Genomic DNA, 230,686 nt, shown 5'->3' on the forward strand with positions numbered 1-230,686 from the left:
GAACTGATCCTGATGGAATCGCAGCAGTATTGGCTAAAATTGATTCGATCATTTTCAAACCAGAAGTGGGAGAAGCTTACGAAGTGAAAGTAATTAAAATGTTGGATTTTGGTGCTGTAGTAGAATACACAGCGGCTCCAGGAAACGAAGTTTTATTACACGTATCTGAATTGGCTTGGGAACGTACTGAAAATGTTTCTGATGTAGTCAATATGGGTGATGTATTTGAAGTGAAATACCTTGGTCTTGACCCTAAAACTAGAAAAGAAAAAGTGTCAAGAAAAGCACTTTTACCTAGACCTCCACGTGAGGAGAAAAAAGAGTAATCCAATCTTAGTTTACTAAAGGTTTATTGATAGAAAAAACCCGTTTCAAAATTTTGGAACGGGTTTTTTCGTTTCTATCAAAATTAATTCATTGTTTTTGTAACTTTTATACAATAGCTCACGTATAAGCTTTGTACACTTAAAAAATTGAGGAGACAAAAACATGAGACAACTTAAAATTACCAAGCAGGTTACCAATCGTGAAACCGCTTCATTAGACAAATATTTACAAGAAATTGGAAAAGTTGACCTTATTACTGCTGACGAAGAAGTAGAATTAGCTCAGAAGATCAAAGCCGGAGACCAACGTGCTTTAGAGAAATTGACCAAAGCCAATTTACGTTTCGTTGTTTCGGTGGCTAAACAATACCAAAATCAAGGATTAACACTTCCCGATTTGATTAATGAAGGAAATTTAGGTTTGATCAAAGCAGCACAACGTTTTGATGAAACGCGTGGTTTCAAATTCATCTCGTATGCTGTTTGGTGGATTCGTCAGTCAATCCTTCAAGCTTTGGCTGAACAATCTCGTATCGTTCGTTTGCCTTTGAACAAAATTGGTTCTATCAATAAAATTAATAAAATGTACGCCTTATTAGAGCAATCTAACGAGCGTCCGCCATCTGCAGAGGAAATTGCTAAAGAATTAGACATGACCGTTAATGACGTAAAAGAGTCGATGAAAAATTCGGGTCGTCACTTATCTATGGATGCGCCTTTAGTAGAAGGAGAAGATTCTAACTTGTACGATGTATTGCGTTCAGGAGAGTCTCCGAATCCAGACCGCGAATTGATTCACGAATCATTGCGTACAGAAATCGAGCGTTCTTTAGAAACCCTAACTCCAAGAGAAGCAGACGTTGTGCGTTTGTACTTTGGATTAGGCGATCAACACCCAATGACTTTGGAAGAAATTGGAGAAACTTTCGACTTAACTCGTGAGCGCGTTCGTCAAATTAAAGAAAAAGCGATTCGCCGATTGAAACATACTTCAAGAAGTAAAATTTTAAAAACATATTTAGGGTAAACCTACCAAAACTCCGGCTTCATTCCGGAGTTTTTTAATTACAATTACAAATGAAAAATACACTTATCGCCCCATCCGTTTTAGCCGCTGATTTTGCCAACTTACAACGTGACATCGAAATGATTAATGCTAGTGAAGCCGACTGGTTTCATATTGATATCATGGACGGTGTTTTTGTTCCCAATATTTCGTTTGGAATGCCTGTTTTAGAAGCCATTTCAAAACATGCTAAGAAAACAATAGACGTTCATTTAATGATCGTAGATCCGGATCGCTATATTACCACCTTCGCTGATTTAGGTGCCAATGTATTAACCGTGCACTACGAAGCGTGTACACATGTACACAGAACACTACAAGCCATTAAAGCAGCCGGAATGAAAGCCGGTGTGGCTTTGAATCCGCATACCAATGTGGCTTTGTTAGAAGATGTAATTAATGACATTGATTTGGTTTGTATCATGAGTGTGAATCCAGGTTTTGGTGGACAATCGTTCATTGAAAATACCTATGAAAAAGTACGCCAACTAAAAGCCTTAATTACCAAAAAAGGAGCTGCTACTCAAATTGAAATTGATGGTGGTGTAACCAATAAAAACGCCAAACAATTAGCCGAAGCAGGTGCTGATGTTTTAGTTGCAGGAAGTTTTGTTTTTAAAGCAGCAGATCCTATTGCAACTGTAGCCGATTTGAAAAAAATAACTACTTTTTAAGTTCAATAAACCATAAATCAAGAAGGGCTTAATACTCTTTTAAGTCCTTTTTTTATAAGAATTACTATTTTTGTTTCAAACGAAAAGACATGAGAGATTTACTTACTGCCAGTTACGGTTTTGTTTTTGAAGACCTGCTTATCGATGAAATAATATCGGTGGCCCACCTAGTAGAATTTAAAGAAGGGGATATTTTAATTGACTTTGGCGATTATATTAAAAAAATGCCTTTGTTAATTGAAGGCGCCATTAAAATTCTACGAGAAGACTTTGACGAAGGCGAAATGTTACTTTATTTTATTGAAAAAGGAGATACTTGCGCCATGACCATGGCCTGTTGTATTGGCGAAGCCAAAAGTGAAATCAGAGCAGTAGCCGAAACTGACGGTAAAATTATCATGATCCCAGTTACTAAAATGGAAGAATGGTTAGGCAAATACAAAAGCTGGAGAAACTATGTTTTCAATAACTACAACAACCGTTTAAAAGAAATGCTAAATGCGATTGACTCTTTGGCTTTCATGAATATGGAAGAACGATTGTTGAATTACCTATTCGAAAAATGTAAAATCAATCATTCTCGTGAAATATTTAGTACGCATAAAGAAATTGCGTACGACCTGCATTCGTCAAGAGAAGTTATCTCAAGACTGTTGAAAGCTTTAGAAATCAAAGGCCGAATCAAATTGAATCGGGCTTCTGTAGAAGTTTTAGTGTAGTGTAACAAATATCACTCATTAGATTGCGTTTATAAACGAAATTTGGATTCCAAACAAATACATACTCATATGAACAATTTTTGGAATGAACGCTATGCCGAAAAGGTATTTGCATACGGAATTGAACCCAATCAATTTTATAAAGAACAATTAGCTAATCTCCCAAAAGGCAAAATTCTTTTTGCCGCTGAAGGCGAAGGTAGAAATGCCGTTTATGCTGCACAGCAGGGATTTGAAGTTTCAGCATTTGACAGTAGCATAGAAGGAAAAAATAAGGCTGAGGCTTTAGCGGAAGAAAAAAATGTTGCGATTAGTTATACAGTTTCAGGATTAGAAGATGTTGATTTTCCAGAAAATTATTTTGATGTAATTGTTTTGGTGTATGCTCATTTTCCCTACGAAATCAGAAAAAAATACCATCAAAAACTAGTTTCCTTTTTAAAACCAAATGGTAATATTATTTTTGAAGCTTTTGGTAAAGAACAACTCAATTATACCTCAGGTGGTCCAAAACAATTGGAAATGTTATTCTCTGAAGACGAAATAAAATCAGAATTCCAGAACATTGATTTTTCGTATTTGAAAACCGAAGAAACTATTTTAGACGAAGGACCTTATCACCAAGGCAAAGCTAATGTAGTACGTTTTATTGGTCAAAAAAAATAAACCTATATTTCAATTTACTTATGGACAAAATTATTTTTGGCGTAATTCTACTTCATTTAGTAGTTGGATTTGGGTGGTTATTCTATAAATTAGAAATTCAAAAAAAGAAGAAAAAATAATCTATCTTCCCCTATCTAATTACAATTTAATTTACTGTTGCTTTGTGACTTATGTTACGCTTTGTTTTGTATTATAACCCTAGCTTTGGTTAAATACTAAATAACATGGCAAAAATAGTAATACTTGGAGCCGGAATTGCTGGACATACAGCTGCCACTCACTTAAGACGAAAATTATCCGGAGAACATGAAGTTATCGTCATATCTCCCAACAGAAACTACCAATGGGTTCCCTCCAATATTTGGGTAGGTATTGGCAGAATGAAATCGAAAGAAGTTCATTTTCCTTTAATCCCATTATACAAAAAACACAATATTGGTTACATACAGGCCAAAGCTGTTAGTTTTCATCCTGAAGGAAATGCGGTTGAAAAAAAGCCGTATGTGAAAATTGAATTTCTTTATGGCGAAAAAGCGGGAACCGTTGAAAATGTATCTTATGATTATTTAATCAATGCAACAGGTCCAAAACTAGCATTCGATTTAACACCTGGACTCAATCCAGGAACCAACAAAGCTTTTTCTGTTTGCACTTATGATCATGCCGATCATGCTTGGCAGGGATTACATGATTTAATTCAGAAATTAAAAAAAACAAACCCGTCTGAAAAAGCCAAAATTCTAATTGGAACAGGACATCCAAAAGCTACTTGTCAAGGTGCTGCTTTTGAATACATTTTGAATGTTGAACAAGAACTTCACCGACATAAAGTAAGAGATAAAGTGGATATTACCTGGATCTCTAACGAATACAAATTGGGTGATTTTGGAATGGACGGTATGCTAATGAGTGTTGGTGGAAAACCAATGCCTTCAGACGAATTAGTGGAAATGGTTTTTGAAGACCGTGGCATCCAATGGATATTAGGTGCAGGAGTCAATAAAGTGGAAGATGGTATTGCACATTACGAAAATTTAGAGGGCGAATACAAATCTGAAAACTTTGATTTCGCAATGCTTATCCCAGCTTTTTCTGGGCATGGTTTCAATGCTTTTGACAAAAATGATGCCGACATAACCGATAAACTTTTCAAAGGCTTTATGCTTGTTGATGCAGATTACACCCCAAAACCTTACGAAGAATGGACCGTTCAAGATTGGCCTGAAACCTATCAAAATCCAAGTTTTCGCAACATATTTGCACCTGGAATCGCTTTTGCTCCGCCCCATACCATTTCTAAACCTAGAAAAAGTAAAAACGGAACAGAGATATTTCCGGCGCCACCTAGAACAGGTATGCCATCGGGTATAACAGCTAAATTAGTAGCCGATAATATTATTGACAGTATCAAATCTGGAAAAGAAAGCTTACATCATAAAGGCTCTATGGGAAATATGGGTGCCGCTTGTATCGCCTCCTCAGGTTATGGAATCTTGAAAGGAAAAGGCATTAGTATTACCACTTACCCTATTGTACCTGATTATATCAAATATCCAAATTCTGGTGGTCGTGATTTAAACAAAACTTTTGGAGCGTTAGGATTAGCTGGACATTGGGTAAAACTTAGTTTGCATTATGCTTTTATTTACAAAGCTAAAATGAAACCCTTTTGGTGGTTAATCCCAGAATAAAAAAAACAATTCTATCATTAACAATAACAATAGCCATGGCAAAAAAAATAACCCGCTTTCAGAAATTTGTAATGCACAATCCTTTTCTACAGTTTTTTATGTTTCTGTTTTTAAATGTAAAAATATTATATGTGGTCGCCCTTGGTCACGGGGGAACAAGAGAAAAATAATTTCATTTTAGAGAATAAAAAACCAGAACAGATGTTCTGGTTTTTTTGTCTTTACAAAGTTTAAAATAAATTAGTCTTTTACCCCTAATTTGGATAAAATATCTTCCATCAAACACCATTTGGTAATGGAAGATTGCAATAAGTTCGCTCCCACAAAGGCTGTAAACCACAACCAGTTTTGATCTACATAAATAGATAACACCACACTCAATAACACAAAACTTCCTGCGATTGCTCTAATAATTGTATTTTTCATTTTTATATATTTTAAATTAATTTGATTGTTCAATGTTCATAACTGCAACATGTATTGTAGAATGAGATTCCTGTATTTTATTAAATTCAGCAACCAAATCGAATAGAACAGCTACTATATCTTTCTTTACAAAAGCATAAAACAATAATGAATCTGTTTCACTGATTTCGCTTCCAAACCAATTGGATGCAACACCTTCCTCCGTATTATCTTTGAACCCTTTTACATCTCGATACGAAAAGGATTTTACCTCTGCTTGTTGTAACATTTTTTTAATGTCTTTTTCAAAAGCAGCTATTGCAGTAATAATTAATAATTTCATGTTTTATTTTTTTAAAGATTTAATTCTCCCAATTTTTTCTTTCCGTGATATAGTAAATCAAAGGCACAACAATTAATGTTAAAATGGTCGAAACAATCGCTCCTGCTACTAACGAAATCGCTAATCCTTGGAAGATGGGGTCGAATAAAATAATTGAGGCTCCAATAACTACGGCACCTGTTGTCAATAAAATAGGTGTCGTTCTAACAGCTCCTGCTTCTATAATGGCTTGTTTCAATGCAACACCATCGTTCAGACGAATTTCGATAAAGTCAATTAATAAAACCGAATTTCGCACCATAACTCCCGCTAAAGCAATCATTCCAATGAAAGAGGTCGCTGTAAAATAAGCGTTTAACAACCAGTGACCTAATACAATTCCGATTAATGAAAGTGGAATTGCCAACATCATTACTATTGGGGTTTTAAAATTCTGAAACCAACCCACAATCAGCATATAGATAATTACAATTACTACCAAAAACGCCACTCCTAAATCACGGAAAACCTCTAAAGTAATTTGCCACTCTCCATCCCATTTAACAGTAAAATCACTTTCATCTGTAGGTTGTTCCATGTACAATTCGTTTACTTTATAACCCGCTGGTACTTTGATTTTGGCTAACTTTTCATTCATTCCCAAAATAGCATATACCGGACTTTCAAGTGTTCCTGCCATATCAGCCGTTACATACACTACTCGTTTTTGATCTTTTCTATAAATGGTTTTTTGTAAAGTATCTTTCACCACTTTTACCAAATCACTAACGGCAACCATATTGCCTTGACTTCCTTTGATTTTTAAATTTTGAATATCTTTCAAGCTGGTTTTATCTTTGTCGTCAAGCGCAAGTACAATTCCTACATTGTCATTTGAATTTTCGTCATACAAATTAGATACCGGATATTCTTTTAACAAATAGGTTAAATTTCCAACCACTTGCTGTGGAGCAATTCCGTTCAACATAGCTTTTTCTTTATCCACTTCCAAACGGTATTCGGTTTGATTATCCTCTACCATCCAATCGGTATCCACTACATCTGAATTGCTTTCTAAAATCGTTTTAACTTGATTGGCCACTTTGATTTGCTCTTGGTAATTAGGTCCATAAATTTCAGCAACCAAAGTAGATAATACCGGAGGTCCAGGCGGTACTTCTATTAATTTTACATTGGCACCATATTTCTTAGCAATTTTCTGAATTTCAGGACGCATTGCTTTCGCAATTTCGTGACTTTGTAAATCACGTTCTTCTTTGTGCAATAAGTTTACCTGAATATCAGCCATATTACTTCCTCCACGCAAATCATAATGTCGTACAAGTCCATTGAAGGTAATTGGAGCAGAAGTCCCAATATAGTTTTGATAATTTACCACTTCTGGTTTAGTTGCTAAATACTGAGCAATCTCTCTTGTTACTGCCGAAGTACGTTCTAAAGTAGTTCCTTCTGGCATATCAATTACCACTTGGAATTCGTTTTTATTATCAAATGGCAGCATTTTTACAATTACCGATTTGGTAAAAAACATCAACACCGATCCAAATAACAACACCACTGTTACTGCTAAAAGCAATCTTCTTTTTGGGCTGCTGTCCAATAAAGGACGCTCGATTTTGTTGTACATTTTATAAATCCAGCTCGTATCCATTCCTTCGGCTTCCTTATGCTCCTGCTCTTCTTTTTCTTGCAATAAATGATACCCCAAATATGGCGTAACAGTCAAAGCAACAAATAATGATAAAATCATAGCAATCGAAGCTCCAATAGGCATCGGACTCATATAAGGCCCCATCATACCCGACACAAAAGCCATTGGTAAAATCGCAGCAATTACCGTGAAAGTCGCTAGAATAGTTGGATTTCCTACTTCGTTAATTGCATAAATAGCCGCTTGTTTGAATGGCAAACGTTTCATTTTGAAATGGCGGTGCATATTTTCAGCAATAATAATACTATCATCTACTACAATTCCTACCACGAAAACCAAGGCAAAAAGAGTAATCCTATTTAAGGTATAACCCAATAAATAATAAGCAAATAAAGTCAATGCAAACGTTAAGGGTACAGAGAAAAACACGACCAATCCACCGCGCCATCCCATGGCTAACATTACTAAAACAGTTACAGCAATAATTGCTATACCAAGGTGCATCAATAACTCTCCTACTTTATCCGAAGCTGTTTCTCCATAATTACGTGTTACTTCTACGTGAACATCATCAGAGATAATGGTCTTCTTTAAGTGCTCAATTTTTTCAATAATCTTTTCAGAAATTTTCATCGCATCAGCCCCTTTCACTTTTCCAACTGCTATAGTTACCGCAGGATATTCAGAGGGTGCTGATTTGAATTTTTCGTTGGCTTTACCAAAACCAAGCGATACATAGCTTCGTGCTGTAGCAGCGCCGTCTTGTACTTTGGCTACCTGTTTTAAGTAAACCGGCATGTTGCGATTAACACCAACTACTAAATTTTCAACATCGTCAGCGTTTTCTAAAAATTGACCTGTTTTCAATAAATATTCTTGGTCATTTTCAACAAAAGCACCCGATTGTGAACTGCCATTATTGGCTTGAATCATTTGCATAATTCCCAAAGCATCCACACCGTTTTCGGCCATTTTATCTTTGTCTAAAATCACTTTCAATTCGCGATTGCTTCCTCCAATTTCTTTGGTGATAGCTACATCTTTAACTTTTTCAATTTCTGTCGTTACTTCCTCAGCAATTTGACGCAATTGAAAATCGTCTTGTTTCTCGCTCCAAAGTGTGATGCCTAACATCGGGACATCGTCAATCGAACGGGTTTTTACCATCGGTTTGTATACGCCTTGTGGAAACATATTTTCGTGTTTCGCTAATTCGTCATACAATTTTACATACGAACGCTCTACATCTTGACCCACATAAAACTGTACAATCAACATGGCTTGACCATTCATAGCCATCGTATGAACATGCTCCACTCCTTTTATATTGGAAATAATTTTTTCCAATGGTTTAGCAACACGACTTTCTACTTCTGCTGGAGTAGCTCCTGGATAACCCACCATAATGTCTGCCATTGGCACATTAATTTGTGGTTCTTCTTCCCTTGGGATTAAAAACGAACTGTACACACCAATGATCATCAACGCCACCATCAATAAAATGGTTAGTTTCGAATTGATGAAAAAATTGGCTATTTTTCCTGATATACCTTCTTGCATTTTTTTTAGATTAAATGTTTATGAGTTTAAAAGTTTAAAAGACTATGCTTAAAACTGAACACTAACTACTATTTACTGAGCACTAACTTTAGCGCCATTAAATAATTTTCCTTCTGCTGAAACAATGTATTGTTCGTTAGCCGAAAGTCCTGATAAAACTTCTACTTGATCTCCTGTATTTTTACCAGTACGCAACCATCTTAAAATAGCAACATTACCTGTTCCAATAGTATAAATTCCGGTTAGCTGTCCTTGGTGTACCAATGCCGATTGTGGCACAAGAACTCTAGTTGTTGTAGCAGGGGTTTGATTTTTATTCTCAATTGGGAATTGTACATTCACAAACATGCCAGAAAGAATTTTATTAGATGTTTTTGCCAAATTGATTTTTACCAAATATTGACCTCCCGTATTTTTTGCCGAAACACTCACTTCAGCTACTTTTCCGCTAATGGTTGTATTATTTGATTTTACCAAAACCGTAACTGGCATTCCTTTAGAAATACTATTAATATCACTCTCAGCTACCATAGCTGTAACTTGCAAACGAGAAGCACCTTCAATACTTACTAAAGGCATTCCTGGATTGGCCATATCACCTTCTTTAACGAATGTGTTAGTCACTTCACCTGAAAATGGAGCGGTAATATTTGAATATGAAAATTGTGCCTGCACTTCGTTTCGCATCTGTTTAGCACCTTCTAAACCCGCTTTTGCCATTTCGTAGCGAGCGGTCATATCGTCTAATTCTTTTTGAGAAGCACTTTGTTGTTTGAACAAATTTGTAAAACGATCGTAATCTTTTTTGGCATTGTTATATCCCGCAGTAGCTTGCAAAATTGCAGACTCTACTTGGGCTTTTTTAGCTTGTAAGTCCGAGTTATTGATACTAACCAATAATTGTCCCGCACTGACTCTCTGACCCACTTGAACGTGAATTTTAGTCACATAACCCATCATTCGGGTACTTAAATTAGCGCTGTTCTCTGCTTCTATTTTTCCACTAGCTGTTACAAATTGTCCGTTGCTAGTAGATCCAACACCACTTAATTGAACTGCAATTGCGGGTTCATTTGTTGTTACTTCTTGTTTCTCTTTTCCACACGATAAAAATGCGAATGTAGAAAGGGTAAGGATGGCTATTGTCTTTTTCATGTCTTGTATATATTGAAATTTATTTTTTTGTATTGCTATTTACTTTGTTAAAAACTGAACATATTCTTTGGTGAAGTTGTACTCAAAAACAGATTGTAAAAACTCTAATTCTTTTTGAGCCATTTGTGTTTCAGACTGCAATAAATCGGTTGTTTTTTCCAATCCTTGGGTGAATCTATTTGAGCGGATACGATACGCTTCTTGCGATTGTTCTAAAGCCAATTTGGATAAATTTACTTTGTTTTCAGCATCACGTAATTGGCGATTGGTCTTATTCAATTCCAGCTGACTTTGTGCTTTGTATTGTTGACTTTCTAAACTTGATTTTTGGTAATCTGCTTTGGCTTTTTCTAATTTACCAATACTTTTAAATCCGTCAAAAACAGACCAAGATAATTGTGCTCCAACTACATACCCTTTGGCATTTGTACCTAAAAAGCTTGTATCGTATATTTCATAACTTCCAAAAGCATTCAATCTTGGTAAGAAACTCATTTTGTTTGACAACACCATTTTATCATACGCTTGAGACGCTTTATCCATGGCTTGAATGTCTTTTCTATTACCAGAAAGAATAGTGTTCATGACATCAATAGCAATGGTATTATCCAATGATTCTAATGGCTTGTAGATTTTATTTGTATTGTCTTCGTTCAACAAAAAAGCTAAGTAATCCGATGCGTTTTGCACATTACTTGTAGCGTATTGTAATTGATTTTTTATTTCGTTCACACGTACTTGTACCGATAACAAATCTGTTTTTTGTAAAATACCTTGATTAAAATAATTGGTAATCAATTTCAAATTGGCATCCGCAGTTTGATTAGCTTTTGTTAATACGGCAACTGCCTTATAAGCCAATTGCAACTGCATAAACGCTTTATTCACTTCCAATTCTAAATATTCTTGGGTTCTTTCGGTTTGCAATTGAAAAGCATCCATTTTTGATTTGGCTGCTTGTCTGCCATACATACCATCAACATTAATCAAAGGTTGTAACACCTCAATTTTGGTTGCAAAGTTTTTCGTTTTAGTAGGATCATTTAATAATGCAGGATTAAAATCAGAAGCGCTTAGAATTTCCTGATTCAATTTTGAACCAAAAGCCATTAATGGATTGGTAGTAGAAATTGCGGTATGCGAAGCTGTAATACTTGGTAAATACAACGCATTCGATTGTCTATAATCTGCTTGAGCCGATTTGAAATTTTCGTTCGCAATTTTTATTTGCAAGTTTTTGGCTAATGCTTTTTGACCAATTTCTTTTTTGGAAATGCATAACGTATCCTGACTAAATCCAAAAGTGGAAAAAGCCAAACATCCCATAAGTGTTACTACATGTAGTGTCTTCATAATTTATTTCTAATTAATGAAGCAAAAGTAGAAGGGATATACTAGCGGGTCAGTAACAAATGTTACATTGCATGAAATAGAGTATAGAAAACAAAAAACCTACTGCATAACAGTAGGTTTTGTGAGCGCTATAGATTTAAAATCGAATCAACTCATTGATTTTCTGAAGGTTATCGGTTCGATATAAAACAACAAATGACCTTAAAAATGAATTTAAGGTCATTGGTTCAACTTGTGAGCGCTATAGATTTAAAATCGAACCAACTAATTGATTTTCTGAAGGTTATCGGTTCGATATAAAACAACAAATGACCTTAAAAATGAATTTAAGGTCATTGGTTCAACTTGTGAGCGCTATAGATTTAAAATCGAACCAAATCATTGATTTTCTGAAGGTTATCGGTTCGATATAAAATAACAAATGACCTTAAAAATAAATTTAAGGTCATTGGTACAAGTTTTTACATAATATACAGTATTTCAATTTTTTAGCTAAAATTAGTCAAATGTTTCACGACTTACTTTTTGGAATATTTCATCTTCTTTTTCGATAAAAGGGTCATACCATGCTACTTTATTATTTGCCCATTCTAACCATTGGGTAACTTCTTCGGTTAAGGAATTGTTTTCTTTTGATTTTTTTCTACCTCAACTATGTATTTTCTCAAAATTTCAGCTTGATGCCATCTGTTGGCTTTTTGGGATAAACTTTTAAACTCTTTTATCTCAGAGTTTTTTATAGCCTCAAAATCTGCTTCAATCTTTTTTTTGCGTTCATATTCTATTCGCCAAATCTCTCTATCTATAGCTTTTTGTTTTTCTTCAATGGCTTGTAATTCTAATTTTGCGATTATATTAGGAATTTTATCTTCTAATTGAGTAGTATTGGTGTCTGTCCATTCTTTTACTGGGTAAATATCTAACCGTAATGATAGAACATTTGAAGGTTCTAATACTGTTGAATCCCAAAAGGTTCCTTTAACTATATTTCTTTTTAATCGTTCTCTAAGATCGATTTTTAATTCAATGTTGTTGATTATTATTTTAGTCCCATTATCAACAATTATTTTATGCCCCCTACTTTGTATGGCTTTTATGAGAACATCCATAAACAGCAATGCCCGTGTTACATTTTGAGGAGAAACAGCAATATTAATTATATTTTGAGAAGTGATTAATAATCCATTTCTATCGTGAAATGAAGAAGGCTTTTTCTCTTTTAAATCATTTTTAGCAGCAACAATCAATTCATTTGGTTTGGCTCTTTTTTCGGGAAATACGGCAATGTCTTTTAATTGGGCTTTCAATTCATTGGTGAGTTGGTTTAATTGATTTTCTTCACCATTTATGAGAGTTTCAGAATTATCTCTAAATTTCAAAGTTATTGAAGATGCTACAGTATTGTTTAAGGGTAATTTTTCTTTAATTACTTTTTTATTATATTGAATCTTTTGCCAATACCCATTTTTAGGCAATGGAATTTCTAGTTTCTTACAAACTTTTCTTAAACCATTGTCTGAAAGGTTATATTGTTTGGCTAATTTAGAAAGAGGATTATCCCATACTAAATTATAAAGTTCTTCTCTTGTTACTACTTGAGTTCTTTCCATAATTTATTTAAAAAAGGTTTATACATATAGACAGTTTATTAAAATAGTTTCATAAATCTGTGATGGTAATTTAGAATTATAATTCGGTTTACACTTTTTATTATATCTTGAAAAAGAAAAAATCAGATTGTCAATTTTCTGTTTAATAAAAAAATGACCCTAGATTAATTTGGATGTATTTTAATTTCAAATCCTACAACCTATCTAATGGGCTTTTAATCTTGTTTTTTGCCACATCAGTTAACTGGATATAGATTTTAGTGGTATTTAGGTAACTGTGTCCTAATAGTTCCTGAATGGAACGAATATCAGTACCCATATCCAATAAATGAGTTGCAAAGCTATGCCTAAGAATATGGGGAGAAACCTTTTTATTTATACCTGATTTTAAAGCACTCTGTTTAACTATTTGTTGAATACTTCTACCTGAGTATTGCAGATTATTTTGTCCTTCAAATACATAACAGCTAGGTTGGTATTTTAAGTAATACTGCCTAAAAATTAGTAAGAAACTTTCAGACAGCATCACTTGACGCTTTTTCTTGCCTTTAGCTTGTCGAATAGTGATGGTCATGGAGTTGGAATCTATATCAGTTATTTTTAAATTAACAACTTCGCTAAGACGCAAGCCTCCTGAGTACAATAGCATTATGATACTTTTGTGTTTTAAGTTAGTAGTTATATCAATGAGTTTAGTTACTTCGTTAAAGGTTAAATAGTTGGGTAGTTTGTACTCTTTCCTTTGAGGGTATAGATGTTTTAGATTGATTCTCTTTTCTAAAACCAGCTCATAAAATTTAGCAATGCTAGCCAAAATGATGCGTTGATGGGAGGCGCTTATGTTATCTTTTTTAATTTTCCAAAAGATGTATTTCTCTATTGCTGCTATTTCAATTTCTTCAGCAGGAGTATACTTGTGAGAAGCAATCGTTAAAAACAGGGACACATTACTTTGATAGTTCTTAATAGAAGACGGGCTGTATCGTTGAATTTGTAAACGCTCAGTGAAGCGTTGCAGGTAATCTGGAATATCCATAATAATCGATTTGGGTTGGGATGTTAAATTTAAGAAACTTGCGTCAATTAAATTAATTTACTTACAATTTTTTTGTTTTTGTATTGAAACAGGGTATTTTTAACAATAAATTACTTAATTATAAAGGATGTACGCATGTTTGTAAATTCGAATGTACGCAATGCGTATATTTGGGTGTTATGCCCCATGCTAAAACAACCGACTAACAAACATAAAAGTAATTGAATGACACATTTTGAACCGACAAAAAATAAAGTGCTTTTTGGCAGCTCTGACAAGTTAGCCGACTGGATAACAGAAGGGATTGACCAAGGAAAAATCATTGACAAAATACGGCTTATGTTGAAAAACTATTTAGAGCTGGACAATGTCAGTTTCCTGTTTGGTTCTGGGACATCAGTTCATTTAGGTGCTGTTGCTATTAGAAATTTCCCAAAAGAGGTAGAAGAATTTATTTTGGACCAAGGACTAAAAGGAGAATTTTATTCAACAATTGAAGAATTACAAGCTGAAGTCATTAAAGGCAAATTGGATAAAGAAGTTTTCACAGATGTTCGAGGATGGGAATTTGTTGTAGATGAAACCATTTATAGGGATAATGAATCAAAAGAAATTGCAATAGAGTACGAAAAGGTTCTAAATTATTTAATTGCCAAGGACTTTGTATTAAAAGAAGACAAGAGCAAGGAAAGAACAGATAAGATTAACGAACTAATAATTTCAATTAAGGAAGGACTTTTTAAGGTATGTGATTTAGAAAACAGACCAGTATCTCAAACTATTATTGACAGGAAAAAAGCAAGCCAGTTCGAAAAAGATAAAGAGCAAGGCACACTTTTAGAAACTAGAAGTAAATATATATTTCACGAAAAATTTGTCAAAGCCTTACTCCAAAGACCGCTAAACTTACGAAGAGCAAATATCTTTACTGCTAATTATGACTTAGCTTTTGAATATGCTTTTGATAAATTGGGTGTTCATTATATTGATGGATTCGCTGGGTTTCACAAGAGGTTCTTTAAACCTGAAACATTTGAATACGATATTTTTTATCCTGGTTCAACAACTTCTGGAAAAGTTCAAAGAATTGAAAAGGTTGTTAGATACTTTAAACTTCACGGTTCTTTGTCGTGGGTCAATTCCGAATCTAGGGATTCTAATAACTTATATGGAATCGAAGAAAAACCTTTAGAATTAATAGAAACACTAAATAATAAAGGAGAAATAATAATCTATCCGTCCGCAGTTAAGAAATCATATACACTTGACTTGCCATATTCGGAGTTGTTTCGTCAATTTGCATCAACGATTACTCAATCCCAATCTGTTCTTATCACTATTGGCTATTCATTCGGTGATGACCATTTTAATGATATAATATATCAGGCTTTGTCCAATCCTACATTTACACTAATTATTGTTGATTTTGCAGGAACGAAAAACGATTATATTAAAAGCATGAAGGAATTAAATGACCCAAGAATTATTATTCTTGAAGGTGTGTTCTTTGGTGACTTTTTGACTTTCTCAGATACACTTATGCCTAACTTTAATAATGTTGACAATAATGAGAAAGTTGCTAATACGTTAAATGAATTATTCAGCTCAAAAGCGACTCAACAAGAACCAACTAAAGAACCTGAAAAATGAGTGAAAGAAACATTGGTAAAGTAATTTCAGTTGACAGTTTCAGGGTATACATCCGATTAGATGATGACTTGAAGAGTTTGTACAAAAGTGGTTATGAAGATATATATGAAGTTGCTAGAATTAATTCATACGTGATTATTCCAATTGGTGCAGACAGAATTGTGGCAATAGTAACAAGTGTAAGAGCCATAGATGAAACAGAATTAGGGAAAAATAAAGAAGCAATATTTCTAACAAAATCTGCAAGATATTTAGTCGCTACCATGATAGGTACAATTGAAAACATTGGAAAGTACGTTCAAGGTGTTTATAATTATCCAATTCTCGACAATCCAGTTTGGTATGTAACACGGCAAGACTTGGATAATATTTTTGACCAAAAACAGAAAACAGAAATAGATTTTGAAGAAGATTATTATTTACCAATAGGCACTTCCCCATCGTTTTCAGACTATAAGATTAAAATTAACCCAGACAAATTTTTCGGAAAACATGCTGCAATTCTAGGCAACACTGGTTCTGGAAAGTCTTGCACGTTCGCTTCTATAATACAAAGCATGTTTGATTTTGAATATAACGGCAAGAAATTACAAAATGCTCACATAATAATTTTTGATACGAATGGTGAGTATAAAAAAGCTTTTCAAGGCACTAAGGAAACACCCTATAAAAAACTGAATGAAGTAAACGCTTTTCAAATTGACAAAAACGGAATGAAAGTTCCATTTTGGTTCATGAATTTTGCTGATTTTGATTTCTTGTTTGAACCAACTTCTGGAACACAAGCACCCGTCTTCAAAAGAGCATTAGGATTAGCAAAAAATCAAAAAGTAGTTGGTGCAAAACCAATCCTTGATAAATTTTCTGAAAGAGGTATTTTAAGTTTATTTGATGGGTCGCCAGACGACATTAAAAAAAAGAAAAAATATAATGACTTTGGTACATGGAAATACAAAGCTGATAATGAAATTCTTGGACTGGCAAATACTATCACTCCAAATGGAAACCAACTTCTGGTTGAAATTCAAAATGCTTTATTAGTATTGGGGGCAAATAACACCTTGAGCGATGAGAATAAAGCACTACAAGAATTAGAAAGTAAATATTTAGAGTATTCAAGTTTACAAAATGTTGAGCAAATTGCAATCGAGAAAAATATTGACTTGCCTATTTGGTTTAATTTTCAAGACCTTATAACTAGATTTTTTGACGAAGCTATTAATGAACAAGAAAACTCGGGTAATAGATTAAGGGAATTTGTTTCAACATTGCGTCTAAGACTCCAATCTTATCTGGGCGATGAGAGGATTTCTCAACCCCTACTCCTTAATCAAACTGAAGAAATTAAAAATGCTTTGGCTAAATTCATTTCCTTTATTTTAGGTGACTTTTGTAAAGTTTATAAAACGGAGGAAACAGATTTATTCACCGAATTCTATAAAGAACAATTGTCAAAAGAGGGAATTGAAAAATTAGTTGCTAATAAACCAAGCCAAGTAACAATTATTGACATGTCACTACTACCTTATGAAGTATTAGAGACCGTTACTGGTTTAATTGGTAGACTAATTTTGGAATTTGTTTCACGTTTTCCCGAAAGTGACAGAGGTAAATTACCAATGGTTATTGCTCTTGAAGAAGCACAAAATTATATTCCAGAAAAAAATCGTGGCGATAGAGAATCCATTGCAAAGAAAGTCTTTGAACGAATTGCCAGAGAAGGACGTAAATATGGAATTTCATTACTTGTTTCAAGTCAACGACCTTCAGAATTATCAAAAACAGTGCTTTCACAATGTAATTCATTCATTATTCACAGACTTCAAAACCCAGAAGACCAAAAATATGTTCGACAATTGGTTTCAGCGGCAAATGAGGACATACTGCAACAATTACCTATTTTACCACAGCAACATGTAGTTATTATGGGTGACGCTGTTAGAACACCAGTACAAGCAAAAATGAATACGGCTAATCCAAGACCGAATAGCAATAATCCAAAATTCATTGAGAACTGGACAATGGACTTACCAAAAGACTTTCCGAACTACGAAAAAATAGCAGAGGCATGGGAGAAAGGTGAGAAATACAATCCGACAATTAATGATCCAGAAGCCTGACATGAGAAAAGCACGAGGGCATAACAGGGGTTTTGCAAAAGCTGGGCTTCAGTGCTAATTTGAACATTTGGAATTCTAATGAACATTGTGCTAAATTTGAACATTCGTACTTCTAATCCCAGCCTTCGCAAAGCCCCAAAACGTTACCTACTATTATGAGAGAGCATTACAAATACGACATAGGAATTGTTCATTTGAAGGACAACATAACGACAACTATCTCTCGAAAGGATTTAGAAGATGAGGGCATTAGGACAAAGTATAAAGGGGAAAAGATCACTGACAAAACGGGTGAACTTTTGCTTTTTATTAGAAATAGAGGAAAAAGTTCACATTTTTTTTCTAGAGGAATTTCACGTAAAAACATTAGAAGTCGTAAAAATTTCACAGAAGACCATAAAAATAAAATTCAGATTCTTTTAAACTTTCTAAACGCTAGAGACCGAGTAATAATTTGCTGTTATTATTTTGAAAATAAGAAACCAGTTTTAGACACCATTTTTTCGTTTAAAGAATATTTATTTGCAAAAGAAGTCAAGCAATCTATGAACAAACTAAACTACTTTATTTCAGACATTTATGGAATTAGTAAAAATTTGAATAACACTAACAGAGAACCAAATATTGCGATTGAAGTAATTGACACACATTTTCCAGACCAAAAAACATTTGATTACTTTCGAAAAGCAACAAGCGAAACTCCGTTAATTATTTTATTTTATTATTTAGAACATGAGCCAAAAATTAACTGCATGTACAATAATAATGGAGAGAATAATAATGGAAAACTTAGAGTTAGTCATTATATGCAAGACGGCTCGTTTTGGATAGGAGATGAAAGAATAGAAGAAAAGGATTATTCTTATATAAAAACATACAAAACCGCTATTGATTTTACAAACAATAATGAATATTATAAGGCAATAAATGAACTTGAACTTGTGAAATTAAAAAATAACAGCAGGTAACAGCAGTTTTGCAAAAGCTGGGCTGAAGTGCTAAATTGAGCATTTGGAATTCTATTAAACTTTGTGCTAATTTGAAACTAAGTGTCTTTAACGCCCAGTAGTCTTCGCAAAGCCGCAAAACGTTAGCCGTAATTATAAAACACGAACCTACAATAAAAGACGATGGAAATTGATATTGAAAAAAAATCACAAGAATTAAAAGAATATGTAGGTCAATATGAATCAACCAAATTTTTAGGAGATATAACATTTCTAATACAACATATTCGTTTTGACAAACCAATAAAAAATTTACAAGGCCTTTCATCTCCACAAAGACAGTTATTCTATTTAGCGGCTTTGAATATAACTTCAGAACCAAAACAAAAAAGTAAATTAAAATTTCAATATAGTGATGAAGAATTTGAACATATAAAAAGCCTTTTAAATGAAATTGAATTAGGATATAATAACTTTTTCTATCCTAAAAATGAAAGTGAATTGAATGATGAATGGACAATGAAAAGAATGGTAGCGATGCCAACGTTTTTAAGTTATTTTAATCAAGGACAATTAAATTATGAAGAACAAGTCATCGAACGAGTAATAGATTACTTTCTACCTTTCGATAATGAAATATCAAAACACTTTGGAATAGGAGTTCAGGAATTTGTAGACATTTATAATTTTATAGACACATTTCCGAACGAGTATCTTAACGAGAAAATTAATCCAAAGGAAGGTCAACAAACATGGGAAGAGTTTTGTGATGAAATGAAAAACAAAAATCTGATGCCTTGGGAATGGAACGAACACTTGCCAGAACATTACAAAAATTTGTTTAGTTTCATTTCTGACAATGGTCAAACGCATAGATACTCAAAGCAAAAGTTAGTTGATAAGTTTGGTGAAATTAAAACTTCTGCATTTTTAAATACACTCACCTGTAAAAGAGAAAAAACAAATTTTTTATATTATACAGAAACAAATATTTTGCATTACAAACCTATATTCGATATTGGTAACGAAGAATTTCAAGCAATTGAAATGAAGCAAATTATTCATGCTATTTTTAACAATTTGTTTCAATTTTGCGATACTCCAATCCTTAGAGAAAAATTCTATAAAAACAGAGGAAATAAATTAGAAGATAAAATTGAACAAGTTTTTCAGGATTTTTTTAATAATAAGGCTTCAATTTTTAAAGGTTATTATACACAAGATGGAAATGAGCAAGATCTATTATTTTTAATTGATGGATTAGCTTTAATTATAGAAGCCAAGGCTTCAAAAAGAGATGAACCAAGAAGAAATCCAGAAATGGCTTATCCTTTAATACTTTCCAATTTTGAAGAAACTATTCAAAAAGGTTACGATCAAGCCTACAGAGTAAAAGGCAAATTTTTAGATAGAGAAATTTTGAAAATCTATAATGATCAAAAACTTCAAAAACATTTATTAGATGTTAAAACAAAAAATTATCATAGTTCATTTTCTATAATAGTTACACTTGAAAGATTTGGACAAATACAAACTGATTTAAATGAATTATTGGAAATTTGGGATGATGATGAATTTCCGTGGAGTGTTTGCATAGATGATTTAGAAGTTTTCCTTTTACAACTAAAAAAATTAGGAAAAAGTAAATCAGATTTAACAAAGTTTTTGAAATTTAGAGAAAACTTACATGGGAGAATTATTACAGCCGACGAGCTGGAAATATGCGGAGTTTTTCTAAACAAAAGCATTGATAGTAAAACCTTAAATGGAAATAAAACTATTGCATTAACACCAGACCATTCTGATATATTTGACGAAACTTATCAAAGAAAAGGTCTGGGATTGAAGAATGAAAAAAATTTAGAAATAAAGACAAGTAATAAATATTTACCTTTTGGTGGTTACTAATAAGTACTACCGCCAACAGCCGTTTCATGAAATTGCGGGGCTTGGGATTTATCAGAATTGGTAATTTTTGAAACTAAATTTTGTCAATAATTTTAATTTAAAGTATTGAAAATCGGCAACTTCGTGAAGCATCGACACGTTATGCACCATTATAAAACACACCATCAAAAATATGAGAATAGGAATACTTATAGGAATTAGCGAATATGAAAATTATAACAACTTACCTGGTTGCGAAAATGACATTAATGCTTTATCAGAAGTTTTAAACACTTCAAAAGAATTTGACGAAATAAAAGTATTCAGTAAAAATGTTAAAAGTAATATAGTTAAGTCCGAATTATCAAAATTATTTGAAGATTGGAAGAACCAAAGTATTGAAGAATTGTTTTTCTACTTTTCAGGACACGGAAGTTTTTTAAGTAACGAATTTTATTACATCCTTTCAGATTTTGATGAAAGTCAGAAAAGACAAACATCACTTCAGAATTCCGAGATAGACAATATGATAAAGAGCATTAAACCAAAAATGGTTACTAAAGTTATTGATGCTTGTCAATCTGGAGTTTCATACATTAAAGGGAATAGCAATATTGTTGAAAAGTATTATTCAAAAACAGCTGACAGTTTTGATAAATGCTATTTTCTTCATTCAAGTATGACTTCTCAATATTCGTATCAAAATGACAAATTAAGTGATTTTACGAAAAGTTTTTTAAAGGCGATTAATAGAAGTGACAAACCTTCCATTCGGTATAAAGACATTATTGATTTCATATCGGATGAATTTGAAAAAAGCACTGACCAAACACCTTTTTTTATAACTCAAGCTGACCACACAGAACGCTTTTTAGATACTTCTCCAGAATTACAAAATGTTCTTGCTAAATACATTATTGAATCAGTAAAAGAGATTGAAAAAATAAATGAAGAAGATCCTGTAAAGTATAATTCATATATAGATAAAATTAAAAAAGAGGCGGAAGTTTATTCAACTCAAGAAGATGTTTCAATTCTTCTTGAACAAGTCAAAGAACTTATTGAAGAATCGGAACTGAAAACTGAAATCAATGAATTGTATGAGTTCAAGTTTACATTCGAACATAATTTAAGATATCTACCAAAAGGATTCTTAATTGCTAGATGGTTAGAGGATAATCCTAATGATTTTTTTGCAAAACCTGATTACGAACAAACATCCTATCAAGAGGAAGAAACAAGAGCTAATCCTTTTGGGAGTATTGCCAGTATGATGAGAGGGAATAAAATTGTTACAAAATATAGAAATGACTTAAAAGGTTTTGAACAACCGATTGATATTCCTTATAAATATGTAACTATAGATTTTAAACCGTTGTTTCCGAATTTGAAACAACACGCTTTGTTATTAACTTTTTTAATATCGAAAAAGGATATTAAATTTTTCTACGCATTCACAGGTTATAGTGAAACTGATTGGAGTCGTAAAGAGATTATTACAAATTTTAAATGGAGTTCTTCTGATTTCCAAATAAAACAGACGGAAAAAATATTGGAATTTATTAAAAACAAAATATCGGAAACAGAAAATAAATTGGTTGAAATAATTAAGGAAAAATTTGAACACGAAAAATAACGGTGTATAACAAGGATTTTGCGTCTGGCGGGCTGAAGTACAAAATTCAACAGTAGTTTTTGAAATTAAATTTAGTAATAATGTCAACTTTGTGCTTTAAATTTTCCGCCTGAACACAAAGCCCTGAAACGTTACCTGCAAGTTTCGAGAACACTCGATAAAAATGGAAAGACTTCAAGAAATATTTTCTAATCGTGAAATTGCACTTATTTTTTGGTATGTGCTATTAATACTTTTTTTTCTTTTAAAAGGTGTTGGAAATTCAGTATTGGGGTTACTCAGGTCATTTTTTGCTTCACAGCTTGCAATAATTTATCTCTTAATGACTTTATACACAATCGGTTTAATTTACATTTTATATCAAGTAAATCTTTGGGACAAAAATTTAATTAAAGATTCTTTAATTTGGTTTGTCACTTTTACCTTTGCTAATCTTTTCAAATCAATTAAAAAGAGAAATATGTTTGAATTTCTTGAAACAATTAATGAAATTTTCAAGCTTACTATTTTTATAGAATTTATTGTAAATTTTAAAAGTTTTGGGTTAGGTATTGAATTAGTTATGCTACCGCTAATCACATTTATAGGCATTGCACAATTTTTATCTGAAAAAGAAGATAAAATAATAGCTAAAAATTTCTTCTCAAAAACTCTTTCTCATGTTGGTATTATTTACTTAATCACCTCGCTATATAATTCAATCAAAGAATATGAAATTTTCTTTTCAAATACAAACTTAAACTCGCTTGTTTTACCAGTATTACTAAGCTTTTTCAGTTTACCTTTCTTTTATTTATTACCTGTTTATTCAGAATATGAGCAATTATACATGAGAGTAAATTTTAAATCACGGGACAAGAAAATTCAGCGTAAAATAAAATGGGAAATATTTAAATGTGCTGGACTAAATTTGGATATGATTTCAAAGCTAAGAGATAAGCTAATATCATTTGAACTATATGAAACAAAGGATATAAAAGTGCATCTCAATAAAATAAAAAAAAACTGCAGGTAACTACGGTTTGCAATAATTGCTTAGTTACCTTGATGTTTTTTCTTCACAGAAATATTTATCTTTAACAGAAAACAATCCGTTTAATAGCGTCAGAACCATCACGAAAGCTCGGGACGTTAAAGTTACTCATTAACAATACACATCCAATAAACCTGAAAGAAATATCATCGTAAAATGGCACTCAAAAGAAAACTAATATACATTGACGAAAAAGACGTAACCGATAAAATTGAAAAATATTCGTATAAAGGTGACAGATGCGTTATTGTTTTCAAAAACAACAGCCAAGAATTTTCTTATGGCAAAAACAAAGTAAAAATTGTAAAGACAGCATTAAGTGGAGATAAAGCTTTTGTCCTTTTTAAATACTTAAAGGAAATTGCTGGCGCAATTAGACTAACAAAAGAAGAAAGCGAGAGTATATTATCAAAAAATTATGATAGCATTTCTGAAATTCCCGAAGACTGTATTCTTTCAAGTTTTTTAAATGGTACTTTACCTCCAAGTAATAACAATTCTGTTAATCCTGATTTTTTTCCATTCGGCTTTAATTTAAGTCAGCGAAATGCTGTGAATACAGCATTTTCTAATAATTTAAGTGTAATTGAAGGTCCCCCTGGCACAGGAAAAACACAAACCATTTTGAATATTATAGCTAACGCCGTTTTAAATGGACAAAGTGTTGCTGTTGTGTCAAGTAATAACTCTGCAACAAAAAATGTTTATGAAAAGCTCGAAAAGAATGGTATTGAATTTATAGCTGCACTTCTTGGGAATTCCCAAAATAAGCAAGAGTTTATCGCCACACAAAAGGAAATACCCGATTTATCGAAATTCAACTTAACCAATATACAAAAGACCGAAATAAAAGAAAAAGCCTCAACGCTTGTTACTCAACTTTCTGAAAATCTTGATAAGAAAAACGAATTGGCAACTTTAAAATTACAAATTGACAACTTCAAAACAGAATACGCACACTTCAAAGAAACTCATAAAGCCAAAACAAAAAAAAATGTAGAATTCAAAAAGAATATCACATCTGAAAAAATACTGGAATTATGGGTTTCTTTAGAAATAGTTGGAAAAAATCAAAAAAAAATAAACTTTATCAAAAGGTTTATTTATCGGCTAAAATACGGAATTAGGGATAAAGCTTTCTACACAAATACACTTGATAAGATGATTTTCATTTGTCAGTCTAAATATTATCCAACCAAAATTCGTGAACTCTCAAATAGGATAGAATTTTTGGAACATTCTCTGAAAAATTTTGCATTTGACAGCAAAATGAAAGAATACACAGAAATATCAATGCAACTTCTCAAAGCAGAATTAAGCAAACGATACAATCAGCAAAAGCGGGAACCATATACCATTTCAGAGCTTCGTAGTAAATCAAGCGAGTTTATCAAAGATTATCCTGTTATTATGAGCACAACTTTCTCAATAAGGCAGAGTTTATCAGATAAATTTTTATATGACTATGTAATTATTGACGAAGCTTCGCAAGTTGATTTAGCAACGGGAGCTCTTGCTTTGTCCTGTGCCAAGCGAGCAGTGATTGTTGGAGATACTAAGCAATTACCAAATGTAGTGACAAAAGAAATTAAAATAGAAACAGATACTATTTTTAATTCTTACAAATTGAAAAAACAATATTGTTATTCAAATTACAGCTTGCTATCTTCTATTCTTGAATTACTCCCAACTGTCCCAAAGACACTTTTGAAGGAACACTATCGTTGCCACCCAAAAATCATAGAATTTTGTAACAAAAAATTTTATGATAACCAACTTATTGTCCATACAGAATATACAACCAAACGTCAACCACTTATCGTTTACAAAACACCACAAGGAAATCACGCGAGAGAACTGATGAACCAAAGGCAAATAGATATCATAAAGGAGGAAATTATGCCCAATGAAAAACTTGAAAATGTAGATTTAGGTATAGTTACACCTTATCGTAATCAGACAAACGCATTACAAACAACATTTCATGGAACTTCGATAAAAGCAGATACCGTTGATAAATTTCAAGGCAGAGAAAATGACGTTATCATACTTTCAACCGTTGATAATGTAATTTCAGATTTTACAGACAATCCTAATCGTTTAAATGTAGCTGTTTCCAGAGCTATTGAACAACTTATATTGGTTGTCAATGGAAATGAAAGTGAAAATGACAACAACATTTCTGATTTAATAAAGTTTATTGAATACAACAATTTCTCTATTGTTCAAAGCGAGTTAAACTCAATTTTTGATTTGTTATATAAAGGTTACGAAGAAGAGCGAGCAAAAATTATTCGCAAGACAGGCAAAGTTTCGGAGTTTGACAGCGAAAATTTAATGTTTGGTCTAATTAAAGAAGTTTTAGCAGATGAGAAGTTCTTGAAATATGACGTTATTCCACATTTCCCAATTAATCAGCTTATCAAAGATTTTTCTAAGTTAGACGAACAAGAAACTAAATTCGCATCAAACCCATTAACCCATTTAGACTTTTTGATATATAACAAACTTGGCAAAATACCTATACTTGGAATAGAAGTAGATGGATTTGAATTCCATAAACTAGGAACACAACAATCGAGGAGAGATAAAATGAAAGACGGAATTTTAGACAAATATAATTTCCCTATTTTGCGTTTTAATACAAATGAAAGCAACGAGAAAGAAAAATTAAAGAACAAGTTAAATGAATTAAAATCAGCAAAATGTATCTAGATGAAGTACTTTCAGCGGTTTTGAAAATGCAAATGAAATACTTCAATGAAAGTTTAATATAAGGCTGAATTTTAAAGTGCTAATATCGAAATTTCATTTAAATATCCGACATTTAATACGCAAAAGTGAGCGGTGATTTTACCAAACCATGAAGAAAAATGACAGATAAGAAGAATCAACATTACATTCCGAAATTCTATTTGAGGAAATTTTCAATTGAAAATAACGAAAGGCAAATCGGTGTATTTAATATAGATAATAAAATATTTATTCAAAAAGGCAAACTCAAAACCCAAGGTTCAAAAAATTTCTTTTATGGACAGGACGGTGTAATTGAAGACCATTTATCTGAAATAGAAGGGCATTTAGCTAAAACTTTAAAGAATTTAATTGCTGATAATAAGGTTCCAAAAAAACTTTCAAATGAACATATTAATCTTTTACTTTTTATTGTTCTAACCGATTTAAGAAATCCCGTTATGATAGGTTTAATGAGAGAATCATTACAACAAGTAAGAAACCATATCAATGAACTTGACCCAAATGCAAATCTCGATAAATTTGTTCCTAATCTGACTCATGAAGATGCAATTAAATTGTCACTCAGTAATATACCCGAAGTCTTGAATGAAATCACAGATTTAGAATTTAAAATCCTGACAAATACAACAAATAAACCATTCATAACATCAGATTTTCCAATAGTTAAATACAATCAGTATCTAGAATTAAAAAAATGGATCGGCTCTAAATCTGGATATAGTTTGGATGGACTTCAAATATTTATTCCAATAACATCTGAATTAATTTTGGTTTTTTATGATTCCTCAATATACAAAGCTGGTTTTAAAAAACAAAAAAACATTAACATCACTGAGGAGAGCGATGTAAACAGTCTAAATATTTTACAATTTGTAAACTGTTTAGGGACGATATACTTCAATGAGAGAGCTAATGAAAGCTATATTAGATATCTTGATTCAATAGCAAATAAATTTACTCGTGCTAATTCAGCAAAATCAAGTTTAAGCTTTCTATTTAAAGATGGGGTTGATACAAAATTACTAATTAAAGAAGGGAAGAATAATTTAATTGTAATGGGGTCAACTGATGTTGAAACTAAATTAAAGTTAACCTTTATGAAAATACATTCAAATGGGAAAGTAAAAAAATTAAATAATTCTATGGCACAACTTAGAAAACATTCACAAAAATTAAGTAAATTATAAAAACACTAATAATCTACGCAAAAGTCAATTTGGGCACTTGGCTTATTTTGTAATTGATTTTGTGTTTGAAGGGTTTGATAAACACCTAAAGTAAACTTTATTTTTTTTCCAATTAGTTCAAGCCTAAAAATTGTAGTAGCTATAATAAAAACACCAAATGAAAATAACCGAATTTAACGGCGAATTATTCAAAGATTTCATTGAAATTGTTCATCGAACAATGAAAGAAATACATAACCATCCCGAATATAACCTAAGCAAAAACAATTATAATTTACTAAGTCACGAAGGAAAATATGCTGATAAAGTCTTTAGCATTTATTCTAAAATAACAGAAGTTAAAGAAGATTTGAGAAAAATTGAAATTTTTCTTCGTCGTTTTCCATTAAAAAAATTTTATGAAGAAAACGAAATTTCTCATTTAGATTATATTAAATATCATACCGAAGTTTTCTATCACAAATCTAATACACTTTTAGATTTGTTTAAATTAATGGTAAATGAAGTTTATGAGCTTGGATATTCTGAAAAAAAATGTACTTGGGGAAACTTAATAAAATCCGAAATAGTTAAAGAAACATTGTCAATAAAAGTAATAGAATTTTATCATAAAAGTTTTAAGCATATTATTGAAGCTAGAAATTTTAATACCCATCGTGGAATATTTAAAGATTCCGAAAAAGACGATATTCAAAGTTCAATGATAATTTACAAAAATTCAGAAAAATTCAATATAGAAATAGGAGATGACTTCAGAAAAATGATGCCTAAATTTTATTTAGAATATAAACTTAAAAAATATAAAAATGACAAATTATTGTACATCAAAAGCGGTAATAATGTCGCAGAACAATACATTAATTTTTTTATGAATGTAACTATTCCTGAATTTTTAAAAAGAGCAAAAGAAAAACAATAACGGCTACTTAAAGCAATTTCAAGAAATGACGAGGCACACAAATTAAACTATAGGGATTGAAATATATAGAGACCCTATAACTGTCTCTATAAACAAAACTGAACTTTTGACTTTTGATATGTCCTTCAAAAAATTAATAATAGATTTAAGGTTAAATTTTTTAATAAATCTATACTTTATTTATTTAGATTTAAATAATAAAAACTACAACCAAAAATAAATCCTTAACACTGCATTGAGTACAAGCAAACTTTTGGAAAAACAAATTGACCTTCTATTGAGGCGTTTTAATTGAGTACGGAGGCTCAGGTTTTTTCTTTCAATTCTATTAGTTCCAAAGCGAGTGACTTTATGAATAGTGTTGTGAATTAAAAATTTGTAGTGAATCAACCCATCAGTATAAATCCTTTTGGGATTGGAAAGTATTACGGTTTTAATGACTTGATTGAGTGTTTTCTTTGTTCTTGAACCAACAGCAAAACTAATTACATTTTTGTTGATTCGATCTAAAGCATATACAATCCAAATTACTTTGCCTTTATGCCGTAAAAAAGTTCTCATCTCATCTACTTCATAGATTTGACCCGAACTAATGGGTGGCGATTGAACTCCTTTAGAGATAAATACTATCCTTTTTAGTAAAGTGGAGGTAGAGATACCTAAAACTCTAGCAATACTTCTAATTCCCATTCCTTCTTTAATTAGCGTTATGATATTGGCATTGATTTCTTTACGACAACCCTCACTTGTATAAAAATCGATACATCGTTTCGTGCACGTTTTACAATAAAATTGTTGTTTTTGGTTAGCAGTAAACCCATTTTTAATAAGTGTAGGAGCAGTACAATGAGGGCAAATTTTAGTATCACTAATTTTGATACACGAGGACTGATGAAAAGTCATTTTAGAAGATTTAAGAGAAACTAAATATACAAAAGGAGAGACATACAGCCTCTCCTTTTGTAAAATAAATTAACTTAAACATTGATTATCAATATAGTAACATATTGATTTGGAGTCATCACTAATTTTGATACATTACCGTGGTAAAGGGGCAATGCTTCATTAGAATAGGATAAGTTAGGTTAGTACGATTTGGAAACTATGGTGTAATGACTCAATAGCAGATAACAATAACAGAAATAAAAATGCCATCAAGAATACACATTTACAAATTTTGAAAACAATAAGGAGAATTCCAATTCGTATTAAAGCTAAATAATTCCATATAGGACTAAATGCTAGAAAGTTAGTTTTCAATCCCTTTTTTTTGTAAAATTGTATTCCCCTCAATGATACTAATGAATACTAATTTGTAATGAAATATGGTTCCAAACGTCTTAAAATCAATTCGATTAGCTAGAATTGAAAAAAACCACACCCAAGAATTTATTGCTACAAAACTAAGCTTAACCCAAAGTTATTATGCTAAAATTGAAAGAGGTAATGCTAAACTTACTTTAGTTATGTTTCTCCAACTCTTAGATATTTTAGAGCTTGATTGTGTCGATTTTTTTAAACAATTAAAAAAGAAAAATCACAAACGATGTAATTGTGGGTGCCAAAGAGAAAGGTTAAACCCTAAAAAAATAAGTGGAAATCACTATACATAATATTATAAAATTAATCTATAGAGGCTATCTAATGGTAAATTATTATTAAGTAATTTTAATTTTATGGCAATAATTAGATTGTATTAAATATTATTAATTGACTTACTTGATGTTTTTTTTCATATAAAAAATGCCATTAAAAAGAAATTCAATTGATAATTCTGGAACCACGCTTCTATTTTCCATTCCTTCTTTAATTAGCATTATGATATTGGTATTGATTTCTTTACGACAACCCTTACTTGTATAAAAATCAATACACCGTTTCGTTCACATTTTACAAAAAATTGTTGTTTTTGGTTAGCAGCAAACCCTTTATAAATAAGTGTAGGAACAGCACAATGAGGGCAAATTTTGGTATCACTAATTTTGACTCGAGCTTTTGCGAACTGAACGAAGTTATACACGATGACTGGTGAAAAGCCATTTTAGAAGATTTAAGAGAAACTAAATATACAAAAGGAGAGACATACAGCCTCTCCTTTTGTAAAATAATTTGACTTAAGTTTTGATTGTCAATATAATAGCTTGATCAATTTAATCTATCACTAATTTTGATACATTACCTTATTATTTGCCATTAGTTAAATTAATAGAAAAAATGACTTTAGTACCAGTTTTATTTTCATTGTTCAAATTAAACCACTCTATTTTATATTTATTTTTACTAAAATAATTTAAGACTTTGATCCTGTCTTTAATATTGTTACAAGCAAAAGAGTTATTTTTAATTAAATACTCTTTATTGTTGATTTTGTCTAAATCAACACCTATACCATCATCTTCAATTTCAATAATTAAGGTATTGATTATTTTCTTTACATTAATAATTAAATTACTTGTTTTATTTAAATTACTATAACCGTGCTCAATGGCATTTTCTAGCAAAGGTTGTAATAACATTACTGGTATTTCGATACCTTCTAAATCTAGATTATCATCAATATTTATTGTGCATACTAAATTATTTATTTTTCGAATTTGCTCTAGTTCTAAATATGATTGTAAATAATTAATTTCATCTTTAAGTGTAACTTTCTCTTTGTTTAATACTTCTAATGTTATACGAAGTAATCTGGAGAACTTAACAAAATAATTATTGATTTCTTTATCGTTTTTTGTAAAAATAACACTTTGCAACCCATTTAATGTGTTAAACATAAAATGAGGATTCATTTGAGACTTTAAAGCTTTAAGTTCTAAATAATTAATTTTGTTTTGTAAATAATATCTTTTATTTGCCTTGTTTTTAAAATATAAATAAAGTACAACAATAATTAAAATTATTAATGCTATTACAATAAATGAAAAAAGTGTAGTTTCCCAAAAATAAGGCTCTATGTAAAAGTTAATTTCTTTTATTTGATCTTTATATAAGTTTTCAGAAGTTAATTTTAGGGTTAATTTATAATGGCCGGGTTTAAGGTCTTTATAAGTAAAGCTTTTATTTGATAATTCTTCCCACTTATGTTTTATAAATGAATTGTCATTCTCTAAACGAATAAATTTTTTAAAATTTTTCTCGTTTTCAAATGTGTTAACATTAAATAAAAAATTTAGAGTATTTGTTTTTCTATTCAATTTAATTGTTTTATCAGTATATGTAGGAAATTCTAAACATTCAAAGTCTATCTCCGCTTTAGATTTAGTCTTTATATTTATCTTTTTTATTTTGGTAATTCCATATTGACTATAGATATAAATAAATTTACTATCAATATTTATATTTTTATTTCTTGAATCAAGGATGCCATCTTTACTTGATTTTACTTTTAATAAAGCAAGCTTATTTTTTACTATCTCATAAACATGTAAAGAGTTTGTAGTTAAAACATAGATAATATTTTTTTCAACTTTTATATCAATAATATTTTTATTATTATTAACTTTTTGGACTGTTTCTAATTTACTATTAAGAAGAAATAATCCATTAGAATTTGTACCAACTAAAAGTAAATCATTATATTTTTCAATTACATTGACATACTTTATCTCTCTTTTTGTGTGAAATTTATCATAAATTGATTTAGAAATTATAAAATCTTCATTTGAACAGTAAAATTTGTCATTAATTTTTACAAAATCTTTAAATCTAATACTATTCTTAATTGATAGTATAACACTATCATTTATATTTAAACTTGCCCCTTTCGAATAGATTAATTCATTATCAATAATTTTTGAATTTTTATTTGCAGGGGATTTAAATTTTTTAATTAATGAGTAACTATTAATATCGTAATAATAATGTGATTTATTTGTACACAAAATTAATTTTTCATTATTAACTATGATTTTGTATAATGCTTCATTTTTAAAAATATCTATGACAGAAAATTTATTATTAAGGTCAAAAAAACCAAACTCGTTATTATTTGTTATTAAGAAAAACTTATCCTTATATTTAATCCCATATTTTATGGATGAAAATTTGTTTTTGAAAATAAATTCGCTGTTATATGATGAGATTTGATCATAATTATTTGGCACAAAAATTAATTGATTATCATTGGTAATAACCCATATATTTTTTGATTTATCTATAAATGTGAAATATATTTTATCATTATCTATTGGTAAACTTGAATATAATTTTGTTAGTTTATAATTGTATACATTATCTTTTAAAACAATAATTTTATTTTTAGAATCATACATATATGTATAATTATTTTCAAAATCCCTACTCAGAATTTTAATTTTTTTAACTTCCTTTGTTTTAAGAAATTTATTCCATTTACCATCTTTTAAAAATATAATATCATTACTAATTATTCTGTTTAAAGAATGATATTTCATTAAACTGTAATCCTTAACAAAAGTAGGTACTGTTGAAGACAGATTGGGATAAAAAACGTAACCCTTAGGTACATTTATTCTCCTATTCTTATAAATTACAAAAAAATTCAATTTCTTTGCATACCTATATACTTCTAGACCATTATCATTATAGGTCATTATCCTTACTCTATTTAAATTGAGTGGTAAGCTTTCTAATTTATTATTTTTTGTTATGTATTTTATATTTACAAAATATGGATTTTTAAAAAAAATGGTGTCCTTGTTTTCATATAAGTACTCTAGAGTATTATACTTTTCGCTATTCTTTACCTTTACAACTTTATCTTTATAAATATAATATAAACCAAAATAGTATCCAGTTAACCAAATTCTGTTCCTTGAGTCAATTTTTATTTTAAAAATATCATTTGATGGTAATCCATTTTTAACGGTAAATTTTTTAAAACTATTTCCATTGTACTTAAAAATACCATTATCAGTAGACATCCAAAAATAATTATTTAAATCTTCTTCAATGTTGTAAATAATTTCAGAATTTAAATCTCCATTTTGATTAAAGTATCTTATTGTTTCATATTTTTGACCGTAAATCATAAAATTTAAACTAGCAAAAAAAACTAAAAAAAAATATTTCATAAATAAAATTTATAACATGGATAAATATAAGGCATATGTAGTAGATGATGAATTAGAAAATATAGAGCTATTAAAGTTTTTTTTAAATAAATATTGCCTAAATATAGAAATTATTGGTGAATCTGATACATTTGAAAGTTGTATCACCTTTTTAAATGATACAAAACCAGATATTATATTTTTAGACATTAAATTAAATGACAAAAATGCATTTGATATTTTAGATCTAATTGATGCCTCAGAATCTGAAATTATTTTTGTTACTGCCTATCAAGAATTTGCGCCGAAGGCTTTTAAATATAATGCAATTGAATATGTTTTAAAACCAATTGCAATTGAAGATTTAATTTTATCCGTTAACAAAGCAATTGTAAGAATAGAAGAAAAAAAATTATTTAAAAATCAAATTTTAAATAATCTTCATTCCTTAAAAGAAAGACCCTCTAGTATAATAACAATTTCTTCTCTTGATAAAATTGATATTATAAAAAAAACCGATATATTATATTGTAAATCTGACGGAAGATACACTACTTTTTATTTATTGAACAAAATAGAAATTTTAGCCTGTAAAAATTTAGGTGAATATGAAATAGTCCTAAGCGATGATATGTTTTTTAGAATTCATAATTCTTATATAATAAATGTTTCGCATATTAAAAACATAAATAAAAAAGCAGGATACTATTGCGAAATGATTAATGGGGATTTGTTGCCAATTGCAAAAAGAAGGTATCAATCCTTTATAAATTTTTTAAATATTTTAAAAATTAATTTAAATTAACGCTTTGATTACTTATTAAAAACGCCAATTCGCCTATTCTTAATAATATTTAACAAAAATTGTATTCAGATTCGTTTTTAATTAAATCTTACTTATTCTCTATACAATTTTCTTCCCTCCCCAGACGTATCGAGACTTGATAAAATTACTCAAACTACTTCGCCTATTCGCCTTCAGCTCGAGTGACGTAAAATTGTCATTAAAAACTAGTTAACCCAACGGGTTAAAATATTTATTTAAAGGTGTTTGAGTAAGGTTTAAAATTTGAAGTCGTGTTTTAAAACAATCAAATTCTTTGCCAAGTGGCAAACCTCTTTTAGTAACTATGGCAAGATAAATTTCTGGAAACTTAAGTACCGTTTATTACTTAATTGAACTCAATTATTACAAAACGCATTATTTTGAAATTAAATGTGTTTAATTTGCAAATTAAAATAAATTTGCCTTAATCCTACTATATATTTATGTTCATATCTCCTAATTATAAATTTAGAAAAATTAATTTTATATTACTTTTAACTTTTCTTTTTTATTCTCAACTGTCTATTGCACAATGTACTCTGTTAACTCCATTAGGAAGTTCTTTTAGACCAAATTGCTCAGGAGATAGTGATGGTATAATTAGAATAACTAATATTGGTAGTCTTCCTGCAGACAATACTACTCAATATTTTGTGAGGCGATTAACACTAGACGGTAGTGCTGTAGACCCTAGTAATCCTAACCCTATAGCAGTTCCTATAGGTCAAACTACTATTGACATTACAGGTTTTGCTGCTGGAAGTTATCGTTTTGATGTTATTAAAGAAGGATGTTTAAATTCATCTTCTAATGATGTCACTGTAACCGTTCAAAATCCTGCAACTGCTGGAGCAGGTTTTTCATCTGCTATTAATAATGTTTTATGTGATAATTCAATTAGTTATGTATTTTCAATTCAAGTACCAATTGTAACTACCACTTATACATGGACACTTAGAAATAGTGCTAATCAAATCCTGACGGCTACAACTCCGACTACACAAACATTAGGAGGGGGAGGTATAGCTTATATTGATTCCCCTATTATTAATATTCCTATTTCTTTCTTTAACAACACCTCCTCCGTTAATTTGATTCTTTCTGATCCTTGTAGGACATGGTTAAACATAAATATTGCAAATCCTACAACTACTGCTTTTAAAATGAATAAATCAACCAATGTTGCTAGTGGTATTGATGATTATAGGATTAATCGAATAACTTCAGGTTGTAATAGAGGGTATCAAATAAGAAGAGATAGATGGTTAATGACCAATCCTATTACAGTACAAGTTAGAGAGACTGGCAATCCAACGGCTATTCCTAATGATTTTCTTGGAAATCCAATAAACGATAGAACTTATAACGTTTTACTTAAAACTAATGCAGTTACAAATAGTGTAGATAGATTAGCTACTACTACTACTTTACTACCGGCTATTGATACTGGAATAACAGGTTTAAAATATGGTACAAGCTATACCATAACCTATACTGATGCTTGCAGCCCCAGCAGAGTATTTACTGAAACTGTAATAGAAAATGAAACTTCACGGGTATTAACTTTCAGTTGTGATGCACCAAATAATGGGGCTGATATCTTCATGGATGATCTTCTTGGTTTGACTATAACTGGAACAGGTAATGATTTAACTTTTTTGAACAATCCCAAGTTAACCATATTAAGTGGTCCAGCAACATTTACAACGCAATCGGGTAAACATCCTGCACAAACCTATGCTATTAGTTACCCTTACGAACCTTTTGTCTCTTGGCCAACAAGTCAGGGTATTGCTAGGATAACTCTCCCGCCAGGAGAATATAGAATACGTATTACAGACAATTGTGGTTTTACTCAAGAAAATACTATATCTATTCTACAAACTTGTCCTACTCTTAGTGTAGGTTTAAGTCATACCGTAAATTATTGCGCGGCCACTATACCTAATACTGCAAATGTTGTCGTTAATTTGACTGCAAATATGCTTAGTCGTATTAGATATAAGTTATATAACTCAGCTAATACGGTAGTGGCTGGAACTGGTTCTGATAGTGGTAATTTTTTATTAAATCAACCTCAACAGCTAACTTTTAACAATTTAGCACCTGGAACTTATACTTTTCGATATGGATTAGCAAATGGTTTTACTCTACCTTTTATTAGTAGCTCTGGTATTTCTTTAAATAGATATACTGATGGTTTTATTTATGAATATGATATTGTTGTAGCGCCCACTAATTTTTCAGTTAGCACAGTTGTAGCGTGTGCAAACTCTGCTGTTGTAAATGTAACTGGAGGTAGTACTCCCTATCAATATAGCTTATTAGACGCTAGTGGTACTACTATTGTGCAACCACAACAACCAGCCAATACTTTTACAGGTTTATTAGTCGGAACTACATATACAGCTAAAGTTAGAGATGGTTGTGGTTTAGAAGCTTCTAGAGTTTTCACTGTAACACAACCTGCAGCGCCAACAATTGGTACTGTAACACAGGTTGCATGTCCTACACCTGTAACTAGTTCCATTCAATTAACAGGCTTACCAGTAGATGTTACAGCACCAATTAATAACTATACAATAACTACCTCACCAGGTGGGGCAACTTTTTCGGCAAATACAGCAACTTATTCAGTAACAGGATTACCAGCAGGAAGCTACACATTTACAGCCACGGTAGATGGTTGTGCCTCAAATGCATCAAGTGCTGCAGTTATAAATGCATTACCAGTTTGCCCAACAGCAGTAAATGATGTGAGAGGTTATGTTGTGGGTTCACCAGCAACAGTAAGTGTTTTATCAAACGATACTAGTGATTCTGCATTAAATCCAGCTTCAGTAAGTATTGTAGGAGGTACAGATGCTAATTCAGATGGATTCAATGATACAATAGTGGTTTCAGGTCAAGGAACTTGGAATGTAAATACAGCAACAGGACAAATAACATTTACGCCATTAGTTAGTTTTACAGGTTCGCCAACATCAATTTCTTATACAGTCCGTGATGTAGATGGAGATTTATCAAATGTAGCTACAATATCCTTAACAACTATTGGCACTACTCATACTACTTTATGTAGTGTAGATGCTATAACATATACCGTTAAAGTGAGAGTAAATATTGGTATAGCACCATATACCGCCTCAGGTAGCGGAGCTCCTGGCACATGGATTGGTAATGAATGGACTTCAGGCCCTATCCAAAATGGCACACCTTATAGTGTTACAATAACAGATAGTAATTTACCCATTAATAACGTTGCCGTAATTTCAGATGTTTCACCATACTGTTGTGCTTTTGACATAGCTTGTCCTACATTTCCAGTTACTACTGTTCAGTGTTATGCAGATATCCCAACTGCTACTTCATTAACTGAAGCCGAATTTGAAGTGCTAGGAAATGGAAATGGTAGAATTGGTAATTTTCCATGTGGTGTAATTGAAATTTCTGCTTTCAATAGTGCTGATTCAGGTACATGTATTCAAACAGTAACCCGTACTTATAGAATTACTGAATATGACGATACAAATGATAATAACATTAGAGATATTGGAGAAAATACAGTTTTAAACACTATAGATTGTACACAAACTATATCTGTACAAGACACCACAGCTCCTGCTTTTGTAGAAGCTTTACCAGCTAATGTAACAGTAGAGTGTACTGCAATTCCAACAGCACCTGTGTTGACCGCTACAGATAATTGTGGAGCGGCTACTGTATCTTACAACCAAGTAAGAGCAAATGGTACCTGTCCAAACAGCTATACCTTAACCAGAACATGGACTGCCACCGATGATTGCGGGTTGACTACTGTACATACACAAACTATAACCGTACAAGACACCACAGCTCCAACTTTTGTACAAGCTTTACCGGCTAATGTAACAGTAGAGTGTAGTGCAATTCCAACGACACCTGTGTTGACCGCTACAGATAATTGTGGTACAGCTACTGTGTCTTACAATGAACTAAGAACAAATGGTTCCTGTTCAAACAGCTATACATTAACCAGAATATGGACTGCCACTGATGCTTGCGGGTTGACTACTGTACATACACAAACTATAACCGTACAAGACACCACAGCTCCAACTTTTGTTGAAGCTTTACCAGCCAATGTAACAGTAGAGTGTAGTGCAATTCCAACGGCACCAGTGTTGACGGCTACCGATAATTGTGGTACAGCTACTGTGTCTTTCAATGAAACAACAACTGCTTTACCAAGTACATGTTCAAATTATACTCTTACAAGAACTTGGGTAGCTACAGACTTATGTGGATTAACAACGACTCACGTACAAACTTTAATCGTACAAGACACCACAGCTCCTACTTTTGTAGAAGCTTTACCAGCCAATGTAACAGTAGAGTGTAGTGCAATTCCAACGGCACCTGTGTTGACGGCTACCGATAATTGTGGAACAGCTACTGTATCTTACAATGAAACAACAACTGCTTTACCAAGTACATGTTCAAATTATACTCTTACAAGAACTTGGGTAGCTACAGACTTATGTGGATTAACAACGACTCACGTACAAACTTTAATCGTACAAGACACCACACCTCCTAGTTTTGTTGAAACTTTACCGGCTAATGTAATAGTAGAGTGTAGTGCAATTCCAACGGCACCTGTGTTGACCGCTACAGATAATTGTGGAACAGCTACTGTGTCTTACAATGAACTAAGAACAAATGGTTCCTGTTCAAACAACTATACTTTAACCAGAACATGGACTGCCACTGATATTTGTGGGTTGACTACCGTACATACACAAACTATAACCGTACAAGACACCACAGCTCCTACTTTTGTTGAAGCTTTACCGGCTAATGTAACAGTAGAGTGTACTGCAATCCCAACGGCACCTGTGTTGACCGCTACAGATAATTGTGGAACAGCTACTGTATCTTTCAATGAACTAAGAACAAATGGTTCCTGTTCAAACAACTATACATTAACCAGAACATGGACTGCTACTGATATTTGTGGAGTAACTAATGTTCATATACAAACAATAACAGTACAAGACACCACACCTCCTACTTTTGTAGAAGCTTTACCAGCTAATGTAACAGTAGAGTGTAATGCAATTCCAACGGCAGCAGTTTTAACTGCTATTGACAATTGTGGAACAGCAACTGTAGCGTACAATGAAGTAAGAACGAATGGTACATGTATAAATAATTATATTCTAACAAGAACATGGACTGCTGTTGATATTTGTGGAGTAACTAATGTACATACACAAACCATTACAGTTCAAGATACTACTCCTCCAGTTTTTGTAGAAGCCTTGCCAGCTAATATAACTGTAGAGTGTAATGCAGTACCGACAGCAGTAGTATTAACTGCTACTGATAACTGTGGAGTTGCTAATGTAACATACAGTCAAGTTAGAACACGTGGAAGATGTCCAAACAGCTTTTCATTAGCAAGAACTTGGACTGCAACAGATTCTTGTGGCTTAACAACAGTACATATACAAACTATAACGGTTGAAGATTCAACAGCACCTACTTTTGTAGAAGCTTTGCCAACAAATGTAACTGTAGAGTGTAATGCAATTCCAACAGCAGCAGTATTAACTGCTACTGACAATTGTGGTACAGCTGTTGTAACTTTCAATCAAGTAAGAACTAACGGTTCATGTCCTAACAATTATATTTTAACAAGAACTTGGACCGCTGCTGATGCTTGTGGTTTAATTACAGTACATACACAAACCATTACAGTTCAGGACAACACACCTCCAGTATTTGTAGAATCCTTACCAGCTAGAATAACGATAGACTGTAATGAATTACTTGTAGGAGCAGCTGCATTACTAACTGCTACAGATAATTGTGGTTTGGCTGCTGTAGTCTATACCGATATTATAACTTCAGGAAATTGCGCTAATAACTACACATTATTAAGAACATGGACAGCTACAGATGCATGCGGTTTAACAGCAATACAAACGCAAACCATTACAGTTCAAGATAACACACCTCCTAACTTTGTAGAGCCTTTACCAACAAATGTAACGGTTGATTGTAATGCAGTACCTACAGCAGCAGTTTTAACTGCGAAAGACAATTGCGGTACAGCCACTGTAACTTATAACGAAATTAGAACCGATGGAACCTGCATAAACAGTTATATTTTAAATAGAACATGGACAGCTACAGATGCTTGTGGTTTAACAAGGGTACATACACAAACTATATCAGTTCAAGATACAATAGCTCCAATTTTTGTAGAAGCTTTACCTTCCGATATCACAATTGAGTGTAATTCAGTTCCCACCGCAGTTGTTTTAACCGCTACGGATAATTGCGGTACAGCAACAGTTACATATAATGAAGTAACAACTCCTGATAGCTGTTCAAATAATTATACATTAATTAGAACCTGGACTGCTACTGACCAATGCGGTAATTCAACGACACACTCACAACGTGTTAACTTTGCTTGTCATGTAAAGATTTGGAATGCAGTTTCACCTAATGGTGATGGTAAAAACGACATTTTTTTTCTAGAAGGAATTGATTGTTATCCAAATAATACAGTTGAAATTTTTAATAGATGGGGAGTAAGAGTTTTTGAAGCGACAGGTTATGATAATATTTCTAAAGTTTTCACTGGCTACTCTGATGGAAGAAGTACAGTTTCAAGAAATGAATTATTACCAACTGGTGTTTATTTCTATATATTAAAATATGAGTATAGTAATGATAAACAAACAGGAATTCAAAACATTGAAAAGTCTGGTAATTTATATATCCTTAACAAATAGGTTGAATAATGAATTTTAAAACAAATTATATTCTAATTTTAATTATTGCTGTGTTAGGATTTGCAAACGAAATTTTTGCTCAACAGGATGCACAATACACACAATATATGTATAATCCTATGAATGTAAATCCTGCATATGCTGGTACTAGAGATGTTTTGAGTATTTTTGGCATGCATAGAACACAATGGGTTGGTTTAGATGGCGCGCCGGTTACCAATACATTTTCATTACATTCGCCTATAAAAGAAGGTAAATACGGAATAGGTATCTCTGTAATGTCTGATAAAATCGGACCTATAGATGAGAGCTCTCTTTCAATAGATTACGCCTATAAATTAAATTTATCAAATTCAATTCTTTCGTTTGGTTTAAAAGGACATTTTAATCTGTTAAATATAGATTATTCAAAATTAGATATTTATGACACATCTGACAATCAGTTTATGAATGATGTAGAAAATAAATTTTCTCCAAATATAGGCGCCGGATTATACTGGTACTCTGATCAATATTATGTAGGATTATCTGTACCTCGTATTTTAGAGACTAAGTATTATAATAATACAAATTTTTCATCTACCGCCAGAGAAAGAATGCATTATTACATAATGGGAGGGTATGTTTTTGATTTAAACAATAACATTAAGTTTAAACCTGCAATCTTATCAAAAATTGTTTCAGGAGCACCAGTTCAACTAGATTTGACTGCAAATTTCATGTTTTATGATAAGTTTATTATTGGAGGTGCTTATAGATTAGATGCTGCTTACAGTTTAATGGCTGGTTTTCAGGTTTCCAATAAGATATTAATTGGTTATGCTTATGACAAAGAAATATCTAAACTTTCTAATTTCAATTCTGGTTCTCATGAAATTTTCTTGAGATTTGAATTATTCGAAAATTCTACAAATGTATTTAACCCAAGATTCTTTTAAAAAACAATTTAATGAAAAAATATTTTGCAATTATATTACTTTTTTTAAGTTTTTGTGCTTTTTCACAAAATAAGGCAAAAGGAAATTCTAAATATGATAAACTAGCCTATATAGATGCAATTGAAGTCTATGAGAATGTGGCAAAAAAAGGACTCAAATCAAAAGAATTATTTGAAAAACTTGGAAACGCATACTATTTTAATGGAATGTTAGACAAGTCTAAAATCTGGTATGATAAACTTTTTGAATTTACAAGTGATATAGATGCAGAATACTATTTTAGATATGCCCAATCATTAAAAGCTGTCAGAGATTATGATAAAGCAGACATAATGATGGAACAATTTTTTCAACTAACTAATGATTATAGAGGTGAGTTATACATCAAAAATAAGTTATATTTAAAAGAAATTAAAGGAAATCAAGAAAGATATAAAATTGAAAATGCAGGTATTAATTCTTCAGAGTCTGATTATGGTTCCTATTTTTTAGGTAATAAAATGTACTTTGTTTCTTCTAGAAAATTTGTAAAAAATACAAATAAACTAGATAGCTGGACAAATCAAAATTTTACTAATCTCATGTCTGCAGAATTTGATTCAATTGCTAATGTTGTTCATATTGATGAGTTAACAGATGAAATAAATACCAAATACCATGAGTCTTCTTTAATTTTTACGAAAGATGGGAAAACCATGTATTTTACAAGAAATAATTATTACAAAAAGAAAATCGGATATAATGAAAAAAAAATAGTCTTATTGAAACTTTATAAAGCTTCATTAATTAATAATAAATGGGATAAAATAATTGAACTTCCGTTCAATAGTGATGAATATAATATTGCTCATCCAGCACTTAGTAATGATGAAAAGACTATGTATTTTGCGTCAGATATGCCAGGTGGTTATGGAGAATCAGACTTGTACAAAATATCAATTAATGATGACGGAACTTTTGGCAAACCAATTAATTTAGGTCCAAAAATAAATACAAAATCAAGAGAAACATTTCCTTACATAAATAAGAGTGATGAACTATATTTTGCCTCCGATGGTCACGTTGGTTTGGGTGGATTAGATTTGTTTAAATCTATACCAGATAAGAACGGTGAGTTTACTCTGTTCGAAAATTTAGGTGAACCTGTAAATAGTGAGAAAGATGATTTTGGATTTTCCGAAAGCCCCTTTGAAAAGATTTTTTTTATTTCCTCTAACAGAAATGGTGGAAAAGGCTACGATGATATTTACAAGTTAATAGAACAAGATAAGCCAGAAGAAATTGTTCTTGAACAAATTGTAGTAGATGCCAATACAAGAAAACCTCTTGAAAATGTGAAAATTAGCATATATGATTCAAATTATAATTTGATTAATGAGACAGTAACTGATAACCTAGGGGGATTTAAAACAAGTAAAATTAGAAAAGACAGAGAATACATTATTAAAATAGAGTATCCAGATTATTTTACCTCAGAGAAAAGGTATAAAGGAAATGACTATGTGGTTAAAGGAGTTTTACCAATCAACCCTAAATTAATTGCAGTTGATTATGGCGATGATTTAATTAAATTGTTGAATCTTAGTATCTACTTTGATTTAGATAAATATTTTATTAGGCCTGACGCTGAAGTTGAACTAGCAATGCTAATTAAAGTAATGTTAAAATACCCACAGTTAAAAGTACATATTAAATCACATACTGACAGCAGACAAAGTGATTCTTATAATTTAAAATTATCTGATTTAAGAGCAAAAGCTACTAGAAATTATATGATTAAAAAGGGAGTTCCTAAAGATAGAATATCTGCTAAAGGATACGGTGAAACTGAGTTGTTAAACAAATGTTCGAATGGGGTTCCATGTTCAAAGGAAGAACACCAACTAAATAGAAGAAGTGAGTTTATTATTATTAAATAATGAATTGTTTTTTAAACTTATGTTTAAGTAATTCTAATAATTTAATAGCCAAATTAATAAGGATTTATTGCCCCCTCCTTTTTAATTTTGGCTTTTATTTTTTGTACATAATATTTAATTGAATTAAAAAATATTTTTTTGGTTTTATCCAATTGTCTATTTCAATTTATAAAAATCAATTATCATTTTATCTATATTAAATTTTATTTCAAAATAGTATTCAAATATAAATGTCCAATTAATTATTTTAATTTATTTAAAGGCGTTTGTATATATTATATATAGTAAAGGAGAGGCTATTAGCCTCTCCTTTAAATCAATAATTAATTAACCAACATTAGTATAAAAAAATTTAATTTATACTAATTTTTAAATCAAACAATTCATGATGACAAACAAAACTGTTTAATTCTACTTCCAAATATTTATTAAATAAATCCGTTTATTTTAGATATACTAATTTTAAGAATTCAAAAACAATTATGCTACGGAAATTTTATAAGAAAAAATTATGTTAATAATATAAGCTTATTTATAAATTAATTTCCAAAAAAACAGTATTAACAAAATTTAAATATTTCTTCTTATAAATTATAAACTAATGACTCTTCATTTATCAATTTAATTAAAATACTTGTGGCTACATTGCCAAAACCTCTATACTGTTTTATTTTTAAAACCTCTATTTTTTTTAAATCATCAATTGTAAATTCCGACTTATTTTCAGCATAAACGTCTTTAAAATAATATTTTATTGCTTTTATTGCATCAGATCGAAAAAATCTATCAAGAGGTATTGCTTTATTTTTTTGCATTCTGATATTGAATAAACAAAATATTTTTTCTTTAAAATATTGTTTGTTATATATAATTTTAAATAAAAATTGTTGGGTAAGGCTCATAAATAAGTTTGGGATAATTATAATATAATTCTTGAAATATAAAATTTTGGATTATAGACCTTCACCCCTTAAGTCCGGTCTGCAAGCCCCACACACGCTAATTTCAAAAAAAAGAAGAATTGAAATTAATAATCCAAAATTTATTTATGATATAAATTAAATTTAATTTAATAAGTATTATTAATACTAAAGAATTAAATTGGGGGCAATGATTAATTCTTTTGCATAATTTTATTATACAAATATCTCTATTTGATTCGTAAGCAGGTTGTGGTAATAAATAAATCTACTATCTTGTGTATTAAAGTTGCTATTGCGTGTAATAAATGGGATTTAAGTTACTTAATTATTTACTTCTATTACATTTACTTAACTTGCAATATTTGGAATAGTCTTTATGTTATTTTTTAAGCTACTTTAATGTCGTATTACAAGAATTTACAACCCTATTATTATATTTCAAGTATAAATTTTATGAAGTTCGACAATACCAGAACATACAGTCTCAATTAAGATATTTTAATACCTAATTGATAAATTTTGAAGATATCCCATCATTTAGAGAAGAATTATATTTGAACGTCTTGTAGATTTTTACCCAGCTATTTTTTTTATATTAAAAGGTAATTATTGTTTAATTTTGCTCCTATTTAAATTAATTTATATAAGCTGTCCGATATTATTTTTTTATAATTTTTTTTAACCACATTAATACAATGTGAAAATTTTACAAAACATAGTGTTTTTAAGTTGTATGGATATGTTTTTTTTAAACTAGAACCAAAAGAAATCTCTATAAAAACATAGTGCGATAAATCGTTGAAAAACGATTGTGATCTTAAAGGAATAATTATTTGTTTGTAATGACTTTAATTATTTCCATTTTAGAAATTAATTCTTTAGGTAATCTAAAGAAATAATTTTAGCCTTTCTTTTTATCACTTTACTAATTCTTTATATATTGAATTGCTTATTTAATATTTTAAGAAGTAGAAACAAACATAACTTAATCTAATCGTTCAAAGTATAGTTTTTGTGTATCTATTGAATATAATTTTTGTTCTCATTAAGGTTTGCTTTACAATTGTTAGTTTATAAAGCATTTTAATTAGTACAAACTTTATTTGTTTTCAATTTCAAATAATTAAATAGGATCAATTCTATTTATATAGAATAACAATAATCATTGTTTATTTTGAGATTTGGTATCTTGAAGAGGTTTGGAATAGAGTTTGGGAAAATAATTAGTATTATCTTTCACTAAGCAAAATTCTTTTTTTCTTTAATTGTTGTTTATTGTTTTAGGATAATGAATCTAATTTTTTTAATAGTCAGAACAAACAATAATTGAATTAAATATTTGTTTAGTTTTTTTCAACGTACTTATAAAATACAATTACATCTTCTTCAATATCATATCTATAGTAAATGTCTTTTATTCTTCGTAATGATCGATACAGTTTTTCATTCGGGAGGTATTGTTTTATATCCATGTAAATATTTCTATTAAAGCCAATTGCTTTTGCTACTTTGGCATCAACCTTGTATATTTTATGTAGGATGAAATTATCAGCGATTTCATAATTTATCTTTAGTTCTTTTTCCAATTCATAGATTTCTAGATTTTTTTCTCTATCCCACAAATAATGGCATCTGTTTTTGCAACTGGTAGTGCAAAATAGTTTCTTTGGATTTTCGAAGTATTGAATAATCGATTCACATTCTGGGTTCAAACAGTTTCTTTCTTTTCTAATCATTTTTATTTAATTTTGTATTTATTTGCAAATTTAATATTTTTTATATTACATTTGTGTAACAAAATAAAACAAAATGATATCTATTCTCGAATATTACCCATTACTAACAGAAAAGAAAATTCCTTTAAAACCATTAGACATAAATCCTAGGGTGTATTTCAATTGGAAACAAGAAGGTTTGTTAAACGAAAAAGCTCTTGATGCAAATGAGGAAAAAATAGATGTTCAAAGAAGAAAAGTATTTCTAAATGTATTTGATGCACTATGGGTACTTATCATTAAAGAACTAAGAAATTTAAACATTGATTTAAAAACAATTCTAGAGTTAAAAAAGTTTCTATTTTCAATTGTACAAATGGATTTTGAAAAAGTAGGATCGCCTTCATTTGATGAACTTATTGCTTCTTTTTTAGAAACGATTCCTTTGGAGTTTCATAATGATTTTAAAGCGCAATTTTCTAAAGAAAACATGCCTTTTCTATTAAATAAAGTTACTGATGAGGAATCAATTATTGCTTTTACATACATTGGCAGTTTACTGACCAATGTTTTGGCATTGAAAAAAGCGGTTTCGATTGTTATTATAAAAGAAACTAAAACATCTGAATTGGATTTCTTAATTGCTGAAAACAATAATAATGCATCAGTTGAAGAAAAAAATCAACTATATGAACAATATGCTACGCATTTTTCAAATCATACTCTAATTAACCTTCCGATTTTGCCACTGGTAAGTAGATTATTTGAAGAGGAAAATTTTGAAAAGTATTGTATTTCCTTTGGATTGTTTAACTCACATGAAAAAAAATTGTTAAAAGCATTACATGATGCAAGTTGTAAAAAAATTTCAATTATTAAATACGATTCTGACCGTATTACTTTTGACTTTACAAAAGAAATCGATATAAAAGGAGACCATGCAAAAGAAATAAGAAAGATACTTGGTTTAAAACAATATGAGAAAGTAGAACTAACCTACCGAAACGATAAACATTTAGTGATTAAAAATACGCAAAGAGAAAATAATTAAAATAAATACGTCCTAGGTATCCCCTAGCACATAATCGACTTATAACAAAAACAAGTATGTCCTACTTCTTTTTGCCTTAGAGTCAAATGGACATAGAAAAAGCCAAACAAATTGTAAATAAAAACAGAGACAAAAAATTAACAGAACAACAAATTAAAGAAGTACTTGCACTAGCAGAGATGCTAGCAAGTTGTAATATTAACAATTTTAAAACAGCCAACCAAAAATGAAAAATGTTATACTTTACGTGCGAGTGTCCACTGATGAGCAAGCAGGAAGAGGGTATTCGCTCAGAGACCAAGAGCAAAAGTTGCTTAATTATTGTCAAAACAATAATTTAAACGTGCTGCATATTTTCAGGGAAGACTACTCAGCCAAAACGTTCAAACGACCTGAGTTTAAGAAATTGTTAGAGTACTGCAAAAAAAACAAAAAGGACGTACATCAACTGATTTTCATCAAATGGGACAGATTCTCTAGAAACACAGCTGAATCCTATCAAATGATTGGTATATTCAATCAATTAGCCATTCAAGTAAATGCTATTGAACAACCTTTGGATTTAACCATTCCAGAGCAAGGATTGATGCTAGCGGTATATCTTTCGATGCCAGAGGTAGAAAATCAACGTCGCTCACTGAATGTTATATCAGGAATGCGAAGAGCTTTCAAAGAAGGACGATATGTTGGAAGTGCTCCCAAAGGGTATGATAACGGAAAAGATGCTGTTAAAAAGCCTCTTTTGATTCCCAATGATGATGCTAAATACATTCAGGAAGCCTTTGAGATGATGGCAACAGGAAATTATCAACGTAATGAGGTATTTTTCAAATTAAAATATAAAGGTTTTCAATCCAGTAAATCTGTCTTTGCAAACATTTTAAACAATCATTTGTACTATGGAGGAGTGTTTATAAAAGCCTATAAAGACGAAAAGGAAACCATTGTAGAAGGAATTCACGAACCTATTATCACCAAAGCATTATTTGATAAAGTACAGCAAGTGATGTACAAAAGAAAAAATGGAATTAAGAAAGTTCCTAAAGCACACAATGAGAATTTTCCTTTAAAAGGATTTTTGTTATGTCCTATTTGCAACAAACAAATGACTGCTAGTAAATCCAAGGGAAGAACACAGTACTACAACTATTATCATTGCATAAGCCCATGTAAGGGAAGATATACTTCAGAAGAAGTACATCAACAAGTAAATGACTTTTTAGGGGATTTGTCATTTGATAAGCAATTCCAAGAATTGTATTTTGAAATCATCAAAGAGAAATTAACAGAAGATACCAAGCAAAAAGCATTAGGAGCCAAGCACTATGAAAATCTAAACTCAATTGAGGATAAATTAATTAAGCTTCAAGATTTGTACATTGATGGTGATATGGATAAAGCAAGTTATGAATCCGCAAAACAACGTTACGAAAATATACGAGCAGAACTCAAATCCAAAGAAAGTACTTCGGAGGACAGTAAACAGCTAGTTGAATTGTACAATAGAGCCACTAAAAAATTCATAGGTATTGATATTCAATACAATAAATCTAATCTGGAGCAAAAAAGAAAGATAATTGGTTCGATATTTGAAAAAAATATTCAATTCGAAAATAAAAAAGTTCGAACCGCTAGTTTGAATCCAATCTTAAATGAAATAGCCAGTATTAACAAGGGATTAGAAGGGATAAAAAAAAAGGATTTAACTAAAAAATTAGTTAAATCCTCTATGGTGACCGCGGCAGGGTTCGAACCTGCAACCCTCAGAGCCGAAATCTGATATTCTATCCAGTTGAACTACGCAGTCAGGGTATTAACGATATTCGCTTCGTTCCGTTCGGATTCGCCTCGGATCGAATTACGAATTACGAAATTAAGATAATAATTTTTTGACAATAGTCGAGATGGTTTTACCATCAGCTTTTCCAGCTAATTCAGCAGAAGCTAAGCCCATCACTTTACCCATAGCTGCCATGCCTGAAGCACCATTATCTGCAATAATTTTAGCGACTACAGCTGCTACTTCCTCTTCTGATAATTGAGCAGGTAAGAATTTTTCAATTACAGCTGCTTGTAACAATTCCGGCTCGGCTAAATCAGGACGCCCTTGTTCGGTGTAGATATTGGCACTGTCTTTACGTTGTTTTACCAAACGTTGTAACAATTTAATTTCTTCGTCGGCACTGATTTCTTCTTTGGCACCAGTTTCAGTTTGTGCTAAAAGCAAAGCTGATTTCACGGCACGTAATGATTCTAAAGCAACAGTATCTTTGGCTCTCATGGCGTTTTTAATTTCGTCCATGATTTGTGTAGCTAAACTCATATTTTCTATTTTTTTGTGTTTGATTTTTGTATGCCAGATTGTAATAAAGCAAAAAAGCTATTGACTATTGCTGGACTAAGGTTCGCAAATTTAGAACAATTTACCCGAACTAACAAAAGATAGATTGCTGCGGAATTTGGGTAAAAAAATAACCCGAAAATCAATAAATTTCGGGTTAGTCTTGGTTTTGGTTAGTGGGTATGTTTTTAATCTACATTATCATGCAAATACGAGTTGTTTGAACGCAACTGCAAATCGTTGTTGCTGTCGGTTCCAACTGATATTCTCGAATTATTTGCAGCTGTTTGATTCGTAGAAAGTTCAACGCCTAATCTTTTGTAGGCTGGTTCTTTTTCATACTCATCAATTTTTGACACGTTATTGTGAAATTTATAATTGAATTCTTTCAACTTTCTTCTTCTCTCATCGGCACGTGCGCGCAACGTTTCTTCAATAGTCATTTCCATTGGAGAAATTGATTCAAACTCAGAAGCATTGATGGTTGATTCTTCGATCGCTTTCATCGTAATGTTCAACTCTTCAGGAACCACTTCGGTTACTTTTTGAATAGTTGCAGCGGCTGCAAAATCGTGTTCTGTTTCCATGTACTCTTCTAACGAATGACGGATAACTCCGTTTTCAGCCACTTCAGTAACCGGTACAAATTGAATCGGATCAACTACATTGATATCTTTGATTTCATTGTCAGTCAATTCAAAAATCACTTTGTTATCATTAACCGCTGGTTCTGATGTAAACAAAGGCAAATCGAAAGAGAAAGTAGCTTGTTCTTCGATTTGAACTGCTTTTGGCTGTGCTGTTTCGATAGCATGTGCCTCAGGCGTTGTAAACGTAAAATCGATGTCATTAATTGGCGAAACGATTTCAAAAGTCACATCTAAATTTTTGATGAATTCAGACATTACGATCAAATCATTTTCGTTGGTTATTGGTTCGTAAGCTGCAACTACCGGTTCAGCCACTTCGGCAACCACTGGCGCTTCTTCTTCCAATAATTCAAATACAATTCTTTCTTCTGTAGCTCCTGGAGTTTCAGCATTTAAATCGAATGCAGGAACGGTAGAATTAGATAAGTTATGGGTAATTTTTTGCTCATCTTCTAAAGCGTGGATGATTTTTTTAGGCTCCGAATTTACGATTTCATTTTGTTGCTCCAAGTCAAAACCCGTAGCAATAACAGTTACTGCGATAGCATCTCCAAGAGATTCATCTTCACCAACTCCCATGATAATATTCGCATTGAAACCTGCTTCCGATTGGATATGATCATTGATTTCACCAATTTCGTCCAAAGTGATTTCATTAGTTCCAGAAACGATAAGCAACAATACGTTTTTGGCACCTGTAATTTTGTTGTCATTCAATAAAGGAGAATCCAAAGCAGAAATAATAGCATCTTTCGCTCTAGTTGTCCCTTCAGCTATTGCAGAACCCATAATAGCTGTTCCACTATTAGATAATACCGTTTTAGCATCGCGTAAATCGATATTTTGAGTATAGTGGTGTGTAATTACTTCGGCAATACCTCTTGAGGCTGTTGCCAATACTTCGTCTGCTTTAGAAAAACCTGCTTTGAAACCTAAGTTTCCGTATACTTCTCTTAATTTGTTGTTATTAATAACAATAAGTGAATCTACTTGTTTGCGCAATTTTTCAATACCAATTAAGGCTTGTTCTTGACGTACTTTACCTTCAAAAACAAAAGGAAGCGTTACGATACCAACGGTAAGAATATCACGTTCTTTAGCCAATTGAGCAATTACAGGCGCGGCACCAGTTCCAGTACCACCTCCCATACCGGCAGTGATAAATACCATTTTTGTATTTTGATCCAACATTTTTTCAATATCAGAAATACTTTCAATAGCCGATTGTTGTCCTACATCTGGATTTGCTCCAGCACCCAATCCTTCGGTCAAGTGAACACCTAACTGAATTTTGTTAGGCACCGCACTATTTTGCAAGGCTTGTGAATCAGTATTACAAACAATAAAATCTACTCCTTTGATTCCTTGTTTAAACATGTGGTTGATGGCGTTGCTCCCGCCGCCTCCAACACCTATTACTTTGATAACATTTGATTGGTTCTTTGGTAAATCAAATGAAATACTTCCAAATTCTGAGTTGCTCATCATTTTATTTGGTTTTTGCTATTTGTTATTAATTTTATATTGTCTGAGGCTAAGCCTTTATTCTGCGTTATCTAAGAAATCTTTGATTTTATCTACATACTTGTCAAAAAATGATCTTCTAATTTGAGTTTCTGTCGACTTGTCTTTGGTTTCTGCTTTGGTAATTTCATCTGATTCTATTTCAGCTTGAACTACTTCATTGGTTTCCATTACTGGCGCTTTATAGACTGGCATTTCTGGGGCTTGAGCCTGGTCTATTCTAACCGCACTCTGTGTTTTATTTTCGATGCTATTCATCACTAAACCAACGGCAGTTGCATATAATGGACTTGATATTTCTTCGCTTGAATTGCCTGCTAAATGCTCGTTTGGATACCCAATTCTAGTATCCATTCCAGTAATGTATTCTACCAATTGCTTAATGTGTTGCAATTGAGATCCACCACCTGTTAAAACAATTCCTGCAATTAATTTTTTTCTTGGGTCCTCATGACCGTAAGCTTTAATTTCAACATAAACTTGTTCAATTATTTCCACAACACGAGCGTGAATAATTTTGGACAAATTCTTTAACGAAATTTCTTTTGGCTCTCTACCTCTTAAACCTGGAATAGAAACGATTTCATTTTCTTTATTTTCTCCAGGCCAAGCAGAACCAAATTTCACTTTCAATAATTCGGCTTGTTTTTCAATAATAGAACAACCCTCTTTAATGTCGTCAGTAATTACATTCCCTCCGAAAGGAATTACTGCAGTGTGACGAATAATACCATCTTTAAAAATGGCTAAATCTGTTGTTCCACCACCAATATCAATCAAGGCAACACCCGCTTCTTTTTCTTCTTGGCTCAAAACCGCATCCGATGAAGCTAATGGTTCCAATGTCAAACCGGATAGTTCAATTCCAGAATCGTGAATACAACGTCCTACGTTTCTAATTGACGAAGCCTGTCCTACCACAACGTGAAAACTAGACTCTAAACGCCCACCATACATCCCAATTGGTTCTTTTATTTCGGATTGTCCGTCAATTTTAAATTCTTGAGGCAATACGTGAATAATTTCTTCACCAGGAAGCATTGCTAATTTATTAACTTGATCAATCAACAATTGAATATCATTCCCTCCAATCACTTCTTCAGGATTACTTCTGCTGATGTAATCGGTATGTTGAATACTGCGAATATGTTGTCCAGCAATCCCTACAACACAATCTTTTATTTTATAACCCGAATTGTTTTCGGCTTCTTGAACAGCATGCTGAATGGATTGAATTGTTTGCGTAATGTTATTGACAACACCTCTCGCCACACCTAAACTTTTGGATTTTCCAACACCCAAAATTTCTAGTTTACCGTACTCATTTTTCTTGCCAATCATGGCAACAATTTTGGTAGTTCCAATATCTAAACCTACTGCAATATTCTCTTTTTCCATTACCTCTTATTTTGTGCAAATTACTTGTTGTGTGAAACGAAGGTCAATTTTTCTATATTTATACAAAGAACTGTCTACAACTGCTTTTTGAAAAAATGCTTTATAATTTTGAAATTTAGCATCTACATTTTTCGCTCCGCCGAAATCAATTTGATAATCAAAATTTCTGTTCAACATTTTTAAGCTACCATTAGGCATAATTTGAATGGCAATGATGTTTTTTTTCAAAAATTCATCGTCATAAATTTTTCGAAATAATTCAGCTAAAGCTTCGCTATTTTGTTTGCGTATTACTCCCAAAACGAGGGGGACTCTGGCAGTAAAATTTGCCGACAACGGCATTGTATTTCCCTTGTAATCAATATAAAAAGAACGCTTACCATCGAAAACCCTTACGATTGGGGTCTTCTGTTTCACCACTGCTTTCAACACCCCGTCGATAGTTACAAACACCTCTGATTTCTCTACCATTGGATCTGAACTAACGGCTTTTTCTAATTTATTCAAATCTAATTTATCTTTTCGGATAGCTGAAGCGTCTGCATTATTTTCTATTAACAATTTATTAACCGTTTCCTGTTTAAGAAAACTTGCATTTTCTCCAACAAAAACGACTTTCGTTTTGGTTAATTTTCGGTTTTCATTCCTATTTGACGTAAACGAAAACAAAACAATTACCAACCCAAACATGAGTACTAACCGAATAGTAATCCAATTAAATCGTTTCATACAATGCCTTTTTTATAGATGGTACCATTTCTCCTAAATCTCCTGCACCAATGGTTACAACAATTCGAGCATCACTCGCTAAAATTGTAGGAATTAAATCCTCTTTGGAGACTAATTTTTTATATTCATTGGTCATTTTATTCATTAACCATTGCGACGTAACTCCTTCCATTGGCAATTCGCGCGCCGGATAAATATCCAACAACACAACTTCATCAAATTGGGACAAACTTTTAGCAAAATCATCAGCAAAATCTTTCGTTCTACTAAACAAATGCGGTTGAAAAATAGCCAACACTTTTTGTCCTGGATATAATTCGCGAACCGCTTGGTGTACCGCGTTTATTTCGGTTGGATGATGAGCATAATCGTCGATATACACCATATTAGACGTTTTGATCTGATACGAAAAACGTCTTCTGATTCCTTTAAATGAAGCCAGTGCTTTTGCAATAGCATCTGAAGAAGTTCCAAAAGTTTTGGCCATAGCCAAAGCCATCAAGGCATTCATCAAATTGTGTCTTCCAGGCAAGCCAAAAGCGATGTCTTTAATAGTTTCGGTTGGCGTTTGTACGTCAAAAACATAACTGCCATTTCCCACTCTTACATTAAAGGCTTTGTACACCGCCTCTTCGTTTACTGCACAAGTCACGCCTTCAATTGGCAATTCATTGGTAATAAACAATTGGCTTTTATCTTCTACTTTATTAGCAAACTCTACAAACGAAGCTTCAATTTGTTCGCTAGTTCCATAAATATCTAAATGGTCGGCGTCCATGGAAGTAACACAAGCAATATTCGGATGCAAATGCAAGAAAGAACGATCAAATTCATCGGCCTCCACTACGGTAACCGTCTTTCCTGTTCCAATTAAATTAGAGTTATAATTTTCTACAATTCCACCCACAAAAGCAGTTACGTCGGCACCGCTTTCAAATAGGATATGTCCTAAAATACTAGATGTTGTTGTTTTACCATGCGTTCCCGCTACTGCAAAACAAAAGGTGTCTTTAGTAATTATTCCTAAAACTTCAGCACGTTTTTTTACTTGGTATTCTCGCTCTAAGAAAAAGTTCCATTGTGAGTGCGTTATTGGAACAGCTGGGGTAATAATTACCAACGTATTTTCAGTATAATAGTCTTTCGGAATTAAATCAATTCGGTCTTCAAAATGAATGTCGATACCGCTTGCGATTAATTCATCGGTTAACATCGAAGGTGTTTTATCGTAACCTGAAACATTTTTTCCGATGGTTTTGAAATAACGCGCCAAAGCACTCATCCCGATTCCTCCGATTCCTATAAAAAAGACGTTATGTATTTGATTTAAATTCATTTTGTTTTGGTAACCAAACGTTGAAACGTTCTGTTGGTATTATTTGATTAATTTGATGATCTCTTCTACAATAGCTTTAGTCGCATTGGGCAAAGCCAAGCTTTTAATATTTTGACTCAATTCGTGTTGTTTGTTTTCATTGCCAATCAAGTCGGAGAAAGTCGATTCAAAAGTGGAATCCAACTCGCTTTCGCGAATTAAAATGGCGCCGTTTTTATCGGCAATAGATTTCGCGTTTTTAGTTTGATGATCTTCGGCTACATTAGGCGAAGGAATAAAAACAACTGGTTTACCCACTATACACAATTCTGAAACCGAAGAAGCTCCGGCTCTCGAAATCACAATATCTGCAGCTGCATATACCAAATCCATTCGCTCAATAAACGCCATTACTTGAACGTCTTTTGATTGGTATTTTTGGTATTCTTCGAAATATAATTTACCACATTGCCAGAGCAATTGTACATTTTGCATTTCAAAAAACTCTAATTCTTTTTCTATCAATTGATTCACTCGACGTGCCCCTAAACTACCCCCTAAAACCAAAATGGTTTTTTTGTTTGGATCTAAATTAAAATGTGCAACTCCTTCGGCTCTTTTACCCTCAATAGTCATTAGGTCTTGGCGAACTGGATTACCTGTTAGCACCATTTTCTCTTTTGGAAAAAAACGTTCCAAATTTTCATAAGCCACACAAATGGCATTGGCTTTTTTGCTCAATAATTTATTGGTGATTCCAGGAAAAGAATTTTGTTCTTGAATTACCGTTGGAATTCCTGCACTATTTGCCATTTGCAATAAAGGGCCACTGGCAAAACCACCTGTACCGATAACTACATCAGGTTGGAATTGTTTTATAATTTGTCTGGATTTCAATAAACTACTCAATAGTTTTATTGGAAATAAAGCATTGTCAAAAGTCAATCTTCTTTGTAAACCCGCAATCCAAAGTCCTTTAATTGGATAACCAGCTTGAGGTACTTTTTGCATTTCCATTTTATCCTGTGCCCCAACGAAAAGAAATTTGGCATCCGGAAAACGAGACTTTAATTCATTAGCGATAGCAATTGCTGGATATATATGACCTCCTGTTCCTCCTCCGCTTAATATGAATTTATATGTTCTCATGGTAAATTTGCTATTTGTTTAATACGGCATCCATTGGATTTTTTGAACTGTCTTGAATGGAGTAATTGCCTTCTTCTATTTGCTTATCGTCTGCTTCTAATTCTTGGTCTATCAATCGTTGAAGTGCTTCTTCTCGTTTGGCTGCTTCTTTTTGTTCAAGTTCGATTTCTTCTTCTTTCTTGGTTACATTGATAATAATTCCAAGTGCAAAACAAGTCATCCAAATGGAACTTCCTCCACTACTAATCAAAGGCAAGGTTTGTCCCGTTACCGGTAATAATTCGACCGCCACCGCCATATTGATTAGCGCCTGAAATATTAAAGGAAAACCCAAACTAATGACGACTAATTTTCCAAAAAGCGTATTGGCTTTATGTGCAGCAATTACAAATCGGAAGAGCAGTAAAAGATACAATCCTAATACTCCTAATCCTCCCACTAATCCATATTCTTCTACAATAATGGCGTATATAAAATCAGAGGAAGATTGAGGTAAAAAATGTCTTTGCACACTTTTACCAGGACCAACTCCAGTAAAATTCCCAGAGGCAATTGCGGTTTTTGCTGCATTGATTTGATATTCGTCTTCGCCTTCCTTATCGGTTCCGTAATTTTCAATTCGACTAATCCAAGTATCTACCCTGCTAAAGAATTTGGAATCCGGAAATGCTTTGGATAATATCACAAAAATCAACAAGCCTGCAATGGCCATTCCCATAATGTATCCAATATATTTCAATTGGTACTTTCCAACAAAGGCAATCATTACCACCATCACAAACATTAAGGCTGTCGTAGAGAAATTGGCTGGCAAAATCAACATTAAAGTAATAAATACCGGAATCCATAACTCTACAAAAGAAGCTTTAAAAGTTACTGGGGTTTCTCTTGTCTTAGATAAATAACGCGCGACATAGATGTATAAAATAATCGCTGCAATGGAAGAGGTTTGAAATGAAATTCCGATGAATGGCAATTGCAACCATCGGCTGGCATTGGCACCGCCAATATTCGTCCCTTTAAATAATGTTAATGCTAAAAGCCCCCAAACAATGGGCAACCCAATTCTTGAGATTACTCTAAAATAATGGTAAGGCACTTTATGTACAAAATAAATAATCATGAAACCCATACCCAAATGAGCCAAATGTTTTACTAAATAGCCAAGGGTATTTCCGTCTCCATCTCGACCAAAAGCTAAATTGGTACTGGCGCTAAAAACTGGCATAAAAGAAAACAAAGCCAATAAAGCCAAGAATGACCAAATTACCTTATCCCCTTTTAAATTGCTTAGTAGCTGTTTGAGTTTCATATCGCCTAAAGTCTAATGAATAGTTCCCTATTATAAATTGTAAACTGCCTGTTTGAATTGTTTTCCTCTGTCTTCGTAGTTTTCGAACAAATCGAAACTCGCGCAAGCTGGTGACAATAAAACGGTATCTCCTTTTTCGGTCATGCGTTGTGCCATTCGCACAGCATCAGGCATATTATCCACCTCGATCATTACATCAACTACATTACCAAAAGCTTCAATGATTTTTTTATTATCTACTCCTAAACAAATGATACCTTTTACTTTTTCATGAACTAAAGACATCAATTCGTGATAATCGTTTCCTTTATCAACACCACCAACAATCCAAACCGTTGGCGTAGTCATACTATCCAAAGCAAAGAAAGAAGCATTCACATTGGTCGCTTTCGAATCGTTGATGTATTGAACGTTTTGGATTTTCAATACTTTTTCTAAACGGTGTTCAACACCTTGAAAATTCGATAAACTTTCTCTAATGGTTGCGTTACGAATTTGCATTAGTTTGGCCACAGAGGTCGCTGCCATAGCGTTCTTCATATTGTGTTTTCCTTCTAATGCAATTGATTCTGTTTCCATCAAAAATTCTTCGTGATTCATCATCTTTACTTCCATTTTATTATCTTTTATAAAGGCCCCTTCCGTGAAAACTTGGTTCAATGAAAAAGGAATTAATGTTGCTTTTGTTGTATTATTTTGTAACCAATTGGCTATCGCTTCGTCTTCGGCATCATAAATCAAATAATCGTCTTCGGTTTGATTCATTGTAATTCTAAACTTCGAATCGATGTAATTTTCATACTTGTAATCGTAACGGTCCAAATGATCCGGACTAATATTCGTTAGGATGGCAATGTGCGGCTTGTAATCTATTATACCGTCCAACTGAAAACTACTCAACTCTAAAACATAGGAGTCAAAATCATTCTCGGCTACTTGCCAGGCAAAACTTTTTCCGATGTTTCCTCCCAATCCTACATTCAGTCCTGCTGATTTTAGCAAGTGATAGGTCAACATCGTAGTGGTAGTTTTACCATTACTTCCCGTGATTCCTATCGTAATTGCATTGGTAAAAGGAGCGGTGAATTCAATTTCAGAAATGACCTTGATTCCTTTTGCTACTAACTTTTTTACAATGGGTGATTTATCAGGAATTCCGGGACTTTTCATGACCACATCCGCATTCAGAATCAAAGATTCGGTATGCGTTTCGTCTTCCCAAGCAATCGCATTATGATTAAGAACTTCTTTGTAATTATCTTTTATTTTTCCAAAATCAGATACAAAAACATCGTATCCTTTTTGTTTTCCCAGAATGGCTGTACCCACTCCACTTTCGCCTCCTCCTAAAACAACTAATCTCATCTATCGTAGTTTTAAAGTCACTATGGACAAAATGGATAACATGATGGCGACAATCCAAAATCGTGTCACAATCTTACTTTCGTGATATCCTTTTTTCTGATAGTGATGGTGCAAAGGCGACATTAAAAATATTCTGCGGCCTTCGCCAAAACGTTTCTTGGTATATTTAAAATAAGTAACCTGAATGACCACTGATAAATTCTCAACTAAGAAGATTCCACACAATAATGGAATCAACATTTCTTTACGAACAGCTATTGCTAATACCGCAATGATTCCTCCAATTGTTAAACTTCCGGTATCACCCATAAATACCGAAGCCGGATACGAATTGTACCAAAGAAATCCAATCAATGCCCCAACAAATGCCGCAATAAATACGGTCATTTCTCCTGAATTCGGGATATACATGATGTTCAAATAATTGGAGAAAATAATATTACCAGAAAGGAAAGTGAAAATTCCTAAAGCTAATACCGAAACCGCCGAGGTCCCCGCAGCTAAACCATCGATTCCGTCCGTCAAATTAGCTCCATTAGAAACAGCGGTGATAATAAAAATAACTACTGGTATGAAAATTAACCAAGCCCAATTTTGATAACCATCGCCAGTCCAAGCTAGTAATTCAGCATAATCAAACTCATTATTCTTGAAAAATGGAATTGTAGTAGCGGTCGATTTTACCTCAATAGGAGCTTGTGCAACGGAAGTTATATTAGATTGCTTGATCACTGGAGAATTTGAAGCGTTTTCTAAAACCGTAACTGCAGGACTAAAATACAATACCGATCCAACAATTATCCCTAATCCAACTTGACCAAATACTTTGAAAATTCCTTTTAAACCTTGTTTGTCTTTCTTGAAAATTTTGATGTAATCGTCAATGAAACCAATGGTTCCCATCCATAAAGTAGTCACAATTAACAACACGATATAGATGTTATGCAATTTGGCAAACAATAAAACAGGCAAAAGTGTAGCAAAAATGATAATCAAACCACCCATTGTAGGTGTTCCTGCTTTTTCATTTTGTCCGGCCAAACCTAATTCGCGAACCGTTTCTCCTACTTGTTGATTGCGTAAGAAAGTAATAATTCTCTTTCCATAAATAGTAGACAACAATAACGAAAGCAAAAAAGCCAAACCTGATCTAAAGGTGATATATTGGAAAACTCCCGCTCCTGAAACGTTTAATGTTTTGTCTAAATATTCAAATAAGTAGTATAGCATAATTCTCTATTTATGGAGTTGTTCTAATAGTTCTTTTACAATTTTCATGTCGTCAAAATCATGACGAACACCTTCTATTTCTTGGTAAGTTTCGTGGCCTTTACCAGCGATTAAAATGATATCATTGGGCTGAGCCAATTGGCAAGCCGTTTTAATAGCTTGTTTTCTATCGGTGATTGATAAAATTCTTTTGAAATTTTGTGGCGCCACACCTTGTTCCATTTCGCTAATGATTACAGTTGCATCCTCATTTCTTGGATTGTCCGAAGTCAAAATAGCTTTGTCACTCAAGTCAGAAGCAATTCCTCCCATAACAGGACGTTTTGCTTTATCACGATTTCCACCACAACCCACAACCGTTATCAATTGTTCGTTTTTAGTTCGGATATCATTAATCGTTTTCAATACATTTTCTAATGCATCTGGCGTATGTGCATAATCTACAATTGCAGTAATATTGGACTCTGAAACGATGTATTGAAAACGTCCTGAAACACTTTCTAACTCCGACAATAATCGCAATGCTTCCAAACTTTCCATGCCTAATTCAATTGCGGTTCCGTAGATCGCTAATAAATTATAGGCATTAAACGTTCCAATCAATTTTACCCAAACTTCATTGCCGTTGATTTTTAACAACAAACCAGACAATTGGCTTTCTAAAATTTGTGCTTTATAATCGGCATACGATTTTAAGGCGTAGGTACATTTTTTGGCAACGGTATTTTGTAATAAAACCGGTCCATTTTTATCGTCGATATTGGATAACGCAAAAGCTGTTTTTGGCAAATGATCAAAAAATGACTTTTTCACATCACGGTATTCAGCAAATGTGGCGTGGTAATCCAAATGATCGTGAGATAAATTGGTAAACACACCTCCCACAAAATGCAATGCCTCTGTGCGTTTCTGATGAATTCCATGCGAACTCACTTCCATAAAACAGTATTCTACTCCTTCGGCAATCATTGTTGCCAAATACTGATTAATCGTAATCGAATCGGGAGTGGTGTGTGTGGCTTTGTATTCCACTTCATCTACCATAATTTTTACAGTAGAAAGCAGGCCTACTTTATAACCCGCCTTTTTATACAATTGATACAATAAAGAGGCAATTGTTGTTTTTCCATTGGTCCCAGTAACGCCCACCAATTGCAATTTTTGCGAAGGATGATCAAAATAATTGGCGGCCATAACTGCCAATGCTGTATTGGTGTCTTTAACTTGAATATAGGTAATCCCTTCGGTAATTGTTTCAGGTAATGTGTCACAAACAATAGCTGTAGCACCTAGCTCAATTGCTTTTGCAATAAACTCATGCCCATCAGAAATCGTCCCTCTGATCGCTACAAAAAGATCATTTTGCGCAATTTTTCTAGAATCAAAATCGATTTTACCGATCGTAATTTCTGTCGAACCTTTAACCGCTTCGATCGCTACCTTATATAATATGTCTTTTAGTATGCTCACGATAATTCTAGTACTATAGTTGTGTTCTTTGCTATATTTTGTCCTGCTTGTAGTGATTGCTTTTTCACTTTTCCTAAGCCTTTGATTTTAACTCTAATTCCTAAATTTTCTAACAATGCTATCGCATCCATGCCAGACATCCCTTTAACATTAGGAATGGTGTTTTCTCTTTTGTGCGAATAGGTCGTATACGAAGCGTAGTCCGATTCTTGTTTAGGAATTTTTCTATCAATTTTTCTAATTGTATTGGTAGAAGGAGCATCAGTAAATATTTTTTGAGCAATACGCTTAAATACAGGTCCCGCCACATCGGCACCATAGTAATTATTATGAGCAGTGTTAGGTCTATGCACCATTACGATACAAGTGTACTGAGGTTTATTAGCAGGAAAATAGCCAACGAATGAAGACGCATAGTACATGCCTGAACCTGTTTTACTTCCATAACCCATTTGAGCCGTTCCAGTTTTTCCTGCCATTGGAAACTCTTTAGTATACAATGACTTAGCTGTTCCTCGTTTTACAACATTTTCTAATATTGCGCGAACTTTCTTTAAAGTTTCTGGAGAACAAACTCTTGGATTCATAACCTGAGTATCGAATTTTTTAATGGTCGTATTCCATTTTTTAATTTCAGAAACCAATTGTGGTTTAACCATTACACCATTGTTAGCTACCGAATTATAAAAGGTTAATGTTTGCATTGGCGTGATAGTAATACCATAACCAAAAGCCATCCATGGAAGTGAAATTTTAGACCATCTAGCTTGTCCTGGTTTTGGAATAATTGGAGTAGCTTCTCCTTTTAATTCTAAACCTATTTTTTTATCTAGCCCCCAATCTTCAATGTGTTTTATAAATTTTGACGGATTGTTTTTGTAATTGTTATACACTGATTGTACCATAACTGTATTGGAGGAAACTTCAAATCCATGTCCTAAAGAAACTCTTCCCATTCCTTTATGAGAATCCACTACATTTTTTCCAAAGTAAGTTATCACTCCACCTCTGGCATCAAAAACAGTACTTGTGTCAGCTACTTTATCTTCTAACACTGACATAAGATCTACTAATTTGAAAGTAGAACCTGGATCATGCGCTTCTGTAATAGCGTAATTTAGTGTTTCATTATAGGTTCCATCACTAAGTCTACCTAAGTTTGAAATCGCTTTAATATGACCTGTTTTGGTTTCCATCACCACAACACAACCATGTTCTGCTTCGTATTCTTCCAACTGTTTCAACAACGCATGATGAGCAATATCTTGAATGAATACATCGATTGTAGAAATAACATCATATCCATCAATGGGGTCGATCTCGTTAAAATCTCGAATAGGCTTCCATTGTCCTTTGGCAATTTTTTGTTTTAAAATTTTACCATCTTTACCGTTTAAGTATTTTCTGTAAGCCCATTCAATACCTTTCCCGTCAGGAGTACTATCTGGCTTCATTCTTTCGTAACCAATGGTTCGTTCAGCAATTCTTCCAATTGGATATTCTCTTACAGGTTCCGGTTTAACGATTATTCCACCTTTGTTAGCCCCCTCTTTAAACAATGGAAAACCTTTAATTTTAACATAATCCGTATAACTCAAACCACGAGCGATTAAGAAATACCTGTTGTTGGTAGCTCTAGCTTTGCGCAAAGCTCTTTCGTAATAATTAGAAGGTTTACCTAACAAATAAGCTAAGGAATCAGCTAATGAGTCAACGGTGCTTTGAAACAATTCTGATTTTGGCACAAAAGCATCAAATCGGATTTCGTAATTTGGAATTGAGGTCGCCAACAAACTACCATCTGAAGAGTAGATATTTCCTTTATTGGCTTTAATCTCAAATTCTTTAACTGTTTTTTCTTTGGCTTTATTTCGGTAAAAATCCCCTTGCACCCATTGAATATTAGTCAATTTGAAGACAATAGCAACCGCCATCAAAAACATAGCAAAAGCCACAAGATAGATACGATAAGAAATATGTTTATCTTCTACTGCCATAATTTTTCAAAAAAACCTTTTTCTACTTCTTTTACTACTTTAATTTTTACTGGAGGAACCGTTGAAGGCAGAATTAATCTTGCTTCCATTTGTTTAGCAACTGTCGATTCCATTTTTAATTTCATCAATTCCGAACGTCTGTCCACAAACTCTGAACGCAATTCTTTAACTTCATTATTTAGTTCAGCAATACGAAAAACTTTTTGCTCATAGCGTTGTGTATTTGCAATCATCACAATAGCCAAACCGATAATAAATACGATAAAACGCCAGTTTTTTATAGCATCCTCGTCTAGTAAAAATCGCGCTTTCAATATGCCGTACAATCCGTGTTTCATAACAAAAACTATATTTTTTCAGCTATACGTAGCTTAGCACTTCGTGCTCTATTGTTCTCTTTGATTTGCTCGTTATTTGGAACAATTAATTTTCCAACCGTTCTAAATGGTACCGAAAAATTGCCAAAAAAATCTCGTTCTGGCTCTCCTTCAAACAGGCCGTTTTTTACAAATCGCTTTACCAATCGATCCTCAAGAGAGTGATACGAAATAATGCTCAAACGTCCTTCTGGTTTTAAAATTTCTAATGATTGTTCTAAAAATTCTTTCAAAACATCCATTTCTTGATTCACTTCAATTCGGATAGCCTGGTACATTTGAGCCAAAATTTTATGACTCTTGTGAGCCGGTAAAAATCGACTCAACACTTGTTTTAATTGTTCGGTATTTCGGATTGGTGCTTTCTCTCTTGCTTCCAAAATTACTCTTGCAATAGCAGGTGCATTTTTCAACTCACCGTAATCCAAGAATACCCTGCGCAAATTATCTTCATCGTACTCATTTACCACTCGATAGGCGCTCAAATCATTTTTCTGACTCATTCTCATGTCCAATTCAGCATCAAAACGAGTAGAAAATCCTCTTTCGGCTACATCAAATTGATGAGATGAAACCCCTAAGTCTCCTAAAATCCCATCCACGGCTTTAACGTTATGAAATCGTAAAAAACGTTTGATAAATCTGAAATTTTCATTGATAAGAACAAAACGATCATCTTGTAACGCATTTGCTAAAGCATCTTCATCCTGATCGAAAGCATATAATTTTCCGTTTGGCCCTAATCGATTTAGAATCTCTCTAGAATGACCTCCACCACCAAAAGTAACATCAACATAAACACCCTCAGGATGAATATTCAACCCATCAACAGACTCGTGCAACAATACTGGATTATGATATTCCATTGTCGTCATCATTTACATTACCCATTACATCTTCTGCTAAATCTGCAAAATCAATATCTTCTCCGTTAATTGATTTTTCATACAACTCTTTATCCCAGATCTCTACAATATTGACTGCTGAAGAAAAAACCACCTCTTTTGAAATACTCGCAAAACCAACTAAATCTTTAGGAACTAATAGTCTTCCCAAAGCATCAATTTCAACCACTTTAACTCCAGCCGTAAAGCGACGGATAAAGTCATTGTTCTTTTTAACAAACCGATTTAATTTATTGATTTTTTGCATCATCAAATTCCACTCTTGCATAGGATATAATTCCAAACAAGGTTGAAAAACAGAGCGTTTCAATACAAAACCATCCTGTAATGAGGAAGCCAATTGCTTTTTCAAAGGCGAAGGCATTAACACCCTTCCTTTAGCATCTACTTTGCACTCATATGTCCCTACGATTGTATTCAAAAAATTGTATTTAAATGATTCTAAGCAAAAATATAAAATATTTTACCACATTTTACCACAATATACCACTTTGTTAATAAGTTTCCCCACATATTGCCAAAAACCCTTAATTTTTAAACAATCAACAGATTAAGCACTTTTTGAACTTGTTTATAAACTAGGTTCGTTTTTTTAAATAATAACATATGTGCACCTAGTATTTTAACAAGAAAAAGGATTCTCTTATTAAAAAACGACTTCAATAATTTATATTTTGGTATTAAATCCTATATTTGTCAAAATTGAAAAATAGGGATCCGAAAAAATGGAAGAACACTATAAAAAAGAAGGAAAATACAGTTATTTTGAAGCCGGAGAAGGAACACCAATCGTTATTCTACATGGACTAATGGGAGGCTTAAGCAATTTTAATGGAGTTGCCAATTACTTTTCTGACAAAGGATACAAAATAATCATTCCTGATTTACCTATTTATACCCAAAGTCTTTTGAGAACTAATGTTAAAGCTTTTGCTAAATATGTGAAAGACTTTATTACATTCAAAGGATTAGACAATGTCATTTTACTAGGAAATTCTCTTGGTGGTCACATCGCTTTGTACCATACTAAAATGTATCCCGAAAAAGTAGCTGGATTAGTAATTACTGGAAGTTCTGGTTTATACGAAAGCGCTATGGGAGATAGTTATCCAAAAAGAGGGGATTATGAATACATAAAGAAAAAAGCCCAAGATGTGTTTTACGATCCTAAAGTAGCTACACCAGAGCTAGTTGATGAAGTATACGCCTCTGTAAACGATCGAATAAAACTAATTAAAACCTTAACAATAGCTAAAAGTGCTATTCGTCATAATATGGCAAAAGATCTTCCTAAAATGAAGGTGCCAACTTGTATAATTTGGGGGAAAAATGATAAAGTTACACCGCCCGAAGTGGGAGATGAATTCAATCGACTTTTACCTAACTCTTCTTTGTACTGGATAGATAAATGTGGCCATGCCGCTATGATGGAACATCCAGATGAATTCAACAGCATTTTAGAAAATTGGTTAACCAATGTGTACCAACCACTTTCTTAAATCTGTATAAAACACAATTATGAAAATTACTACTGCTGAATTTATAATTAGCAACTCTGAAGTTGATAAATGCCCGAAGGACTTTTTGCCCGAATATGCCTTTATTGGACGTTCAAATGTAGGTAAGTCTTCGTTAATCAATATGCTAACGAATCATAAAAGTTTAGCTAAAACATCCGGAAGACCAGGAAAAACTCAGTTAATCAATCACTTTTTAATTAATAAAAATTGGTTTTTGGTTGATTTACCAGGATATGGTTATGCCAAAGTATCCAAGAAAACCAAATCCATTTTCCAACAATTCATTACGGATTATTTTGAAACTCGCGAGCAATTAGTATGTGCTTTTGTTTTAATTGACATCCGCCATGAAGCCCAGACCATTGATATTGAATTCATGTCCTATATGGGAGAAAGTGAAATACCCTTTTGTATTATCTTTACCAAAGCTGACAAAATCAGTAAGGTGAAAATTGACTCACATGTTGCCGCTTATAAAAAGAAAATGTTTGCTAATAATTGGGCCGAAATGCCCCACTACTTTGTAACCTCCGCTACAGAAGCAACTGGAAAAGAAGAACTATTGAGTTATATAGACGAAGTCAATCAGGAAGTATTTAAAAATCAAAATGAATTTTAGAGGAGTACATAAAAAACAACAAAGCCAAAACGTAATGTTTTGGCTTTGTTGTTATAAATAAAGTTAGTTATTTAACCAACTCCAATTTTTCGGCAAAATAGTCGCAAAAATCTTTCATTGTATTGGTCATTTTTTCATCATCTGTAGCTCGTTTAAAAGTATCAGACATGGCTACCAATGTTTGATGAAAGAAAATTTTCATTTCATCAACCGGCATGTCTTTGGTCCACAAATCTATACGCATCGTTTCTTTGGCTTTACTATCCCAAATAGACAACATAATAGCTTTTGCTTCCTCTTTTGCAATACCGCCATCTTCTGCAGTCCAAAATAGTTTTTCGGGTACTCGATTGGAATCTAATTCAATTTCGAATTTAATTTCTGAGGTGATCAAATCTGACATTATTTCTTAGGTTTATATTTTGATTTTTCAAATAGTTCTTTGGCATTCATATCTAACAATTTTGCTAACGGAACGTCATTATTTTCAGCAAAAGAACGAACAATTTGCCATCCTATCCAAGCGCCAACTTGACCTGGTGATTCATTGTCTATTTCTAAATAAAATTTTGAAAATGGTGCTGGTGCAATAAATCGAGAGGTTAATTTCGACTCATCACTATACAGCATTTCATTTTCCAAAAAGTAACGCCAAATATACGTTTCATTTTCTTCGCACCAACTAATTTCTTTTGGACTGTACCCCATTTTTTCGGCATCTGAATACGCTGGCAACAAAAGGTCTTTTAGGTAGAGTTGTTTTCCATAATACACCATTTGGCTTAATAAGGTTTTGTCTTTTCCAAAATTAATTTTAGTAGTGGCAAAACTCGAAACCAGATCAGGCATCATTTGCCTTGGTTCAAAATTTTGCTTGATGTATTTTGGAAATTCATAAAAACGATGGGCTTTACCTAAATACAATTCCAAAGATAAAATGACTAAACTATCTGCATAAATTGCTTTCGTATTGTAATCCATCTCCGCAATTACTGTAACTGCTTTTGGTGTTTTTGTTTTTGGAAAATAGTGTTTAATATGTTTGAAAAGTGTCACTAATTCGGAATGAACCGGCTCGATATCACGGTATTTTTTTTGCACTTCTCCATATAGTTCCCGCCAAAGTGGATTCTGTATTTTATTGGTCCAAACACTATCGGGTACGCCCACGGGAAAAAAAATAGGGTACCTTTTTTTTATGCTTTGTAATTCATTTGGTTTGGATTCAAAAAATGCTTGGTCAAATCGTTCCACTTTAATGTCTACAGGAATTTCTTCAACTGCTTTTTCAACCGCTGTCTTTTTATCACAAGACCAGAATAGGCAGCAAAATAATAATGAATATAAATAGACCTTCATATAGAATATAGAATATACAATGTTTATAAATGACTAACCGTTTCGATATTTTTTTGCAAAAAACAAATAGTTACTCGCGATTTCACATTAATTATTTAAATTTGTTTCCAAAGCATGAGGAAAACAGATGGATTTTGAATTGGTTCTGCAAATATACATTCCTGCTTTTTTAATACCTAAATTATTATGTCGAAAAAAAGTACTCTTCAAGTTGAAAAGGCAAATGAATTTATTGTTAATTGGTTAAAAACCTATGCTATAAACGCAAAAGTAAATGGTTTTGTTGTAGGTATATCTGGAGGCGTTGACTCGGCTGTAACTTCAACACTTTGCGCACAAACCGGACTTCAAGTAGTTTGTGTCGAAATGCCAATTCACCAAGCTGAAAGTCATGTTAGTAGAGCTAGAGAACATATTAGTCAATTAATGCAACGTTATCCTAATGTTTCTAGAGCCGAGACTAATTTAACTTCTATTTTTGAATCCTTCAAAGAAGTACTTCCAACAAATACCTCAGAATCTCAACTGAATTTAACTTTAGCTAATACACGCGCACGAATTCGAATGACTACTTTATACTATTATGGTGGCATTTATGGCTTATTAGTCGCAGGAACGGGCAATAAAGTAGAAGATTTTGGTGTAGGTTTTTATACAAAATACGGTGACGGAGGAGTGGATCTAAGTCCTATTGCTGATTTATTAAAATCGGATGTTTTTGCTTTGGGTGCTTATTTAAAAATTCCTGAATCCATACTCAATGCCGCTCCAACCGATGGTTTATTTGGTGATGATAGAACTGATGAGGAACAGCTTGGCGCTAGTTACGACGAACTAGAATGGGCTATGCAACAAGATGAAGAAGGCAAATCCAGTAATGATTTTTCAGGAAGAAAAAAAATAGCATTTGAAATCTACAAGCGATTAAACACTAGCAACCAACATAAAATGCAACCAATTCCAATCTGTTTAGTTCCAAAATCGTTGAAATAATACATTTTAACTGATTCGCAATTGTTTACGGTTTTTATTTATTAGTTTTACTGCTCCAAAAACAAATAATAATTCTTAAAAACCATTTTATGATCACAGTATGTGTCGCTGATAATTTCCCCGTGGTCCACTTTGGAGTAAAATCATACTTTAAAGATCACTCGGACATTTCTATAGTAGCCAATATTGGAAATTTTTCAATGTTGAACGAAATTCTCCAGACAAAAGAAGTTGATGTTTTACTGTTAGATCTTCAACTTGAAGGATTGACTAGTATCATTGAAGTAAAACGTCTGTTAAAAGAATTTCCTAAAACCAAAATAGTGATTTACTCTAATCTTACAGAACAAATTTATGCGCCCAATGCTATTAAAGCTGGAGCTTCTGGTTTTATTCATAAAACTGCAAAATTAGCCGATGTAGCCGATGCTATAATAAAAGTCCAAGAAGGTACAATAATAATGAACGAAACCATTAAGAAAAACCTGGCGTTGATTGCGAAACAAAACAAAACCGAACGATTGTATCGCAAATTGTCCAATCGAGAAGTGGAAGTATTACGTTATTTGAGTGATGGCAAAAAAAACCACGAGATTGCCGACATTCTTAAATTAAACGAAAAAACAATCAGTACCTACAAATTAAGATTACTGACTAAATTAAATGTAACTAATTTAGTTGACTTGGTAAATAAGGCTAAAACCTTAGAAATAGTGTAGTCAAGAATTGAATTATATAAAAAAAACGAAAGCCATTGCTTTCGTTTTTTTTATATATAAGTGGAACGAATTCTTCCTATAGTTCCCGTTAGATTGACTTTTAGTTTGTTGTAATCATTAATCAAGACCTTTAATTCTTCTTGATCAGAGTCGGGTTTTTCTACAAACTCACTCATTAAATCCAAAATCAATTTATTGATTAAATACTCGCGCATGGAAATAATAATTTCTGAAGTATGTTGACTCACCGTTTCTGATTTCTGTTTGACAAAAATATTTTGGTCATCCCATTTATGAAGCGTTAGTCGTTCATCTTCCATTAATATATCGGTGACTTCTTGAGCAAATTGATCGGGTAAATGTTTGAGGTAATTTTCGATCCCAAAATCTTCATTTTGCAAATAATAATTGATCAAATCATTGAAAATAGCCCTGAACAAAGGATTTGCTAATTCTACCTCGTCTTCTTGCAAACTCAAATAAATGCGTTGATATACTTTGTATTCTTTCTTTTCAACCACCTGTTCAATTTCTCCTTCAGCATTGGTTTTCAAAAGAACATCTTCAAACTCTTCCATTTTATTTCCATACAACAATAAAATCTCAATGATTTTGCGTTCCAAATGGTATAAAATATCAATTTTTTGAGCTTGAACTGGCGCTTCATTTTTAACAACCTCGAAGGCTTTTTGTTCTTGCTTTTGTTTTTTACCAACTTCTGCAATATCTTTTTGAACGAGTTGTGCCAATGTGCTGACCAAAACTTGCTCCGAAATATCCATAATCCGAGAACATTCCTGAATATATATTTCTCGTTGAATTCGATCTGGTATTTTAGAAATACTTTGCACCATTTCCCGAATCAAGTCGGCTTTTTTGATTGGATCGTTTTGCGCATCCTTCATCAAAAGCGAGGCTTTGAATTGGATAAAATCCTTAGCATTTGTCTCTAAATAAGCGACTAAATCATCATAAGAAGTTTTCTTGGCAAAACTATCTGGATCTTCCCCATCAGGAAAAGCACAAACTTTCACGTTCATACCTTCTTCTAGAATCAAATCGATTCCTCGAATAGAAGCGCGAAGTCCAGCAGCATCTCCATCAAAAAGCACTGTGATATTCTTGGTCAGCCGATTGATTAATCTAATTTGATCCGGTGTCAAAGCTGTTCCAGAAGAAGCTACAACATTTTCTATCCCAGCTTGATTGAACTGAATAACATCCGTATAACCTTCAACTAAATAACAATTATTTTGTTTGGCAATAGCTTGCTTCGCCTGAAAAATACCATAGAGTACTTTGCTTTTATGGTAGATTTCACTCTCTGGTGAATTAAGGTATTTGGCCGCTTTTTTATCATTGGTTAATATACGCCCACCAAAACCAAGGATTCTTCCCGACATACTTTGTATTGGGAACATCACACGGCCTTTAAAACGATCAAAAGGTCTATCTTCTTTGGGAATTGTTAATCCGGTGCTTTCTAAGAATTCTAATTTGTACCCTTTTCCCAGCGCTTCTTTGGTAAAGGCATCCCAAGTTTCCGGAGAATATCCTAAAGCAAACTTCGAAATAGTCTCATTTGTAAAACCTCTTTCTTTAAAATAGGAAAGCCCAATTGCTTTTCCTTCTTCAGAATGTAAAAGGGTGCTATGGAAATAGTTTTTGGCAAATTCCGAAACTAAATACATACTTTCTTTAATGTCGGTATTGGCTTTTTCTTCGTCTGTTTGCTCAGTTTCTTCTATTTCAATATTGTATTTTTTGGCTAAATAGCGAATGGCTTCAGGATAAGTAAAATGCTCGTGTTCCATTAAGAATGCCACCGAGTTTCCTCCTTTTCCAGAACTAAAATCTTTCCAGATTTGTTTCACCGGCGATACCATAAACGAAGGAGAACGCTCATCAGAGAAAGGACTAAGCCCTTTATAATTACTACCCGCTCTTTTTAATTGTACAAAATCACCAATAACCTCCTCTACTCGAGCAGTTTCGTAAACGGTATCTATGGTAGCTTTTGAAATCATAAAATGGGTAGCAAAGTGACAAATATACAAAGTTTCAGCTCGATTTATTCAGATTGTAAAATGAATTTTGGCTGTCTAAATAAAGAATATCAAAAAAGATGAGATAAATTTTTAGACTTAAAAAGAGTACTATTCCCAATAAAATTTTATTTTTATACCAACAATTGTTGTTTGCTTTGACGTCCCGAATCGAAATTGCAATCTACTACTGCAAATCAACCCAAATACTTCTGCCCTATGCCCTTAACAAACAAAACTATTGAGTCTGTAATTCGATCAGAAAAATTTCAAGAAGAATGTCTTTCAATTATTGTATTTGCAGCCGAAATCTGTAAAACAGCAGTGGTTGTTTTATCCTATTCGGAGAACAATAATGAAACCATAATTGCACATACAGAGAACAACTCTTATCTCTTTGCTGAAAATTATCAAGAATCAACAATACCAAATACACCTGAAAACAAAGTAGCAGAGAAGTCTCGTTCTGATTATCAAATTGACATCCCTATAGTTATTGGTCAAAAAAAGGCTGTCTTACTTCTTTGCTTTTGTGAAACTAATCCAAAAACATGGTCTGCCATTCAATTAAAAACGATTGACCATATAGTACATCAAATACAAAACACTTTTGAATTACATCTTCATCAATTAGAAACCATTCAAAAAGATTTTTTTAAAAAAGTTTTGGATCGCTTACCTACTGATGTAGCTGTTTTTGATAAAAATCACAAATACTTATATGTTAATCCAGCGGCCATACAAAATGACGAACTTCGTGAATTCATCATTGGCAAAGATGATTTTGAATATGCCAAACATACCCATAGAAAAGACCACTTTGCTCAAGAAAGAAGGAATCGGTTTATCGCTGCTGCAACAACAAAGTCAGTAATTGAATGGATTGATGAAATACCCAAAAACAACGGCACACCCACCTATCATACTCGTAAATTAGCCCCTGTTTTCAACGAATTGGGTGAATTAGAAATGATGGTTGGTTTTGGAGGAGATATAACAGCACTCAAAAAAGCAGAAGCCGATTTAAAAATTAGTAACGAACGCTTTAGTTATTCGAGCCAAGCTACCTCTGATGTACTTTGGAATTGGAATATGATGACCAATGAAATTTTTATTGGAGAATCTCACGCAACCCTATTTGGCCATCAATTTGAAAATAATACAATTACTGCTTTTGATTTTGAAAACCTCATTCACCCAGACGATAAAGAAAGGTATTCCAAACATTTTAAAGAGGTAATTGAAAGCAACTCTACTAAATGGACCGATGAATACCGCTACCTAAAAGCAGACGGCAGTTATTCCTTTGTTAGCGATAAAGCAATAATCATTAGAAATGAAGCTGGAAAAGCAATCCGAATGATTGGAGCTATGGAAGATATTACTGATAGAAGAAATGTAGAAGAACAAAATCGTTTGTTAATCGAGGAAAATAACCGCAACAAAAACCTTCAACTCAATGAGGCAAAAAACATGTACCGTCTTTTGGCAGACAATACGGTGGATTTAATTTGTTTGCATAACCTAGACACTACCTTTGAATACATTTCGCCTTCTATAAAAAAACTAACCGGTTATACCCCAGAAGAACTCATTGGAGAGTTCCCAATGAACTTTGTACATCCTAAAGATTTGGAAATAATTCAGAAAAGCTATGGCAGTTTCATTACTGAAAAAGAAGATGATAATGCACATGTTGAGGCACGATTTAAAAACAAAAAAGGAGACTATATCTGGTTCGAAATCAAAGCCAAAATTGTAAAAGAAGACGGAAAACCAATAAGTTTTCAGACTAGTGCGCGTGATATCACACAGAAAAAAGAGGTGCAATACGCAATGAAAAAAGCATTAGCACAGGAACGGGAATTAAACGAATTAAGAACCAATTTAGTATCCACTATTTCTCATGAATTCCGAACTCCCATGACAACCATTAGAACCAGTGCAGAATTGATTGAAATGTATATTGAAGGACATAATTTCGTCCACTCTGCTCAACTACAAAAAAGAATCAATACCATTACCGAAGAAATTGACCGCATTGTGGAATTAATGAACGCCGTTCTTACTATTTCGAAACATGATGCAGGCAAAACCAATTTCAAACCAATTGCTTTTGACTTAAAACAAATTTGTCTAGATGTTATAGAAACCAGTTATTCACGCCAAATGGATGGCAGAAAAGTGCAAACTAACTTTGAAGGTGATCATTTTACTGTTTTTGCAGATAAAAGTTTAATGGAATATTCACTATTCAATCTTTTAAACAATGCCTTTAAATATTCAGAAGGGTCTAGTGACATTCAATTGAATCTGAAAGCAATGGACAATACAATTGAAATTCAAATAATTGATTTTGGGATTGGAATCCCTGAAAAAGATATCCCTAAACTATTCAACACCTTTTTTAGAGCCAGCAATACCGAAGGAATTCAAGGAACTGGCTTAGGTCTTTACATTGTAAAAACATTTACTAATCGAAACTCTGGCACAATTCAGGTTGCCAGTAAACTCGGAAAAGGAACTCAAGTTACTCTTCAATTTCCAATACTAAAATCGTAATAGTATGAAAAAAATAGTAATCATTGATGACGAAATCAAATTAAGAGAAGCCATCGTAGAACTATTTTCTTTTATTGGTTACCAAATCATAGAAGCAAATGATGGTATAGATGGATTAGAAAAAGTGCAATTGCATCAACCCGATCTCATTATCTGTGATGTCATGATGCCAAAATTAGATGGCTACGGGTTTCTCAAAATTCATAGTTCCTCTTCAAACTCTGCTATCCCAGTTGTACTACTAACCGCTAAAACAGAAGAAGGCGACGAGTTAATTGGTAAGGAATTAGGCGCAAAAGAATACGTTAAAAAACCTTTTACTTTTCAGGAATTGAGAAAAATAGTAGAAAAATACATTTAATAATGCATTGGAAAATCTAAAAAAAGTTGCGGATTAGATTCAAAACAGAAGTAATAGAATCTTACCTGAAGCAGCCTGCTTTAACTTTAATGTAATCATAAATTCATTGCCCCCAATAAATTTTCTGAACAGACTGCCCGGTAAGAAAGATCCCAAATCTTAATTCAAATGTAAGTCAAGTATTTTTATTTCAATTTGTTTTAATAGATAAGTTAAAAAAAAATACTTATAATTTAATTTTTTTTAAAGCTTAAATTTCAAGCAAAAAAACAAAGATATTTTGCTTTATTTCTGAAGAAAAAAAATAAAATAAATGAATTTTTCCAAAGGTTTTGGAATAAGAAAAATGGTTTTAGACCGCTTGTACCGATTTAATATAATCGCGTGGACTCATTTGGCAATACGCCTTAAAACTGGTTGAAAAATAAGAAAAAGACCCAAACCCAGTTTCATCTACTAAAAACTGTATGTTTCGTTCTCCTAAATGAATCAATTTCATAGCATATTGAATTTTGAACTCTCTTATGTATTGGCTCACATTTTTATTGGTAAGTTTTCGAATTCTTTTATCTAAAGTCGATTTACTAATAAACAGACTTTTTGACAATTCATCTAAATCTGGCCTTGTTTTGATCGCCTTCAATAACAACTCGTTTAAAGAAGTCAGGAAATCTTTTTCAGATAACTTAATCGTTACTTTTGAAAAAGGATCAATCCCAAAGTTTTTTTCAATGTTTTTTCTTAATTCTAGTACATTATTTACTTTAAAAATCAACTCTTTAACTTTGAATGGTTTAATGATGTAATCATTTACTCCCAACTCTAACTGATTTAATTTTATTTCATCATCTACATTTGCCGTAATAATTATGTAAGGAACCGTTGAAAATTTCTTGTTTTTGCGAATGTTAAGAAATAGTTCTCCTCCATTGATTTTGGGCATCATTAAATCACTAATAATTAAATCGGGGGTGTTTTGTGAAAGATATGCCAAAGCTTGCGTACTTTCTTCAAACCATTTAGCCTCAAAATTATGCAATACCAATAACTCTAGGATGGAGTTTCCTAATGCTACATCATCTTCAATTAATACTATTTTTTGCTTTTGGATTTTCACAAGACGAAATTAGCATTTTAAAATTTAAATTATTCGTATTTTATTTAAAACAATGATACCAATTGCAATTAACCGTAACTAATTATAAATTATAACGCAATTGTAGTGCTTTTCAATATTTCAGATCATTTTGAAAAATTATATTTTTCTTTCAATCACATAATTAACCATCAAAACCAAGGCTTCTTTAAAGGTTGAATCCGGGTAATTTACTAATATCTCCAATGCTTCTTGTTGGAATTGAAGCATTTTTTGTTCGGCATAAGCCAAACCATTGTTGTTCTTTACAAATGAAATCACTTCTTTAACGCGTTTCTTGTCTTTGTTATGGTTTTTTATAGAATTGATTAACCAACTTTTTTCTCTTGCGGTACAAGTATTTAAAACATGAATCAATGGCAAAGTCATTTTTTGTTCTTTAATATCAATTCCTGTTGGTTTTCCAATGGCATCATCGGTATAATCAAACAAATCATCTTTGATTTGGAACGCCATTCCAATGAGTTCCCCAAAGCGATGCATATTGTTCACTTGTACCTCGTCCTCTATCACGGATTGGGCTCCTAATGCACAACAAGAAGCGATTAAAGTCGCTGTCTTTTTTCGAATAATTTCGTAGTATACCTCCTCAGTGATGTCTAATCTTCGGGCTTTTTCAATTTGAAGTAATTCTCCTTCACTCATTTCACGAACGGCAACCGAAATTATTTTAAGTAAATCAAAATCGCCATTATCAATGGAGAGCAATAATCCTTTAGAAAGTAGATAGTCTCCAACTAAAACGGCAATTTTATTTTTCCAAAGTGCATTTAAAGAGAAAAAACCACGTCGACGATTACTATCATCCACTACGTCATCATGAACTAATGTTGCGGTATGAATCAACTCAATCACACAAGCGCCGCGATACGTTCGCTCATTTACATTCCCTCCCGAAACCATTTTGGCAGTCAAGAAAACAAACATAGGTCGCATTTGTTTCCCTTTTCGATTGACAATATAATAGGTAATTCGGTTCAACAACGCTACTTTGGAAGACATCGACTCGTAGAACTTTTTTTCAAAAAGTTCCATTTCGGTCAAAATAGGTTGTTTTATTTGAGAGGTGATATTCATTGACTCCAAAGATACAAAATGATTAATTTTTTAAAGCCAATACAGTATTAAATTAATGGTGCCATTAGGATTTATTTGCCAATTGCCCACAAGCGGCATCAATATCTTTTCCACGGCTTCTTCGTACTTTCACTACAATTCCAATCGCTTCTAATCCTTTTATGTAAGCAGCAATGGCTTCTTCGGAGGCTTGTTGGAATTCGCCATCATCAATTGGATTGTATTCGATAAGATTTACTTTACAAGGAACGTATTTACAAAACTTCACTAAGGCATCTACCGAGGCTTTGTCATCGTTGATTCCTTTCCAAACTACATATTCGTAAGATATCTTACTTTTCGTTTTTCGGTACCAATATTCCAATGCTTCACGCAAATCAGCCAAAGGAAAATTTTCGCTAAAAGGCATAATACGAGAACGGATTTCATCAATTGCGGAGTGTAACGAAACGGCCAATTTAAATTTGACCCCATCATCTGCTAATTTTTTAATCATCTTGGGCACGCCCGAAGTAGAAACCATGATTCGTTTAGGAGACATGCCTAAACCTTCTGGCGAAGTAATCATATCAATCGCTTTGATGACATTATTGTAATTCATCAAAGGTTCTCCCATTCCCATAAAAACAATGTTGGATAAAGGATGGTTGTAATACAACCGACTTTCTCTATCTATAGCGACAACTTGGTCGTAAATTTCGCCGGGTTCTAAATTTCTCATTCGCTTCAAACGAGCCGTAGCACAAAAATTACAATCCAAGCTACATCCCACCTGACTCGATACACAGGCCGTGGTTCTAGTTTCTGTTGGAATTAAAACCGATTCTACAATCAATCCGTCGTGCAAACGAACGGCATTTTTAACCGTTCCATCTTCACTGCGTTGCATGGTGTCTACTTTGATATGATTGATCACAAAGTGTTCTTCTAGCATTTGACGGGTTGGCTTAGCCAAATTGGTCATATCGTCAAAAGAATGCGCTCCTTTACTCCACAACCATTCGTACACTTGGTTGCCTCGAAAAGCTTTGTCTCCATTGGAAACAAAAAAATCTCGCAATTGGTCTTTGGATAAGGCGCGTATGTCTTTTTTCTCGATTGGCATGGTGCAAATTTAAGGAGTATTTGTTGATATATTTCATCAATTCGAATAAATGCTCTTGTCGGATTTGATAATTTGATAACTTTGTGCCAATTGAAAAAACTATCCAATGCACTTCATTTCACAAGAACTCGAAGATTATATCGAAAAACATTCGGAACAAGAACCGCAACATTTAGCGGCTTTAAACAAAGAAACCTACCAAAAAATTTTGTTACCAAGAATGTTGAGCGGTCATTTTCAGGGCCGTGTTTTGAGTATGTTGTCTAAATTAATTCGCCCAGTAAATATTCTCGAAATTGGAACTTACACTGGCTATTCTGCTTTGTGTTTGTGTGAGGGAATGCAAGAAAACGGACAATTACACACCATTGACATTAAAGAAGAGTTAATTGATTTTCAGCGAAAACATTTTGACAAATCGCCTTGGGGCAACCAAATCGTGCAACATTTGGGAGAAGCCATAGATATTATTCCGGGTTTGGATTTGAAATTCGATTTGGTTTTTATCGATGCCGACAAAGAAAACTACATCAATTATTTTGAAATGATTGTTCCGAAAATAAACAAAGGCGGCATCATTTTATCGGATAATGTATTGTGGAGTGGCAAAGTTTTGGAACCGCTTCAAAAAAATGATTTGAGCACTAAAATACTTTTAGAGTACAATCAATTACTAAAGAATGATCCTAGAGTAGAAACGGTTTTATTACCTATCCGAGACGGATTAACGGTTTCAAGAGTTCTTTAAAACGTATTTTTGATACCATTTGTAGGCTATATATCCGAAGGTAGCTCCAAAAACATAACCCGTCAAAATATCCAATGGGTAATGCAAACCTAGGTAAATTCGGCTGTATGCAAATATCAACGGAAATAAGAAAACCAGAAAAGCATAACGATAATACTTTTTTAAAAGTAAATATAAAAACGTCATAGTTGCCATTGAGTTGGCGGCATGACCTGAAAAGAAACTAAATGAATTACTCGGTTTAACCAATCGAATAATTGAATTTATATCCGGATTATTGCACGGTCTTAAACGTTGAAAAGTAACTTTAAATAAATTAGTAGTCTGATCGGTTACAATCAATAAAAGCGTCACAAACAAGAGTAAATAAAGCGTGGATCTAATTCCTATTTTTTTATAGACCAAATATAAAAGCAATACAAAAAAGAGAGTCCAGTTGGATTGTTTGGTAATAAATAGCCAAAGTCCATCAAAAGTGGTGGAGCCTAAACCATTCAAAAAAACCAATAATTGAATATCTAACTGAAGTACTTTTTCAAGCATTACATTTGGCGTTTTATTGGTCCTTCAACCTCTTCTTCTATTGCTACAGCACTAACTTCGGTTTTATTTTCTTCAACAGAAAGCCCATTTTGTACTTGCGTTATTTCAGATGTTACTGTGGATGAGAAATCGGTTATAGCACTAGTATCTCCCAATAAATTTTCCTTCGCTTTATCAATTTCTGCACTGATATTTCCTGTCAAATCAGCTAATGATTGTTTATCAAATCCATTGGCCTCAGCCCCTTTTTGAATTTCAGATTTGATATCGTTTGTAGCGTTTTTAATTTGCGCCATTGTTTTACCAACAGTACGGGCTATTTCAGGAACTTTATCAGATCCAAACAACATAAGAACAATAAACATGATGAAAATTAATTCACCTCCACCTATTCCAAACATAATTAATTATTTTTTCTTGGACACAAATATACCAAATTTCAAGTCGGACTATTTTAAAATTATCATAAAAAAACAAAGGCTCCATTCGGAGCCTTTGTTTTAATTTAAATTATTCAAATTTTGATTTTACTTCTTGTTTTGGCCAAGTGTTATTGGTAACATCAATATCTGCTGTTTCTAATTTTGGATCTATTTGGATTTTCTTTACCGCTTTTTGAGTTGCAAATACTTTTCGAGCCGTATCGTTATTTTTTCTCCAAATTTGCGCTGGATATTTGAAGCTTTCAGTTGAATCGTCTTCATAAGTCAATTCGACTAAAATTGGCATTATCATTCCTCCCGGTTTGTTGAAAGTCACTTCGTAGAAATATTTAGGAGCGTTTAAATTTGTTTTTTCTTCAGCAGATAGATTTTGATCTACATAGTCAGAAAGCAATTTAACGTCTTCAATTTTTAGCGCTTTTTTATCTTTTGGATTCAACTCTGCATTTTGTCCTGAAACCAAATACACAAATGGTCCTTTGTCTAAACCAAAACGCCCTTTTCTCACTTTCACGTCTTTTAGATCTGAAGTAGCTGTTTCAGAAACATAATATTGTTTCACGTCTTCCAATCCAATGTCAACAAAATCAGTAGAGTAAAACCACCCTCTAATAAACCAATCCAAATCAAATGCAGAAGCATCTTCCATTGTTCTAAAAAAGTCTTCTGGGGTTGGGTGTTTGAATTTCCAACGGTTTGCATACACTTTAAATGCATGATCAAACAATTCGCGACCCATGATAGTTTCTCTCAAAATATTCAATCCAGTAGCTGGTTTCCCATAAGCATTATTACCAAATTGATAAATGTTTTCTGAATTTGACATGATTGGTTCTAAAAATTTTTGATCACCACTCATATACGGAACAATGTTTTTAGCTGGTCCTCGTCTTGAAGGAAAATTGGTGCCTAATTCTTGTTCAGCCATATATTCCATAAAAGAGTTTAATCCTTCATCCATCCATGTCCATTGGCGCTCGTCTGAATTCACAATCATTGGAAAAAAGTTATGTCCCACTTCATGAACAACAACTCCAATCATACCGTTTTTCACTTGCTCACTTGTCACCCCATTTTCATCAGGTCGTCCAAAATTCCAACAAATCATTGGATATTCCATTCCTTGATCTTCTGCCGAAACGGAAACTGCTTTTGGATAGGGATAATCAAACGTATGAGAAGAGTAACTTTTCAAAGTATGCGCAACAGTTCGAGTAGATGTTTCTCCCCATAACGGATTCGCTTCTTTAGGATAAACCGAAGTAGCCATAACAGTTTTAGTACTTAATTGTACCGCCATAGCATCAAAAATAAATTTTCTTGAAGAGGCAATTCCAAAGTCTCTCACATTTTTAGCACTAAATTTCCATGTTTTTTTCTTGTCTGAAAATCCTTTTTCAGCTGCAGTTGCTTCTTCCTGAGTTACAATTACAACAGGCTTGTCAAATGTTTTCTGCGCTAATTGATATCGTTGCAATTGAACAGGTGTGAACACTTCAGCTCGGTTCGTTAATTCACCTGTTGCTTCAATAATGTGATCTGCTGGAACGGTAATGTTTACATCAAAATTTCCAAAAGGTAAAGCAAACTCTCCGCTTCCCCAGAACTGCATGTTTTGCCAACCTTCTACATCATTGTACACTGCCATTCTTGGATAAAACTGAGCAATTACATAGATTTTATTACTGTCTTTTTCAAAAGCTTCGTAACCAGATCGTCCACCTTCTTTTCTATAATTATTTATGTTGTACCACCATTTAGTAGAGAAAACAAATGTCGAACCTGGCTTCATTGGCACAGGCAAATTAATGCGCATCATCGTTTGATTAATCGTATAAGACAATGGCGCTCCTTTTGCATCTTTCACATATTCAATATGGAATCCACGATCTGGTTTTTGTCTCAAATAATCTGAAGCAAATTTATCAGCAGGTACCACTTGATCAATTTTTTGGCTTTCTGCCAAAGGAGTTTGAGAAGTTTTAGCTTGTTGATTTTGGTCCAATTGCACCCATAAATACTCTAAAGTATCAGGCGAATTATTGGTATAGGTTACTGTTTCAGCACCCATTAATTTTGAATTCTTATCGTCTAATTCAATGTCAATTTTATAATCGGCTTGTTGTTGATAATAAGCCGGTCCAGGCGCACCTGAAGCAGAACGATACATATTGGGCGTAGCCAATAAATCGTACATCTGACTGAATTTATTCGTATCGTATTTTCCGGTTTGTTTCGGAGCTATGGCTGCAGGCTTCTCCTGAGCCAATGCGATTACTGGTAAAAGTAATAATAATGCAATTTTTTTCATTTTGGGGAATTTTAGCTTGTGAAAATACTACTTTTTAACAAATAGAAGAATTAGATTTAAAATTTTAACACTTCCGTTTTGTTCGAAGCGGTAAAAAGGACGGTTTTCTTTTCACCAAAAGCAGTACAATGTAAAATATTTTGTTGTTCTGAATTCCAATGTGTTAAAACTGTATTGGTTATTTCGGCTGTTTGTAATTTAGCAACATCGGAAACACGACAATAACAAATTAATACATCGCCTTCTATCTCTTTACTTAAAAAAACAACTAGTTTTGGTTGACCGTTTACTTTAATGATTAAATTTTCTGTAAAATATTTCTTAAGATTAGATACATCCTCATTCGATTCTTTTTCAGTACCCAAAAAAGCCTTTTTACCATATTTTTTTTCAATAGCTAAATTTAAATCATCCATGAAAATACGGGAGGTAATTTGAATCATCTTCTTTTCGGGAGCATAATTGACCTGAAAAATGGCCATATAAAATTTATGGACTTCAAAAGCCGAGAAACTACAAAATAGTATTCCTATAAAAGCAATAAGTACTGTTTTTTTCATCTTTCAAAAATAGGAATAGTTTTGAGATTAGCATTAAAATAGAATAGTAAAGATTGCTATTTTACCTTTTTTGACGCTATAATTTCATTGTATTGAGCTGCTAATTCACTCATCAAGAATTCAATTGAAGTTCGGTTTTTCGTTTTTAATACCCGAGTAAATTTTGGATTTTCAACTGCAAAATATAAAAATCCTTTAACGTAATCTGATGGAATATGAAGTGTATTAACATAATGATTTTTGTCGAATAGGTTTTCAAGTTGCACCAAATAGCCTTCTTTTTTCTCCACTTCTAATTCTTTTTTCAACATGGCAGTTCGACCCGAAAAATAATTTAGTAGCGGGTCTAAACCTAAAGGATTTAATCTGCCAGAAGATGCTGTTGCATACTTTCGTTCTGCCGGAGTATACTTCTTCTGACCATACGGTATTATTCCCAACGATTCTGCTGAAACGGATGGTCGTTTTACAACCACCTCTTTCAATTCATTCATAATGGGGTGCATAGTGACAAAAAACAAACTGCTAAGATCCTCAGAAGTTATTGCTTTTGTAACCGACTTGAATTGTACCGATGATAAAAGTAAACTATCTCCAACTTTTGCATTAATCGTAAAAAAACCTTTTGAGTCTGTTATGGTGGCATTTTCAGTATTTAAATTAATAACATAAATACCCTCAAGATTGGTCATGTCGGCATTGACTTTTCCACGACATGCTACAGCTCCTTTTTCTTGTGCAAAAAGAGGGGCAATACACCAAAAGACGATAAAATAAAGCAGTCTAATCATAAAGTTACTAATTCCTATTGAATGGGAAAGTTCACAAAAATAGTAGACTGTCTTCCAAATTAATTACTAATGAGTTGGTAATTATTTGTTAATTAAAAAAGGAGATTGTATACCTTTACCCTATTACAATTGATTTTGAAGATGAAAAATATACTATTGGCTAGTACCTCAACGGTATACGGAAGTAGTTACTTAGAATACTTATTAGCTGAATTACAACTCCATTTTAAAAATTGCAATACCCTGCTTTTTATTCCATATGCTAGACCTGGCGGAATAACACATGACGAGTATACTGCAAAGGTAGCTTTGGCTTTCGCTAAAATAAATATTGCAGTAAAAGGCATTCATGAATTTGAAAATCCGGTTGAAGCCATTCAAAATGCAGAGGGCATTTTTACCGGTGGCGGCAATACATTTGTTCTAGTTTCCCAATTGTATAAAAACCAATTGATGGAAGTTATAGCGCAAAAACTAAAAAGTGGTACCCCTTATTTAGGAACGAGTGCAGGAAGTAACATTGCGGGTTTAACCATCCAAACTACTAATGATATGCCGATCGTTTACCCTCCGAGTTTTCAAAGCTTAGGTATGATTCCGTTCAATTTGAATCCGCATTATATTGATACTGATGGAACTGCAAACCATATGGGAGAAACCCGAGAAGATCGTATAAAGGAATTCCACGAATTCAATTCCATCCCTGTTTTAGGGTTACGTGAAGGAAGCTGGTTAGACATAAAAGGCGACTCCATCGTGCTAAAAGGAAATTTAAAAGCACGCCTTTTTAGACAAAATCAACAAGCTGAAGAACTTGAAAGCGGAACTGATTTACGTTTTGTAAAATAAAAAAAGCCGAAACACTAGTTTCGGCTTGGAAAGAGCGAAAGACGAGGCTCGAACTCGCGACAACCAGCTTGGAAGGCTGGAGCTCTACCAACTGAGCTACTTTCGCAAAAAAATTTAAATAAAAAACCTCAAATCAGATTTGAGGTTTTAGAGCGAAAGACGAGGCTCGAACTCGCGACAACCAGCTTGGAAGGCTGGAGCTCTACCAACTGAGCTACTTTCGCATTACAACGGTGCAAATATAAATAATTAGTTTTCATGATTGCAAGTTTTTTTCAAAAAAATAAAAAGCAACTCCATAAAATCAGCATCAAAACTGGTAGAATTATTTCATAAATATTTTAGTATGAAATTATTATCTCTTTAATTTGCAAACACTTCACCATAAAAAAAATGATGCATTCTATTCAAAAAATCACAGCTACAGAAACATATCCCGTTAGACATATCGTACTGCGAGCTGGCAAACCCATTGAAAGTTGTCAGTTTGATGGAGATGAATTGGTTTCTACGCATCATTTTGGTTATTATTTAAACAACCAAATTATTGGAGTAATTTCATTATTTGAGATTAAAAACGAACAGTTTGTAGCACAAAAACCGTTTCAAATTAGAGGGATGGCAGTACTCCCTACCTTTCAAAAACAAGGAATTGGGGAAGCATTGGTAAGCGAAGCAGAAAAATTTATTACAACTCAAAAAGCCGATTTAATTTGGTTTAACGCCCGGACCACCGCGGTTGGATTTTATCAAAAAATGGGACATGAGATTCTAGGACCTGAATTTGAAATCTATGACGTTGGCCCTCATTTTTTAATGTATAAAAAACTCTAAGTTGCAAGGGGTGATAAAAATTTGGGTAGATTAAGTTGAGAAATACAAAAATACGACACACTACAGCTTATACAATTATTATTCAGCACTTTAATGTAAGACTTAACATAACTTCGGCTTTTAACAAAATAAGTTTGATAACTTCTCTATCGAACTGTAACATTTAGGAGAAAATAAATACTAACATGTGCAACTCAATTATATTGATACTTTTGCGTTGTTACAATTCCACATACAACCCTAACCCCTGTTTATGAAATATACCTTCAGTTTACTATTCTTTTTCTTCTTGTGTTTTGGCTACAGCCAAAAAAAAACTTTGAACACTCAATTTACTGCTGAAAAAATAATTATTGATGGTAAATTTGATGAAGGCGCTTGGTTAAAAGCTGATGTGGCAAAAGATTTCGTAATGTGGATGCCTGACAATGGAACCCCAGAACCAAAAAATACTAGGACTGAAGTACGGGTTACTTATGATAATGAAGCGGTGTATTTTGCAGCTACAATGTATGATGATGAACCGAGCAAAATATTAAAAGAATTAAGTCAGCGAGACAATTCTGGAACAGCTGATCGTGTGGGAATCTTTATTAATGGATACAATGACGGCCAGCAAGAATTTAGTTTTATTGTAAGTGCTTCTGGAGTTCAAGAAGATTTTTTATTTACAGAAAGTAACGGAGAGGATTCCTCTTGGAATGCCATTTGGGAAAGTAAAACGCAAATCACCGATTTTGGTTGGACTGCAGAAATTAAAATTCCGTATGCAGCATTGCGATTTAGTTCAGAGAAAAAACAAACTTGGGGAATCAATTTTATTCGTGATTTTAGAAGAGCTCGAACGTTTTATTCTTGGAATTTAATTGATAATAAAATTAATTCCAGAGGTAATCAAGAAGGTGTATTAAATGGTATTGAAAATATTATAACTCCAACTCGTTTGTTTTTAATTCCATATTCTTCCTTTTATCTGAATTCAAATGCAACACAAAAAACAAAAGGCGATTTAAAAGGCGGGGTTGATATTAAGTATGGCATTAACGATGCTTTTACATTAGATGCCATTTTAGTACCTGACTTTGGTCAAACCACCTTTGATAATGTTATTTTAAATCTTGGTCCATTTGAACAACAATTCAACGAAAATAGACCTTTTTTTACTGAAGGAACTGAATTATTTAGCAAGGGCAATTTGTTTTATTCGAGAAGAATTGGCGGAAGCCCAACCATTAATGCCGACTTAAATACCAACGAATCATTCACAACTTATCCAGCAAAAGTCAATTTGCTAAATGCATTGAAAATTTCAGGCAGAACAAAAAATGGTTTAGGGATAGGTGTATTAAATGCAGTAACCGAAAAAACTGAAGCTACTATAACTAATGACATAACTGGGGCAACACGCAAAGCCTTAATAGAACCTCTGGCCAACTATAATGTAATGGTATTAGATCAACGTTTTGGAACCAATTCATCCGTTTCTTTTGTCAATACGAATGTAACCCGAAATGGAAATGGACGTGACGGAAATGTTTCGGCACTTTTGTTTGACTTGAACACCAAGAAAAACACCTATAATTTAAATGGAGATTACAAATACAGTGTTGTCAATGGATTTGGAATTGACAATAAAAAAGGCTTTAGTTCGAGTATAAATTTTGGCGAAACAAGTGGTAAATTTCAATATAGTGCCGGTGCTGAATACATATCAAGAGATTTTGACAAAGACGATATGGGTATTCAATTCCAAAGCAATTATCACGCTTTATATTCCAACTGGAATTACCGTCTTTTAAGCCCGACCAAAACGTTCAATATGTTTAATGTTTTTGTTAATCTTTATTCAGAATTTGACAATAGATCTGGACGTATTCAACAAGGAATGGTCAATTTGAACATCAATTCAATGACTAAAAAAAATAATTTCTTTGGCGGAGGTTTCAATACAAGACCCATAAAAACCTACGATTTTTATGAGCCAAGAACTCAAAATCAATCCCGTTTTCTTGAAATTCCTGAGGTAATTAATGCCTATATCTATTATTCTTCTAATTATAATAACCGTTTTGCCATTGAAATCAATCCTTCCTATGGTATTGCTAATGAAAAAGGACGAATCGGATACGGATTATCCATTTCTCCGAGATACCGTTTTTCAGATCAATTTTCTTTGAATTATAGTATCGATTATAGCCAACAAGTAAACAATTTAGGTTTTGTAGGAAATAATGATATCACAAATGAAATTTTTATGGGTCGCAGAGATCGTACCACTTACATCAACACTATACAAGGAAAATTCACCATCAATAGCGACATGAATTTTAATCTTTCGTTGCGCCATTATTTGAGTTATGCCACCTACAATCAATATTATAATCTTCAAAATGATGGTACTTTAATGCCTACATCCAATTTTACCCAAAACAGCAATTCTAATTTTAATGCTTGGAATTTGGACTTGTCGTATTCTTGGTGGTTTGCACCTGGTAGTCAAATATCCATTTTATACCGAAATAATGCCGCTTTATTTGAGAATGAATTCAAACGAGATTTAGGAACCAACATCCGTAATGTCATCGACAAAGATGCACTAAATCATGTGTTTTCTGTCAGTGTTCGTTACTTTATTGATTACAATTCGCTCAAAAAATAAGGAATAACAATTCTTATTATAAACAAAAAACAAAGTATTTGTTACTATTTTGTGCCGCTGCTAGAATTGTGATTAGGTAACTAGTAAAGATTTTAGAAATGCCTTATCTTTGTGCAAAATAATTACCGATGAACAAGAAAGTTATCCTTATGATTTTGGACGGTTGGGGAAAATCTCCTGACCCAAAAGTGTCTGCAATTGACAATGCTAATGTCCCTTTTATCAATAGTTTATATACAAAATATCCTAGTGCACAATTAAGAACCGATGGTTTGAACGTTGGCTTACCTGAAGGGCAAATGGGAAATTCAGAAGTAGGTCACATGAACCTTGGTGCGGGACGTATTGTGTACCAAGATTTAGCTAAAATCAATTTGGCTGTAGCCAATAAAACCTTGGCTAAAGAACAAGTCTTGATCGATGCATTTAATTATGCTAAAACCAATAATAAAAAAGTTCACTTTTTAGGTCTAGTTTCAGATGGTGGGGTGCACTCGCATACTTCGCATCTTAGAGGTTTGATCGATGCGTCACAAGAATACGGATTAGACAACGTATTCATTCATGCCTTTACAGACGGTCGTGATGTGGATCCAAAATCAGGAAAAAAATACTTACAAGATTTACAAAACTATATTGCTCCTACACCTGTAAAAATTGCATCAGTAATTGGACGTTATTACGCCATGGATCGTGATAAACGTTGGGAAAGAGTGAAATTAGCGTATGATTTAGTAGTTCACGGAACAGGAACTGCAACTAATGATATTGTATCTTCTATTGCAACTAGTTATGGAAACGATGTGACTGATGAATTTATCCAACCTTTGGTTGCTGTTGATACAAATGGCGCACCTTTAGCCGTTATACAAGAAGATGACGTAGTTATCTTTTTCAACTTTAGAACGGACAGAGGTCGTGAATTGACTGAAGCACTTTCACAACAGGATTTTCACGAGCAAAACATGCACAAATTGAATTTGTATTATGTAACGCTTACCAACTACGACGAAACTTACCAAAATGTAAAAGTGGTTTACAATAAAGACAATATCACTGAAACTTTAGGAGAAGTCTTAGAAAAAGCCAACAAAAAACAAATCCGTATTGCCGAAACAGAAAAATACCCTCACGTAACCTTTTTCTTTTCGGGGGGTAGAGAAACTGCTTTTGAGGGCGAAAGCCGCATCTTAAGAAATTCACCTAAAGTAGCTACTTACGATTTACAACCTGAAATGAGTGCTTACGAATTGAAAGACGCTTTGGTGCCTGAATTGAATAAAGGAGAAGTGGATTTTGTTTGTTTGAACTTTGCTAACGGTGACATGGTAGGACATACCGGAATTATGGAAGCGGCCATCAAAGCCTGTGAAGCAGTAGATGAATGTGTAAAAGAAGTAGTCGAAGCGGCATTAGCCAATGACTATACCACTATAATTATCGCTGACCACGGGAACTGTGAAACGATGATCAATCCTGATGGTTCTCCAAATACGGCGCATACTACGAATCCAGTGCCAATTATTTTGGTAGATAAAGATTTGAAAAAAATTAATGATGGCGTTTTAGGAGATATCGCTCCAACCATACTAGAATTGATGGGCGTAGCGCAACCTGCCGCTATGACAAGTCACTCTTTGTTATAGAAATATAACTTTTCAAATAAAGCAAAGCTGTTCCGTTTGGAGCAGCTTTTTTTATAAATAAAAGTTAAAATTTCATTTTTAATAGTAATACTATTATATTTGCATAAAAATATATTAAATTATGCAAAACATACTTTCAAATATAACCATTTCAGTTAATGACAAATTATATGTCAAAAACCCAGAAACCTCTGATTTAGGAAAAAAAATAATTGAACAAAGTATTCTATTAATTGATGAAATTGGATTTGAAAACTTCACCTTTAAAAAACTGGGAGAAAAAATTAATTCCAACGAAAGTTCCATTTATCGCTACTTCGAAAGCAAACATAAATTGATGTTGTATTTATCATCTTGGTATTGGGGTTGGATCGAATACAAATTGGTTTTTGCGACAAACAATGTTTCCAATCCATTGGAAAAACTCAAAAAAGCCATCACTATTGTAACCGAAAAAGTAGAAGATGACTCCAATACATTACACATTAATGAGTCTATTTTAAATAAAATAATTATTCAAGAATTCACTAAAACACTTCTAACCAAAGAGGTTGATGAGGAAAACAAAGAAGGTTTCTTTATTGTCTATAAACGAATCATTAATAGAATTATTGAATTTATTACGGAGGTAAATCCTAATTACACTTTTGCGAAAAGCCTTGCGTCCTCTATAGTAGAAGGGGCATTACACCAGCACTTTTTAAAAGAACATTTGAAAAGTATAACCAGTTGTGATGAAACCAATACCGTTACCGATTTTTATATTGATTTAGTTGCTAAGATTTTAAAATAAAAAACATGAGCCAAACTCCATTACACCGTTTTTATAGTTTGTTAAAATTAGATCGTAGAGATATTTCGCAAATATTCTTTTATGCCATTTTCTCCGGATTAGTCAGTCTCTCATTGCCTTTAGGAATTCAGGCAATTATCAACTTGATTCAAGCAGGTAGAGTCAGTATATCTTGGATTATATTAGTACTTATTGTAGTAATTGGTGTGGCACTTGTTGGTATACTATCGTTAATGCAATTACGAATTACCGAAAATTTACAGCAAAAAATATTTGTTCGTTCTTCATTTGAATTTGGCTATCGCTTACCCAAATTAAAATTTGAAGAATTATATAATCAATATCCCCCAGAATTAGCCAATCGCTTTTTTGACACCTTAACCATTCAAAAAGGAACATCAAAACTATTGATTGATTTTTCAACCGCACTATTACAAATTGTTTTTGGTATACTATTATTGTCATTATACCATCCATTCTTTATATTTTTTGGGGTATTATTAGCCTTCCTTCTCTATTCTATATTTAGATTTTCATTTGCAGCTGGCTTGTCTTCGAGCTTAAAAGAATCTAAATACAAATACAAGGTGGTAAGTTGGTTACAGGAAATTGCTCGCAATAATAATAGTTTTAGAAAACAAGAAAATTTCAATTTTGCTTTGGACAAAAACAATCATTTAGTAGAAGAATATATATATTATCGCGAAAAACACTTTAAAGTAATCAAAAGACAATTCAGCCAATTAATTGGATTCAAAGTTATAATTACTGCTAGTTTATTATTAATTGGTGGTTATTTGGTATTGAATCAGCAAATGAACATTGGACAATTTGTGGCGGCCGAAATCATCATTTTGTTAGTGATTAATTCGGTAGAAAAAATCATTATTGGTTTAGAAAGTTTGTATGACGTATTGACTTCCGTAGAAAAAATTGGACAAATAGTCGATTTAAAAATGGAAGAACCTAGGGAGAAAAATTCAGACTATTGTTTTACAAACCTTTCGATCGAAACTGAAAACTTAAAATTCAAATATCCGGAGACAACGGATGAGGTATTAAACGATATTAATTTAAAAATAGAACCTTCAGAGAAAATATATTTAGATGGTGTAAATGGATCTGGAAAATCGACTTTAATTCGGATTTTAGCCGGCTTCATACAGCCCACTTCCGGATCATTTTTTATCAATGACGACACCTATAGAAAAATTGATATTGCACAATATCGCTCGCAAATCAGCACCATCACACAAGGAGAAACACCTTTTGAAGGAACCGTTTTAGAAAACATAACGATGAATAATCCATCCATTTCAAAAGAGGATATCAAATGGGCAATTGAAAGTGTGCAATTGGGTTCGTTTGTAAAAACATTACCAGACGGACTCGACACAAAAATCTTCCCAGACGGACGTCAATTATCGTCATCCAATGCACAAAAAATTCTTTTAGCGCGAAGCATCGTTAATAAGCCAAAAATTCTGTTTTATGAAGATCCATTGGACAAAATGGACGAAAAAGCTAGCCAAGAGATTATCGATTTTCTAACAGCACCTTCAAATCAGTGGACGGTAATTGTTTCATCCAAAAACAAGTATTGGGAACAAAAATGCGATAGAAAAATTACACTGCAAAACGGAAAAATAATAACTGATTTAAAAAAATAATAGTATGCTTAATATTTCAAAAAAAAATCCAATTGCTGAAAATATTGAACACTACAGCACTGTGAAAAATTTGGCTAATAGACCCCATTACCAAATATTAAATAAAATCATTATTTACATTTCGCTAATTGGTATTGTGATTCTTTTCTTACCATGGACACAAAACATTTCAGGTTCTGGAGCCGTTACCACTCTAAAACCAGATCAACGTCCGCAAACCATTCATTCAGCTATTGGAGGAAGAATAGAAAAATGGTATGTCAAGGAAGGGGACTTTGTTAAAAAGGGTGATACAATTTTGTTTATTTCGGAAATAAAAGAAGATTATTTCGATCCCAATTTGGTTGGAAATACTAAAAACCAAGTCGATGCTAAAAAAATGGCATTGCAGTCCTATGGCAGTAAAGTCTCCACTTTATCAACTCAAATCAAAGCTATTCAAAATGAGAAGCTGCTGAAGTTGCAACAAGCGCAAAATAAAATCCGTCAATCATTACTGAAAGTAAAAAGTGACAGTATGGATTTGGAAGCAGTTAAAACACAAATAAAAATTGCCAACACGCAATACAATCGTTCCATAACTTTAAACAAGGAAGGGTTAAAACCAATGACTGATGTTGAGGAAAAAAGATTGAAACTGCAAGAAGTTGAGGCTAAAATAATTACTCAAGAAAATAAATTACTCGGGAGTAAAAACGAATTAATCAATTCAAGAGTTGAGGTAAATAGAATTCAAGCAGAATATTCTGAAAAAGTGTCTAAAGCTGAAAGTGATCAATATACCGCTTTAAGTAATCAATACGATACAGAAGCACAAGTAAATAAATTACAAAACCAGTATGTGAATTATCAAATTCGAAACGGCATGTATTACATTAAAGCTCCGCAAAACGGCTATATCAACCGTGCCATCCAATCTGGTATTGGAGAAATCATCAAAGAAGGTACTCAAATTGTAAGTATCATGCCTTCTAAATATGACATTGCTGTGGAAACATTCGTTAGCCCAAACGATTTGCCATTAGTGCACAAAGGCGAAAAAGTTCGCATTTGGTTTGATGGCTGGCCTACGGTGGTTTTTTCTGGTTGGCCTAATTTGAGTTACGGAACTTTTGGAGGAAAAATTGTTGCCGTTGAAAACTTCATCAGCGCCAATGGAAAATTTAGAGTGCTAATTGCGCCTGATCAAGAGGAAGAAGTTTGGCCAAAGCAAATTAGTATCGGATCTGGGGCTCAAACTTTAGCTTTGCTTGACAACGTGCCAATTTGGTTTGAATTGTGGCGAACATTAAATGGTTTTCCTCCAAATTATTACCAACCTAAAGAAGAAAAATCTAAAGAGAAAAAATAATGAAACATTGCTATTTTGTACTACTCCTATTAGGTTCTTTAGCTTGGGGGCAAAATCAAAATCTGAAAGAACTCAATTATAATGAGTTTTTAGGTTATGTGAAAAAATACCATCCTTTGGTAAAAAGCGCTCAACTCGAAATCAACATGGCGCAAGCCAATTTGATGATGGCTCGAGGTGGTTTTGATCCAAAAATCGAAGCCGATTTTGACCAAAAGCAATTCAAAGGCAAAGACTATTATTCAGTTTTTAATAGCAGTTTTAAAATTCCGACCTGGTACGGAATTGAAGTAAAAGCAGGATTTGATAACAGCGAAGGGATTTTTGTAAATCCTGAAAACGCACTACCCAATAACGGATTAACTTCTTTAGGAATAACGGTACCCGTTGGACAAGGATTGTTTATCAACCAGCGTATGGCCGATTTGCGAAAAGCAAAAATCCAAATACAATTGAGTCAAGCAGAACGAAAATTACAAGCTATTGAAGTATTATACAACGCTTCATTGGCCTATTTTAATTGGAAAAGAAACCACAGTGAAGTGCAATTATATTCTACTTATTTAAACAATGCCAAACTTCGCTATAAGGGAATAAAAACACTTATTAATAATGGAGACAAACCAGCAATAGATAGTGTTGAAGCCGGAATCGTGGTAAAAACAAGACAATGGAATCTAGAAGAATCAAAGCTAAAACTAGCCAAATCAAAGCTAGACTTATCGAATTATTTATGGTTAGACAAAAATATCCCTCTAGAATTACAAGACGATGTACTTCCGGAAAATAAATTAGAACAAACAATAAGTGCTACTTTAAAAATCAATCAATTAATTACAGATACTATTTCCATTGAAAACCATCCTAAAATCAATTCGTTAGAAAATAAATTGGCCATTTTGGAAGTTGATCGAAAGTTAAAAGCCAATAGTTTATTACCAAAAATGGATGTGGGTTATCATTATTTATCTGAGCCTAATTATTGGAATGATACTAATTTTAACAATTATAAAATTGGGGTAAACTTTAAGTTTCCACTATTTCTGAGAAAAGAACGCGGTAGTTTACAATTGGCAAAATTTAAAATTCAAGACACTCAATTCAGTTTAAATTTAGAGCGTGTTCAGCTTAAGAATAAAATCAACGCACAACAAACCGAGATCAAGTCAATAGAAAAGCAACTCCAATTGTTATCCAGTTTGGTTGCTGGAAATAGTCAAATGCTACAATCCGAAGAACGATTATTTTCGCTGGGGGAAAGTTCTATTTTTTTACTGAATTCAAGAGAAAATAATTTGGTAAGCATTCAACTCACACAATTAGGATTGGAAAATCGATTTTTAAATTCGAATGCTGAATTATTTAAGATCATGGCAAATCCGGATTAATATTGTTACTTTTGCAATCTTATTTTTATAAATATGATTATAGTAAAATCACGTGAAGAAATAGAATTAATGCGCGAAAGTGCTTTAATCGTATCCAAAACTTTAGGTATGATTGCTTCAGAAATCAAAGAAGGAGTCACTACATTACATCTAGATAAACTTGCCGAAGCATTCATTCGTGATCATGGCGCTACACCAAGTTTCTTAGGCTTATATGGCTTTCCGAATACACTATGTATGAGTCCAAATACTCAGGTGGTTCATGGTATTCCAAACAATACACCATTACAAAATGGGGATATTATCTCTGTAGATTGTGGTGCCTTCAAAAACGGATTTCACGGTGATCATGCTTATACTTTCGAAATAGGAGATGTAGCTCCTGAAACCAAAAAATTATTGCAAATTACCAAAGAATCTTTATACGTTGGAATCCGTGAATTCAAAGCAGGAAATCGCGTTGAAGATGTGGGTAATGCCATTCAGAAATATACCGAAGCCCATGGATATGGTGTTGTTCGTGAGCTCGTAGGTCACGGTTTAGGTCAAAAAATGCACGAAGCACCAGAAATGCCTAACTATGGTAAAAAAGGTCGTGGTAAATTATTTATCGAAGGAATGGTCGTAGCTATCGAACCAATGATCAATTTAGGAACTAAAAATATCAAACAACACAAAGACGGCTGGACTATTACTACAGCAGATAATAAACCATCAGCCCATTTTGAACACGATGTTGCATTAGTTGACGGAAAACCAGAATTACTTTCGACTTTCAAATATATCTATGACGCTTTAGGAATAGTGAGTAACGAGGAAGATGAATTCAGACAAAATCCATTACATATCTAATGAAAAAAATTTTCAAATTCATTCTCAATACTATCCCCCGTCCCATCTTAATTCGATTGAGTATTGTAGCGCGACCTATTTTAGCATTCCTACTAAAAGGAAATACATTTACGGATCCAATTGACGGAAAAAGTTTCCGAATGTTTTTACCGTATGGATATGGCACCCAAAGAAACAACGTACTTTCACCTAGCACACTTTCTTTAGAAAGACATCGTTTATTGTGGTTGTATTTACAAAATGAAACGGATTTTTTTACCGCCAAAGAGATAAAAAAGGTATTGCATTTTGCCCCTGAGCAAGAATTTTACAAACGTTTCAAAAAGCAAAAAAACATCCAATACACAACAACTGATTTACTCTCTCCTTTGGCTGACGTAAAAGCAGACATTTGCAACCTACCATTTGAAGACAATCAATACGATCTGCTATTTTGCAACCATGTTTTAGAACACATTCCTGATGACACTAAAGCCATGAAAGAATTGTATCGTGTTTTAAAACCAGGCGGGATGGCTATTCTTCAAATTCCACAAGATTTAAATCGAGCTACCACTTTTTCTGACGATTCAATTACTGACGAAAAAGAACGCGCTGCCATTTTTGGACAATACGATCATGTTAGAGTCTATGGGCGTGATTATTTTGACAAACTACGAGCTATTGGATTTACTGTAGTTGAAGAAGATTACACCAAAAAAATTAGCCCCGAACTTGTGACCAAATATTGTTTGGCGCCAGGCGAAATTATCCCTGTTTGTTTTAAATAGTCTAAAGCAACTAATTGTTTATATTTACGATTCGTAATTCAATCAATTATGCTTCGCAGCTTGTTTCAAACAATGGCCCTGTTTTATTTTACTTTGGCTACAGCCCAAGTAGAAAATGAAATAGTCCCTCCTTACAACATCAAAACCGTTTCTTTTGTACAGAACAAACAAAATGTAGTGCCTATTTTTCAATTAGGCGATGCCTTTGAACTGCAATTTGACGATTTGTATGGGACTGATGCATCCTATTTTTACGAAATTGTTCATTGTGATTACGACTGGAAACCTTCAGAAATACAAAAACAAGACTACCTTCAGGGATTTGACAACCAGAGAGTCCAAGAGTCTTCAAGCTCCTTTAATTGTTTGCAAATTTACACTCACTATCGCTTGTCTTTTCCGAACAGTACAACACAATTAAAAATCAGTGGAAATTATATGCTAAAAATTTTAAATGAAGATAAAGAAGTTATTTTTTCTAGAAAATTTATCGTGTTTGAAGATTTGGCAACGGTACCCATTCAAATTAAAAGAGCACGAACAGTTACTAATTTGGATTCCAAACATAATCTGGAATTCACCATCAAATCGAATGTGATTAATTTTCAAAATCCATTAAAAAACATAAAAACCGTCTTGCTCCAAAACGGAAAATTCAACAATGCTATAAGTAATATTAAGCCGCAATTTACAATTGGCAATGATTTAGTATACAAATACGACACCCCAACACAATTTTGGGCTGGCAATGAATTTCTATACTTTGATAATAAAGAAATTCGAGTAGCAAGTAACACTATCTCAAGAGTTGATAGTCAAAAAGACATTTATAGCAGTTATTTGTTTACCAATGAAGCACGTGCCAATTCCAATTACTACAACAACCAAGATGTAAATGGCAACTTTGTAATACGTCGTTTATTTGCTGAAAATAATGATGTAGAAGCCGATTATGCTTGGGTGTATTTCAGTCTTTCGGCACCCCTATTTAGAAGTTCGGATGGTGCAATTTATGTAACTGGAATGTTTAATAATTATGCACTCACCACTGAAAATAAAATGGAGTACAATCCTGAGAAAGCGATTTACGAAAAAGCAATTTTAATCAAACAAGGATTTACCAATTTTGAATATTTGGCCGTTAAACCTAATGGAAGTATTGATTCAGAAAATGCTATTGACGGTAATTTTTTTCAAACAGAAAATGAATATACCGTTTTAGTGTATTACAAAGAAGATACCGATCGGTATACTCGAATTATAGGAAAAGGCACCGCCTCATCATTGAATATTATCAATTAACGAACATTTTAGAAGGATTTGTAAAAACGGAATCATTTTTTCGTAATTTTGAAGGGAAGAATTCAAATTCACTATGGTTTCTCAAATAACAAGAGGTATTAAAATTTCAGTTTTGACTAGTTTTGAAGGCACTTACTTCAAGAACTATCGCATACACTTTGCCTTTAGTTACCAAATCAAAATCGAAAACCACAGTAAAGATTCTGTACAATTAGTTACTCGTCATTGGGAAATATTTGATTCTTTAAATGAATTAGAAATTGTAGATGGCGAAGGCGTAATTGGAAAAAAACCAGTTTTAAAACCTGGGGAATTTTATACCTACAGCTCTGGATGTTTGTTATCTTCTCCACACGGCGCAATGAAAGGCCACTTCAATATGATTAACTTTACTACAACAAAAAATTTTAAAGTTATTGTTCCTTCTTTTCGATTAAGCGCACCATTTGCTCTTAATTAACTTCATCATTTCATTGAATAAATTTTAATTTATTCCTCCCCAATATCTTTTTTATTGAATTATCCTTTGTACTTTTGTTATAGATTAAATTATTCGCAAGTTTAAGAATTAATTAAATCCTTAATTTTCTAATTCAAATCTGTTATACCAACAGTTTATTTAATACTATAACTATGTTAAAAGGATTTTTTAAAGTACCCAAAGCAGTTAACGAACCCGTTAAAGGATATGCGCCCAATTCACCTGAAAAGGCAGCGGTTTTAGAGGCTTACAAAAAAATGTGGAACACCACTATTGACGTTCCGTTATACATTGGAAGCGAAGAAATCAGAACTGGAAATACCAGAACCATGTCGGCGCCACACGATCACCAACACATTGTGGGAACCTATCATTTGGCCGAAAAATCACATGTTGAAAAAGCGATTGCTAATGCCTTGGAATCCAGAAAAGCATGGGCTAATATGGCTTGGGAACAACGTGCCGCTATTTTCTTAAAAGCTGCCGAATTAATTGCCGGACCCTACAGAGCGAGAATCAATGCTGCTACTATGATTGCACAATCAAAAACGATTCATCAAGCAGAAATTGATGCGTCTTGTGAATTGATTGACTTTTTGCGTTTCAATGTAGAGTTCATGTCTCAAATTTATAGTGACCAACCTACTTCAGACTCATCTGTTTGGAATCGTTTAGAATACAGACCGCTTGAAGGATTCATCTACGCTATTACTCCTTTTAACTTTACAGCCATTGCCGCTAATTTACCTGCCAGTGCTGCCATGATGGGAAATGTTGTAGTTTGGAAACCAAGTGACAGTCAAGTTTTCTCTGCTAAAATTATCATCGATATTTTCAAAGAAGCAGGTTTGCCTGATGGCGTAATCAATGTGGTTTTTGGGGATGCATTAATGGTAACCGATACCGTATTAGCTAGTCGTGATTTTGCAGGAGTTCACTTCACAGGATCAACTCATGTATTTAAAGATATTTGGGCTAAAATCGGAACCAACATTCACCATTATAAAACCTATCCAAGAATTGTAGGAGAAACAGGAGGAAAAGATTTTATCATTGCTCATCCTTCGGCGAATGTGAAACAAGTAGCTACCGGAATTGTTCGTGGTGCTTTTGAGTTCCAAGGACAAAAGTGTTCTGCTGCCTCTAGAGCTTATATTCCTAAAAGTTTATGGCCTGCAGTAAAAGACCAAGTAATTACAGATGTAAAATCAATGAAAATGGGATCTCCAGAAGACTTTTCTAATTTCATTACAGCAGTAATTCACGAAGGATCTTTCGATAAATTAGCAAGTTATATTGACCAAGCTAAGAAAGATGCCGATGCAGAAATCATTGTAGGTGGAAATTACGATAAATCCAAAGGGTATTTTATTGAACCAACGGTTATTGTAACTACCAATCCAAAATACACCACCATGGAAACCGAATTGTTCGGACCGGTAATTACCATTTATGTTTATGAAGATGAACAGTGGTCTGAAACCCTAAAATTAGTGGATACTACATCCGAATATGCTTTGACAGGTGCTGTTTTCAGTACCGATCGTTATGCGATTGAAGAAGCAACTGTAGCTCTTCAAAATGCCGCTGGAAACTTCTATATCAACGACAAACCAACCGGCGCAGTGGTAGGACAACAACCATTTGGTGGTGCTAGAGCTTCGGGTACGAATGACAAAGCGGGATCTGCATTGAATTTATTACGTTGGGCTTCGCCAAGAACTATCAAAGAAACTTTGGTAGCTCCTGAAGATTACAGATATCCGTTTTTAGGATAGATTAATTTATATAGCCGATATAAAAAACCCACAAATTGAATTTCAGTTTGTGGGTTTTTAATTAATAATTGAGATTGCTTATTTCCTTGCCATGACTTATGGATTAAATTTCAATGGCAGATGCACTACTTTCTTCGTCTCGAAAAATTCGTCTTCAAAAAAATCAGCTAAGTCGTATAAAGTTGCTTTAGGAAAGTCTTTTAATTCTTCGGTCAAGTCACCTCCTTTAAGATATAGAATTCCATTTTTCAATTCGTGCTTGTGTTGTTTTTTAATTTTGGTTTTTACCCAAGAAACAAAATCAGGCATATTGGTTACTGCACGACTTACGATGAAGTCAAAATCACCTTTCACATTTTCGGCACGAATTTGCTCTGCTTTCACATTTTTTAATCCCAAAGCATCCGCAACTGCCTGAACTACTTTTATTTTTTTGGCAATAACGTCAATCAAATAAAAACGTGTTTCTGGAAAAAGTATTGCCAAAGGTATTCCTGGAAATCCGCCTCCAGTTCCAACATCTAAAATAAATGTTCCGGGTTCAAAAGACTGAATTTTAGCAATTCCTAAAGAATGTAAAACGTGCTTCGTGTACAATGCATCAATGTCTTTTCGGGAAATGACGTTAATTTTTTCATTCCATTCGTGGTATAATGAATCTAACTGTTGAAATTGTTCTTTTTGAAGATCAGTTAAATAAGGAAAATGCTTCAGAATTGCTTCCATTTTAAAAATTTTTAACAAAAGTACTATTTTTAGATTGGAAATAGTAGCTCATTTTTGTACTACAAAAATTTATAATAATTATCTTTGTAGCTTATTATTCAAGATTATGAAAAATACCGCTCCAACATTTGCTAAGCAAGACGATCTAAAATTTTTTAGAACCTTAAACTCGCGGGTCAATAATTATTTCAAAGAAAACAATCTCGATAAAACTGGAAACTGGAAACTACATCTTAAAACGATTGTCATGTTCTCCATTTTCTTGACTCCCTATTTCTTCTTATTGGCGATGGATATGCCTTTTTGGACCTATTTACTGTTGAACTTAATCATTGGAGTAGGAATGGCCGGCGTTGGAATGAATGTAATGCATGATGGAAATCATGGTGCTTATTCTAACAAATCTTGGGTCAACAAGTTCATGGGAGGAAGTATTTACATCTTAGCTGGCAATGTGTACAACTGGCAAGTGCAGCACAATGTATTGCACCATACCTATACCAACATTTTAGGACATGATGAAGATTTAGAAGCGGGACGTATCTTGCGTTTTTCTAAAACTGCGAAATGGTATAGCTACCATAAATTTCAACATTATTACTCCGTTTTTCTATATGGTCTATTGACTTTCAATTGGTCGATCACTACCGATTTTCTGCAAATGAAACGCTACCTAAAACGCAATTTGTCGTATGGAGAATTCAAAAAACCAGTCATCCGTTGGACTACTTTAATCGTTACTAAAATTATTTATTTCTCTATTTGGCTAGTAATACCAATGGTATTAGGCATCACTTGGTGGAAAGTAATTTTAGGCTTTTTAGTAATGCACTATACGGCTGGGTTAATTTTAAGTGTTGTTTTCCAATTGGCTCACGTTGTTGACGAAACAGTTAATCCAATTCCAAATGAAGAAGGCGAAATTGAAAACACTTGGGCAATTCATCAATTATACACTACGGCTAATTTTGCTCCAAAAAATTGGTTGGTCAATTATTATACTGGTGGTTTGAATCACCAAATTGAACACCATATTTTTCCAAATATCTCTCACGTGCATTACGATAAAATTGCCGAGTTTGTTAAACAAACCGCCAAAGAATGTAATCTTCCTTACCATGAGTTTAAAACTACTCGAGAAGCCATTCTATCGCATTTCACCCATTTGAAAAATTTAGGAATGAAACCCGAATTAAGCGCATAAAAACGAATACTAACTATACCTAATTCGAAACTGCGAATTAGACCATTTCAACACTATAGAAAATGAGCAATCCACTTTCAGACAGAATTAACAACTTAGCTACATCACAAACATTAGCCATGGCTGCTTTGGCCAGAGAATTAAAAGCACAAGGAAAAGACATCATCAGTTTAAGCTTAGGTGAACCCGATTTCAATACGCCTGACTTTATTAAAGAAGCAGCTAAAAAAGCAATTGACGAAAATTACAGTACCTACTCTCCAGTTGATGGATATGCTGAATTAAAAGAAGCGATCTGTAGAAAATTCAAAAGAGACAATGATTTGGATTACAAACCCTCTCAAATTGTTGTTTCTACAGGAGCAAAACAATCTTTATACAATATTGCGCAAGTCATGTTAAATGACGGAGACGAAGTAATTTTACCAGCTCCTTATTGGGTTTCTTATTTCGAAATTGTTAAACTATCAGGAGGTGTACCGGTTGAAGTACCAACATCCGTAGAAACTGATTTCAAAATCACCCCAGAACAATTAGAAGCAGCAATTACACCAAAAACTAAAATGATTTGGTTCAGCTCACCATGTAATCCAAGTGGTTCTGTATACAACCGTGAAGAATTAACTGCGATTGCTAAAGTGTTAGAAAAACACCCTAATGTATATGTAGTAGCTGATGAAATCTACGAGCACATCAACTTCTCGGGAACTTTTTGCAGTATTGCTTCAATTCCAGGAATGTTAGAAAAAACGATTACTGTAAATGGAGTTGCCAAAGCTTTTGCTATGACAGGATACCGAATTGGATACATTGGCGCACCAGAATTCATTGCTAAAGCCTGTACTAAAATTCAAGGTCAAGTAACTAGTGGTGCAAACTCAGTAGCACAACGTGCAACCATTACTGCAGTAGATGCTGACCCATCTGTTTTGAAACATATGGTGGATGCTTTCCATAGCCGAAGAGATTTGGTAGTAGGATTAATCAAAGAAATTCCAGGAATGAAAATTAATGTTCCAGAAGGAGCGTTTTATGTATTTCCAGACGTTTCTTCTTTCTTTGGAAAAACCTTAAGAGGAACCGAAATTAAAGACGCTAACGATTTCTCAATGTATCTTTTGGCTGAAGCCAATGTAGCTACAGTAACGGGAGATGCATTTGGAAATCCAAATTGTATTCGTTTTTCTTATGCTACTAGCGACGATATTTTGAAAGAGGCTTTACGCCGAATCAAAGAAGCCGTTTCTTAAATTAGTATAGAATAAAACTAAAAGCCTCAAGGAAACTTGGGGCTTTTTCCTATTTTTACAATAACAAAATCAACTAAAATGCTCACTCACACCCACCCAAAACTACCGATGCGCAACAAACTGATCACGAAAGATTTCTATTGCAATCAATTGGGTTTTGAGGTATTTGGTGCTGATTTTGAAGGCTATTTAATGCTACAAAAAGACCAAATTCAATTGCATTTTTTTGAATTTCAAAACCTAAATCCTTTAGAAAATTATGGACAAGTATATATTCGAACCGAAAAAATAGAAACTGTATTTGACCATTATATCCAAAAAAACGTAAGCATTCACCCCGCTGGATATTTACAAACAAAACCTTGGGGACAAAAAGAATTTTCCCTTCTTGATCCAGATCATAATTTATTGACTTTTGGAGAAAGTATATAAAACCTATTGAGTAAAAGAATTGGTAAACTACTACAACAATCTTTCCAACTTTTTCCAAAAAATCCCAATTATTTATAAGAACTTTGCAAACTCATTTCCCAAAAAGAAATACCCTATATGACGAAAAAAAAAATCGAAATACTAGCGCCTGCCAAAGACTTGTTACACGGTATGGCAGCTATCAACAGTGGTGCTGATGCTGTTTATATTGGAGCTCCACAATTTGGCGCTCGATCTAATGCCCATAATTCTATGGAAGATGTGGCAGCATTAGTGCAATATGCTCATTTGTACCACGCTCAAGTTTTTGTAGTAATCAACACCATTCTATACGATAACGAACTCGAAACGTGTCGCCAAATGATATGGGAATTGTACCATATTGGGGTTGATGCGTTAATTATTCAGGACATGGCCATTATGGAAATGGAGTTGCCGCCCATTGTGTTGCATGCTAGTACGCAAGCCAATAACCGTGATCCAAAAAATATTAAATTCCTTGCCGATGCAGGAATCAAACGTGTGGTTTTGGCCCGTGAGTTGAACTTACACCAAATTAAAGAAATTAGCGAAGCTACCGATGTTGAATTGGAATTCTTTGTTACTGGTGCGTTGTGCGTGGCTTTTAGCGGAAATTGTTATATGAGTGTAGCCAATGGCGAGCGTTCGGCCAATCGCGGTTCCTGTGCACAAAACTGCCGTTTACCTTATAATTTAATTGACGGTCACGGAGAAACCTTGATCAAAAATAGCCATTTACTTTCCATCAAAGATTTTGATGTAACCGATCAAATTCCAAATTTAATCGAAGCGGGAATCGTTTCATTTAAAATCGAAGGTCGTTTGAAAGACATGGTTTATGTCAAAAATAATGTTTCGTTTCTTAGAAAAAAAATAGATTCCTTCTTGGAACAAAACCCCAATTATACGAAAGCTTCCTCTGGTAAATGCACCTTCACTTTCGATTCTGAATTGAACCGAACATTCAATAGAGGCTATACCGATTATTTTGTCAACGAAAGACACCAATCCATCGGTTCTTGGGAAAGTCCAAAATCCAAAGGACAATACATTGGAAAACTAATTAAAACAATTGGCAATTCGTACGAAATTGAAAATGGTCATTTACTGAACAATGGTGATGGTTTGTGTTTCATTAACGAAAACAACGAAGCCGATGGAATTTATGTAAACAAAGCCGAAAACGGTATTATTTACCCGAATGTTTTAAAAGAAATCAAAGACGGAACTTTTATCTATCGTAACAATGATGCGGCTTTCATTAAAATCGTGGAGCGTGAAGACAGCGCCGTTAGAAAGATTAGCACCACTTTGGTTTTAACCGAAAACGAAACTGGTTTTCAATTAACGGCTACTGATGAAGATGGTTATGAAAGTACCGTTCATTTGGAACACGCCAAAGAGCCCACTAAAAACAATTTATCTATTGAAGATAATATCAAAATGCAGTTAGCGAAAACAGGATTTACACCTTATACCGCTGACGAAATTACGATTCAGTTTTCAGACAATTGGTTTTTACCTATTTCAAAAATTAATGAAATGCGCCGCACAGTTTACGATCAATTGACCCAAATCCGTTTGGCTAATTACCATCGAGAGGAATACCAAATCGTAAAAACGGATCATCCATTTCCGGTAGATCAATTGGATTTTACGTACAATGTTGCCAATAAAATGGCGCGAAAATTCTACGAGCGTCATGGCGTTACTGAAATTGAAAAAGCTTTTGAATTGCAATGGGATCCGGGAAAATCTCGTGTAATGACGACCAAATATTGCATCAAATACGAGTTAGAGCGTTGTCCAAAATACCATCCGGAACATCGCGATAAAAAAGTCAAAGAACCTTTGGTTTTAAAACAAGGGGAATTGGAATACAAACTCAAATTCAACTGTAAACCTTGCGAAATGGAAATTTGGGAAAAGGATGCCGAATTTGAAATTGAAGACGAAGATTAAATCATAAAAACATGAAAAAAATACTAACTTTTTTTATCCTTTTGAGTAGTACCATAATTTTGGCACAAACCAAAAAAGACAACTCAAAAATTCAAATTGTGGAAGCTTCTTGTGGGCAATGCCAATTTGGAATGGAAGGCAAAAGTTGCGATTTAGCTGTTCGTATTGATGGCAAATCCTACTTCGTAGAAGGAACCAATATAGATGCTCATGGTGATGCACATGCCAAAGATGGATTTTGCGCTAGCATTCGCAAAGCATCAGTTATAGGAACAATCAAAGACAACAAATTTGTTGTAACTTACTTTCAATTAGTCCCAAAACAACCTTAATTATACAAAAAAATATGGCAAATACAGTTTTACATAAAGCGAGTTCTAGAGGTCATGCCGATCATGGTTGGTTGAACGCCTACCACAGTTTTAGTTTTGCTAGTTGGTACAATCCAGAACGCATCCAATTTGGAATGTTACGTGTTTTAAATGATGACACTGTTGCCGCTGGAATGGGTTTTGGTACACATCCACACGACAATATGGAAATCATCACGATTCCGTTAGAAGGTGATTTGGCACACAAAGACAGCATGGGTAATTCGTCGACTATAAAAACGGGGGACGTTCAAGTAATGAGTGCCGGAACTGGAATTCAGCATAGTGAGTTCAATCCAAACGCTGATTTGCAAACCAAACTATTTCAAATTTGGTTGTTTCCAAAGTACCGAAATGTGGAGCCTCGCTACCAACAAATCACACTTGATGTTGCCCAACAGAAAAACAGTTTTGCTCAAATTTTATCTCCAAATCCAGAAGACGAAGGTGTTTGGATTCACCAAGATGCTTGGTTTTATTTGAGTGATTTCGAAGCTAATTTTTCTAAAAAATTAGCATTACAAAAACAAGGCAACGGATTTTACATCATGAACATTGAAGGTGAAATTGAAGTAAATGGAGAAAAACTGGAGAAAAGAGATGCTATTGGAATTTGGGAAACCAATGAAATTGAAATCAAAGCCAATACGAATTCTCGTTTTTTAATAATCGAAATTCCAATGGAACAATAATCCAAAAAATAGTATTTTTGTGGTTCAAATTCAAAACTTGAATCATCCAACTTGAACAATATTTTATGAAAGCATATGTATTTCCTGGACAAGGAGCACAATTTACCGGAATGGGCAAAGAACTATATGAAAATTCACCTTTAGCCAAAGAACTTTTCGAACAAGCGAATACTGTTTTAGGATTCCGTATTACGGACATTATGTTTGAAGGAACGGCCGAAGAGTTAAAAGAAACCAAAGTGACACAACCTGCGGTTTTTTTACACTCGGTTATTTTAGCTAAAACCTTAGCCGATTTTAAACCAGAAATGGTGGCGGGACACTCTTTAGGAGAATTTTCTGCATTAGTTGCTAATGGTGCTTTGTCTTTTGAAGACGGATTGAAATTAGTTTCACAAAGAGCTTTAGCCATGCAAAAAGCCTGCGAAATTACCCCTTCAACTATGGCAGCCGTTTTAAATTTAGAAGATACAATTGTAGAGGCTATTTGCGCTTCAATTGATGGCGTGGTGGTAGCTGCTAATTACAACTGTCCTGGACAATTAGTAATTTCTGGCGAATACAAAGCGGTGGAATTGGCTTGTGAAAAAATGAAAGAAGCAGGTGCAAAACGCGCATTAATTTTACCAGTCGGCGGTGCTTTCCATTCGCCTATGATGGAGCCTGCAAGAGAAGAATTAGCAGCAGCTATTGAAGCAACTACTTTCTCAACTCCAATATGCCCTGTTTATCAAAATGTAACTGCCAATGCAGTATCGGATCCATCTGAAATAAAGAAAAACCTGATTATTCAGTTGACGGCTCCTGTAAAATGGACCCAATCAGTGCAACAAATGATTGCAGATGGTGCCACTAGTTTTACTGAAGTAGGACCAGGAAAAGTGTTAGCCGGTCTAATAGGAAAAATTGACAAAGAAGCTGTCACAGCTAATGCCTAAATAGCAGATAACAAAGTAACAAATCCTCATAGATTACATTTATGAGGATTTTTTTATTTTTGGAAATACAAAAAAAATATGAAAACAATAATCGAACTACTAAGTGGTTGCGAAGCCTCAAAAGTGATAGCGCCCCATATTCCGTATTCTGAATACGTTCCGTTGGATTTATCCATTTCAAATACAAGAATTCACAATCTAGCAACAGCTGAAGAGTATGGTGTTTTTATTCAAAATCATTTGGAGGCCAATAATGGGAAAATAGCTTTTGGGGGCTACCAAGAAATTCGCAATTTATACCAAAGAAGTAGTGTTTTTAAAGCTGAAAATACCGAAGAACGCAACATTCATATTGGACTAGATTTATGGATTAATGAATCGGCTTCGGTTCATGCTGCATTAGGTGGAACGATTCACAGTTTGCAAAACAATACCGCTTTAGGCGATTATGGTCCAACGATTATTATTGAGCACGAATTAGAAGGTGTTGTTTTTCATACGCTGTACGGTCATTTAAGCGAAGAGAGTTTGAAAGGAAAGCATGTTGGAGATCGTATTGCACAAGGCGAGCAATTTGCCAATTTAGGCTTACCTCCCATCAATGGTGATTATGCACCGCATTTGCACTTTCAAATAATCATTGATATGGAATACAAACAAGGTGATTATCCAGGAGTTTGTAGTTCAACTACATTGAATCATTACAGTACTAATTGCCCTAACCCGAATGTACTATTAAAAATAAATTAGCTTCTAATTTTTTGTTCCCATTTCCAGGCACTCGCCATGGCTTCCTCAAGAGTTGATTCGGCTTTCCAACCCAAAATAGTATTGGCTTTATGAGTATTGGCATAGGCCTCGGTGATATCACCTTCTCTACGCGCCACAATTTTATAAGGCAATTTTTGTCCGCTTACTTTTTCAAAAGAATGTATAACCTCTAAAACAGAACTTCCTTTACCAGTCCCTAAATTAAAGGTTTCTACTTTGGCTACATTCTTTTTGTTCAACAAACGTTGCATGGCAATCACATGGGCTTTCGCCAAATCTACTACATGAATGTAATCGCGAACAGCTGTGCCATCTGGGGTTGGATAATCATTTCCATACACTGATAATTCTTGACGCAAACCAATTCCAGTTTGGGTAATAAACGGAACTAAATTTTGCGGAACACCCAAAGGCAACTCTCCAATTTCAGCAGAAGGATGCGAACCTATTGGATTAAAATAACGCAATAAAATGGCGTTAATATGGGTAGCTTTTGCAGCATCAGTTATGATTTCTTCACCAATTTGTTTGGTATTACCATAGGGTGACATGGCCGTTTGAACTGACGAATCTTCGGTAATGGGCATCGTTTCGGCTTGACCATAAACGGTACAAGAGGAACTAAATATTAAATTAGCAGTAGCTTTTTTTTCCAATTCTTGCAAAATATACACCAATACATTGATGTTGTTTTCATAATACAACAATGGATTTCCAACACTCTCTCCTACTGCTTTGGAAGCCGCAAAATGAATCACTCCTTCAATATCGGTATGGCGATTAAAAAAATCACTTACCTTCTGTTTGTCACGCAAATCCAATTGCTCAAAAGCGGGAACTATACCAGTGATATTTTGAATACCATCCAAAACAGATAATGAAGTATTGGATAAATTATCTACTACAATTACTTCGAAACCCTCATTTTGTAGTTCGACAACGGTGTGCGAACCAATAAAACCGAAACCTCCAGTTACCAATATTTTCATTTGCTTTTGCGTATTGAATTTACTATTTGTTTAAAAATTCCAGAATACTTTGCGTAATGAATTGAATTTGTTCATCATCCAATTCGGTATGCATAGGTAACGAAATGACCTCTTTCACTAATTGATTGGTTACCGGAAAGTCTTCTTCTTTGTAACGGGCATCGGCATAGGCTTTTTGACTGTGCAATGGAATAGGGTAGTAAATTGCACAAGGAATTCCTTTGTCCAGTAAGTGTTGCATCAATCCATTTCGATCTGCATCAATAATTCGTAAGGTATATTGATGAAAAACGTGACAATCACAAATTTCACAAATACTAGGCGCGATAATGTTTTTATGACCTTCCAACGCAGCTGTGTATTTTCTAGCCGCATTTTGTCTTGCTTTACTGTATTGATCTAACAAGGGCAATTTGGCATTCAAAACCGCAGCTTGAATACTATCCAATCTAGAATTTACACCCACAACATCATGGTGGTATCTTTCGTACATTCCGTGATTCACAATCCCACGAAGCGTGTGCGCTAAAGTATCATCATTGGTAAAAATAGCACCACCATCGCCGTAACATCCTAAATTTTTAGAAGGAAAAAAAGAAGTTGCACCCACATGACCTATCGTTCCAGCTTTCTTTTTCGTTCCATCCGAAAACTTACAATTGGCTCCAATCGCTTGCGCATTATCCTCTATTACATATAAGTTATGTTCTTTGGCCAAAGCCATAATTGCTTCCATATTGGCCGCGCGTCCAAACAAATGCACTGGTACAATGGCTTTTGTTTTTGGCGTAATAGCTTTCCTGATTTTATCAATATTGATGTTCATATTGTACATATCTACATCAACCAAAACAGGAGTTAATTGTAGCAAAGCTATTACTTCAACAGTTGCAGCAAAGGTAAAATCAGCCGTTATTACTTCATCTCCGGGTTGCAATCCCAATCCCATCATCGCAATTTGCAACGCATCGGTACCATTGGCACAAGGAATCACGTGTTTCACTCCTAAATAATCTTCTAATGATTTTTGGAATGCATGAACCTGCGGTCCGTTGATATAGGCATTGGTATCTAAAACTTCTTGAATTGAAGTATTTACAGTATCTTTTATCGCATCGTATTGACCTTTTAAGTCAACCATTTGAATTTTTTTCATTTACTTTTTGTTTAAGATGGGAAGATTTATAATTAAAATTCCATTTAAAGTGAATCCATTTGAAAAACGAAAAACAAAAATAGGTATTTAATGAGTGCTAACCAATCAAAATAAAATAAAGAAACTGTATTTTAGCACCAAAATTTGGGGTATGCATTTTATTTACAGTATAATTGTTGCTATTGCTGGACTATTGTTACAGATCGTCGCTGTCTTTGTGCCAAAAATCAAACTATTTGTATCAGGAAGAGAAGGTGTATTCCCTACCTTAAAAGCCAAAATCAAAACCGAAGACAAAACGATTTGGTTTCATGCCGCTTCTCTAGGTGAATACGAACAGGGTTTACCTGTGATTGAAAAAATAAAAGAGAAATATCCCACTCACAAAATTATTGTAAGCTTTTTTTCGCCTTCAGGGTATGAAGTTAGAAAAAACAATACCGTTGCAGACGTAACCGTTTATTTACCTCTAGATACCATAAACAATGCAAAAAAGTTCATTGAATTGGTCCATCCAGAAATGGCTTTTTTCATAAAATATGAATTTTGGCCGAATTATTTGAGCGAATTAAAAAAGCGAAATATTCCAACCTATTTGATTTCAGGAATTTTTAGAGAAAAACAAGCTTTCTTTAGATGGTATGGCGGATTTTACAGAAAAGCGCTAGAATCATTTACCCATTTCTTTGTCCAAAACGAAAGTTCATTACAGCTTCTTCAACGCTTAGGAATACAGAACGCAACTATTTCTGGAGACACTCGTTTTGACAGAGTCGCATCTATTGTAGAAAAAAACAATAGTTTGGATTATATAGGGCGATTTAAAGCCAATAAAACAACCATCGTTATTGGAAGTTCTTGGCCTAAAGATGAAGAATTATTGCTGGATTATATTAATTCTAGTACACAAGATTGCAAATTTATTATTGCGCCACATAACATAAAACCGGAACAAATACAATATTTTAAATCCAATTGTACCAAAAAAACACTTTTGTTTTCAGAAAAAGAAAATAAAGACATGGCTAATTATGATGTTTTTATCATTGACACTATCGGAATCTTAACTAAAATTTACAGTTATGCCGATATTGCCTATGTAGGAGGTGGATTTGGTCATCCCGGAGTACATAACATCTTGGAACCGGCTACTTTTGGAATCCCAATAGTGATTGGTCCCAATTATTCGCATTTTGCCGAAGCAATAGATTTGGTTCGTTTAGGAGGTTGTATTTCTATCAAAAATTCAGAACAACTAAACGCTATTTTGAATGAATTAATAGTGGATAGTGAATCCAGAAAATGTAAAGGTTCCATCAGCACAAATTTTGTCCAAAACAACGCAGGCGCAGTAGCCAGAATTATGAAAAAAATATAGTGTCTTTTTTTGTTGAAAAATGGGAGCATTTACAAATATTTGGCCTTTTTGAACAAAAAGAGGAGAAATTGTCGAATATTATTTAAAAAAAAAATGAAAAAATATTTTACATATTAAAAATTTTATATCTTTGCCACGAATTAATAATTAACCTTTTATAATAAATTAAGATGAAAAAAGTATTTTTAAGTTTAGCTGTTGTTGCTGTTTTAACTGTTGTATCTTGTAAAAAAGCTGAAGCTCCTGCTGAAGAAGTAGCTGTAGATACTACTGCTGTTGCTGTTGACACTGCTGCTGTTGATACTGCTGCTGTTGATACTGCTGCTGTTGATACTGCTGCTGCTGCAAAGTAATTAATTACTACACAGAAAAAAAATAAGCCGTACACTTAGTGTAACGGCTTTTTTTTATTTAGGATAATTCGTTTTCTAAGTATTTTTGATTAATCCGTGAAAATAACATCATTTGACGAAAAGTCCAATACTTCTGAAATTGAGGCATATTTTACAATTTCAGCAATTCCTTTTTCTAATCGAAGTTCTGTAGTATACTTTCTACTTGTTGCAAAGTGCTCTCCATCTAACAATACCTTAAAATAGTATTTCCCTTTCGTTGACTTAAATTTTAAGAACGTAGCCTGGCTTGTATTCAATTTGAACTTTTCTATTGCTTCTTCCCCTTCGAATTTAAGTTCGTAACTCAAACTTGTAAATATCGTCTTCCCTTTTCGTGAAGCAAATACAAATTTATATTCGTCGTTAAATCGTTTTGTAATTACAAAAGTTCCCATATAGCTATCCGGCCAAAACCGGTGTCAATTTAATCATTGTACAAAAAACAAAAAAAGCCTCTTCAATTGAAGAGGCTTTAGTACTCAGAGCGGGACTTGAACCCGCACGAACATTGCTGTTCACTGGATTTTAAGTCCAGCGTGTCTACCAATTTCACCATCCGAGCATTGTATGGTTTTGGAGCGAAAAACGGGGCTCGAACCCGCGACCTCGACCTTGGCAAGGTCGCGCTCTACCAACTGAGCTATTTTCGCATTTTCAATTCTTAAGAAAGAATCGCGATACTTGTTCTGTATTGCGGATGCAAATTTAATACATTAATTCAATTACACAAGCCTTTTCTACAAAAAAATAGCCACATAAGCTTAATCTTCTGATAACGTAAACTTTAAATGAAAACTATTTTTTAGTCAGCATTCTTTTTATTTCATTCAGCTTCATCAAAGCCTCCATTGGCGTAATCGTATTGATATCTAAATTCAGAATTTCGTCTTTTATTTCTTCTAAAAGAGGGTCGTCTAAATTGAAAAAACTCATTTGCATTTCGTCCTTCGCTTCTTTTATTCCATTAAGCGCATCATTCGAATGGTTCTTTTCTAATTTCTTCAATAACTTTTGTGCTTTCAAAATTACAATCTGAGGCATTCCGGCCATTTTAGCCACATGAATTCCAAAACTATGCGCACTGCCTCCTTTTACCAACTTTCGAACAAAAAGAACTGTGTCTTTCAATTCTTTGACCGCTACATTATAATTTTGAATTCTTGGCAGCGATTCACTCATTTCATTTAATTCGTGATAATGTGTCGCAAAAAGTGTTTTGGGTTGTGCTGGATGCTCGTGTAGAAACTCAGCGATGGCCCAAGCAATCGAAATTCCATCGTAGGTACTTGTTCCCCTTCCGATTTCGTCCAAAAGCACTAAACTTCTATCCGAAATATTATTCAAAATGGAAGCGGTTTCGTTCATTTCGACCATGAAGGTCGATTCGCCCATTGAAATATTATCGCTTGCGCCAACTCTTGTGAAAATTTTATCTACAATTCCCATTCTAACGCTCTCTGCCGGAACAAAACTTCCCATTTGAGCCAAGAGTACAATTAAAGCCGTTTGACGTAAAATAGCTGATTTTCCAGACATATTAGGTCCCGTAATCATTATCAATTGTTGTGATTCTCTATCCAAGAACACATCATTAGAAATGTACGGTGTTCCAACCGGTAATTGTTTCTCAATCACGGGGTGTCTTCCTTCTTTTATTTCCAATTCGAAACTATCGTCAATTTCTGGGCAAACATATTTATTCTCAATTGCCAATTGTGTAAACGAACATAAACAATCCAATTGCGCGATTAAATTCGCATTCATTTGAACCGGTTTGATGTAGGTACTAATCCATTGCACCAATTGTTCAAACAATTCCGATTCAATTTTGTGTATTTTTTCTTCGGCTCCTAGAATCTTGGTTTCGTATTCCTTTAATTCTTCGGTAATATAACGCTCCGCATTAACCAAAGTTTGTTTGCGAATCCATTCTTCCGGTACTTTATCTTTGTGTGTATTTCGTACTTCGATATAATATCCAAAAACATTATTGAATGAAATTTTCAATGACGAAATTCCAGTTCGCTCCGATTCCCTTCTTTCAATTCCTTCCAGAAACTCCTTTCCTGAAGTCGAAATAGCACGTAATTCATCTAATTCGGTATTCACACCTGTAGCAATAGCACTTCCTTTAGCAATAGCCACTGGCGCTTCTTGATTCAGTGTGGTTTTTATTTTTTCACGTAATAAATCGCAACTATGCAAATGATCTCCAATTACCTTTACGGCTTCCTGTGGACTTTGCAAAGCCAAGGCTTTAATTGGAAGTATAGCATCCAAGGATTCTTTTAAATAAACCACCTCCCGAGGCGAAACTTTTCCAGCTGCAATTTTCGAAATCAAACGTTCCAAATCTGAAATTTGTTTAATTTGTGACTGAATGCTTTTTAAAATTTCTTGATTTTCTTTCAAATAGGCCACAACTTGATGGCGACTTTGAATCTTAGTTGCATCTTTCAATGGCAAAGCCAACCAGCGTTTTAATAACCGCCCACCCATTGGCGAAAGGGTTCTATCGATAACATCAAGTAAAGTAACCGCATTTGGATTATAGCTATGGTATAATTCAAGGTTTCGAATGGTAAATCGGTCCATCCAAACATAAGCATCCTCAGCAATCCTTTGAATAGAAGTTATATGTTGAACTTTGTTATGCTGTGTTTCGGATAAATAATACAAAATAGCTCCCGAAGCTATAATTCCTTCCTTTAACTCTTCAATTCCAAAGCCTTTCAATGAAACGGTTTGGAAATGTTTGGTTAAAGTTTCAAATGCGTAATCTTCTTTGTACAACCAATCTTCTAGATAAAAACTATGATAATCCTCTCCAAAAGCGGCTTTGAAATCATTTTTATTATTCTTAGGCACCAAAACTTCACTTGGGCTAAAATTCTGTAGTAATTTATCAATGTACTCTGCGTTCCCTTGTGCAGTCAAAAACTCACCTGTAGAAACATCTAGAAAAGAAACTCCAATTGACTTATTAGAAAAATAAATGGAAGCCAAAAAATTATTGACTTTAGACTGTAAAACCTCATCGTTCATAGAAACACCCGGCGTAACCAACTCGGTAACACCACGTTTCACAATAGTTTTAGTCATTTTTGGATCTTCCAATTGATCGCAAATTGCTACACGCAAACCCGCTTTAACTAATTTAGGTAAATACGTATTTAACGAATGGTGTGGAAAACCCGCTAAAGCAGTTTCGGTTTCAGAACCCGCTCCTCTTTTGGTCAATACAATTCCGAGAATTTTAGAAGCCCTTACAGCATCTTCGCCAAAAGTTTCATAAAAATCTCCTACACGAAACAGCAAACAAGCATCAGGGTATTTTGCCTTGATTTCGTTATATTGTTTCATTAACGGAGTTTCCTTTGCTACTTTTTCTTTTGCTGCCAAATCAAATGTTTTAATCAAATTCAAATAAGAGAGCGAATTTATAGATTTTATAGCGAATAACGAACAGATATAAAATTTTATCTGTTTTTAAGTAAAATTTAAGATTTAGTTTCCAATTTTTATATAGATTTGTGTTCAAATTTTTAATTTAAGAAATCATGAAAAAAATACTAGTAGTAGCCCTATTGGTTCTTGGAACAGTAGCTGCAAACGCACAAGAAACATCAAAAAAAGCAAAACAGGTAGCATCAAAAGTAGTTGGAGCAGGAATGGTCTTTGCCAATGAAGTGATTGATTACGGGACAATTTCTCAAAATGCAGATGGAAAAAGAGAATTTGTATTTACTAACAACGGGAACGCTCCTCTAGTAATCACAAATGCGCAAGGTTCTTGTGGTTGTACAGTACCTTCAAGCCCGAAAGAACCTATAGCTCCAGGTGCAAAAGGAGTTATTGGAGTAAAATACGACACTAACCGTGTAGGCCCATTTACTAAGACAGTAACCATTTCATCAAATGCAGCTGGGCAACCTACTAAGGTTTTAACAATTAAAGGTAATGTTGTAGCTGCGTCAGCTAAAAGCTAATTATAATTCAATATATATACAAAAGCTTCCTACTTTTACGGAAGCTTTTTTTATGCATAGACTTAAACTACAATGAGAAAATTAGAAAATAGCGAACTGGATAGAAAATCGATTGAAGATTTTAAAAAATCAGAAAAGACGCCATTAATACTGGTGTTAGACGATATTCGGAGTTTACACAATATTGGATCTGTGTTTAGAACAGCTGATGCCTTTTTAATTGAAAAAATATACTTGTGCGGTATAACGGCTATTCCACCCAACAAAGAAATTCACAAAACTGCTTTAGGCGCAACAGAAACAGTAGCTTGGGAGCATGCAGAAAATGTATTGGATGTAATTACTAAACTTAAATCTGAAAAAATTCTAACTTTTGCCATCGAACAAGTAGAAAGCGCTATTTTTCTTCAAAATTTTAAAGTTCAAAATAATCAAAAATATGCATTAGTTTTTGGTAACGAAGTTTTTGGTGTAGCCCAAGAAGCAGTTGCTATTTGCGATGGCGCGATCGAAATACCCCAACTAGGAACAAAGCATTCACTCAACATCTCAGTAAGTGCTGGAATTGTAGTTTGGGATTTGTTTCAAAAAATGCATTTCACAAAATAAATTCGCTTAATCCGTTGAAAGTACTAAATTTATAGCATGAAGAATAGCTTTAAAATTCCCTTCTTAGCTTTATTTATAGTATTTGGAATCCATTTGGGATTTGCAATTCCTAAAAATATTGATCCGTCTTTAATAAAAAATGTTGCGCCGGTAGCACCAACAATTTCTGCAACTGGTAACTCAAATTATTGTCCGCTTTCACAAACAAAAATAGTTACCAACGTAACTATTACACACGACCCAACAGAATTAACTACGGAAGCAGTTTTCATTCAAATTTCCTCTGGATATGTTATAGGGCAGGATCAATTATTATTAACCAACCCTTTATTACATCCTACTCTTACAACTTCATGGAATGCCTTGGAAGGAAAATTAAAACTTTCAAGTCCAACATCAGGTGTTCAAGTGAATTACTCAGATTTTGAAGCAGCCATCAAAGATGTTGTTTATTATAACTCCAATCCTAATCCTACTGGTACACGAAATTTTTCAATTACATTAGGTAATGGAAATGCTAATTACTTACCTAGAAATGGTCACTATTATGAATACTTCCCAAGTTTAGGTATTACTTGGTCCAATGCAAAGGCAGCAGCGGCTACCAAAACATTTTATGGACTACAAGGGTATTTGGCAACTCTAACTGCTGCAGATGAAGCCCAATTAGCAGGTAAACAGGCGCCTGGCACAGGATGGATTGGGGGCACAGACGAAGGAACTGAAGGTGTGTGGAAATGGGTCACTGGACCGGAGGGACAAGCCAATGGAGGGACAGGAACTATTTTTTGGAATGGCTTAGCTAACGGTTCTACCCCAAATTTTGCGTTTTGGAATTCTCCAAACGAACCCAATAATCAAGGGAATGAGGACTATGCTCATATCACCGCTCCGGGCATTGGAATTCCTGGATCTTGGAATGATTTACCCAATACAGGAGCCGCTAGTGGTCCTTACCAACCTCAAGGTTATATTGTAGAATATGGAGGAATGGTACCAGGAGATGTAGATGCTCTTCAGTTTTCTGCCAGCACCTCTTTGACTATGGCTGGCAAAATAACGGCTGTAAATTCTAATTCCAATTGTGGTCCTGGAAATGTAACATTAAGTGCAGTTGCTACAAATGGCACTGTCGAATGGTATACTACTGCAACAGGAGGTAACCCAATTACAACAGGAAATAATTTCACTACCCCCAATTTAACAAGTACTACCAATTACTTCGTAAGTGCAGGTTGTGCTGCTGATAGAACCCAAATTACCGCTACGATAAACCCATTACCTGTTGTACAAAACACCTCCATCACTCAATGTGATACCGATGCAACTTCGGATGGAAAAACCACTTTTAATTTAACTGTGAACAATGATTTAATTTCAGCGAATTATAGTAATGAATCTTTTGTTTATTATTCTTCATTGACTGGTGCAATAAATAATAATGTTGTGACAGATATTATTGCAAATCCATTAGCATTTACAAATACCACTCCTACTTCAATGCCCATTGGAGTTCGGGTATATAATGCCGTAACTGGATGTAGTTCTCCTGCCCAAATTACTCTGGTGGTTCCTACGACTAATTTTCAGCCCTCTTCAACTTTTTCGTTTACAGTTTGTGATGATTTCTTAGATACTAACGGAAACAATTCAACTAGCAACAACAGTAGTGACGGGATTGCTACATTTGATTTTTCGACAACAAGGGCAGCAATCCTTGCTCAATTACCAACTCAATCCCAAAACTATACTATCAACTATTACAGAAACCAAGCAGACGCCTTATCACAATTGAATGCTATAACAGACATTGCCCATTATAGAAATATTGGTTATGCTAACTCCCAAGATATTTGGGTTCGAATAGAAACTGATATTGTTACCAATTCTTGTGTTGGAGTTGGGCCTTACATTCGTTTGAATGTTGAAGCATTGCCAAAAGCCAATATAATAAATGATTTGAGAGCATGTAATAGTAACTCCAGTGGAATAGTAAATTTTAATACTTCAACCCTTGAAGCCAATTTATTAAACGGTCAAACCAATGTTCTTGTGCGTTATTTGGATCAGAATAACAATCCACTAAAGGATGCAAACGGTGTGCTGATTTCAAGTCCATTTCCAGCAACTTTTTCTAGCGTCACTCAAACTATTAAGGCAATAGTTACTAACAATTCTCCTCAACAATGTTTTGCAGAAACAACCATATCCTTTTATGTAGATGTAATTCCAACAGCAACACCAATTCCATCAACATTAACAACCGTTTGTGATGACGAAGCTGACCCTGCAAATCAAGATGGCAAATATGCTTTTGACACTTCGACATTTCAAACTACTATTCTAGGTGGACAAACTGGAATGACTGTTACATATTACGATCAAAACAATACTATTTTACCAAGTCCGCTTCCCAATCCATTCATATCAGCAACACAAAATGTAACCGTAGTTGTGGAAAATCCAATAAACACCAATTGTTCAGCAACTATAATAATCCCTTTTAAAGTTCATCCAATACCTAAAATTGAATTAAGTGCTACCGAATTAATCTGTTCCAATATACCTGCCTTCTTTGTAACCTTATCACCTGGTTTTATAGATAATCCTACACTTTCCGATTATAATTATAATTGGATAAAAGACGGAGGTAATACTATAGCAACTAGTCCAACATTAGGCGTAAATTCCGAAGGGAACTATACTGTCGAAGTGACCAATCAATCTGGATGCAGCGCAACCAGGACTATACAAGTTACAGCATCTAATTTGGCGACTATTACATCCATTGACATTGTAGATTTAGTAGATTTAAATACTGTTACCATTACTACAACAGGACCTGGCGATTATGAATACAGCATGGACTACTTGAACGGAATTTGGCAAGATTCAAATCTTTTTACCAATGTTCCAGGCGGAATTCATCAAGTATTGATTAACGATAAAAACGGTTGTGGTTTGGTCTCTAAAGAAATTACCGTTCTAAGCATACCAAAATTCTTTACCCCAAATAATGATGGGTATAACGATTACTGGACTGTTAAAGGAATGATTTCGTATCCCACTGCCGAATTACGAATTTTTGACAGATACGGAAAATTACTAAAAGAATTAAGACCGAACAGTATAGGCTGGGATGGCATATTTAACGGACAACCATTGCCTGCTTCAGATTATTGGTTCGTGTTTAAACTTGATGCAAATACACCGGAGAAAAGAGGTCATTTTTCCTTAAAAAGATAGTTTATTTTGAAGAAATCTTATTTTGAATTTCGTTCAAAATATACAGATAATCAGCATGGTTTTTAACAAAATCACGATCTGATACGTCAATAATTAAGACATTTAAATCCGTTTGTGATTTGATGTAATCCAAATAACCCGTATTAATTTTATCTAAATACTCGGCAGGAATTTCTTGTTCGTAGCTTCTGCCTCGTTTTTTTATATTTTGCAATAAACGTTCCGAATTTTGGTACAAATACACATACAAATCGGGCTTGGGCATTTCTTTGTAAATGATATGAAACAAATTACTGTACAATCGGTATTCATCATCCGCCAAGGTAATTTTTGCAAAAATTAAGGATTTAAAAATATGATAATCGGCTACAACAAAGTCTTTAAATAAATCAAATTGCGATAAATCATCCGAAAGTTGTTTGTACCGATCGGCCAAAAAAGACATTTCTAATGGAAATGCATATCGGTTTTGATCTTTGTAAAATTTAGGCAAAAAAGGATTGTCAGCAAAACGTTCCAAAACAGATTTAGCATTAAAATCTTCGGCTATTTTTGTTGCTAAAGTAGTTTTTCCAGCACCTATATTCCCTTCAAAAGCAACATAATTGAACTGCTCCAAGCTGATTTTTCGCAATGGATTTTCTAGACTTTGAACCACTTTACAATCTGATGTATCTTTAGTTTCAGACAATAACTCGGGTATATCTTTTTGGAGTATAGGATGAATCCATTCTAAATTTAAATCCAACAGCGGTTTCAAAACAAAGATTCTATCTTGCATCAAGGGATGTGGAACTTTAAGTTGCTCAGTCGATATTATTTCATTGTCAAAAGCAACAATATCAATATCAATAATTCGAGATTGATAGCCCAGAGTATCTTCTCTCACTCGTCCCATCTGCTGTTCAATTTCCAAAATTTTGGACAAAATTTCGGCAGCCGAGTCGAAAGTATGCACTACAATAGCAATATTGTAAAAAGCCTCACTATCAAATCCCCAAGAGGGCGTTTCATACACCTTTGAAACTTTAACCACGGTAGCGACCTCATGATGAATCAATTGCAAACAACTTTCGATGTTTTCCAAACGATTCCCCTGATTAGTTCCTATAGATAAAACGACTTGATGCTGTGATTTCATAACAGCTGCAAATTAACTAAAAGTATACTATATTTGTGTGAAGTGTTAATAATTAAATTTCAATTTGAAAAATACAATTGTGTAACATTTTAACCCCAACAACTACTTATACAAAAATTAAATTATTATGAAGTTTTTAGGAAATGTATTGGCTACCATCGTAGGGATTTTTGTTTTCACCATGCTATTCTTTTTTGGAATAGTGCTGATTGGGGCCATTTTTGGCGGAGAAGAAAATGGTATTGACGTAAAAGAAAACTCGGTAATCGTATTGAATTTAGAAGATATCCAAAATGACTATGCTGGGAAATATTCTGACCCTTGGTTTACCGCATTTTCAGATACCAAACAGATTGGCTTAACCGATGTCATTGATGCTATCGGAGCTGCTAAAAACGATGAAAATATTAAAGGTATTTCTATTTTAAACAATAATTCTTCGCTAGGCATGGCACAGAGCAAAGCGGTTAGAGATGCCTTGGAAGACTTCAAAAAATCAGGAAAATTTGTGATGGCGTATGCCAATACCTATTCGCAAAAAGAATATTATTTAAATTCCGTAGCCAACACTATTTATCTTAATCCGGTGGGCGATTTAGATTTCAAAGGACTTTCTTCTGACCTACTATTTTTTAAAGATTTTCAGGATAAAACAGGTGTAAAAATGGAAGTTATTCGCCATGGAAAATATAAAAGTGCTGTAGAACCTTTCCTCGAAAATAAAATGAGTGAGGCCAATAGAGAACAAATTACTGCCTTACTCAATTCTATCTGGAATTCTGTTGTAACTGACATTGCCAAAAGTAGAAATGTATCTGTTGAAAAATTAAATGAAATTGCAAATGGTTTATTGGCACGAACACCTGAAATGGCTAAGGCTCAAAAATTAGTAGACGTAGTTGCTTATGAAGATGTTTACCACAATGCCATTAAAAAACGATTACAAGTCGATAGTAAAGACGAATACGAATCGGTTTCTATACTTGATTACACTCATAAATATACCACGACATCAATTCCTAATGATGCTACTGATGAAATTGCCATTATTTATGCCCAAGGTGAAATTCAAAGTGGTGAAGGAGATGTCAACATCATTGGAGAAGGCGCAATGCGACGTTCTATCAGTGAGGCAAGAAATAACGAAGATGTGAAAGCAATAGTACTTCGCATCGATAGCCCTGGAGGAAATGCATTAACCTCCGATTTGATTTGGAGAGAAATCGAATTGACTAAAAAAGTAAAACCGGTTGTTGTATCCATGGGGAATTATGCTGCCTCTGGAGGGTATTATATTGCTTGTAATGCTAATACAATTTTCGCAGAAAAAAATACTATTACTGGTTCTATAGGTGTTTTTGGGATGCTTCCTAATTTTAGTGGTCTTAGTACCAAAATGGGAATTCATTCTGAACAAGTCAATACCCACCAAAACTCAGGAAATTACAATCCATTTGCACCAATCGATGAAAAATTTAAAGCCGTAACCACAGAAGGTGTAGAACAAATCTATAAAACATTTGTTTCCCATGTAGCGCAAGGGCGAAAAATGAGTTTTGCACAAGTAGATGCGATTGCACAAGGTAGAGTTTGGACTGGCGCTGATGCTATCAAAATTGGTTTAGTGGACAAAATTGGCGGTTTAGATGATGCCATTCAAGAAGCGGCCCGTTTAGCAAAAATCAAAACGTTCAACACTCAAAATTATCCAGAATACAATAAAAATTTTGATGATTTATTAGAAAATTTCCCTTTTGCCAAAACTAAAGAGCGTTGGATTAAAGAAGAAATTGGTGAAGAAAATTACAATATAATGGAACAAATTAAACGCATTCAAAGCTACAAAGGAGTTCAAGCTCGCATGCCATTCGAAATTACCATTCAATAAATAAAAAAGCTTCCAATGGAAGCTTTTTTTATAACTCTATTTTTACAACATAGCCTTCTGAACTGCGAATATTAAATACAATTCCGCCCTCAAAAAGTAAATATTGCCCTTTAATACCGATTAATTTTCCTTGAAAATTTGGAGTTTTATCCAAACTCAAACTAGTCACTTTAGCAGGATATTCCAAAACTGGATAGTGCATCTCATACAAATCTATTTTCTGATTGTAAAAATACTCCTGAACTTCAGTTGGGATTAAATGCTCTACTTTCAATCGCTCAGCGACTAAATCAATCGCTTCAAAAGAATTGGTTAGCATTTTTCGCCAATTGGTTTTATCGGCATAATGACTTTTTAACGCCACTTCTGTAATCCCTGCCAAATAGCGGTTTGGTACCTCAACAATTGAAATCGCTTGACTCGCACCTTGGTCAATCCAACGTGTAGGCATTTGCGTTTTTCTTGTCACCCCCACTTTTACTTCGCTAGACAAAGCCAAATACACAATATGCGGTTGCAATTGCACTTTCTCTTCATAAGCTAAATCACGATCTGCAATTCCGAGATGCGCTGTGCTCAACTCCGGTTTCATAATCCAATCTCCTACAGCAGGACTAGAATAAAAGCAATCATAACAAAATCCTTGTCGAAATATTTTTTTCTTCTTCCCACAATTCAAACATTGAAAACCTACAAAATTGATTTCCATTGGTTTACCCAAAAGTTGATTTACATTCAAAAAGCTGTCTTCAAAAACAAGATAATACTGAATTGGATTGCCAAATTCAGTTTGCATTTTGGTTAAAACTCCTTCGTAAGTCATTTGGTTTTATGTTTCAGGTTTGGAATTGAACAAAAAATGTTATTTTTGGTAAAGTTATCATTCGGAATCCGAAATTCATAATTCCTAACTCAGAAATATGCCCATACCGATCATTAATTCTATTGCTTCCTGGGTTTTAAAGCAACGGATTCATCAAATCGAATTGTTCTTAAAGTACCCTAATGAGGTGCAAGAGGAATTGTTGATGAATTTGATCCGACGAGCAGAGAATACGGTAATTGGTGCCCAATATGAATTTAGTTCGATAACCTCCTACTCTACTTTTTCAGAACGAGTTCCCGTTGCTACTTATGAAGATTTGCAACCGCTAATTGAACGCACGCGCCAAGGCGAACAAAATGTTTTTTGGGATGCACCAATTAAATGGTTTGCTAAATCCAGCGGAACCACCAATGCCAAAAGTAAATTTATCCCCGTAAGCAATGATGCTTTAGAAGACTGTCATTATAAAGGAAGTAAGGATTTGTTGTGTTTGTATTTGAATAACAATGAAGATTCTGATATGTTTTTGGGGAAAAGTCTTCGCTTAGGTGGTAGTTCTCAAATTTATGAAGATAAGGAAACGTTGTTTGGCGACTTATCGGCTATTTTGATAGAAAATATGCCTATTTGGGCCGAATTCAGTAGTACCCCTAGCAATAAAATATCGTTGATGAGCGAATGGGAGCAGAAGCTGGCTGCAATTATCAACGAAACTAAAAATGAAAATGTAACTAGCTTTGCAGGAGTTCCTTCTTGGATGTTAGTCTTGATGAACCGAATGCTTGAAGAAACTGGAAAAGGTAATTTATTGGAAGTTTGGCCTAACCTAGAAGTGTATTTTCATGGAGGAGTCAGCTTTGAACCTTATCGCGAACAATATCAAAAGTTACTCCCAAAATCCAATTTTAAATACTACGAAATATACAATGCCTCCGAAGGATTCTTTGCTATTCAGGACCTAAATGATTCTAGTGACTTGTTATTAATGCTAGATTATGGCATTTTTTATGAGTTCATTCCCATGGATATTTTTGGCACACCTAATCAAAAAGTAATTCGCTTAGCAGAGGTAGAATTGTTTAAAAATTATGCCGTTGTAATTACTACCAATTCTGGTTTGTGGCGCTATTTAATTGGCGATACTGTTCGTTTTACTTCGTTGAATCCCTATCGAATTCGCGTTTCGGGCAGAACCAAACACCATATCAATGTCTTTGGCGAAGAACTTATGGTTGAAAATACCGATCAAGCTATTGCCAAAGCTTGTCAACTCACATACACTGAAGTAATAGAGTATACCGTAGCTCCTATTTTTATGGACGGCAAAGAAAAAGGGGCACACGAATGGATGATTGAGTTCAAGAAAAACCCAACTGATATCGATCAATTTCGAACGATTTTAGACGAAACATTACAAAGCCTCAATTCCGATTATGAAGCCAAACGCTATAATAATATGACCTTGAATCCTTTGGTGATTAATTTGGCTCGACCACAACTATTTTATGATTGGCTCAAAGAGCGAAATAAATTGGGCGGCCAACATAAAATTCCGAGATTATCCAACCAAAGAGAGTATTTAGAGCAATTGAAAGGTTTACAATAAAAGTAAGCCAAAAGAAATTTAGTGTTTAGACTATTTTTCTTTTGGCTTAAATACACTATTTTTTTCAACTTAACTCCCAACATTGCCCCGGTGATTAGGAAAAAGTTATGATTCTCAGACTATTATTTATAGGTTATATCGATACACCCATCTGAAGATCGTCTGACATGTATATCAATTTCGTCTAAATTGCGTTGATCCATGTAAGTCTCTACTTCTTTAATACAACTATATGCACCACCCATGCCACAAATATGACATTTCCCATCAGGCTTCAACACAAAACTGTTTAGCGAATTGTCAAATGGAACTATAGATACAAAATTTGAGAATTTATTTTCAGGATTTTTGTCAATACTAATTATTACTTCATATTTAATTACACTAGGTTCTCTAGTTAATAGATTTAAAGAGTTTACTGCAGCATCAACTTGATTAATTAAACGCCTGGTAAAAGGTGAGGCTTGAGCATACTCTTTTTCTGAAGTAGAATAATAGATAGAATTTGAAGGTACTGTTTTTTTGTTGGTTGTAACAGTATCATTAATTTGAGAGTCGTTTTTATCACATGAGATTAATAAAATTAAAATCATTGATAGACTTGATAATCTACTAATTTTTTTCATTTGATTTGAGATTTAATGACTATTAATCTTAATGGTATTCGCAATATTGTTAGGGCTATTACAATATTACGTTTCTAAATTCATTACCGTTTATTCTTAATAGTAATTGGTTAATGAATTAAAATTATAAAAAAAATACAGACAAAAATAAAGCCCAACAATAAATGTTGGGCTTTTATAATTTTATTCTATCTAATCTCTAGTCTTCCATCATATCAATATGACGATCGTGATACCCTAACAAGTATAAAACACCATCCAATCCCAAACTTGAAATTGAGGTCGCTGCATTCTCTTTTACTGTTGGTTTGGCATGGAAAGCAATTCCTAAACCGGCTAAATTTAACATCGGTAAATCATTGGCACCATCACCCACAGCAATCGTTTGATTAATGTGTATGCCTTCTTTTTGGGCAATTGCTTGCAGGTATTCGGCTTTCTTTTGTCCATCGACAATTTCGCCCAAGTATTTACCCGTTAATTTACCGTCTTTGATTTCCAATTGATTAGCATGTACATAATCGATTCCCAACTCCTTTTGTAAATATTCTCCAAAATAAGTAAACCCTCCCGATAAAATAGCTGTTTTGTAACCATAGTATTTCAAGGCTCTCATCAAACGATGCGCTCCTTTGGTGATTGGTAAATTGATAGCCACATTATGCAAGACTTCTTCGCTCAAACCTTCTAACAACGCCATGCGTTTTTTGAAGCTTTCTTTAAAGTCGATTTCTCCATTCATAGCTGATTCGGTAATCGCACGAACTTGCTCTCCTACCCCAGCTAAATCGGCTAATTCATCAATTACTTCAGTTTGAATCAAAGTCGAATCCATATCAAAACACACCAAACGGCGGTTTCTGCGGTACATATTGTCCTCTTGAAATGAAATATCCACATTCAATGTTCTTGATATTTCCATAAAACTAGCGGTCATAGCAGTTTTGTCTTCAATGATACCGGTAACTGATAATTGAACACAAGAACGCGGATACTCCTCTTTCTCCACTACCGAAGTTCGTCCCGTTAAACGAATAATAGAATCAATATTCAAATGTTGGTCTGACATGATTTTGGTTACCGCAGCCAATTGAATTGCTGTTAGCTCTTCCCCCAAAATATTGATAATATAGCGTTGTTTGATTTGTGCTTTAACCCAAGTTTCATAATCGGGAATTGAAATCGGAATAAACTTTACTTTAATTCCTAATTCATACCCTTTAAAAAGTAAATCTTTTAAAACTGGTCCTGAAGAGGAACCCGCTTTTATTTGGAATAAAATTCCTAACGAAAGCGTGTCGTGAATATCGGCTTGACCAATATCTAAAATAACGGCATCATAGTTTGCTAAAATAGAGGTCAAACCCGCAGTTACACCCGGTTTATCTTGACCAGAAACTTTCAACAAAATAATCTCTTTATCTGCTATTGCCATTTGTAGTGTTGTGAGTTAGAAACACAAAAATCGACATTCTATCGCTTATAAAAAAGAATAATCTTGTTTTTTTATAGTCAGCAGAATAGTTCCAATTGTACATAAAAAAACCTGTTCTACTATTAAGAACAGGTTTTTACCATTATTTAAAAATATAAAATAGTATTTAATTCTTTAGTTTATCATAATCCATAAACAAAATATTCCAACGATGTCCATCTAAATCAGAAAAGCCACAACCATACATCCAACCCTGATTTTCAGCTGGTTTTGCAAATAGCACACCTCCAGCTTCCTCGACTTTCTGAGCCAATTCTTCTACTTCATTTCTACTTTCAGCATCAATGGAAATTAACATTTCAGCATGCAATTGAGTATCCACAATTGCATTTTGTACAAAAGTGGCAAACATCGACCTTTCAAAAAGCATCACTACAAAATTCTTTTCACCCACTAACATGCAAGCCGAATGCTCATTGCAGTATTCTTCATTGAATGAAAATCCAATATTGATAAAGAATTTTTTAGACTTTTCAACATTATTTACAGGAAGATTTAACCAAATTTGTTTAGTCATACTCACTTATCTATGATGCAATTTCCAAACGCTTCAATAAATTTTTATTCAAGGTTTCTTTAGCATAATCAACATCAATCGCTAATTTTTTATCCTCAGAGCTTGGCAATTCATACATAGCATCTGTTAAAATCGCTTCGCATAACGAACGTAATCCACGAGCGCCTAATTTATATTCCAAAGCCTTTTCAACAATAAAATCTAAAGCGCCATCTGTAATTGTAAATTCGACCTCATCCATCAAAAACAATTTAGCATATTGCTTTATTAAGGCATTTTTCGGTTGGGTCAAAATAGCACGCAAAGTTTCCTTATCCAATGGATCCATATGTGTTAATACGGGTAAACGACCAATAATTTCAGGAATCAATCCAAAATCTTTAATGTCTTTTGGGATGATATACTGAAGCAAATTGTCTTTGTCAATATTGTCCACATTTTTTGAAGTACTGTACCCCACTGCCTGACGGTTCAACCGTTTCGAAATGATACGTTCCACCCCGTCAAAAGCACCTCCTGCAATAAACAGAATGTTTTGAGTATTCACCTCCACAAATTTTTGATCCGGATGTTTACGACCTCCTTTTGGCGGCACATTTACTACCGTACCTTCTAATAACTTCAACAAAGCTTGTTGTACTCCTTCTCCTGAAACATCTCGGGTAATCGATGGATTATCACTTTTGCGAGCAATTTTATCAATTTCGTCAATGAATACAATACCTCTTTCGGCTTTAGCCACATCGTAATCAGCAGCTTGAAGTAAACGCGTTAAGATACTTTCTACATCTTCCCCCACATAACCTGCTTCGGTAAGTACTGTTGCATCAACGATAGCCAAAGGAACGTCTAACATTTTAGCGATCGTTTTAGCAACCAATGTTTTTCCCGTTCCGGTTTGCCCCACCATAATGATGTTACTTTTCTCAATCTCTACCTCATCGTCTAATTGCTGTTGCATCAAACGTTTGTAGTGGTTATACACCGCTACCGACATGACTTTTTTAGTTTGGTCTTGACCAATCACATACTGATCTAAAAAAGCTCTGATCTCTTTTGGTTTTTTAAGAATTAAATCTCCTACCAATTTGGAACTTCCGTTAGATTGTATTTCTTCTAAAACAATTCCGTGGGCTTGTTCGATACATTTATCACAAATATGTGCATCAATACCCGCAATCAATAAATTGGTTTCCGGTTTTTTTCTCCCGCAAAAAGAACATTCTAATACTTGTTTTGCCATTTATTTTAAGTTGCAAAGTCACAAAGCTATAAAGTTGCAAAGTCCTACAAAATGGAACTTTGCAACTTTATCCTTTGAAACAATTTATTATCCCCTAACTAATACCTCATCAATCATTCCGTAGGCTTTTGCTTCTTCAGCAATCATCCAATAATCGCGTTCGCTATCAGCATGTACCTTATCAAAAGTTTGTCCTGAATGGTGAGAAATGATGTTGTACAATTCGTCTTTCAATTTCAACATCTCACGCAAATTGATTTCCATATCAGTCGCTACTCCTTGAGCACCTCCTGAAGGTTGGTGTATCATCACTCTTGAATGCGGTAAAGCCGAACGTTTTCCAGCAGCTCCAGCACATAACAACACCGCTCCCATAGAAGCTGCCATTCCTGTACAAATGGTTGCTACATCAGGCTTGATATATTGCATGGTGTCGTAAATTCCTAATCCTGCATATACGCTTCCTCCTGGTGAATTCAAATAAATTTGAATGTCTTTAGACGCATCGGCACTTTCTAAGAATAGTAATTGGGCTTGAACAATATTTGCAATTTGATCATCAATTCCAGTTCCCAAGAAGATGATTCTATCCATCATTAATCGTGAAAAAACATCCAATTGAGAAATATTCAATTGACGTTCTTCGATAATATATGGTGTCATATTTTTTGGTGTCATTGCCCCAACGATTTTATCGTAATACATGGCATTTACTCCTTGGTGCTTTGTAGCAAATTTTTTAAATTCTTTACCGTAGTTCATTTTTAATAAGTTTAGATTTTTGAATATCCTGGAATGAATCCAGAATAAAAGAGCGTCAAAAAAATATTCTTTTGACGCTCAAATATACTTAAATTTTTAGAAATTATTCTCCGTATGAAGCAGCAATAAATTCTTCGTAAGTAACTTCTTTTGTAGTTGGGTTTGCTTTTTCTTTGAATACTTCCAATAATTTAGCCGCCACCACTTGATCTGACAAACGTTTTACCTCTTCTTGGTTTGATAACACTCGGGCTACAATTCCTTGAACCTCCTCATCTGTAGGATTAGTTTGTCCAAATTGTGCCATTTGTTGTCTGATTGCATTAGATGTAAATGATTTCAGGTCTTCAAAAGTGATTTGAATATTACTTTGTGCCAAAGCTCTACCTTCGATCAATTGGAAACGCAATCCTTTTTCAGAACGAGCATATTCTACTTCAGCTTCTTCAGCTGTTAATTGTTTCTCTCCAACAGTTTGCAACCATTTTTTCAAGAATTCAGCTGGCAAATCGAATTTGGTGTTTTCAATTAAAAACTCCGTTACATCACCTAATAATTTTTGGTCTGCCTGTTGCGCAAATTGGCTTTCAGCATCTTCTTTAATTTTAGCTTTCAATTCGGCTAAAGTAGCAACGCTTCCTTCTCCGAATAATTTATCGAACAATTCTTGGTTCAATTCAGCCAATTCAGTTGAGTTGATTGACTCAATAGTAAAGTCAACATCTACTGCCAAAGAGTGTACCTCATCGTGTCCTACTTTAAGGTAGTCCATTAATTGGTGATCATCCTCAAACAATCCTTTTGTATTAACAGTTACAACATCACCCACTTGTTTTCCAATGAATTTTTTAGCTGTCTTTTTATCTTTGAAAACATCTAAAGCCAAAACGGTTTTATTGTTGATTCCTTTTTCTTCATTTGAAAAAGTTCCTGTTACATCACATCCTTCAGCTACCACTTCTTGAGGAATTGCTTTACCAAATTGTTTTTGGATACGTGCCACTTGACCGTCAATTAATTTGTCGTCTGCTTTGACTACGTATTTGATGATATTGTTTTTTGCTTCTAGGTCCAATTCGAAATTAGGCACTAACCCAATTTCATATTCGAACACCAATTCTTCAGCATCCCAATCTAAATTTTCATTTTCTTTAGCCAATGGTGTTCCCAAAAGATTCAAACGCTCTGATTGAATAAAACGCTCTAAAGCCAAATCAACTACTTTTTTTACCTCTTCCTTTTTGATTCCTTTTCCGTATTGTTTTTCAACAAGATCTTTTGGCACTTGTCCTTTTCTAAATCCTTTTACGGTAGCCAAAGGCATTTTTTCATTGATTCTTTTTGCTACTTGTCCTTTGTAATCCATATGAACCACAGTCATGACAATCGTTTCATTTACAGCATCTATAGCTACTCTTTTGATATCCATCTTGTTCTTTAATTTACATAATAAAATTGGGTTGCAAAATTATAAAAATTTTACAACCCAAACAAGTTTTAATGCAATCAATACATTAGGTTAAAAACAACCTAATAATCCTTATTTTTTTGAACCTCCAGTTATTTTGTACATAATGGATTGGGAAAGAGATAAAATAATACTAAATAAGGTAGCTGTCCAAAACGAATCTACTTGAAAGCCTCCTACAATCTTGGTACACGCCAGGATTAATATGCCATTAATTACAATCAAAAATAAACCTAAAGTAAAAATGGTAAAAGGCAGTGTAAAAAACACCAATACGGGTTTAATGAACGCATTCAATAATCCTAAAACTACCGCTACAGTTAAGGCCGTAACCACTCCATCTACTCGAACGCCTTTCATAAAATAAGACAAGACGATTACCAAAATAGTGGTAACTAAAATTCTAATAAACAACTTCATAATTCTATTAATTTAAATAAGACAAACTCAATTGATAAAACAAGGCTGGATTTTCGGCATGAAGCCAATGACCGGCATTTGGAATAGTTTCAATTCTAGCATTAGGAAATTGTTCTTTAATTGCCGGAACATCCGTATCCAAAATATAATCGGAATTGCCGCCACGGATAAAAAGTGTTGGTTTTTCAAAACTTAACTCTAATGGCAGAGGTACTCCAATTTCGGTAATTTTTGTATTGAAAACTGCTAAATTAAATCGGAAGGCCAATTGACCCGGTTCTTGCCAATACAAACTTTTCAATAAAAACTGTCGGGTACCAAAATCTGGAATATATTTCGAAAGTATTGCTTCGACTTCAATTCGACTTGGTTTTAAAGTAAAATCAACAGCATTCAAACCTGCCAAAATATCTTGATGATGGGGTGCATAGTATTTAGGACCAATATCGGCCACAATTAATTTGTCTACTAATTCTGGATAGCGTGCTGCTAACAGCATGGCCGTTTTTCCACCCATTGAGTGACCAATGATATTGATGTTGTTCAACTGATTATCTTTACAATACTGAACAATGTCTTGTACCATTAGTTTGTAACTAAATTCGTCCGAGTGAAAGCTGCGCCCGTGGTTGCGCAAATCCAAAATATGGACTTCAAAACCTTCGGAAGCAAATTGTACTCCCAATGTTTTCCAATTGTCTGACATTCCTAAAAATCCATGAAGAATTAAAAGTGGTTTGCCCGAACCTTCTATTTTTGAATATAACATACTATTTTATTTTGAGCTGCGTGAGGGATAGAGGCGATATCCTCGTAGTGCAACGGAGAGATAAAGCCGAAAGCCCGACCCGAAGGGACACGCCCAAATTATTTTAATTTTTGCAAATACATATTAACGACATTGTCTAAACCTAAATACAACGCTTCGGAAATCAATGCGTGGCCAATAGAAACCTCTAATAAGCCTGGAATATTTTGTTTGAAAAACTGAACATTGTCCAAACTTAGATCGTGACCTGCGTTGATTCCTAAGCCTAATTCGTTAGCTAAAACTGCAGACGCGACATAGGGCTCAATGCCTTTTTCATTGCCTAAACCGTACTGGTGTGCAAAGGCTTCGGTATACAATTCGATGCGATCTGTTCCTGTTTTTTTGGCGCCTTCGATCATTTCAACAATGGGATCTACAAAAATAGAAGTGCGAATGCCATTGCGTTGAAATTCCTGAATCATCTCTGTTAAATACGATTGGTTTTTTACTGTGTCCCAACCTGCCGAAGAGGTAATAGCACCAATGGCATCTGGAACTAAAGTGACTTGGTCTGGTTGACATTCTAACACCAAATCAATGAAATTATGTTGCGGATTGCCTTCAATATTGTATTCGGTTGAAACAATAGATTTCAAGTCGCGTGCATCTTGATAGCGAATGTGGCGTTCGTCTGGACGCGGATGAATAGTGATGCCTTGTGCACCAAATCTTTGAATATCGGCAGCGACTTTCAATAGATCAGGCACATTTCCACCACGGGCATTTCGTAAAGTTGCTATTTTGTTGATATTTACGCTTAACTTTGTCATACAACTGGAATTGGTTTAAATACACTATTTTTGCGGAGACAAAAATACAAAGTAAAAGGTAGGAGTTTTTGCCTTTTTTTGATTATTTTGCATAAACTATCGAGAATTGATTTTATGACAGTAATTACAGACTACATTAACAACGACTATAGAGCCCTGGATAGCCAAGAAACAATTCTTGCTGCACAGGACTTTTTTATGGACGCTTCGTATTCTCATTTTCCGGTTTTGGATGCGGGAGTATACATTGGTAGTATTGTAGCTGATGATTTGGAAACTTTTGATACTGACAAAAAAGTAGGTGATTACAAATATACTTTGGAACCGTTTTTTGTAAGACCCAATATGATCTGGCTGGATGTTTTAGAAGTTTTTGGCAAAAATCATTCGGATATTGTTCCTGTTTTAGATGAAAACAACCATTATGTTGGCTATTATGAATTAGCCGATGTTATGAAATTTTTTAACGAAACGTCATTCATTAAAGAAGCAGGAGGCATCATTATTGTAAAAAAAGCGCTGATTGACTACTCCATGAGCCAGATTACCCAAATTGTAGAAAGCAATAATGGAAAATTATTAGGCCTTTTTGTATCTGATTCAGATAATGAAACGATAGAAATTACAATAAAAGTAACTTTAGGTGTTATAAATGACATTATCCAAACTTTCAGACGCTACAATTATGAAATTATATCCGAACACAATGAAGATAATTACATCAACAACTTGAAAGAACGTTCTGACTATTTAGACAAATACCTGAATATTTAACTTCAAGTTATACCTATAGAAAATGAAAATAGCCATCTACGGACAATATTATCTCAACAGTACCGAACCGATTATAAAAGACATTTTTGTTTTTTTTAAAAAGAATAATATTGAACTCATTATTGAATCGGTATTTCTTGACATGTTGTACGAGAAAAATATTATTCACGAAACCTACCCCACTTTCTCTTCTCATACCGAATTAGATTCTAGTTTTGATATGGTAATCAGTATTGGTGGCGACGGAACTATTTTGCGAGCCGCTACTTTGGTTCGCAATTCTGGAGTCCCTATTTTGGGAATCAATGCTGGGCGATTAGGATTTTTGGCAACGGTTCAAAAAGAAAAAATTGATTCATTTTTGCAATTTGTCATTGATAAAAAATACAGTATCTCAAAAAGAACTTTACTAAGTTTGGATTGTTCTCCTGAAAATGAAGCGATCCAAGAGATTAATTTTGCCATGAACGAAATCACCGTGAGTAGAAAAGATACAACTTCGATGATTACGATAGAAACTTATTTGAACGACGAATTTTTAAATTCGTATTGGGCAGACGGATTAATTATTTCCACTCCAACGGGTTCAACGGGTTACTCTATGAGTTGTGGCGGTCCTATTTTAACTCCAGAGGTAAAAAGCATAGTAATTACTCCAATTGCACCTCATAATTTAAACGCACGTCCTCTTGTTATTCCGGATAATACCGAAATCAAACTACGAGTTACTGGCCGAGAAGATCAATATTTGGTATCGCTCGATTCCCGAGTAACCACAGTAAAAAACGAATCCATTTTGATTATCAAAAAAAATCCTTTCGAAATCAATATGATCGAAATCCCAGAAGAAACTTTTTTAAAAACTTTGCGTAACAAATTATTGTGGGGAGAAGATAAAAGAAATTAATTCCCGTTTATACGATTTGAATCTGATTTTCGTTTCTACTTAGTTTAGAGTTTCTGAAATTTGAACTTTCCATTCAGTAAACGCACCTTTATACATTATATGAACTCATAGTCCTATATTTGTGACCCATTTTTATTTCAATGACTAAAATCAATATTGCTTTAATCTGTTTATTATTCTTTACAGCAACTCAAGCTCAAATAAATGAGTTAGGCGTTTTTGTGGGAGGAAGTAACTTTATAGGAGATGTTGGTTCAACAACCTATGTTAATCCGAATAGTCCAGCAATAGGGTTAGTATACAAATGGAATAAAACCCCTCGACATTCTTGGCGATTTTCTTTTATTAAATCAAAACTAACAGCCAAAGATATCGAATCTAATGATCAGAAACGAATGGTGAGAAAGTATGAATTTGACAATGCTATAACTGAACTTTCTGGTGGTATCGAATTCAATTTTTTTGATTTTAATATCTTCAATCCATTAGAAAGAAAAATAACTCCTTATGTCTATACTGGTCTAAGTCTAAGCTTTTATGATAGTTTATTTTTCAAATATGGAAGGTCAGAATTTGATTCAAAACAAAAAACTCTTGGATTACCATTAATTTTAGGTGTAAAATCCAATTTAACTTCTAATTTTGTGGTCGGTTTAGAAGTAGGTAGCCGATTTACTTTTGCTGACGACTTAGATGGTAGTCTTCCAAAAAATAGTAATGGAATTCCTTTTGGAAATTTCAACAATAAGGATTGGTATGTATTTTCAGGTTTGACGTTAACCTATACGTTTGGCAACAAACCATGTTTTTGCGCAGAATAAAATGGATATAATAAAAAATATAGATATAAATAAACTCCCAAAACACCTTGCCATTATTATGGATGGGAATGGCCGTTGGGCAAAACAACGCGGTTTATTACGCGCATTAGGTCACGAAAGCGGTACTAAATCGGTAAAAAAAATTATCGAAGCTTGTGCTAAATTGGGCATTGAAAATTTAACTCTATATGCATTTTCAACCGAAAATTGGAACCGGCCACAATTAGAAGTTGAAGCTTTAATGCGAGTTTTAGTTAATTCGCTTAAGAAAGAACTACCCACTTTAGAACGGAACAATATCAAAATGAATGCAATTGGTAATTTAAACCAATTGCCAAAAGTCGCTCAAAAAGAATTACAAGAAGTAATTGATAAAACAGCTAAAAACACCAAACTTACCTTAACATTAGCATTAAGTTACGGATCAAGAGAGGAAATTGTGCGAGCAGTGAAAAATATTAGTGATAAAGTTAAAAATAATATAATTTCAATAGACACTATTGACGATTCCATTATAAATGAGCATCTTTACACCCAAAATTTACCAGAGGTAGATTTATTAATACGAACTAGTGGAGAACATAGAATCAGTAATTTTTTGCTATGGCAAATAGCTTATGCAGAATTATATTTTACTGATATATTATGGCCTGACTTTAAAGAAGAAGATTTATATGAGGCTATCCTTAGTTATCAAAAAAGAGAACGTAGATTTGGAAAAACAAGCGAACAAATTAAATAATTTATTAGTGTTACAAAAAAGCATACGATTAGCAATTTGCTTACTAATATTCGGAAGTATTTTCCAGGCAAAAGCACAAGATAGAGTACCATTTGATCAAGGAAAAAAATATTTCCTAGCAGATGTTAATGTAGTTGGTAAAATCACTTTCAACACACAAACGGTAGTGACGTTTACAGGACTTCAAAAGGGAAATGAAATTACTATCCCTGGAGAAGAGATTAGTAGCGCAATTAAAAAATTAGGCAAATTAGGCTTATTCAATGAAATTTCGTTCTACGTTAATAAAGTAGAAAATGACAGTATTTACCTTGATTTGCATTTAGAAGAATTACCTAAACTAAACAAGGTTAGATTTGTAGGGATAAAGAAAAATAAAACGGAAGCTTTGATCAAAGACAATGGCCTAACCGAAAATAAAGTAGTGAACGAAAACTTAATTACTACCACTAAAAACTATATCGAAAACAAATACAAAAAAGACGGTTATTTTAACACTAAAGTAAATATTAATACCGTAGTTGATACCACAACAATTAACCAAGTTAATATGTTGGTTTCAATCGACAAAGGCACCAAAGTGAAAATTGATAAAATTGACTTTGTTGGTAATGTTAAACTATCTGACAAATCGTTGCGAAAAGCAATGAAAGATACCAAACAGAAAAAAATTACTCGTTTATTTAAGGCGTCCAAATTTATCAAAGACAAATACAAATCTGATTTAGATAAAGTAATTGATGCGTATAAAGAAAAAGGGTTTAGAGATGCTAGAATCGTATCGGATACTGTAAGTTATGATAAATCAAAGAATGCTTTAGCGGTATCCATTAAAGTTGAAGAAGGTAATAAATACTATTTCGGAAACATTAAATTCTTAGGTAATACGGTTTATCCAGACCAAGGATTAAGCAGAGTTTTAGGGCTAAAAAAAGGGGATGTATATAACGGTGTTTTATTAGAAAAACGAATTGCTGATAAATCTAAACCAGACGGTGAAGACATCACAAACTTATATCAGAACAATGGATATTTATTTTCAAGCATCAATGCTGTTGAAGTAAAAACGGCTAATGATACAATTGATTTTGAAATTCGCGTTACCGAAGGACCTATAGCTTACTTTAACAAAATTACTGTCGTTGGAAATGACAAAACCAATGACCAAGTAATTTACCGTGAGTTGAGAACCAAACCAGGTGAAAAATACAGTAAAGAAGAATTGGTAAGAACTATAAGAGAAATTGGACAACTTGGTTTCTTTGATCCAGAAACTATTGATCCTAAATTTAAAAATGTGGATTCCAGTGCAGGAACTGTGGACATTGAATATAATCTTGCCGAAAAGGGAGCTAGTCAAATAGAACTTCAAGGTGGTTATGGCGGAGGTGGTTTCATTGGAACACTTGGTCTGTCATTTAATAACTTTTCTGCTCGAAATATATTTAATAAAGAGGCTTACAAACCGTTGCCAATGGGAGATGGACAAAAAGTATCTTTACGATTACAAGCAAGTACCTATTTTAAAACCTACAGTGCATCGTTTTCAGAACCTTGGTTTGGCGGAAAAAAACCGGTTCAATTCAGTACTTCTGTTTCATTTAGCGAACAATATTTAAACAATTTTGTGACTTATAAGGTAGATAAATCAAAAAGTTTCAGCATCCTAACCCTTTCTGTTGGTATAGCAAAAAGATTAACGGTACCAGATGATTATTTTGTTTTATCCCAATCATTAAGTTACCAACATTATGCATTAAACAACTACAATACTGGCTTGTTTACTTTTGGAAATGGAACATCAAGAAACTTATCTTATACAGTTGGTTTAACAAGAAGCAATAAAGGGGTTAACCCAATATTCCCAACCTATGGTTCTGAATTTAGTGTATCGGCAAAATTAACCCCACCCTATTCTTTGTTTAGCAAAACAAATTATGCAACCCTTGGCGACCTAGAAGCATTCAAATACCGACATGTAGGCACCACTTATGCTGGAACAGACGGAATATTGGTGAATGAAGGAGATCTAGTTGAAGCAATCCCAAGTGCAGCAAATCCAACTCCTAACCGAGTTACAAATATCCAAGAAGCAGCCGCAGATCCATCTAAAGTAGATCAGGAAAAATTCAAATGGTTAGAATATTACAAAATCAAATTCAAAGCCGATTGGTACACCAAAATATACGGAAAATTAGTATTGCGTAGTTTGTCTGAATTTGGATTTATGGGAGCTTACAATCAAAACCGCGGATCTGTTCCTTTCGAAAGATTCTATTTAGGTGGAGATGGAATGGCTAATTTTGCAATGGATGGTAGAGAAACAATTCAATTAAGAGGTTATCCAAACAACTCTCTTACACCAATTAATAATGCAGGAGAACAATTGGGAGCAACTATCTATAATAAATTTTCATTAGAAATGAGATATCCAATTACATTGAAAGCATCAGCATCTATTTACGCATTAGCATTTTTAGAGGCTGGTTCATCCTATGAATCTTTCAAAAGCTATAATCCATTTGCATTAAATCGTTCTGCCGGTGTTGGATTAAGAGTTTTCATGCCTGCTTTCGGATTATTAGGAATTGATTTTGCTAAAGGTTTTGATGCATTACCTGGACAAACAGCTCCTAATGGATGGGAAACCCATTTTATCATTGGACAGCAGTTCTAGGACTTGAATTCATTTCCAAAAACAACAAAAGTTATGAGAAAACAATTATTATTTCTATTTTTAACGATTATTGGAACAGGAACAATTCAAGGGCAAATTAAAAGCACTAAGATTGGTTATATTGATATGGAATACATTTTACAAAATGTTTCCAATTATAAAGAAGCTCAAAACCAATTAGAACAAAAAGCACAAAAGTGGCAACAAGAAATTGAAGAAAAAAAGAAGGAAATTAACAAACTTTCTGAATCGTTAAAGACAGAAAAACCTTTGTTAACCAAAGAACTAATAGAAGAAAGAGAAACTGAAATCAAGTTTTTAGAGAAAGAGTTAATTGAGTTTCAACAAAATAGATTTGGTGCCAATGGAGCATTGATTCAACAAAAATTAGTATTAACCAAACCCATCCAGGATCAGGTTTTTACAACGGTTCAAGATATTGCTGAGGCCAAACAATTTGATTTTATATTTGATAAATCATCAGACTTGACAATGTTATTTGCCGCCAAACGATTTGATATTAGTGACCAAGTATTGCGTGTATTAAATAGAGCGGAAAAGAGAGAACAACTCACTAAAAAACAACAAAAAGAATTAGAAGAGAAAGAAAAAAAAGAAGATGCTCTTAATGAAAATCCAGGTGTTTTAGAACGAGAAAAAGCATTGGAAGAGAAAAAAGCAGCTCGGGAAAAAATAATTGCAGAAAGAAAGTTGCAACAGGAAGTAAAGAAAAAAGAATTTGAAGAGCAAAGAAAAAAGGTAGCCGAAGAAAAAGCAGCTAAAAAAAGTACTCCCCCTACAACAAATAACAAGAGTGAAGAAAAAGTTAGTATCACTAATAAGGCGCAAGAAAAACTGGAAGCTGCGGAATTAGTGAGAAAAAAACAAGCGGAAGATAAAGCCAAAATTCTTGAAGAACGTAAAAAAATAATCGAGGAAAAAAGAAAGGCTGCCGAAGACAAAAGAAACAAAATAATAGAAGAAAGAGCTGCGGCTAAAAAAGCTGCCGAAGAAAAATTAAAAACAAATACAAACAATAATTAATATTAAACACCTTTAAACAATGAAACAAATCAAGACTTTAGTTATCGCTGCAATAGTATTCTTAGGAGCAAACCAAATTTCAGCACAAACAAAAACGGCTCACGTAGATGTAAATGAAATCATGGCTAAAATGCCTGCTATGTTAGATGCTCAAAAACAATTAGAAAAATTAAGCACTACCTACGATGCCGATTACAAAAAAATGGTAGAAGAGTACCAAGCAAAACTAAAAAAATATGAAGCTGAAGCAGCTACTGTAACTGAAGCAGTAAACGGAGAACGTTCTAAAGAAGTACAAGACATGCAAAAAAGAATTGTAGACTTTAGAGATAACGCTCAAAAAGAGTTACAACAAAAAGAATCAGATATTGTAAAACCATTAATGGAAAAAGTAAGAGCTTCAATCCAAAAAGTTGGAAAAGCTAAAGGTTTCCAATATGTTTTGGATGGATCTTCTCTTTTATTAGCCGATGGTACTAACCTAACAGTTGATGTGAAAAAAGATTTAGGATTTTAATCTTAAACTCTTAAAAATATAAACGGCTCTTTCTATATGAAAGAGCCGTTTTTTTATACACCAATATATTTGTAGGAATTTAAATTTGTAGTTGGTAACTTTGTTTCTATGGAGAATAACCAACCTATAGGAATTTTCGACTCTGGCATTGGAGGTACTTCCATTTGGCAAGAAATACATCAATTACTTCCCAATGAGAAAACCATCTACCTTGCCGATAGTAAAAATGCTCCCTACGGACAAAAATCAAAACAAGAAATAGTTGATTTGAGTATGAAAAATACCGATTTTCTACTCCAAATGAATTGTAAGTTAATTGTAGTAGCATGTAATACAGCTACTACAAATGCTATACAGGAATTAAGAGCTAAATACACTGTCCCTTTTATTGGTATTGAACCTGCAATTAAACCTGCGGCTACGAATTCAAAGACACAAACTATTGGCATTCTAGCTACCAAAGGAACCCTCAATAGCGAATTGTTCCATAAAGCTACAGAAATGTATCAAGATACCAGAATTATTGAACAGGTGGGACATGGTTTGGTGCAACTTATCGAAGGAGGACAAATCAATTCTATAGAAATGGAACAATTGCTTCACTCCTATTTGCAACCCATGATTGAGGCAAATATTGATTATTTAGTATTAGGTTGTAGCCATTATCCTTATTTGATCCCACAAATAAAAAAAATGCTGCCTGATCACATTCAAATTATCGATTCTGGACAAGCTGTTGCAAGACAAACCCAAAAAATACTGCAAGAAAAGGTAGGCGTTTCATACATAAAAAACCCAAAACCTGTTTTTTATTCAAATACAGATACGTCAGTATTAAATGCTATTTTAGAAAATAAATATACCTCAGAACAAATCAATTTTTAAAGAAACTATTCTTCTTTGAACCAATTAGAATACATTACATAGTTATTGGATATACGCTCAATTTCCCCAGCAAAATCAGATTGATTAATGTCTTTTACTTTTTTAGCAGGTACACCTGCCCAAATGGTCCCAGACTCCACTACAGTGTTTTGAGTAATTACAGAACCGGCTGCAACTATTGAATTACTTTCGATAACACAATTATCCATTACGATCGCTCCCATTCCAATTAAGACATTATCTTTAATAGTACAACCATGAACGATAGCATTATGTCCAATGGAAACATTATTTCCAATAATAGTAGGGTGTTTTTGATAGGTACAATGAATAATCGCTCCATCTTGGATATTTACTTTATTTCCAATTGCAATAAAATGCACATCTCCCCGAATAACTGCATTGAACCAAACGCTACAAGAATGACCAAAAGTAACATCCCCAACAATGGTAGCATTTTCAGCAACATAACAATCTTCTGGAATTACAGGAGACCTCCCGTTAACTGATTTGATTAGCATAGAATATAAATAATAATAAATTTATAGTGTGGTTCCAATATAGTATTCTTGTTTACAATTAAAATTGAAACCTAAAGTAATTTGATGATAGGCCCCTTGATCAAATAATACCGGTCCTGAAACTTTGGAATAGGTATATGCAACCATAAATTGTTTGTATGTTACTCCAAAAAAAGGAGTTAAATATTGCAATTTCTGACTCGAAATACCGGCCCCATTTAAATATTGCGCACCTTCAAAACTACGTCGATAGGAAAGTCCACCCCAAATCGTTCCTTCTCCTAAGGCGAATTGTTTTTGGGCTTTAATATTTAAATCAACTAATTTTTCTTTAGTAGCATCAATCATTTGAAACAAAATCGAAGGCTCCCAAAGGATCGTTTGTTTGTCACCAAAAGCATGACCTGTACTGAAAATATAACGACGCAAATTAGCACTCTCAAAATCACTATATAATGATCTGTTTACTTCTAATGCACCTAAAACAGTTGCATGAACATAAAAATTCAAAAAATTATAAGATGCTCCAAAATCAACATTGTAATACGAACTTTTTTGAACCAGTCCACTATTCAAAGGGTCAAAATCAATAAATGTAGTCTCGTCTAATTGACTTTGAATATATCCAGCACTCATCCCAAAAGACAATTGATTCAAATCGATATCGTCCCTAGAAAACATAAGATGATGGGCATAGGTTAATTTAACTCCCTTTTGAGAATGATATCCATTTTTATCATTAAACAAAATAATTCCTGCTCCCGATTTTTCATCAAGGCGCATATTATAACTAGCGGTTTGCAATTCTGGCGCATCCTCTTGACCAAACCATTGCTTGCGACCCGTTATTCTTAATTTGTCACAATTAGAAGCGCCGGCCATAGAAGGATGTAATAAATAATAATTATCCGTTAAATAATCAGAATATACAGGAATCCCTTCTTGTGCAATAGAAGTAAATTGAATCAATAAAACAAAAAGTAATAATCTTAATTTATTGTGCACACTTTGATGTATTTAGTTTTTTAAACTAACGTTAATACTATGATAGTATTGTATTTAATTATCAAATATAGCGATTCAAAGAAAATAACTTTAGTAAATTTGCAAAAAAATAAAACTCATGACAAAAGTGACCATAAAAGAAACACAAAACCCAAGTATATTAAAATTTGAATTCCCTGATTTTATTACTCAAAATGAAAATTTCGAATTTAAAAATATCGACGAAGCTGGAGCATCTCCATTGGCACAACAACTTTTTTATCTGCCGTTTGTAAAAACAGTATATATATCAGGTAATTTTATTGCTATTGAACGTTTCAGTATTGTTGAATGGGATGATGTAAAAGAAGCCGTTGCAGAGCAAATAGAAAAATTTGTGAACGATGGTGGGATTATCATTAAACAAGATGAAAACAAAGCTAAAAAACAACCCATAACCGTTTACGGAGAAACCACACCCAATCCTTCAGCTTTAAAATTTGTAGTAAGCAAGATGCTAACTCGTTCAGCTGTCGAATTTAAAAATATTGACCAAACGGCTTCTGCTCCTTTGGCAAAAGAGTTATTCAAATTTCCATTTGTGAAGGAAATTTTTATTGACGAAAACTATATTTCGGTTACCAAATATGACATTAATAACTGGGATGAAATCACATTGGAACTCAGAAGTTTTATAAAACAGTTTATTGAAAATGGCGGAACGGTTTTAGAAGAAAATTTTGTGCAAGAAACATTGGTTGAGGAAACTAAAAAAACAGAAGAATTTGATAATTTAGATAGTACATCTCAAAAAATAATCAACATATTAGAAGAGTATGTAAAACCAGCCGTAGCTGCCGATGGTGGAAATATTGCTTTTGAATCGTTTGACGAAGAAAATAAAGTGGTAAAAGTAATTCTTCAAGGGGCCTGTAGCGGATGCCCTTCGTCTACATTTACATTAAAAAGCGGCATTGAAGGCTTACTTAAATCAATGCTAAATGATGATACAATAGTTGTCGAAGCGGCCAACGCCTAATGACACCAAACGAAAAGCGTTTCCTTCTTGAAACGCTTTTTTTAGCAACAAAAAAATGAACGAGCTCCATTTAGAAACCAGTCCTTACTTATTACAACATGCCAATAATCCAGTTCATTGGAAAGCTTGGAATAGTACCTCATTGGCTGCTGCCAAAGAAAAAAACCAGCTTATCATTATCAGTATTGGCTACTCGGCTTGTCATTGGTGTCATGTAATGGAGCATGAAAGTTTCGAAAACGAAGCCGTTGCAGCTGTTATGAATGCTCATTTTGTCAATATCAAAGTAGACCGGGAAGAACGTCCTGATATAGATGCAGTGTACATGAAGGCAGTGCAGATTATGACCGGTCATGGAGGTTGGCCTCTAAATGTAGTCGCTTTACCTGATGGGAGACCAGTTTGGGGAGGCACCTATTTTAGAAAAGAAGAATGGACTGACACCTTAGAGCAATTGCAAAAAATGTATCAATTGGCTCCAGAAAAAATGGTAGAATATGCTGAAAAATTACATCAAGGAATTGAAGCTATTTCTATAATTCAAAAAGAGGGTCAAGAAAACTCAAATCAACAACTATTAGTAGAAAACTTAGTAGCCAAGTGGAAAAAAAGTTTTGATTGGGAATTTGGTGGAATGGCTAGAGCACCCAAATTTATGATGCCCAACAATTATCATTTTTTACTACGATATGCGCATCAAAATCAAGATAACGAATTGTTAGAATTTGTTAACCTCACATTGACTAAAATGGCATATGGTGGAGTTTTTGACACGGTAGATGGGGGATTTTCTCGCTACTCTGTCGACATTAAATGGCACGTTCCTCACTTTGAGAAAATGCTATATGATAACGGACAGTTAATTTCACTATACAGCGACGCCTATAAATTGACCAAAAATCCTTTATATAAAAAAATCATTGAGAAATCATTAAACTTTGTAAACAAAGAGTGGAAAACAGCAGAAGGAAGTTTCTATTCGGCTTTGGATGCTGATAGTTTAAATGAAAAAGGACATCTTGAAGAAGGCGCATTTTATGTTTGGAAAATCAATCAATTAAAGGAGTTAATAAAGGAAGATTTCGAACTGTTTGCACAGGTATTTAATATCAATTCTTTTGGTTTATGGGAAGAAGAAAATTATGTCTTAATTCAGAATCAAAGCCTTGAAATGATTGCCGAACTAAACCATCTTTCTTTAACTGAATTAGCAACCAAAAAGAAAAATTGGGAACAACTCCTCTATACCGAAAGAGAAAAACGAACTAAACCAAGATTGGACGATAAATGCCTTACTTCTTGGAATGCCATCATGCTAAAAGGATTTGTAGATGCCTATAAAGCTTTGGGTGATCAAGAATACATAAATTCTGCTATAGCAAATGCTAACTTTATAATCAAAAAACTGTGGTCTCAAGAAGGTAATTTATTTCACAGTTATAAGAATGATACAAGTTCTATTAATGGTTATTTAGAGGATTATTGCTTTGTAATTGCTGCTTTTATTGCCTTATATGAAGTGACACTTGAAGAAAAATGGCTTCATGATGCAAAACAACTTACCGATTATACTTTAGAACATTTTTATGATGTTAAACAAGCGTTTTTTAGATTTACTTCGGATAAAGATGACGCATTAATTAGTGTGCATTATGAAACAGAAGACAACGTAATTCCTGCTTCAAATTCGGTTATGGCTAAAAATTTGAACCAACTCGGCATCTATTTTAATAACTCGTATTATGAAAAAATTAGCCAACAAATGCTAGCTATTCTTTTACCAAATATTGATTATCCATCAGCCTATTCCAATTGGCTGGATCTGTCTCTGACACTATCTGAGCAAAATAGAGAATTGGCTATTTGTGGTCCTGATGCTACGGAAATGAATACGGTTATAACTGGATTGTATTTGCCAAACGTAATTGTTGCTGGTACAAAAAAATCCTCTCAGTTGCCTTTCTTAAAAGATCGATTTACATCGGAAAAAAACCTCTTTTACGTTTGTCAAAATAAAACATGTCAATTACCTGTCGAAGATTTTCAAGAGATGATTACTCAACTTTCTTGGAAGTCGTAATCATAAAATCTTTTAAATAATACGGCTCAAAATAAGCGACGTCTACAAAATTAGATTGTTGAAATTTAGCAAAACTTATGGCACACATCTCTTTGGCAGAAGGGTATTTGATTTCTTTTAAGAAAACAAAATTAGGTTTTACTAAAACAGATTGGCATTTTTCGGCACAATCACCAACGAAATAGACAGTCTCAGAAATAGTTTCAAAAGATGCTTCGGTGATAATCTCTGCTTGGATTTCACGTTGTTTTTCCAATTTAAAATTAAAAATAGCACTGTAGACTTCCATTCTTCGTGCATCGAGCATTGGAACTATGAATCCTTCTTTAACTTTTGCTTGAGAGGCTAAAATTTGCAAAGTATCAACTGCTATCAAAGGTAGATTCAAAGCAAAACACAAACCCTTGGCTGCTGAAACTCCAATACGCAATCCAGTATAGGAACCTGGTCCTTGACTCACTGCAATTGCTGTAAGATCTTGAAAAGTGATTCCAGCTTCTTGTATGATTTCCTCAATAAAAACATGTAATCTTTCAGCGTGAGAATAGCCTTCTTCAGCAATTTCTTTACAAAGAATAATTTTTCCTTCTTGAGCTAAGGCTACCGAACAATTTTTAGTAGCCGTTTCAATATTTAAAATATAATTCAAGCTAATTACTTCTTCTCTGATTTTACTTTTACTTTATCTCCAGAATTTAAATCCTTGGAAACGGTTGTGTATGGACCTGTAATAATTACATCACCCTTTTTAAGACCTGTTAGAACTTCAATATTGGTATCATCTTGAATTCCAGTTTTGATGATGCGAATTTTAGCTTTATTACCTACTTTAACAAATACACATTCAAATTTTTTATCACTTTTCGGAGCTGATTTTTCTGCTTCTGGATCGTCTACTTTAATTTCCTTTACCGCTGCGGTATCCGATTTTACAACAACAGCACTAATTGGCACTGCTAAAACATTCTTTTTAGTCTTAGTAATAATATCTACAGTAGCAGTCATTCCTGGTCTAAATGGAGAATATGTAGATGGCTTGCCGTTTAATAAATCTAGATACGATTCTTTCAAGATTCGTACTTTAACTTTAAAGTTAGTAACTTGATCTGCAGTTAAAGCAGAACTTGCAGAGTTAGCGATACTGGTAACAACACCTCTAAATTCCTTTTTCAAATAGGCATCAACTTCAACTTTAGCCTCATCTCCTACTTTGATTTTAACAATGTCATTTTCATTAACATCAACTTCCACTTCCATATTGTTCAAATTGGCTACTCTTAAAATCTCTGTACCAGCCATTTGTTGGGTTCCCAATACGCGTTCCCCTAATTCTACATTAAGTACAGAAACTGTTCCGTCTGCTGGAGCATAAATAACTGTTCTTCCCAAATTGTCTTTCGCTTCAATTACGGATGCAGAGGCACTTTTAACATTGTAATACGCTGATTCTTTAGATGACTTAGCTACTTCAAAAGCAGCAATCGATTTATCCCAATCTGCTTTAGAAATGATTCCTTTTTGGAATAATATACGGTTTCTTTCGTAGCTTGCTTTTGCTTCATTAAAACTAGCATCTGCTTGTTGTAAGCCCGATTTAGTTCCGGATAAATTAGCTTGAGCCCTATTCAAACCTGAAGTATATAAATCTGGATTAATCTTAACTAATAAGTCTCCTTTATTAACTACTTGCCCTTCTTTAATTGGCAATTCAATAATTTCACCTGAAACCATGGAAGCAATTTTTACTTCAATTTCAGGTTGAATTTTTCCAGTGGCAGAAACAGTTTCGATAATTGTTGATGCATCAACATTAACAGTTTCAATTTCTTTTCCTTCGTCTTTATTACCTATTGCGCCTGTTTTAGACAAAACGATTAATAATGTAATTAAAGCTACTGCTGAACCGAGCAGGATGTATATGGTCTTTTTTGACATGATAAATTAGTTTTTAATGATTGGAATTCCAAAATAGAATTCAAGAATTTTGATTTTAAAAATAGAGTCGTATTTTGTTCTAAGTACTTCCGATTGAGCATTCACTAATAAGGTTTGCGCTTGGTTGTAATCAAAAGAGTTCATCAACCCTACGGCATATTTTTCTTTGGCATAATTGTATGCTTCTTGACGCGCTTCCAATGTAGAAATAGCAGATTCATTAGCATTCAATGCTCCTTTGGCATCTGTAAATGCAGCATAAACCGTTCGCTGCAAGTCTAAGTTTTGTTGTTCTAAAGCAATTTTTGATTTTTCTAAATTAACTTTCGAACGTTCCACATTGTTTTTAACAGAAAAACCATTAAAAACAGGAATTGATAATTGTGCTCCGAAAGATTGCCCTTTATTATCGCTAAACTGAGTCCAAAAAGGATTTGCCGGTTTTGTCACTAGTGTACCCCCTGAAATAGTGGCTACATCTGCATATGAAATTCTGGTATTAAATCCGTAAAAACCTTGAATAGTAGGCTGTAAAGCTCCTTTTGCTATGGCAAGATTTTGTTGAGCAATTTCTAGATTAGTTTGAGCAATCTTAAGATCTGTTCGAGATTCTTTTGCTTTTTCAACAATAGCATTTGGAGACTGAGTTAAAACAGCTATTTCATCAGTAACTCTTATTGAATCAATTACATCAAAATTTTCAAACTCTTTTATTTGTAATAGCTGAGCCAAACTCAATTTAGAAATTAGTAAGGCATTTTCTGCAGCAACCACATTTTGTCGGTTTAAAGCCAAATTTGCTTTGATGTCTAATACATCTCCTCTTGGGATTGATCCTGCATTAACTAATTCTATGGAACGATTCAATTGTTTGTCATTAATTGCCAACTGCTCCTGTTGTACTTTTAAATTCTCTTTATTAAAAAGTACTTGCAAAAAAGCATTGGCTACATTCAAAGCAATATCTTCTTGCATTTTAAGTAATTGATATTTAGAGGCAATTAAAGCTAAATTAGCTCTTCGCAAATTGTTTTGGTTTTGTAGGCCCTTATAAATATCAATTCCTACATTGGCTCCAGAAGAAGTAAATTGAGTGGTTTGATTTCTTAATAAACCTGTGGTAATATCTTGATTCAAACCAATATTCCAAGAATGGTTTGTAGTAAGGTTAATTGAAGGAAGAAAATTGCCTAGAGCACTTTTTTTATCTACAGAAGCGATCTGAGTATCTAATTCTGATTGCTTGATCGAGATATTGTTTTCTAAAGCATAGTTTACGCACTCTTCCAGCGTCCACTTTTTAGATTGTGCTTGAATTGACAATCCAAAAAAGAGGATTACAATCAAACTGAAATAACTATTTTTTTTCATATTCTTTGAATGAATGTTCAGTAAAGATACTATACAAATTTACATTTTCTAGTTAAGAATTACAGTAGAAGCTGTAATTATTTTAGCAATTAAAAACTATTAGACAGCTTAGCATCTGATTTGTTACAATTACGATTGAAAATATACTACTTTTAGTATTTTTGTACAAATTCATATCCAATGCAACGTATTAGCATTATTCTTTTTTTTCTAGGTTTTCTATCCATAGCCGTTAACTGTTCTTCGCCAGCTAAAATTAACAACTTCAAGCCTGAGCTTGACGATGCTATTCCATTAGCCTACGACAATAGTCCTTCTTATATTCATCTACCCATTGCAATTCAATTAAAAGATATTGAAAATAAAACCAATCATTCCCTAAACGGTTTACTATATAAAGACACGATTATTGAGGATGATAATATCGAAATTAAAGTTTGGAAAATTGCTCCAATTCGCTTCGAAAATAGTACAAGCCCAATAGATAATGGAAAAATAAAAACTACTTTACCATTAAAAGTGACTATAAAATACCGAGTTGGCACTGCGAAATTGGGAGTAAGTTTATATAACACAAAAGAATTCGACTTAAATGGAATTGTTACTTTGGTAAGTGATGTTGATTTATCAAATTGGAAATTATCAACTAAAACAAAATTTGAATCTGTTGAATGGACTGAGAGTCCTACTATGAAACTTTTAGGAAAAAATATTCCAGTAACCTTCCTCATCAATTCAAGTCTTCCTCTTTTTAAAACTAAAATAGAAAGAAAAATAGACGAGGCGATTTCCAAATATATGGATTTCAAGCCCAATGTTTTGTATGCCCTTGAAAAAATAAGCATGCCTTTTCAGATGAGTCAAGACTATGAAAGTTGGCTCCGACTAACCCCTATAGAAATCTATAGTACCAATGCAAAATTAGTAGCCGAATCCATTCAAATAAATATGGGAATAAAATGTATAATAGAAACGTTAATCGGGAATAAACCTCAAACTAAATTTAACCCCAGTGCCATTGTTATTAAAGCAGTAAATACTATTCCAAATGCAATAAGTGCTAATATTACTGCTGTCTCCACCTACCAGGATGCATCAGTTGTCGTTACAAAAAACTTTGCCGGGCAAGAATTTATCTTTGGTAAAAAGAAAATTAAAGTCCAAAACGTAACTATTTGGCATAAAAAAGGAAAAATTATTTTTGGTTTAGACCTAACAGGAAGTGTGAATGGATCTATTTATTTGTCTGGAGTACCACACTATAATGAAACTAGTCAGGAGATTTATTTTGACCAAATGGATTATGCTCTGGAAACCGAAAATAAACTTCTTAAAACCGCAAACTGGTTAGCCCAAGGTATTATTCTTAAAAAAATTGAAGCCAATTGTAAGTATTCAATTCGTAAAAATTTAGAAGAAGGCAAGAAAAATATTGAAGGTTATTTGAAAAATTATTCTCCATTATCTGGCGTTTATGTAAACGGAAATATTGGAAATATTCAATTGAAAAAAATGCAATTAACAAACCAAGCAATCTTGGCTTATTTGAAAATTGATGGGGAAGTAAAAATTAGAGTTGACGGCTTAAAATAAATTTATTTTTTCTTCATTCTGTAAATAGCATAGCCTATTCCCCCAACCAACACATAAGGAATTACCATTAAGTAAACAATCCCATCATTTACAGCTTCGGCTTTCGTTTTGTTTCCTTCACTAGCCAAAGACGCTCTACACATAGCACATTGTGCATTGGAAGTAGTGGCGAAAATAAAAAAGAAGACTAAAGTAAGCCAGAAATTGGAAATCCAACTAAATTTTCTTTTTGGTAACTTTTGAAATGGATTAGTGTACATAATAAGGAGCAATCATAATGTACACAATTACACCCGTTACTGCAACATACAACCAAATTGGAAAAGTGATTTTAGCAATTTTTTTATGCTGGTCAAATTTGGAAGCCAAAGCACGTACATAGCTTATCAAAACTAAAGGGATTACTGCAATAGACAAAATAATATGTGAAATCAATAAAACAAAATAAACCAATCGAATAACGCCTTCTCCTCCAAACTTGGTAGAATCAGAAGTCATATGATAGGCAACATACATCACTAAAAAAGCTAACGACAATGCAATTGCAAAAGTCATCAAACGTTCATGAAGTTTTCTATTTCCTTTTTTTATAGCCATTACAGCAGCAATAAGAACTACAGCTGTTATACCATTAATAGTTGCATAAATAGGAGGTAAAAAAGAAAGCGGTTCTACATCGTAACCCAAATCTTTCAATTTAACATTAAATAAAATAGCTACTACAACAGGTATCACAATAGAAACTAATACAATTAATGTATTGTACTTTTTATCAATAGTTACATTCTCTTTCATAATTATTCGTTTAATAACAGTTTAATATCTTCTTGAATTTCTTTTACTCCTTTGGCCTCTAAGCCATCATAATATAAAATTGGATTTCCGTATTTATCTTTACGACAGCGGATATTTCCATCCTTATCGATCAAAGCAAAAAGTCCTGAATGTTCAAATCCACCACTTACTTTACTATTTTCTCCAGCATACAAATTAAACCCTTTGTTGGCTAAATTAAAAATATAATCTATATCTCCAGTTAAGAAATGCCAATTTGATGATCTAACTCCCAAAGTAGCAGCGTGTTCTTTCAATACTTTAGGGGAATCCGTTTCCGGATCAATACTAATGGAGGCTATTCCAAAATTAGGATTGCCAAAAAACTGTTTTTCGATAACCAACATGCTTTGATTCATCTTTGGACAAATAGTAGGACAACTAGTAAAGAAAAACTCAATTACAAAAACTTTTCCTTTGAAGGTAGCATTAGTAATTTTCAAATTATTCTGATTCGTTAGTTCAAATTTCGGACAAGGCCCAATTAGAACCAAACTTTCGTTTGTAGTTGCTCGACTTTCAACTTTATCCAAGCGATCTGCCGAAGTAACCGATCCATTTTGAATTCGTTCAACTATAGTTGGCACAACTAAAATCCCAAAAACTAAAATGATAAACGATATTCCTATATAGGATTTATTTTTCATTGTCTAGTAAATTAAATTTTTCGTGAAGCATTATGATTTTTCTTAAGTGCTGCACGGTATTCATATAAAATTACTTTAAAATCATCCAGCATTTCATTACTTAATTCAGATGGATGAAAAGTATCATATCCTTCTTTGTAATCTTTATTATCTTTTCTGCCTCTCAAATTTCTTTCTTTATCGAGTATATAAATCATTGAAGTACCCAAATTACTATCTAAATCCCCGACTAATTGTAATTGTTTGTAATACGCATCAATTTCTGTAGGGCTTGCAAATACAAATTGCCATTGAGCCACTTCGGTATAAGTACCCAATGCTTTAAGCACTCGTTCGGCGTCTTTTTCAGTTCCAATTGGACAAAGGTAAACAAACTGTAGGTCTTTAAATTCGTGGTATCTTTGATATACTTTCTGATTTAAATTATACAAGTTTCCTCTATTTTTCAAAAGTTCAGTACCTCCAAAACCTAAAATAGTGACTTTACCATCTAAACTTACTTTATTTCCACTGAGAGACTTCCAATTACCAAAATCAGCGGTTTTAGAAGTAATTATTGGCAACTTAGTATAACTATTTACGCCTGATGCAAAAAAAAGATACGCAACGATAGGCAAAATAAAAAGCACAAATAAAACAATATTTTTTTTCATGGGTTTCTAATAAATATATAAAGAACAAAAATAAAAAAAGGCACGCAAAGCGTACCTCTTTTATTGAATTAATATCGTGTTAAAAATTCCATTTTATGGTAGAATTTTTAAAAACCTCATAAATATAATCTCCTTCTGTCAATAAAATAAAAAGAATATACAGTACTAAAAATACAACGGGGAAAACCACTGCATTTCTCAACGAAGTTTTTTCGCCTTCAATGTGCATAAAAGCCCATACAATATAATATGCTTTGAAAATTGTCAATGCATAAAATATCCAATTTAATAAATTTAACCCAAGAAAATTTGTCATATGAAGTGATTCAGGTTTAATGATACCTAAAATAACTTCTATAATGGTTACTGCAGATAAAATTCCGAAAACTTTCCAGATTCTGCTAGTATTTGATACGTGATCGTGTGACATGATAATTACTTTTATTGAAAATTAAACAAGATAGAATACTGTAAATACAAATACCCAAACTAAATCTACAAAGTGCCAGTATAAACCAACTTTCTCAACCATCTCATAACTTTTTCTTTTTTCATAAGTTCCTAAAAGAACATTAAAAAAGATAATGATATTAATGATAACTCCAGAGAATACGTGAAAACCGTGAAAACCAGTAATGAAGAAGAAGAAATCGGCAAACAATTTATTACCGTATTCGTTTCTAATTAAATTAGCACCTTCAACAACTACTGCAGCATCTTTCAAACGTGCAACAGATTCTTCTCTTGACAATATTGTTTTATGTTTTTCTTTAGTGATCGTTTCTGTTCTAATTAACAAATCAGGGTGTGCTTCAAAACCAGCTTGAACTTCAGCAACAGAATAAGTAGGTAAAGTTGGCTCACTCATAAACCATCTCCCTTTATTTCTAGTCAATTGCTCTCTTTCTTCAGGTAAAGTAGCAGCAAAATCAGCCAAGGCTACTCTATGCCCTTCTTTGTCAACAAATTGAAGTAAACTTCCTCCTTTAGTTTCGATAGCACCATATTCTCCTTTGATGAAATTTTTCCATTCCCAAGCTTGAGAACCAACGAAAATTAAACCTCCAATAATGGTTAAGAACATGTAAATTGTCACTTTCGCTTTGTTTAATTGATGACCTGCATCAACTGCTAAAACCATGGTAACAGAAGAGAAAATCAATATAAATGTCATTAATGCCACATAATACATTGGAGCAGATACTCCGTGTAAGAATGGAAAGTGTGTAAACACTTCATCAGCCAAAGGCCAAGTTTCAATAAATTTAAATCTAGAAAAACCATAAGCTGCTAAAAATCCAGAGAATGTTAAGGCATCTGACACGATAAAAAACCACATCATTAATTTACCATAACTTGCTCCCATTGGCTCATTTCCGCCTCCCCAAGTTTTTTCTTCACTATTTGCAGTAGTAACTGTAGCTCCCATAAAAAGTTATTCGTTAAAAAGTTCCCAAATTTACGTTTTTTTCTTATTTAAAGAAAATTAAAAATAAAAATATATATACCCATAGAATATCAAGAAAGTGCCAATACATTGCACCTAGCTCAATTCCAAGAGTTTGTGATGCATTGTATTTTTGTTTAAAATGATTATAAATTATAATTAAAAGAGAAATTATACCTCCTGCAAGGTGCAACAAGTGCATTACCGTTACAACATAAAGAAAGGTAGTGGTAATCGAACTAGCTTGTCCGGTGAAATAATAGCCTTCAGCCACAATCTGTCCAAAACCTGCAAATTGTAAAATCACAAATAAAATTCCTAATAATAATGTAGATAATAACATTATAGTTGTTTGTCTATAATTGTCTTTTTTAATGGCTTTTTTTGCCAAGAAAAAGCTAAGACTACAACTTAAAATTACAAATGTGCTCCAGTAAAATGCTGTTGGCAATTGAAAATCTTTCAACCAATCTGCTCTTGACTTACTTACTACAAAAGCACTAGTAAGCCCTGCAAACATCATGGTCATACTTACCATCGCAAACAACAAAATCAATTTAGCCGAACGCTCTTTTTTTACTTTTTCTTCGTTTTGTGTCATTGTCATATCCATAACTATCTTAAAAATTTGTCAAATATATAAACTAATTGCAATAGTGTAATGTATGCAACACTAACTAACATTAAGGTTCTTGCCGCTTTAGCTGTTCGTAATTGGTACAATCGAATTGCATACAACAACATCCAAAGTCCTAATAATAAAACAATAACAGCAGCTAATGGTGTAACATACAATTGTCCTGTATACCCTAAAACAGGTAAAAGAGATGCGACAATTAGCCAAATCGTATACAAAATGACTTGCATAGCTGTTCCTTTATCTTTCTTGCCGGTTGGCAACATAAAAAAGCCGGCTTTTTCGTAATCTTCATATAAAAACCAGCCAATTGCCCAAAAGTGAGGAAACTGCCAAAAAAACTGAATCAAAAACAAAGTTCCAGCTTCAATACCGAAATTATTAGTAGCCGCAACCCACCCTAACATAAACGGAATGGCTCCTGGAAAAGCCCCTACGAAAACAGAAAGCGAGGTAACTGTTTTTAACGGCGTATAAACACTGGTGTATAGAAATATTGAAATTGCACCAAACATGGCCGATTTTGGATTGATTGTATACAGTAAAACAATTCCTAAAATAGTAAGTGCAAAAGCAATTATCAATGCCATATTAGACTCCATCCTACCTGACGGTATAGGTCTATTTTTGGTACGATCCATTAAAGCATCTAAATCTTTTTCGATCACTTGATTAAATGCATTAGAAGCGCCCACCATACAATATCCTCCAATAATTAATTTTAGAAGAACTACACCACTTAACGATGCCAAATCAGTTACGCCAATTAAAAAACCAGCTATAGAAGAAAAAACGACACTTACTGCAAGACCTGCTTTAGTGATCGCTTTGAAATCAAAATAAATAGCTTTGAGTGAAATTGTATTCAATGTATTTTGTATAAAAACTGGTGCAAAGATACAAATAAGATTATGGAATTTAGAGCTTGAAAATTAGATTTTTTTTATAGAAAAATACACTTGAAAAATAGTTACTTTTTGCGCTTATCAAATGTAAAATACAAATACAAACTAAGTACAATAATTGCAATTTCAAAAACAATTAATGAAGGAATAATTCCGATTGAATCCGCTAAAAATCCAAGCAAAACTGCCGGTATACCAAAACCTACATAACCAAAAAACATATAACCCGAAACGGCTCTTGCTTTTTGCTCCCCTCCTAAGTCAGCAATAAGCGCTAAACCACCTTGGTAACTAAACCCGTAGGCTGCCAAACCAATACAGGCAGTACCCATTAATACTATTGGTAAAACTCCTAAATACGATCCTAAAATTACTAGTCCAAATCCAAAAGGGATTATGACAAATCCTAATTTTAAGCTGGTTTTGGGAGCAAATCGTTTTCTAATAACGGGTTGAAGAAATCCCCCGGTCCAATTAATTAGCACCAAACAAAAACCAGCATAAGCGGTAAGCCCAAATGTAGCTAGTTGTGTTGGAATTATTGCAATCACAACACCTGTAGTTGCCCAGCAAATAGCAATCGATACATTTATCGGAAAAGATCCTTGAGGAAAATAAGGCAATCTGACTAAAGACCCCCCAATTGGCGGTAATTTGGGAAGAAAGAAAGTGAGTAGTAAACCTATAATTGTAATCCCAACTGCAATGAAATAGGTAAATGGTAAATACGAATAATGAATAAGCAAAGCGATACTCGTCATAAAAGCACCCCCACTAAATCCGATAGCTGTTGCCATTGATGTAGCATTAGCAGCACGAACAGATGCGCTTGCATCAGAATGAAGTAATTCCGAAATGTAAGCAGTTCCTGTTCCCATGCTCAACGCCAAGGCAACCCCTTGAAAAAAACGAGCAAAAATTAAGGCATAAATCGTTGGGAAAATAGTAATAATTAAATTGGAACAAAAAGCTAAAAAAAGACTAAAAATCAATACTGGTTTTCGGCCTATTCGATCCGAAATACCTCCTAAAAATACATAACTTGGCAGCATCCCCAATATATAAGCTGATAAAACTAATGACGTTTGTCCGTTATTGAATCCAGCTAATTCAGCATAAGGACGAAATAATGGCATGGACAAATTGACTGCCAATGTAATGAGGAAAAGAGCAAATGAGATAACCGCAGTAGGTTGTAATTTCATATTTTAATTATAAAAAAATCCCACCTAAGTGGGACTAATTATTTATTTTATGACTGATTTTTTCGAATTTGTTTTGCAACAAGAACAAAAAATAAAGCTAGCAATGCTCCTGTAAAATTTGCCAAAACATCAAAAACATCTCCATTTCTAGTTACTGTAAGTCGGGATTGAAGTATTTCTATTCCGATTCCGAAAAACAAAGAAAAAAACACTGCGCCAATTAAAAGCTTAGTTTGATTTTTCTTTTTTACTTGTTTTTTAAAAAATAAAAACCAAAGTATGGTAAATACAAAATGAAAAAAAGAATGGGCCAATTTATCTAAATTCGGAATGCTAATTGATGGAATATCTGAAGCAGGTGCCAAACAAAAATAGGCGACCACTACTGTCCAGCTGAAGGCAATCCAAAAATAAAGATTGTTAAGCACCAATCAATTCTTTGTATGCGTCACTTGAAAGTAATGAATCCACTTCTGCCAAGTCAGATACTTTTACTTTAATCATCCATCCCGCTCCATAAGGATCAGAATTCACGCTTTCTGGTGCGCTTTCTAATGCATCATTGAATTCAATAATTTCTCCTGACAACGGTAAAAACAAATCAGATACTGTTTTAACAGCTTCTACAGTTCCAAAAACCTCATCTTTATCTAGCGTTTGATCTAAAGTTTCTACTTCAACATAAACAATATCTCCCAATTCTTTTTGAGCGAAATCTGTAATTCCAACGGTAGCAACATCTCCATCGATGCTAACCCATTCGTGATCTTTTGTGTACTTTAAATTTGCAGGTATATTCATAATATTAGGTGTGTATAATTAATTATTGAATTTTGAAAAGCAAAGGTAGTATCTTCATTTGAAAATCAAATTAGAATTGGAAATTAATTTCCGAAATTATATCGAAGTGTAAAACCAGATCGAATATTTGTCAATGGAAAAGTAGTAGACACTACTGCTTTTGAAAATGAATGATCGTAATAAAAAATAGCCGTTAGGTTTTTGCTCAACGAATAATCTGCTGTTAGCTTTAACGACCAAATGTTTTGACCGGCAGCCAATTGATTTTTATTATAATCCAAATATCTTACAATAGTTTGATTGTCTCTTAATGAAACATCTGCTTTTATGTTGATATCACTTTTGATAATTCCGGTTGGATTATCTGCTAAACGCGAAGAGAAAATTACATCCTTAAATCGGTACCCTAATCCAATTATGTATTCTATACCTTTTACTTCTGTCAATAAATTATTGTCAAAACTCATTGATAATGCTCGGTCTTTTTTAATCTCGGTTAGTACTTTTAATGAATTTTTCAACTCAAAATCCATTCGTACTAATGGACTAAATTGTTCTACTAAATTGACGTTGGACATAATGGTTGAGTTTAAAAAATTTCCATTTTTATCCAACCCATTTGGGTTTTTATCGAACTCTAAGTTGGAACGAAATGCATTAATCGTATACGATGATCTGTAATTATGTTGGAACGAAACCCGTTTGAAATTATTCTTGAAAAATTCGTATCGCATAAAACCATTATATCGAATTGACCAATTGGGCAATGGCATACTTTTAAAAATACCTAATGACGCATCCGTAGCATTTGATCCCGAGTAAGCGGCAAGAAAAGCTGGTAACAAAACTGCTTGATTATTTTTTCCAAAACCTAATGGATATCCATCAGTATCTAAATTAGCCGGGTTTCCGATATCTATACCTTTTGCTATTGCTAAACGATTAGCCACAATAATTCGATTGTCTCTAAAATCGTCAAAAGCAGCTGATGAAACTCCATCGCTTTTGGTAAAAGAAGTTGAAATAAGTACGGTTGAAATTGAAAATATTCCAGAACTATAGGGCGATCTTGCATTATAATTTCCGTTTTCAATATCATATTGTTCAGAAAAATTCTCAGAATAGGAACGGTCCATACTCAGGTCAATTTTCAAATCGGGTAGTACATCTACAGTGGCGGTGGCTTTAAAAATAGTATTTTTTACTTGGGTGAAATTTTGGTTGAAATTCGGATAATTAGTCAACCAACCTCTTTTAGCGGCTTCATAGCGAATGTCATCTTGGCTTCCAAAAATAAAACCCATTGTAGGTTTTGAAGAACCAAAAAAACCAATACCTGGAGTATAGCCAGGCATGACCGTTCCACTGTTTTGGGTATAATTCATTTGGATGTTTTTCACACCAGTCAAAACACCAATTAACCCATCCATAAAAGGACTAGATTGGTTTTGTGAATTAGTAGCCTGCACCATTTTTTCTCCTGGTTTTGGAGTGACTAGTTTAGGTCTTGAGTTGATTTGCGCTTTGGATTTAGTTATACCTAAATAACGATAGAAACTTTCCATGTTAAACGTAGCATTCAAATTATTGGAATTGGCATTTTGGATAGTGTTCCCCAAATTATAGGAACTACCGTCTATTTCAATTTCAGACAAAGCCTCAGAAGCACGTTGCCAACTGTAATCAGCAGTGTATGAATAATTCGCTTTTATAAAACCAAAAATTGGGATTTTGTTGATCGGTAATTCATAATTAACCACAAGCTGTTGTTGGTGTTGATTAGGAGTTCCAATATTCCAATAATCATCCCAAACCGTTAGTTCGTTATTCGAGGAATTATCAGCATTTAAATAACTCTTTACAATATTTCCAGAAGATGCTGAATAATTTAATTTTAATGCTTTGGTAAGATTGTAATTGAATCCATATTGATAGTTAAATGCATAATTTCTTCTATATAAAGCATCTAAACCAATTCCTTCTACTCCATCTACTTGTCTAAATTGTTGTCGGTTATATTGTCTAATAATATCTGAATTGAAAGAAATACTAGCCGGTAAAAAATTAAAATTAAAGTCCTGCAGTAATTTCCAATACCCACTTTTTTTCATAAATGCCATTTTGTTAAATGGCTCCAAAGGTTTTGAATTGAAACTATAGGCAAAATCTACTGAAGTAGTAACTTGTTGATCAGCGTAATCTTCGATTTCAAAATCATGACGTTGCACTTCATTAATAGATTGCGAAAATGTGAAATTTTCAGGATCATACAAATGGGATTTACTTTGCGGATTTTTTTCTTTACGCACCCCAATAAAGTTGATACTTGTTCGTTTTGTATAATCGATAGCACGATTGCGAATATTTGCCTTACTATCAGCATCTGTAGTAGTTGTTAGTAATTGCTTCAATCGGATATCTTGATTGAATGGATCGTATTCAGGGGTAATAATTTCTTCTCCCACTCCATAATTAAACGGCAAATTAACACCCCATTTTTTGGGCAATAACTTTCCTAAGTTAACATTAGTAACAATATTGTATTGCTGAATATCTTCGCGACTTCGTTCATTTGGACCTTGCTCCAAAGCCCCAAAACCAATGGTTGTTTTCTTTCCTGAAGCAGAAACCGTTACTAAATCAGCCATATTAGAATCGACATTCAGTATCGCTGCCATACCCCCTTTATTGTCCATATCAGCCAAACGCAATTCATTGAACCAAACCTCTCCTTTAATTCGTCTCGATGTTTCGTTACTTTTTACCCCTACCATCAAGGTTCTAACCAAACCAAAATTAGGATTTCCTTTGATTCCTAATCGCAATTTATTGGTTTTACTTGCCGCTTTTGGATCTAACTGTTCTTCATTTTGATAGTAAATACCATCTTGAGGCAAAGTCGTTGGATCAACTCCCATCGACTGAATTTTTAATTTGGTTAACAACTCTAAAGCGAGATCGATTTGATTTTCATCTGGCCAAACTACCTCAGGACTCAAAGGAGAACAATCTGAATTAGACGATGAAGAGGGTAAAGTTACTTTTAAAGGAATTTCGACTTGGTAGAAGTTTTGGGTAAAATCATTTCCAAAACGAATAAATCCTATCATTTGATTGTCTCGAATCGCAATTTCATTAGGCAAAGATTCTGCGTGTAAAAACATTTTTAATTTGTTAAACTGACGCATGTCTACACTAACATTTTTAAATACTGCCCTTGAATCTCCAGTTTCTAAACCATCTCCAGATACGCGTAAAGAAAGAGATTGCTCATCTTGATTAATAACAGTATTGTTATTATACAATTGCTCTCGTACTACTCCTGGAGGGGTGATATAGTTTATTGGACATCTTTCGTTATTTTGCTGAAGATTCACTGCTAATACATCCAAATCGGTTCTGTCATCATCTACATTGGTATCTCTTACATCCAATGTATTGGTATACCTTCTCCACTCTCCACGAACTAATTCCAATGCACCAAAACGAACCGTAACAGGATTAGCGAATCCTGTCATAAAAAGTCTTATAAATCGAATAGAACGAAAATCGGAAATACTACCTATAGTGTTTTGAGGTTGCGAAACAGGTATTTTAAATTGGATCCATCGGGCATCAGTTGTGGATCCATCGGGCAATGTTACTTGTGTATTTCTAATATCGGTCACAAAATTTTGACCTACTTCCATATTGGGTTTCATATCAATGCCGTATTCATAATACGCATTAATAGTATTCATGGTATTGTCCCGATTGATATCTTCTACATCAGGAAAAGTCGTGGCTCCTCTGTTAGGGGTATCAATAGAAACAGCTGAGTTTCCATCCGTCCCATTGTAATTTTTATAGCGATCCAATACATTACCAGAAGCATTTAAATAATAATTGTAATCGTCTGCCGCAGGATCTGTTTCGGTGGCAAAATTAGAATAGGTAGCTGCTTCATCATCATTTTTAAGACCATCTAGACCAATATCTTGATTGGTTCTGTTCGATGGATTGGTATCAAATGTATAAATTAGTGATTGAGAAGCTGGGACATTTCCCCAAAGTGATCTTGGATTGGCAACAACCTGATCAGGACCTAATCCGTTTTCATACTGTTTTCTTCCGTCTTTGAGGACATCTTCGGAAATCTCTCCTAAATTGAAATATATTTTTCCTGCATTTGATGGCGTTGTAGCGCCTTTTCCAACATAAGGATCTAAAACCCAAAATTGAATATATTCGACATTTCCTTGCTCAAAATTGGTGGAGTTAATGGCTCTCATAATCCCCCCAAAATTATCTCTAGGATTAGACGACACTGCTGAATTGTTATTATAGGGTCCGCGCTCCGAAGGGTAGTAACTCAAATCCAAAGTATTGATTACCTGTGTTTGTCCCTGTGCAATATCCGTTAACGGATATAATTCTTGACTAAAAATCCTTCTTGTTGAATTCAATGAAAGATCGTTGTTTGAAATTCCGCTTGGCTTTTGAGTGTAAAAAACAGGATCTATAGTATACCAAGCTAACCTAGCTCTTTTAAATCCATAGGATAAATCATTGGCACTTTCATTGAAATTATACCTGCTTTCAGAATCATTAACTGGGGTAGATGCCAAACTCCAAGCTAAGGGAGAACGCATGTCAATAGTAGACTGAGATCCTTCAAAATCATCCACATAAATGGTTGATTCCCCTTGAAATTGATCTGCTTTAGGCGTATCGGGTTTCAAGAAAGCAATTTCTCCTTTTACAGAAAGATTAGAAGGAACATCGGTATCAATATTGGGCAATTTATTGGCTAACCTGGTTAAAAAAGGCACCTCTGTTGAAAATGCAGTGTTCACTCCAAAAATGGTATTGTTCACTGATTCCTGTCCAAAACTCGATTTTTGAGTAAATGGTCTCTCGGTCATTTTTAAAAATGTAGCTCCAACTAGAAACTGATCTGAAATCTTATGCTCTACATTCACCCCCATAAAACGTCGGGTTTGTTGGCCAAAAATAGAATTATTCTCTAATGAAACTTCTATAGGTGTATTTGACGCTTGCAGTGAAGGATCTAAAATTTGAACCCTTCCTAATTGATAATTCACACTGTAATCAACACCTTCAACCAATATCCTTCCAGCAGCAGAAACCTTTACAGAACCCTGCGGTACATTAAACGCTCCAATTGGAATTCCTTCACCTGTTGATGATTTATACTTTCCTCGTAATAAAAATTTATTTTTTTCACTATCCTGTAAAGCAGCTGATTGAGTACTTCGATACAGGTTACTAAAAACATATTTCTTTTGATTGGGGTTGTAGGAATCAACACTTTTATAGGATTCGGATGATCCTGGATTTTTTAATTTTGAAAATAATAATTCGCCAAAAGGTTCTTTCACAGTAAAAATAATTCGACCGTTTTGAGCATCAATTGTCAAACCAGGCATAAAGTCAAAAAAACCATCTCCGCCAACCTGTGGATCATTATTATAATTTAATTTATCTAAATTGAATACCTTTAATAAAGGGGTTTCTGCTAATTTATTATCCGGACTTGGATTAACTGGAAAAGGGGAACCTGTAACAGGAGTGATGTAATTTAGTGGAGAAGGATCGGTATACAGAATGTTGAATCTAAAGTCTTCTTTTTTCAATTGATAGCCCCCAGGGATTTGATAAATATTTTTCATCATCAAATTCCAAACTGGATTTTTCACATTAGTCAAGTTGCTTTTCAGCATCTTTAAAATTAAACTTTGTGTAATTACAGCTTGGGTTGCTGGAGTACTTCCTGTTACCAGTGTCGCATCAATTCCATCATTTCCAAATTCACCCACTTGATATACTTGATCACCAATAGTATATTGATAGGCAACTGCTAATACCTCATCATTAGCTAATTTTTGTTGTAGCGAAATATAACCTAACTGAGGATGGAATGTAAATTCATTAGGATTTAACTTTCTTGCATTTTCTAATTTGGAATAATCTTGTCCTTCACGTACTGTAAAATTAAATCCGGCTTGTGCCGTTGCCATTTCACGAATATTAGAGTTCAACAATCCCGTACCAGATTTAATTTGATCTGGATCGTAATCGTTATTTTTATTGTCTGAAGGTGAATTTGGTTGTTGATTAAACATTCCCGATGACGGATCTTTTACTACAACTTCTGCATCTGTAAGCCCGTTTAATTGCGCCTCTCCTAAATCCTGAATGGCAATAATATTTCGAATATTATTATTCGTAGTAGTAATTCGATTTTGCCTATTAGTTACCCAAACTTCTATACGATTGATTTGAACTCTACTATTAATAAAAGGGTAGTTGGAAAGTGCTTTATCGTAATTATTTCGAAAGTATTGGGACAAGAAAAAATGGCGATCACTATCGTAATCCAATGCAAATATTTCGAAATTTTGAATGGCACCCCCGCCTTCGGCAACAATACTTTTGGTTTGTGATTTTTGTTCAGAGAACACTCCCGTAACCGTAGTTTTTCCAAATTGCAATTTTGTTTTTACCCCAAATAAACTTTGTGCTCCTCGAATTAAAGTACTATTCAAAGGCATGCTCACATTACCCACTTCAATATTCTGAATAATCGCATCTTCTGAAGCACTATACGTTGGGTCATAGGCGATTTTAAATATATTTTGAAACGAAAAAGTAGATTGGGTATCATAATTGGCATTAACACTTAGTCGTTTTCCCACCTTTCCCGTTAAACCTAAACTAATTCTTTGGTTAAAATCAAATGTAGTTGTTGTACGATTCCTAGGAGAAAAAGAGGGATTGTCTTGCTTGGTATACCGAAGACCTAAATCCATTTCTACTGAACCGGTTGGTTTTACATCAATTGTATTCCCTCCAAAAATGGTTTCAAACAATCCTGATTTAACATAATACTTTGGTAATAAATCTTTTTTGGCCGCTTCTGTTCCTTGTTTTTTACCCTCTACAGCATCTAATTTTTTCCTAAAATAGGAACGCATTGATTCTTTGAGAACCAAACTTTCATATTCTTTTGGCGTTAAAATAATAGGATAATCAATTGTAAAACCATTAACCGAATTGGTATAAACATAACGGTCCGTTACAGGGTCATAGGTATAGCCCGACAAAATACTTTTGGGGTCTTTAATAGTAATTTTACCTATTGAAAACCCTTTTTTAATCGTATCTTGAACTACTGGTGTAACTTGAGCTTGAGCAGCACAAGTGGCAAATAAAATTAGCAATAGCTTGCAAATTTTATTCATGAAATTCCCTGTTTCTTTATGCAATTACAAACTTTTTAATGCTTTTTTAATAATCGATTCAACCGAAGCATCTGGATCTTCTTTGATGATTTTTTCTACTACCTTTTCGGATGTTTTTCGAACAAAACCTAAAACCTCCAAAGCAGATAACGCTTCATCTCTGTTTGTATTGTTTAATACCATGGAAACTTCATCTAAATCATATAATTTCAAGACTTTGTCTTGTAAATCTAGGATAACTCTCTGGGCCGTTTTGATTCCAATTCCTTTTATGGATTGAACCGTGCCTACATCACCTGAGGCAATCGCTTGAATTATTTGTTTAGGTTCTAAAGAAGATAGCATCGTTCTGGCTATACTTGCCCCGATTCCCGATACTGATAATAACATTTTAAATATTTCACGTTCTGATTTTTCAAAAAATCCAAACAAAGTATGCGCATCTTCTTTGACTTGAAGATAGGTAAATAATTTGATCTGATCGGAATTGGGAAGTAACGAATACGTATGCAACGAAATGTTGATATGATACCCTACTCCGCCACAATCAATAACAACTTCGGTCGGGTTTTTTTCAACTAATTTGCCTTGAATATGTGCTATCATAATTATGTATAGGAATTATCTCTTTGTTACTTTTTTTGTTTTTCTTGTGCGTCAATTACAGCTATAGCAGACATATTCACCATTTCTTCAACACTCGCACCCAATTGAAATATATGAACGGGTTTACCCATTCCCAACATAATTGGCCCTATAGATTCTACATTATTCAATTCTTTCAACAATTTATAGGTAATATTAGCCGACTCTAAATTAGGAAATATTAAAGTGTTGACTTTTTTGCCAGCCAATTTTGAAAAAGGAAATTTTTTCTCCAACATCTCTTGATTTAAAGCAAAGTCAGCCTGGATTTCTCCATCCACAATCAAATCAGGATGGTTTTTATGTAAATAAGCAACTGCTTCTCTTACTTTACCAGCGCCTTCGTTGGTTGAAGAGCCAAAATTTGAAAAAGAAACCATCGCAATGACTGGCTCAATACCAAACATTCTGGCAGAATTAGCAGTCATAATGGCAATTTTGGCTAAATCATCAGCTGATGGATTAATATTAATTGCAGTATCCGATAAAAACATGGGGCCACGAGCCGTTAACATCATATTGGTAGTAGCTACTAAAGATGCTCCTGGAGCTTTTTCGATCAACTGTAACATCGGTTTTACTACGGATGGATAACTTCTAGAATGTCCTGAAACCAAAGCATCTGCTTCACCTTCATTGACCATCATTGCCGCAAAATAATTTCTTTCGCGCATTAATTTTTGAGCATCCAACAAGGAGATTCCTCTTCTTTGTCTTGTTTTCCAAAACGAAGATGCAAAGCGATTTCTTCGTTCTTCTTCTCCAACTTTAGGATCAATTATAACCACATCAGCATCAAATCCTATCTCCGATTTTAATTCTAAAATTACCTCTTTATCTCCCAATAATATCGGAAAACCAATACCCTCTTCATGAACAATTTGCGCTGCTTTCAAAACATCTAAATGATCTGCTTCAGCAAACACAATACGCTTTGGTTCTCTTTTCGCTCTATTGGTTATCAAACGAACCATTTTATTATCATTCCCTAATCGTTCTAATAGCGATTCTTCGTATTCGTTCCAATCGGTAATTGGATTTAACGCCACACCCGAATCCATAGCTGCTTTTGCAACAGCAGGTGCAACTACAGTTATTAATCTAGGATCAAATGGAGATGGAATGATATATTCTCTACCAAAAGTTAATTTGGTTACACCATAAGCTATGTTTACTTGTTCTGGCACATTTTCTTTTGCCAAAGCCGCTAAAGCTCTAACAGCTGCCATTTTCATGGCTTCATTAATTTTAGTGGCACGAACATCTAATGCACCTCTAAATATATAAGGAAACCCAAGAACATTATTCACTTGGTTCGGAAAATCAGATCTTCCTGTGGCCATAATAATATCTTTTCGAGTCGCTATTGCTAAATTATAATCAATTTCTGGAACTGGATTGGCCATGGCAAAAACAATAGGATTGTCAGCCATAGTCAATAACATTTCAGGCGACATGATATCTCCTGAAGAGAGACCTAAGAAAATGTCTGCGTCTACTAAGGCTTCCGCCAAAGTCATTTGAGGTATGTCCTTAGCATATTTTTGTTGTAAAGGCGAGAGTGAAGGATTGTCTTTGGTCAACAAACCTTTGCTGTTAAACATTAGAATGTTTTCTAATTTAACCCCAAGCAAAATATATAAATCGGCGCAAGCTAAAGCAGCTGATCCCGCTCCTGAAACTACCATTTTCATATCTTCTGCTTTTTTTCCTGCCAATTCTAAAGCATTTAAAAGTGCTGCAGATGAGATAATTGCTGTTCCGTGTTGGTCATCATGCATTACCGGAATATTTAACTCCTCTACTAAACGTCGCTCAATTTCGAAGGATTCTGGCGCTTTAATATCTTCCAAATTGATCCCTCCAAAAGTAGGCGCGATGTTTTTAACTGTTTGAATAAACTCTTCAACATTTTTAGTATCAACTTCAATATCAAAAACATCAATTCCAGCAAAAATCTTAAATAAAACTCCTTTTCCCTCCATCACTGGCTTTGAAGCTTCAGGACCAATATCACCTAATCCTAAAACAGCTGTACCATTGGAGATTACAGCAACTAAATTTCCTTTTGTAGTATATTTATATACGTCGTTGACGTCTTTTGCAATTTCTAAACAAGGCTCCGCAACACCTGGTGAATAGGCCAAAGATAAATCTCTTTGAGTAGCATATTTTTTAGTTGGAATAACCTGGATTTTACCTGGTTGTGGATGGGAATGATATAATAACGCCTCGCTTTTTTTAGTATTTTTATCCATTTCATTTTGAATTTTGAGATGCACAAAGATAGAACTCTTGAACTAAAAAAAGGATTTTAGAACGAGTCTTTTGCAAAATGCAAAAAGCTGCATCAATTGCAGCTTTTCTATCTATTTAGTTAACACTATTGGGTAATATATGAATTCAAATGGTTGATGGTGTCTTTTTGAATTTCAATAATCGCTTTGACCACATCACTGATCGAAATGATTCCTACTACAACATCATTATCCATCACGGGCAAATGCCTTATTTTTTTAGTATTCATCAATTCCATACAATAGTCTAAATTATCGGAGGGTTTAATGCAAATTACTTCACTAACCATAATCTCTTTTACTAATGTATCTTTTGATGACTTGTCTTTCAAAACAATTTTACGGGCATAATCTCTTTCCGAAAGAATCCCTTTTAAAACAGTATCCTCAATTACGAGGATTGCTCCAATATTTTTTTCACTCATGATAGTCAATGCTTCAAACACTGTATTGGTTGAAAGTACTGAATATACATCTTTGCCTTTTGAACTAAGAATTTGATTTACAGTCATATTATTACGATTTAGTGAACCCTAAAGTTAAGAAAATAATCTTTCGAAGAACAAAAAATCTATTTACTGGATGCCAAATATTCTTTGATGTTGATTCCTTCTGGCAGTCGACCTACATTTTGTAGTTTCAAAACAGCTAATTTTTGTGCAATCGTAATCGTTTCTTCAAAATCTTTACCTAACAAACGAGCATATAAAAAACCCGTCCAAAAAGCATCTCCGGCTCCAGTAGTATCTTTGATGTCGTCTATTTGAGTAGCTTGTTGATGAAACATTCCATGTTCTTTATCTGATAAAACTACGCCATCTTTCCCTTTGGTTAAACAAATGGTAGACGCACCTAATTCGTGAAAATAGTCAAAAATATAATCCTCAGTTTTAGAGGCTGCGAAGAGACGGTAACAATCGTCTTCACTCAATTTTACTAACGGATTTGTTGACAAATAATCTCTCAAAACTCGTTTTGCTTCTTCTCTGTCTGGCCAAATACGTTCGGAAAAATTGATATCAATACTTGTTTGCAAACCTAATGATTTGGCTTTTTTTGCTCTTTCAACAATCGTCGAACGCGCTGGATTTTTGCTTAATGCAAAACAGGTGGTGTGGAAAATCTTGGCGCTTTCTAATAATTCATCTGGAATTTGAGATGGCAAAATTTGATAGTCGGCTTCTCTATACGGAATAAAATCAGGTGTTCCTGTAGATTTAGAAACAAAAATCACAGAGGTTGGCTCTGTTTCAGATTTTCTAACCTGAGAAGTAATTACATGATTGTCTTTTAACTTTCGTACGATATATTCACCAAGTCCATCCTCACCACAAGTAGCTACTATAACTGATTTTAATCCCAAACGTGTCGCATTAACAGCAACATTAGTTGGCGAACCACCTAAAAATCGGTGGTAATCTTTGGTTCTATTAATAGAAGTATTTACTTCGTGTCCTATAAAATCTATAAGTACCTCTCCGGCACAGATCAAGTCTATTTCTTTTTCCAATGGTAACGAACTATTTGTATTAATTATTTTTGAGTACCCTTTTTTGATTGAATTAATAAAGTACAAGCTGCACCAATTAACAGTAATACCCCCGCAAAACTAATGGCTAATCGGGCATCATTATTCAAGAAATTTTTAAGAATATATCCAAAAGTTAGGTTTTGAAAAATCATTGGAATAACAATCATCATATTGATAATGCCCATGTAAACACCATAACGCTCTTTAGGAATATCATTTACAATAATCAAATAAGGGATTCCCATCATACTTGCCCAACCAATTCCATAACCAATAATAATAGCAAAAAAGAAATACTCATTGTGTATTGTTGGGAAAATTAAAAAACTAGCACCTGCTAAAATTAAACACGCAAAGTGAACTAATTTCGGACTGTATTTTTTGGCTAATTTTGCCAAATAAAAGGCAACAGAAAAGGTGATTACAAAACCAAAAGCCCCAATTAAACCATTCCATTCTACTGCATTCTCATAAAGCGATTTGTCTTTTGGTGTCGCATCCCAAACAGAAAGCGCAATACTTTTGGCGTTGTTTTGCCAATAACACATTAAGGCGTACCATTGAAATAAATACACTAAAAACAATTGCCACATCACTTTGGGCATTTCTAAAACTGCTTTATAAATATCTATAAAAGGAGAAAATATATTTAATGGTTCAGCTTTTAAACGCACTAATTCTTCTGCTGTTGGCGGAATTTCCGGAGTTTTTTTCATACTCCACCAAATGGAAGTAATGGACAGAACCGATCCCAGAAAAAAGGAGGCATAAATCCAATTGGGTAATGCACCTGTATAACCCACAAAAACTATTGGAAATAGAAATAGCGAAATATAGGATAAAAATTGTCCAAATCCAGTAAAGAAACTTTGCGCTTGAAAACCTGTAGGTTGTTGCTCTTCATCTAAAGTATCGGCAACGAAAGCTCTATAGGGTTCCATAGCCGTATTATTACCAACATCCAATAACAATAATAAACCTGCCGCCATCCAAAGTGAACTACTAAAAGGATATAATAATAAAGCCACACTGCAAATCATTGCTCCGACAAAGAAATACGGTTTACGTCGTCCCCAACGCGGGTGCCACGTTTTGTCACTCATTGCCCCAATGATGGGCTGAATTAATAATCCTGTTAAAGGTCCTGCCAAGTTCAAAATCGGAATTTGATCAGGATTAGCACCTAAAAAATCATAAATAGGATTCACAGCACTTTGTTGTAAACCAAAACTATATTGGATCCCGAAAAATCCAACATTCATATTTATTATTTGCCAAAAATTTAGTTTTAATTTCGAACTCATCCTGTATGGTTATTTGGTTAGCTTGTAAAAGTAAATGTAAAATCTCAATTTAAAACCCTATTAAACCAAAAAACGTTTTCGCAATAGGCGAAAACGTTTTCGAGTTAAAGAAAATATGTAATTTGATTTTATTCCCTATTCTTTTGCAAAAGGAATAATGATCTTGGTTTCCCATTCTAATTCATTACCTCCATTAAATGGGTTGGCTAGGAAATATTCGACAACTTTTGTATCTAATGTAACATTTTGTTTTTTTGCATAATCTAGCAAAGCGAACCAAGCTCTATCCGAAGTTCTGAAATTGCCAAAATAAGTTGCTTTTAAGCCTTTAACTGCAGGGATAGTTTTGAATTTTACATTTGGATTTGCGACAAATTTGGCATCCTTCGGAATTGGGAAACAATAATTAAATTGAAGTATCTCTTTGTCTTGATCCCAATGTGTAACTTCAACAAATGGCTTTCCAATAATTTTAATTTTATTAGTAAACAAATAACCCGTTATGATATTATCGTTAGCGATCATGGTTTGTGCTTTTTCTTGCATCACACTAGTAAGGCTTATATAAGCTATGTTTGCTGAAGTTGATTCGCCTTCGCCATCAATTCGTACCTTAAATGCTTTTAAATGCTCCTCTAATCCCGCTTTGAAATCTTTAATGCGTGCAATTTGCTTTTCGCGAAAAGGAGTTGAAATAAAGGGAGCCGTAAGTTTGTTATACCAACTGTGATTCTCGTCTTTAATATCAACTACAATTTTTGTGGTAGAATCATTTACGGAAGAAAGCGACCAGGTATATACCAAATCTTCATCTCCTTTATGTAATTCTTGTTTGATAAAATCGAAGTTTCTTTTTTCAATTGTGGTGTAACTTTCAGCATTGGATTTAGATTTTACAACAGACCAATCTTGAATTCCCTGAAAAATTGTTCCTGTAGCTGTTTTGGCTTCAAAACGTATGGTATAATCGGACGGCTTCAATAAAAAATACCAAGCAACAAAAGCGATTAGTATGACAACAATTGATCCTTTAATTTTAGTATTCATTGTACTTATTTATTATTATTTTGATTTAAAAAAACTGATTTCTGAATTAATATAATTCCCCAAATTCGCTCCTTGTACAACCCCATTTTCAATGGCTGCTCGGTAATGAATTCCGCCATACAATCTACTCATTGAAGCTTCTGAAGCCGCTTGTTTGAATGATTTAAAATTTCTTTTCGGCAAACCAAAAGGAATTTCAGAATCATCTGTATAACTAAAATTATCTCCAAATATTTCTGTCAAAATTACTGACGAACATGAAGAAACTACTGAATGTCCGCTGGTATATTCAGGAAAAGGAGGCGTTTGCAATTGCGGCTTCCAATCTTCGTCAATATACAAGTTGATATAAGTCTCTGGACGAATCACATTCGTTCTGTATTTTTCGTGCCAACAACTAATAAAACTTTCAAAGATACCAATAGAGGTTTTGGTGAATGCAAAAACGGTAGTTTCAAAATTGGATTTCGTTTTCTTCAATGCAATTTTGGCAATATTAATCCAGTGGGCATCAGGTGTATTTTTCTTTTTTGCAAACATCATATGACCCTGAGTAACCGTTGCATAAGGGTTGCAATCCCAAAAAGTGGCAATGGCAGATTCTTCAGGAATTGTAGTAGTCTTAGCGTTTTCAATAGCTAATAATCCCTCCGATATTTTATTTCCTACTTCATAAGTTTCTTTGGCTTCTTTATAAAACAAAGAGTTCTTATCGGTTGAAAATGGATGTGGCGCTTTAGGCTTAAATTGTGAGGCCGAATCCATTACTAAAGTTCTGATTTCACCCCAATGTGGTTCTACTCCGTCCATGTAAGCTGGTGGTGTTGGTTGCCATCTTCCGGCTTGATCGGTATGAACAGAATACTTAGGAAAAGTTCTCGTTTGTTTGTAGTTGTCTTTACCCATCCAAATTTTAATTCTATCGACAACTTTTAATGCATATTCTTTAGAAACTTCAAATTCTTTTTTGTTTTCAGAGCCCCACTTCTCGTACAAACTATCTCTGTATTTTTCTAATGCTTCTTCTGAGAAAATCAATTGTTTACTCACTTCCATATGCGCAATTAAAGCGGCTAATTTTTTATTCACTCCGCTTTTCGCATCCAATACTGGAATGGAATCCAAACCATTTAACTGTCCCTGAAGACTTTCATACTTAGTACTGTTTTGCGCAATAATCTCATAAGCTGCTATATTGGGATAGACATAAATTCTACTCGCAACTGGTGGAGAGAAAATATCATGCACCATGATTCCGGTTACGGTATCAACTGCAGCACAATAATCATCTGTTGTTACAACAATAGGTTGGTCTTTTTTACAAGCGCTAAAAAGAACCAATAGCAATCCTAAAAGAGAAATTTTAGTTTTCATTTTAAATTATTTAATTTTTATTCATAGGAAATTCGTACACTTCCGCTTTTTTATTATTGATTGTTACCAACAGGTATTTTTTTCCGTTCAACAGAATAATATCTAAATGGCGAACCGCTTTTTGAGATAAATCTATTCCCATTTGGTTACCCAAATAGATCGTTTTATCATTTTTGATTAATGCTCCTGAAAATCCATCAAAACGACTGTGATATGGGGTCACTCCAAAATAGTTTCCTGCAGCAAAAACTTCCGTTTTCCCATCGCCGTCAAAATCCGATTGCACAAAACTAGTGATTGGACTTACTTGCATTTTATTAGAAAATGGGACAAAAGTAAATTTCCCTTTATCATTTCTTAAATAACCCGATTTTAAATTATGCACTTCAAATAAAGCTGCTTTTTCTAATAATGCCGGATCAAAAATTTCATCCACTTTTTTTCCTGCAAAGGATTTATAGTTATTGAATTTTTTCTTCAACATGCCGCTAAATTCCTCCACTAATTCGTCCAGTCCCAATGTTGGATAATAGTTGCCATTTTTTTCAATCGCAACAATAGTTTCAAAAGTTCCATTAGTATCAAAATCATCATAATACATCTTCATTGGAAACTCTTTGGAAGATTTGAATTTTGAATTCATTCCCCAATTCCCAACTACATAATCTTGATCTCCATCTTGATCAATATCAAACGCAGCAATAGATTGCCATAATCCGTTATTATTTCCAGGCGATAAGCTCTCGGTAACGTTTTTAAACCTACCCTTATTATTAGCAAAAAAAGTAGGTTTCATCCATTCGCCTACGACAATTAAGTCTAGAGTTCCGTCTTTATTAAAATCAGTAACAACTGCATCGGTAACCATTCCAATACTTGAAAAAGTAGCGGCTTGTACTATTGTAAATACGCCTTTATTGTTGTTCATCAAATAACAATCCGGCATTCTACCAAAACTATTTGATTTGGAATTGTTACCAATAAAAACATCCAAATCACCATCTTTATCATAATCAATAGTTTTGATAACCGAAGCATTCATCCCCTTTGTTTCAGGTAAATTAGATTTAGTTAATGCCATACCTTGGTATAATCTAGGAATCAAATTGGCTGCATATTGTCCGCTTCCAGAAACAACAAACAAATCGTTTTGTCGATCGCTATTGAAATCAGCAATTACTGCCGAAGCATCCTCATAAATCGAATCGGAAATAATAGAAGCAAAACTTTTCTTCGTAAATCCATTTCCGTTTTGAAGATAAATTGCCGCTTGTTTTCCTTGTGCTCTACCAAAGAAAATATCACTTTTACTATCATTGTTTAGGTCTCCAATAACTGTGGCAGGACCTCGATCAGAACGTTGATAAGGAATTAATTTTTGTGCTGTAAAATCAACAAAATCATTTTCTTGATGTATAAAATCAATCCCAAGATTAGTAGCTGACTTTTTAAATATCGGCAATACTGAAGGATGTAAATTGGCGTAATTAAATATTTTTCTATTGTTATTTGGGCGAACCGTAAGCGTTTGATTGGTTTTCACTTTTTTAAGCGTCTGGTAGGTTTTATCTGGCCAAATAATTTGAACCGAATCTACCTGTGCAATTTTCCCATAACCAAAATGCGCTATTGGTTCTGAACTGGATTGAAAACCACGGGTCGTTTGAATATCTTTAAATTGTTTCTGACCTTTAACATACGAAATAACCTTGGCACCAATTCCAAAAGTATTTTTTGCACCAAAACGCAATTTTACTTTTAAATAATTGGCTTTAGCATTGGTTTTATTAATATAAATTGAAGCAACACTATTTAAATTATTCGTTACAATATCTAAATCACCGTCATTATCCAAGTCGGCATAGGCACCTCCATTAGAAATAATAGAATCGTTTTCAATCCAATCTTTAGATCGGTTTTTAAATTGTAAATCTTTGGAACCTTGAAAAACATAATTGGAAACATTCGCTGAAGGCATCTTTTTCAACGCTTGTTTATCCAACAATTTAGTGGAATTTAATTTGGTTTTAATGCTTGAATTGGAATAGTATTTTATGTAATCCAAATCGTTTGGTCGTTTCGGAATTCCATTACACACAAAAATATCTTGTTCCCCATCTTGATCATAATCTGCAAATAAAGCACTCCAACTCCAGTCGGTTGCAGCCACACCACTTAGTAGCGCCATTTCGGTAAAATGCTTTCCGCCCTGATTGATTTGCAACATATTTCGAGTATACTGATAGTGATAGCCTAACTTTTCTGTACGGTATTTCAACATTTGTGGATTATCATCACCGGCAGAAGATTTCAACGTTTTTTCATCTTCAGGAAGCATGTCTAAAGTCATCAAATCGGGAAATCCGTCGTGATTAATATCGGCGGCGTCGACACCCATTGAGAAACGGCTGGTATGACCAAAATAATTTCTCATACTTTCGGTGAAAGTACCATCTCCGTTATTCAAATAATAATAATCATCTTCATGAAAATCATTACAAATGTAAATATCTGGATGGCCATCTAGATTAAAATCGGATACCGCAATTCCTAAACCATACCCATTGGCACCTCCAAAAATTCCGGCTTTTTCACTCACATCTACAAAATGACCATTGTCATTTCGAAATAGTTTATCACCTGTTTCGTAGCTTCTTTTATTTCGAATATCGGCTTTACCGTATGACGCTTCTGAGTGAACTGCATGATTCAACAAATACATGTCTAAATCGCCATCATTATCGTAATCCAAAAAGGCTGCCGAAGTACTATAATTATCCAAGTCCAAACCATATTCGGCAGCACTTTCAGTAAACGTATTGTCTTTGTTGTTAATATACAACTCGTTGTGACCTTCAAATCCATGAATCCCCACAACAGAACACACATAAATATCCAAATAGCCATCACCATTAACGTCTGCCATGATGGAACCTGTATTCCAATCACTTTCCCCTTCAACAGCTGCTTTTTTCGAAATATCTTCAAATTGATTTGCCCCTTTATTCAGGTACAATTTGTTTTTTCCTTGATTAGAAGTAAAATAAATATCTACTAAACCATCATTGTTGATATCACCCAATGCCACACCGCCTCCATTGTAATAATAGAGATAATCTAGAATAGAAATATTTTTAGATTCGTCCAATTGATTCTCAAAAGTGACCTTACTTTCATCTGGAGAAAGTTTATCAAACAACTGATTTTCTGGATTGGAACAGCCCGCAATAAATAAGGATGCCAGCGCTATTTTAATGAAATTATTCATTGATAGAAAATAATTTAGGTGACGCATTATTCAATACCGCAACAAATGAAGCTGGTTTATTTTTTGTCTTGATTGCCCTCATTTTTTGCACTTCTCCAGTGAGGAATAGTCCTGATTTTTGATACGGTAACAAGCTAAATTTTCCTTTTTTATTTCCTAACAAAACATTGCCGTGACTCGCATCCAAACGCCCAAATTGAGGTTTGAATTCGTATTGATTTCCACCAAGGATAATGTCTAAATTTCCATCTTTATTGATATCCAAAACACAAGAGGTATTTACAGTTGACAATTGAACTTCCTGAGGCAATATTTGGATTTCAAATTGACCCTTCCCTTTGTTGATAGCTATAATACTCTCTTGTAAAACTGCCGTTTTTTGCAACGAATTACTTATCACCTCTGGGGCAAAAATTTCTTGAATAGTTTTTTTTGCGTAATCACTATAACTTAAATTTTTCTTTTTAATAGAAGGAATTTGTTTGGCCAATTCTTGTTTTAAATTAATTGGCATGTCTTTTTCGTCAATCGTGCGTGTTGTAATTTGTTCGATTGTTCCGTTACTATCAAAGTCGTTCACAAACAAACGCATCGGATTTTTAGCTGTGGCTTTATAGGAAGTATTTGTTCCTTTGTTACCTAAAATTAAATCTTTTTTACCATCATTATTCAAATCAACACATTGCACCGAATTCCAAAAACCACTATACCCAGACAAATTCGATTTAAATACAGCCAAGCGTTTTCCTGTATTTTTAAATACCTGAGGAGCCATCCAATCACCAACTACAATTAAATCTTTCTTTCCATCGTTATCAATATCTTCCCAAACAGCATCCGTAATCATTCCTGTTGCATTTAGTTTGAAAGCCTTTTTGTCAATAACGTTGGTAAAATTACCTTTACCATCATTTTCCAATAATAAATGCTTAGGGTCAATTCCATAAACACCAGGAACGCTTCTACTTCCAACAAAAATATCTACATCACCATCCTGATCAAAATCGCAAGGAGCCATAACAGCTACATTGGTACTTGCAAAAGGAATAACAGAACTAGATTTTGTAAAAATTCCTTTTCCATTATTTAGATACAAACGATTTTTGAAATTTTCGGGACTGGTTCTTTCGTTACCACCAGAACCTACTACTAAATCCAGATCACCATCGCCATCAACGTCTAGAAAACTTGAAGCGGTGTCTTCAAAATTAGCATCTGCTTCCAAAGCAGTTTGTTTAGTTACACTAAACACATTTCCATTATTGCTATATATTTTTCCTGATTGCCCTTTAGCACCCCCAACAAAAACATCCTCATTCCCATCGCCATTGATATCGCCAACTGCTAATGAAGGGCCTTCTTGTGAAAGCATTTTAGAGATCAATCCTTCGTAATCAAAATCAATAAAATCATTTTCTTTGTGTGCTGCCCAATTCGATTTAACTTCTTTTAATAGAGGTTTTGTAATTGTTGTTTTAAATACATAATCGGAGGTAGCATTTGCAATAGACAAATTGATAGTTGTGTTTGAAGCTACTTTCTTAATAGTTTGTGTTTTGCCATTAGGCCAAATCACTTGTAAGGAATCAATTTTTTTGGTTCCAATACCAAAAGTCATTACATAATCAATTGACGATTGAAATCCTCTTGACGGAATTAACTCTTGACGAATAATTTGTTTCCCTGAGTACAATTCAACCACACTTCCAACAGCAAACTTATTTTTAAGATCACCTTTCAACTTCACTTTTACATAATGATTGTCTTTATTTTTCTCTGAATTATTGCGGAAAACAAACGACTCCATATTCACATTATTGACAACTAAATCCAAATCACCATCGTTGTCTAAATCACCATAAGCCGCTCCATTAGAAAAACTTGGCATATCCAATCCCCATGTTGAAGCATTATTAGTAAATGTCAAATTACTATTGTTTTTAAAAGCATAATTAGGTATTGGAGTACTTGGCATTTTGGCTATAATAGTTTCAATATCCTCTTTTTGTCCAGTAACCACCATTTTTTGCATCAATTCATTAGCAAAAAAGTCCATAAAATCTTGATTCGTCAAATCGTGATAAATCCCATTACAAACATAAATATCTTTGTAACCATCGTTATCCATATCGAAAATTAGTGCTCCCCAACTCCAATCGGTTTTTGAAACACCAGCAAAATTGGCGATTTCTGTAAAATGAGTTCCGTCATTGATATGCAATGCATTAGACATGTATTGATTGAAGAAATCCATATTCAACTTACGAGTCAACAAATCGTAGTTTTCAAAACTTGTGGTTGTTTTTAAACGTTCGTCGCCTTCAGGCAACATATCGGTAGTAAAAATATCTGCTTTTCCATCATTATTGATATCGGCAAGATCGGCGCCCATTGAGGCTTGACTAATATGCGTTGCCCATGATTGAATTTGCTCAGAAAAAGTTCCGTTTTTATTATTGATATACAAATAGTCTCTTTCATAAAAATCATTAGACACATAAATGTCTGGGTACAAATCGCCATTCACATCCCCTACGGTTACTCCAAGTCCAAAACCAATTAAACTACCATAAATTCCAGAAGCTTCGCTAACATCAACAAATTTCCCATTATCATTGCGTAACAACTTATCACCACCTCCCTTTAAGATATCGGCCACTTTCCAATCTTTGTCACGTAGTTCTCTTTTATTCGAATAGTTCAAAGAACTCACCGGAATAAAACTATTATTTAATATATAGCAATCTAAATCACCGTCTTTATCATAATCGAAAAAAGCAGCATGTGTTGTAATTCCTGTATCTGCCAAATTATATTCTGCCGCTTTATCTGTAAAAGTGCTATTCCCGTTGTTAATATATAGTTGACTTTTTCTAATAGCGTCAATATTATTTCCAGCATCCAAAACATAAATGTCTAAAAATCCGTCTCCGTTAACATCTACCATAACTACACCTGTAGACCAAGCCTTTTTTCCTTGAACACCAGATTTTAATGAGATATCCTCAAATTTAAAATCGCCTTTATTTAGATACAATTTGTTCGCACCTTGATTAGAAATTAAAAAAACATCAGCCAAACCATCGTTATTGATGTCACCAATTGCTGCACCTCCGCCATTATAAAAATTGCGGTATTTAAATATGTTCATGTTCTCCCCATTTTTGACTTCATTTTTAAAATCAATTCCCGTTTGAGAAGGTTCCAAAAGCGTAAAAAGAGTGTCTGAATTTCCTTTAGAACAACTCGTTAAAAAAGATAAAAGGATTAAAAAAAGTAGGCGATACAACATAATAAATTGCAGGTTAATTGTAAAAGAATATAAGGCAGCAATTTATGGAAAAAGTAGAATATAAAAAAATTAAAAACAGCTTAATATTATTGTGTTTACAGGAGATTATAAACAAAAAAAAGAGCCTTTAAAGGCTCTTAAAAAAATAAGGAGGACAACGTCCTCCTTATCTATTATGATCTAAAATCAAGAATAATTAGTATCCAGGATTTTGAGATAAATTAGAGTTAAATAATGCATCCGCAGGAATTGGATACAATAAATATTTAGCATCTGAAGTGTATGGTTTTAAAGCTCTTGCTCCAAGGAATTTTCCAAAACGAATTTGATCGTTTCTTCTCCATCCTTCCCACCATAATTCTCTACCTCTTTCAGCATAGATTCCATCTAAAGTAGCAGCAGCAGCAGTAACACCAGCTCTTGCAGCTAAGTTAGATAAAATTGTAGCAGATCCAGAACCTGAACCACCTCTAGCGATAGCTTCTGCTTTCATTAATAAAGCATCAGACAAACGCATTAAGATCAAGTCATTATCAGGACTACCTAAGTTAGCAGCATCTGGTACATATTTAATACCACGTACACCAGCAGTCTCAAGTGTAGCACCTGAAGTGATCAATGTTACATTTCTAGTGAAGTTCAATGGATTGTTGTTTCTGTCTTTTAATGCATTTGCAGAACTTACAACACCATTTTTATACACTTGCCCTTCTAAATAACCTGCACCATTACCATTAGCATCTACTGTATAAGTATATCCAGGAACAGCATAGTGAGCACGTTTATCAGACGCAGTAAAAGTACTGTAATAATCAGCTACAGTAGCAAATCCATTCCATCCGTCTGGAGTTTGGTTGTAGTGGTTACACATTCTCCATTTAGACTGCATACCTCCACCTGCTCCACCTTGAATATTCTTAGAAGAGAAGATGATTTCGTTAGATGTATTGTTGTTTGGTTGGAAGTTGCTCCAGTATCCAGATCCAACAGTTGTATCTAAAGTATTAGTTAAAGCATCTACATATTGTACTACTTTAGTCATATCTGCAGCATCAAATGTATAAGGTCCAGCAGGATTTGTAGCTTTAAACACACCTTTATTTAAGTATGTTTTTGCTAACAAGAAACGAGCTGCATCTTTATTTGCAATACTTGCATCATTAGCTGTTCTGTTTGGTAAAGCGTTTAAAACAGCTTCCAATTCAGCAATGATGAAATCTGTAGCTTCAGCACGAGACCAAACTTTAGGATCGTCTGTCAAAGCTGAACCTGCTGGTCTGTATGGCGCTTGACCAAACAAATCCACTACATTATAGTAGTACCAAGCACGTAAAAAACGAGCCTCAGCTACCTGAGAAGCAGTACCACCATTTTCAATTACCAAGTTACATTTGTAAGCATTTGATAATAATGAATTCCATGCATTTCTTACCTCACCGTGATCAGGAGCCCAAGTTTGTGTATGGATTTGTCTCCAAACTCCATTATCATCCCAGTCACCTCCACGAGTAGGTCCTACCATAGCGTCAGTAGACATTTCGTTCAAAGCGTAAACACCACCTTGACCATTAAAATCTCTTAACCCTTCATAAGCTGAAACTAATGTTGCAGCAGTATTAATAGCACTACCACCAGAAGTTTCATTGGAAACACCATCTAAGATTTTTTCATCTAAGTTAGTACATCCGATGCTAAAAGAAACTACACCTAAGTATAATAATCCTTTAATTATATTATTTCTTTTCATTGATATTAGTATTAAAAAGTTACATTAAGACCTAAAGCAAATGCTTTTGAACGTGGGTATGATAAATAATCGATACCAGCAGATGGCACACCGTTAAGTGATTTATCTGTGTTCACCTCAGGATCAAAACCAGAATAGTTAGTAAATAACAATAAGTTTTGTCCATTTACAAAGAAACGTGCTGATTTAATTTTCAATTTCTCTAATGAAGCTCCTGTGAAAGTATAACCTAATGTTAAGTTACCCATTCTTAAGAAATCTCCTTTTTCTAAGAATTTAGTAGAAGGTGAGTTTGGATCTCCTTGAGATTGTGTAGATGTAGCAACACTTGCTGGAACGTTTCTTCCTCCAAGGTAAGCACCTTTAAAGAAATACGCATTAGCAGTATTGTTATACAAATAGTGACCAAATGCTCCGTAGAAAGATACAGCAGCATCAAAGTTTTTGTAAGTTACATTAGTAGAGAAACCTAAGTTCATTTTTGGTAAACCAGTTTTTCCAACTAATTTTTTAGCAGCTAAACCTAAAGTAGCATCTGCTCCTGCAGCATCTGCATAGATAGATGATCCTGTAGAATCATAACCTCTCCACTCATACATATAGTAGCTGTAGATTGGTTCGTTGTTAGTAACCACTTGAGCATAAGCTCCAGATAAACCTTGTCCGTGTAAAGCTCCAGCTTGGATAAATCCAGCAAAGTTTTCCATTTTGTTAGACAAGAATGAAGCATTAGCAGCGATATCCCAAGTCAATTTTTCAGAATCAATGATTTTGTAATTAGCACTTACCTCAAAACCTTTGTTAATTAAGTTTCCTGGTAAATTCACAAAACGTGGAGATGGTGGTCCTGGTTGAGTAGCAGCAGAAGGTACTGGGAAAATTAAATTTTCAGTATCTCTTTGGAAGTAATCAACTGTACCTGTTAATCTGTTGTTGAATAATGCGAAATCAACACCTGCTCCTGATGAAGTAGTAGTTTCCCATTTCAAATCAGCGTTAGCATTTGTATCTACGTTTAATGAACCGTTGTTTCCATAAGAAGCACGAGCAACAGCTGAATTTACAGCAAACTCTTGGTTACCAGTAATACCGTAGTTAGCTCTTACTTTTAAGCTATTCACTAAACCAGCTTTGTCTTCAAAAACTTTGTATCCTAAACCTACAGAAGGGAAAGAACCGTTTTTGTTATTAGCTCCTAATTTAGTAGAACCGTCCACACGAAGTGTAGCAGTAACTAATAATTTTTTGTATAAAGTAGCATTTACTCTACCAAAATAAGATTGTAACTCCACTTGATTTTTGAAAGATGAAGAACGGAATTCGTTTTGTAAACCACCTTCAATATTATCAATTAAGTTCTTTTGTTTTGGATCAAAACCTTTTGCAGAAGCATCGCTACCACTAGCATTGTATTGGTAGTAAGAGTAACCAGCTAAAGCATCAAAGATAAAGTTCTCATTGAACGTTTTGTTGTAGTTCAAAGTGTGTTCAAATGTTTTGTTGAATTTTTCAATTCCAGAGATACCAGCTTGTCCGAATTTTGGAGTAGATGATCCTGGAGGAGTAGCTTGAGCTACGTTTTGAATATCAATTGTTGGATCCAATTGGTACTTTCTAGTAGAAGTAGAAGTTTCAACACCAAACAACATTTGGTAATTTAAATTCTCATTGATTTTCAATGTAGATTTAATACTAGCTAATAATTTGTTAGTGTTAGCATAGTCAGTGTAAGCATTTGCTAATTGAACTGGGTTAATGTAAGTATTACTAACTACATTATAAGTACCATTAGCATTGTACAATTTATTAGTTGGGTTCCAGTATAAAGCTGTTCCAATTAAGTTACCAATGTAACCAGCACTATTTGAAATCAATGCAGATTGATCTCTCAAACTTGAGTAGTTTACTTTAGTATCAACTTTCAAAGCACCACCGAAGAAATCGTTAGAGTTGTTGAAAGCAAAAGTATACTTGTCTAAACCTGTGTTTTTAACAACACCTTCAGTGTTAGATGCACCAATAGACAAACGAGTTGAAGAGTTGTCAGTTGATTTTGTAAAAGCAACATCATGGTTTGTAGAGAATGCATCTCTTAAGATAGCATCTTCCCAGTTGTAACCAGTACCACCGTTGTTAGCACCACCATTAGCAACAAATTGTGCTGAATTCATTAATTTCAAGTTACTAGCTAAAGTACTGAAAGTAAATGAGTTTGAATACGTTAATTGTGCTTCTTTTGATTTTGATTTTTTAGTAGTAATAACTACAACACCATTTGCTCCACGAGAACCATAAATAGCAGTAGATGACGCATCTTTCAAGATAGTCATACTTTCGATATCATTTTGGTTGATAAAGTTTAATGGGTTTCTTGCAGAAGAACCTCCTAAACCAATATCACTACCACCCGCAGACACATCTCCACCATCCAAAGGCACACCATCAACTACGATAAGCGGTCCGTTTCCTGAACGAATAGATGAATTACCACGAATTCTAATACTTGCTCCAGCTCCTGGCTCACCACTTTGAGAAGTTACTTGAACTCCTGAAACTTTACCTCTCAACAAATCTGCTGGAGATGGTGCACCTACGTTGTCAAAGCTTTTAGAGCTTAATTGATCAACTGCTCCGGTAGCATCTTTTTTCTTCACAGAACCGTAACCGATAACGACTACTTCTTTTAATTCTGCTGAATCTTCTTTTAAAGTAACATTTACATTACTTCTTCCTGCTACATTTACTTCTTGTGATTTAAGACCAATGTAACTAAAAACTAAAACTGCATTTGAGCCAGCATTCTTGATAGTAAATTTACCATCAAAATCTGTTTGTGCTCCTTTTGTCGTTCCTTTAACTAATACAGAAGCCCCTGGAAGAGGTCCGCTAGCATCGGATACGGTACCTGACACATCTTGCGAGTATGTCAAACTTGTACATAGCATGGTTAGAAAAACCATCAAGCCTTTAAGTAGACTATTTTTCATACGTAATAAATAAGTTGGTTAATAAATGGTTTGTTTTAAATATTGAGCCAAACATAATACTAATTTTATGAAAAAATTAAGAAAAAGTGAACTATATCGTTTTCGGGGCATCGAAAACGTTTTCGATTTGAAAATTAATACCGCAAAAAAACAGATGAAAAAATAGCTATTCTATAAAAAAAAAGAACTAAAAAAACACATTTGCTATATTTAAATCTGATTCGTTGAAAAAACAGTGAATTATTCCCAATAAATTAACTGAAAAATAAATTTTATTGCGAATTCCATAAAATCAAAAAAAATAGGATCAAAATGGATGATTCCAAATACAATAGAATCCAATACCTATAACGGCAACGTTTTCGGAAAAATTTATACCTTAATATAACTACTACAGCAATCTATTCATAAAAAGAATACTATTTTTATCCATTCAAATAAACAAGATGAAAAATCAGTGGAAAAAAATAATAGCCGCTAGCGCATTGCTTAGCAGTTTATGTCAAGCTCAAGAAAAGAATCATTTTTCAATTTCGTCAAAAGAAATAATTACTGTTGATTCCAATCAATACTACAAAGAACCTTTTCGACCACAATTTCATTTTTCGCCTGAAAAAAAATGGATGAACGATCCTAATGGAATGTTATTCTATAAAGGAACATATCATTTGTTCTACCAATATTACCCTGAAGACATTGTTTGGGGACCTATGCATTGGGGACACGCCACTAGTACCGATTTGATTCATTGGCAACATAAAAAAATCGCTTTATTCCCAGATCAGTTAGGATTAATTTTTTCTGGAAGTGCCGTTATGGACACCTACAACACATCAGGACTTGGTACAAAAGAAAACCCTCCCATGATTGCCGTTTTTACGTATCACAACATGGAATTCGAAAAGGCAGGAAAAATTAATACACAAACCCAAGGATTAGCCTACAGTTTAGACGAGGGTGAAACTTGGACAAAATACCAAGCCAATCCAATAATCAATAATACTACTTTACGTGATTTTAGAGACCCTAAAGTTTTTTGGAATAATGACACTAAATTATGGAATCTTGTTTTGGTAGCAGGTGATCGTGCTCAATTTTATACCTCAAAAAACTTAATCAATTGGAATCTAGAAAGTGAATTTGGACAAAATAAAGGGGCCCATGGAGGGGTTTGGGAATGTCCCGATCTATTTAAACTAAAAATAAACGGTACCCAAGAAGAAAAATGGGTGCTTTTGGTGAGTATCAACCCAGGGGCACCAAATGGTGGTTCAGCTACTCAATATTTTGTAGGTGATTTTGATGGAAAAACATTCACTACTTCACAAAAAGAAATTAAATGGGTAGATTATGGAACGGATAACTATGCGGGTGTCACCTATAATAATGCTCCGAATGGGGAACGCATTTTCTTAGGTTGGATGAGTAATTGGAATTATGCCCGAGATACGCCAACAACCAATTGGCGGAGTGCAATGACGTTGCCAAGAACACTTTCGCTTTCTACAATTAAAGGGGATTATGTATTACAAAGTCAGCCTGTTGCACAATTAGATAAACAATTATCAACAGACTTTTCTATTGAAAAAATTAAATTAAATAAAGGTACAAATAAAACATTTACTTACTCCAATTTAAATCAATCGAAAATCCAATTTAAAGCGGAAAACAAAAATCTTAAACTAGTATTTTCGAATGATGCAAATGATTTGTTAGTACTTCATTACGATGCACAAAAACAAACTTTTGCTATTGACAGACGACTTTCAGGAAAAGTGAATTTCGAGAAAAGTTTTGGCGAAAAAATTCACAGTACTCCAACTCCAAATTTAATTACAAAAAACATCGATTTTCTAATTATTATGGACTGGTCTTCAATTGAAATTTTCTTAAACGGAGGAGTGTATTCGTTTACAGAACAAATTTTTCCCAACCAACCTTACACTAAACTAACTATTCAGTCGGTTGAAAGTCAAGAAATAAAAAACACCACCATCCAATCTGTGAAAAGAATTTGGTAAATATACATTTGCAACTAAAATTAACTAAACCATAAAACCAAAAAAATGAAAAACAAAAAAATACTTTACTGGTCGATTGTAGTGGCCTTGGCAGGATTCTTATTCGGATTTGATACCGTAGTGATTTCAGGAGCCGACAAACAATTGCAACAATTATGGGGATCATCTGATTTGTACCATGGATTAGTCGTAATGTCATCTGCTTTATGGGGAACCGTTATTGGAGCTATATTTGGTTCATACCCAACCAATATTCTAGGAAGAAAAAAGACCTTAATCATTATTGGATTATTGTTTTTTATCTCGGCAATTGGAACTGCTTTTGCCACTGATTCTATCATCTTTTCTATCTTTAGATTCTTAGGCGGAATTGGAATTGGAGCCTCAACTATTGCAGCCCCAACCTATGTTTCTGAGATTGCGCCTGCAAAGGATCGAGGAAAATTAGTAGCCTTGTACCAATTTAATATTGTTTTTGGAATTCTAATCGCCTTCACTTCTAATTTTTATTTACAAGATATTGGCGAAAATTCTTGGCGTTGGATGCTTGGAATTCAAGCTATTCCAGCTTTTGTATATACCCTATTGGTTTTTGGAATTCCTGAAAGTCCACGTTGGATTTTTGAATACAAAAAAGACAGAGCTCAAGCTATATCCATACTAAAACAAATCAATTCTGACGCACAAGCAGAAGAAGAAATCGCAGCTATGGAAATGGAAACTGCTCAAGAAGTGAAAAATGAATCTATTTTCATGAAAAAATATAGAAAGCCATTGCTCCTTGCCTTTTTCATTGCATTTTTCAATCAGCTTTCTGGAATTAATGCCTTTTTGTATTATGCGCCCCGTATTTTTGAATTGGCCGGTTTAGAAAAATCAGCTTCTTTCTTGAGTAGTATTGGAATTGGAATAATCAATTTGTTGTTTACCATGGTGGGTATTTCATTAATTGACAAATACGGCCGTAAAACCTTGATGTATTTAGGTTCTTTTGGTTATATAATTTCGTTAGGACTAGTAACGACTGCCTTTTATTTTGAATGGAAAGGAATGGCTGTACCGCTATTTTTCTTCTTGTTCATTGCCTCTCATGCGATAGGGCAAGGAGCGGTAATTTGGGTATTTATATCCGAGTTATTCCCTAACAAATTAAGAGCAGCTGGAACTTCATTTGGCACCTCAGTGCACTGGGTTTTAGCAGCATTGATTCCGTCATTCATTCCATTTTTATTCAAAGAAATTGGAACCACCACTGTTTTTGCCATTTTCTGTATCATGATGGTATTCCAACTACTTTGGGTATTCTTCAAAATGCCAGAAACCAAAGGAAGAACATTAGAAGAATTGTCTGAAAGTTTATCCAATAACAACTAATTATGGCAACAAAAATTGCTTGTTTTGGCGAAGTCTTATTTGACGTTTTTCCAACCCATAGAAAAATTGGCGGAGCCCCTTTAAATGTTGGACTCCGAATGGCTTCACTTGGAATCGATACACAGATCATTAGTCGCATTGGACAAGATGAAATTGGGAATGAGTTACTTGATTTTGTTTCCCAAAATGGAGTAAGTACCGATTCTATTCAAATAGACCCCAATTTTGCTACTGGTGAAGTACTAGTTCAATTAGACGCAAAAGGATCTGCGTCTTACACCATCAATTATCCCGTAGCTTGGGACAAAATTGAAGCTACTCCAGAAGCGCAAAGTGTGGTTGCCAATTCCGATGCCTTTGTTTTTGGAAGTTTGGTTTGCCGTGACATTACCTCATACCAAAGCCTATTGACATTATTAAATTCAGCAAAGTATAAAATATTTGATGTGAATTTAAGAGCGCCTTTTTATACTAAAGAATTACTTTCTGAATTAATGAACAAAGCCGATTTTATCAAATTTAATGATGATGAGTTGTATGAAATTAGCGCGTTTTTAGGATCTCCTTTTCATTCTTTGGAACAAAACATGCAGTTTATTGCGGAGCAAACCAACACCCAACATATTTGTGTTACTAAAGGAAGTCATGGAGCTGTTTTAATGTATAACGATCAAATGTTTTACAATAGTGGCTATAAAATTACGGTTGCTGACACTGTTGGCGCTGGAGATTCATTTTTGGCAGGATTATTAACTCAATTGTTGACTGGAATTGACCCTCAAAAAGCCATTAACTTTGCTTGTGCTTTGGGTGCACTTGTAGCACAAGAAGAAGGCGCCAATCCAAAAATTTCTACAGAAGCTATTGCTAATTTTATGCAAGATAAATAAACCTTCATCTTGGATATGGCGAAAGTCATTAAATCTGTCAAAACAAAAATTAAAATTGATTACAAACAACTACATATTTCACTAAATTTTACCCGCATGAAAAAGAATCAAATGCTGTTGATTGCCTTACTCTTTACTTCTTTTATGAGTATAACAGCACAAGAAAACAAAACAACAATAGTCAAAATTAGCGACGCTAAATGGTGGAAAGAAGCTGTCATTTACCAAATTTATCCCCGCAGTTTTAAAGACAGTGACGGAGATGGAATTGGAGATATCAAAGGGATAATCTCCAAATTAGACTACCTAAAAAGTTTGGGAATCGATGCGGTTTGGTTAAGTCCGATTTACGATTCTCCAAATGATGATAATGGCTATGATATTAGCAATTATAAAGAAATCTTAAAGGATTTTGGAACCATGGCTGATTTTGATCTTTTGTTGAAAGAAATGCACAAAAGAAACATCAAATTAATAATGGATATGGTGGTAAATCACAGTAGTGACGAGCACGAATGGTTCAAACAATCCAAAAGTTCAAGAGACAATAAATACCGTGATTATTATTATTGGTGGCCAGCTGAAAAAGGCACTCCGCCTTACCGTTGGAGTTTTTTTGATGTCAATAGTAATGCTTGGAAATACGACGCTACAACAAATGCCTATTACTTGCATTATTTCTCTCAAAAACAACCCGATTTAAACTGGAATAATCCTTCCCTTCGTAAAGAAATATACGACACTATGACCTTTTGGTTAAACAAAGGAATTGATGGATTTAGAATGGATGCATTCCAATTTATTTCAAAGGACGATTCGTTCCCAGAATTACCAAAAGAAATTGTAAACAATACGTTTGAAATTATTAAGTTTTATGGTAACGGACCTAAACTACACGAGCATATTCAAGAAATGAATCGTGAAGTTTTGAGTAAATTTCCAAATGCCATGTCAGTTTCTGAAGGTGCTGGAGATTCGCCAGAAGCAGCTATGAAATTTGTTGATCCAGATCGAAAAGAACTAAATCTTGCATATCACTTCGAAAGTGTTGACATTGGCAATCACATCAGCGAATTTGGATTGATAAAATACAAAGACATTTTCTCAAGATATGACGAAGTTTTTAAAGAAAAAGGCTGGTTGTCAATTTTTGTTTCCAATCATGATCAACCAAGAATGGTGAGTAAATTTGGTAACGACACTCCTCAATTTAGAGCAATTTCGTCAAAAATGCTTTCTACTTTCGTCATGACAATGAGAGGTACGCCATATAACTTTAATGGGGATGAAATTGGAATGGTAAACATTCGATTTGACAACATTGAGGATTATAACGATGTTGATACCCGAAATAAATACGAACAACTTAAAAATGGCGGAGGCGATTTGAAAGCTTTCTTGGAAAACAAAAAACAAACTTCAAGAGAAAATGGAAGAACTCCTTTTCAATGGGATGCTACTGCTAATGGGGGATTTACTTCGGGTAAACCTTGGTTAAAAGTAAATCCAAACTATGCTGAAATTAATGCGGCAGCACAAGAAAAAGATCCAAATTCAGTTTTAAATTATTACAGAAAGTTGGTTAAAACTCGTAAGGCAAGTCCGATTCTTAAATATGGAAAATTCACTCTTTTAGATCATGATAATCCAAATGTATTTGCATATATTAGAGAACTTGAGGGTAAAAAAGTATTAATTTTATTAAACTTTACTGGGAAAGAAGCTTCATTTGATTTGGGGTTTTCAACAAAACATACAACACTGATTTTGGGCAATTACCCCAATAAAAGTTTATTAACCTCAAACACTTTACGACCATACGAGTCTTTAATTTTAGAGTTAAAATAAACTTATTTATTTGTATTTAATGCGGTTTCAATTCATTTGAAACCGCATTTTTTATATCTGTTACTTTTGAAAAAAATATAACATATTACTTCCTATTTGTAAATAGTAAACAAATTGAAACCCTATATTCAAAAAAATGAATATCTTGGCATTTGTATGTGTTTTACTAGTAAAACAATTCGCAAACTGATATTTAATATATTTGTTGCCAAATCAAAAGTCAATGAAAAACATTACTCTTAAAGAAATTGCAACTACCCTAGGAATTTCGATAACGACCGTTTCAAAGGCGTTAAAAGATTATTCTGATGTTAGTGAAAAAACTAAAAAAGCAGTCAAGGAATTGGCTGAGAATTTGAATTATACACCTAATAGTTTTGCCGTCAATTTAAGAACAAAAGAGTCCAAAACTATTGGTTTAATTATTCCTGAGGTTACTCACCACTTTTTTTCAAATATCATTAAATCAATAATTGATGCCGCTGAAAAAAATGGCTATTTAGTGATCATATTACAATCCAATGAAAGCCTAGAGTTAGAAAAAAAACAAGTCGATTTATTGATAAATAAAAGGGTTGATGGTATTTTAATTTCCTTGTCTAATGAATCCAATAACGATTCGCATATTCAAGACATATTGAATAGGAAAATTCCACTAGTTATGTTTGATAAAATTGCCAAACTTGCTAAATGTTCTAAAGTAGTCATTGACGATCAAAAAGCGGGATTTGATGCCACACAACACTTGATTGACAATGGTTGTAAAAAAATAGCCCATATTCGCGGTCCCCTTAATCCACAAAATTCAATAGATCGTTATTTAGGCTACAAAAAAGCATTAGAGTCCAACGGAATTCCATTTGATTCGAAATTAGTATACACCTGTGAAAAAGTAAACTTTGAAGAAGGACTGGAATTTACCAAACAATTATTTGAAGAACATCCAGATGTAGATGGGATTTTTGCAATAACTGACTTAGTAGCCGTTGGAGCATTAGCATATTGTAACGACCAAAAAATAAATGTCCCAAAGGATGTTAAAGTAATTGGTTTTAGCAACTGGTTCATGTCTCAAGTAATTACACCCAAATTAAGTACGGTAGAACAACCGAGTCACGAAATGGGTATTACGGCTTTTAACTTATTATTAGAAGAAATGGTAGCACGAAAAGAAGAATCAGAATACATTCCAAAAACCATAGAATTAGAAACTCAAATTATTGAAAGAGAGTCAAGTAGAAACTAATTGATTTATTTCAAAAATTGTATATTTCGTTTTAAACCCTCTAGTTTTGTTCTTTTCAAAGGCGAATCTTTGAATACTTTTTGAAAAGTTTCGGCTGTAATTTCTTCCCAATCTTGTTTGGAATACGAAAGCAGTTCCGGATTAGCTTGAAATAAGGGTTCGTTATGCGCTTTGGAAAAGCGGTTCCAAGGACACACATCTTGACATACATCGCAACCAAAAGCCCAATCATCCAATTTTCCTTTCATCTCTTCTGGAAGATTATCTTTCAATTCAATGGTGTAATAGGAAATGCATTTACTACCATCGACTTGATAAGGAGCAATTATCGCCTGAGTTGGACAAGCATCTAAACAAGCCGTACAACTGCCACAATGATCTGTTGTTGCAAAATCATATTCTAATTCCAAATCAATAATTAATTCGGCAATAAAATAAAATGAGCCCACTTTTTGGGTAATCAGATTGCTGTTTTTACCAATCCAACCCAAACCACTCTTCGCAGCCCAAGCTTTATCGAGAACTGGAGCAGAATCTACAAAAGCTCTTCCAGATACCGTTCCTATATGTTCTTGAATGCTAAATAATAATTCGTTAAGCTTCTCTTTGATTACAAAATGATAATCTTGGCCATAAGCGTATTTGGATATTTTATAGGAATCTTCTCTTTGCAATTCGGAAGGGTAATAATTCAGAAGCAAAGAAACAACACTTTTGGCACCGTCAACCAATAAGGTAGGGTCTAATCGCTTGTCAAAATGATTTTCCATGTAGGACATTTGACCATGACTATTGTTTTTAAGCCATTTTTCGAGTCGAGGAGCCTCTTTTTCTAAAAAACCAGCCTCAGATATACCACAAGACAAAAAACCAAGGCGTAAGGCCTCCGATTTAATGAATTGTGAATATTTTGATTTGGTAGTAATAAAAATAGAATTAAAACAATCCGCCTTGAATATTGGTTTTCAATTTGCCCAAATGTTTGTAGGCCTTATCAGTCACTTCTCGGCCACGAGGAGTACGCATGATAAATCCTTCTTGAATTAAGAAAGGTTCATAAACTTCTTCAATGGTTTCACTACTTTCTGAAACCGCAGTTGCCAGGGTAGTTAAACCAACTGGACCGCCTTTAAATTTATCGATAATGGTATTTAAAATTTTATTGTCCATTTCGTCCAAACCATGAGCGTCCACATTAAGCGCTTTTAAGGCGTATCTAGCAATTTCTATGTCAATTGTACCGTTACCCTTAATTTGTGCAAAATCACGCACTCTACGCAACAATGCGTTGGCTATACGAGGCGTGCCTCTACTTCGTCCAGCAATTTCAATGGCAGCTTCAAGGTCAATAGGCATTTTTAAAATACCAGCACTACGTTCAATAATGGTTGTCAAAAGCTCAGTAGTGTAATATTGTAAACGAGAGGAGATTCCAAAACGAGCACGCATTGGAGCAGTTAATAAACCTGAACGAGTAGTTGCTCCAATTAGCGTAAAAGGATTTAAATTAATTTGAACCGTTCTAGCGTTTGGACCAGATTCAATCATAATATCAATCTTGAAATCTTCCATAGCCGAATACAAATATTCTTCTACAATTGGACTCAAACGATGAATTTCATCGATAAATAAAACGTCTCGTTCTTCAAGATTAGTTAATAAACCCGCTAAATCTCCAGGTTTATCAAGAACAGGACCTGAAGTGATTTTGATTCCTACTTGCAATTCGTTAGCCAAAATATTAGCCAAAGTAGTTTTCCCTAAACCCGGAGGCCCATGAAATAAAGTATGGTCTAAAGCTTCATTGCGTTGATTCGCCGCTTCTACAAAAACCTTAAGATTTTCAAGAATTTGATCTTGTCCTGCAAAATCATCAAATGAAAGCGGTCTCAATCTTTTTTCAAGATCAAGTTCTTCTGGGTTGTAACCTTTTGTAGTGGGGTCTAAATTTTCGTTCATGAAACAAATATAGAGAAAGATTAGTAAGAAATAATCGTGCTAATAAAGTTGAAATAAAAAAGCCTCTACAATAGAGGCTTTTTTATATTAGTGATGTAAAACTTCTTCACCTGGTTTCATTGGAACATTCTGCGGTACAAAATCTTCATCATGAGCTGGATTACTGTAATCGTATGGCCATCTGTGTACTTCAGGAATTTCTCCTGGCCAGTTTCCGTGAATATGTTCAACAGGCGCAGTCCATTCTAACGTATTTGATTTCCATGGATTTTGTTCCGCTTTCTTTCCGTAAAAAATGCTTACAAAGAAATTGTATAAGAACACCAATTGGAAAGCTCCACCAATTAAAGCAAATGTTGTAATTAATACATTCACATTTTGTAAATCGTCAAATAATGGAAAGTTAGTATTCGTATAATAACGTCTCGGCAAACCAGCTAATCCAATAAAGTGCATTGGAAAGAAAACTCCATAAGCACAAACTGCTGTTACCCAAAAGTGAATATACCCTAAATTTTTGTTTAACATTCTTCCAAACATTCTTGGGAACCAGTGATAAATTCCAGCAAACATTCCATAAAGAGCAGAAATACCCATTACTAAGTGAAAGTGAGCTACAACAAAATACGTATCGTGAACATTAATATCCAAAGTACTATCTCCTAAAATAATACCAGTTAAACCACCAGTAATAAAAGTAGAAACCAATCCAATTGAAAACAACATGGCTGGATTAAACTGTAAATTTCCTTTCCACAAAGTAGTAATGTAGTTAAATGCTTTTACAGCAGATGGAATTGCAATCAACAAAGTAGTAAAGGTAAATACCGAACCCAAGAATGGATTCATACCCGATATAAACATATGGTGACCCCAAACTATAGTTGATAAAAATGCAATTGCTAAAATAGACATGATCATCGCTCTGTAACCAAAAATTGGTTTACGAGAACTAGTTGCGATAACTTCAGATGTAATACCTAAAGCTGGCAATAATACAATATATACCTCAGGGTGACCTAAGAACCAAAATAAATGTTCGAATAATACTGGTGATCCTCCTTGATAGTGAAGTACTTCTCCAGCAATATAAATATCAGACAAGAAAAATGAGGTTCCAAAACTTCTATCAAAAATCAACAATAAAGCTGCAGATAATAATACTGGGAAAGATACAATCCCAATGATAGCAGTCACAAAGAAAGCCCAAATAGTAAGAGGCAATCTTGTCATTGTCATACCTTTAGTACGCAAGTTAATAACGGTAACAACATAATTTAAAGATCCCATTAAAGAGGAAGCAATAAAAATAGCCATAGATACTAACCAAAGTGTCATACCGGTTCCTGAACCAGGAATCGCTTGTGGCAATGCACTTAAAGGAGGGTAGATTGTCCATCCTGAAGAGGCAGGTCCTGCTTCAACAAATAAAGAACAAACCATAATAACACTTGACAAGAAAAACAACCAATAGGAAATCATATTCATAAATCCTGACGCCATGTCTCGAGCACCAATTTGAAGTGGAATCAATAAATTACTGAAGGTACCACTCAAAGCAGCTGTCAAAACAAAGAAAACCATAATGGTTCCATGAATGGTAACCAAAGCCAGGTAAATATCATTAGCCATTACTCCATCTGGAGCAAATTTATCTCCTAATAAAATATTAAAAATTTTGAATGACTCCTCTGGCCATGCCAATTGCATTCTGAAAAGCAAAGACATTCCAACTCCAATAATTCCCATTACAATACCAGTTAATAAGTATTGTTTAGCAATCATTTTATGGTCAATACTAAAGATATACTTAGTAATGAAGGTTTCTTTATGATGATGATCGTGTTCGTGACCGTGTAAATCTGCTGACATATTTATATACTTTATAAATTTTTATTTAATTATTTCATTGCAACTTTAGAAGCAACAGTGTCTGAACTAACAGCTATAGAGTCTGAAGCAGAACCATCTGCAGCTGGAGCAGGTTCATTAGAAGCCTTCACTTCTTTAACCAAAGCCACTTTATCAGATAGCCAAGCTTTATATTCTTCAGGAGTGTCTACAACAATTTTCATCTGCATATTGTAATGGGAAGCTCCACAAATTTTATTACATAATAAAAGGTAATCAAAAGTGTAAGGATCTAAAGCAGTATTACCTGCAGCAACTAAATCAGCACTCTTCTTAGTTCTTAATTCATTAATTCTTGACACTTTTTCAACCATAAATGGTAACTCTCTATACTCGGCAGTAGTGTAAACAGGAGTAAAAGCAAACTGAGTAACCATACCAGGAACACAGTTCATCTGAGCTCTAAAGTGAGGCATGTAAGCTGAGTGCAATACATCTTGAGAACGAAGTTTAAAAAGTACTTTCTTTCCTTTTGGAATATGCAATTCAGAGGTTACAAAATCATCTTGTGCGTTAGGATCAGACAAATCCATACCAACAGCATTAACACCATCAATAAGTCTCACATTTGCTTTTCCTAAAACATTATCAGCACCTGCATAACGAGCAGTCCATTTAAATTGCTGGGCATACAATTCAATAACAATTACATCTTCGTCTTCATCAACAAACATAATATTATTCCATGCATACAAACCGTATAAAATCAAACCGGCTAATACTACTGCTGGAATCGAACTCCAAATAGCTTCTAACTTATTGTTATCAGCAAAAAAAGTTGCTTTTTGATCTTTTTTTCCTCTGTATTTAAAAGCAAAGAAATGCAATAAAACTTGAGTAACCGCTTGTACTATGAAAATTAAAACCCAAGTGATATTCATTAAAGTATCTACATCTGAACCATGCTCTGAAGCAGGAGTATGTAAGGGAAGATCGCCCCATCTAATTAAACCATAAATTGTAAAAATATAAATGAAAGCTAAAAAGCCAAACATCAAATATCCTTGAACATTGTTATCATTATCATTTGCAATTTGAGAATCATTCGTACTTGAATTACCTACTTGAGTTAAATCAAATATTTTGGTTAACTGCCAAATTGCTACAGCTAATAAAACTAAAACTATAATTACCAACAAACTTGTCATCTGTTTTTATTTAAATATTATTAATAATGAAAATGTTTACTCTCTTCAATAAATGGATTTCTTTTAGCCAATAAAGGAGCTTTAGTTAATGCTGTGAAAACAACATAAATAAACAACCCTAAGAAGAAAAGAACAGAAGCAATTTCAGATACTCCAATAAACCACTGGTCACCAACAGTACCCGGCATAATCATGTTGAAGAAATCAACATAGTGACCTAGTAAAATAACTGTTCCAGCCATCACCAATACCCAAGTAATTCTTTTGAAATCAGTATTGATTAAAATCAATAATGGAAATAAAAAGTTCATAACAACGGCTCCAAAAAATGGAAGGTTGTATAATTGGATTCTTGTTACGTAGTAGGTGATTTCTTCAGGAATGTCAGCATACCATATTAACATGAATTGTGAGAACCATAAATAAGTCCAGAATACACTAATTCCAAACATGAATTTAGCTAAATCATGGATATGACTAGTATTAACATGTTCTAAATAACCTTTTGATTTTAAATACAAAGTTATCATTGCAATCGTGGTAATACCACTCACAAAGAAACTTGCAAATACATACCATCCAAATAAAGTACTGAACCAGTGAGGATCAATTGACATAATCCAATCCCAAGACATAATTGATTCAGAAACGATGAAGAATACCAAAAATCCAGCAGATATTTTGAAGTTCTTTTTGTAATTCAAATTATCGTCCGCTTCATCTTGAGCTAAACAGTTTTTTCTTGAATAATAACGATATGCATTCCATCCTAACAAGAAAATAGCTGCTCTAACAATCCAAAATGGGAAATTCAAATATCCTGATTTACCAGCAATAATTGCATCATAATTAGCATTAGTAGGATCAGTAACACCTTCGCCTAACCAAACAAACAAATGATTGAAATGCAACCCAGATAACACCAAGAATAAAAAGAATACAACAGAACCTACAGGTAGGTAGGCTGTAATACCCTGCATTACTCTGAATAAAACTGGAGACCAACCAGCTTGAGCAACTTGTTGGATAGCATAAAATGCTAATGTTCCCATTGAAATTAACAAAAAGAAAATACAAGCAACATACAAAGCAGCCCATGGCTTATTTTGCAATTGATGCAACACATGAGTTAAATGTTCTTCATGTTCAGCATGAGCATCACCTTCATGCGTCTCAGTGCCTTCCTGTTTAACACCAGCATGAGATTCTGCTTTTACATCATGCGATGGATCAGCTTCATGTACCTCAGTGGCTTCCTGTTCTTTTTCAACAGATGCTTCCGATTTTGCCTCATGAGACTCAGTTGCTTCATGCTTAACAGCAGCATGACCACCATGAGTTTCAGCAGCCAAAAGTGCTTCTACTTCTTTTATATCTTTAGGAGCAGTATAAAAACCATAACCAATTCCTAAAAGACCTACAGCCATAAGGATTAGTGAAAAAGTTTTTAATTTACTTGAAAATGTATACATATCTTTTACGATCAGTTTGTTCAACAATTATATATTATAATTCGCTTTTAAGTTTAAGAACATAGTTAGCTACTAACCAACGTTCTTTAGCATCCAATTGATTGGCATGTGAACCCATGGAGTTTAAACCATAAGTAATTACATGAAAAATACTACCTTCTGTAATTGGTCTATCAGCATAACTTGGAACTCCAAGGAATTTTTCTCTTTCTACTAATTTCCCTTTACCATTTCCAGCAGCACCATGACAACTGATACAATAGATTTCGTAAAGTTCTTGTCCTTTTACAATGTCTTTTTGAATAGAATCTAAAGGAGATTTCAAATTAGCTTTTGCTAACTCATAACCAGCAGTTGAATTTTCATACTCATAAGGCTCAAACCCCCTATTTATTGTTCCAACAACTGGAAGTTGTCCTTCTTTCCCATCTTTAAAAGCTGCAGACTCAGAATAGGTTTCATAACCTACCGATTCGTACATGTTTGGAAAATACTGATAATTGGGTGCTGATTTATCATGACATGAAACCAAAGTGGTCATCCCAAACAAACACGCTATTTTAAATATATTTTTCATAACTAGGATTAATGCTTTTCAATTACTTTAACTTCTACAGCCCCAGTGTTCTCAAAAAATGAAACTAATTCTGCTTCATTATCATGAACAGCAACTTCCATCAAAAAATGGTCATCTGTAGTTCTAACATCTGGATTCTCTGCTTCTTTAAATGGCCATAATTTACTTCTCATATAAAAAGTAATTACCATTAAGTGTGCTGCAAAAAATACTGTTTCTTCAAACATAATTGGAACGAAAGCTGGCATGTTTTCGATATAACTAAAACTTGGCTTCCCACCAATATCTTGAGGCCAATCTTGAATCATAATGTAATTCATCATCCAAGTTCCAAATGAAATTCCGCACAACCCATACAAAAAAGCACAAATAGCTAAACGTGTTGGTGCCAATCCCATCGCTTTATCCAAACCGTGAACAGGAAATGGACTAAAAACTTCTTCGATATGATAATGAGCTGCACGTGTTTTTTTAACGGCATCCATTAATACATCATCGTCATTATAAATGGCGTATATTATTTTATTACTCATGGTGTGACTCTTTATTTGCTCTTTCTCTAATATAATTATCTCCAGTTGCTTTTAATATTGTTTTAACCTCTGCTTGTGCAATTACAGGGAATGTTCTAGCATACAATAAAAACAATACAAAGAAGAAACCGATTGTTCCAATGAAAATTCCAATGTCAACAAATGTTGGCGAGAACATCGTCCAAGAAGATGGAAGATAATCTCTGTGTAATGAAGTAACGATAATTACGAAACGTTCAAACCACATACCAATATTAACGACAATTGAGATGATAAATGAGAACATAATACTTGTTCTTAATTTTTTAAACCACATGAATTGAGGAGAAAATACGTTACAAGTCATCATAGACCAGTAAGCCCACCAGTAAGGTCCTGTTGCTCTGTTCAAGAAAGCATATTGCTCGTATTCAACACCTGAATACCAAGCCACAAATAATTCAGTGATGTAAGCAACTCCAACAATAGAACCTGTGATCATGATTACAATGTTCATTAACTCAATATGTTGAACAGTAATGTAGGCTTCTAAATTAGATACTTTTCTCATAATAATAAGCAAGGTATTAACCATTGCAAATCCAGAGAATACCGCTCCTGCAACAAAGTATGGAGGGAAAATGGTAGTATGCCATCCTGGAATTACTGAAGTAGCAAAGTCCATCGATACAATAGTGTGTACAGAAAGTACTAAAGGAGTAGCTAAACCTGCAAGAACTAAAGAAACTTCTTCAAAACGTTGCCAATCTTTAGCTCTTCCACTCCATCCAAAACTCAGAATAGAATAAATTCTTTTGTGAAAAGGAGTAATCGCTCTATCTCTTAACATCGCAAAATCAGGCAATAATCCAGTCCACCAGAAAACTAATGATACAGAAAGATAGGTAGAAATTGCAAATACGTCCCATAATAAAGGAGAGTTAAAGTTTACCCAAAGAGACCCAAATTGATTTGGAATTGGTAACACCCAGTAAGCTAACCAAGGACGTCCCATGTGAATAATTGGAAACAAACCAGCTTGAATTACAGAAAAAATAGTCATTGCTTCTGCAGAACGGTTAATGGCCATTCTCCAACGTTGACGGAAAAGTAATAATACTGCAGAAATCAAAGTTCCTGCGTGACCAATACCTACCCACCAAACGAAGTTAGTGATATCCCAAGCCCAGCCCACGGTTTTATTTAATCCCCATGTTCCGATTCCTGTAGATACAGTATAGATAATACAGCCTAATCCCCAAAGGAACGCTGTTAATGCGATTGAAAACACAATCCACCAATGTTTGTTAGCTTTACCTTCAACAGGAGCTGCAACATCTACTGTTACATCGTGATAAGATTTATCACCAATAACTAAAGGTTTTCTAATGCTTGATTCGTAGTGAGACGACATAATCCTTTATCTTGTTTCTTAATTAATATTTTATACTAGGTGTTTCTAACTTTAACGTGATAAATCACATTTGGCTTAGTTCCTACATGCTCTAATAAATGGTACATTCTATCATCAGCAGCTAATTTAGTTACTTTTGCTTCAGCATCATTTACATCTCCAAATACCATTGCTCCAGTAGCACAAGCATTTGAACAAGCGGTTTGGAATTCACCATCTTTAATTGCTCTACCCTCTTTTTTAGCTTTAAGAATTGTTGCTTGGGTCATTTGAAGACACATAGAACATTTTTCCATAACTCCACGAGAACGAACATTCACGTCTGGGTTCAATACCATACGACCTAAATCATCATTCATATGATAATCAAACTCGCTGTTTTGACTGTATAAGAACCAGTTGAAACGACGCACTTTATACGGACAGTTGTTAGCACAGTAACGAGTTCCAACACATCTGTTGTACGCCATGTTATTTTGACCTTGACGACCGTGAGAAGTAGCCGCAACAGGACAAACAGTTTCACAAGGTGCGTGGTTACAGTGTTGACACATAACTGGTTGGAAAGCCACTTGAGGATTATCTCCTGCTTTTTCCATTTCGTTAAATGTTGACAATGAACTTGACAAACCTGCAATGTTTTCTTTTCTTTCGTTATCCCCTTCAAAAGTACTTTCAGAAGAATAATATCTATCAATACGCAACCAGTGCATATCTCTACTTCTTCTAACTTCTGCTTTACCAACTACAGGAACATTATTCTCTGCATGACAAGCGATAACACAAGCACCACAACCAGTACAAGCATTTAAATCGATAGAAAGATTAAAGTGATGTCCAATTGAACGATCAAATGAATCCCATAAATCAACTTTAGTAGACTCTACTTCTTTGTGATCCAAAGATACCATAGGAACTTCATTCCATTCTTTAGCATCTTTAGTGTTGAATATTTCTAAGGTAGTTTCTTTAATAATATCGCCTCTTCCCATTAAGGTTTTTTGACCTTGAACACAAGCAAACTCATGCTCTCCATCAGCTTTCGCTATAGAAACGGATTGCACATTATTAAACCCTTTATATAAAGCGTAAGCATTAATACCTACTGACATTTCTTCTTTTAAAGCCGCTTTACGACCATATCCTAAAGCCAAACCTACAGTTCCAACCGCTTGACCTGGTTGAACAATTACAGGTACATTTTCTAATTTTGTACCCTCTGTAGTTGTAATAGTTGCATAACTACCATTTAAACCTCCATTAGCAACAATTTCATTGGTTAATCCTAATTTTTTAGCATCAGCATTAGAAACTGTAACATAGTTATCCCAAGAAACTCTTGTTATTGGATCTGGAAATTCTTGCAACCAAGGATTGTTAGCTTGTTGACCATCACCTAAACCAGTTTTAGTGTATAAAACCAATTCAAATGCTTCAGCAGCTTTTGATTTTGATAAAGCAGATGCTGCAGCAGCATAATCAGCTGAACCTGCAGACGCAGTTGGAATAGCTCCAACAAACACACCATCGTGTAACACTTTATTCCAAGAAGAACCTGCAATTATAGTAGCAGCTGTTCCTTTGATATAATCGTAATAAGTTCCAGCATTACCATTCAACGACAATAAAACATCTTGAAATTGTTTGGTATTAAATAAAGGACGGATTGTAGGCTGAGTAAGACTGTAAGTTCCTTTAGTCAAGCTTAAATCATTCCAAGATTCTAAATAATGAGGAACTGGTGCAGCGATTGTAGCAACTGAAGCCGTTTCATCTTCTTTCAAAGAGAAAGCAACTGAAGTAGTTACTTTTTTAAGTCCTTCTACAAAAGAAGCACTATCTGCCAATGTATAAACTGGATTAACGCCACTCATAATTAATGTATGAACGCTACCTGCTTTCATTTCATTAATCAATTGAGCTACTTTCTCGTTTGATCCTTTTCTAATTTGTCTTGTTCCAGAAGTAGTAAAAGCTTCACTAGCCAATTTTTGGTTGATTGCTAATACTAATAATTGAGCATTTTTATCTTGAATTCCAGATACCAATACTCCTTTTGAACCAGCAGCTTTCAATTGTTGTGCTGCTTTAGTTACTTCTGATTTGTATTGATCTTCTAAATTCACCGCAACAGAGGATCCTGTTACAACATTATATATATGTACTAATGCTTGTTTTTGATTAGCAGTTGACATTGGTAAACGCTTGTCAGCAGCCGCTCCAGATAAAGTCATATTCGCTTCCAATTGGAAGTGACGAGACATTTTACCGTTATTAGGAATTCTACCTTGAGCATAACCGGCTCCATAACCTCCACCTTGCCAATCTCCAAGGATATCTGCTCCAACAGAAACGATTAAAGAAGCTTTAGCAAAATCGTAGTCCACTAAGGCTCTTTCACCATATACTGTTTCAAAAGCATCCAATGCTTCTGAAGAGGAAACTGCATCGTAAACAACATGTTTTGCATTTGGATTTTTAGCGATAAATTCACCGATCAACTTTTCAGTTGAAGGACTCGCTAAAGTATTTGTTAATACAACTACTTGACCTCCTTTTGCTTTAGCTTCTACAATGCTTGATGCAATTTTAGCATTCACATCTGACCAACTTGCATTAGCTCCAGCGATTTTTGGTTCTTTCAAACGCATACTATCGTACAACGACAAGATAGACGCATGAACTCTAGCATTCGCAGAAAATTTTGCTCCAGCAATAGCATTGTTATCAATTTTAATTGGACGACCTTCACGTGTTTTTACTAATAAATTAGCAAAATCGAAACCGTCAAAAACAGTTGTCGCATAATAGTCTGCTACACCAGGAATAATTTGTTCCGGTTGCAACACATAAGGTATTGATTTATGAACAGGACCTTCACATGCAGCAAGAGTTGCAGCAGCTGTACTAAATCCAACGTACTTTAAAAAGTCACGACGTGTTGTAGAAGAGGATAATGAATCACTATTTCCTAAAAATTCATCTGTAGGAATTTCTTCAACGAATTCGTTATTTTTAAGCGCCTCAACAATAGAACTATTTCCGTCTAGTTCCTCAACACTTTTCCAGTATTTTTTGTTTGATGACATATATAAATATTAAAAACTTAATAATTTGATTAATAGTGACATTTACCACATTCTAAACCTCCCATTTGAGCAGCAGTCAATTTGTCTACGCCATATTTTTTAGAAAGTTGTTCGTGGATTTTAGTGTAATATTCATTACCCTCCATTTTAACATCGGTCTTACGGTGACAATCAATACACCATCCCATAGTTAAAGGAGCAAACTGTTTTTGAATTTCATATTCCTCCACAGGACCGTGACAAGTTTGACATTCCACACCAGCAACAGTTACGTGTTGTGAGTGATTGAAGTATACAAAGTCAGGTAAATTGTGAATACGAACCCATTTAACAGGTTGTGTTTTTCCAGTATACGATTGAGTTGTTTTATCCCAACCCACAGCAGTGTATAATTTTTGGATTTGCTCATCATAAAAAGCTTTGCTGTACTCTGGAGTAGCAGTGGTTTCAGCAACCTCAGCAATGTTTTTATGACAGTTCATACAAACATTTAATGATGGAATACCAGCATTTTTACTAACTCTAGCTGCAGAGTGACAGTATTTACAATTGATTTCATTATCTCCAGCATGAATTCTGTGAGAATAATGAATAGGTTGAATTGGAGAATATTCTTGATCAACACCTACTTGCATTAAGAAACCATACACTAAATAAGCACCAGACAACAATAAGAATATTGCTGTTACCAATACTAAAAATTGATTCTTAACAAATGCTTTCCATATAGGAGTAGTTGGTTGTTTAGGAGCTACTTCAATATTGTTAGCTTTAGCCACTTTACGTAATACGTTGTTTACTAAAAACAACATTACTACTAACATCGCCATCACCAATGCCAAGGCTCCTAAAATAATAGTATTGGTTATTCCACCTTCAGCTTGCGGTGCAGCTCCCTCAGTTCCAGGAACAGCGGCAGCAGTAGCAGCAGGCGCTTCTTCTTTTGGAGTAGAAGTATATGCAATTATATTATCAATGTCTGCTTCTGATAATTGTGGAAAAGCAGTCATCACTGCTTTATTATTTTCTTCAAAAACTTTTACAGCAGCTGCGTCTCCAGATTTAATTAAATCAGAACTGTTGTGAACCCACTTGTAGATCCACGACATCTCATATTTAGCAGCTATCCCTCTTAAAGCAGGACCAGTAGCTTTGGCATCTAGTTTGTGACATGCCGCACAATTTGCATTGAAAAGCTCTTTTCCAACTACAGGATCGCCTCCAGTTGTAGCAGTCGGAGCGGCTGCAGCTGCATCAGCCGCAGGAGCAGCTTCTTGAGCAAATGAAGTTAAAGAGAAAGTTAGCATTAATGCTAAGCAGAAATATAATTTCCTTACGATCGAATTATGGTTACCCATCTTTTTCATATAGTATAATGATTATCTACTAAAATTAGTTTTGCTTTTGCTCCAAACATTGTTTAGAAAAAACAAATACATTCTTTTAAAACTTGCACAAAAATACGACTTAAGAACTATTCTCAAAACCTTAAAATAGTCTTAAATTCAATTTATATTAATTCTAAATAATATTTACCTTTAGTATTCTCTTTGTAAATATTACTTTTGTATAAAAACGATCACATTATGAGAATTTTAACACTTTGCCATTGGGTTTTACTACCCATTCTGGTTGCTTTACCAACTAGTTCTGTATTAGGCCAAAACGTCAAAAATAGTCCTAAAAACGAGTCAAAATTCGAACAATTACTCGCCGAAAAACGAAAATTAAATAACGTTATAACTTCAAACGACAGATATAAAATTCAGATTTTTAGTGGCGAAAATGAAAAAGCAAAAAAAACAATATTGCAATTCAAACAAGAATTTAACGACATAGAAGCTACTATAGTTTTCAATACCCCAAATTATAGAGTATGGGTTGGTAATTTCAAAACCCGAATGGAAGCCGAAAGATATTTTACAGAGATCAAAAAGAAATACAAAAACCTACTTTTAATAAAACCTACAAAATAAAGTACACAACAAGTCAAAAAAAAATCCCGAATAAATCGGGATTTTTTTTTGAATTTTATTTCAATTTCTTTTTGATAGCTACTTCATGGTAAGCCTCAATAACATCTCTTTCTTCGATATCATTGTATCCTTTGATTTGAATACCACAATCGTATCCTTTAGTCACTTCTTTCACATCGTCTTTGAAACGTTTTAAAGCAACTAATTCGCCATCAAATACAACAACTCCTTCTCTAACTACACGAACCTTAGCGTTTCTTGTAATTTTACCATCCATCACCATACATCCTGCAATAGATCCAACTTTAGAGATTTTAAATATCTCTCTGATTTCAGCTGTACCCAATACTTCTTCTTTCATTTCTGGCGCTAACATTCCTTCCATAGCATCTTTCAAGTCATCAATAGCTGCATAGATAATAGAGTAATAGCGGATATCAATTTCTTCTTTATCAGCTAACTGTCTTGCATTTCCTGCAGGGCGAACATTAAATCCGATAATAATTGCATCAGAAGCAGAAGCTAACATAACGTCAGTCTCCGTGATTGCACCCACTCCTTTGTGGATAATATTAATTTGAACTTCTTCCGTAGATAGTTTAGAGAACGAATCAGACAATGCCTCAACAGAACCGTCAACATCTCCTTTAAGAATTACGTTCAATTCTTTAAATTGACCTAGTGCGATTCGTCGTCCAATTTCATCCAATGTAATATGTCGTTGCGTTCTTACTGATTGCTCGCGCATCAATTGAGAACGTTTTGAAGCAATTTGTTTGGCTTCTTTTTCATCTTCAAAAATATTGAATTTATCACCCGCTGTAGCTGCTCCATCCAAACCTAAAACAGATACTGGAGTTGAAGGTCCTGCTTCGATTACTACATGACCGCGTTCATCATGCATGGCTTTAATTTTACCATGATGTTTACCTGCCAACATATAATCTCCAATTCTCAATGTTCCGTGTTGAACTAATAAAGTAGAAACATATCCTTTACCTTTATCCAAGAAGGCTTCTACAACAGTCCCTTGAGCTGCTTTATTTGGATTTGATTTTAAATCTAAAATTTCAGCTTCAAGCAATACCTTTTCAAGTAATTCTTTGACACCTAATCCAGTTTTTGCAGAAATATCATGGGATTGAATTTTACCACCCCAATCTTCAACTAATAAATTCATACCAGCTAATCTTTCTTTAATCTTATCTGGATTAGCATTTGGCTTATCTACTTTATTGATTGCGAAAATAATTGGAACACCCGCCGCTTGAGCGTGACTAATAGCCTCTTTTGTTTGTGGCATAATGTCGTCATCGGCAGCAATTACAATAATAGCGATATCGGTAACTTGAGCTCCACGAGCACGCATTGCCGTAAAGGCTTCGTGACCTGGTGTATCTAAAAAGGCAATTTTTTGTCCGTTATCTAAGGTTACACCATAAGCACCAATGTGCTGTGTGATTCCTCCAGACTCTCCTGCTATAACATTTTCTTTACGAATGTAATCCAATAAAGAGGTTTTACCGTGATCTACGTGTCCCATTACCGTTACAATTGGCGCTCTGAACATTAAATCTTCTTCTTTATCTTCAACAACTTGTATTGCTTCTTCAATATCTACAGTTATGAATTCTACTTCGTAACCAAATTCATCCGCAACAATAGTTAATGTTTCAGCATCCAAACGCTGATTCATCGTAACCATAATTCCTAGTGACATACAGGTACCAATTACTTTAGTAATAGGCACATCCATCATAATAGCGATTTCACCAACAGTAACAAATTCAGTAACTTTAATTGTTTTACTTCCTTCGTCTAATGCTCTTTGTTCTTCATCTGATTTTTGACGGTGTGTATCTCTTTTATCTCTTCTGTATTTGGCAGCTTTAGATTTACCCCCTTTACCTTGAAGTTTTTCAAGAGTCTCACGAATTTGATTTTTAACTTCTTCTTCCGTAGGTTCTACTTTTGCAACAATAGCAGGTCTATTTCCTTTTACAAAACCAGGTTTAGCGCTTCTATTTGCATTGTAACCCCCTCCAGCATTAGGAGTTATTTTATTTGGATTTGGAGCTCCTGGCTCACCTGGAGTAGATGGCTTGGCTACAATTCTTTTTCTTTTATTTTTTCCAGCATTAGCTCCAGCTCCTATTGCACCCGGTGCACCTGGTTTATTAGGAGTTATTTTTGGATCTTCTTTTTTCTTTTTAGGTTTATTGAACTGAGACAAATCAATAGTTTGACCTGTCAATGTTGCGCCTGATAATTTCTGATATTGAGTAGTAATCGTTTCGTCTATTGGAGCATCGTCTGAATTACCTTCGGTGGTTGCCTCCGGAGCGACTACTTTTTTCTCCTGTTTAGGAGCCACCTCAACAACAGGTTTTACTTCTTTTTTGTCTGAAACTGGTTTTTCCGAAGGAGTATCTTGAGGAACGCTTTGGGTTTTACCTTCTGTAGGAGCAGCTTTTTTTGGATTGAGTTCAATTTTTCCAACTTGAATCGGACCTGTCACTACTGCTTTCGCTTTAATAACTTCTTGGCGTTCTTCTTCTTGTTTGCGTTTTTCCTCAATTTCAAGCTCACGTTGGATACGTAATGCTTCTTTTTCTTTTCTTTTCTCTTCTCCTACTTCTTTAGAAGCCTCTTTATTCCCCTTATCGCCCGCAAATTGACTTTGTAGGATACCAAACTCACGTTCAGAAATTTTAGCATTTGGATTTGCATCAATAGCAATTCCTTTATCCTTAAGATAATCTACTGCTCTTTCTAACGAAATGTTTAATTCCCTTAAAACCTTGTTAATTCTTATTACTCTCTCTTCAGACATAAAACCTTTTTATTATTATCTTTTTATTGTATTTCTTAATTTATAAAAATTAAGATGCGTATTCCAGAATTAGATTAATTATCAAATTCTTCTTTTAGTATTTTGATCACATCTAGAATTGTTTCCTCTTCCAAATCGGTTCTTCTAACTAAATCTCCTACTTCCTGTTTTAAAATACTTCTAGCTGTATCCAACCCAATTTTAGCAAATTCGTCGATTATCCATTCTTCAATTTCATCAGAGAATTCAGTTAATTCAATATCATCTTCTTCTCCACTAGCAACATCTCCTTCACGAATTACATCTAATTCATATCCAGTCAATAAACCGGCTAATTTAATGTTATGACCTCCTCTACCGATTGCTTTAGAAACCTCTTCTAGTTTCAAGAACACTTCAGCTCTTTTGGTTTCTTCGTTAATTTTAATCGAAGATACTTTAGCTGGGCTTAAAGCACGAGTGATATACAATTGATTATTGGTTGTGTAATTAATTACGTCAATATTTTCATTTCCTAATTCACGAACAATTCCGTGAATACGTGATCCTTTCATTCCCACACAAGCTCCCACAGGATCAATTCTATCATCATAAGAATCTACGGCTACTTTTGCTTTTTCGCCAGGAATTCTCACTACATTTTTAACCATAATTAAACCGTCAAAAACTTCAGGAATTTCTTGTTCAAATAACTTCTCTAAAAACACATCTGATGTTCTAGACATTACGATCTGAGGCTTATTGCCTTTCAATTCTACACTTTCGATAATTCCACGAACATTATCTCCTTTGCGGAAAAAGTCAGAAGGAATTTGTTTTTCTTTAGGCAAAACAATTTCATTTCCTTCATCATCAACCAAAATTACAACTCTTGGTCTAACGTGGTGTACCTCGGCAGTATAAATTTCACCGATAATATCTTTAAATTGTTTGTACAAATTAGTATTATCGTGTTCGTGTATTTTTGAAATTAAATTTTGGCGTAAAGCTAAAATAGCTCTTCTTCCTAAATCAATTAATTTTACTTCTTCAGAAACCTCTTCGCCAATTTCGAAATCGGCTTCAATTTTTCTTGCTTCAGTAAGTGTTATTTCTTCGTTTTCTAAATCCAAATCTTCGTCGGCAACGATCACTCGTCGTCTCCAAATCTCCATATCTCCTTTATCAGGATTGATAATGATATCGAAATTATCATCTGAACCGTATTTTTTCTTTAATGCATTTCTAAATACATCTTCTAAAATTGCCATAAGCGTTACACGATCAATAAGTTTATCATCTTTAAACTCTGAAAATGAATCGATTAATGCTAAATTTTCCATGCGAAATCTTTATTTAAAATGTTACTGTAACAATTGCTTCTTTAATATCTGAGTAAGGAAGTTCCAACGTTTTTTGAACGGTCTCTTTTCCTTTTCCAATTTTCTTTGGTTCTCTTGCTTGCCAAGACAAAACTACAAAATCATCATTAGCTTCTACTAATTCTGCTTCAATATTTTCTGTTGATGTCTTCACTATCAGCGTTCTACCAACATTTTTTTTGTATTGTCTTACCATTTTTAATGGCGAACCCACTCCTACCGAGGCTACTTCTAGTGAATAATCTTGTTCTTCTCTGTCTAAATTACCTTCGATTGATCGACTAACATCGATACAATCTTGCAATGCAACCCCATTGTCTCCGTCAATATTGACAATCACTTTGAAAGCATCTGTAATCGTTAAGTCAATTAAAAAAAGACTTGGTTTTTCAGAAAGACATTCTTCTACTAGCGTATTTACTTTTTCTTTGAACGTCATAGTTGTATAAAAAGAGGGGACGATTAGTCCCCTCATTATCTAGATTTTAATAAATAACGATGCAAATATAGTGTTTTTTTTAATATTTAAAATAATCCTAATAGATTTAAAAATTGATCTCTATATTATGAATTAGAATTTCAGTAATTAGTAGTTCCTAAAAGGAATACCCAAAACCTATTAAAAACAAAAAAGTTTTACGAAATGAATCATAAAACTTTTTATTGTGACTATATTATATTGTTACAGTTGTTCTTGTACCAAGTTAATAATTGCGTTTGCATCTAGCTCTCCAGCTTGTCGCCAAACCATCTGGCCTTCTTTGTAAATCATTAGAGTTGGCAATCCTTTTATTCGAAGCGCCTCGGCTAGCTCTTGATTTTTATCAACATCTATTTTAATCACTTTGGCTTTATCACCAAGTGCGGCCGCAACATCGCGTATAACTGGATGCATTGATACCGAAGACTCATTCCAATCAGTGTAAAAATCAATTAACACTGGAATTTGTGCGTTTATAAGTTCTCCAAATTTTGACATAAAACCAAAAATTTAATTTTTATAATCTGCTTTAAAAGAGATAAATATTTTACAAATGTAGTATTTTTAGTTAATTACACTAATTTATTGCCTTTTTTTAGCTCTATTACTGTAATTTCTGGCATAATTCCTACTCTTCCTGAGTACGCATGGAATCCAAATCCACGGTTTACATAAACATATTTCCCTTTATTTTCATACAAACCTGCCCATTGCTTATACACATACTGTACCAAACTCCATTTAAAGTAACCTGGAATTTCAATACCAAACTGCATTCCATGCGTATGGCCTGATAATGTTAAATGAAAATTTTTCTGGTGGTGTTGCACTATATAATCCCAATGACTTGGATCGTGGCTCATCAATATTTTAAAATCCTTTGATGTTAATCCTTCAGAAGCTTTGTCGATATCTCCTAATTTTTTGAAATTGTGCCCCCAATTTTCAACACCTACTAATGCAAGTTTTTGACCTCCTTTTTCAATAAATGTGTGCTCGTTCAAAAGCAATTTGAAATCAATTTGACCGTATAAATTTTTGATCGCTTGAAAATTAGCTTCTTTTTCTTTTTCAGAAGGCCAGGTCACGTATTCCCCATAGTCATGATTTCCAAGAACAGAATACTTTCCATATTTATGTTCCTTAATTCTATTAAAAGTACTAATCCACGGAATCATTTCCTTAGCATGCGTATTCACGATGTCTCCTGTAAATAAAATCATATCGGAATTCTGAGCATTAACCAAGTCTATTGCATAATTGATTTTTTCCGGATTATCAAAACTACCGCTATGCACATCCGAAATTTGAGTAATTGTAAAACCATCGAACTCCTCCGGTAAGTCTGGAAAATAAATTTGCTGTTTAATTACTTTAAAATTGTATTTCCCTTCCAAAATACCATATAGTAAAGATAAAAAAGGAATTGCGGCCAACCCCATTCCTAACTGGCTTACAAATTTTCTTCGAGAAGCAAAAAAAGGTTGGTCCCGCTCTTTCTTAGCTAAAAAAGTAACCGATCCTATTCCGATTCTAAATACATCTTCGGTTACCATCACAATTGCCAACACAATTTTAGGCAAATAGACCATTAATACAAGCCCTAATACAAACATCGTTTGTTGCGTTTGACCTTTGGAACGATCAAATTGAGAGATCGTATACAAAAAGTAAACCGCAAACAATAAGGAAATGGCTTGGTACAACACCAATATTTTTTTTCGTTGTATCAATGTTCGAAAAGCTTGAAAAGAAAACCATTCTATAGCCGCCCAAATAAGAAAAAAGAGTAGTAAAACAACATTCATTTATAATGCACTAAATTATTTCGGGAACAAAATAACAACTTAATTACTCACAACAGGATTTAATTAATTAAAATTTAACTCTTCAAGAAAAATTTCATTGGGTTTCCTTATTTTTACAGATTCAAAATTTAGAACAAAATACCAATGTCTGCTAAAAAACGCCTTTTCCTTCTTGATGCCTACGCCCTAATTTTTAGAGGTTATTATGCCTTTATAAAAAATCCTAGAATAAACTCAAAAGGGATGGACACCTCTGCTATCATGGGATTTATGAATTCCTTGATGGATGTCATTAAAAGAGAAAAACCAGATCATTTGGCCGTAGCTTTCGACAAAGGAGGGAGCGATTTGCGAAACGACATTTACCCAGAATACAAAGCCCATCGCGATGCTACACCTGAAGCCATCAAAATTGCAGTACCTTATATACAAGAATTGTTGCGCGCAATGCACATCCCTATTATAGAGGTAAAAGGATATGAAGCAGACGACTTAATTGGAACCATTGCCAAACAGGCTGAAAAACAAAATTACCAAGTTTTTATGGTGACTCCAGATAAGGATTTTGCACAATTGGTGTCTGAAAATATTTTCATGTACAAACCTGCTCGTATGGGTAACGGAATCGAAATTTGGGGCATCCCAGAAGTATTGGCAAAATTTGAAATAGACAGACCCGAACAAGTGATTGATTTTCTTGGAATGATGGGCGACGCAGCCGATAATATTCCGGGATTGCCAGGTGTAGGAGAAGTTACTGCTAAGAAATTATTGAAAGAATTTGGTTCTATGGAAAACTTGTTGGCCAACACCGACAAGCTGAAAGGAAAAATGAAAGATAATATTGAAGCCAATAAGGAAAAAGGGCTTTTATCTAAGACCTTAGCAACAATTTTATTAGACTGTCCAGTCCAATTTAACGAAACCGACTATAAATTGTCTACCCCTGATGTAGAGAAAACAGATGCATTATTTAACGAATTGGAATTTCGAAGAATGGCCGATCAATTTGACGCCATCTTTAAAAAAGGAGAAACTGCTCCGGTAGTTGACGATTCCAAATTATACAAAAAACCACAACCCAAAACGGAAGAACAATTTGACCTTTTTGGAAGTGCTATCGATGAAGGTTCAGAAGAAACGCGCCACCAATATTACAATACCTTAGAAAACACAACCCATTCGTACCAAATTATTCAAGGCGATTTAGGGATTAAATTGTTATTGCAAAATTTACAAAATCAAACATCGGTTTGTTTTGATACCGAAACCACAGGACTTGATGCTTTGCACGCAGAGTTAGTTGGAATTTCATTTTCATATGAAAAGGGAAAAGGGTTTTATATTCCGTTTCCAGAGAACCAAGCGGAAGCGCAATCTTTGGTTGAAAAATTAATTCCGTTTTTTGAAAATGAAAACATCGAAAAAATTGGTCAGAATTTAAAATACGACTTAAAAGTATTGTCTAATTATGGTATCACTGTTAAAGGAAAGTTATTTGACACCATGATTGCACATTATTTGATCAACCCTGACATGCGCCATAATATGGATATTTTATCCGAAACCTATTTGAAATATGCGCCGCAATCTATTGAAGTGCTGATTGGTAAGAAAGGAAAAAATCAAAAATCGATGCGGGAGGTTCCTTTGGAAGAAATTAAAGAATATGCCGTTGAAGATGCTGATGTAACCTTGCAACTTGCAGAAATTTTCAACACCGAATTAGACAAAACACATACTAAAAAACTATTTGAAGAAATTGAAATTCCATTGGTTACTGTTTTGGCCAGCATGGAAAAAGAAGGAATCAATTTGGATGTTCCTTTTTTGAATTCATTATCTAAAGAATTAGGAGACGATATTGCCAAATTAGAAAGTCGCATTTATGAAATAGCAGGCGAGAAATTCAATTTGGCTTCGCCAAAACAATTGGGAGATATTTTATTTGACAAATTGAAAATTGGTGGCGCCAAACAAAAGAAAACCAAAACGGGTCAATACGCAACAGGGGAAGAAATCTTAAGTTATTTGGCCAAGGACAACGAAATTGTAAGTGCCATTTTAGATTGGCGCTCGTTAATCAAATTACAAAATACGTATGTCGAAGCATTGCCATTGCAAGTAGACGCCAAAACGCATCGCGTTCATACCGATTATATGCAAACCGTTGCCGCTACAGGTCGTTTGAGTTCAAATAATCCGAATTTGCAAAACATTCCTATTCGAACCGAACGCGGAAGACAAATTAGAAAAGCATTTATTGCAAGGGATGAAAACTATACTTTACTCTCTGCCGATTATTCGCAAATAGAACTTCGAATTATTGCAGCATTGTGTGGAGAAGAAAATATGATCAAAGCTTTTCAACAGGGCGAAGACATTCATAAAAGTACCGCTGCCAAAGTATTTAATGTACCTTTAGAAGAAGTAACTAAAGAACAACGTAGTCATGCTAAAACGGTTAACTTCGGAATTATATATGGTGTTTCGGCATTTGGATTAAGTAATCAAACTTCGCTTTCTCGCGCAGAAAGTGCCGCCTTGATCGAAGCGTATTACATTACTTATCCAAAACTAAAATCCTACATTCAGGAGCAAATAGAAAGCGCTAGAGAAAATGGTTTTGTACAAACTATTTTAGGACGTAGACGTTATTTAAAAGACATCAACTCGGCCAACGCCATTGTGAGAGGTGCCGCAGAGAGAAATGCGGTAAACGCCCCAATTCAAGGAAGCGCTGCCGATATTATAAAAATAGCGATGATCAATATTCACAAAAGATTAATTGCTGAAAATTGGAAATCAAAAATGCTTTTGCAAGTACATGACGAATTGGTATTTGACGTTCACAACAGTGAATTGGAAAAAATCCAACCGATGATCAAACAGGAAATGGAACAAGCGGTGGTTTTAAGTGTTCCTTTAGAAGTGGAAATTGGAATAGGAAAAGATTGGCTAGAAGCCCATTAATCATATAAAAAATCCATTCAATAGAATGAATTTTTTTTGTTTTATACTCTTGCCGTAGTTTCCCGTTCTTTTAAAACGGTTTTAATGATTTTTGTTTCGTAAGGCGGTTCTTCTTCTGAAACATCTTCCAAACGTTTAATTAATAATTTGGCTGCTTCTTCTCCAATCTCAATTCCGTGTTGACTAACTGTAGTCAAACTTGGAGACAATCTTCTCGAAGCTAAAATTCCATCGGCAAAACCAATAATACAAAGTTCTTCGGGAATTTTATATCCTTTTTTCAATCCCATTCGTAAAGCAGCAACCGAGTCGTTTTCTTCTAAAGCGAAGATACCGTCGATTGTATTGTTAGCAAAAACAGTCTCCATTTGAATTTTTAAATCGTCTTCTGAGTCGGTTCTAATGATAAGATTGTTATTAACCGGAATATTATTTTTTTCTAAGGCTTTTAAATAACCTTCAAATCGCAACTTTCCTACACTTAAATTATCAACAGAGGAAAGCAAGGCAATATTTTTACAGCCTAAATCAATCAAACGTTGTGTGGAATCTAAAGCCGAATCGAAATCGTCGACAATAACTTTATCACAATCAATCCCTTCGGCAATTCGGTCAAACATAACAATAGGAGTGCCATCGTTGATGATTTCTTTAAAATGGTCGTAGCTGTTTTGCTTTTGCGCTTCTTCAGAAACGGATAGAATAAATCCGTCAATCGTTCCATTACTCAACATCTCTAGTGTATGCGCTTCTTTTTCTAAAGACTCATTAGAGATACACATAATAACATTATAACCTCTTTCATCGGCTACTTTTTCTATTCCGCTAAAAACTTTTGCAAAAAACGAATTCAAAATATCAGGTATAATAACACCTATTGTTTTGGTTTTTCTATTCTTCAAATTCAAACCAATCACGTTGGGCTTGTAGTTTTTAAGCTTAGCGTATTCCTTTATTTTGGTTTTGGTTTGTTCGCTAATTTCAGGACTATCGTTAAGTGCTTTTGAAACTGTTGACACAGACACATTAAGTTCTTTAGCGATTTGTTTAAGAGTTGCTTTAGCTTTCATAAGTAGAATTTAAAGTGCTAAAATAAGAAAAAAAACGGTTGAATGACGCGATTTGACTAATCTCAACACGATTATCATTCAAAAAAGATAGGAAAAATCAATGCTTTTTTAAAAAAAAGGCCTCGTTTAACCAAAAATAGAGTCATAAAAAAATAAAAACGCAGAGTGTCCCAAAAATAAATCCTTTAGCTACTGATAATCAGAACTAAATAATATTTTAGGACAATTTGTATTTCAGAAAAATAATTGTACTTTTGCATCCCCTTTATTGGGGATGGAATGTTTAATTAAAAATAAAAATTGTGAACACATTAAGCTACAAGACAATTTCAGCTAACAAAGCCACTGTATCAAAAGAGTGGATTGTTGTTGATGCTGATGGTCATAACTTAGGTCGTCTTGCTTCAAAAGTCGCTATGATTTTGAGAGGTAAATACAAGCCAAGTTATACACCGCACGTGGACTGTGGAGATAACGTTATCGTTATCAACGCAGAAAAAATCAACCTTACAGGTAACAAATTGGATGAAAAAACATACATCCGTCACACTGGTTACCCTGGAGGACAAAGAACTTTGACTGCAAAAGTATTGCAATCAAAAAACCCAGCTTTATTAGTAGAAAAAGCTGTAAAAGGAATGTTACCTAAAAATAAATTAGGAGCTGAACTTTTTAGAAATTTAAATGTTGTTGTTGGTTCTGAGCACAAACAAGGCGCTCAAAAACCAAAAACTGTTAACCTAAACGATCTTAAGTAATGGGAGTTATTCACAAAATCGGTAGAAGAAAAACCGCTGTTGCACGTGTTTATGTTTCGGAAGGAACAGGAGTAATCACTGTAAACAAAAAAGAATTCGCAACTTACTTTCCTACAGCTACTTTACAGTACAAAGTGTTACAACCAATGTCTATGACAGAGAATGCTAACAATTTTGACGTAAAAGTAAATGTATACGGAGGTGGTTCAACTGGTCAAGCAGAAGCTGTAAGAATGGCATTAGCACGTGTAATGTGTGAAGTAAATGCTGAAAACAGAGCAATCTTGAAACCAGAAGGTTTATTAACTAGAGACCCTAGAATGGTTGAACGTAAGAAATTCGGTCAGAAGAAAGCTCGTAAGAGATTCCAATTCTCTAAACGTTAATATTACCTGTCTTGTTCAAATGGGACAAGACATCGTTCATTTATTATTGAATTTTAAAAACACAGTTATTGTTGCTCCTACTGAGGTAGGGAATAGTTTAGCATCTAAATGTATATAGCCGAGCAATCGCCATCTATACATTGCTAATCAACAGAACGTAAACTAGTACAAAAAATGGCAAACAAAGTTGAAGTAAAAGAATTACTAGAAGCAGGTGTTCACTTCGGACACATGACTAGAAAATGGGATCCAAACATGGCTCCTTACATTTATATGGAACGTAATGGAATCCACATTATCAATCTATATAAAACAGCAGCAAAAATTGAAGAAGCTAATGAAGCTTTGAAAAAAATCGCTGCATCAGGTAGAAAAATCTTATTCGTTGCTACCAAAAAACAAGCAAAAGATATCGTAGCTGAAAAAGCTAAAGCAGCAAACATGCCTTACATCACTGAAAGATGGCCAGGTGGAATGTTGACTAACTTCGTAACTATCCGTAAAGCTGTTAAAAAAATGGCTACTATTGATAAAATGAAGAAAGACGGAACATTCATGACTCTTTCTAAAAAAGAGCGTTTGCAAGTAGATCGTCTTCGTGCTAAATTAGACAAAAACTTAGGTTCTATCGCTGACATGTCTAGACTACCTGCAGCCTTGTTCGTAGTGGATATCAAAGCAGAACACATCGCAATAAAAGAAGCACAAAAATTAAACATTCCAGTTTTCGCAATGGTGGATACGAATTCAGACCCAAGAGAGGTTGATTACGTTATCCCTGCAAATGATGATGCTTCTAAATCAATCGATAAAATTTTAACTTTAGTTACTGCAGCTGTAGTGGAAGGTCTTTCTGATAGAGGATCTGAAAAAGACGCTGACGAAGTTGCTGCTCCTGCTGCTGAAGCAGTTGCCGCTCCTGTTGAAGTAGAAGCTGCTCCTGCTGCTGAAGCTCCTGCAACTGAAGAATAAATAAAACCATTATAAGATTGAAAGATTTGAAGATTAGCAATTGTAACCAATGAATTAATCCTTAAATTTTTCAATCTTTTACTCTTTAAATTAATAAAATTATGGCAACAATTACTGCTGCAGACGTAAATAAATTAAGAACAATCACAGGTGCAGGTATGATGGACTGTAAAAAAGCCTTGGTTGAAGCTGACGGAGATTTTGATTTAGCGATCGAAAACTTACGTAAAAAAGGACAAAAAGTAGCGGCTAACCGTTCTGATAGAGAATCTACAGAAGGTGCTGTTATCGCTGTTGTAAACGACGCTAAAACATCAGGTGTTGTAATCTCATTAAACTGTGAAACTGACTTCGTTGGTAAAAACGAATCTTTCGTGAAATTAGCACAAGAATTAGCTGCTTTAGCTTTGAACTTTGATTCTAAAGACGCTTTCTTAGCAACTGATTTCCACGGAATCACTGTAGCTGAAAAATTGATTGAGCAAACTGGAGTAATCGGAGAAAAAATTGAAATCAGTTCTTTCGAAAGATTAGAAGGAGCTTTCATTGGTTCTTACATCCACGCTGGAAACAAAATCGCTACTTTAGTTTCATTATCTGCTAATGTTGCTGGAGCTGAAGAAGCTGCTAGAAACGTAGCCATGCAAGCTGCTGCTATGAACCCAATTGCTTTGAACGAAGCTGGTGTTGATGCTGCGGTTATTGAAAAAGAAATCGAAATTGCAAAAGAGCAATTAAGAGCGGAAGGTAAACCAGAAGCCATGTTGGAAAACATTTCTAAAGGAAAAATCCAACGTTTTTACAAAGACAACACTTTAGTAAACCAAGATTATATCAAAGATGGTTCTATGAATGTTGCTGCTTACGTAAAATCAGTAGATGCTAACTTAACTGTTACAGGATTTAAAAGAGCTGCTTTAGGATAGTCTAAAGTAGATTTTTCAATCTTCAATATAAAATCCCATTCCTAACAGAATGGGATTTTTTTGTGCCAATAATTAAAAATAAAAATAGTAAGTTTGAAATACTAAACACAGCACCAATGTTCAAATCCAAAAAAGACATCGTATTTGTAATCCTAGCCGGGATTTTTATTACCAATGCGGTGGTGGCCGAATTAATTGGTGGAAAACTAATTCAAATTGGACCATTTGTGATGAGTATTGGTATTTTACCATGGCCCATTGTCTTTTTAACAACCGATTTAATCAACGAATACTTTGGCGAAAAAGGAGTGCGTCGACTATCCCTACTTACCGCGTGCCTGATCGCTTATGCATTTATTATTTTACTTTTAGGCATTGCTATTCCCGCTGCCAAAGGAATTAGCCCCGTAAGCGACGCTCAATTTCAAGCTGTTTTTGGACAAAGTATGTGGATCATCTTCGGAAGTATTATCGCATTCCTAGTTTCTCAATTAATTGATGTGACCGTATTTTGGTATTTCAAAAACAAAACAGGCGATACAAAAATTTGGCTCCGAGCAACCGGCTCAACGGTTATTTCTCAATTATTTGATTCATTCATAGTGTTAGGAATTGCATTTTGGTTGCCTGGTAAAATTGACTTTGAAACTTTTATTGGCTCCGCATTAACGGGCTATACTTTTAAATTAGGTATAGCAGTACTTTTAACGCCGATGATTTATATTGGTCACCGAATTATAAAAAACTATATAAATAGCGATATACCTGCTTAAAATGGATAAAAATAGATGCAAATGGTGCGTAGGCATTCCAATTTACGAAGCCTATCACGATCACGAATGGGGAGTTCCAGTATATGACGACCAAAAATTATTTGAATTTTTGATCTTGGAAACGTTTCAAGCTGGATTAAGCTGGATTACCATCCTGAAAAAAAGAGAAAATTTTCGTGCTGCATTTGATCAATTTGATTACCAAAAAATAGCGCTATACAATGAAAGAAAAATTGAAGCATTATTACAAGATACTGGAATTATTCGTAACCAGTTAAAAATACGTGCTACAATTACTAATGCCATTGCTTTTATGGAAGTGCAAAAAGAATTCGGTAGTTTTAGCAAATACATTTGGCAATTTACGGATGGAAAGCCCATTATCAATCACCCACAAACCATGAGAGATATTACATCCACTACACCACTTTCAGATGCTATCAGTAAAGACTTGAAAAAACGCGGGTTCAAATTTGTAGGTTCGACTGTAGTGTATGCGAATATGCAAGCTACTGGTATGGTAGATGATCATGTGGCTGATTGTTGGAAAAGAACTAGCTAAATACGATTCACGATTTGTTGTTCAAGTCTAACTTGTCAGAATTTTAATGAATTCATCTCTTGCTATTTCACGACAACCTAAACTTTCTAAATGCGGATTGTAAATTTGGCAATCCAACAGTTTATAATTATTTGCTTTCAAATGCCGTGACCAATGGATAAATGCAACTTTTGAAGCATTGGATACTTTTGAAAACATACTTTCTCCACAGAAAATAGTTCCTAAATCAACTCCGTACAAACCACCTACTAATTCGTCCTCTTCCCAAACCTCAACCGATTTGGCTATGCCTAATTGATTCAACTTACAATAGGCTTCAATCATCTCATTAGTAATCCAAGTGCCCTGTTGACCTTCCCGTTTAATTTTTTGACAATTGGAAATAACTCCTTTGAAATCTTGATTAAAAGTTACTTTAAATTTTTTCCGATTCAAAATATTGCGCATACTTTTGGACACGACTAAATCTTCAAAAAACAAAACCATTCTGGGATTCGGCGACCACCACAAGATGGGATCTCCGGGTTCAAACCATGGAAAAATCCCGCTTCGGTAAGCCAATACTAATCGCTCGGGAGATAGGTCTCCGCCAATAGCTAAAAAGCCGTCTTCATTTGCTTTTGATACGGATGGAAAAACTAAGTCTTGGGTAAGGTAATGCATGATTTTGAACAACTATTGCTACAACAAATATACTATTAAAAAAAACAGCCGTCAATAAGGACGGCTGTTCAAGTTGGTATTTGTAGTGATTTTATGAACCACACATTTCGCAGTCCTCTGGACCAGCATTACGAGCTTGTTCAATCATAGCTCTGTATTCTTCAGCTGTCATTTCAACTGCTTCATTAAGCACTGCAACAGGTTGTTCTTTAACTTCCAACTCCACTACAGCTTCTGGCTCTGCTATTTTATCATTGTTTACCGTAAACTTAATTGCATCTACTGCTGATTTGGTTCTTAAGTAATACATTCCTGTTTTCAATCCAGATTGCCAAGCATAGAAATGCATCGAAGTCAATTTAGAATAATTAGCATCTTGCATGAATAAGTTCAACGATTGTGATTGGTCAATAAAATATCCTCTATGACGTGACATGTCGATAATATCTTTCATTGACATTTCCCAAACCGTTTTGTATAATTCTTTCAAATCTTGCGGAATCACATCAATGTTTTGAACAGATCCGTTTTCACGCATGATTTGCTGTTTCAAGGTTTCGTTCCACAATCCTCGCTCCACTAAATCGTGTAATAAGTGTTTGTTCACTACGATAAACTCTCCTGACAATACACGACGTGTATATAAGTTTGAGGTATACGGTTCAAACGCTTCATTATTTCCTAAAATTTGAGAGGTCGAAGCTGTTGGCATTGGCGCTACCAATAACGAGTTTCTAACTCCGTGTTCTACTACTTCTTTACGTAACGATCCCCAGTCCCAACGACCTGATAATTCTTCGTCTTTCATTCCCCACAAGTTGTGTTGGAATTCTCCCTGAGAAATTGGAGACCCTTTGAAAGTAGAATACGGTCCTTCTTCTTTAGCCATTTCCATCGAAGCGGTTACCGCTGCAAAGTACAATGTTTCGAAGATTTCTTGGTTTAATTTTTTTGCTTCATCACTTGTAAATGGCATACGCAACATAATGAAAGCATCGGCCAATCCTTGTACCCCAAGTCCTACAGGACGGTGACGTAAATTAGAGTTTTCTGCTTCTTGAACTGGGTAGTAATTTCTATCAATTACTTTATTCAAGTTGCGGGTTACACGTTTAGTTACATCAAACAATAATTGGTGGTTGAAACTTCCGTTTTCAACGAACATTGGTAACGAAATAGAAGCCAAGTTACACACCGCAATTTCGTCTTTCGAAGTGTACTCCATGATTTCGGTACACAAATTAGACGAACGAATAGTTCCTAGATTCTTTTGATTAGATTTACGGTTAGCCGCATCTTTATACAACATATATGGTGTTCCAGTCTCAATTTGAGATTCTAGAATTTTTTCCCATAATTCACGTGCTTTAATGGTTTTTCTACCTTTTCCTTGCGCTTCATATGAGGTATACAATGCTTCAAATTCATCACCATATACATCATACAATCCTGGACATTCGTTAGGACACATTAAGGTCCAAGTAGTATCTTCTTGCACACGTTTCATGAACAAATCAGATGTCCACATGGCAAAGAATAAATCTCTTGCACGCATTTCTTCTTTTCCTGTGTTCTTTTTCAAATCCAAGAAATCAAAAATATCTGCATGCCAAGTTTCGATATAAATCGCAAAACTTCCTTTACGTTTTCCTCCTCCTTGATCTACATAACGAGCGGTGTCATTGAATACTCTCAACATTGGAACAATTCCGTTAGATGTTCCGTTAGTGCCACGAATATAAGATCCTGTTGCACGAACATTGTGAATTGATAATCCAATTCCCCCTGCAGATTGTGAGATTTTGGCGGTTTGTTTTAAGGTATCGTAAATTCCATCAATACTATCATCTTGCATAGCCAAAAGGAAACAAGAAGACATTTGTGGTTTTGGAGTTCCAGCATTGAATAATGTTGGCGTAGCATGTGTAAAGAATTTTTTCGACATTAAGTCGTAGGTTTCAATCACTGAATCCAAATCATTCATGTGGATTCCCACCGATACACGCATCAACATATGTTGTGGGCGCTCTACAATTTTTCCGTTGATACGCAATAAATACGAACGCTCTAAAGTTTTAAATCCGAAATAATCGTAATTAAAATCTCTATTATAAATGATATGCGAATTTAAAAACTCCGCATTTTCTTGAATTACTTTGTGTACTTCTTCTGACAATAAAGGAGAAGCTTGGTTGGTTCTTGGATTTACATAATGATACATTTCATTCATCGTTTCTGAGAATGATTTGTTCGTGTTTTTATGCAAATTTGAAATCGCAATACGTGCCGCTAATTGGGCGTAATCCGGATGCGCAATTGTCATTGAAGCTGCGGTTTCAGCCGCAAGATTATCTAATTCTGATGTAGTAACTCCGTCATACAATCCTTCAATCACACGCATTGCTACTTTTACAGCATCAACTAAATCATTTAAACCATAACATAGTTTTTTAATTCTATCTGTGATTTTGTCAAACATTACCGGTTCTTTATGACCGTCTCTTTTTACTACATACATAATCTTGTGGTTTTAAGAAAACAAAAAATCCCTTCTTTGCTTTCGAGTATTTGTTATTATTTTTTGCGCCGCAGCGCGGTAATCGAATTAAAATCTAGTTCCGATTAAAAATCGGCATCGAATGTAATTTTTTGAGCTTCAGAATCCGTATTCATTACTCCTGCTTTTTGGTATTCGCCCACACGTTTTTCAAAGAAGTTAGTTTTTCCTTGTAACGAAATCATGTCCATAAAATCAAAAGGATTCGATGAATTATATACTCTGTCGCAACCCAATTCTACCAAAAGTCTATCTGTAACAAATTCTAAGTATTGAGTCATCAAATTGGCATTCATTCCAATCAAACTTGCAGGAAGTGATTCTGTGATGAATTTTCTTTCGATACTCAATGCATCGGTTAAAATTTCGGTGATTCTCGCTTTAGGCACTTTATTTACTAAGTGATTGTTGTGTAAATGAACTGCAAAATCACAGTGCATTCCTTCGTCTCGTGAAATCAACTCATTAGAAAAAGTCAAACCTGGCATTAAACCACGTTTCTTTAACCAATAAATAGAACAGAAAGAACCTGAGAAGAAGATACCTTCTACGGCTGCGAAAGCAATCAAACGTTCTGCAAAAGACTCCGAGCTAATCCATTTCAAAGCCCATTCTGCTTTTTCTTTGATAGCTGGAAAGGTTTCGATAGCATGGAACAATTCGTGTTTTTCAGCTTCGTCTTTCACATAGGTATCAATCAATAATGAATACGTTTCACTGTGAATATTTTCCATCATGATTTGGAAACCATAGAAAAATTTGGCTTCTGGATATTGTACTTCCGACACAAAATTTTCAGCTAAATTTTCGTTTACAATTCCGTCAGAAGCTGCAAAAAATGCCAATATGTGTTTGATGAAATATTTTTCATCTGCATTTAATTTATTATTCCAATCATTCAAGTCGGTATGCAAGTCAATTTCTTCAGCGGTCCAAATACACGCTTCTTGTTTCTTGTACCATTCCCAAATATCTTGGTGTTTGATTGGAAAAATAACAAAACGATCTTTGTTTTCTTGTAAAATTGGTTCAATAGCAGACATAAATACTGGTTTATTTTTTTGATTGAAAATACATTAGATTTTGGAATGGTTGGGGTTTACAAAGATTGTAAAATATTGCGGGTATAAAAAGTCAAACTTATTCACAATCGGCTCTAGTTTTTAACAAAGTCGAAAAAACATAGCAATTCTAATCCAAAACATAATTAACTATAAATCAATGTTTTGAAAAATTAAAAATCGATGTAGTCCCGTGAAATATAGGATTTTTAGAAAATTTGCAAACTGTAAATTGCCGAGGTAGGTAGTCTTATTTTTTTAGATCCAAAGCTACTTTTTCAAGCTCTAAATACCAATCTTCGCCAAACTTTCTTACTAGAGCTTCTTTGACAAATTTATAGACCGGAACTTGTAATTCTTTACCTAAAGTACAGGCGTCATTACAAATGTCCCATTTGTCATAATTAACAGCAGTAAACTCTGAAAAATCTTTTACTCGAATTGGATACAAATGACAGGAAACTGGCTTTTTCCAACTCACAATTCCTTCGTTGTAGGCTTGTTCAATCCCGCATAATGCCGTTGCGCCATCAAAAATAACATAGGCACAATCTTTACCTTCAATTAAAGTAGTTTCAAAATCACCATCTTCTCCTTTAACCCAAGTTCCTTGCGCTTCGATTGCGGCAATTCCTTCAGGGCGTAAATAGGGTTTTACTTTTGGATAAATTTCTTCCATGATTTTAGTTTCATCTGCACTTAAAGGAGCACCAGCATCCCCATCGATACAACAATTCCCTTTACAAGCAGATAAATTACAAACAAAATCTCTTTCGAGTATTTCTTCAGAAACGATGGTTTTTCCTAATTGAAACATTGGATACATATATTGAATAATGAAGCGCAAAGGTAATCAAAGCAGTTGAAGAAAATAACACTAAATTGACCTTAAATTAAAATGTCGATGGAAATATCCTCATCATTAATTTCTTTAAAAGTGTACCTTTACAGCAAAAAAAAGAGATGTTTGAAATTGACTTTAGAGAGATCCTGACTGTTGGAATGGTATTGTTTGCCGTAATTGATATTGTAGGCAGTATTCCAATTATAGTAGATTTACGAACCAAACACGGACATATTGAATCTGAAAAAGCATCACTCGTTGCTGGAGTAATCATGATTGTTTTTTTATTTATAGGAGAAGAATTTCTAAAGATCATTGGAATAGATGTTCACTCCTTCGCCGTTGCAGGTTCTTTCGTTCTTTTTTTCATTGCCTTAGAAATGATTTTAGGAATTCGGATTTATAGAGACGAAGAATCGAGTTCGGCTTCAATAGTACCAATTGCCTTTCCATTAATTGCGGGTGCAGGAACCATGACCACGTTGCTTTCATTACGTTCAGAGTTTCACACCATTAATATCCTAATTGCAATTGTTTTGAATTTAATCTTGGTCTATATCGTTTTAAAACTGTCTTCCAAATTAGAAAAGATGCTAGGCAAAAACGGATTAGGGGTTATTCGCAAAGCGTTTGGGGTAGTACTTTTAGCAATTGCTGTTAAATTATTTGCCGCTAATGTTAAAGGTTTGTTTGTGTAATTATTAATTTTATAAATTTACGGCTCCTTTTTAGGTAAAGAAATTGGAATAATAAAACCCAACCTATGAAAATTTTTACACTTGTCTTAATTTTATTGGCATCCGCATTGCTTATTTTTAACACCACTCGATTGAACTTCAATGATGTATTTGCTGGTGAAAGTATGTATGCTTTGATCGGAATTGCGGCTTCTTTTTGTGCCATTTTAATTTTGTTGATCTTTAGAATGTCAAAAGAGATAGAAAAAAGAATGAATGACTAATACCTTTGATGTTCTCATAATTGGAGGCGGCGTTTCTGGAATGTCCTGCGCGCTTGTTTTAGGTTCGGCCAAAAACAAAGCCTTTGCCTCAGAGAAAAAAATTGGCATTTTTACCCACCAAAAATCATCTGCTTTACAAGAAGCCATTTTTAATAATGCCTATGGTATTCCTCCTGGAAAACTTGGATCAGAATTATTAATTGAAAGTAAATCTCATCTCACTTCAACCTATCCGCATATCGTTCAGATTGCTGATGAAAAAGTGTTGAAAATAGAAGGGGAATATCCCAATTTTACGATAATCTCAAATAAAAATTCCTATTCAACTCAAACTATTATTGTAGGAATTGGTTCTGCGAACACCTTCAATATTGAAGGACTTACTCAGTTTGTTGAGCCTCATCAAAAAGCTTTAGCCGAAAAACAACGGATTCAACTACAAAATACAGATCATAAAGTAACTGAAGGCATTTATGTTATTGGAACATTGGCTGGGTGTAGAAGTCAGCTTACTATTGCAGCTGGAAGTGGAGCTGCGGTTGCCACTGACTTGCTTACCTTATGGAACGAAGGGGTTCCTGTTCAAGTGCATGATAGCACTAAAAAATAACTTATTTATTCTTCAAGAATAGCAATCTGCTCTACCTCAATCCCTGCTTTTGTTAAAAATTGAAGCCCTGAATCGTCGCGATAACCATTGTGATACACGACTCTTTTTATTCCAGATTGGTGAATTAGTTTACTACACTCTTTACAAGGAGAAAGGGTAATATATAAAGTGGCGCCTTCACAAGATTGTGTAGAACGGGCTACTTTAAGAATTGCATTGGCCTCAGCATGTAAAACATCCCAGCGGGTCAATCCTTCTTCGTCTTCACAGCAGTTTTCAAATCCCGAAGGTGTTCCATTGTATCCATCCGAAATAATCATTCGGTCTTTAACAATAATAGCACCAACCTGTTTGCGTTTACAGTATGATAATTGACTCCACTCTTTTGCAATTCGCAAATAGGCCTTATCGTACTTATTTAATTTTTTATCTTCCATCTTTATTGATTCCAAATTTCATTTTCTATAATCATTGGTACCACAACACCAATTATAAATGCCGATCCTACTAAAATCCAATCTCTTCTTGAAAATTTAAATAGGCTTTGCACACCATATGCCACGATCAACATCGCGAGTACCACTGTAATTTGCGCTCCTTCAATTCCTAAAGCAAACTCCAACAAAGGTACTAATTTGGAATTGGAACTGCCTCCCAACAGGGTTTTAAAATAATTTGAAAATCCTAAACCGTGAATTATTCCGAAGAAAAGCGTGATCAAGTACACCAAATTCAAATTTTCTTTTCTATTGGTTTTGCCAAGAGTAAATAGATTAAAAACAGCAGTAGTTAATATCGTTATAGGGATTAGCAATTCAACAATAGTAGCTTTGATCACCAAGATTTCATAAACAGATAACAATAAAGCAGTCGTATGGCCTAACGTAAAAAGCGTAACAGAAAACAGTAATCTTTTCCAATCTTTGAAGGTAAAAGGCAAAACTAAAGCCATCATAAACAAGACATGATCATAAGCCTGGATATCTAAAACATGATGCAAGCCAATTTGAAAGTAAACCCAAAACTCTGACATAAACTATTTTTAGTTTCTAATTATTGGTAAACTTACAATTAATTTTGAAAAAGCGAATTTTGTTGAATGAGAAAAATTTTGCAATAAAAAAACATTCCAAATAAGCACTAACCATAGTCTACTTTTGAAAAAATATGTACCTTTATGCTTATTATTAAACCCACTTATTATGTCATTTTCCGATTTATTTGATAGCGAATTCAAAGCCAGAAACAAAGGTCATTTTTCAGCTATAGTTAGAGTAGCACTTGCCGATGGACATTCTTCTGCAGAGGAAAAAGCTTTCTTAGACAAATTAGCAACCAACCTTCAAATTTCTACCTCAGAATATGAAGAAATTTTAGAAAACCCATCTTTATATCCCATCAACCCGCCGTATTCGTATAATGAAAGATTAGAACGCTTATTTGATTTGGGACGTATGGTACACATTGATCATCATTTAGGTGATGGGCAAGAAAAATTATTAGAAAAATTGGGTGTTGCTTTGGGCTTTACGCCAAGTAATGTGAGCTATATCATTCACAAAGCA

The 230,686-nt window shown here is 33.9% G+C and carries 188 protein-coding genes and 5 tRNA genes (2 of these 193 only partly in view); 86 read left to right on the top strand and 107 right to left on the bottom strand.

Annotated features, from left to right (window positions below):
• The 6 genes from LPC21_RS00535 to LPC21_RS00560 all read left to right on the top strand — a co-directional run.
• Positions 1-326, top strand: partial view of a polyribonucleotide nucleotidyltransferase gene (locus tag LPC21_RS00535; RefSeq protein WP_229317387.1) — the 3' portion only. It extends 1,810 nt beyond the left edge of the window; only the last 326 of its 2,136 coding nucleotides appear in the window; the start codon falls outside the window, past its left edge; it ends in the stop codon at positions 324-326.
• A 163-nt stretch (positions 327-489) separates the two neighbouring features.
• On the top strand, positions 490-1,353 hold the full coding sequence (locus LPC21_RS00540) for a sigma-70 family RNA polymerase sigma factor (RefSeq protein ID WP_026707723.1): 864 nt from the start codon (positions 490-492) through the stop codon (positions 1,351-1,353).
• Between the two features lie 50 nt (positions 1,354-1,403).
• On the top strand, positions 1,404-2,066 hold the full coding sequence (gene rpe / locus LPC21_RS00545; RefSeq protein WP_229317389.1) for a ribulose-phosphate 3-epimerase: 663 nt from the start codon (positions 1,404-1,406) through the stop codon (positions 2,064-2,066).
• An 89-nt stretch (positions 2,067-2,155) separates the two neighbouring features.
• Complete coding sequence (locus LPC21_RS00550) at positions 2,156-2,785, top strand: Crp/Fnr family transcriptional regulator (RefSeq protein ID WP_229317391.1); 630 nt, start codon at positions 2,156-2,158, stop codon at positions 2,783-2,785.
• Positions 2,786-2,854: 69 nt separating this feature from the next.
• On the top strand, positions 2,855-3,451 hold the full coding sequence (locus tag LPC21_RS00555) for a class I SAM-dependent methyltransferase (protein WP_229317393.1): 597 nt from the start codon (positions 2,855-2,857) through the stop codon (positions 3,449-3,451).
• Between the two features lie 224 nt (positions 3,452-3,675).
• Positions 3,676-5,142, top strand: coding sequence for an NAD(P)/FAD-dependent oxidoreductase (locus LPC21_RS00560; protein WP_229317395.1), 1,467 nt, complete (start codon positions 3,676-3,678; stop codon positions 5,140-5,142).
• Between the two features lie 240 nt (positions 5,143-5,382).
• Here the strand turns inward: LPC21_RS00560 and LPC21_RS00565 are convergent, their stop codons facing one another.
• The 7 genes from LPC21_RS00565 to LPC21_RS00595 all read right to left on the bottom strand — a co-directional run bounded on the left by LPC21_RS00565 (position 5,383) and on the right by LPC21_RS00595 (position 14,255).
• Complete coding sequence (locus LPC21_RS00565) at positions 5,383-5,568, bottom strand: YgaP family membrane protein (RefSeq protein WP_229317397.1); 186 nt, start codon at positions 5,566-5,568, stop codon at positions 5,383-5,385.
• 16 nt (positions 5,569-5,584) lie between these two features.
• The gene (locus LPC21_RS00570; protein WP_229317399.1) at positions 5,585-5,890 is read right to left on the bottom strand and encodes a hypothetical protein; all 306 of its coding nucleotides are present in this window, start codon (positions 5,888-5,890) and stop codon (positions 5,585-5,587) included.
• Between the two features lie 19 nt (positions 5,891-5,909).
• Positions 5,910-9,101, bottom strand: coding sequence for an efflux RND transporter permease subunit (locus LPC21_RS00575; protein WP_229317401.1), 3,192 nt, complete (start codon positions 9,099-9,101; stop codon positions 5,910-5,912).
• Positions 9,102-9,173: 72 nt separating this feature from the next.
• Complete coding sequence (locus tag LPC21_RS00580) at positions 9,174-10,256, bottom strand: efflux RND transporter periplasmic adaptor subunit (RefSeq protein WP_229317403.1); 1,083 nt, start codon at positions 10,254-10,256, stop codon at positions 9,174-9,176.
• Between the two features lie 39 nt (positions 10,257-10,295).
• Positions 10,296-11,609: a TolC family protein gene (locus LPC21_RS00585; protein ID WP_229317404.1), complete on the bottom strand. Its 1,314-nt coding sequence runs from the start codon at positions 11,607-11,609 to the stop codon at positions 10,296-10,298.
• A 614-nt stretch (positions 11,610-12,223) separates the two neighbouring features.
• Positions 12,224-13,219 carry a hypothetical protein gene (locus LPC21_RS00590; protein WP_229317406.1) on the bottom strand — a complete coding sequence of 332 codons (996 nt, stop codon included), beginning with the start codon at positions 13,217-13,219 and terminating at the stop codon, positions 12,224-12,226.
• Positions 13,220-13,412: 193 nt separating this feature from the next.
• A complete protein-coding gene (locus LPC21_RS00595) occupies positions 13,413-14,255 on the bottom strand; it encodes a tyrosine-type recombinase/integrase (protein ID WP_229317408.1) in 843 nt (280 codons plus the stop codon).
• A 225-nt stretch (positions 14,256-14,480) separates the two neighbouring features.
• Between LPC21_RS00595 and LPC21_RS00600 the strand changes: the two genes are divergently transcribed.
• The 9 genes from LPC21_RS00600 (at position 14,481) to LPC21_RS00640 (ending at position 28,391) form a co-directional block, all read left to right on the top strand.
• A complete protein-coding gene (locus LPC21_RS00600; RefSeq protein ID WP_229317410.1) occupies positions 14,481-15,905 on the top strand; it encodes an SIR2 family protein in 1,425 nt (474 codons plus the stop codon).
• A gap of 68 nt (positions 15,906-15,973) precedes the next feature.
• The gene (locus LPC21_RS00605; protein ID WP_229317411.1) at positions 15,974-18,025 is read left to right on the top strand and encodes an ATP-binding protein; all 2,052 of its coding nucleotides are present in this window, start codon (positions 15,974-15,976) and stop codon (positions 18,023-18,025) included.
• Positions 18,026-18,180: 155 nt separating this feature from the next.
• Positions 18,181-18,993, top strand: coding sequence for a hypothetical protein (locus tag LPC21_RS00610; RefSeq protein ID WP_229317413.1), 813 nt, complete (start codon positions 18,181-18,183; stop codon positions 18,991-18,993).
• A gap of 162 nt (positions 18,994-19,155) precedes the next feature.
• Complete coding sequence (locus LPC21_RS00615; protein WP_229317415.1) at positions 19,156-20,880, top strand: hypothetical protein; 1,725 nt, start codon at positions 19,156-19,158, stop codon at positions 20,878-20,880.
• A gap of 172 nt (positions 20,881-21,052) precedes the next feature.
• Positions 21,053-22,495 (top strand): caspase family protein, encoded by a 1,443-nt coding sequence (locus LPC21_RS00620; RefSeq protein WP_229317417.1) that lies wholly within the window; start codon positions 21,053-21,055, stop codon positions 22,493-22,495.
• A gap of 163 nt (positions 22,496-22,658) precedes the next feature.
• Positions 22,659-23,510 carry a hypothetical protein gene (locus LPC21_RS00625; RefSeq protein ID WP_229317418.1) on the top strand — a complete coding sequence of 284 codons (852 nt, stop codon included), beginning with the start codon at positions 22,659-22,661 and terminating at the stop codon, positions 23,508-23,510.
• A gap of 174 nt (positions 23,511-23,684) precedes the next feature.
• On the top strand, positions 23,685-26,243 hold the full coding sequence (locus LPC21_RS00630; RefSeq protein ID WP_229317419.1) for an AAA domain-containing protein: 2,559 nt from the start codon (positions 23,685-23,687) through the stop codon (positions 26,241-26,243).
• 158 nt (positions 26,244-26,401) lie between these two features.
• Positions 26,402-27,472: a DUF4238 domain-containing protein gene (locus tag LPC21_RS00635; protein ID WP_229317420.1), complete on the top strand. Its 1,071-nt coding sequence runs from the start codon at positions 26,402-26,404 to the stop codon at positions 27,470-27,472.
• Between the two features lie 157 nt (positions 27,473-27,629).
• Positions 27,630-28,391: a Cthe_2314 family HEPN domain-containing protein gene (locus LPC21_RS00640; RefSeq protein WP_229317422.1), complete on the top strand. Its 762-nt coding sequence runs from the start codon at positions 27,630-27,632 to the stop codon at positions 28,389-28,391.
• Positions 28,392-28,595: 204 nt separating this feature from the next.
• On the opposite strand, the gene LPC21_RS00645 is transcribed toward LPC21_RS00640, so the two are convergent.
• Positions 28,596-29,294 (bottom strand): IS1 family transposase, encoded by a 699-nt coding sequence (locus LPC21_RS00645; protein WP_229317423.1) that lies wholly within the window; start codon positions 29,292-29,294, stop codon positions 28,596-28,598.
• 422 nt (positions 29,295-29,716) lie between these two features.
• On the opposite strand from LPC21_RS00645, the gene LPC21_RS00650 reads away from it, so the two are divergent.
• A complete protein-coding gene (locus tag LPC21_RS00650; RefSeq protein WP_229317425.1) occupies positions 29,717-30,004 on the top strand; it encodes a helix-turn-helix domain-containing protein in 288 nt (95 codons plus the stop codon).
• Positions 30,005-30,574: 570 nt separating this feature from the next.
• Here LPC21_RS00650 and LPC21_RS00655 read toward each other — a convergent pair.
• A complete protein-coding gene (locus LPC21_RS00655; RefSeq protein WP_229317427.1) occupies positions 30,575-33,442 on the bottom strand; it encodes a sensor histidine kinase in 2,868 nt (955 codons plus the stop codon).
• A gap of 16 nt (positions 33,443-33,458) precedes the next feature.
• On the opposite strand from LPC21_RS00655, the gene LPC21_RS00660 reads away from it, so the two are divergent.
• The 4 genes from LPC21_RS00660 (at position 33,459) to LPC21_RS00675 (ending at position 43,892) form a co-directional block, all read left to right on the top strand.
• Positions 33,459-34,226: a LytR/AlgR family response regulator transcription factor gene (locus LPC21_RS00660; RefSeq protein WP_229317429.1), complete on the top strand. Its 768-nt coding sequence runs from the start codon at positions 33,459-33,461 to the stop codon at positions 34,224-34,226.
• Between the two features lie 464 nt (positions 34,227-34,690).
• A complete protein-coding gene (locus LPC21_RS00665; RefSeq protein WP_229317431.1) occupies positions 34,691-41,035 on the top strand; it encodes an HYR-like domain-containing protein in 6,345 nt (2,114 codons plus the stop codon).
• An 8-nt stretch (positions 41,036-41,043) separates the two neighbouring features.
• Complete coding sequence (locus LPC21_RS00670) at positions 41,044-41,973, top strand: PorP/SprF family type IX secretion system membrane protein (protein ID WP_229317433.1); 930 nt, start codon at positions 41,044-41,046, stop codon at positions 41,971-41,973.
• An 11-nt stretch (positions 41,974-41,984) separates the two neighbouring features.
• Positions 41,985-43,892 carry an OmpA family protein gene (locus LPC21_RS00675; protein ID WP_229317434.1) on the top strand — a complete coding sequence of 636 codons (1,908 nt, stop codon included), beginning with the start codon at positions 41,985-41,987 and terminating at the stop codon, positions 43,890-43,892.
• 584 nt (positions 43,893-44,476) lie between these two features.
• Here LPC21_RS00675 and LPC21_RS00680 read toward each other — a convergent pair.
• Together LPC21_RS00680 and LPC21_RS00685 are read right to left on the bottom strand one after the other, a co-directional pair.
• A complete protein-coding gene (locus tag LPC21_RS00680) occupies positions 44,477-44,794 on the bottom strand; it encodes a hypothetical protein (RefSeq protein WP_229317436.1) in 318 nt (105 codons plus the stop codon).
• Between the two features lie 1,364 nt (positions 44,795-46,158).
• Positions 46,159-46,551, bottom strand: a complete 393-nt coding sequence (locus tag LPC21_RS00685) for a hypothetical protein (RefSeq protein WP_229317438.1) — start codon at positions 46,549-46,551, stop codon at positions 46,159-46,161.
• 73 nt (positions 46,552-46,624) lie between these two features.
• Between LPC21_RS00685 and LPC21_RS00690 the strand changes: the two genes are divergently transcribed.
• The 3 genes from LPC21_RS00690 to LPC21_RS10300 all read left to right on the top strand — a co-directional run bounded on the left by LPC21_RS00690 (position 46,625) and on the right by LPC21_RS10300 (position 49,361).
• Positions 46,625-47,581: a hypothetical protein gene (locus LPC21_RS00690; protein ID WP_229317440.1), complete on the top strand. Its 957-nt coding sequence runs from the start codon at positions 46,625-46,627 to the stop codon at positions 47,579-47,581.
• An 86-nt stretch (positions 47,582-47,667) separates the two neighbouring features.
• The gene (locus tag LPC21_RS00695; RefSeq protein ID WP_229317442.1) at positions 47,668-47,811 is read left to right on the top strand and encodes a hypothetical protein; all 144 of its coding nucleotides are present in this window, start codon (positions 47,668-47,670) and stop codon (positions 47,809-47,811) included.
• Positions 47,808-49,361: a recombinase family protein gene (locus LPC21_RS10300; protein WP_420828065.1), complete on the top strand. Its 1,554-nt coding sequence runs from the start codon at positions 47,808-47,810 to the stop codon at positions 49,359-49,361. The genes LPC21_RS00695 and LPC21_RS10300 overlap by 4 nt, the downstream gene beginning before the upstream one ends.
• On the opposite strand, the gene LPC21_RS00700 is transcribed toward LPC21_RS10300, so the two are convergent.
• The 15 genes from LPC21_RS00700 to mraZ form a co-directional block, all read right to left on the bottom strand.
• A tRNA-Arg gene (locus LPC21_RS00700) sits at positions 49,312-49,388 on the bottom strand. The two genes, LPC21_RS10300 and LPC21_RS00700, sit on opposite strands and share 50 nt — an antisense overlap.
• A 66-nt stretch (positions 49,389-49,454) precedes the next feature.
• The gene (locus LPC21_RS00705; RefSeq protein WP_229317443.1) at positions 49,455-49,904 is read right to left on the bottom strand and encodes a GatB/YqeY domain-containing protein; all 450 of its coding nucleotides are present in this window, start codon (positions 49,902-49,904) and stop codon (positions 49,455-49,457) included.
• Between the two features lie 206 nt (positions 49,905-50,110).
• Entirely contained in the window at positions 50,111-52,060 is a 1,950-nt protein-coding gene (gene ftsZ, locus LPC21_RS00710) for a cell division protein FtsZ (protein ID WP_229317445.1), read from the bottom strand.
• Between the two features lie 54 nt (positions 52,061-52,114).
• Positions 52,115-53,494, bottom strand: a complete 1,380-nt coding sequence (ftsA, locus tag LPC21_RS00715; RefSeq protein WP_229317447.1) for a cell division protein FtsA — start codon at positions 53,492-53,494, stop codon at positions 52,115-52,117.
• Positions 53,495-53,500: 6 nt separating this feature from the next.
• Positions 53,501-54,223: a cell division protein FtsQ/DivIB gene (locus LPC21_RS00720; RefSeq protein WP_229317449.1), complete on the bottom strand. Its 723-nt coding sequence runs from the start codon at positions 54,221-54,223 to the stop codon at positions 53,501-53,503.
• On the bottom strand, positions 54,210-55,559 hold the full coding sequence (gene murC / locus LPC21_RS00725; protein WP_229317451.1) for a UDP-N-acetylmuramate--L-alanine ligase: 1,350 nt from the start codon (positions 55,557-55,559) through the stop codon (positions 54,210-54,212). The genes LPC21_RS00720 and murC overlap by 14 nt, the downstream gene beginning before the upstream one ends.
• Positions 55,560-55,598: 39 nt before the next feature.
• Complete coding sequence (gene murG / locus LPC21_RS00730; protein ID WP_229317453.1) at positions 55,599-56,687, bottom strand: undecaprenyldiphospho-muramoylpentapeptide beta-N-acetylglucosaminyltransferase; 1,089 nt, start codon at positions 56,685-56,687, stop codon at positions 55,599-55,601.
• A 10-nt stretch (positions 56,688-56,697) separates the two neighbouring features.
• Positions 56,698-57,999 carry an FtsW/RodA/SpoVE family cell cycle protein gene (locus LPC21_RS00735; RefSeq protein WP_229317455.1) on the bottom strand — a complete coding sequence of 434 codons (1,302 nt, stop codon included), beginning with the start codon at positions 57,997-57,999 and terminating at the stop codon, positions 56,698-56,700.
• Between the two features lie 30 nt (positions 58,000-58,029).
• Positions 58,030-59,364, bottom strand: coding sequence for a UDP-N-acetylmuramoyl-L-alanine--D-glutamate ligase (gene murD, locus LPC21_RS00740; protein WP_229317457.1), 1,335 nt, complete (start codon positions 59,362-59,364; stop codon positions 58,030-58,032).
• Positions 59,365-60,594 carry a phospho-N-acetylmuramoyl-pentapeptide-transferase gene (gene mraY / locus LPC21_RS00745; protein WP_229317458.1) on the bottom strand — a complete coding sequence of 410 codons (1,230 nt, stop codon included), beginning with the start codon at positions 60,592-60,594 and terminating at the stop codon, positions 59,365-59,367.
• Between the two features lie 6 nt (positions 60,595-60,600).
• Positions 60,601-62,064: a UDP-N-acetylmuramoyl-L-alanyl-D-glutamate--2,6-diaminopimelate ligase gene (locus LPC21_RS00750; protein ID WP_229317459.1), complete on the bottom strand. Its 1,464-nt coding sequence runs from the start codon at positions 62,062-62,064 to the stop codon at positions 60,601-60,603.
• Positions 62,061-64,061, bottom strand: coding sequence for a penicillin-binding protein (locus tag LPC21_RS00755; RefSeq protein ID WP_229317461.1), 2,001 nt, complete (start codon positions 64,059-64,061; stop codon positions 62,061-62,063). Before LPC21_RS00755 ends, LPC21_RS00750 begins: the two co-directional genes overlap by 4 nt.
• Positions 64,052-64,399 carry an FtsL-like putative cell division protein gene (locus tag LPC21_RS00760; protein ID WP_229317463.1) on the bottom strand — a complete coding sequence of 116 codons (348 nt, stop codon included), beginning with the start codon at positions 64,397-64,399 and terminating at the stop codon, positions 64,052-64,054. The genes LPC21_RS00755 and LPC21_RS00760 overlap by 10 nt, the downstream gene beginning before the upstream one ends.
• Before the next feature lie 8 nt (positions 64,400-64,407).
• Positions 64,408-65,316 (bottom strand): 16S rRNA (cytosine(1402)-N(4))-methyltransferase RsmH, encoded by a 909-nt coding sequence (gene rsmH / locus LPC21_RS00765; protein WP_229317465.1) that lies wholly within the window; start codon positions 65,314-65,316, stop codon positions 64,408-64,410.
• Entirely contained in the window at positions 65,291-65,764 is a 474-nt protein-coding gene (gene mraZ, locus LPC21_RS00770; protein WP_229317467.1) for a division/cell wall cluster transcriptional repressor MraZ, read from the bottom strand. The genes rsmH and mraZ overlap by 26 nt, the downstream gene beginning before the upstream one ends.
• A gap of 304 nt (positions 65,765-66,068) precedes the next feature.
• Between mraZ and LPC21_RS00775 the strand changes: the two genes are divergently transcribed.
• Both LPC21_RS00775 and yihA read left to right on the top strand, forming a co-directional pair.
• Complete coding sequence (locus LPC21_RS00775; RefSeq protein ID WP_229317470.1) at positions 66,069-66,842, top strand: alpha/beta fold hydrolase; 774 nt, start codon at positions 66,069-66,071, stop codon at positions 66,840-66,842.
• Between the two features lie 19 nt (positions 66,843-66,861).
• Entirely contained in the window at positions 66,862-67,482 is a 621-nt protein-coding gene (gene yihA / locus LPC21_RS00780; RefSeq protein ID WP_229317472.1) for a ribosome biogenesis GTP-binding protein YihA/YsxC, read from the top strand.
• 67 nt (positions 67,483-67,549) lie between these two features.
• On the opposite strand, the gene gldC is transcribed toward yihA, so the two are convergent.
• Positions 67,550-67,885 (bottom strand): gliding motility protein GldC, encoded by a 336-nt coding sequence (gene gldC, locus LPC21_RS00785; RefSeq protein ID WP_229317473.1) that lies wholly within the window; start codon positions 67,883-67,885, stop codon positions 67,550-67,552.
• Complete coding sequence (gene gldB / locus LPC21_RS00790; protein WP_229317474.1) at positions 67,885-68,841, bottom strand: gliding motility lipoprotein GldB; 957 nt, start codon at positions 68,839-68,841, stop codon at positions 67,885-67,887. The genes gldC and gldB overlap by 1 nt, the downstream gene beginning before the upstream one ends.
• A 186-nt stretch (positions 68,842-69,027) precedes the next feature.
• Here gldB and nadE point away from each other — a divergent pair, with 186 nt between their 5' ends.
• Positions 69,028-69,834, top strand: a complete 807-nt coding sequence (nadE, locus tag LPC21_RS00795) for an NAD(+) synthase (RefSeq protein WP_229317476.1) — start codon at positions 69,028-69,030, stop codon at positions 69,832-69,834.
• Positions 69,835-69,923: 89 nt separating this feature from the next.
• Entirely contained in the window at positions 69,924-70,553 is a 630-nt protein-coding gene (locus LPC21_RS00800) for a response regulator transcription factor (RefSeq protein ID WP_229317478.1), read from the top strand.
• A 50-nt stretch (positions 70,554-70,603) separates the two neighbouring features.
• Here LPC21_RS00800 and dnaG read toward each other — a convergent pair whose 3' ends face one another.
• Positions 70,604-72,580 (bottom strand): DNA primase, encoded by a 1,977-nt coding sequence (gene dnaG, locus LPC21_RS00805; RefSeq protein ID WP_229317480.1) that lies wholly within the window; start codon positions 72,578-72,580, stop codon positions 70,604-70,606.
• 237 nt (positions 72,581-72,817) lie between these two features.
• Between dnaG and LPC21_RS00810 the strand changes: the two genes are divergently transcribed.
• A complete protein-coding gene (locus LPC21_RS00810; protein ID WP_229317482.1) occupies positions 72,818-75,160 on the top strand; it encodes a sensor histidine kinase in 2,343 nt (780 codons plus the stop codon).
• A gap of 4 nt (positions 75,161-75,164) precedes the next feature.
• On the top strand, positions 75,165-75,521 hold the full coding sequence (locus LPC21_RS00815) for a response regulator transcription factor (protein WP_229317484.1): 357 nt from the start codon (positions 75,165-75,167) through the stop codon (positions 75,519-75,521).
• A 352-nt stretch (positions 75,522-75,873) separates the two neighbouring features.
• On the opposite strand, the gene LPC21_RS00820 is transcribed toward LPC21_RS00815, so the two are convergent.
• From LPC21_RS00820 to rlmN, 3 genes are all read right to left on the bottom strand, one after another.
• On the bottom strand, positions 75,874-76,638 hold the full coding sequence (locus tag LPC21_RS00820) for a response regulator transcription factor (protein ID WP_229317486.1): 765 nt from the start codon (positions 76,636-76,638) through the stop codon (positions 75,874-75,876).
• Between the two features lie 138 nt (positions 76,639-76,776).
• Positions 76,777-77,754, bottom strand: coding sequence for a polyprenyl synthetase family protein (locus LPC21_RS00825; RefSeq protein ID WP_229317488.1), 978 nt, complete (start codon positions 77,752-77,754; stop codon positions 76,777-76,779).
• A gap of 64 nt (positions 77,755-77,818) precedes the next feature.
• The gene (rlmN, locus tag LPC21_RS00830) at positions 77,819-78,859 is read right to left on the bottom strand and encodes a dual-specificity RNA methyltransferase RlmN (RefSeq protein ID WP_229317490.1); all 1,041 of its coding nucleotides are present in this window, start codon (positions 78,857-78,859) and stop codon (positions 77,819-77,821) included.
• 106 nt (positions 78,860-78,965) lie between these two features.
• Here rlmN and LPC21_RS00835 point away from each other — a divergent pair, with 106 nt between their 5' ends.
• A complete protein-coding gene (locus tag LPC21_RS00835) occupies positions 78,966-79,607 on the top strand; it encodes an O-methyltransferase (RefSeq protein ID WP_229317492.1) in 642 nt (213 codons plus the stop codon).
• Here the strand turns inward: LPC21_RS00835 and LPC21_RS00840 are convergent.
• The 5 genes from LPC21_RS00840 to LPC21_RS00860 form a co-directional block, all read right to left on the bottom strand.
• Positions 79,593-80,150 (bottom strand): phosphatase PAP2 family protein, encoded by a 558-nt coding sequence (locus LPC21_RS00840; protein ID WP_229317494.1) that lies wholly within the window; start codon positions 80,148-80,150, stop codon positions 79,593-79,595. The genes LPC21_RS00835 and LPC21_RS00840 overlap by 15 nt on opposite strands.
• Entirely contained in the window at positions 80,150-80,551 is a 402-nt protein-coding gene (locus LPC21_RS00845) for a twin-arginine translocase TatA/TatE family subunit (protein WP_229317496.1), read from the bottom strand. The genes LPC21_RS00840 and LPC21_RS00845 overlap by 1 nt, the downstream gene beginning before the upstream one ends.
• A 109-nt stretch (positions 80,552-80,660) precedes the next feature.
• Positions 80,661-82,904, bottom strand: a complete 2,244-nt coding sequence (locus LPC21_RS00850) for a M1 family metallopeptidase (RefSeq protein WP_229317498.1) — start codon at positions 82,902-82,904, stop codon at positions 80,661-80,663.
• A gap of 56 nt (positions 82,905-82,960) precedes the next feature.
• On the bottom strand, positions 82,961-83,464 hold the full coding sequence (locus tag LPC21_RS00855; RefSeq protein ID WP_229317500.1) for a DUF6702 family protein: 504 nt from the start codon (positions 83,462-83,464) through the stop codon (positions 82,961-82,963).
• Positions 83,465-83,520: 56 nt separating this feature from the next.
• The gene (locus tag LPC21_RS00860) at positions 83,521-84,255 is read right to left on the bottom strand and encodes a carboxypeptidase-like regulatory domain-containing protein (RefSeq protein WP_229317502.1); all 735 of its coding nucleotides are present in this window, start codon (positions 84,253-84,255) and stop codon (positions 83,521-83,523) included.
• 141 nt (positions 84,256-84,396) lie between these two features.
• On the opposite strand from LPC21_RS00860, the gene pepE reads away from it, so the two are divergent.
• A complete protein-coding gene (pepE, locus tag LPC21_RS00865; RefSeq protein ID WP_229317503.1) occupies positions 84,397-85,104 on the top strand; it encodes a dipeptidase PepE in 708 nt (235 codons plus the stop codon).
• Positions 85,105-85,137: 33 nt separating this feature from the next.
• On the opposite strand, the gene LPC21_RS00870 is transcribed toward pepE, so the two are convergent.
• Together LPC21_RS00870 and LPC21_RS00875 are read right to left on the bottom strand one after the other, a co-directional pair.
• Positions 85,138-85,210: transfer RNA gene (locus LPC21_RS00870), tRNA-Gly, on the bottom strand.
• Positions 85,211-85,255: 45 nt separating this feature from the next.
• Positions 85,256-85,328: transfer RNA gene (locus LPC21_RS00875), tRNA-Gly, on the bottom strand.
• A 169-nt stretch (positions 85,329-85,497) separates the two neighbouring features.
• On the opposite strand from LPC21_RS00875, the gene LPC21_RS00880 reads away from it, so the two are divergent.
• The 12 genes from LPC21_RS00880 (at position 85,498) to pruA (ending at position 100,628) form a co-directional block, all read left to right on the top strand.
• A complete protein-coding gene (locus LPC21_RS00880; RefSeq protein WP_229317504.1) occupies positions 85,498-85,938 on the top strand; it encodes a GNAT family N-acetyltransferase in 441 nt (146 codons plus the stop codon).
• 253 nt (positions 85,939-86,191) lie between these two features.
• Positions 86,192-88,597, top strand: a complete 2,406-nt coding sequence (locus tag LPC21_RS00885; RefSeq protein WP_229317505.1) for a DUF5916 domain-containing protein — start codon at positions 86,192-86,194, stop codon at positions 88,595-88,597.
• 128 nt (positions 88,598-88,725) lie between these two features.
• Positions 88,726-90,243 carry a 2,3-bisphosphoglycerate-independent phosphoglycerate mutase gene (gene gpmI, locus LPC21_RS00890; RefSeq protein WP_229317507.1) on the top strand — a complete coding sequence of 506 codons (1,518 nt, stop codon included), beginning with the start codon at positions 88,726-88,728 and terminating at the stop codon, positions 90,241-90,243.
• Positions 90,244-90,364: 121 nt separating this feature from the next.
• A complete protein-coding gene (locus LPC21_RS00895) occupies positions 90,365-91,036 on the top strand; it encodes a TetR/AcrR family transcriptional regulator (protein ID WP_229317508.1) in 672 nt (223 codons plus the stop codon).
• 5 nt (positions 91,037-91,041) lie between these two features.
• The gene (locus tag LPC21_RS00900; protein WP_229317510.1) at positions 91,042-92,706 is read left to right on the top strand and encodes a peptidase domain-containing ABC transporter; all 1,665 of its coding nucleotides are present in this window, start codon (positions 91,042-91,044) and stop codon (positions 92,704-92,706) included.
• Between the two features lie 4 nt (positions 92,707-92,710).
• Positions 92,711-94,057 carry an HlyD family secretion protein gene (locus LPC21_RS00905; protein WP_229317511.1) on the top strand — a complete coding sequence of 449 codons (1,347 nt, stop codon included), beginning with the start codon at positions 92,711-92,713 and terminating at the stop codon, positions 94,055-94,057.
• Positions 94,057-95,445 (top strand): TolC family protein, encoded by a 1,389-nt coding sequence (locus LPC21_RS00910; RefSeq protein WP_229317512.1) that lies wholly within the window; start codon positions 94,057-94,059, stop codon positions 95,443-95,445. Before LPC21_RS00905 ends, LPC21_RS00910 begins: the two co-directional genes overlap by 1 nt.
• Before the next feature lie 33 nt (positions 95,446-95,478).
• A complete protein-coding gene (gene map, locus LPC21_RS00915) occupies positions 95,479-96,297 on the top strand; it encodes a type I methionyl aminopeptidase (RefSeq protein ID WP_229317513.1) in 819 nt (272 codons plus the stop codon).
• Positions 96,297-97,067, top strand: a complete 771-nt coding sequence (locus LPC21_RS00920; RefSeq protein WP_229317514.1) for a class I SAM-dependent methyltransferase — start codon at positions 96,297-96,299, stop codon at positions 97,065-97,067. The genes map and LPC21_RS00920 overlap by 1 nt, the downstream gene beginning before the upstream one ends.
• A 48-nt stretch (positions 97,068-97,115) precedes the next feature.
• Positions 97,116-98,369: a type IX secretion system plug protein gene (locus tag LPC21_RS00925; protein WP_476702593.1), complete on the top strand. Its 1,254-nt coding sequence runs from the start codon at positions 97,116-97,118 to the stop codon at positions 98,367-98,369.
• Positions 98,370-98,442: 73 nt separating this feature from the next.
• Complete coding sequence (gene apaG / locus LPC21_RS00930; RefSeq protein ID WP_229317520.1) at positions 98,443-98,829, top strand: Co2+/Mg2+ efflux protein ApaG; 387 nt, start codon at positions 98,443-98,445, stop codon at positions 98,827-98,829.
• Between the two features lie 173 nt (positions 98,830-99,002).
• Positions 99,003-100,628, top strand: a complete 1,626-nt coding sequence (gene pruA / locus LPC21_RS00935; protein WP_229317523.1) for an L-glutamate gamma-semialdehyde dehydrogenase — start codon at positions 99,003-99,005, stop codon at positions 100,626-100,628.
• A 96-nt stretch (positions 100,629-100,724) separates the two neighbouring features.
• Here the strand turns inward: pruA and rsmG are convergent, their stop codons facing one another.
• Entirely contained in the window at positions 100,725-101,354 is a 630-nt protein-coding gene (gene rsmG / locus LPC21_RS00940; protein ID WP_229317525.1) for a 16S rRNA (guanine(527)-N(7))-methyltransferase RsmG, read from the bottom strand.
• Positions 101,355-101,460: 106 nt separating this feature from the next.
• Between rsmG and LPC21_RS00945 the strand changes: the two genes are divergently transcribed.
• From LPC21_RS00945 to LPC21_RS00980, 8 genes are all read left to right on the top strand, one after another.
• Positions 101,461-102,558, top strand: a complete 1,098-nt coding sequence (locus tag LPC21_RS00945; protein ID WP_229317527.1) for a fatty acid desaturase family protein — start codon at positions 101,461-101,463, stop codon at positions 102,556-102,558.
• 62 nt (positions 102,559-102,620) lie between these two features.
• The gene (locus LPC21_RS00950; protein ID WP_229317528.1) at positions 102,621-103,808 is read left to right on the top strand and encodes a pyridoxal phosphate-dependent aminotransferase; all 1,188 of its coding nucleotides are present in this window, start codon (positions 102,621-102,623) and stop codon (positions 103,806-103,808) included.
• Between the two features lie 78 nt (positions 103,809-103,886).
• Positions 103,887-104,240 carry a bleomycin resistance protein gene (locus LPC21_RS00955; RefSeq protein WP_229317530.1) on the top strand — a complete coding sequence of 118 codons (354 nt, stop codon included), beginning with the start codon at positions 103,887-103,889 and terminating at the stop codon, positions 104,238-104,240.
• Positions 104,241-104,357: 117 nt separating this feature from the next.
• The gene (locus LPC21_RS00960) at positions 104,358-106,223 is read left to right on the top strand and encodes a peptidase U32 family protein (protein ID WP_229317531.1); all 1,866 of its coding nucleotides are present in this window, start codon (positions 104,358-104,360) and stop codon (positions 106,221-106,223) included.
• 11 nt (positions 106,224-106,234) lie between these two features.
• Complete coding sequence (locus tag LPC21_RS00965; protein ID WP_229317532.1) at positions 106,235-106,555, top strand: DUF6370 family protein; 321 nt, start codon at positions 106,235-106,237, stop codon at positions 106,553-106,555.
• A 14-nt stretch (positions 106,556-106,569) separates the two neighbouring features.
• The gene (locus LPC21_RS00970; protein ID WP_229317533.1) at positions 106,570-107,286 is read left to right on the top strand and encodes a pirin family protein; all 717 of its coding nucleotides are present in this window, start codon (positions 106,570-106,572) and stop codon (positions 107,284-107,286) included.
• A 65-nt stretch (positions 107,287-107,351) separates the two neighbouring features.
• Positions 107,352-108,224 (top strand): ACP S-malonyltransferase, encoded by an 873-nt coding sequence (gene fabD / locus LPC21_RS00975; protein ID WP_229317534.1) that lies wholly within the window; start codon positions 107,352-107,354, stop codon positions 108,222-108,224.
• Positions 108,225-108,302: 78 nt separating this feature from the next.
• Positions 108,303-108,974 (top strand): peptidoglycan DD-metalloendopeptidase family protein, encoded by a 672-nt coding sequence (locus LPC21_RS00980; RefSeq protein WP_229317535.1) that lies wholly within the window; start codon positions 108,303-108,305, stop codon positions 108,972-108,974.
• Here the strand turns inward: LPC21_RS00980 and galE are convergent.
• Positions 108,971-109,984: a UDP-glucose 4-epimerase GalE gene (gene galE, locus LPC21_RS00985; protein ID WP_229317536.1), complete on the bottom strand. Its 1,014-nt coding sequence runs from the start codon at positions 109,982-109,984 to the stop codon at positions 108,971-108,973. The genes LPC21_RS00980 and galE overlap by 4 nt on opposite strands.
• 22 nt (positions 109,985-110,006) lie before the next feature.
• Positions 110,007-111,140: a DegT/DnrJ/EryC1/StrS family aminotransferase gene (locus LPC21_RS00990; protein WP_229317537.1), complete on the bottom strand. Its 1,134-nt coding sequence runs from the start codon at positions 111,138-111,140 to the stop codon at positions 110,007-110,009.
• Positions 111,141-111,291: 151 nt separating this feature from the next.
• Between LPC21_RS00990 and LPC21_RS00995 the strand changes: the two genes are divergently transcribed.
• Positions 111,292-112,518 (top strand): 3-deoxy-D-manno-octulosonic acid transferase, encoded by a 1,227-nt coding sequence (locus LPC21_RS00995; RefSeq protein ID WP_229317539.1) that lies wholly within the window; start codon positions 111,292-111,294, stop codon positions 112,516-112,518.
• A gap of 170 nt (positions 112,519-112,688) precedes the next feature.
• On the top strand, positions 112,689-112,871 hold the full coding sequence (locus LPC21_RS01000) for a hypothetical protein (RefSeq protein WP_229317541.1): 183 nt from the start codon (positions 112,689-112,691) through the stop codon (positions 112,869-112,871).
• Between the two features lie 89 nt (positions 112,872-112,960).
• On the opposite strand, the gene LPC21_RS01005 is transcribed toward LPC21_RS01000, so the two are convergent.
• The 4 genes from LPC21_RS01005 to mutS form a co-directional block, all read right to left on the bottom strand.
• Positions 112,961-113,308: a YegP family protein gene (locus tag LPC21_RS01005; protein ID WP_229317543.1), complete on the bottom strand. Its 348-nt coding sequence runs from the start codon at positions 113,306-113,308 to the stop codon at positions 112,961-112,963.
• An 81-nt stretch (positions 113,309-113,389) separates the two neighbouring features.
• Positions 113,390-113,475: transfer RNA gene (locus LPC21_RS01010), tRNA-Leu, on the bottom strand.
• Between the two features lie 12 nt (positions 113,476-113,487).
• Positions 113,488-113,563: transfer RNA gene (locus LPC21_RS01015), tRNA-Gly, on the bottom strand.
• A 145-nt stretch (positions 113,564-113,708) separates the two neighbouring features.
• Positions 113,709-116,315 carry a DNA mismatch repair protein MutS gene (gene mutS, locus LPC21_RS01020; protein WP_229317545.1) on the bottom strand — a complete coding sequence of 869 codons (2,607 nt, stop codon included), beginning with the start codon at positions 116,313-116,315 and terminating at the stop codon, positions 113,709-113,711.
• A gap of 158 nt (positions 116,316-116,473) precedes the next feature.
• Here mutS and LPC21_RS01025 point away from each other — a divergent pair, with 158 nt between their 5' ends.
• From LPC21_RS01025 to LPC21_RS01035, 3 genes are all read left to right on the top strand, one after another.
• Positions 116,474-116,902 (top strand): DUF1573 domain-containing protein, encoded by a 429-nt coding sequence (locus LPC21_RS01025; protein ID WP_229317546.1) that lies wholly within the window; start codon positions 116,474-116,476, stop codon positions 116,900-116,902.
• Between the two features lie 72 nt (positions 116,903-116,974).
• Positions 116,975-117,511 carry an RNA methyltransferase gene (locus tag LPC21_RS01030; protein ID WP_229317548.1) on the top strand — a complete coding sequence of 179 codons (537 nt, stop codon included), beginning with the start codon at positions 116,975-116,977 and terminating at the stop codon, positions 117,509-117,511.
• Between the two features lie 36 nt (positions 117,512-117,547).
• Complete coding sequence (locus LPC21_RS01035; protein ID WP_229317555.1) at positions 117,548-120,757, top strand: T9SS type B sorting domain-containing protein; 3,210 nt, start codon at positions 117,548-117,550, stop codon at positions 120,755-120,757.
• Position 120,758: 1 nt separating this feature from the next.
• Here the strand turns inward: LPC21_RS01035 and folK are convergent, their stop codons facing one another.
• Positions 120,759-121,898, bottom strand: a complete 1,140-nt coding sequence (gene folK, locus LPC21_RS01040; RefSeq protein ID WP_229317557.1) for a 2-amino-4-hydroxy-6-hydroxymethyldihydropteridine diphosphokinase — start codon at positions 121,896-121,898, stop codon at positions 120,759-120,761.
• A gap of 127 nt (positions 121,899-122,025) precedes the next feature.
• Here folK and sppA point away from each other — a divergent pair, with 127 nt between their 5' ends.
• Positions 122,026-123,786: a signal peptide peptidase SppA gene (gene sppA, locus LPC21_RS01045; RefSeq protein ID WP_229317558.1), complete on the top strand. Its 1,761-nt coding sequence runs from the start codon at positions 122,026-122,028 to the stop codon at positions 123,784-123,786.
• Positions 123,787-123,814: 28 nt separating this feature from the next.
• On the opposite strand, the gene LPC21_RS01050 is transcribed toward sppA, so the two are convergent.
• Positions 123,815-124,609 carry a DUF2797 domain-containing protein gene (locus LPC21_RS01050; RefSeq protein ID WP_229317562.1) on the bottom strand — a complete coding sequence of 265 codons (795 nt, stop codon included), beginning with the start codon at positions 124,607-124,609 and terminating at the stop codon, positions 123,815-123,817.
• Between the two features lie 97 nt (positions 124,610-124,706).
• On the opposite strand from LPC21_RS01050, the gene LPC21_RS01055 reads away from it, so the two are divergent.
• Positions 124,707-126,218, top strand: coding sequence for a GH3 auxin-responsive promoter family protein (locus LPC21_RS01055; protein ID WP_229317564.1), 1,512 nt, complete (start codon positions 124,707-124,709; stop codon positions 126,216-126,218).
• A 122-nt stretch (positions 126,219-126,340) separates the two neighbouring features.
• Here LPC21_RS01055 and LPC21_RS01060 read toward each other — a convergent pair whose 3' ends face one another.
• The 9 genes from LPC21_RS01060 to LPC21_RS01100 form a co-directional block, all read right to left on the bottom strand.
• Positions 126,341-126,844: a hypothetical protein gene (locus LPC21_RS01060; protein ID WP_229317566.1), complete on the bottom strand. Its 504-nt coding sequence runs from the start codon at positions 126,842-126,844 to the stop codon at positions 126,341-126,343.
• Positions 126,845-127,043: 199 nt separating this feature from the next.
• On the bottom strand, positions 127,044-128,279 hold the full coding sequence (gene serB, locus LPC21_RS01065; RefSeq protein WP_229317568.1) for a phosphoserine phosphatase SerB: 1,236 nt from the start codon (positions 128,277-128,279) through the stop codon (positions 127,044-127,046).
• Positions 128,280-128,445: 166 nt separating this feature from the next.
• A complete protein-coding gene (locus LPC21_RS01070; protein WP_229317570.1) occupies positions 128,446-128,856 on the bottom strand; it encodes a VOC family protein in 411 nt (136 codons plus the stop codon).
• Between the two features lie 10 nt (positions 128,857-128,866).
• Positions 128,867-130,099, bottom strand: a complete 1,233-nt coding sequence (gene clpX / locus LPC21_RS01075; RefSeq protein ID WP_229317572.1) for an ATP-dependent Clp protease ATP-binding subunit ClpX — start codon at positions 130,097-130,099, stop codon at positions 128,867-128,869.
• A gap of 87 nt (positions 130,100-130,186) precedes the next feature.
• The gene (clpP, locus tag LPC21_RS01080) at positions 130,187-130,861 is read right to left on the bottom strand and encodes an ATP-dependent Clp endopeptidase proteolytic subunit ClpP (RefSeq protein ID WP_229317573.1); all 675 of its coding nucleotides are present in this window, start codon (positions 130,859-130,861) and stop codon (positions 130,187-130,189) included.
• A 103-nt stretch (positions 130,862-130,964) separates the two neighbouring features.
• Positions 130,965-132,290, bottom strand: coding sequence for a trigger factor (locus LPC21_RS01085; protein WP_229317574.1), 1,326 nt, complete (start codon positions 132,288-132,290; stop codon positions 130,965-130,967).
• Between the two features lie 111 nt (positions 132,291-132,401).
• Positions 132,402-132,749 (bottom strand): phage holin family protein, encoded by a 348-nt coding sequence (locus tag LPC21_RS01090; RefSeq protein ID WP_229317575.1) that lies wholly within the window; start codon positions 132,747-132,749, stop codon positions 132,402-132,404.
• 7 nt (positions 132,750-132,756) lie between these two features.
• The gene (locus LPC21_RS01095; RefSeq protein ID WP_229317576.1) at positions 132,757-133,518 is read right to left on the bottom strand and encodes an alpha/beta fold hydrolase; all 762 of its coding nucleotides are present in this window, start codon (positions 133,516-133,518) and stop codon (positions 132,757-132,759) included.
• A gap of 98 nt (positions 133,519-133,616) precedes the next feature.
• Positions 133,617-134,330 carry a pyridoxine 5'-phosphate synthase gene (locus LPC21_RS01100; protein ID WP_229317578.1) on the bottom strand — a complete coding sequence of 238 codons (714 nt, stop codon included), beginning with the start codon at positions 134,328-134,330 and terminating at the stop codon, positions 133,617-133,619.
• Between the two features lie 114 nt (positions 134,331-134,444).
• On the opposite strand from LPC21_RS01100, the gene LPC21_RS01105 reads away from it, so the two are divergent.
• From LPC21_RS01105 to murI, 8 genes are all read left to right on the top strand, one after another.
• The gene (locus LPC21_RS01105) at positions 134,445-135,104 is read left to right on the top strand and encodes a CBS domain-containing protein (protein WP_229317582.1); all 660 of its coding nucleotides are present in this window, start codon (positions 134,445-134,447) and stop codon (positions 135,102-135,104) included.
• A gap of 22 nt (positions 135,105-135,126) precedes the next feature.
• Positions 135,127-136,011, top strand: coding sequence for an NAD kinase (locus tag LPC21_RS01110; protein ID WP_229317583.1), 885 nt, complete (start codon positions 135,127-135,129; stop codon positions 136,009-136,011).
• Between the two features lie 140 nt (positions 136,012-136,151).
• Positions 136,152-136,832 carry a type IX secretion system protein PorG gene (porG, locus tag LPC21_RS01115; RefSeq protein ID WP_229317584.1) on the top strand — a complete coding sequence of 227 codons (681 nt, stop codon included), beginning with the start codon at positions 136,152-136,154 and terminating at the stop codon, positions 136,830-136,832.
• 1 nt (position 136,833) lies between these two features.
• Positions 136,834-137,574, top strand: a complete 741-nt coding sequence (locus tag LPC21_RS01120; protein WP_229317585.1) for an isoprenyl transferase — start codon at positions 136,834-136,836, stop codon at positions 137,572-137,574.
• A complete protein-coding gene (locus LPC21_RS01125; RefSeq protein ID WP_229317586.1) occupies positions 137,507-140,251 on the top strand; it encodes a BamA/OMP85 family outer membrane protein in 2,745 nt (914 codons plus the stop codon). The genes LPC21_RS01120 and LPC21_RS01125 overlap by 68 nt, the downstream gene beginning before the upstream one ends.
• A gap of 33 nt (positions 140,252-140,284) precedes the next feature.
• A complete protein-coding gene (locus LPC21_RS01130) occupies positions 140,285-141,295 on the top strand; it encodes an OmpH/Skp family outer membrane protein (RefSeq protein ID WP_229317587.1) in 1,011 nt (336 codons plus the stop codon).
• 19 nt (positions 141,296-141,314) lie between these two features.
• The gene (locus LPC21_RS01135; protein WP_229317589.1) at positions 141,315-141,812 is read left to right on the top strand and encodes an OmpH/Skp family outer membrane protein; all 498 of its coding nucleotides are present in this window, start codon (positions 141,315-141,317) and stop codon (positions 141,810-141,812) included.
• A 108-nt stretch (positions 141,813-141,920) separates the two neighbouring features.
• Complete coding sequence (gene murI / locus LPC21_RS01140; protein WP_229317590.1) at positions 141,921-142,697, top strand: glutamate racemase; 777 nt, start codon at positions 141,921-141,923, stop codon at positions 142,695-142,697.
• Positions 142,698-142,702: 5 nt separating this feature from the next.
• Here the strand turns inward: murI and LPC21_RS01145 are convergent, their stop codons facing one another.
• Both LPC21_RS01145 and LPC21_RS01150 read right to left on the bottom strand, forming a co-directional pair.
• On the bottom strand, positions 142,703-143,218 hold the full coding sequence (locus tag LPC21_RS01145; protein WP_229317591.1) for a gamma carbonic anhydrase family protein: 516 nt from the start codon (positions 143,216-143,218) through the stop codon (positions 142,703-142,705).
• 21 nt (positions 143,219-143,239) lie between these two features.
• A complete protein-coding gene (locus LPC21_RS01150; protein WP_229317592.1) occupies positions 143,240-144,223 on the bottom strand; it encodes a PorP/SprF family type IX secretion system membrane protein in 984 nt (327 codons plus the stop codon).
• A gap of 118 nt (positions 144,224-144,341) precedes the next feature.
• Here LPC21_RS01150 and LPC21_RS01155 point away from each other — a divergent pair, with 118 nt between their 5' ends.
• On the top strand, positions 144,342-145,241 hold the full coding sequence (locus tag LPC21_RS01155; RefSeq protein WP_229317593.1) for a NifU family protein: 900 nt from the start codon (positions 144,342-144,344) through the stop codon (positions 145,239-145,241).
• Between the two features lie 55 nt (positions 145,242-145,296).
• Complete coding sequence (locus LPC21_RS01160; protein WP_229317595.1) at positions 145,297-147,321, top strand: thioredoxin domain-containing protein; 2,025 nt, start codon at positions 145,297-145,299, stop codon at positions 147,319-147,321.
• On the opposite strand, the gene tsaB is transcribed toward LPC21_RS01160, so the two are convergent.
• The 3 genes from tsaB to LPC21_RS01175 are packed head-to-tail and all read right to left on the bottom strand — an operon-like array spanning position 147,296 to position 150,627.
• Positions 147,296-147,970 carry a tRNA (adenosine(37)-N6)-threonylcarbamoyltransferase complex dimerization subunit type 1 TsaB gene (gene tsaB, locus LPC21_RS01165; protein WP_229317597.1) on the bottom strand — a complete coding sequence of 225 codons (675 nt, stop codon included), beginning with the start codon at positions 147,968-147,970 and terminating at the stop codon, positions 147,296-147,298. The genes LPC21_RS01160 and tsaB overlap by 26 nt on opposite strands.
• 5 nt (positions 147,971-147,975) lie before the next feature.
• Positions 147,976-149,256, bottom strand: coding sequence for an efflux RND transporter periplasmic adaptor subunit (locus tag LPC21_RS01170; protein WP_229317598.1), 1,281 nt, complete (start codon positions 149,254-149,256; stop codon positions 147,976-147,978).
• 6 nt (positions 149,257-149,262) lie between these two features.
• On the bottom strand, positions 149,263-150,627 hold the full coding sequence (locus LPC21_RS01175; RefSeq protein ID WP_229317599.1) for a TolC family protein: 1,365 nt from the start codon (positions 150,625-150,627) through the stop codon (positions 149,263-149,265).
• A 180-nt stretch (positions 150,628-150,807) separates the two neighbouring features.
• Between LPC21_RS01175 and LPC21_RS01180 the strand changes: the two genes are divergently transcribed.
• Positions 150,808-152,220 carry a DUF4403 family protein gene (locus tag LPC21_RS01180; protein WP_229317601.1) on the top strand — a complete coding sequence of 471 codons (1,413 nt, stop codon included), beginning with the start codon at positions 150,808-150,810 and terminating at the stop codon, positions 152,218-152,220.
• Between the two features lie 2 nt (positions 152,221-152,222).
• Here LPC21_RS01180 and LPC21_RS01185 read toward each other — a convergent pair whose 3' ends face one another.
• The 23 genes from LPC21_RS01185 to LPC21_RS01295 form a co-directional block, all read right to left on the bottom strand.
• The gene (locus tag LPC21_RS01185; RefSeq protein WP_229317604.1) at positions 152,223-152,480 is read right to left on the bottom strand and encodes a hypothetical protein; all 258 of its coding nucleotides are present in this window, start codon (positions 152,478-152,480) and stop codon (positions 152,223-152,225) included.
• Positions 152,470-153,015, bottom strand: coding sequence for a DUF420 domain-containing protein (locus LPC21_RS01190; protein ID WP_229317605.1), 546 nt, complete (start codon positions 153,013-153,015; stop codon positions 152,470-152,472). Before LPC21_RS01190 ends, LPC21_RS01185 begins: the two co-directional genes overlap by 11 nt.
• Positions 153,016-153,017: 2 nt before the next feature.
• Positions 153,018-153,701 carry an SCO family protein gene (locus LPC21_RS01195; RefSeq protein WP_229317606.1) on the bottom strand — a complete coding sequence of 228 codons (684 nt, stop codon included), beginning with the start codon at positions 153,699-153,701 and terminating at the stop codon, positions 153,018-153,020.
• Positions 153,702-153,712: 11 nt separating this feature from the next.
• The gene (locus LPC21_RS01200) at positions 153,713-154,354 is read right to left on the bottom strand and encodes a hypothetical protein (RefSeq protein WP_229317607.1); all 642 of its coding nucleotides are present in this window, start codon (positions 154,352-154,354) and stop codon (positions 153,713-153,715) included.
• Positions 154,355-154,433: 79 nt separating this feature from the next.
• Complete coding sequence (locus LPC21_RS01205) at positions 154,434-154,784, bottom strand: cytochrome C oxidase subunit IV family protein (RefSeq protein WP_229317608.1); 351 nt, start codon at positions 154,782-154,784, stop codon at positions 154,434-154,436.
• A gap of 21 nt (positions 154,785-154,805) precedes the next feature.
• Complete coding sequence (locus LPC21_RS01210; protein ID WP_229317609.1) at positions 154,806-155,783, bottom strand: cytochrome c oxidase subunit 3; 978 nt, start codon at positions 155,781-155,783, stop codon at positions 154,806-154,808.
• Positions 155,784-155,826: 43 nt separating this feature from the next.
• A complete protein-coding gene (locus LPC21_RS01215; protein WP_229317614.1) occupies positions 155,827-156,414 on the bottom strand; it encodes a cytochrome c oxidase subunit 3 in 588 nt (195 codons plus the stop codon).
• A gap of 2 nt (positions 156,415-156,416) precedes the next feature.
• On the bottom strand, positions 156,417-157,319 hold the full coding sequence (cyoE, locus tag LPC21_RS01220) for a heme o synthase (protein WP_229318596.1): 903 nt from the start codon (positions 157,317-157,319) through the stop codon (positions 156,417-156,419).
• Between the two features lie 89 nt (positions 157,320-157,408).
• Positions 157,409-158,548 (bottom strand): MFS transporter, encoded by a 1,140-nt coding sequence (locus LPC21_RS01225; RefSeq protein WP_229317616.1) that lies wholly within the window; start codon positions 158,546-158,548, stop codon positions 157,409-157,411.
• 47 nt (positions 158,549-158,595) lie between these two features.
• Positions 158,596-158,976 (bottom strand): VanZ family protein, encoded by a 381-nt coding sequence (locus LPC21_RS01230; RefSeq protein WP_229317618.1) that lies wholly within the window; start codon positions 158,974-158,976, stop codon positions 158,596-158,598.
• The gene (gcvH, locus tag LPC21_RS01235; RefSeq protein ID WP_229317620.1) at positions 158,969-159,349 is read right to left on the bottom strand and encodes a glycine cleavage system protein GcvH; all 381 of its coding nucleotides are present in this window, start codon (positions 159,347-159,349) and stop codon (positions 158,969-158,971) included. The genes LPC21_RS01230 and gcvH overlap by 8 nt, the downstream gene beginning before the upstream one ends.
• An 83-nt stretch (positions 159,350-159,432) precedes the next feature.
• Complete coding sequence (gene sov, locus LPC21_RS01240) at positions 159,433-166,593, bottom strand: T9SS outer membrane translocon Sov/SprA (RefSeq protein WP_229317622.1); 7,161 nt, start codon at positions 166,591-166,593, stop codon at positions 159,433-159,435.
• Positions 166,594-166,617: 24 nt separating this feature from the next.
• Positions 166,618-167,199 (bottom strand): Holliday junction branch migration protein RuvA, encoded by a 582-nt coding sequence (gene ruvA / locus LPC21_RS01245; protein WP_229317624.1) that lies wholly within the window; start codon positions 167,197-167,199, stop codon positions 166,618-166,620.
• A 26-nt stretch (positions 167,200-167,225) separates the two neighbouring features.
• The gene (locus tag LPC21_RS01250; RefSeq protein ID WP_229317625.1) at positions 167,226-169,496 is read right to left on the bottom strand and encodes an NADP-dependent malic enzyme; all 2,271 of its coding nucleotides are present in this window, start codon (positions 169,494-169,496) and stop codon (positions 167,226-167,228) included.
• 125 nt (positions 169,497-169,621) lie between these two features.
• A complete protein-coding gene (locus LPC21_RS01255; protein ID WP_229317626.1) occupies positions 169,622-170,047 on the bottom strand; it encodes a CBS domain-containing protein in 426 nt (141 codons plus the stop codon).
• 59 nt (positions 170,048-170,106) lie between these two features.
• Positions 170,107-171,045 carry a carbohydrate kinase family protein gene (locus LPC21_RS01260; RefSeq protein ID WP_229317627.1) on the bottom strand — a complete coding sequence of 313 codons (939 nt, stop codon included), beginning with the start codon at positions 171,043-171,045 and terminating at the stop codon, positions 170,107-170,109.
• Positions 171,046-171,068: 23 nt separating this feature from the next.
• Complete coding sequence (locus tag LPC21_RS01265) at positions 171,069-172,370, bottom strand: MFS transporter (protein ID WP_229317628.1); 1,302 nt, start codon at positions 172,368-172,370, stop codon at positions 171,069-171,071.
• Positions 172,371-172,505: 135 nt separating this feature from the next.
• Positions 172,506-173,417: a GyrI-like domain-containing protein gene (locus LPC21_RS01270; RefSeq protein WP_229317629.1), complete on the bottom strand. Its 912-nt coding sequence runs from the start codon at positions 173,415-173,417 to the stop codon at positions 172,506-172,508.
• Positions 173,418-173,432: 15 nt separating this feature from the next.
• Positions 173,433-174,791, bottom strand: a complete 1,359-nt coding sequence (locus tag LPC21_RS01275) for a vanadium-dependent haloperoxidase (protein ID WP_229317630.1) — start codon at positions 174,789-174,791, stop codon at positions 173,433-173,435.
• A gap of 10 nt (positions 174,792-174,801) precedes the next feature.
• Positions 174,802-178,059 carry a VCBS repeat-containing protein gene (locus LPC21_RS01280; protein ID WP_229317631.1) on the bottom strand — a complete coding sequence of 1,086 codons (3,258 nt, stop codon included), beginning with the start codon at positions 178,057-178,059 and terminating at the stop codon, positions 174,802-174,804.
• A complete protein-coding gene (locus LPC21_RS01285; protein WP_229317632.1) occupies positions 178,052-181,351 on the bottom strand; it encodes a CRTAC1 family protein in 3,300 nt (1,099 codons plus the stop codon). The genes LPC21_RS01280 and LPC21_RS01285 overlap by 8 nt, the downstream gene beginning before the upstream one ends.
• Before the next feature lie 196 nt (positions 181,352-181,547).
• Complete coding sequence (locus tag LPC21_RS01290; protein WP_229317633.1) at positions 181,548-183,098, bottom strand: RagB/SusD family nutrient uptake outer membrane protein; 1,551 nt, start codon at positions 183,096-183,098, stop codon at positions 181,548-181,550.
• Positions 183,099-183,109: 11 nt separating this feature from the next.
• Positions 183,110-186,085, bottom strand: a complete 2,976-nt coding sequence (locus LPC21_RS01295) for a SusC/RagA family TonB-linked outer membrane protein (RefSeq protein WP_229317635.1) — start codon at positions 186,083-186,085, stop codon at positions 183,110-183,112.
• A gap of 446 nt (positions 186,086-186,531) precedes the next feature.
• Here LPC21_RS01295 and LPC21_RS01300 point away from each other — a divergent pair, with 446 nt between their 5' ends.
• The 5 genes from LPC21_RS01300 to LPC21_RS01320 all read left to right on the top strand — a co-directional run bounded on the left by LPC21_RS01300 (position 186,532) and on the right by LPC21_RS01320 (position 193,464).
• Entirely contained in the window at positions 186,532-188,106 is a 1,575-nt protein-coding gene (locus LPC21_RS01300) for a glycoside hydrolase family 32 protein (RefSeq protein WP_229317637.1), read from the top strand.
• A 45-nt stretch (positions 188,107-188,151) separates the two neighbouring features.
• Entirely contained in the window at positions 188,152-189,480 is a 1,329-nt protein-coding gene (locus LPC21_RS01305) for a sugar porter family MFS transporter (protein WP_229317639.1), read from the top strand.
• A gap of 2 nt (positions 189,481-189,482) precedes the next feature.
• A complete protein-coding gene (locus tag LPC21_RS01310; RefSeq protein WP_229317641.1) occupies positions 189,483-190,370 on the top strand; it encodes a carbohydrate kinase family protein in 888 nt (295 codons plus the stop codon).
• 96 nt (positions 190,371-190,466) lie between these two features.
• Complete coding sequence (locus LPC21_RS01315; protein ID WP_229317643.1) at positions 190,467-192,218, top strand: glycoside hydrolase family 13 protein; 1,752 nt, start codon at positions 190,467-190,469, stop codon at positions 192,216-192,218.
• A gap of 223 nt (positions 192,219-192,441) precedes the next feature.
• Complete coding sequence (locus LPC21_RS01320) at positions 192,442-193,464, top strand: LacI family DNA-binding transcriptional regulator (protein ID WP_229317645.1); 1,023 nt, start codon at positions 192,442-192,444, stop codon at positions 193,462-193,464.
• Between the two features lie 5 nt (positions 193,465-193,469).
• Here LPC21_RS01320 and queG read toward each other — a convergent pair whose 3' ends face one another.
• The 10 genes from queG to LPC21_RS01370 all read right to left on the bottom strand — a co-directional run bounded on the left by queG (position 193,470) and on the right by LPC21_RS01370 (position 206,913).
• Positions 193,470-194,390 carry a tRNA epoxyqueuosine(34) reductase QueG gene (queG, locus tag LPC21_RS01325; RefSeq protein WP_229318598.1) on the bottom strand — a complete coding sequence of 307 codons (921 nt, stop codon included), beginning with the start codon at positions 194,388-194,390 and terminating at the stop codon, positions 193,470-193,472.
• Positions 194,391-194,400: 10 nt separating this feature from the next.
• The gene (ruvB, locus tag LPC21_RS01330) at positions 194,401-195,423 is read right to left on the bottom strand and encodes a Holliday junction branch migration DNA helicase RuvB (protein WP_229317647.1); all 1,023 of its coding nucleotides are present in this window, start codon (positions 195,421-195,423) and stop codon (positions 194,401-194,403) included.
• Positions 195,424-195,510: 87 nt separating this feature from the next.
• Positions 195,511-197,295, bottom strand: coding sequence for a cytochrome c oxidase subunit I (locus LPC21_RS01335; protein ID WP_229317648.1), 1,785 nt, complete (start codon positions 197,293-197,295; stop codon positions 195,511-195,513).
• Between the two features lie 29 nt (positions 197,296-197,324).
• Positions 197,325-198,482: a cytochrome c oxidase subunit II gene (locus LPC21_RS01340; protein WP_229317649.1), complete on the bottom strand. Its 1,158-nt coding sequence runs from the start codon at positions 198,480-198,482 to the stop codon at positions 197,325-197,327.
• A gap of 20 nt (positions 198,483-198,502) precedes the next feature.
• Complete coding sequence (locus tag LPC21_RS01345) at positions 198,503-199,954, bottom strand: quinol:cytochrome C oxidoreductase (protein ID WP_229317650.1); 1,452 nt, start codon at positions 199,952-199,954, stop codon at positions 198,503-198,505.
• Between the two features lie 34 nt (positions 199,955-199,988).
• Positions 199,989-200,531, bottom strand: coding sequence for a c-type cytochrome (locus LPC21_RS01350; RefSeq protein ID WP_229317651.1), 543 nt, complete (start codon positions 200,529-200,531; stop codon positions 199,989-199,991).
• Positions 200,532-200,539: 8 nt separating this feature from the next.
• Positions 200,540-201,064: a DUF3341 domain-containing protein gene (locus tag LPC21_RS01355; protein WP_229317652.1), complete on the bottom strand. Its 525-nt coding sequence runs from the start codon at positions 201,062-201,064 to the stop codon at positions 200,540-200,542.
• On the bottom strand, positions 201,057-202,457 hold the full coding sequence (gene nrfD, locus LPC21_RS01360; protein ID WP_229317653.1) for an NrfD/PsrC family molybdoenzyme membrane anchor subunit: 1,401 nt from the start codon (positions 202,455-202,457) through the stop codon (positions 201,057-201,059). The genes LPC21_RS01355 and nrfD overlap by 8 nt, the downstream gene beginning before the upstream one ends.
• A 35-nt stretch (positions 202,458-202,492) precedes the next feature.
• Positions 202,493-205,546 (bottom strand): TAT-variant-translocated molybdopterin oxidoreductase, encoded by a 3,054-nt coding sequence (locus LPC21_RS01365; protein WP_229317654.1) that lies wholly within the window; start codon positions 205,544-205,546, stop codon positions 202,493-202,495.
• Between the two features lie 29 nt (positions 205,547-205,575).
• On the bottom strand, positions 205,576-206,913 hold the full coding sequence (locus LPC21_RS01370) for a c-type cytochrome (RefSeq protein WP_229317655.1): 1,338 nt from the start codon (positions 206,911-206,913) through the stop codon (positions 205,576-205,578).
• 219 nt (positions 206,914-207,132) lie between these two features.
• On the opposite strand from LPC21_RS01370, the gene LPC21_RS01375 reads away from it, so the two are divergent.
• A complete protein-coding gene (locus LPC21_RS01375; RefSeq protein ID WP_229317657.1) occupies positions 207,133-207,522 on the top strand; it encodes an SPOR domain-containing protein in 390 nt (129 codons plus the stop codon).
• Positions 207,523-207,577: 55 nt separating this feature from the next.
• Here LPC21_RS01375 and infB read toward each other — a convergent pair whose 3' ends face one another.
• The 5 genes from infB to LPC21_RS01400 all read right to left on the bottom strand — a co-directional run bounded on the left by infB (position 207,578) and on the right by LPC21_RS01400 (position 214,005).
• Positions 207,578-210,355, bottom strand: coding sequence for a translation initiation factor IF-2 (gene infB, locus LPC21_RS01380; protein WP_229317660.1), 2,778 nt, complete (start codon positions 210,353-210,355; stop codon positions 207,578-207,580).
• Positions 210,356-210,429: 74 nt separating this feature from the next.
• Complete coding sequence (gene nusA, locus LPC21_RS01385; RefSeq protein ID WP_229317661.1) at positions 210,430-211,677, bottom strand: transcription termination factor NusA; 1,248 nt, start codon at positions 211,675-211,677, stop codon at positions 210,430-210,432.
• A 13-nt stretch (positions 211,678-211,690) separates the two neighbouring features.
• The gene (gene rimP, locus LPC21_RS01390; RefSeq protein WP_229317663.1) at positions 211,691-212,155 is read right to left on the bottom strand and encodes a ribosome assembly cofactor RimP; all 465 of its coding nucleotides are present in this window, start codon (positions 212,153-212,155) and stop codon (positions 211,691-211,693) included.
• A 243-nt stretch (positions 212,156-212,398) separates the two neighbouring features.
• The gene (locus tag LPC21_RS01395; RefSeq protein ID WP_229317664.1) at positions 212,399-212,695 is read right to left on the bottom strand and encodes a thioredoxin family protein; all 297 of its coding nucleotides are present in this window, start codon (positions 212,693-212,695) and stop codon (positions 212,399-212,401) included.
• Between the two features lie 74 nt (positions 212,696-212,769).
• Complete coding sequence (locus tag LPC21_RS01400) at positions 212,770-214,005, bottom strand: metallophosphoesterase (RefSeq protein WP_229317666.1); 1,236 nt, start codon at positions 214,003-214,005, stop codon at positions 212,770-212,772.
• Between the two features lie 144 nt (positions 214,006-214,149).
• Here LPC21_RS01400 and polA point away from each other — a divergent pair, with 144 nt between their 5' ends.
• Positions 214,150-216,978, top strand: a complete 2,829-nt coding sequence (gene polA, locus LPC21_RS01405) for a DNA polymerase I (protein WP_229317668.1) — start codon at positions 214,150-214,152, stop codon at positions 216,976-216,978.
• Between the two features lie 41 nt (positions 216,979-217,019).
• Here polA and LPC21_RS01410 read toward each other — a convergent pair whose 3' ends face one another.
• Positions 217,020-218,048: a LacI family DNA-binding transcriptional regulator gene (locus LPC21_RS01410; protein ID WP_229317670.1), complete on the bottom strand. Its 1,029-nt coding sequence runs from the start codon at positions 218,046-218,048 to the stop codon at positions 217,020-217,022.
• A 302-nt stretch (positions 218,049-218,350) separates the two neighbouring features.
• Here LPC21_RS01410 and rplM point away from each other — a divergent pair, with 302 nt between their 5' ends.
• From rplM to LPC21_RS01440, 6 genes are all read left to right on the top strand, one after another.
• Positions 218,351-218,806, top strand: a complete 456-nt coding sequence (gene rplM / locus LPC21_RS01415; protein ID WP_229317673.1) for a 50S ribosomal protein L13 — start codon at positions 218,351-218,353, stop codon at positions 218,804-218,806.
• Positions 218,806-219,192, top strand: coding sequence for a 30S ribosomal protein S9 (gene rpsI, locus LPC21_RS01420; RefSeq protein ID WP_229317674.1), 387 nt, complete (start codon positions 218,806-218,808; stop codon positions 219,190-219,192). The genes rplM and rpsI overlap by 1 nt, the downstream gene beginning before the upstream one ends.
• A 174-nt stretch (positions 219,193-219,366) precedes the next feature.
• A complete protein-coding gene (gene rpsB / locus LPC21_RS01425) occupies positions 219,367-220,164 on the top strand; it encodes a 30S ribosomal protein S2 (protein WP_229317675.1) in 798 nt (265 codons plus the stop codon).
• 101 nt (positions 220,165-220,265) lie between these two features.
• The gene (gene tsf, locus LPC21_RS01430) at positions 220,266-221,090 is read left to right on the top strand and encodes a translation elongation factor Ts (RefSeq protein ID WP_229317677.1); all 825 of its coding nucleotides are present in this window, start codon (positions 220,266-220,268) and stop codon (positions 221,088-221,090) included.
• A 116-nt stretch (positions 221,091-221,206) separates the two neighbouring features.
• Entirely contained in the window at positions 221,207-221,863 is a 657-nt protein-coding gene (locus LPC21_RS01435; RefSeq protein WP_229317679.1) for a queuosine precursor transporter, read from the top strand.
• Between the two features lies 1 nt (position 221,864).
• A complete protein-coding gene (locus LPC21_RS01440; protein WP_229317681.1) occupies positions 221,865-222,425 on the top strand; it encodes a DNA-3-methyladenine glycosylase I in 561 nt (186 codons plus the stop codon).
• A 27-nt stretch (positions 222,426-222,452) separates the two neighbouring features.
• On the opposite strand, the gene aat is transcribed toward LPC21_RS01440, so the two are convergent.
• From aat to LPC21_RS01460, 4 genes are all read right to left on the bottom strand, one after another.
• The gene (aat, locus tag LPC21_RS01445; RefSeq protein WP_229317682.1) at positions 222,453-223,088 is read right to left on the bottom strand and encodes a leucyl/phenylalanyl-tRNA--protein transferase; all 636 of its coding nucleotides are present in this window, start codon (positions 223,086-223,088) and stop codon (positions 222,453-222,455) included.
• Positions 223,089-223,179: 91 nt separating this feature from the next.
• Positions 223,180-225,606, bottom strand: coding sequence for a ribonucleoside-diphosphate reductase subunit alpha (locus LPC21_RS01450; protein WP_229317685.1), 2,427 nt, complete (start codon positions 225,604-225,606; stop codon positions 223,180-223,182).
• A 104-nt stretch (positions 225,607-225,710) separates the two neighbouring features.
• A complete protein-coding gene (locus LPC21_RS01455; protein ID WP_229317686.1) occupies positions 225,711-226,688 on the bottom strand; it encodes a ribonucleotide-diphosphate reductase subunit beta in 978 nt (325 codons plus the stop codon).
• Positions 226,689-226,956: 268 nt separating this feature from the next.
• The gene (locus LPC21_RS01460; protein ID WP_229317688.1) at positions 226,957-227,523 is read right to left on the bottom strand and encodes a DUF3109 family protein; all 567 of its coding nucleotides are present in this window, start codon (positions 227,521-227,523) and stop codon (positions 226,957-226,959) included.
• Between the two features lie 146 nt (positions 227,524-227,669).
• Between LPC21_RS01460 and LPC21_RS01465 the strand changes: the two genes are divergently transcribed.
• From LPC21_RS01465 to LPC21_RS01475, 3 genes are all read left to right on the top strand, one after another.
• Positions 227,670-228,248 carry a MarC family protein gene (locus LPC21_RS01465; RefSeq protein WP_229317689.1) on the top strand — a complete coding sequence of 193 codons (579 nt, stop codon included), beginning with the start codon at positions 227,670-227,672 and terminating at the stop codon, positions 228,246-228,248.
• A gap of 65 nt (positions 228,249-228,313) precedes the next feature.
• The gene (locus tag LPC21_RS01470) at positions 228,314-228,511 is read left to right on the top strand and encodes a hypothetical protein (protein WP_229317690.1); all 198 of its coding nucleotides are present in this window, start codon (positions 228,314-228,316) and stop codon (positions 228,509-228,511) included.
• The gene (locus tag LPC21_RS01475; RefSeq protein WP_229317692.1) at positions 228,504-229,121 is read left to right on the top strand and encodes an FAD-dependent oxidoreductase; all 618 of its coding nucleotides are present in this window, start codon (positions 228,504-228,506) and stop codon (positions 229,119-229,121) included. The genes LPC21_RS01470 and LPC21_RS01475 overlap by 8 nt, the downstream gene beginning before the upstream one ends.
• A 5-nt stretch (positions 229,122-229,126) precedes the next feature.
• On the opposite strand, the gene LPC21_RS01480 is transcribed toward LPC21_RS01475, so the two are convergent.
• Both LPC21_RS01480 and LPC21_RS01485 read right to left on the bottom strand, forming a co-directional pair.
• On the bottom strand, positions 229,127-229,558 hold the full coding sequence (locus LPC21_RS01480; RefSeq protein WP_229317694.1) for a deoxycytidylate deaminase: 432 nt from the start codon (positions 229,556-229,558) through the stop codon (positions 229,127-229,129).
• Between the two features lie 2 nt (positions 229,559-229,560).
• On the bottom strand, positions 229,561-230,154 hold the full coding sequence (locus tag LPC21_RS01485; protein WP_229317696.1) for a HupE/UreJ family protein: 594 nt from the start codon (positions 230,152-230,154) through the stop codon (positions 229,561-229,563).
• 169 nt (positions 230,155-230,323) lie between these two features.
• Between LPC21_RS01485 and LPC21_RS01490 the strand changes: the two genes are divergently transcribed.
• Positions 230,324-230,686: the 5' portion of a tellurite resistance TerB family protein gene (locus LPC21_RS01490; RefSeq protein WP_229317697.1), read on the top strand. 69 nt of this gene lie beyond the right edge of the window; 363 of the gene's 432 nt are visible here — the first part of the coding sequence; the start codon lies at positions 230,324-230,326; the stop codon falls past the right edge of the window.

It is taken from the genome of Flavobacterium ammoniigenes, assembly GCF_020886055.1.
Lineage (GTDB): Bacteria > Bacteroidota > Bacteroidia > Flavobacteriales > Flavobacteriaceae > Flavobacterium > Flavobacterium ammoniigenes.

Coding starts and splice junctions, on each gene's coding strand:
- LPC21_RS00540 (WP_026707723.1), top strand. CDS start 490: ATGAGACAACTTAAAATTACCAAGCAGGTTACCAATCGTGAAACCGCT.
- rpe (WP_229317389.1), top strand. CDS start 1,404: ATGAAAAATACACTTATCGCCCCATCCGTTTTAGCCGCTGATTTTGCC.
- LPC21_RS00550 (WP_229317391.1), top strand. CDS start 2,156: ATGAGAGATTTACTTACTGCCAGTTACGGTTTTGTTTTTGAAGACCTG.
- LPC21_RS00555 (WP_229317393.1), top strand. CDS start 2,855: ATGAACAATTTTTGGAATGAACGCTATGCCGAAAAGGTATTTGCATAC.
- LPC21_RS00560 (WP_229317395.1), top strand. CDS start 3,676: ATGGCAAAAATAGTAATACTTGGAGCCGGAATTGCTGGACATACAGCT.
- LPC21_RS00565 (WP_229317397.1), bottom strand. CDS start 5,568: ATGAAAAATACAATTATTAGAGCAATCGCAGGAAGTTTTGTGTTATTG.
- LPC21_RS00570 (WP_229317399.1), bottom strand. CDS start 5,890: ATGAAATTATTAATTATTACTGCAATAGCTGCTTTTGAAAAAGACATT.
- LPC21_RS00575 (WP_229317401.1), bottom strand. CDS start 9,101: ATGCAAGAAGGTATATCAGGAAAAATAGCCAATTTTTTCATCAATTCG.
- LPC21_RS00580 (WP_229317403.1), bottom strand. CDS start 10,256: ATGAAAAAGACAATAGCCATCCTTACCCTTTCTACATTCGCATTTTTA.
- LPC21_RS00585 (WP_229317404.1), bottom strand. CDS start 11,609: ATGAAGACACTACATGTAGTAACACTTATGGGATGTTTGGCTTTTTCC.
- LPC21_RS00590 (WP_229317406.1), bottom strand. CDS start 13,219: ATGGAAAGAACTCAAGTAGTAACAAGAGAAGAACTTTATAATTTAGTA.
- LPC21_RS00595 (WP_229317408.1), bottom strand. CDS start 14,255: ATGGATATTCCAGATTACCTGCAACGCTTCACTGAGCGTTTACAAATT.
- LPC21_RS00600 (WP_229317410.1), top strand. CDS start 14,481: ATGACACATTTTGAACCGACAAAAAATAAAGTGCTTTTTGGCAGCTCT.
- LPC21_RS00610 (WP_229317413.1), top strand. CDS start 18,181: ATGAGAGAGCATTACAAATACGACATAGGAATTGTTCATTTGAAGGAC.
- LPC21_RS00615 (WP_229317415.1), top strand. CDS start 19,156: ATGGAAATTGATATTGAAAAAAAATCACAAGAATTAAAAGAATATGTA.
- LPC21_RS00620 (WP_229317417.1), top strand. CDS start 21,053: ATGAGAATAGGAATACTTATAGGAATTAGCGAATATGAAAATTATAAC.
- LPC21_RS00625 (WP_229317418.1), top strand. CDS start 22,659: ATGGAAAGACTTCAAGAAATATTTTCTAATCGTGAAATTGCACTTATT.
- LPC21_RS00630 (WP_229317419.1), top strand. CDS start 23,685: ATGGCACTCAAAAGAAAACTAATATACATTGACGAAAAAGACGTAACC.
- LPC21_RS00635 (WP_229317420.1), top strand. CDS start 26,402: ATGACAGATAAGAAGAATCAACATTACATTCCGAAATTCTATTTGAGG.
- LPC21_RS00640 (WP_229317422.1), top strand. CDS start 27,630: ATGAAAATAACCGAATTTAACGGCGAATTATTCAAAGATTTCATTGAA.
- LPC21_RS00645 (WP_229317423.1), bottom strand. CDS start 29,294: ATGACTTTTCATCAGTCCTCGTGTATCAAAATTAGTGATACTAAAATT.
- LPC21_RS00650 (WP_229317425.1), top strand. CDS start 29,717: ATGGTTCCAAACGTCTTAAAATCAATTCGATTAGCTAGAATTGAAAAA.
- LPC21_RS00655 (WP_229317427.1), bottom strand. CDS start 33,442: ATGAAATATTTTTTTTTAGTTTTTTTTGCTAGTTTAAATTTTATGATT.
- LPC21_RS00660 (WP_229317429.1), top strand. CDS start 33,459: ATGGATAAATATAAGGCATATGTAGTAGATGATGAATTAGAAAATATA.
- LPC21_RS00665 (WP_229317431.1), top strand. CDS start 34,691: ATGTTCATATCTCCTAATTATAAATTTAGAAAAATTAATTTTATATTA.
- LPC21_RS00670 (WP_229317433.1), top strand. CDS start 41,044: ATGAATTTTAAAACAAATTATATTCTAATTTTAATTATTGCTGTGTTA.
- LPC21_RS00675 (WP_229317434.1), top strand. CDS start 41,985: ATGAAAAAATATTTTGCAATTATATTACTTTTTTTAAGTTTTTGTGCT.
- LPC21_RS00680 (WP_229317436.1), bottom strand. CDS start 44,794: ATGAGCCTTACCCAACAATTTTTATTTAAAATTATATATAACAAACAA.
- LPC21_RS00685 (WP_229317438.1), bottom strand. CDS start 46,551: ATGATTAGAAAAGAAAGAAACTGTTTGAACCCAGAATGTGAATCGATT.
- LPC21_RS00690 (WP_229317440.1), top strand. CDS start 46,625: ATGATATCTATTCTCGAATATTACCCATTACTAACAGAAAAGAAAATT.
- LPC21_RS00695 (WP_229317442.1), top strand. CDS start 47,668: ATGGACATAGAAAAAGCCAAACAAATTGTAAATAAAAACAGAGACAAA.
- LPC21_RS10300 (WP_420828065.1), top strand. CDS start 47,808: ATGAAAAATGTTATACTTTACGTGCGAGTGTCCACTGATGAGCAAGCA.
- LPC21_RS00705 (WP_229317443.1), bottom strand. CDS start 49,904: ATGAGTTTAGCTACACAAATCATGGACGAAATTAAAAACGCCATGAGA.
- ftsZ (WP_229317445.1), bottom strand. CDS start 52,060: ATGATGAGCAACTCAGAATTTGGAAGTATTTCATTTGATTTACCAAAG.
- ftsA (WP_229317447.1), bottom strand. CDS start 53,494: ATGGAAAAAGAGAATATTGCAGTAGGTTTAGATATTGGAACTACCAAA.
- LPC21_RS00720 (WP_229317449.1), bottom strand. CDS start 54,223: ATGAAACGATTTAATTGGATTACTATTCGGTTAGTACTCATGTTTGGG.
- murC (WP_229317451.1), bottom strand. CDS start 55,559: ATGAATTTAAATCAAATACATAACGTCTTTTTTATAGGAATCGGAGGA.
- murG (WP_229317453.1), bottom strand. CDS start 56,687: ATGAGAACATATAAATTCATATTAAGCGGAGGAGGAACAGGAGGTCAT.
- LPC21_RS00735 (WP_229317455.1), bottom strand. CDS start 57,999: ATGAAACTCAAACAGCTACTAAGCAATTTAAAAGGGGATAAGGTAATT.
- murD (WP_229317457.1), bottom strand. CDS start 59,364: ATGAGATTAGTTGTTTTAGGAGGAGGCGAAAGTGGAGTGGGTACAGCC.
- mraY (WP_229317458.1), bottom strand. CDS start 60,594: ATGCTATACTACTTATTTGAATATTTAGACAAAACATTAAACGTTTCA.
- LPC21_RS00755 (WP_229317461.1), bottom strand. CDS start 64,061: ATGGCAGTAGAAGATAAACATATTTCTTATCGTATCTATCTTGTGGCT.
- LPC21_RS00760 (WP_229317463.1), bottom strand. CDS start 64,399: ATGAAACACGGATTGTACGGCATATTGAAAGCGCGATTTTTACTAGAC.
- rsmH (WP_229317465.1), bottom strand. CDS start 65,316: ATGATGACGACAATGGAATATCATAATCCAGTATTGTTGCACGAGTCT.
- LPC21_RS00775 (WP_229317470.1), top strand. CDS start 66,069: ATGGAAGAACACTATAAAAAAGAAGGAAAATACAGTTATTTTGAAGCC.
- yihA (WP_229317472.1), top strand. CDS start 66,862: ATGAAAATTACTACTGCTGAATTTATAATTAGCAACTCTGAAGTTGAT.
- gldC (WP_229317473.1), bottom strand. CDS start 67,885: ATGTCAGATTTGATCACCTCAGAAATTAAATTCGAAATTGAATTAGAT.
- gldB (WP_229317474.1), bottom strand. CDS start 68,841: ATGAAGGTCTATTTATATTCATTATTATTTTGCTGCCTATTCTGGTCT.
- nadE (WP_229317476.1), top strand. CDS start 69,028: ATGTCGAAAAAAAGTACTCTTCAAGTTGAAAAGGCAAATGAATTTATT.
- LPC21_RS00800 (WP_229317478.1), top strand. CDS start 69,924: ATGATCACAGTATGTGTCGCTGATAATTTCCCCGTGGTCCACTTTGGA.
- dnaG (WP_229317480.1), bottom strand. CDS start 72,580: ATGATTTCAAAAGCTACCATAGATACCGTTTACGAAACTGCTCGAGTA.
- LPC21_RS00810 (WP_229317482.1), top strand. CDS start 72,818: ATGCCCTTAACAAACAAAACTATTGAGTCTGTAATTCGATCAGAAAAA.
- LPC21_RS00815 (WP_229317484.1), top strand. CDS start 75,165: ATGAAAAAAATAGTAATCATTGATGACGAAATCAAATTAAGAGAAGCC.
- LPC21_RS00825 (WP_229317488.1), bottom strand. CDS start 77,754: ATGAATATCACCTCTCAAATAAAACAACCTATTTTGACCGAAATGGAA.
- rlmN (WP_229317490.1), bottom strand. CDS start 78,859: ATGCCAATCGAGAAAAAAGACATACGCGCCTTATCCAAAGACCAATTG.
- LPC21_RS00835 (WP_229317492.1), top strand. CDS start 78,966: ATGCACTTCATTTCACAAGAACTCGAAGATTATATCGAAAAACATTCG.
- LPC21_RS00840 (WP_229317494.1), bottom strand. CDS start 80,150: ATGCTTGAAAAAGTACTTCAGTTAGATATTCAATTATTGGTTTTTTTG.
- LPC21_RS00845 (WP_229317496.1), bottom strand. CDS start 80,551: ATGTTTGGAATAGGTGGAGGTGAATTAATTTTCATCATGTTTATTGTT.
- LPC21_RS00850 (WP_229317498.1), bottom strand. CDS start 82,904: ATGAAAAAAATTGCATTATTATTACTTTTACCAGTAATCGCATTGGCT.
- LPC21_RS00855 (WP_229317500.1), bottom strand. CDS start 83,464: ATGAAAAAAACAGTACTTATTGCTTTTATAGGAATACTATTTTGTAGT.
- LPC21_RS00860 (WP_229317502.1), bottom strand. CDS start 84,255: ATGATTAGACTGCTTTATTTTATCGTCTTTTGGTGTATTGCCCCTCTT.
- pepE (WP_229317503.1), top strand. CDS start 84,397: ATGAAAAATATACTATTGGCTAGTACCTCAACGGTATACGGAAGTAGT.
- LPC21_RS00880 (WP_229317504.1), top strand. CDS start 85,498: ATGATGCATTCTATTCAAAAAATCACAGCTACAGAAACATATCCCGTT.
- LPC21_RS00885 (WP_229317505.1), top strand. CDS start 86,192: ATGAAATATACCTTCAGTTTACTATTCTTTTTCTTCTTGTGTTTTGGC.
- gpmI (WP_229317507.1), top strand. CDS start 88,726: ATGAACAAGAAAGTTATCCTTATGATTTTGGACGGTTGGGGAAAATCT.
- LPC21_RS00895 (WP_229317508.1), top strand. CDS start 90,365: ATGCAAAACATACTTTCAAATATAACCATTTCAGTTAATGACAAATTA.
- LPC21_RS00900 (WP_229317510.1), top strand. CDS start 91,042: ATGAGCCAAACTCCATTACACCGTTTTTATAGTTTGTTAAAATTAGAT.
- LPC21_RS00905 (WP_229317511.1), top strand. CDS start 92,711: ATGCTTAATATTTCAAAAAAAAATCCAATTGCTGAAAATATTGAACAC.
- LPC21_RS00910 (WP_229317512.1), top strand. CDS start 94,057: ATGAAACATTGCTATTTTGTACTACTCCTATTAGGTTCTTTAGCTTGG.
- map (WP_229317513.1), top strand. CDS start 95,479: ATGATTATAGTAAAATCACGTGAAGAAATAGAATTAATGCGCGAAAGT.
- LPC21_RS00920 (WP_229317514.1), top strand. CDS start 96,297: ATGAAAAAAATTTTCAAATTCATTCTCAATACTATCCCCCGTCCCATC.
- LPC21_RS00925 (WP_476702593.1), top strand. CDS start 97,116: ATGCTTCGCAGCTTGTTTCAAACAATGGCCCTGTTTTATTTTACTTTG.
- apaG (WP_229317520.1), top strand. CDS start 98,443: ATGGTTTCTCAAATAACAAGAGGTATTAAAATTTCAGTTTTGACTAGT.
- pruA (WP_229317523.1), top strand. CDS start 99,003: ATGTTAAAAGGATTTTTTAAAGTACCCAAAGCAGTTAACGAACCCGTT.
- rsmG (WP_229317525.1), bottom strand. CDS start 101,354: ATGGAAGCAATTCTGAAGCATTTTCCTTATTTAACTGATCTTCAAAAA.
- LPC21_RS00945 (WP_229317527.1), top strand. CDS start 101,461: ATGAAAAATACCGCTCCAACATTTGCTAAGCAAGACGATCTAAAATTT.
- LPC21_RS00950 (WP_229317528.1), top strand. CDS start 102,621: ATGAGCAATCCACTTTCAGACAGAATTAACAACTTAGCTACATCACAA.
- LPC21_RS00955 (WP_229317530.1), top strand. CDS start 103,887: ATGCTCACTCACACCCACCCAAAACTACCGATGCGCAACAAACTGATC.
- LPC21_RS00960 (WP_229317531.1), top strand. CDS start 104,358: ATGACGAAAAAAAAAATCGAAATACTAGCGCCTGCCAAAGACTTGTTA.
- LPC21_RS00965 (WP_229317532.1), top strand. CDS start 106,235: ATGAAAAAAATACTAACTTTTTTTATCCTTTTGAGTAGTACCATAATT.
- LPC21_RS00970 (WP_229317533.1), top strand. CDS start 106,570: ATGGCAAATACAGTTTTACATAAAGCGAGTTCTAGAGGTCATGCCGAT.
- fabD (WP_229317534.1), top strand. CDS start 107,352: ATGAAAGCATATGTATTTCCTGGACAAGGAGCACAATTTACCGGAATG.
- LPC21_RS00980 (WP_229317535.1), top strand. CDS start 108,303: ATGAAAACAATAATCGAACTACTAAGTGGTTGCGAAGCCTCAAAAGTG.
- galE (WP_229317536.1), bottom strand. CDS start 109,984: ATGAAAATATTGGTAACTGGAGGTTTCGGTTTTATTGGTTCGCACACC.
- LPC21_RS00990 (WP_229317537.1), bottom strand. CDS start 111,140: ATGAAAAAAATTCAAATGGTTGACTTAAAAGGTCAATACGATGCGATA.
- LPC21_RS00995 (WP_229317539.1), top strand. CDS start 111,292: ATGCATTTTATTTACAGTATAATTGTTGCTATTGCTGGACTATTGTTA.
- LPC21_RS01000 (WP_229317541.1), top strand. CDS start 112,689: ATGAAAAAAGTATTTTTAAGTTTAGCTGTTGTTGCTGTTTTAACTGTT.
- LPC21_RS01005 (WP_229317543.1), bottom strand. CDS start 113,308: ATGGGAACTTTTGTAATTACAAAACGATTTAACGACGAATATAAATTT.
- LPC21_RS01025 (WP_229317546.1), top strand. CDS start 116,474: ATGAAAAAAATACTAGTAGTAGCCCTATTGGTTCTTGGAACAGTAGCT.
- LPC21_RS01030 (WP_229317548.1), top strand. CDS start 116,975: ATGAGAAAATTAGAAAATAGCGAACTGGATAGAAAATCGATTGAAGAT.
- LPC21_RS01035 (WP_229317555.1), top strand. CDS start 117,548: ATGAAGAATAGCTTTAAAATTCCCTTCTTAGCTTTATTTATAGTATTT.
- folK (WP_229317557.1), bottom strand. CDS start 121,898: ATGAAATCACAGCATCAAGTCGTTTTATCTATAGGAACTAATCAGGGG.
- sppA (WP_229317558.1), top strand. CDS start 122,026: ATGAAGTTTTTAGGAAATGTATTGGCTACCATCGTAGGGATTTTTGTT.
- LPC21_RS01050 (WP_229317562.1), bottom strand. CDS start 124,609: ATGACTTACGAAGGAGTTTTAACCAAAATGCAAACTGAATTTGGCAAT.
- LPC21_RS01055 (WP_229317564.1), top strand. CDS start 124,707: ATGCCCATACCGATCATTAATTCTATTGCTTCCTGGGTTTTAAAGCAA.
- LPC21_RS01060 (WP_229317566.1), bottom strand. CDS start 126,844: ATGAAAAAAATTAGTAGATTATCAAGTCTATCAATGATTTTAATTTTA.
- serB (WP_229317568.1), bottom strand. CDS start 128,279: ATGGCAATAGCAGATAAAGAGATTATTTTGTTGAAAGTTTCTGGTCAA.
- LPC21_RS01070 (WP_229317570.1), bottom strand. CDS start 128,856: ATGACTAAACAAATTTGGTTAAATCTTCCTGTAAATAATGTTGAAAAG.
- clpX (WP_229317572.1), bottom strand. CDS start 130,099: ATGGCAAAACAAGTATTAGAATGTTCTTTTTGCGGGAGAAAAAAACCG.
- clpP (WP_229317573.1), bottom strand. CDS start 130,861: ATGAACTACGGTAAAGAATTTAAAAAATTTGCTACAAAGCACCAAGGA.
- LPC21_RS01085 (WP_229317574.1), bottom strand. CDS start 132,290: ATGGATATCAAAAGAGTAGCTATAGATGCTGTAAATGAAACGATTGTC.
- LPC21_RS01090 (WP_229317575.1), bottom strand. CDS start 132,749: ATGAAGTTGTTTATTAGAATTTTAGTTACCACTATTTTGGTAATCGTC.
- LPC21_RS01095 (WP_229317576.1), bottom strand. CDS start 133,518: ATGTTATATTCAAAAATAGAAGGTTCGGGCAAACCACTTTTAATTCTT.
- LPC21_RS01100 (WP_229317578.1), bottom strand. CDS start 134,330: ATGACAAAGTTAAGCGTAAATATCAACAAAATAGCAACTTTACGAAAT.
- LPC21_RS01105 (WP_229317582.1), top strand. CDS start 134,445: ATGACAGTAATTACAGACTACATTAACAACGACTATAGAGCCCTGGAT.
- LPC21_RS01110 (WP_229317583.1), top strand. CDS start 135,127: ATGAAAATAGCCATCTACGGACAATATTATCTCAACAGTACCGAACCG.
- porG (WP_229317584.1), top strand. CDS start 136,152: ATGACTAAAATCAATATTGCTTTAATCTGTTTATTATTCTTTACAGCA.
- LPC21_RS01120 (WP_229317585.1), top strand. CDS start 136,834: ATGGATATAATAAAAAATATAGATATAAATAAACTCCCAAAACACCTT.
- LPC21_RS01125 (WP_229317586.1), top strand. CDS start 137,507: ATGAGGCTATCCTTAGTTATCAAAAAAGAGAACGTAGATTTGGAAAAA.
- LPC21_RS01130 (WP_229317587.1), top strand. CDS start 140,285: ATGAGAAAACAATTATTATTTCTATTTTTAACGATTATTGGAACAGGA.
- LPC21_RS01135 (WP_229317589.1), top strand. CDS start 141,315: ATGAAACAAATCAAGACTTTAGTTATCGCTGCAATAGTATTCTTAGGA.
- murI (WP_229317590.1), top strand. CDS start 141,921: ATGGAGAATAACCAACCTATAGGAATTTTCGACTCTGGCATTGGAGGT.
- LPC21_RS01145 (WP_229317591.1), bottom strand. CDS start 143,218: ATGCTAATCAAATCAGTTAACGGGAGGTCTCCTGTAATTCCAGAAGAT.
- LPC21_RS01155 (WP_229317593.1), top strand. CDS start 144,342: ATGACAAAAGTGACCATAAAAGAAACACAAAACCCAAGTATATTAAAA.
- LPC21_RS01160 (WP_229317595.1), top strand. CDS start 145,297: ATGAACGAGCTCCATTTAGAAACCAGTCCTTACTTATTACAACATGCC.
- LPC21_RS01170 (WP_229317598.1), bottom strand. CDS start 149,256: ATGTCAAAAAAGACCATATACATCCTGCTCGGTTCAGCAGTAGCTTTA.
- LPC21_RS01175 (WP_229317599.1), bottom strand. CDS start 150,627: ATGAAAAAAAATAGTTATTTCAGTTTGATTGTAATCCTCTTTTTTGGA.
- LPC21_RS01180 (WP_229317601.1), top strand. CDS start 150,808: ATGCAACGTATTAGCATTATTCTTTTTTTTCTAGGTTTTCTATCCATA.
- LPC21_RS01185 (WP_229317604.1), bottom strand. CDS start 152,480: ATGTACACTAATCCATTTCAAAAGTTACCAAAAAGAAAATTTAGTTGG.
- LPC21_RS01190 (WP_229317605.1), bottom strand. CDS start 153,015: ATGAAAGAGAATGTAACTATTGATAAAAAGTACAATACATTAATTGTA.
- LPC21_RS01195 (WP_229317606.1), bottom strand. CDS start 153,701: ATGAAAAATAAATCCTATATAGGAATATCGTTTATCATTTTAGTTTTT.
- LPC21_RS01200 (WP_229317607.1), bottom strand. CDS start 154,354: ATGAAAAAAAATATTGTTTTATTTGTGCTTTTTATTTTGCCTATCGTT.
- LPC21_RS01205 (WP_229317608.1), bottom strand. CDS start 154,784: ATGTCACACGATCACGTATCAAATACTAGCAGAATCTGGAAAGTTTTC.
- LPC21_RS01210 (WP_229317609.1), bottom strand. CDS start 155,783: ATGGGAGCTACAGTTACTACTGCAAATAGTGAAGAAAAAACTTGGGGA.
- LPC21_RS01215 (WP_229317614.1), bottom strand. CDS start 156,414: ATGGATATGACAATGACACAAAACGAAGAAAAAGTAAAAAAAGAGCGT.
- LPC21_RS01225 (WP_229317616.1), bottom strand. CDS start 158,548: ATGAAATTACAACCTACTGCGGTTATCTCATTTGCTCTTTTCCTCATT.
- gcvH (WP_229317620.1), bottom strand. CDS start 159,349: ATGAATATACCTGCAAATTTAAAGTACACAAAAGATCACGAATGGGTT.
- sov (WP_229317622.1), bottom strand. CDS start 166,593: ATGAATAAAATTTGCAAGCTATTGCTAATTTTATTTGCCACTTGTGCT.
- ruvA (WP_229317624.1), bottom strand. CDS start 167,199: ATGATAGCACATATTCAAGGCAAATTAGTTGAAAAAAACCCGACCGAA.
- LPC21_RS01250 (WP_229317625.1), bottom strand. CDS start 169,496: ATGGATAAAAATACTAAAAAAAGCGAGGCGTTATTATATCATTCCCAT.
- LPC21_RS01255 (WP_229317626.1), bottom strand. CDS start 170,047: ATGACTGTAAATCAAATTCTTAGTTCAAAAGGCAAAGATGTATATTCA.
- LPC21_RS01265 (WP_229317628.1), bottom strand. CDS start 172,370: ATGAGTTCGAAATTAAAACTAAATTTTTGGCAAATAATAAATATGAAT.
- LPC21_RS01270 (WP_229317629.1), bottom strand. CDS start 173,417: ATGAATACTAAAATTAAAGGATCAATTGTTGTCATACTAATCGCTTTT.
- LPC21_RS01275 (WP_229317630.1), bottom strand. CDS start 174,791: ATGAAAACTAAAATTTCTCTTTTAGGATTGCTATTGGTTCTTTTTAGC.
- LPC21_RS01280 (WP_229317631.1), bottom strand. CDS start 178,059: ATGAATAATTTCATTAAAATAGCGCTGGCATCCTTATTTATTGCGGGC.
- LPC21_RS01285 (WP_229317632.1), bottom strand. CDS start 181,351: ATGTTGTATCGCCTACTTTTTTTAATCCTTTTATCTTTTTTAACGAGT.
- LPC21_RS01290 (WP_229317633.1), bottom strand. CDS start 183,098: ATGAAAAGAAATAATATAATTAAAGGATTATTATACTTAGGTGTAGTT.
- LPC21_RS01295 (WP_229317635.1), bottom strand. CDS start 186,085: ATGAAAAATAGTCTACTTAAAGGCTTGATGGTTTTTCTAACCATGCTA.
- LPC21_RS01300 (WP_229317637.1), top strand. CDS start 186,532: ATGAAAAATCAGTGGAAAAAAATAATAGCCGCTAGCGCATTGCTTAGC.
- LPC21_RS01305 (WP_229317639.1), top strand. CDS start 188,152: ATGAAAAACAAAAAAATACTTTACTGGTCGATTGTAGTGGCCTTGGCA.
- LPC21_RS01310 (WP_229317641.1), top strand. CDS start 189,483: ATGGCAACAAAAATTGCTTGTTTTGGCGAAGTCTTATTTGACGTTTTT.
- LPC21_RS01315 (WP_229317643.1), top strand. CDS start 190,467: ATGAAAAAGAATCAAATGCTGTTGATTGCCTTACTCTTTACTTCTTTT.
- LPC21_RS01320 (WP_229317645.1), top strand. CDS start 192,442: ATGAAAAACATTACTCTTAAAGAAATTGCAACTACCCTAGGAATTTCG.
- ruvB (WP_229317647.1), bottom strand. CDS start 195,423: ATGAACGAAAATTTAGACCCCACTACAAAAGGTTACAACCCAGAAGAA.
- LPC21_RS01335 (WP_229317648.1), bottom strand. CDS start 197,295: ATGTCAGCAGATTTACACGGTCACGAACACGATCATCATCATAAAGAA.
- LPC21_RS01340 (WP_229317649.1), bottom strand. CDS start 198,482: ATGACAAGTTTGTTGGTAATTATAGTTTTAGTTTTATTAGCTGTAGCA.
- LPC21_RS01345 (WP_229317650.1), bottom strand. CDS start 199,954: ATGTATACATTTTCAAGTAAATTAAAAACTTTTTCACTAATCCTTATG.
- LPC21_RS01350 (WP_229317651.1), bottom strand. CDS start 200,531: ATGAAAAATATATTTAAAATAGCGTGTTTGTTTGGGATGACCACTTTG.
- LPC21_RS01355 (WP_229317652.1), bottom strand. CDS start 201,064: ATGAGTAATAAAATAATATACGCCATTTATAATGACGATGATGTATTA.
- nrfD (WP_229317653.1), bottom strand. CDS start 202,457: ATGTCGTCTCACTACGAATCAAGCATTAGAAAACCTTTAGTTATTGGT.
- LPC21_RS01365 (WP_229317654.1), bottom strand. CDS start 205,546: ATGTCATCAAACAAAAAATACTGGAAAAGTGTTGAGGAACTAGACGGA.
- LPC21_RS01370 (WP_229317655.1), bottom strand. CDS start 206,913: ATGAAAAAGATGGGTAACCATAATTCGATCGTAAGGAAATTATATTTC.
- LPC21_RS01375 (WP_229317657.1), top strand. CDS start 207,133: ATGAGAATTTTAACACTTTGCCATTGGGTTTTACTACCCATTCTGGTT.
- infB (WP_229317660.1), bottom strand. CDS start 210,355: ATGTCTGAAGAGAGAGTAATAAGAATTAACAAGGTTTTAAGGGAATTA.
- nusA (WP_229317661.1), bottom strand. CDS start 211,677: ATGGAAAATTTAGCATTAATCGATTCATTTTCAGAGTTTAAAGATGAT.
- rimP (WP_229317663.1), bottom strand. CDS start 212,155: ATGACGTTCAAAGAAAAAGTAAATACGCTAGTAGAAGAATGTCTTTCT.
- LPC21_RS01395 (WP_229317664.1), bottom strand. CDS start 212,695: ATGTCAAAATTTGGAGAACTTATAAACGCACAAATTCCAGTGTTAATT.
- LPC21_RS01400 (WP_229317666.1), bottom strand. CDS start 214,005: ATGAATGTTGTTTTACTACTCTTTTTTCTTATTTGGGCGGCTATAGAA.
- polA (WP_229317668.1), top strand. CDS start 214,150: ATGTCTGCTAAAAAACGCCTTTTCCTTCTTGATGCCTACGCCCTAATT.
- LPC21_RS01410 (WP_229317670.1), bottom strand. CDS start 218,048: ATGAAAGCTAAAGCAACTCTTAAACAAATCGCTAAAGAACTTAATGTG.
- rpsI (WP_229317674.1), top strand. CDS start 218,806: ATGGGAGTTATTCACAAAATCGGTAGAAGAAAAACCGCTGTTGCACGT.
- rpsB (WP_229317675.1), top strand. CDS start 219,367: ATGGCAAACAAAGTTGAAGTAAAAGAATTACTAGAAGCAGGTGTTCAC.
- tsf (WP_229317677.1), top strand. CDS start 220,266: ATGGCAACAATTACTGCTGCAGACGTAAATAAATTAAGAACAATCACA.
- LPC21_RS01435 (WP_229317679.1), top strand. CDS start 221,207: ATGTTCAAATCCAAAAAAGACATCGTATTTGTAATCCTAGCCGGGATT.
- LPC21_RS01440 (WP_229317681.1), top strand. CDS start 221,865: ATGGATAAAAATAGATGCAAATGGTGCGTAGGCATTCCAATTTACGAA.
- aat (WP_229317682.1), bottom strand. CDS start 223,088: ATGCATTACCTTACCCAAGACTTAGTTTTTCCATCCGTATCAAAAGCA.
- LPC21_RS01450 (WP_229317685.1), bottom strand. CDS start 225,606: ATGTATGTAGTAAAAAGAGACGGTCATAAAGAACCGGTAATGTTTGAC.
- LPC21_RS01455 (WP_229317686.1), bottom strand. CDS start 226,688: ATGTCTGCTATTGAACCAATTTTACAAGAAAACAAAGATCGTTTTGTT.
- LPC21_RS01460 (WP_229317688.1), bottom strand. CDS start 227,523: ATGTTTCAATTAGGAAAAACCATCGTTTCTGAAGAAATACTCGAAAGA.
- LPC21_RS01465 (WP_229317689.1), top strand. CDS start 227,670: ATGTTTGAAATTGACTTTAGAGAGATCCTGACTGTTGGAATGGTATTG.
- LPC21_RS01470 (WP_229317690.1), top strand. CDS start 228,314: ATGAAAATTTTTACACTTGTCTTAATTTTATTGGCATCCGCATTGCTT.
- LPC21_RS01475 (WP_229317692.1), top strand. CDS start 228,504: ATGACTAATACCTTTGATGTTCTCATAATTGGAGGCGGCGTTTCTGGA.
- LPC21_RS01480 (WP_229317694.1), bottom strand. CDS start 229,558: ATGGAAGATAAAAAATTAAATAAGTACGATAAGGCCTATTTGCGAATT.
- LPC21_RS01485 (WP_229317696.1), bottom strand. CDS start 230,154: ATGTCAGAGTTTTGGGTTTACTTTCAAATTGGCTTGCATCATGTTTTA.